This window comes from Rhodococcus sp. WB1 (genome assembly GCF_001700945.1).
Taxonomy (GTDB): Bacteria; Actinomycetota; Actinomycetes; order Mycobacteriales; family Mycobacteriaceae; genus Rhodococcus; species Rhodococcus aetherivorans.
Genome location: NZ_CP015530.1, coordinates 1 through 224,533, shown reverse-complemented (window position 1 = coordinate 224,533; position 224,533 = coordinate 1). Strand labels below are relative to the sequence as shown.

Annotated in this window: 179 protein-coding genes and 14 pseudogenes; 109 read left to right on the top strand and 84 right to left on the bottom strand. The window is 67.3% G+C overall.

The window, feature by feature from the left end; genetic code table 11:
* Positions 1-20: 20 nt before the first annotated feature.
* On the bottom strand, positions 21-1,019 hold the full coding sequence (locus A4U64_RS27510) for a DUF6615 family protein (RefSeq protein WP_065923734.1): 999 nt from the start codon (positions 1,017-1,019) through the stop codon (positions 21-23).
* 166 nt (positions 1,020-1,185) lie between these two features.
* On the opposite strand from A4U64_RS27510, the pseudogene A4U64_RS27505 reads away from it, so the two are divergent.
* Positions 1,186-2,437: pseudogene (locus A4U64_RS27505) on the top strand (IS256 family transposase).
* Between the two features lie 73 nt (positions 2,438-2,510).
* Here the strand turns inward: A4U64_RS27505 and A4U64_RS27500 are convergent.
* Together A4U64_RS27500 and A4U64_RS27495 are read right to left on the bottom strand one after the other, a co-directional pair.
* Positions 2,511-3,530 carry a hypothetical protein gene (locus A4U64_RS27500; protein WP_065923733.1) on the bottom strand — a complete coding sequence of 340 codons (1,020 nt, stop codon included), beginning with the start codon at positions 3,528-3,530 and terminating at the stop codon, positions 2,511-2,513.
* A gap of 4 nt (positions 3,531-3,534) precedes the next feature.
* Positions 3,535-4,641 carry a site-specific integrase gene (locus tag A4U64_RS27495; RefSeq protein WP_065923757.1) on the bottom strand — a complete coding sequence of 369 codons (1,107 nt, stop codon included), beginning with the start codon at positions 4,639-4,641 and terminating at the stop codon, positions 3,535-3,537.
* An 876-nt stretch (positions 4,642-5,517) separates the two neighbouring features.
* Here A4U64_RS27495 and A4U64_RS27490 point away from each other — a divergent pair.
* Positions 5,518-5,697: a hypothetical protein gene (locus tag A4U64_RS27490; protein ID WP_065923732.1), complete on the top strand. Its 180-nt coding sequence runs from the start codon at positions 5,518-5,520 to the stop codon at positions 5,695-5,697.
* A 60-nt stretch (positions 5,698-5,757) separates the two neighbouring features.
* Here A4U64_RS27490 and A4U64_RS27485 read toward each other — a convergent pair whose 3' ends face one another.
* The 4 genes from A4U64_RS27485 to A4U64_RS28420 all read right to left on the bottom strand — a co-directional run bounded on the left by A4U64_RS27485 (position 5,758) and on the right by A4U64_RS28420 (position 8,504).
* The gene (locus A4U64_RS27485; RefSeq protein ID WP_065923731.1) at positions 5,758-6,030 is read right to left on the bottom strand and encodes a type II toxin-antitoxin system RelE family toxin; all 273 of its coding nucleotides are present in this window, start codon (positions 6,028-6,030) and stop codon (positions 5,758-5,760) included.
* The gene (relB, locus tag A4U64_RS27480; protein WP_065923730.1) at positions 6,027-6,248 is read right to left on the bottom strand and encodes a type II toxin-antitoxin system RelB family antitoxin; all 222 of its coding nucleotides are present in this window, start codon (positions 6,246-6,248) and stop codon (positions 6,027-6,029) included. Before relB ends, A4U64_RS27485 begins: the two co-directional genes overlap by 4 nt.
* Positions 6,249-7,122: 874 nt before the next feature.
* Positions 7,123-7,881, bottom strand: a complete 759-nt coding sequence (locus tag A4U64_RS27475) for an ATP-binding protein (RefSeq protein ID WP_065923729.1) — start codon at positions 7,879-7,881, stop codon at positions 7,123-7,125.
* Positions 7,878-8,504: a Mu transposase domain-containing protein gene (locus A4U64_RS28420; RefSeq protein ID WP_232334220.1), complete on the bottom strand. Its 627-nt coding sequence runs from the start codon at positions 8,502-8,504 to the stop codon at positions 7,878-7,880. The genes A4U64_RS27475 and A4U64_RS28420 overlap by 4 nt, the downstream gene beginning before the upstream one ends.
* A 26-nt stretch (positions 8,505-8,530) precedes the next feature.
* On the opposite strand from A4U64_RS28420, the pseudogene A4U64_RS29010 reads away from it, so the two are divergent.
* Positions 8,531-9,100, top strand: a pseudogene (locus A4U64_RS29010) (transposase); the annotation flags it as partial.
* A 98-nt stretch (positions 9,101-9,198) separates the two neighbouring features.
* On the opposite strand, the gene A4U64_RS27460 reads toward A4U64_RS29010, so the two are convergent.
* The 4 genes from A4U64_RS27460 to A4U64_RS27445 form a co-directional block, all read right to left on the bottom strand.
* On the bottom strand, positions 9,199-11,547 hold the full coding sequence (locus tag A4U64_RS27460; RefSeq protein WP_065923727.1) for an ABC transporter permease: 2,349 nt from the start codon (positions 11,545-11,547) through the stop codon (positions 9,199-9,201).
* A 2-nt stretch (positions 11,548-11,549) separates the two neighbouring features.
* The gene (locus tag A4U64_RS27455; protein ID WP_065923726.1) at positions 11,550-12,269 is read right to left on the bottom strand and encodes an ABC transporter ATP-binding protein; all 720 of its coding nucleotides are present in this window, start codon (positions 12,267-12,269) and stop codon (positions 11,550-11,552) included.
* Positions 12,266-12,862 carry a TetR/AcrR family transcriptional regulator gene (locus A4U64_RS27450; RefSeq protein WP_065923725.1) on the bottom strand — a complete coding sequence of 199 codons (597 nt, stop codon included), beginning with the start codon at positions 12,860-12,862 and terminating at the stop codon, positions 12,266-12,268. Before A4U64_RS27450 ends, A4U64_RS27455 begins: the two co-directional genes overlap by 4 nt.
* Before the next feature lie 279 nt (positions 12,863-13,141).
* Entirely contained in the window at positions 13,142-15,619 is a 2,478-nt protein-coding gene (locus A4U64_RS27445; RefSeq protein WP_065923724.1) for a plasma-membrane proton-efflux P-type ATPase, read from the bottom strand.
* Positions 15,620-16,186: 567 nt separating this feature from the next.
* Here A4U64_RS27445 and A4U64_RS29180 point away from each other — a divergent pair.
* The 6 genes from A4U64_RS29180 (at position 16,187) to A4U64_RS27405 (ending at position 21,656) form a co-directional block, all read left to right on the top strand.
* Complete coding sequence (locus A4U64_RS29180) at positions 16,187-16,954, top strand: universal stress protein (RefSeq protein WP_335740043.1); 768 nt, start codon at positions 16,187-16,189, stop codon at positions 16,952-16,954.
* A gap of 712 nt (positions 16,955-17,666) precedes the next feature.
* Entirely contained in the window at positions 17,667-18,386 is a 720-nt protein-coding gene (locus A4U64_RS27430) for a potassium channel family protein (protein ID WP_065923722.1), read from the top strand.
* A gap of 356 nt (positions 18,387-18,742) precedes the next feature.
* Positions 18,743-18,961 (top strand): hypothetical protein, encoded by a 219-nt coding sequence (locus A4U64_RS27425; RefSeq protein WP_003934313.1) that lies wholly within the window; start codon positions 18,743-18,745, stop codon positions 18,959-18,961.
* Positions 18,962-19,482: 521 nt separating this feature from the next.
* Complete coding sequence (locus A4U64_RS27420; RefSeq protein WP_003934314.1) at positions 19,483-19,704, top strand: lipopolysaccharide assembly protein LapA domain-containing protein; 222 nt, start codon at positions 19,483-19,485, stop codon at positions 19,702-19,704.
* A gap of 519 nt (positions 19,705-20,223) precedes the next feature.
* Positions 20,224-20,811, top strand: coding sequence for an AMIN-like domain-containing (lipo)protein (locus A4U64_RS27410; protein ID WP_003934316.1), 588 nt, complete (start codon positions 20,224-20,226; stop codon positions 20,809-20,811).
* A 359-nt stretch (positions 20,812-21,170) separates the two neighbouring features.
* Entirely contained in the window at positions 21,171-21,656 is a 486-nt protein-coding gene (locus A4U64_RS27405; protein WP_065923720.1) for a hypothetical protein, read from the top strand.
* A gap of 642 nt (positions 21,657-22,298) precedes the next feature.
* On the opposite strand, the pseudogene A4U64_RS29000 reads toward A4U64_RS27405, so the two are convergent.
* A pseudogene (locus A4U64_RS29000) lies at positions 22,299-22,520 on the bottom strand (ANTAR domain-containing protein); the annotation flags it as partial.
* Between the two features lie 1,023 nt (positions 22,521-23,543).
* Between A4U64_RS29000 and A4U64_RS27395 the strand changes: the two are divergent.
* Positions 23,544-24,059: a MarR family winged helix-turn-helix transcriptional regulator gene (locus A4U64_RS27395; protein ID WP_065923756.1), complete on the top strand. Its 516-nt coding sequence runs from the start codon at positions 23,544-23,546 to the stop codon at positions 24,057-24,059.
* 38 nt (positions 24,060-24,097) lie between these two features.
* Here A4U64_RS27395 and A4U64_RS27390 read toward each other — a convergent pair whose 3' ends face one another.
* Entirely contained in the window at positions 24,098-25,129 is a 1,032-nt protein-coding gene (locus A4U64_RS27390) for an SDR family oxidoreductase (protein WP_065923718.1), read from the bottom strand.
* A gap of 34 nt (positions 25,130-25,163) precedes the next feature.
* The gene (locus A4U64_RS27385; RefSeq protein WP_065923717.1) at positions 25,164-26,945 is read right to left on the bottom strand and encodes a glycoside hydrolase family 15 protein; all 1,782 of its coding nucleotides are present in this window, start codon (positions 26,943-26,945) and stop codon (positions 25,164-25,166) included.
* Between the two features lie 330 nt (positions 26,946-27,275).
* Between A4U64_RS27385 and A4U64_RS27380 the strand changes: the two genes are divergently transcribed.
* The 7 genes from A4U64_RS27380 (at position 27,276) to A4U64_RS28410 (ending at position 37,776) form a co-directional block, all read left to right on the top strand.
* On the top strand, positions 27,276-29,069 hold the full coding sequence (locus tag A4U64_RS27380) for a thiamine pyrophosphate-requiring protein (protein ID WP_065923755.1): 1,794 nt from the start codon (positions 27,276-27,278) through the stop codon (positions 29,067-29,069).
* A 21-nt stretch (positions 29,070-29,090) separates the two neighbouring features.
* Positions 29,091-30,182 (top strand): enolase C-terminal domain-like protein, encoded by a 1,092-nt coding sequence (locus tag A4U64_RS27375; RefSeq protein WP_065923716.1) that lies wholly within the window; start codon positions 29,091-29,093, stop codon positions 30,180-30,182.
* Positions 30,183-30,282: 100 nt separating this feature from the next.
* Positions 30,283-33,231 (top strand): FAD-binding and (Fe-S)-binding domain-containing protein, encoded by a 2,949-nt coding sequence (locus tag A4U64_RS27370; protein ID WP_232334236.1) that lies wholly within the window; start codon positions 30,283-30,285, stop codon positions 33,229-33,231.
* Between the two features lie 9 nt (positions 33,232-33,240).
* Positions 33,241-33,714: an SRPBCC family protein gene (locus A4U64_RS27365; protein WP_065923714.1), complete on the top strand. Its 474-nt coding sequence runs from the start codon at positions 33,241-33,243 to the stop codon at positions 33,712-33,714.
* Positions 33,715-33,724: 10 nt separating this feature from the next.
* The gene (ctaD, locus tag A4U64_RS27360; protein WP_084648754.1) at positions 33,725-35,533 is read left to right on the top strand and encodes an aa3-type cytochrome oxidase subunit I; all 1,809 of its coding nucleotides are present in this window, start codon (positions 33,725-33,727) and stop codon (positions 35,531-35,533) included.
* 2 nt (positions 35,534-35,535) lie between these two features.
* The gene (locus tag A4U64_RS27355; protein ID WP_065923713.1) at positions 35,536-37,122 is read left to right on the top strand and encodes a phytoene desaturase family protein; all 1,587 of its coding nucleotides are present in this window, start codon (positions 35,536-35,538) and stop codon (positions 37,120-37,122) included.
* A 120-nt stretch (positions 37,123-37,242) separates the two neighbouring features.
* A complete protein-coding gene (locus tag A4U64_RS28410; protein ID WP_157127641.1) occupies positions 37,243-37,776 on the top strand; it encodes a hypothetical protein in 534 nt (177 codons plus the stop codon).
* A 727-nt stretch (positions 37,777-38,503) separates the two neighbouring features.
* Here the strand turns inward: A4U64_RS28410 and A4U64_RS27350 are convergent.
* Both A4U64_RS27350 and A4U64_RS27345 read right to left on the bottom strand, forming a co-directional pair.
* Entirely contained in the window at positions 38,504-39,721 is a 1,218-nt protein-coding gene (locus A4U64_RS27350; protein WP_065923712.1) for a cation:proton antiporter domain-containing protein, read from the bottom strand.
* A gap of 292 nt (positions 39,722-40,013) precedes the next feature.
* Positions 40,014-40,517, bottom strand: coding sequence for a YetF domain-containing protein (locus A4U64_RS27345; RefSeq protein ID WP_065923753.1), 504 nt, complete (start codon positions 40,515-40,517; stop codon positions 40,014-40,016).
* Positions 40,518-41,106: 589 nt separating this feature from the next.
* Between A4U64_RS27345 and A4U64_RS27340 the strand changes: the two genes are divergently transcribed.
* From A4U64_RS27340 to A4U64_RS27330, 3 genes are all read left to right on the top strand, one after another.
* Positions 41,107-41,550, top strand: coding sequence for a response regulator (locus A4U64_RS27340; RefSeq protein ID WP_065923711.1), 444 nt, complete (start codon positions 41,107-41,109; stop codon positions 41,548-41,550).
* Positions 41,551-42,124: 574 nt separating this feature from the next.
* A complete protein-coding gene (locus A4U64_RS27335) occupies positions 42,125-42,316 on the top strand; it encodes a hypothetical protein (protein ID WP_003936822.1) in 192 nt (63 codons plus the stop codon).
* Positions 42,317-42,410: 94 nt separating this feature from the next.
* Complete coding sequence (locus tag A4U64_RS27330) at positions 42,411-43,640, top strand: cation:proton antiporter domain-containing protein (protein WP_040782505.1); 1,230 nt, start codon at positions 42,411-42,413, stop codon at positions 43,638-43,640.
* 42 nt (positions 43,641-43,682) lie between these two features.
* On the opposite strand, the gene A4U64_RS27325 is transcribed toward A4U64_RS27330, so the two are convergent.
* Positions 43,683-43,916, bottom strand: a complete 234-nt coding sequence (locus A4U64_RS27325) for a YrhK family protein (RefSeq protein ID WP_335740042.1) — start codon at positions 43,914-43,916, stop codon at positions 43,683-43,685.
* A gap of 107 nt (positions 43,917-44,023) precedes the next feature.
* Here A4U64_RS27325 and A4U64_RS27320 point away from each other — a divergent pair, with 107 nt between their 5' ends.
* From A4U64_RS27320 to A4U64_RS27310, 3 genes are all read left to right on the top strand, one after another.
* The gene (locus A4U64_RS27320) at positions 44,024-44,575 is read left to right on the top strand and encodes a DUF421 domain-containing protein (RefSeq protein ID WP_065923709.1); all 552 of its coding nucleotides are present in this window, start codon (positions 44,024-44,026) and stop codon (positions 44,573-44,575) included.
* The gene (locus tag A4U64_RS27315; RefSeq protein WP_065923708.1) at positions 44,575-45,966 is read left to right on the top strand and encodes a DUF2254 domain-containing protein; all 1,392 of its coding nucleotides are present in this window, start codon (positions 44,575-44,577) and stop codon (positions 45,964-45,966) included. The genes A4U64_RS27320 and A4U64_RS27315 overlap by 1 nt, the downstream gene beginning before the upstream one ends.
* 437 nt (positions 45,967-46,403) lie before the next feature.
* Complete coding sequence (locus A4U64_RS27310) at positions 46,404-46,811, top strand: four-helix bundle copper-binding protein (RefSeq protein WP_065923707.1); 408 nt, start codon at positions 46,404-46,406, stop codon at positions 46,809-46,811.
* Between the two features lie 333 nt (positions 46,812-47,144).
* On the opposite strand, the gene A4U64_RS28405 is transcribed toward A4U64_RS27310, so the two are convergent.
* The 5 genes from A4U64_RS28405 to A4U64_RS27290 form a co-directional block, all read right to left on the bottom strand.
* The gene (locus A4U64_RS28405) at positions 47,145-47,348 is read right to left on the bottom strand and encodes a hypothetical protein (protein WP_157127640.1); all 204 of its coding nucleotides are present in this window, start codon (positions 47,346-47,348) and stop codon (positions 47,145-47,147) included.
* A gap of 307 nt (positions 47,349-47,655) precedes the next feature.
* Complete coding sequence (locus A4U64_RS27305; protein WP_065923706.1) at positions 47,656-48,819, bottom strand: alpha/beta fold hydrolase; 1,164 nt, start codon at positions 48,817-48,819, stop codon at positions 47,656-47,658.
* A 547-nt stretch (positions 48,820-49,366) separates the two neighbouring features.
* A complete protein-coding gene (locus A4U64_RS27300; protein ID WP_065923705.1) occupies positions 49,367-49,909 on the bottom strand; it encodes a PRC-barrel domain-containing protein in 543 nt (180 codons plus the stop codon).
* A gap of 24 nt (positions 49,910-49,933) precedes the next feature.
* A complete protein-coding gene (locus tag A4U64_RS27295) occupies positions 49,934-50,152 on the bottom strand; it encodes a hypothetical protein (RefSeq protein ID WP_065923704.1) in 219 nt (72 codons plus the stop codon).
* A gap of 23 nt (positions 50,153-50,175) precedes the next feature.
* The gene (locus tag A4U64_RS27290) at positions 50,176-50,613 is read right to left on the bottom strand and encodes an STAS domain-containing protein (RefSeq protein ID WP_084648753.1); all 438 of its coding nucleotides are present in this window, start codon (positions 50,611-50,613) and stop codon (positions 50,176-50,178) included.
* Between the two features lie 572 nt (positions 50,614-51,185).
* Here A4U64_RS27290 and sodC point away from each other — a divergent pair.
* The gene (gene sodC, locus A4U64_RS27285; RefSeq protein ID WP_065923703.1) at positions 51,186-51,929 is read left to right on the top strand and encodes a superoxide dismutase[Cu-Zn]; all 744 of its coding nucleotides are present in this window, start codon (positions 51,186-51,188) and stop codon (positions 51,927-51,929) included.
* A gap of 72 nt (positions 51,930-52,001) precedes the next feature.
* Positions 52,002-52,589, top strand: coding sequence for a hypothetical protein (locus A4U64_RS27280; RefSeq protein ID WP_065923702.1), 588 nt, complete (start codon positions 52,002-52,004; stop codon positions 52,587-52,589).
* A gap of 22 nt (positions 52,590-52,611) precedes the next feature.
* Here A4U64_RS27280 and A4U64_RS27275 read toward each other — a convergent pair whose 3' ends face one another.
* Positions 52,612-53,970: an APC family permease gene (locus tag A4U64_RS27275; RefSeq protein ID WP_065923701.1), complete on the bottom strand. Its 1,359-nt coding sequence runs from the start codon at positions 53,968-53,970 to the stop codon at positions 52,612-52,614.
* Between the two features lie 256 nt (positions 53,971-54,226).
* Positions 54,227-54,700: a DUF4383 domain-containing protein gene (locus A4U64_RS27270; protein WP_157127639.1), complete on the bottom strand. Its 474-nt coding sequence runs from the start codon at positions 54,698-54,700 to the stop codon at positions 54,227-54,229.
* A 732-nt stretch (positions 54,701-55,432) separates the two neighbouring features.
* Between A4U64_RS27270 and A4U64_RS27265 the strand changes: the two genes are divergently transcribed.
* The 5 genes from A4U64_RS27265 to A4U64_RS27250 all read left to right on the top strand — a co-directional run bounded on the left by A4U64_RS27265 (position 55,433) and on the right by A4U64_RS27250 (position 58,105).
* On the top strand, positions 55,433-56,002 hold the full coding sequence (locus tag A4U64_RS27265) for an LGFP repeat-containing protein (protein WP_065923699.1): 570 nt from the start codon (positions 55,433-55,435) through the stop codon (positions 56,000-56,002).
* Between the two features lie 334 nt (positions 56,003-56,336).
* Positions 56,337-56,492 (top strand): hypothetical protein, encoded by a 156-nt coding sequence (locus A4U64_RS28650; protein ID WP_198163460.1) that lies wholly within the window; start codon positions 56,337-56,339, stop codon positions 56,490-56,492.
* A complete protein-coding gene (locus A4U64_RS27260; protein WP_065923698.1) occupies positions 56,489-57,079 on the top strand; it encodes a PRC-barrel domain-containing protein in 591 nt (196 codons plus the stop codon). Before A4U64_RS28650 ends, A4U64_RS27260 begins: the two co-directional genes overlap by 4 nt.
* On the top strand, positions 57,079-57,510 hold the full coding sequence (locus A4U64_RS27255; protein WP_065923697.1) for a PRC-barrel domain containing protein: 432 nt from the start codon (positions 57,079-57,081) through the stop codon (positions 57,508-57,510). Before A4U64_RS27260 ends, A4U64_RS27255 begins: the two co-directional genes overlap by 1 nt.
* 73 nt (positions 57,511-57,583) lie before the next feature.
* Entirely contained in the window at positions 57,584-58,105 is a 522-nt protein-coding gene (locus tag A4U64_RS27250; protein ID WP_065923696.1) for an SPW repeat protein, read from the top strand.
* Positions 58,106-58,457: 352 nt separating this feature from the next.
* Here A4U64_RS27250 and A4U64_RS27245 read toward each other — a convergent pair whose 3' ends face one another.
* The 3 genes from A4U64_RS27245 to A4U64_RS27235 all read right to left on the bottom strand — a co-directional run bounded on the left by A4U64_RS27245 (position 58,458) and on the right by A4U64_RS27235 (position 59,995).
* Positions 58,458-58,796: a hypothetical protein gene (locus A4U64_RS27245; RefSeq protein WP_232334219.1), complete on the bottom strand. Its 339-nt coding sequence runs from the start codon at positions 58,794-58,796 to the stop codon at positions 58,458-58,460.
* 418 nt (positions 58,797-59,214) lie between these two features.
* Complete coding sequence (locus A4U64_RS27240) at positions 59,215-59,421, bottom strand: hypothetical protein (RefSeq protein ID WP_003937982.1); 207 nt, start codon at positions 59,419-59,421, stop codon at positions 59,215-59,217.
* 121 nt (positions 59,422-59,542) lie between these two features.
* Positions 59,543-59,995: an ATP-binding protein gene (locus tag A4U64_RS27235; RefSeq protein ID WP_065923695.1), complete on the bottom strand. Its 453-nt coding sequence runs from the start codon at positions 59,993-59,995 to the stop codon at positions 59,543-59,545.
* 187 nt (positions 59,996-60,182) lie between these two features.
* Here A4U64_RS27235 and A4U64_RS27230 point away from each other — a divergent pair, with 187 nt between their 5' ends.
* The 3 genes and pseudogenes from A4U64_RS27230 (at position 60,183) to A4U64_RS27225 (ending at position 61,686) form a co-directional block, all read left to right on the top strand.
* Entirely contained in the window at positions 60,183-60,803 is a 621-nt protein-coding gene (locus A4U64_RS27230; protein WP_065923694.1) for a LysE family translocator, read from the top strand.
* Between the two features lie 222 nt (positions 60,804-61,025).
* Positions 61,026-61,139: pseudogene (locus tag A4U64_RS29310) on the top strand (DUF2510 domain-containing protein); the annotation flags it as partial.
* 253 nt (positions 61,140-61,392) lie between these two features.
* Complete coding sequence (locus tag A4U64_RS27225; RefSeq protein ID WP_157127638.1) at positions 61,393-61,686, top strand: hypothetical protein; 294 nt, start codon at positions 61,393-61,395, stop codon at positions 61,684-61,686.
* 143 nt (positions 61,687-61,829) lie between these two features.
* Here the strand turns inward: A4U64_RS27225 and A4U64_RS27220 are convergent, their stop codons facing one another.
* The 4 genes from A4U64_RS27220 to A4U64_RS27205 all read right to left on the bottom strand — a co-directional run bounded on the left by A4U64_RS27220 (position 61,830) and on the right by A4U64_RS27205 (position 64,926).
* Positions 61,830-62,552 (bottom strand): endonuclease/exonuclease/phosphatase family protein, encoded by a 723-nt coding sequence (locus tag A4U64_RS27220; protein WP_065923692.1) that lies wholly within the window; start codon positions 62,550-62,552, stop codon positions 61,830-61,832.
* Positions 62,553-62,905: 353 nt separating this feature from the next.
* Positions 62,906-63,766 carry a hypothetical protein gene (locus tag A4U64_RS27215; RefSeq protein WP_065923691.1) on the bottom strand — a complete coding sequence of 287 codons (861 nt, stop codon included), beginning with the start codon at positions 63,764-63,766 and terminating at the stop codon, positions 62,906-62,908.
* A 184-nt stretch (positions 63,767-63,950) separates the two neighbouring features.
* Positions 63,951-64,262 (bottom strand): hypothetical protein, encoded by a 312-nt coding sequence (locus A4U64_RS27210; RefSeq protein ID WP_065923690.1) that lies wholly within the window; start codon positions 64,260-64,262, stop codon positions 63,951-63,953.
* A gap of 142 nt (positions 64,263-64,404) precedes the next feature.
* Positions 64,405-64,926, bottom strand: coding sequence for a hypothetical protein (locus tag A4U64_RS27205; RefSeq protein ID WP_065923689.1), 522 nt, complete (start codon positions 64,924-64,926; stop codon positions 64,405-64,407).
* A 440-nt stretch (positions 64,927-65,366) separates the two neighbouring features.
* On the opposite strand from A4U64_RS27205, the gene A4U64_RS27200 reads away from it, so the two are divergent.
* Both A4U64_RS27200 and A4U64_RS27195 read left to right on the top strand, forming a co-directional pair.
* Positions 65,367-66,107 carry a TnsA-like heteromeric transposase endonuclease subunit gene (locus A4U64_RS27200; protein ID WP_084648752.1) on the top strand — a complete coding sequence of 247 codons (741 nt, stop codon included), beginning with the start codon at positions 65,367-65,369 and terminating at the stop codon, positions 66,105-66,107.
* A gap of 465 nt (positions 66,108-66,572) precedes the next feature.
* A complete protein-coding gene (locus A4U64_RS27195) occupies positions 66,573-66,893 on the top strand; it encodes a hypothetical protein (protein WP_232334237.1) in 321 nt (106 codons plus the stop codon).
* A 56-nt stretch (positions 66,894-66,949) separates the two neighbouring features.
* On the opposite strand, the pseudogene A4U64_RS29305 reads toward A4U64_RS27195, so the two are convergent.
* A pseudogene (locus tag A4U64_RS29305) lies at positions 66,950-67,906 on the bottom strand (recombinase family protein).
* A gap of 214 nt (positions 67,907-68,120) precedes the next feature.
* On the opposite strand from A4U64_RS29305, the gene A4U64_RS27180 reads away from it, so the two are divergent.
* Together A4U64_RS27180 and A4U64_RS28990 are read left to right on the top strand one after the other, a co-directional pair.
* Positions 68,121-68,381, top strand: a complete 261-nt coding sequence (locus A4U64_RS27180) for a ribbon-helix-helix domain-containing protein (RefSeq protein WP_065923750.1) — start codon at positions 68,121-68,123, stop codon at positions 68,379-68,381.
* Positions 68,378-68,613: pseudogene (locus A4U64_RS28990) on the top strand (toxin). Before A4U64_RS27180 ends, A4U64_RS28990 begins: the two are co-directional and overlap by 4 nt.
* A 1,079-nt stretch (positions 68,614-69,692) precedes the next feature.
* Here the strand turns inward: A4U64_RS28990 and A4U64_RS27175 are convergent.
* The 10 genes from A4U64_RS27175 to A4U64_RS27135 form a co-directional block, all read right to left on the bottom strand.
* Positions 69,693-69,965, bottom strand: a complete 273-nt coding sequence (locus A4U64_RS27175; protein ID WP_157127636.1) for a VOC family protein — start codon at positions 69,963-69,965, stop codon at positions 69,693-69,695.
* 47 nt (positions 69,966-70,012) lie between these two features.
* On the bottom strand, positions 70,013-71,269 hold the full coding sequence (locus A4U64_RS27170) for a transposase (protein ID WP_442971939.1): 1,257 nt from the start codon (positions 71,267-71,269) through the stop codon (positions 70,013-70,015).
* 344 nt (positions 71,270-71,613) lie between these two features.
* Positions 71,614-71,721, bottom strand: a complete 108-nt coding sequence (locus A4U64_RS29300) for a VOC family protein (RefSeq protein ID WP_442971937.1) — start codon at positions 71,719-71,721, stop codon at positions 71,614-71,616.
* Positions 71,722-71,924: 203 nt separating this feature from the next.
* Complete coding sequence (locus A4U64_RS27165; RefSeq protein WP_065923684.1) at positions 71,925-72,989, bottom strand: NAD(P)-dependent alcohol dehydrogenase; 1,065 nt, start codon at positions 72,987-72,989, stop codon at positions 71,925-71,927.
* Positions 72,990-73,081: 92 nt separating this feature from the next.
* Positions 73,082-74,137 carry a 2,3-butanediol dehydrogenase gene (locus A4U64_RS28065; protein WP_084648751.1) on the bottom strand — a complete coding sequence of 352 codons (1,056 nt, stop codon included), beginning with the start codon at positions 74,135-74,137 and terminating at the stop codon, positions 73,082-73,084.
* Between the two features lie 266 nt (positions 74,138-74,403).
* Positions 74,404-75,456 (bottom strand): hypothetical protein, encoded by a 1,053-nt coding sequence (locus tag A4U64_RS27155; RefSeq protein WP_065923682.1) that lies wholly within the window; start codon positions 75,454-75,456, stop codon positions 74,404-74,406.
* A gap of 78 nt (positions 75,457-75,534) precedes the next feature.
* Entirely contained in the window at positions 75,535-76,662 is a 1,128-nt protein-coding gene (locus A4U64_RS27150) for a mandelate racemase/muconate lactonizing enzyme family protein (protein ID WP_065923681.1), read from the bottom strand.
* Positions 76,646-77,419: an SDR family NAD(P)-dependent oxidoreductase gene (locus tag A4U64_RS27145; RefSeq protein ID WP_065923680.1), complete on the bottom strand. Its 774-nt coding sequence runs from the start codon at positions 77,417-77,419 to the stop codon at positions 76,646-76,648. The genes A4U64_RS27150 and A4U64_RS27145 overlap by 17 nt, the downstream gene beginning before the upstream one ends.
* Positions 77,416-78,609 carry a Gfo/Idh/MocA family protein gene (locus tag A4U64_RS27140; RefSeq protein ID WP_065923679.1) on the bottom strand — a complete coding sequence of 398 codons (1,194 nt, stop codon included), beginning with the start codon at positions 78,607-78,609 and terminating at the stop codon, positions 77,416-77,418. The genes A4U64_RS27145 and A4U64_RS27140 overlap by 4 nt, the downstream gene beginning before the upstream one ends.
* A gap of 54 nt (positions 78,610-78,663) precedes the next feature.
* Positions 78,664-79,647 (bottom strand): sugar phosphate isomerase/epimerase family protein, encoded by a 984-nt coding sequence (locus A4U64_RS27135; RefSeq protein WP_065923678.1) that lies wholly within the window; start codon positions 79,645-79,647, stop codon positions 78,664-78,666.
* Between the two features lie 288 nt (positions 79,648-79,935).
* On the opposite strand from A4U64_RS27135, the gene A4U64_RS27130 reads away from it, so the two are divergent.
* The 3 genes from A4U64_RS27130 to A4U64_RS27120 all read left to right on the top strand — a co-directional run bounded on the left by A4U64_RS27130 (position 79,936) and on the right by A4U64_RS27120 (position 85,192).
* Complete coding sequence (locus A4U64_RS27130; protein ID WP_065923677.1) at positions 79,936-80,724, top strand: SDR family NAD(P)-dependent oxidoreductase; 789 nt, start codon at positions 79,936-79,938, stop codon at positions 80,722-80,724.
* 747 nt (positions 80,725-81,471) lie between these two features.
* Positions 81,472-83,466 (top strand): alpha-ketoacid dehydrogenase subunit alpha/beta, encoded by a 1,995-nt coding sequence (locus A4U64_RS27125; RefSeq protein WP_335740041.1) that lies wholly within the window; start codon positions 81,472-81,474, stop codon positions 83,464-83,466.
* Positions 83,467-83,497: 31 nt separating this feature from the next.
* Complete coding sequence (locus tag A4U64_RS27120; RefSeq protein ID WP_084648750.1) at positions 83,498-85,192, top strand: muconolactone Delta-isomerase family protein; 1,695 nt, start codon at positions 83,498-83,500, stop codon at positions 85,190-85,192.
* Here A4U64_RS27120 and A4U64_RS29295 read toward each other — a convergent pair.
* The 3 genes and pseudogenes from A4U64_RS29295 to A4U64_RS27110 form a co-directional block, all read right to left on the bottom strand.
* Positions 85,146-85,763 (bottom strand): annotated as a pseudogene (locus A4U64_RS29295) (transposase); the annotation flags it as partial. The gene A4U64_RS27120 and the pseudogene A4U64_RS29295 sit on opposite strands and share 47 nt — an antisense overlap.
* A gap of 754 nt (positions 85,764-86,517) precedes the next feature.
* Positions 86,518-87,402: an SMP-30/gluconolactonase/LRE family protein gene (locus A4U64_RS27115; RefSeq protein ID WP_065923675.1), complete on the bottom strand. Its 885-nt coding sequence runs from the start codon at positions 87,400-87,402 to the stop codon at positions 86,518-86,520.
* Positions 87,403-87,522: 120 nt separating this feature from the next.
* On the bottom strand, positions 87,523-88,935 hold the full coding sequence (locus A4U64_RS27110; protein ID WP_084648748.1) for an MFS transporter: 1,413 nt from the start codon (positions 88,933-88,935) through the stop codon (positions 87,523-87,525).
* 534 nt (positions 88,936-89,469) lie between these two features.
* On the opposite strand from A4U64_RS27110, the gene A4U64_RS27105 reads away from it, so the two are divergent.
* From A4U64_RS27105 to A4U64_RS27100, 3 genes are all read left to right on the top strand, one after another.
* Positions 89,470-90,240 (top strand): IclR family transcriptional regulator, encoded by a 771-nt coding sequence (locus A4U64_RS27105; protein ID WP_084648747.1) that lies wholly within the window; start codon positions 89,470-89,472, stop codon positions 90,238-90,240.
* 187 nt (positions 90,241-90,427) lie between these two features.
* Positions 90,428-90,697 carry a hypothetical protein gene (locus tag A4U64_RS28395; RefSeq protein ID WP_157127635.1) on the top strand — a complete coding sequence of 90 codons (270 nt, stop codon included), beginning with the start codon at positions 90,428-90,430 and terminating at the stop codon, positions 90,695-90,697.
* Between the two features lie 189 nt (positions 90,698-90,886).
* A complete protein-coding gene (locus A4U64_RS27100; RefSeq protein ID WP_065923672.1) occupies positions 90,887-92,164 on the top strand; it encodes an IS256 family transposase in 1,278 nt (425 codons plus the stop codon).
* Between the two features lie 33 nt (positions 92,165-92,197).
* On the opposite strand, the gene A4U64_RS29290 is transcribed toward A4U64_RS27100, so the two are convergent.
* Both A4U64_RS29290 and A4U64_RS27095 read right to left on the bottom strand, forming a co-directional pair.
* On the bottom strand, positions 92,198-92,500 hold the full coding sequence (locus A4U64_RS29290) for a hypothetical protein (protein WP_442971936.1): 303 nt from the start codon (positions 92,498-92,500) through the stop codon (positions 92,198-92,200).
* Positions 92,501-94,017: 1,517 nt separating this feature from the next.
* The gene (locus tag A4U64_RS27095; protein WP_003934806.1) at positions 94,018-94,200 is read right to left on the bottom strand and encodes a hypothetical protein; all 183 of its coding nucleotides are present in this window, start codon (positions 94,198-94,200) and stop codon (positions 94,018-94,020) included.
* Between the two features lie 573 nt (positions 94,201-94,773).
* On the opposite strand from A4U64_RS27095, the gene A4U64_RS27090 reads away from it, so the two are divergent.
* Positions 94,774-95,040 (top strand): hypothetical protein, encoded by a 267-nt coding sequence (locus A4U64_RS27090; RefSeq protein ID WP_084648746.1) that lies wholly within the window; start codon positions 94,774-94,776, stop codon positions 95,038-95,040.
* 703 nt (positions 95,041-95,743) lie between these two features.
* Here A4U64_RS27090 and A4U64_RS27085 read toward each other — a convergent pair.
* The 6 genes from A4U64_RS27085 to A4U64_RS27065 all read right to left on the bottom strand — a co-directional run bounded on the left by A4U64_RS27085 (position 95,744) and on the right by A4U64_RS27065 (position 102,894).
* On the bottom strand, positions 95,744-98,047 hold the full coding sequence (locus A4U64_RS27085; protein WP_065923671.1) for a hypothetical protein: 2,304 nt from the start codon (positions 98,045-98,047) through the stop codon (positions 95,744-95,746).
* A gap of 2 nt (positions 98,048-98,049) precedes the next feature.
* Positions 98,050-98,376: a helix-turn-helix domain-containing protein gene (locus A4U64_RS27080; protein WP_065923670.1), complete on the bottom strand. Its 327-nt coding sequence runs from the start codon at positions 98,374-98,376 to the stop codon at positions 98,050-98,052.
* Positions 98,373-99,500, bottom strand: coding sequence for a tyrosine-type recombinase/integrase (locus tag A4U64_RS27075; protein ID WP_065923669.1), 1,128 nt, complete (start codon positions 99,498-99,500; stop codon positions 98,373-98,375). Before A4U64_RS27075 ends, A4U64_RS27080 begins: the two co-directional genes overlap by 4 nt.
* 961 nt (positions 99,501-100,461) lie before the next feature.
* Positions 100,462-101,457, bottom strand: a complete 996-nt coding sequence (locus tag A4U64_RS27070) for a DUF2637 domain-containing protein (protein ID WP_065923668.1) — start codon at positions 101,455-101,457, stop codon at positions 100,462-100,464.
* Positions 101,458-101,666: 209 nt separating this feature from the next.
* Positions 101,667-102,185, bottom strand: a complete 519-nt coding sequence (locus A4U64_RS28050; protein ID WP_084648744.1) for a hypothetical protein — start codon at positions 102,183-102,185, stop codon at positions 101,667-101,669.
* Positions 102,178-102,894, bottom strand: a complete 717-nt coding sequence (locus A4U64_RS27065; RefSeq protein ID WP_029540292.1) for a ParA family protein — start codon at positions 102,892-102,894, stop codon at positions 102,178-102,180. Before A4U64_RS27065 ends, A4U64_RS28050 begins: the two co-directional genes overlap by 8 nt.
* 1,376 nt (positions 102,895-104,270) lie before the next feature.
* Between A4U64_RS27065 and A4U64_RS27060 the strand changes: the two genes are divergently transcribed.
* Positions 104,271-105,629 (top strand): cytochrome P450, encoded by a 1,359-nt coding sequence (locus tag A4U64_RS27060; RefSeq protein WP_065923667.1) that lies wholly within the window; start codon positions 104,271-104,273, stop codon positions 105,627-105,629.
* Positions 105,630-105,718: 89 nt separating this feature from the next.
* Positions 105,719-106,717: a GAF domain-containing protein gene (locus A4U64_RS27055; RefSeq protein ID WP_198163458.1), complete on the top strand. Its 999-nt coding sequence runs from the start codon at positions 105,719-105,721 to the stop codon at positions 106,715-106,717.
* Positions 106,718-106,745: 28 nt separating this feature from the next.
* Here the strand turns inward: A4U64_RS27055 and A4U64_RS27050 are convergent, their stop codons facing one another.
* The 3 genes from A4U64_RS27050 to A4U64_RS27045 all read right to left on the bottom strand — a co-directional run bounded on the left by A4U64_RS27050 (position 106,746) and on the right by A4U64_RS27045 (position 109,684).
* Positions 106,746-108,548 (bottom strand): hypothetical protein, encoded by a 1,803-nt coding sequence (locus A4U64_RS27050; RefSeq protein ID WP_065923746.1) that lies wholly within the window; start codon positions 108,546-108,548, stop codon positions 106,746-106,748.
* Between the two features lie 303 nt (positions 108,549-108,851).
* Complete coding sequence (locus tag A4U64_RS28390; RefSeq protein ID WP_139311051.1) at positions 108,852-109,058, bottom strand: toxin-antitoxin system; 207 nt, start codon at positions 109,056-109,058, stop codon at positions 108,852-108,854.
* A gap of 167 nt (positions 109,059-109,225) precedes the next feature.
* A complete protein-coding gene (locus A4U64_RS27045) occupies positions 109,226-109,684 on the bottom strand; it encodes a helix-turn-helix transcriptional regulator (RefSeq protein WP_065923666.1) in 459 nt (152 codons plus the stop codon).
* Positions 109,685-110,589: 905 nt separating this feature from the next.
* Between A4U64_RS27045 and A4U64_RS27040 the strand changes: the two genes are divergently transcribed.
* From A4U64_RS27040 to A4U64_RS26955, 20 genes and pseudogenes are all read left to right on the top strand, one after another.
* Positions 110,590-112,218, top strand: a complete 1,629-nt coding sequence (locus A4U64_RS27040) for a cutinase family protein (protein WP_065923665.1) — start codon at positions 110,590-110,592, stop codon at positions 112,216-112,218.
* An 80-nt stretch (positions 112,219-112,298) separates the two neighbouring features.
* Positions 112,299-113,378 carry an insoluble domain protein gene (locus A4U64_RS27035; protein WP_065923745.1) on the top strand — a complete coding sequence of 360 codons (1,080 nt, stop codon included), beginning with the start codon at positions 112,299-112,301 and terminating at the stop codon, positions 113,376-113,378.
* A 103-nt stretch (positions 113,379-113,481) separates the two neighbouring features.
* Entirely contained in the window at positions 113,482-114,552 is a 1,071-nt protein-coding gene (locus A4U64_RS27030; RefSeq protein WP_065923664.1) for a hypothetical protein, read from the top strand.
* The gene (locus A4U64_RS27025; RefSeq protein ID WP_065923663.1) at positions 114,549-115,322 is read left to right on the top strand and encodes a hypothetical protein; all 774 of its coding nucleotides are present in this window, start codon (positions 114,549-114,551) and stop codon (positions 115,320-115,322) included. Before A4U64_RS27030 ends, A4U64_RS27025 begins: the two co-directional genes overlap by 4 nt.
* Positions 115,319-115,891 (top strand): hypothetical protein, encoded by a 573-nt coding sequence (locus A4U64_RS27020; protein WP_065923662.1) that lies wholly within the window; start codon positions 115,319-115,321, stop codon positions 115,889-115,891. The genes A4U64_RS27025 and A4U64_RS27020 overlap by 4 nt, the downstream gene beginning before the upstream one ends.
* A gap of 28 nt (positions 115,892-115,919) precedes the next feature.
* Entirely contained in the window at positions 115,920-116,213 is a 294-nt protein-coding gene (locus A4U64_RS27015; RefSeq protein WP_065923661.1) for a hypothetical protein, read from the top strand.
* 13 nt (positions 116,214-116,226) lie between these two features.
* Positions 116,227-116,592: a hypothetical protein gene (locus tag A4U64_RS27010; RefSeq protein ID WP_065923660.1), complete on the top strand. Its 366-nt coding sequence runs from the start codon at positions 116,227-116,229 to the stop codon at positions 116,590-116,592.
* The gene (locus tag A4U64_RS27005) at positions 116,589-117,191 is read left to right on the top strand and encodes a hypothetical protein (protein ID WP_065923659.1); all 603 of its coding nucleotides are present in this window, start codon (positions 116,589-116,591) and stop codon (positions 117,189-117,191) included. Before A4U64_RS27010 ends, A4U64_RS27005 begins: the two co-directional genes overlap by 4 nt.
* On the top strand, positions 117,188-118,036 hold the full coding sequence (locus A4U64_RS27000) for a hypothetical protein (protein ID WP_065923658.1): 849 nt from the start codon (positions 117,188-117,190) through the stop codon (positions 118,034-118,036). The genes A4U64_RS27005 and A4U64_RS27000 overlap by 4 nt, the downstream gene beginning before the upstream one ends.
* Positions 118,027-119,589 carry a hypothetical protein gene (locus tag A4U64_RS26995; protein WP_232334232.1) on the top strand — a complete coding sequence of 521 codons (1,563 nt, stop codon included), beginning with the start codon at positions 118,027-118,029 and terminating at the stop codon, positions 119,587-119,589. The genes A4U64_RS27000 and A4U64_RS26995 overlap by 10 nt, the downstream gene beginning before the upstream one ends.
* On the top strand, positions 119,586-121,091 hold the full coding sequence (locus tag A4U64_RS26990) for an SCO6880 family protein (RefSeq protein ID WP_065923656.1): 1,506 nt from the start codon (positions 119,586-119,588) through the stop codon (positions 121,089-121,091). Before A4U64_RS26995 ends, A4U64_RS26990 begins: the two co-directional genes overlap by 4 nt.
* 19 nt (positions 121,092-121,110) lie before the next feature.
* Complete coding sequence (locus A4U64_RS26985) at positions 121,111-122,874, top strand: ATP-binding protein (protein WP_065923655.1); 1,764 nt, start codon at positions 121,111-121,113, stop codon at positions 122,872-122,874.
* Positions 122,871-123,185, top strand: a complete 315-nt coding sequence (locus tag A4U64_RS26980) for a hypothetical protein (RefSeq protein ID WP_065923654.1) — start codon at positions 122,871-122,873, stop codon at positions 123,183-123,185. Before A4U64_RS26985 ends, A4U64_RS26980 begins: the two co-directional genes overlap by 4 nt.
* Entirely contained in the window at positions 123,182-124,813 is a 1,632-nt protein-coding gene (locus tag A4U64_RS26975) for a M23 family metallopeptidase (RefSeq protein WP_065923653.1), read from the top strand. The genes A4U64_RS26980 and A4U64_RS26975 overlap by 4 nt, the downstream gene beginning before the upstream one ends.
* Positions 124,814-124,827: 14 nt before the next feature.
* Positions 124,828-125,376 carry a hypothetical protein gene (locus tag A4U64_RS26970; protein WP_065923652.1) on the top strand — a complete coding sequence of 183 codons (549 nt, stop codon included), beginning with the start codon at positions 124,828-124,830 and terminating at the stop codon, positions 125,374-125,376.
* 12 nt (positions 125,377-125,388) lie between these two features.
* The gene (locus A4U64_RS26965; RefSeq protein ID WP_065923651.1) at positions 125,389-127,380 is read left to right on the top strand and encodes a type IV secretory system conjugative DNA transfer family protein; all 1,992 of its coding nucleotides are present in this window, start codon (positions 125,389-125,391) and stop codon (positions 127,378-127,380) included.
* A 2-nt stretch (positions 127,381-127,382) separates the two neighbouring features.
* Positions 127,383-127,949, top strand: coding sequence for a DUF4913 domain-containing protein (locus A4U64_RS26960; protein ID WP_065923650.1), 567 nt, complete (start codon positions 127,383-127,385; stop codon positions 127,947-127,949).
* A gap of 443 nt (positions 127,950-128,392) precedes the next feature.
* Complete coding sequence (locus tag A4U64_RS28385; RefSeq protein ID WP_157127634.1) at positions 128,393-129,400, top strand: hypothetical protein; 1,008 nt, start codon at positions 128,393-128,395, stop codon at positions 129,398-129,400.
* A 384-nt stretch (positions 129,401-129,784) separates the two neighbouring features.
* Positions 129,785-129,985, top strand: a pseudogene (locus A4U64_RS28045) (IS110 family transposase); the annotation flags it as partial.
* 585 nt (positions 129,986-130,570) lie between these two features.
* Positions 130,571-130,972, top strand: coding sequence for a hypothetical protein (locus A4U64_RS26955; RefSeq protein WP_157127633.1), 402 nt, complete (start codon positions 130,571-130,573; stop codon positions 130,970-130,972).
* 458 nt (positions 130,973-131,430) lie between these two features.
* Here the strand turns inward: A4U64_RS26955 and A4U64_RS26950 are convergent, their stop codons facing one another.
* From A4U64_RS26950 to mobF, 4 genes are all read right to left on the bottom strand, one after another.
* Positions 131,431-132,099 carry a zeta toxin family protein gene (locus A4U64_RS26950; protein WP_065923648.1) on the bottom strand — a complete coding sequence of 223 codons (669 nt, stop codon included), beginning with the start codon at positions 132,097-132,099 and terminating at the stop codon, positions 131,431-131,433.
* A gap of 219 nt (positions 132,100-132,318) precedes the next feature.
* Positions 132,319-132,765 (bottom strand): hypothetical protein, encoded by a 447-nt coding sequence (locus A4U64_RS26940; RefSeq protein WP_232334231.1) that lies wholly within the window; start codon positions 132,763-132,765, stop codon positions 132,319-132,321.
* A gap of 213 nt (positions 132,766-132,978) precedes the next feature.
* The gene (locus A4U64_RS26935) at positions 132,979-134,133 is read right to left on the bottom strand and encodes a hypothetical protein (RefSeq protein ID WP_065923646.1); all 1,155 of its coding nucleotides are present in this window, start codon (positions 134,131-134,133) and stop codon (positions 132,979-132,981) included.
* 47 nt (positions 134,134-134,180) lie between these two features.
* Positions 134,181-138,467, bottom strand: a complete 4,287-nt coding sequence (gene mobF / locus A4U64_RS26930) for a MobF family relaxase (RefSeq protein ID WP_065923645.1) — start codon at positions 138,465-138,467, stop codon at positions 134,181-134,183.
* Positions 138,468-138,780: 313 nt separating this feature from the next.
* Here mobF and A4U64_RS26925 point away from each other — a divergent pair, with 313 nt between their 5' ends.
* Positions 138,781-139,308, top strand: a complete 528-nt coding sequence (locus A4U64_RS26925) for a hypothetical protein (protein WP_157127632.1) — start codon at positions 138,781-138,783, stop codon at positions 139,306-139,308.
* Between the two features lie 535 nt (positions 139,309-139,843).
* On the opposite strand, the gene A4U64_RS26915 is transcribed toward A4U64_RS26925, so the two are convergent.
* From A4U64_RS26915 to A4U64_RS26900, 4 genes are all read right to left on the bottom strand, one after another.
* The gene (locus tag A4U64_RS26915) at positions 139,844-140,836 is read right to left on the bottom strand and encodes an Abi family protein (protein ID WP_065923643.1); all 993 of its coding nucleotides are present in this window, start codon (positions 140,834-140,836) and stop codon (positions 139,844-139,846) included.
* 105 nt (positions 140,837-140,941) lie between these two features.
* Positions 140,942-141,490, bottom strand: coding sequence for a hypothetical protein (locus tag A4U64_RS28980; RefSeq protein WP_232334230.1), 549 nt, complete (start codon positions 141,488-141,490; stop codon positions 140,942-140,944).
* Complete coding sequence (locus A4U64_RS26905; RefSeq protein ID WP_043800239.1) at positions 141,468-141,824, bottom strand: hypothetical protein; 357 nt, start codon at positions 141,822-141,824, stop codon at positions 141,468-141,470. The genes A4U64_RS28980 and A4U64_RS26905 overlap by 23 nt, the downstream gene beginning before the upstream one ends.
* 417 nt (positions 141,825-142,241) lie before the next feature.
* Complete coding sequence (locus A4U64_RS26900) at positions 142,242-143,936, bottom strand: LGFP repeat-containing protein (RefSeq protein ID WP_232334229.1); 1,695 nt, start codon at positions 143,934-143,936, stop codon at positions 142,242-142,244.
* A gap of 717 nt (positions 143,937-144,653) precedes the next feature.
* Here A4U64_RS26900 and A4U64_RS26895 point away from each other — a divergent pair.
* Together A4U64_RS26895 and A4U64_RS26890 are read left to right on the top strand one after the other, a co-directional pair.
* Positions 144,654-144,992: an LGFP repeat-containing protein gene (locus A4U64_RS26895; RefSeq protein WP_232334228.1), complete on the top strand. Its 339-nt coding sequence runs from the start codon at positions 144,654-144,656 to the stop codon at positions 144,990-144,992.
* A 488-nt stretch (positions 144,993-145,480) separates the two neighbouring features.
* The gene (locus A4U64_RS26890) at positions 145,481-146,119 is read left to right on the top strand and encodes a ScbR family autoregulator-binding transcription factor (RefSeq protein WP_065923640.1); all 639 of its coding nucleotides are present in this window, start codon (positions 145,481-145,483) and stop codon (positions 146,117-146,119) included.
* 32 nt (positions 146,120-146,151) lie between these two features.
* Here A4U64_RS26890 and A4U64_RS26885 read toward each other — a convergent pair whose 3' ends face one another.
* From A4U64_RS26885 to A4U64_RS26845, 10 genes are all read right to left on the bottom strand, one after another.
* Positions 146,152-146,334: a hypothetical protein gene (locus tag A4U64_RS26885; RefSeq protein ID WP_198163466.1), complete on the bottom strand. Its 183-nt coding sequence runs from the start codon at positions 146,332-146,334 to the stop codon at positions 146,152-146,154.
* Positions 146,335-146,497: 163 nt separating this feature from the next.
* Positions 146,498-148,294 carry an ABC transporter ATP-binding protein gene (locus A4U64_RS28380; protein ID WP_065923639.1) on the bottom strand — a complete coding sequence of 599 codons (1,797 nt, stop codon included), beginning with the start codon at positions 148,292-148,294 and terminating at the stop codon, positions 146,498-146,500.
* Positions 148,291-148,779, bottom strand: a complete 489-nt coding sequence (locus tag A4U64_RS26875; protein ID WP_051446098.1) for a lasso peptide biosynthesis B2 protein — start codon at positions 148,777-148,779, stop codon at positions 148,291-148,293. Before A4U64_RS26875 ends, A4U64_RS28380 begins: the two co-directional genes overlap by 4 nt.
* Positions 148,766-149,002, bottom strand: a complete 237-nt coding sequence (locus A4U64_RS26870) for a PqqD family peptide modification chaperone (RefSeq protein WP_043800241.1) — start codon at positions 149,000-149,002, stop codon at positions 148,766-148,768. The genes A4U64_RS26875 and A4U64_RS26870 overlap by 14 nt, the downstream gene beginning before the upstream one ends.
* 20 nt (positions 149,003-149,022) lie before the next feature.
* On the bottom strand, positions 149,023-150,678 hold the full coding sequence (locus tag A4U64_RS26865; protein ID WP_198163464.1) for an asparagine synthase-related protein: 1,656 nt from the start codon (positions 150,676-150,678) through the stop codon (positions 149,023-149,025).
* 234 nt (positions 150,679-150,912) lie between these two features.
* Positions 150,913-151,023, bottom strand: coding sequence for a lariatin family lasso peptide (locus A4U64_RS28375; RefSeq protein ID WP_103079657.1), 111 nt, complete (start codon positions 151,021-151,023; stop codon positions 150,913-150,915).
* 467 nt (positions 151,024-151,490) lie between these two features.
* Complete coding sequence (locus A4U64_RS26860) at positions 151,491-152,516, bottom strand: Fic/DOC family protein (protein ID WP_232334227.1); 1,026 nt, start codon at positions 152,514-152,516, stop codon at positions 151,491-151,493.
* A gap of 1 nt (position 152,517) precedes the next feature.
* Positions 152,518-152,745 carry a hypothetical protein gene (locus tag A4U64_RS26855; protein ID WP_232334226.1) on the bottom strand — a complete coding sequence of 76 codons (228 nt, stop codon included), beginning with the start codon at positions 152,743-152,745 and terminating at the stop codon, positions 152,518-152,520.
* A 41-nt stretch (positions 152,746-152,786) separates the two neighbouring features.
* Positions 152,787-161,885: a helicase-related protein gene (locus tag A4U64_RS26850; RefSeq protein WP_232334225.1), complete on the bottom strand. Its 9,099-nt coding sequence runs from the start codon at positions 161,883-161,885 to the stop codon at positions 152,787-152,789.
* Between the two features lie 41 nt (positions 161,886-161,926).
* Positions 161,927-162,559: a hypothetical protein gene (locus tag A4U64_RS26845; RefSeq protein ID WP_065923637.1), complete on the bottom strand. Its 633-nt coding sequence runs from the start codon at positions 162,557-162,559 to the stop codon at positions 161,927-161,929.
* Positions 162,560-163,127: 568 nt separating this feature from the next.
* Here A4U64_RS26845 and A4U64_RS26835 point away from each other — a divergent pair.
* Both A4U64_RS26835 and A4U64_RS26830 read left to right on the top strand, forming a co-directional pair.
* Complete coding sequence (locus tag A4U64_RS26835; protein WP_065923740.1) at positions 163,128-163,319, top strand: hypothetical protein; 192 nt, start codon at positions 163,128-163,130, stop codon at positions 163,317-163,319.
* A 36-nt stretch (positions 163,320-163,355) separates the two neighbouring features.
* Positions 163,356-163,979, top strand: coding sequence for a Fic family protein (locus A4U64_RS26830; RefSeq protein WP_065923635.1), 624 nt, complete (start codon positions 163,356-163,358; stop codon positions 163,977-163,979).
* A 233-nt stretch (positions 163,980-164,212) separates the two neighbouring features.
* Here A4U64_RS26830 and A4U64_RS26825 read toward each other — a convergent pair whose 3' ends face one another.
* Positions 164,213-165,739 carry a hypothetical protein gene (locus A4U64_RS26825; protein ID WP_065923634.1) on the bottom strand — a complete coding sequence of 509 codons (1,527 nt, stop codon included), beginning with the start codon at positions 165,737-165,739 and terminating at the stop codon, positions 164,213-164,215.
* Between the two features lie 206 nt (positions 165,740-165,945).
* A complete protein-coding gene (locus A4U64_RS26820; RefSeq protein ID WP_065923633.1) occupies positions 165,946-166,974 on the bottom strand; it encodes a hypothetical protein in 1,029 nt (342 codons plus the stop codon).
* Between the two features lie 249 nt (positions 166,975-167,223).
* Here A4U64_RS26820 and A4U64_RS26815 point away from each other — a divergent pair, with 249 nt between their 5' ends.
* Together A4U64_RS26815 and A4U64_RS26810 are read left to right on the top strand one after the other, a co-directional pair.
* Complete coding sequence (locus tag A4U64_RS26815) at positions 167,224-167,856, top strand: hypothetical protein (protein ID WP_065923632.1); 633 nt, start codon at positions 167,224-167,226, stop codon at positions 167,854-167,856.
* Positions 167,857-168,420: 564 nt separating this feature from the next.
* On the top strand, positions 168,421-169,143 hold the full coding sequence (locus A4U64_RS26810) for an 8-oxoguanine DNA glycosylase OGG fold protein (RefSeq protein ID WP_065923739.1): 723 nt from the start codon (positions 168,421-168,423) through the stop codon (positions 169,141-169,143).
* A 22-nt stretch (positions 169,144-169,165) separates the two neighbouring features.
* On the opposite strand, the gene A4U64_RS26805 is transcribed toward A4U64_RS26810, so the two are convergent.
* The 3 genes from A4U64_RS26805 to A4U64_RS28975 form a co-directional block, all read right to left on the bottom strand.
* Positions 169,166-169,891, bottom strand: a complete 726-nt coding sequence (locus A4U64_RS26805) for a hypothetical protein (RefSeq protein ID WP_157127629.1) — start codon at positions 169,889-169,891, stop codon at positions 169,166-169,168.
* A gap of 1,355 nt (positions 169,892-171,246) precedes the next feature.
* A complete protein-coding gene (locus A4U64_RS26795; protein ID WP_065923629.1) occupies positions 171,247-172,119 on the bottom strand; it encodes a hypothetical protein in 873 nt (290 codons plus the stop codon).
* A gap of 1,095 nt (positions 172,120-173,214) precedes the next feature.
* A complete protein-coding gene (locus A4U64_RS28975; protein WP_232334224.1) occupies positions 173,215-174,102 on the bottom strand; it encodes a hypothetical protein in 888 nt (295 codons plus the stop codon).
* Between the two features lie 525 nt (positions 174,103-174,627).
* Between A4U64_RS28975 and A4U64_RS28970 the strand changes: the two are divergent.
* Positions 174,628-174,974 (top strand): annotated as a pseudogene (locus A4U64_RS28970) (transposase family protein); the annotation flags it as partial.
* On the opposite strand, the pseudogene A4U64_RS28965 reads toward A4U64_RS28970, so the two are convergent.
* Positions 174,972-175,157: pseudogene (locus A4U64_RS28965) on the bottom strand (IS1634 family transposase); the annotation flags it as partial. The pseudogenes A4U64_RS28970 and A4U64_RS28965 overlap by 3 nt on opposite strands.
* 59 nt (positions 175,158-175,216) lie before the next feature.
* Here A4U64_RS28965 and A4U64_RS29285 point away from each other — a divergent pair.
* The 25 genes and pseudogenes from A4U64_RS29285 to A4U64_RS29280 form a co-directional block, all read left to right on the top strand.
* A pseudogene (locus A4U64_RS29285) lies at positions 175,217-175,783 on the top strand (IS1634 family transposase); the annotation flags it as partial.
* A gap of 327 nt (positions 175,784-176,110) precedes the next feature.
* Entirely contained in the window at positions 176,111-176,767 is a 657-nt protein-coding gene (locus A4U64_RS27995; protein WP_084648737.1) for a LuxR C-terminal-related transcriptional regulator, read from the top strand.
* A 255-nt stretch (positions 176,768-177,022) separates the two neighbouring features.
* Positions 177,023-177,871: a hypothetical protein gene (locus A4U64_RS26780; protein WP_065923626.1), complete on the top strand. Its 849-nt coding sequence runs from the start codon at positions 177,023-177,025 to the stop codon at positions 177,869-177,871.
* Positions 177,872-177,876: 5 nt separating this feature from the next.
* Positions 177,877-178,260 carry a hypothetical protein gene (locus tag A4U64_RS26775; RefSeq protein ID WP_065923625.1) on the top strand — a complete coding sequence of 128 codons (384 nt, stop codon included), beginning with the start codon at positions 177,877-177,879 and terminating at the stop codon, positions 178,258-178,260.
* Between the two features lie 172 nt (positions 178,261-178,432).
* Positions 178,433-180,547: an AAA family ATPase gene (locus tag A4U64_RS26765; RefSeq protein WP_065923623.1), complete on the top strand. Its 2,115-nt coding sequence runs from the start codon at positions 178,433-178,435 to the stop codon at positions 180,545-180,547.
* Positions 180,547-181,383 carry a Pvc16 family protein gene (locus A4U64_RS26760; protein ID WP_065923622.1) on the top strand — a complete coding sequence of 279 codons (837 nt, stop codon included), beginning with the start codon at positions 180,547-180,549 and terminating at the stop codon, positions 181,381-181,383. Before A4U64_RS26765 ends, A4U64_RS26760 begins: the two co-directional genes overlap by 1 nt.
* Before the next feature lie 61 nt (positions 181,384-181,444).
* Positions 181,445-182,671 carry a phage tail sheath family protein gene (locus tag A4U64_RS26755; RefSeq protein ID WP_065923621.1) on the top strand — a complete coding sequence of 409 codons (1,227 nt, stop codon included), beginning with the start codon at positions 181,445-181,447 and terminating at the stop codon, positions 182,669-182,671.
* Between the two features lie 16 nt (positions 182,672-182,687).
* Positions 182,688-183,122 (top strand): phage tail protein, encoded by a 435-nt coding sequence (locus A4U64_RS26750; RefSeq protein WP_065923620.1) that lies wholly within the window; start codon positions 182,688-182,690, stop codon positions 183,120-183,122.
* Positions 183,123-183,124: 2 nt separating this feature from the next.
* The gene (locus tag A4U64_RS26745; protein ID WP_065923619.1) at positions 183,125-183,490 is read left to right on the top strand and encodes a phage tail assembly protein; all 366 of its coding nucleotides are present in this window, start codon (positions 183,125-183,127) and stop codon (positions 183,488-183,490) included.
* 17 nt (positions 183,491-183,507) lie between these two features.
* Positions 183,508-183,651, top strand: a complete 144-nt coding sequence (locus A4U64_RS29100) for a DUF6760 family protein (protein WP_335740044.1) — start codon at positions 183,508-183,510, stop codon at positions 183,649-183,651.
* A gap of 566 nt (positions 183,652-184,217) precedes the next feature.
* Entirely contained in the window at positions 184,218-184,475 is a 258-nt protein-coding gene (locus A4U64_RS28370; protein WP_157127628.1) for a hypothetical protein, read from the top strand.
* Positions 184,476-184,487: 12 nt separating this feature from the next.
* Positions 184,488-185,147, top strand: coding sequence for a CIS tube protein (locus tag A4U64_RS26735; RefSeq protein WP_232334223.1), 660 nt, complete (start codon positions 184,488-184,490; stop codon positions 185,145-185,147).
* On the top strand, positions 185,147-186,367 hold the full coding sequence (locus A4U64_RS26730) for a phage late control D family protein (RefSeq protein ID WP_065923617.1): 1,221 nt from the start codon (positions 185,147-185,149) through the stop codon (positions 186,365-186,367). Before A4U64_RS26735 ends, A4U64_RS26730 begins: the two co-directional genes overlap by 1 nt.
* Before the next feature lie 23 nt (positions 186,368-186,390).
* Positions 186,391-187,047, top strand: a complete 657-nt coding sequence (locus A4U64_RS26725) for a phage baseplate assembly protein V (protein ID WP_065923616.1) — start codon at positions 186,391-186,393, stop codon at positions 187,045-187,047.
* 11 nt (positions 187,048-187,058) lie between these two features.
* A complete protein-coding gene (locus tag A4U64_RS26720) occupies positions 187,059-187,340 on the top strand; it encodes a PAAR domain-containing protein (RefSeq protein ID WP_065923615.1) in 282 nt (93 codons plus the stop codon).
* Position 187,341: 1 nt separating this feature from the next.
* Complete coding sequence (locus A4U64_RS26715; RefSeq protein ID WP_065923614.1) at positions 187,342-187,752, top strand: GPW/gp25 family protein; 411 nt, start codon at positions 187,342-187,344, stop codon at positions 187,750-187,752.
* Positions 187,749-190,988: a putative baseplate assembly protein gene (locus tag A4U64_RS26710; protein ID WP_065923613.1), complete on the top strand. Its 3,240-nt coding sequence runs from the start codon at positions 187,749-187,751 to the stop codon at positions 190,986-190,988. Before A4U64_RS26715 ends, A4U64_RS26710 begins: the two co-directional genes overlap by 4 nt.
* Positions 190,985-193,213, top strand: coding sequence for a putative baseplate assembly protein (locus A4U64_RS26705; protein WP_065923612.1), 2,229 nt, complete (start codon positions 190,985-190,987; stop codon positions 193,211-193,213). The genes A4U64_RS26710 and A4U64_RS26705 overlap by 4 nt, the downstream gene beginning before the upstream one ends.
* Positions 193,214-193,221: 8 nt before the next feature.
* Positions 193,222-194,058: a hypothetical protein gene (locus A4U64_RS26700; RefSeq protein ID WP_065923611.1), complete on the top strand. Its 837-nt coding sequence runs from the start codon at positions 193,222-193,224 to the stop codon at positions 194,056-194,058.
* The gene (locus A4U64_RS26695; protein ID WP_065923610.1) at positions 194,055-195,062 is read left to right on the top strand and encodes a hypothetical protein; all 1,008 of its coding nucleotides are present in this window, start codon (positions 194,055-194,057) and stop codon (positions 195,060-195,062) included. Before A4U64_RS26700 ends, A4U64_RS26695 begins: the two co-directional genes overlap by 4 nt.
* A complete protein-coding gene (locus A4U64_RS26690) occupies positions 195,059-197,197 on the top strand; it encodes a phage tail protein (RefSeq protein ID WP_065923609.1) in 2,139 nt (712 codons plus the stop codon). The genes A4U64_RS26695 and A4U64_RS26690 overlap by 4 nt, the downstream gene beginning before the upstream one ends.
* Positions 197,198-197,209: 12 nt before the next feature.
* Positions 197,210-198,064, top strand: a complete 855-nt coding sequence (locus A4U64_RS26685) for a hypothetical protein (protein WP_065923608.1) — start codon at positions 197,210-197,212, stop codon at positions 198,062-198,064.
* A gap of 111 nt (positions 198,065-198,175) precedes the next feature.
* Complete coding sequence (locus tag A4U64_RS26680) at positions 198,176-199,003, top strand: hypothetical protein (protein WP_065923607.1); 828 nt, start codon at positions 198,176-198,178, stop codon at positions 199,001-199,003.
* A gap of 15 nt (positions 199,004-199,018) precedes the next feature.
* Positions 199,019-201,136, top strand: coding sequence for an eCIS core domain-containing protein (locus tag A4U64_RS26675; protein WP_065923606.1), 2,118 nt, complete (start codon positions 199,019-199,021; stop codon positions 201,134-201,136).
* 105 nt (positions 201,137-201,241) lie between these two features.
* A pseudogene (locus A4U64_RS29280) lies at positions 201,242-201,577 on the top strand (eCIS core domain-containing protein); the annotation flags it as partial.
* Positions 201,578-202,178: 601 nt separating this feature from the next.
* Here A4U64_RS29280 and A4U64_RS27985 read toward each other — a convergent pair.
* A protein-coding gene (locus tag A4U64_RS27985) for an IS5 family transposase (protein ID WP_442971938.1) occupies positions 202,179-202,996 on the bottom strand; the annotation gives its coding sequence in 2 pieces (ribosomal slippage) (positions 202,179-202,643 and positions 202,646-202,996; 816 coding nt in all).
* 771 nt (positions 202,997-203,767) lie between these two features.
* Between A4U64_RS27985 and A4U64_RS27980 the strand changes: the two genes are divergently transcribed.
* Positions 203,768-204,928 (top strand): DUF262 domain-containing protein, encoded by a 1,161-nt coding sequence (locus A4U64_RS27980; RefSeq protein ID WP_084648735.1) that lies wholly within the window; start codon positions 203,768-203,770, stop codon positions 204,926-204,928.
* Positions 204,929-205,754: 826 nt separating this feature from the next.
* Here the strand turns inward: A4U64_RS27980 and A4U64_RS26660 are convergent.
* A complete protein-coding gene (locus A4U64_RS26660) occupies positions 205,755-206,816 on the bottom strand; it encodes an HNH endonuclease (RefSeq protein WP_065923605.1) in 1,062 nt (353 codons plus the stop codon).
* A gap of 159 nt (positions 206,817-206,975) precedes the next feature.
* Here A4U64_RS26660 and A4U64_RS26655 point away from each other — a divergent pair, with 159 nt between their 5' ends.
* From A4U64_RS26655 to A4U64_RS26630, 6 genes are all read left to right on the top strand, one after another.
* On the top strand, positions 206,976-207,686 hold the full coding sequence (locus A4U64_RS26655; protein WP_198163462.1) for a thermonuclease family protein: 711 nt from the start codon (positions 206,976-206,978) through the stop codon (positions 207,684-207,686).
* Positions 207,683-207,868, top strand: coding sequence for a hypothetical protein (locus A4U64_RS26650; RefSeq protein WP_065923603.1), 186 nt, complete (start codon positions 207,683-207,685; stop codon positions 207,866-207,868). The genes A4U64_RS26655 and A4U64_RS26650 overlap by 4 nt, the downstream gene beginning before the upstream one ends.
* Before the next feature lie 749 nt (positions 207,869-208,617).
* A complete protein-coding gene (locus A4U64_RS28365; RefSeq protein WP_157127627.1) occupies positions 208,618-209,106 on the top strand; it encodes a hypothetical protein in 489 nt (162 codons plus the stop codon).
* Between the two features lie 289 nt (positions 209,107-209,395).
* The gene (locus A4U64_RS26640; protein WP_065923735.1) at positions 209,396-212,869 is read left to right on the top strand and encodes a helicase-related protein; all 3,474 of its coding nucleotides are present in this window, start codon (positions 209,396-209,398) and stop codon (positions 212,867-212,869) included.
* A gap of 92 nt (positions 212,870-212,961) precedes the next feature.
* Complete coding sequence (locus A4U64_RS26635; protein WP_065923601.1) at positions 212,962-215,775, top strand: DUF1156 domain-containing protein; 2,814 nt, start codon at positions 212,962-212,964, stop codon at positions 215,773-215,775.
* A gap of 13 nt (positions 215,776-215,788) precedes the next feature.
* Entirely contained in the window at positions 215,789-219,205 is a 3,417-nt protein-coding gene (locus A4U64_RS26630; protein ID WP_065923600.1) for a Swt1 family HEPN domain-containing protein, read from the top strand.
* 248 nt (positions 219,206-219,453) lie between these two features.
* Here the strand turns inward: A4U64_RS26630 and A4U64_RS27975 are convergent, their stop codons facing one another.
* The gene (locus A4U64_RS27975) at positions 219,454-220,212 is read right to left on the bottom strand and encodes an Abi family protein (protein WP_084648734.1); all 759 of its coding nucleotides are present in this window, start codon (positions 220,210-220,212) and stop codon (positions 219,454-219,456) included.
* A gap of 274 nt (positions 220,213-220,486) precedes the next feature.
* On the bottom strand, positions 220,487-220,849 hold the full coding sequence (locus A4U64_RS28360) for a hypothetical protein (protein ID WP_157127626.1): 363 nt from the start codon (positions 220,847-220,849) through the stop codon (positions 220,487-220,489).
* Between A4U64_RS28360 and A4U64_RS26625 the strand changes: the two are divergent.
* The 3 genes and pseudogenes from A4U64_RS26625 to A4U64_RS26615 all read left to right on the top strand — a co-directional run.
* Positions 220,736-221,380: pseudogene (locus A4U64_RS26625) on the top strand (IS1634 family transposase); the annotation flags it as partial. The gene A4U64_RS28360 and the pseudogene A4U64_RS26625 sit on opposite strands and share 114 nt — an antisense overlap.
* A gap of 575 nt (positions 221,381-221,955) precedes the next feature.
* A complete protein-coding gene (ltrA, locus tag A4U64_RS26620) occupies positions 221,956-223,416 on the top strand; it encodes a group II intron reverse transcriptase/maturase (RefSeq protein ID WP_232334221.1) in 1,461 nt (486 codons plus the stop codon).
* Between the two features lie 96 nt (positions 223,417-223,512).
* Positions 223,513-224,493, top strand: a pseudogene (locus A4U64_RS26615) (IS1634 family transposase); the annotation flags it as partial.
* Positions 224,494-224,533: the final 40 nt, after the last annotated feature.

Here is a 224,533-nt window from a genome sequence, read left to right as displayed (position 1 = left end):
CGAAGCTCACTGGCGGACAATCATCGTGGTCTGTCGATCTCGTCGAGGTCGAGGTCGAGGTCGAGGAGCAACAGGACATCGGGCAGTCTCCCAGTCAGGGCATCCTCAGGGCCGATGAGAAAGTTGGGGTTTCCCTCGGCGAAGTCGCCAGTTTCGAGGAAGTACCTGTGAGCTGCCAGCGTCTTATGAGCGTAGCCAGGCAGCCGTGTTACGAGTGGCGTTGACGTGAGTGTCTGGCGCGCCCAGTTCAGAGCCCCGGAACCGTCGACACCGGATATCTCGCCGCGTCCCGCTCCGTCGAGAAGGATCGCTGCCATTCGCAGATCGTCGAGGATCTGCTCAGAGGACATTGTTGCGTAGTGAGCACGGTAAGCCTTGAGATTGTCGGCAACCGCGTTGGTGCAGGCCAGGGTGAAGAGTCGTGACCAGGGCAGCGAGGCGGGCATGTAACGCGGCACGAATGAGCGTTCGGTCCATTCGGTGCCCCGTGATCCGAGGTGCAAATCCACCACACTGTAGGAGGACATCACGGCGCAGCCCCATAGTTCCTGGTCCAACGGACCGCACCGATGGATGTGGTCTGATACGAACGACTCTCTGAAGCGGTCCTGTGCCCAGCCGTTGAAAAAGACATGGAACGGATACGTGGATTCTCCCTGGCAACCGGCAATCAAGGTCTGGTACTGAAACTCGTGTCCGGCGTCGATATCGCCGCGATGATCCAACTCCCTGTACTTCTTTCCGTGAACCCGTTTGGCTTGGATCTTCAGCCGAAACCATCCGAGACTCCACGAACCGATCCACCACTCCCAGTCCGCCCCAGCCGTCTTCTCCTCAGACTGATTAAGACGCCTGACCGCTAGCTGCGGATGCTTCCGCATGAGAGCGAATAAAAGCTCATCGGTGATCGAGTCCTCACGGAACTTGAGCCCTGCGATGTCACCGATCATCACTCGATCCCAGGTGGCCCTCGCGAGACGATCCATGTCTCGAACGACCTCGACAATGTCCAGTGGCATTCGACAACTATCGCAGGCACCCGATCTGTTCGAACTTGCGGAGTAAGCAGCATCCTCGAAATGACAGCGGCCGTGAAGGGACTGTCCGGAAAACGGTGTGTGAGGGTCCGGTCTGATCCGAGAGGTAATGACCGTGACTGACACGACAGAAGTGCTAGGCGAGGCGATCATTGATCCCGTGACCGGGGAGATCATCGATCAGAAGGAGCTCGCGGAGCGTTTGCTCGCGCAGGCGAAGGAGCAGGGCGTGAGCCTGGTCGGGCCGGGAGGCCTGGTGAGCCAGCTCACGAAGAGCGTGCTCGAGACTGCTCTGGAAGCAGAACTGACCGAGCACCTCAGTCACGAACACGGCGGAACACCGATCGCGGAGAACATGCGTAACGGGACCCGCACCAAGACCGTCCTGACCGAGATCGGGCCGGTCGAGATCGAAGTTCCCCGGGACCGGGACGGCTCGTTCGAACCGGTCATCGTCCCGAAACGCAAACGTCGGCTCGACGGGATCGATCAGATCGTGCTCTCGTTGACCGCCCGCGGGTTGACCACCGGTGAGATCGCCGCGCACTTCGACGAGGTCTACGGGGCGAAGGTCTGAAAAGGACACCATCAGCAGGATCACCGAGAAGGTGACCGCCGAACTCGCCGAGTGGTCCTCCCGGCCACTGGATCCCATCTACCCGGTCATCTTCGTCGACGCGATCGTGGTGAAGGTCCGTGACGGACAGGTGCGCAACACCCCGTTCTACGTCGTGATGGGCGTGACCGTGAACGGTGAACGCGACATCCTCGGCATCTGGGCCGGCGACGGTGCTGAAGGCGCCCGGTTCTGGTTGCAGGTGTTCAGCGAACTGAAGAACCGCGGCGTCGAAGACGTATTCATCGCCGTGTGTGACGGGCTGAAAGGGCTTCCCGAGGCGATCAACACCACCTGGGAGCACACGGTCGTCCAGCAATGCATCGTTCACCTGATCCGCAACAGCTTCCGGTACGCCGGCCGGCAGCATCGCGATGCGATCGTCAAGTCCCTCAAGCCGGTTTACACCGCTCCGAGTGAGCAGGCCGCGAAGGATCGATTCATCGAGTTCGCCGCCGAGTGGGGCGAGCGGTATCCGGCGATCGTGCAGTTGTGGGAGAACGCCTGGGCGGAGTTCGTTCCGTTCCTCGAGTACGACGTCGAGATCCGGCGGGTGATCTGCACGACGAACGCGATCGAGTCGATCAATGCCCGCTACCGGCGGGCAGTCCGCGCCCGAGGACACTTTCCCAACGAAGCATCGGCGCTCAAGTGCCTGTACTTGGTGACGAGGTCCCTTGACCCCACGGGCGGGGGCCGCGCACGCTGGGTGATCAGGTGGAAGCCCGCGTTGAACGCGTTCGCGATCACCTTCGCCGGACGGCTCGAAAGAACCATCCGCTAATGAGAACCGCCGGGCCCCACACACCGTTTAACGGACAGACCCGTCGCAGTTGCGCATCTGGTATCGAGTACGGCTACAGGATGTCGAAGAGAGCCAGCAGCTCTTCGAGAAGGTGGTCAGCCTGGTTTTCGATGGTGTCGAGCACGTGGGCGAGGTCGTGCAGACTCTCTTGCGCATGGCGGCGGGCCGCGATACCGCGTTCGTAGTAGTGGGGATCGAGCGCGATCTCGGGGTCGAGCCGGGCGTGCGGGGCGTCGTCCCGGTCCCCCGGCTTGCGCAAGGGCAGTGACGCCCGAACCCGCACCTGACCGGCCAGGTGGTCGCGGACGATCGCGGCGAGGGATTGTGCGCTCATCGGTTGCGGTATCAGCGGCAGGTGTCCCCAGCGGTCGATCGGGGTCAGCAGGGGGTGGCGGGCCTGCCGGTCGGTGAGCGCGACCTGGCCGACCTCGGCCAGGTCGGTCAGGTGCTGGGCGAGCAGGTCGGTGTTCGGGTACTGATCCAGGAACGCCTGGATCTCAGCCCATCTGCGGTACACCCCCACCGCCGGACTCTCGCCGGTGCCCGACTCCGGTGGCAGGCAGAATTGTTCGCCGTCGGTTGTGGTGGCGACGAGGGTGCCGGCGTCGAGGCGGACGTCGCCGCGGCGCAGCCGGGCCAGCCGGGCGAACGGCATCCCGGTCGCCGCCAGGACGAGCAGCAGCGCGTCACGGCGGCCGACCAGCCCGCTCGGCCAGCCCGTGGTGGGCAGCTCCCCCGCCCTTTGCAGCAGGAGTTGCGCGAGCCGGTCGAGTCGGGCGGCGCGGGCGGTGTCGAGCCGGCGGCGGACGGTTTCGCTGCGGCCCGGTGCCGGGTGGCCGTGGCGGGTGTGGACGGAGTTGATCGCCGAGACCCGCCGCCGCTGGGTGGCGGGCGCGGCGGGATGCTCGTGCAGGAACAGCGCGAGCGCGTCGGGGGTGGTGGGGATGGTCCGCTGGTCGGTGGCGGTGCACCAGTCGGCGAACAGCGCCCAGTCGTGCCGGTACCGGGCCGGGACCCGCAGCCCCAGCGCGTCTTCCAGGGATGCGTCGTGTCGTCCGATCGGGGTGCTCATCGCGCTACAAGCCCAGGTTCGTGACAGCGTTGCCCAGGAGGGGTGCGTGTTCGCGGGCGTAGACCTCGAGCATGGCGGGGGTGGTGTGTCCGGTCTGGCGCATGATCGCGTGCGCGGAGGCGCCGTTGCGGAAGGCCTGGGTGACGAACCCGGCCCGCAGCGAATGCCCGCCGAGTTGCTGGACGAGTTCGGGGTCGTAGCCGGCCGACTCGGCGCGGCGGCGGATCGCCGCATGGACCGCCGCCCCCGACAGCGCGGTGTCGGAGAGGTTGCCGTTGCGGCGGATCGCGCGCAGCAACGGCGACGCCGGGACCATGCGGGGGCGGGGGCCGCGGCACACGTGCGCGTCGAACGGCTTGGCGTTTCTGAGCAGCCGGATGACGGCGGGGCGGCCGCTGGCGTCGTGGGCGGCGACGACCTGGGCCCACCGCATCCACGCGCACGGCGGACAACTGGTGTGCGAGGCGGTGAAGGGCAGGGCCCGCACCGCGCCGCGGCCCTCCTGATCGGTCTTGGATTTGCGGAGCTTGATGTGCAGCCCGTCGAGCCGGTGCAGCGCGACGTCCCCGCAGGTGAGGGCGACGAGTTCGCTGCGCCGGAAGGCCCCGGCGAACCCGAGCAGCAGGAGGGCGGTGTCGCGGCGTTCGACCACCTCGTCGGCCCAGCCCTGGCAGTCGGCGCGGGCCTTGTCGACGATCGCCAGGATGTCGGCGGTGAGCAGCGGAGCCCGCGGGCTGCGGGGGCGCTCGCCGGTGGTGGCGTAGTCGCGGCGGATCCCGGACATCGTCGCTTTCACCAGGTCGTCGCCGGTCGGGCTGGGGTGTCCGGTTTGGCGGTGGTGGTGGGCGATCGCGGCGAGGCGATGGGCGAGGGTGGCCGGGGCAAAGGCCCGCTCCCCCGCCTCGGTGACGGTGTCGGCGCACGCCACGAGGTAGGCGGCGACGGTGACCGGGTGCGCCGGCAGCGCGGTGTGGCCTTCCCGCTGGCACCAGGTGGTGAAGGCCCGCCACGCCGAGGCGTAGGTGCGGCGGGTCCCGGCGGCCCGCGCCGCGGCCACCGACGCCGCGATCCGGGAGGCGGTCGTCGCCGTGATGTCCGGCGCCGCCGGCATGACGATCTGGCTGTTCACCGCATCATCCGTCTCGTTGGTCACGGGTGGGGACGCTACCGGAGGGCTCCGACAGGGCCTCGACGCGGGAAAACACGCTCAGCTGGGGGTTCGCCGGGATTGCTGCGTAAATGGCATTTTACGTCGCTGACACCGCACAAACCGGGAGTGACATACCCCCAGGTCGCGAAAACGCCCGATATGCACGATTCATCCTGATTTTTTCGGGGCTCCCGCGGTGGCCGACACCCCGCGACCCTCGCGCCCGGCCCACCCGCGACCAACGCCTCCACCTGCAATGATGACAGAGAACCCGTCCGGCACCCCCCGTCTTCGCCGAGGTGAGAGGCCGCACGAAATTGCCAGCGGGCAACCTGGGGGGGAACGTCACTCAAGGTCAGCGGTAGGCCGCACGAAATGTCAGCAGGATCCGGGCATGTTCCGGTCGCTGAGCTGGGGTTATGTGCACCGCGAGACCTGGCCGAGAGCGGCTCGTCGGCTCCCTCGACTTCCCGCTGCTCCGACTCGGAACCGCGGACCCGATCGCCCTGTGCCCGGACCACGTCGACGGCGACCACGAGATGCCGGCCGGGTTGTTCGACGGCACTCGCCTCACCGGGTGGGTCGAGAACCAGTACGAAACCCCGGCCATCGCCACCGAGGTGGTCCCGATCCCGAACCTCACGTTCGTCCCCGAACCGCTGCGGGGCCACGACCCGAGGGCATGGCCGGTGGCAGAGACGATTCATCGGATGCTGCCCACCGGCCTCGTGTTGCTGGGGCCCTACCCGGTGCGTGTCACCGTCCCCGGACCGGACTCGGATTCGGATGCCGTGCAGATCGCCGTGCTCGACGGTGCCCTCGGCCGGCTGTCCGACCATGTCCGATCGTGCGGGCTCTACACCGGTCGAGTCGGCGCCCTGGGCGCTGGGAATCTCGACCGCCTTGACGGCGCTGGCGGTGGCACGGGCCCGTCGCGGTGCGGTCCGGGACACCACGGCGGTGCTCACGCTCGAGCAGCTCCGGGCCGCGTCCACGCCGCCGGCGCCGGGCCGGTAAGTCGAACCCCCCGTCGCGTCGGGTCGCAGTCGGCGAGACCGCATCGGAATGCAGTGGTCTCTACCGCTCCCGGTAGATCTCGGAGCGATGCCCGAGCCCGATCGCGACGATCACCAGTTCGTCCTCGCCGATCTCGGCGATGACGCGCCAGTCACCGATCCGGTAGCGCCAGTACCCCGCGTGGTTCGCGGTCAACGCCTTGCCCCGCTGACGGGGGTCGTCCAGCTCGCAGACCTCGTCGAGGTATGCCCTGATCCGCCGCAACGCTGTGCGGTCGATACGGCGGGCGGCCTTGTCGAACTGCGGTGAGGTTCGCAGGTGCCACCGGGTCACCCGCCCAGCTCATCCCACAGTTCCTGGGCCGGCCGGCTCTGCCGACCGGTGTTCTCCCACTCGTGTACCACAGAGTCCGCCCAGAACCGCTCTTCCAGTTCGCCGAGGTGCGCATGGATCGCCTCGCGGATGTAGAACGTCTTCGATCGTCCGGTCCGTCGCGCCAGTGCGTCGAGCCTGGCCTCGTCCTCCGGCGTGAGTCTGATCGAGATTGCCACGGAAACCACCTCCTGCGATACAAGTATCGCAGAGGGTGCCTCGGGTGGCTACCACCAGGTCACGACCAGGAAGTGGCGGCGATGGGGCGCCTGCAGGCTGGGGTGTGGTGCCGGCAGGCCCGCCGAGTTCGCCCCGCGTCGAACGGTGCCCCGCATCGAACCCACCGTCGATGGTGCGGACCTCGGCTGCGACGGCAATCCCGGCCCGGCCGGGTGACGAACCCACCACCCGGGCGCTGCACCAGCACACCGCCGTGCCCGAGCCGCGCCGGGACGGCGCTGCTCTCCCCGAGTGGGAGGTGACGCCGGCCGATCAGAGATCGAACAGTGAGAATTGATTCTTCTGAGCCCCGGGACTCGGGGTCGGCGAGGTACCGCTCGGCCACGGCTCGGGCGACGGTCTCGTCGCAGCCGAGATCGGCGGCGACCTCACCCCGGTCGTGGCCGCTCGGAAACACCCTGCGTGCCACCCTCGGCGCGCCGACGTTCTTCCGGCACGGCGAAGCGGACCAGCAGCCGGCACTGACGCAGGCAGGCACCGTCGAGTGCACGGGACGTCGAATCGACACCGGAGAACTGAACACCCGTGTCCGGGCGACCCCCGCTCCAGCAGGATCGGCGAGGGTCGCACGGTGTGGCGGCGGCCGGACAGCGCAGAGCGTGATCCAGGTCCCCGCCCGCAGTGACCGGACCACCGCGCGTACCGCGGCGCAGGCCGTGGGCGATAGCGCGCCTACGGATCCGAGGAGGCGCCCTTGACGCTGAGCGAGAGCACGGTTGTTTGGGACGTGTTTCGAGTAGCGCGGTTCTGGTGATCGGGTAGCGGTCGGACGGGTACCGGATAGCGGTGCCTGCCCGTCCGACCGCTGGGTCGCTACGGTGTCGCCGTGGCGAGGTGTCGTCTCATGTTGGGTCCGTCGAGGGCGACGATCTCGGCACCGGCGACGATCCGGTTGAGGATCGATTCGGCAATGACCGCGTCCTGGAGCGACTTGTACCAGTCAGGCGGATCGAACTGGGAGGTCACCAGAGTCGAGCCGCGGCCTTCGCGGGCGGCCAGGATGTTGAGCAGTTCGGCCGCGGTGTGCGGGGCCACCGGGGTGGTCAGGAAGTCGTCGAGGACCAGCAGGTCGCAGTTGTGCAGGTCGGTGAGGAAGTCCAGCCGTCGCTGCGAGGTCGGTTCCAGCACGGCGAGGCGGTTGGCCAGGTCGTGGAGCCGGAAGAATCTCGCGGTGTAGTACTTTCGGCACGCAGCGTTGAGCAGCGCCTGGGCGAGGTCGGTCTTGCCCACGCTGGACTGGCCGAGGACGACGAGATTGCGGGTGGCGTCGATCCATTGACAGCTGGAAAGTCGTGCGATCAGCTCGCGGTTGACGTTGCGGTCAGGCAGGTAGCGGATCTCTTCTACGCAGGCATCGGGGTTTGGCGGTCTGGAGGCCTTGAGTAGTTTCTGGGTCCGGCGTTCCTGCCTGGCCGTGATCTCTTTGTCCAGGGCGTGGAAGATCTTCTGGGAGAAGGTCCACTCGTCGCAGGCGGGGTCGTTGGCCAGGTCGATGACGGTCTGTCCGAACGCGGTCATCCGCAGCTGGGTGAACAGCGGCATGTCGGCGTCGGTGAGGTGGCGATCGATCACTGCAGCTCCTCCCGGCTCGCGGTGCCGGTGCTCGGGCGCCCGGTCGGGGCGGCGAGGCTGAACTGCTCGGGCCCGGCCAGATGCGCCCCGGTGGTGTCTCGCCGCCCTGGCGGCGGCTCCAGCGGTATCGTGGTCGCCGGCGCCGCGGTCGTGGTGGTGGGCCGGGCAGCGGCTTGGGCCCGCAGAACCGCGAGGTGCTGTTTGACCGCGGTGTAGCTGATCGCCCGGCGTGAGGTCTCGGAGATCAGTTGCCCGCAGGCGCGTTCGAGCAACTGCTTGTTCTCGCCCCGTGCCAGGGCGAGGATGTTCTGGCACGACCGGTAGCCCTGAGCTTCGATGCGCTGGCGATCGAGCACCTCACCGATCGCGGCGACGGTGTTCGGGCCGACCTTGTGGGCCTGGCGCACGAAGTAGGCCCGCGACCACAGGTCCGCGGACTGCAGGTGCTGGGCGGGCACATGGTCCGGATCAGTCACGAATGAGTGCCGCCGCCCGCAGACCGTGTGGGAGGCGATGACCTCGCCGCCGCGCATGATCGTCAGGGTCTGGCCGGTGATCTTCACATCGACGTGTTGGCCGACGAAGGTGTGGGGCACCGAGTACTTCACCGTGGCGATCTCCACGTGATCGCCTCGACGGTGTCGAACGCGCGATCCGGCTGTTGGTCGATCACCGTGAAGACCTGGTCGCCGAACGCACTCGCATCATTTCCCGGCTGCGGTGGCATCTGCACGAACTCGACCCGGAATGGGCACCGCCCACGAAATGGACCGGGCCAGCGCTTTCGACAAGATCGACGCGCACGCCGCGACGTTCACCGGTCTCGTCGCCGACCTGACCGCCCGCCTCGTCGCCCACCTGCGCCGACTGACCGTCGAGATCGACGAACTCGCCACCGCGATCACCTCGCGGATCACTCCGCTGGCGCCGTCCTTGTTGGCGATTCCAGGCTGCGCCGCGTTGACGGCGGCGAAGATCATCGGTGAGACCGGCTGGCATCGACCGGTTTCGTTCCAAGGACGCCTTCGCCCGGCACACCGGCACCGCACCGCTGCCGGTGCGGTCGTCCAACCGGGCTCGACATCGTCTCTCGCGCACCGGGAACCGACAACTCAACGCCGCGCTGCACCGCATCGCGCTCACCCAGGCCCGGTGTCACGCTGACGCCCGGGCACTGTTGGCCCGCAGGAAAGCCGACGGTGACGGCAGCCGCGGAGCACACTGCGCGCGTCCGTGCCACTGGAACCGAACCGGACTCCGATACGGCAGGGGTGCCGGTGCTGCGCAGCACCACCGACCGGCCCTATTGCCGGGGTGTCATTGTGCGCGTTCGCGGACGACGCGGGCGATGTCGATGCGTCGGACCAACCGTGCGGCGGGGAGTTGGGAGACGGCTGCGGCGGCGAGGACCGCGGCGGCGGCGAGGATCAGCGGTGTGGGTCCGAGGGACAGGTCGAGACTGAACAGATCGCTGTTGAACGATCGCAGGAAAAGCCAGGCGGCGCCGACGCCGGCGGCGAGGCCGAGTGGGACGGCGAGCAGAGTGGCGGCGAGGTTTTCGGCCGCCAATGCCGCGGTGAGTCTGCGGACCGGGGCACCGGCGGCGCGTAGGGTGGCGAGTTCGGTGGTGCGTTCGGCGAGGTTGACGGTCATGGTCACGTAGATGACGGTGAACGCGAGCACGGCGCCGAGGGCGAGCATGGCGCCGACGAACACCCAGAACAGGGCGAGGAAGCTGTCGAGTTGATGCTCGAGCGCGTGGGTGTCGGTGTAGGCGACCACTCCGGTGGTGTCGGTGGCGGCGGCGCGTATCCGGTCGCGGTCCGCGCCGGGAGCGAAGCGGAGCAGGTAGCCGTCGGTTCCGCCGGCGATGATGGATCCGGCAGTGGCGTTGGTCGCATACAGGGCGGTGCCGAGCGGTTCGTCGAGCAGCCCGGCGAGGCGGACTCGGCGTGCGGATCCGCCGCCGTCGGGAATCACGGTGACGTCGTCGCCGACGTGCACGCCGAGTCTGCCGGCGAGGGCGGCGCCGGCGAGGACGCCGTCGCCGGGCAGGGTGCGGGTGGCGCCGTCGGGGGTGCGGAAGCCGTGCATGACGGTGGTGGGTTCGAGTCCGGTCAGCGACGTCGGGTATGTGTTCCCGTGGGCGGCGACGGTGACACGCCCGAGCCGGGTGGGTTCGACGGCGATGACTCCGGGTAGTGACTGCAGTTGTAGGGCGGTGTTCGTCGTTCCTGGTGCGACGAGGACGGTGGCGTCCTCGCGTTGGATCTGCCCGAACTGGATGTCGAGCATGGTACGCATGCTGGTGAGCATGCCGACCGAGGCGAGGACCAGGATGAGCGCCAGCACGGCACCGAGCATGGTGGCGGCGGTACGGCGTGGGCTGCGGGTCAGCGACCGCAGCGCCATCCTCGCCACCACCGGGAGTCGCTCCCACCGGGCGGAGAGCCGGGTGAGTGGACCCATCCGGACCGTGTGGACGCCGTCGCCGCGCATCGCATCGGCGGGTGCGGTGCGGGCGGCAGCGATCGCGGGCGCGAGCGCGGCGATCAGCCCGGTGACCAGGCCGAGGACGAACCCGAGGACGGCGGTGGGGAGGCGGTGCTCGATCACGGTGTCGGGCACGTGCAGCGCGGTCGTGTAGGCGGTGGTGACCGCGGAGGTTGCGGCCGCGCCGGCGAGCACCCCGGCGACCGAACCGACGCCAGCGACGATCACCCCGTACCAGAGGTAGTGCCGCACGACCGCGCCTCGGCGTGCACCCATCGCGAGCAGCGTGCCGATGACCTGGCGTTCGGCGTAGACGAGCCGGGTGATCAGCACGTATTCGGCGATCGCGGCGGCGGTGAGGAACAGGGCGGGAAACCCGACGGCCATTTCGGAGAAGCCGTTGAGGTCTTCGCGCAGGGTGGCGTTCGACGGCTGATCGGCGCGGGTCTGCACGTCGACAGCGCCGGCGGTTCGCAGCAGGCCGGCGACGTGATCGCGGTCGGCTTGCGTCGGGGTGCCGGTCATCTCGACCAGCGTCTGGTTGGCCCCGGTACGCCCGGACAGGGTCTCGGCGAGTCGTTCGGGCGCGAACAGCACCGCGAACGCGTGCGGGTCGCCGAGGACGTCTTGGCGGTCGCGGGCGGGCCAGAGGTATTCCGGTGATTGCGCAATCCCGGAAACGGTCACCTGCTGCCACCGGGCGCCGTCGAAGACCTCCAGCCGGTCCCCGGTTGCGAGGTGGAAGGTGTCGGCGGCGTGGCGCTCCACAACCACCTGGTCGGGATGGGCGGGGTCGGGCTCGTGGCCTGCGGTGAGGTCGAACTCGTTGATGCCACGGTCGACGGCCGCGGGTGTGCCGACGACCCGGCCGACGAGTTTGGTGCCGCCGATAGTCATCGGCTGGTCGGTTTGGGTGCGCGTCGCGACGCGGGCGACGCCCGGCGCGCCGCGAACGGCCGCGGCGATCGTGTCGGGGTCGCCGCCGGTGGCGGTCAGGTCGGCGAAATGCGTTCTGTCGTAGGTGCGGTCGTAGGAGGCTTGCAGGTTGCGGAACGAGTCGTAGCTGGCGACGTACAGCAGCACACCGAGCATTACCGTCACGGCGATCGCGGTGACCTGCGGCAGTCGGCGCAGCAGGTCACGCACCGCTTTCTTGGTCAGGGTCCGGTTCATGGTCACCACCGGATCGTCGCGGCGTCGGCCGGTGTGGGGTTGCGGTCTTCGGAGACGACGACGCCGTCACGCATCCGGACGACGTGGTCGGCGATGTCGGCGGCGACCTCGTTGTGGGTCACCATGATCACGCCGCGTCCGGCGCGGCTGGTCTGCTGCAACAGTTCGAGGACGCTGCGTCCGGCCGCGACGTCCAGGGCACCGGTCGGTTCGTCGGCCAGCAGCAGGTCCGGGTCGGTCGCCAACGCACGGGCGATCGATACGCGTTGCTGCTGCCCACCCGACAGTTGCGCCGGGAAATGCCCGGCTCGGTCCGACAGTCCGACTGCAGCAAGAAGATCCGGAACCCGGCGGCGGTCACCGCGGCCGGTCAGTTCGATCACCACCTCCATGTTCTCCCGGGCGGTCAAGCTGGGGATCAGGTTGAAGAACTGGAAGACGAAACCGATGTGCGCGCGGCGGAAGTCGCCCAGATCGCTGGGCCGTCGTCCCGAGATACGCTCTCCGGCCACCGTGATCGTCCCGGTATCGGCGGATTCGATACCGCCGATCACGTTCAGCAATGTCGTCTTGCCCGATCCGCTCGGGCCCAGGACGGCGACGAGTTCACCGGCGGGGATGTCGAGGTCGACTGCGCGCAGGGCGTGCACCGCGGCCTCCCCCGCGCCGTAGGTCTTGCCCACCTCGCGCAACCGGATCCCGCCGCGTTTGCCGTCGGTCATGGCGAACCTCCCTGGTTCTCGCCGTGGGCATCCAAGCCCGCCAGACGCCGCAGTGCCCGCCGGACGTCGAGGTCACGCACCTGCGGGTCGATCAGCCGGTGCAGTACCAGCCCGTCGAGCGCTGCCATCAACAGCGCCGCACTCGCCTCCGGGTTCACGACGGCGGCCTTCTCCCGGCGCAGCCACTGCGCCATCACGGCACGGGACTCGCGCAACAGTTCCGCGAGACCGTCGCGGAGGCGCTCGTGGCGGGTTGCCGCGAGCAGCATCTCGGTGAACGTCGTCGTCGTCGGATCGGTCGAGTCGTACGAGGTGGCGGCGTCGAGCATCCGGCCCAGGCCACCCAATCCCGACTCCGCGGTCGCCGCCTCGACGATCCGACCGACTTCCCGCCGGGCCGCCTCCAGCGACGCGTCGACCAGCAGATCGGTGACCGACGTGAAGTGATAGTGCACCAACCCCGGCCGCAGCCCGGCACGCTCGGCGACCGACCGGGTGGTGACCGACCCCCAGCCCCGCTCCGCGATCAATCCGAGCGCCGCTTCCATCAGCTGCGCCCGGGTTTGCCGGCCCTGTTCCGCGGACGTGACCACGACGAACCATTCTGCTTGGGCATACGCCCTGGTCGTTTACCTGGGTCGTATGCCCAAACGATACTCCGGTGAGGTCAGGGTGTTCAACCAGGAGACCTCGTCCTCACCGGTACCGACGCGCGCGTTACCACCGACCGGCGGTCCCCTTCCCGCCGCCCGGCCCTTCGCCCTGCTGACCATGTCGTCGCGGTGCCTCTGGCTGTAGGGTCGGCGATCCGGGCGAGTGGCCGGAGTTTCTGCCGGCGTTGTTCTTCGGGGACGCGCCACCTAATCTCGACGCTAGGCGGGTCGGGCGGCCGCAGGATGAGTGCCGAGCCAGTGGTGGGCGGCGAGTTTGAGGCGGTCCTCGACGAGGAACCAGATCAACGCGTAGATCCAGACGATGCCGGCCCAGCCCCAGCCGAGTGGGGTCATAAGGATGCCGTAGACGGCGATGAGGGTGGCGATGACCTGGGTTCCGACGACGGCGCCGAGCAGGATCGGGGCGGGGGCGGGTCGGGTCCAGAAGGGGCCGCGAGTGCGGGTGACGAAGATGGTGAGGTGCCCGGAGACGGAGAGTTTGAGGTAGATCAGGGTGCGGATGAGGTCGTGGCTGAGGCCGAAGACCTGGTCGGCGAGGGCGAAGAGCAGGAACGTCTCGGCCACACCCATCAGCCCCAGCGCTGTGGCGATGGTGAGCACGGAGCGCATGTCCCAGGCCGCGGGCCGGTTCGAGCCGCGGACGCGGTCGTAGGCGATGGACAGGATCGCTCCGTCGTTCAGCAGCGCCAGGAACACGATCATTATGGGGGTGACGGGGAAGAAGTCGACCGCCACGATCGCCAGCGTGATCAGCAGCAGCACGCGGATGGTCTCGGCGATGCGATAGGTGGCGTAGCTGGTCATCCGGGCGAAGATCTCCCGGGCCTGCCGGATCGCATCAACAATGACGGACAGGCCGGGGGCGAGCAGAACCACGTCGGCGGCGGCCCGGGCTGCGTCGGTGGCGCCGGCGACCGCGATCCCGGCGTCGGCCTGTTTGAGGGCAGGTGCGTCGTTGACACCGTCACCGGTCATGCCGACGATGTGCCCGCGGGCCTGCAGAAGTTTGACGATGCGGTATTTGTGTTCGGGGAAGACCTGGGCGAAGCCGTCCGCGGCCTCGACGCGTTTCGCGAGGACCTCTTCGGTGTCGGCGGGCGCCCCATCCGGCTGCCCGGGGTCCAGGACGGTGGCGTCGAGGATATGTTCACCGAGGCCGATGCGGTGGGCGATCTCGCGGCCGATGGCCTTCTGGTCGCCGGTGACCATCTTCACGTCCACCCCGAGTCGGCGGGCCGCGGTGACGGTGGCGGCCGAGTCTTCCCTTGGGGGGTCGGCCAGCGGCAGGACCCCCAGGAGCTGCCAGCCGTGTGGGCCGTCGCGGCGGGCCACGCCGAGGGAACGGTAGCCGCGGGAGGCGAAGTGCTCCACCACGGCATCGATGTCTTTCGCCGCGGAGTCAGTAGTGCACAGGGCTGCGATGACCTGCGGGGCCCCCTTGCTGACCTGGTAGGAGCCGGTGTCGGGATCGCCGGTCACGGTGGCCTGGGTGCGTTTGGAGACCGGGTCGAACGGGACGAACTCGGTCACCGCGAGTCCCGGCGGGGGAGTCGGGGCGGCGGCGAGGACGGCCAGGTCGAGGGTGTCCTGGTCTTCCGCGCGGGAGGCGAGGGCCGCAGCGTGAAGCAGGTTATCGGGATCGATGCCTGGGGCGGTCCAGGGGGTGGCGACGGCCAGCCGGTTCTGGGTGAGGGTGCCGGTCTTGTCCGAGCACAGCACGTCGATGCCGCCCAGTTCCTCCACCGCCGGCAGGTGGGACACGACGGCCTGGCGGCGGGCCAGGTGCCGGGCGCCGACCGCCATGGTCACCGACAGCACCGCGGGCAGCGCGACCGGCACCGAGGCGATCGTGACCACCAGCGCGAACTCGAGTACCGACAGCACCGGGTTCCCGCGTGCCACCGACACGATCACGGTGAGCGTTACCAGCGCCAGCGCCAGCACGATCAGGTAGTGGCCGATGCGGAGCACCGCCCGCTGGAAATGGGAGACCGTGCCGGCGGTCTTCACCAGGGCGGTGGTGCGGCCGTAGAAACTGGCCGCACCCGTGGCGTGCACCACGGCGTCGGCCTCGCCGCGCACGACCACCGCCCCGGAATACAGCACATCCCCATCGGTGCGGCTGACCGGCAGCGATTCTCCGGTCAGCGCCGACTGGTCCACCTGCAGCGACGCGCCCTCGAGCAGTCGGGCGTCCGCCGGTGCGACATCACCCAGCCGGACCCGGATCACATCTCCGGGCACCAGCTCCCGCACCGCCACCGTGGTCCATGCCCCGTCTCGCCGCACCCGCGCGGTGGTTGCCAGCCGCTGCTTCAGCGCAGCGATGGCATTCGCCGCCTGATGCTCTTCGAGGAAGGCCACCACCGCGTTCATCGCCAGCAGCACGCCGATGATCGCGGCATCGGCCCAGTGCCGCACCACCAGCGACAGCACCAGCGCAGCCTCGATCATCCACGAGATCGGCCCCCAGAAGTAGCTTGCGAGCACCAGCAACTGGTTGCGGTGTTCCTCGGCGATCTCGTTCGGCCCGTACCGCACAAGCCGTTCCCGCGATTGTTCGGCGGTCAAACCCTCGGAAGACGTCTCCAACGCGGTCAGCACCTGCGGCAGCGGCACGCGGTCCAAGTCGCGCGTGGGCGGTGCGGCTCCGGTGTTCGGCTGGTTCGATGCCATACATCGGTCCGTTCTCGTCGTGACCGACGATCTTCGTGAGCGCGTCCCTCGCGCCGTCCCATGTCCGGGCTTTGGACGCTTCTGAGGACGGTCGCCGGAACAGCCTGCCCTCGCCGACGGAATAGCCCGGCGGGGAGGATCTTTCACAAACTGCGCTGCCTCACCCATCAAGGACGGGCGTTATGGGTCGGGAGATCCTTCTCGCTGTCCCGGACTGCACCGAGGGGTATTCGTCGAACGCGGCGATGGCGGGGCCCGTGCAGCTGTCCGAAGCTCTCGTGCCTCTGCCAACTCGCGTGCCGCAACTCTCGGACAGGTGCGCGCAGTTCCTGCTGTACGTCCTTGCCGTGCCTATGCTGTGCACCTGACTCTCATTGTGGTGGCTCGGTCATGGCGGCTGCGCTACCCCGGCCTTCCCCGGATCACAGCACTTCCAAATTGCGAGGAGACCGACGAAGATCAGAGCCTCCCTCGTCGCCAGTGTGACCCCGCGGCGAAAAACCCGCTAGGGCCGTTGGGCCCCGCAGGGCATATGCCGACGGCTCTCATCGAGACGTCGCTGTGCGAATGCTCCCCGACCCCCACACCCGCGTCTACGCCGACCGGCGCCGCGCCGAGGGCAGGACCGACCGCGCGATCCGTCGTATCCTCGAGCGCTACTTCGCCCGGAGCATCTACCGACATCTCAACGCGGCCGCGTCCGGGGTCGACGAGATATCGAAGCTTCATAGGGACCCCCGGTGGACCATGCTCACACTGATCAAGCCGAATCGTGCGGTCGGCGGCTGTTGCTGGCGCGCTCGTCGTAGATGTCGCGAGCCGTCGGCACCACCGGGTAAATTCAAGCGTATGGAGGAGGCCACGGGCCCCACGCAGGCATCTGGCAGCGGCAATGCGCTACAGGCGCGAGTGGTGGTCGGCGTCGACGGGTCGGGCCCGTCGATCGAAGCGCTGCGGTGGGCGGCCCGACTGGCGCACTCGCTCGGGGCCACGATCGAAGCGACGATTGCGTGGCACCCCGCCCACACCTACGGCTTCTACCCGTACCCGGCGGACTACCGCCCCGATCAGGAGGCGGCCGGAATACTCTCAGATGCGATTACCGCCGCATTCGAGAGCGCCCCACCGCCCAGGCTCGTCGAATCGGTGCGCGAAGGGCACCCCTCGCAGGTGCTGATCGACGCCGCCCGTCACGCACAGATGCTCGTCGTCGGCAGCCGCGGTCACGGCGGGTTCACGGGTCTGCTGCTGGGCTCGGTCAGCGCCTACTGCGCCGAACACGCGCCTTGCCCGGTCTTGGTGGTACGCCCGCAAAACCCGACCGCCGAGCACTGACGGACACTCGCTTCCTGGACGGATTCTGCGACCCGGTGCCGACTGTGGCGTCGGGGACGACAGTCACCGGGCACGAGCGGTTCCTTCAGGTACCTCGGACGACAGGGCCGATCGTGATGATCGCTGCGACGACCATGGCGAACATGTCCTCGGCCCACTCGACCACCGGGTCAACGCCGCTCGCTCGGCTGTCGAACTGATCCGCCGATCACGGCGGGCACCGGCAGTGCTCTCCTCGGTACAACTGTTGCGAAGCCGCATACGGTGTGAGAATGGCGGTATGGGTCCAACGGCTCGACCCTCTTCGCAAAGTCGCCGCGGCGGTGAGAAATTCGATACCCGGCTCGATGCGCTGAGGTAGGCGTCGCGGGCGCTGGCCGGCGGACGATGGCCTACCCGGGACCGGCTTGGCGCTGCGGCACCCGCACGATACCGGCCAGGGCGAAGTCCGGACGATCGGTGAGTACATCCGAGCAGGCCGGCCGGCGGCGAGGGTCGGTCACCACCGCCGCATTCCCGCATCGGCGACAGAAGTCACCCCATCGAACGTCGCGCACGAGCAGTGCGGTCGCGGCACCGCGTGTTCGCACAGGGTCGTTGGTTTCGTCTCGTCGAGCACCCTAACCGGATCCGGGTCCCACCGAGCAGGCCGAGGCCGGGAAGATCCCACCCCGGTATGAGCGCGGTCGTACCATTCGGTCACGATCGGTCGATGACCGAACAACGTTGGCAGCAGCTATCCGAATGGCCGTTGATCGTCGCCGCGGCGGCGTTTCTCGGCGCCTACGCCTGGACCGTGCTCAGTCCTGCGGCCGGAGCAGCGGCACAGCTCGCCGAGCTCGTCATGTGGGGTACCTGGGTATTGTTCGCCGGGGACTTCGTGGTGCGCCTGACGCTGGCGCCGCGCCCGGCCCGGTGGCTGCTGCACCATCTGCACGAGGTGGCGATGGTCGTCCTGCCGGTGTTCCGGCCACTGCGCCTGCTGCGGCTGGTGACCCTGTTGGGAGTGCTGCAACGCTCGGCCGGCACGGCGGTGCGCGGACGGGTGGTGATGTACGCCGCGGGCTCGACGCTGTTACTGCTGATCATCTCGTCGTTGGCGATGCTCGACTCCGAACGCGGCGCCCCCGACGCGTCGATCGAAACCTATCCCGAAGCACTGTGGTGGTCGACGGTCACTGTCACCACGGTCGGCTACGGCGACTTCTCCCCCGTCACCACCACCGGACGGTTGATCGCGGTGGCGTTGATGATCGCCGGCATCGCACTGCTGGGTGTGATCACCGCAACGCTCGCCTCCTGGCTCGTCGAGCGTGTGGGCGAACAGGACGAGGCGCACCAGGCCGTTACCCGGGCGCAGGTCGCGGACCTGACTGCGGAGATCGCCGCGCTACGCGCACAATTCGCCGCCCGCGATGGCCGGGATCGGTGAGCTGTGGTCCTATCGTGCGAGGTTCAGGTCTCACCAGCCACGAATTGACTTCGAGCGAACCGAGGTATTGCAATCGCATAACCATCGGTGTTCGACCACGTCGGCGTCTTGGCACGTCTGCACCGGATTACTAGGGTGGACTCTGGAAACGAAAGCGCAAGATCCGCTGTTGATTTGGATCTAGCCCGCAGACTGCAATGGTTGCGTCACCACAACGAGCAACGTATCGGAGGGCGCACCCCAGCCGGCACCGTCGGCCGGATCGAGGATCCCGGCCCAGCGCTGCGCGCATCCGGTCGGAACGGCCGACCGAGCACCGCGCTCGATGCCACCGCTTTCGTGGACAGGAGCACACGATGCGAACCAGAAACCGCCTATCCGGCCTGCTCGGCTTCCTGATACTGATCTGGCTGATCATCGGCGCCGTCGCCGCAGGACAACGCGGATACTACGGCGACGCCTCGACCAACTGCGCCAGCGTCGGCACCATCGCGGTGACCATCGTGGCCGGCCCCCTGAACTACATGGGAGTCAACCCCACCGTGGACTGCGAATATCCGCAACCCACCAGTTGAACAGGATCATGGACCCGTATTCCTCCCCACAGCCGACCGTGACCACCGAATGGATCAAACTGCACCTGGACCGGATGCACAGGTCCACCCCGACAGAGGTGCCCGACACCGCAGGCAGTGACCCGGACCCGACCGCGCCGACCGACCGGCACTGACCCCTGCCCGGCGGAACCCTGCGCCCAGATCGTGCACCCACCGGACATCGCGACCGCCGACGCGGCCTCCCGTGGACGCGATATCTCGTCCGCCCAAGGGACAGCGCCGGTCCTCGAGAACACCGAGGAATCCCTACTATCCCCTCGCCGTTGCCGTCTACCTGCTCGTGGCCCTGTGGCAAGGCACCCTCGGCATCTTCTGATCCGCAGCGACCACGCGCTACTGCTCCCCGATCCGGCGGAGCCGACCCGATGGAGAAACCGATCATGCGTACCCGCCACTCCCACCCTGACCCGTCCCCCACCGATCCCGCAGACCGAACCGCACCAGCAGCCGGGGCGGTCGGACCGACACGCACCGGCCGGATGCTGGTGGCACTGGCAGTCGGGGCAGTGATCACCATCGTGCTGCTGGTGTTCATCCTGCAGAACACCGAACGCACCGCCATCGCGTTCCTCGGCTGGGACTTCACCCTGCCTCTGGGGGTGGCGCTGCTGTTCGCCGCACTCGCCGGACTGTTGATCGCCGCGGTGATCGGCGGTGCCCGCATCTGGCAACTGCGCCACGCCTACCGGAAAGCGCAGTGATACACGGAACTCCGGGTCGGCGCCCCGCCGGTCACGACGAGAGGAGATCCTGCCGAACCCCCGACGCACCCTGCACCCCGTCGCGTACCCGGTCGGTAACCGTCGCGTTTGGACGCTTATCGTCTGCGTCGTGACCGCGGCAGTGCTCGTCGGATGCGAGGCAGGACAGCTCACCCAGCAGGCTGCCATCGACGACACCAACGCAGAAGTCGGCGACCTCCTGCTGCGGAATGTGCACTTCGAGGTCGAACCCAATTCCTTGCCGAGGCGATCCGACCCGGCCCGACCCCCGATGCCCGCCACCCTGGAACGAGCCGGTGCGATCCCTTCGAGGTGCCCGTCCACGCATGGACAACGGCCGAACCCTTGCCCACCGAGCGGCCCCTCTCACCTCTGCCGACGCGCCCGTGAACGCCTGCTACCGCTGCGCAAGATGGGTTCTCGCGTCCGCGTTGCACAACAATGCAAATCTAGACCGAGCCCGGTTTGTCCTGCCTTCACCGGGGTCACTCTCAGAACATGAATCCCACTACTCACATCCGCATCCCGTTGGCTGCCGTCACTGCCGCGCTGGCACTGACCGGATGTTCGTCCACACCCGATGAACCCGCTCCCGTCCCGACCCCAGCCGTCGCAGCGGCCCTCGTCACCCCTACCCCCGGCACCCTCCCGGTCGACGCAACGGACAAGACTGCACCAGCCGACGCCGACGCGGCGCTGACCGTCACCGACATCCGCACCGGCACCCATGACGCGTTCGATCGTGTGGTCTACGAACTCGACGGCCGCGGTACCCCAGGCTGGCGGGTCGGCTATGTCGAGCGCGCGATCGAGGTCGGCAGCGGCGACACCGTACCCGTCGCTGGCGATGCCGTCCTCGAGGTCCGCATCAGCGGCTCCGCCTATCCGTTCACCAGCGACGTCACCCCCTATACCGGGCCCTTTCCCGTCCGCGCGACACCGGGCGGCCCGGTCGTCGAGGCCACCGGCACGACGATCTTCGAAGGCACCACCCAGTCCTTCATCGGCGTCACAGATCCGGCCCCACCCTTCGCCGTGTACTCGCTCGACGATCCGGCTCGCGTGGTCATCGACGTCGCCCGCTGACATAGACATCGTGCACGCCGGGAACACCGCCACAGCGACAACTGCCTCGTCCCCACCGGCACGGCGACCATCCGGCAACCCCACCTGTCCCTGACCCCCACGCAGCCCGAGGACCGCTCCCCGGCACCGAACCGACGCCGACCCGGCATGATCGGTCCGTCGTCGAGGACAACCGTCGCCGCCGACACTGCCGTCCCGCGGCGAGTCGGCCACGAGGAGAGGACGTTCGGACCCGTGCGCGCCGCTCCTCGGGCAGCGACCGGCGCCGTGGGCACGGTAACCGTCCGGACGGTCGGTGAACCCCGCATTCGATCAGCCACTGAAGGTGTGAGACCGACGACAGCCGGGCACCCTCGAATATGGCGCACGACCCCGCAGAGGCTCCCCGCGCAGCCGGCCTCGGCGGTCGACTGCTCACCTTCGCCGGCGACGGCGAGTTCTCGGCGCTCTCCGGCGCGGTCACCGCGCTGGTCTGTGCCCCCAGCACCGACCACGCCGGCTACGGTGACGTGCTCGAATGGACGGTCACCACCACCGCCGAGGTCATCGCCCTCAAACTGGGGCCGATCGTCAACGGCGGCATCGCCGACTATCACATCAAGATCAGGACCCCCGAGGGGCGGATTGTCGAGATCGGGGAGCTGCCCGCACCCGAATGCCACCTGTGGATCGCGATCGTCGATGCACTGACCGGAGACACCCACCGAGCACGCCACCATCTGGCTCCCGTCGTCCACGGCACCGACCGCGAGGGACAGATCAGGGCGCTGCTCGAGGCACTTGCCTGGCTCGACCGCCTGCTCGACATACCCGCATTCCCCGAGCCCGATACCGCCACCGGATAGACCCGAGCGAGCGAAGACTCTGGCGGCGACCGCTGGCACCTGTCGGCGTAGGTGTATCAGCACGGTCGAATCGGCGTGACACCAGCCCGGGTACGAGCCGTCACTCGTATCAGCAGCCTCTGCGGCAAAGATGCATCGTCGCTGGCGGCGAGTCGCCCCCTCCCGAGGAACGGGTGCTTCTCCTGGCGGGGCAGGCGAGAAAACGCGGGGCGGGAGGCGAGGAGAAGAAACATTCCCCCACGGACGGTCCCGGTCGGTGTTCGAGATGCTGCCCGGGACATGATCACCGACAACTGACACTCGACCGCGCTGCGCGACGCCCTCCATCTGGGCCTGGCCGGCACGGCCTGCCACAGCGACTACCCCGAGCGAGGTAGACATCGCCACCTACCAGGTGCAGTTTCCCTCCCCTTGCGCGTCCCACCACTACGCGCACCGGCTCCACTCCTCACGCACCACTCGATAGGTCGGCTCGTGGGGGGTGTGGTGGAGCATCGAGGCCGGGCTTCCTGCTCGGCGTGACACCACGTGTCGTCGGGTCCGTCGAGGCGACCGGCGCCGCACAGCCCGAGGCGGCACCGAGGGGACGGGGACACGGGCGGCGCAGGAGGACCGGTGCTCCCCCTGGGGCGGATGTTCGGTTTCGGCAAGCTTGCGGGCGATCTCCACGAGTGGTGCGTTGCGGTCCTGAGAGAGTTGGCGCAGCAGCCCGAAGGCGCGGTCGGCGTCGACGGAGAAACGATCCATCAAGATGCCCTTGGCCTGGCCGATGATGTCCCGGGAGGCCAGGGCACTACGGAACTGCTCTTCGCGTTGTGCGGCGATCACCGCGACGGCGGCACGGGTGGCCAGGGTGATGCCGGCGTGCTCGCCCCCGGGAATCAGGTCGACCGCGGCGTGGGTGATCACCTCGAAGGTGCAGTCCAGGCTGGCGTGCTTGTCGCGCATCTCGCGGGCGGTGTGTTCGAGTGCCTCGCGCAGGCGCCGCTCGAACGAATCCCCCTCCGGCTCACCGCTGCCGGCGCCGGGTTGCTCGTTGGCCATCACCCCATGGTTCCACGGGCAGGCTCTGGCGGGTGGCCGGTTACCTGCGCCGAGAACGGGTACCGCCATATCAGCCGGGGCCGGCCGTTCCGGAGCGGCGCCGCGGTCAGGCGTGGCCGGTTCAGCAGCGCAGCCAGCGATGCCACCAGCGCGAGCGCGCCGCGGTTACCCCTGAGGATCCGGTTGCGGGGGCCGCCCGGTGTGCGCGGGTGCGAACAGCACCCTCACGGCGCCGCGGCTCTTCGGTAGGGTTTGCCACAGTCACCGTCGCACCCCCCGCACGGTGACCGAGACCCCGCCGGAGGTGCCCCCATTCTCTCCGGCGGGGTTTCCGAGTTCGATCTCCGGCTCGTGCCGCCCCGAGCGTGCGACACGGCACAGCAGCTGGTTCGGACTGCGCCCGGCAGGGTTGCGCAGTCCCGAAATTCGTTCCTTCGGGGAAGACGGACCGCGGAGCATCGCATGAGGCTTCTTTCAGTCTTCTGACGGTGCTTCCAGTCCGGGAAACGGGGCGTGCAGCAGTCCGCAACCGGATGCAGGGATTCGCGAATCCTCATCGGAGTGCTCGCGGGTCCGGGGGATGGTGTGCTGCCCGAATCGGGGACCGGTGTGTTCTTCGAGCGACTCCTGACGCCGTGCAGAATGCTTCGATCGTCTCCCGCGTGCGGGATTCCGGTCGGTCAGGAGGTGAGGCCTCGGTCCAGCTTGCCGGGTCACACCGTCGAAGACGAGCACCGAGCGTGCCGCCGACGCGCTGAATCTACCGGGGCGGACTGTAGTGGCTCGATGACTGCGGGGACGCAATGGTTGCTGGTGTACCTAATCTACGGGCAGGATGACACCATGGATTCGACGGCTCGTCCTGCCTCGCAGAAGCGCCGCGGTGGAAAGAAGTTCGACACTCAGGTCGACGCGGTGATGTGGGCGTCGCGTGCTCTGGTCGGGATCGCGGCGACGTCGGTGGCAGAGGTCGAGGACCGGGTGAGCATCCCGCAGTTGCGCATTCTCGTGTTGGTCGGCACTCGGGGACCGCTCAATCTCGCTGCCGTGGCGGAGGCATTGGAGGTCAATCCCTCCAATGCCAGCCGAGCGGTCGATCGATTGATCAAACTGGGATTGTTGGACCGCCGCGATTCTCCGTCCGATCGCCGCAATCTCGAGCTTACGTTGACGCCCGAGGGGACAGAGCTGGTTCGGACGGTGACTGAGCACCGTCGCTGTGCCATCGCCGCCGTGCTGCGGCGGTTGAGTGCGCAGGAGCGGGACAGTCTGGCGTCTGCGTTCGATGCCTTCGCGACCGCTGCTGGAGAACCCACCCACGGGGATGCGCTGACCTTGCTCTGGCCGCTCGCACCATGACGGCTGGAGTGAATTCGGAAGACCGACTTCGGCAGCGGTTACCGTGAGGACTCGACTCGGCGGCCGACCAGTGCCGCAGCGCCGACCGCGCCTACCGCGCCCAGTGCTGTTGCGATCAGTCCGTGATGCCTGGACAGCCACGCTTGTGCACTCGAGGTCTTGGCGCGGTCGTCGAACGCGCCGTGCGCGGTGAAGTCTTTGCCTTCCGGTCCGTCCGCGGGATGCCAGAGATTGACCGGCTGATCCGGATCGCGGGGTCGGTCTGTTTGCTGGGATTCGTATCCCGTCCGGGCGAGATACCGATCGAGAAGACCAGGAGCGATGGCGTTGGCTGCGAGGGTGGCGGCGGTGCTGCCGCCTATCCAGTATTCACGACGGTGCGGATGGTCCGCCGCGTGCAGGACCGCTCGAGCGGCTACTTCCGGCTGGTAGATCGGAGGTACCGGTTGGGCCTGGCGAGGAAGTCTCGATAAGACCCAGGAGAACTGCGGGGTGTTGACCGCGGGCATCTGCACCATCGTCACGTGCACGTTGCTTTTCTCGTGCAGGAGTTCGCACCGCAGTGCTTCGTGGAATCCCTGAATGGCGTGCTTGGAGCCGCAGTAGGCGCTCTGCAGCGGAATCCCTCGGTAGGCGAGCGCTGAGCCGACCTGGACGATGGTCCCGCGGTCACGTGGCATCATCCTGCTCAGCGCGGCCATCGTTCCGTAGACGAAACCCAGGTAGTTCACTTCCGTCACTCGTTTGAACTCGGCCGCGGAGATATCGGTGAAGGGCGCGAACACCGAGGTGAACGCCACGTTGACCCACACATCGATTCGGCCGAACTGTTCCTCGGCCGCAGCTGCGGCGGCCTCCACCGCGTCGGGGTCGGCGACATCGGTGGGCACGGTCAGTGCCTGTCCGCCTGCGGCTTCGACTTCCCGAGCGGCCGCTGCCAATCCGAGTTCACCTCGTGCCAGCAAGACCACCTTGGCGTGGCGGTGTCCGAAGGAACGGGCCACTGCACGGCCTATTCCGGCGCTGGCGCCGGTGACGACGACGACTTGACCTGTAGGAGAGGTAGTCATGGGAACGGTCCTTTCCGTCACCGACCGGCTGTCCTCATCCTCGGGATCTCCAAGGACGCGCCAGTCGTTGAGCCGATTCGAGTAACAGTGCGTGGACGAAGGCCTGGGGGAGGTTGCCTCGCAGTTGCCGCTCGATGACATCGAATTCTTCTGTGAACAGCGCGGGCGAGCCGCATGCGGCGCGGTTGCGTTCGAACCAGCGCACGGCTTCGAACGAGTTGCCCTGTTGATGGTCGGCCAACGCCATGACGAACCCGCAGAGCAAGAAGGCCCCTTCCGCCTCCGCGAGAGGACGGTCGTCGTGTCGGAAGCGGTACACATAGCCGTCGCGGCCGAGTTCCGTGCGGACAGCGTCGAGTGTGTGCCGGCTCGTCGGATGGTCCGGTGGCAGGGCTCCTCGGAGGGTGGGAAGGAGCAGTGCTGCGTCGACCCGTTCGTCATCGGGAGCGCGTTGCCATCTTCCGGAGGGATGGACGCATTCGGTCACAGCGGACCTGGTCAACGTGTCGGCGAGGCTGCTCCAATGATCGCGCTGGATGCGGGGGGCGACCGCGGCAACGGCCCGCAGCCCGGCTGCACACGTCAATGTCGAATGTGTCCAGCGACGGGTGTGCAATTCCCAGATTCCGGCGTCGGGCTCTGTCCATCGCGACTCGATGGCCGCCGCGGCAGCCTCCACGGCACGCCAGTGCGGTTGTTCCAAGCGGTCGCGGCGGGATGCGGCGGCGAAAAGCAACAGCGCTTCTCCGAACGTGTCGAGCTGGAATTGCTGGTTCACCCAGTTGCCGACGACGACTTTGCCCCCCGGGTATCCCGGTAGCGGCGGAGTGCTCTGGGAAGGGACCGGACCTCCGCCGACGGTGTAGGCCGGCTTCAGTTGGGGGCCGTCGGCGAGCAGGCGGTCGCTGACGAAGTTGATCGCGGCGTCGAGCAGAGGATGCGGGCCGTAGACCGCCGTCGCGTGACCGGCATAGCACTGGTCACGGATCCAGCAGTACCGGTAATCGTAGTTGCGGCCCTGAGCGGCTCGTTCGGGCAAGGCGGTGGTCGCGGCGGCCACCATGCCACCGCTGTCGCTGGTCAGGCCCGTCAGAACGGCGGTCGCGTGGCGTGCATCCCGGTCGGCGAGTGTGCCGTGGATCGGTGCTGTCGCAGCCGCCCATGCCTGCTCCGTGCGGCGCCACACGGCTTCAGCAGAGGGCGTCGCCGTGGCGAACGGGCGATCGGAGATTTCGAGCAGCAAATCATGGGTGCGGCCCGAGTGCAGTTCCAGCCGCATTTCGAAACCGGTGGCGCTCGAAGTGGCCGTGCCGGCACCCTGCCACCTCAGATGCAACGGGCCGGCCCGCGCATGCCACACGCCGTCGCGGAGCGTCGGACACTCCATACCCCGACCTTCGTAGCCCACCCGGACTCGCAGTGCCACCCGCAGTCGGGCGTCGCCCTCGACGGCGATCAGGCGGCGAAGGATCACTACCGTGTGCGGATCTGCGGGCATGGCGAGAGCCTCGCGGCATTCGACGATGCCGTTGTCCACCCATCGACTGCGCCAGATCAGGGTGCCGTCCTCGTAGTAGCCACCCCACACGAACCGGGAGGTATCCGGAGCGACGACGTACGTCCCGGTTCCGCCGAGCAGAGTCGAGAACACCGGCTCGGAATGCCACAGCGGGGCGCACATCCATGCGAAATCCCCGCGCGGACCGATCAGAGCTCCTCGCTCACCATCGGCAACGAAGGAGTACTCCCGCAGCACGTGCGGGGCGACATCTGCGTCCGGTGCGACATCTGCGTCGAACCGAGGAATGGGAACCATGGACTCCGCTTCGATTCGTGAACTCGGGGACGGCCGACAAGAGTTGCGCGGCCGTATCACACCGTCCCTATCTTGCTACTCGCAATGGTTGTTCTTCCGCAACCTTTGTCTATCGGTTGCCGGACTCGTGCGCAAGGACAATCATGGTCCCTAGTGGGCTCGGCCACCCCGATGCGGGACTCCGAACGAACAACCCCGCGAGCCACTACCGACGTCGACCACGGTGGACGGCGCAGCGGATGCACGCCTCGCGCCACCCGGATCGGTTCGAACCGGACTCGCCCACCGACATTCGAAATGCACGCAGTGTCACCCGACAAGGAGGCACCGATGGCCAGCGCAAAGGTAGCCGACTATCTACTCGAGCGGCTCCGCTCCTGGGGCGTCGAGCACGTGTTCGCCTACGCCGGTGACGGCATCAACGCAATGCTCGCCGCATGGGGTAGAGCCGGCAACAGCCCGCAGTTCGTGCAGTCCCGGCACGAGGAGATGAGCGCCTTCGAAGCGGTCGGTTATGCGAAGTTCACCGGCCGCCTCGGGGTCTGCATGGCGACGTCGGGTCCGGGCGCGATCCACCTGCTCAACGGTCTGTACGACGCCAAACTCGACCACGTGCCCGTGGTGGCGATCGTCGGCCAGACGAATCGCAGCGCGATGGGCGGGTCCTACCAGCAGGAGGTCGACCTGCTCAGCCTCTACAAGGACGTCGCGAGCGACTACGTGCAGATGGTCACCGTGCCCGAACAACTCCCCAATGTGCTCGACCGGGCGATCCGGATCGCCCTCACTCAGCGCGCCCCCACGGCACTGATCGTTCCCGCGGACGTGCAGGAACTGGACTATTCGCCGCCGACACACGAGTTCAAGATGGTCCCGTCGAGTCTCGGTGTCGACTGGCCCACCGTCGCCCCGGACGACGAGGCGATCGCCCGCGCCGCCGAGATCCTCAACCACGGCGAGAAGGTGGCCCTGCTGGTGGGCAACGGGGCCCGCGGTGCCCGGGCGGAGATCGAGCAGGTGGCCGATCTGCTCGGCGCCGGGGCAGCCAAGGCGTTGCTGGGCAAGGATGTACTGTCCGACGAACTACCGTGGGTGACCGGCTCCATCGGCCTGCTGGGCACCCGGCCCAGCTACGAGATGATGCGCGAGTGCGACACTCTGCTGACGATCGGCTCGAGCTTCCCGTACACCCAGTTCCTGCCCGAGTACGGCCAGGCCCGCGGGGTGCAGATCGACATCGACGGCCGGCTCGTCGGCATGCGCTACCCCAACGAGGTCAATCTGGTTGCGGATGCGCGTACCGCGCTCCGAGCGCTGATTCCGCACCTGAGGCGGAAAAAGAACCGCGCCTGGCGGGAGAAGATCGAGTCCGACGTCGCGCGGTGGTGGGAAACCATGGAGATGGAGGCCGCGGTGCCGGCCGATCCCGTGAATCCGCTCAAGTTGTTCGCCGAACTCTCCCCGCGGCTGCCCGACGACGCGATCGTCACCGCGGATTCGGGTTCGTCCGCGAACTGGTACGCCCGGCAGTTGCGTTTCCGCGGCCGGATGCGCGGGTCGTTGTCGGGCACGCTGGCGACGATGGGTCCCGGGGTGCCGTACGGGATCGGCGCCAAGTTCGGCCACCCCGAGCGGCCGGTAATCGTTTTCGCCGGCGACGGCGCGATGCAGATGAACGGGATGGCCGAGCTGATCACGATCAAGCACTATTGGCAGAGCTGGAGCGATCCCCGGCTGATCGTCGCGGTCCTGCACAACAACGACCTCAACCAGGTCACCTGGGAGATGCGGGCCATGTCCGGTGCACCGAAATTCGCCGAATCCCAGACTCTTCCGGACGTGGACTACGCAGCTTTCGCGTCGAGTCTGGGCATGCAGGCGATCACCGTCACCGATCCGGACGACGTAGGCGGAGCCTGGGACGCCGCACTGTCGGCCGATCGGCCCACCGTCCTCGACGTGCACACCGATCCGAACATGCCCCCCATCCCCCCGCATGCCACCTGGGAACAGTTCAAGGCCGCGACCGCTGCGGTGCTCGGCGGGGACGAGGACGGCTGGGACTTCGTCAAGGAAGGCATCCGAACCAAGGCCCAGGAATTCATGCCCCACACGAGCACCTGACGACCGGCCGCGAGTATCGCCATGACTGTCACGGCCCTCACCGTCGAGGCCTACACGATCCCCACCGACGCCCCCGAAGCGGACGGCACCCTCGCCTGGGACAGCACCACCATGGTGCTGGTGCGTGCCCACGCGGCGAACTGCACCGGCATGGGATGGACCTACGGTCCGGTGGCGTGCGCGGCCGTCGTCACCGACCTCCTCGCCCCCGCGGTCGTCGGACGCCGCGAAGAGGACGTGGCGGGTGCCCACGAGGCCATGGTCCGTGCGCTGCGCAATGCGGGCCGTCCCGGCATCGCCGCGTGCGCTCTGTCCGCGGTCGACGTGGCCTTGTGGGATCTGAAGGCGCGGCTGCTGTCGTTGCCGCTGCACCGGTTGCTCGGCGCGGTGCGCGACGCCGTCCCCGTATACGGCAGTGGTGGATTCACCACGTACGACCACGCCCAGCTCGAGCGGCAACTGTCGGACTGGACAAGCCGCGGCATCTCCCGGGTCAAGATCAAGATCGCCGAGAGCTGGGGCACCGAAACCGCCCGGGATCTCGACCGTATCCGCCGAGCGCGAGCGGTGGTGGGCGACGAGACACAGTTGTTCGTCGATGCCAACGGTGGGTACACCCGTAAGCAAGCGATCCGCGTGATGGACGAGGCCGCCGAGTACGACATCCGCTGGTTCGAGGAGCCGGTGTCCTCGGACGATCTCGACGGCCTGCGGCAGGTGCGCGACGCGGTCCGCCCCGAGGTCACCGCCGGTGAATACGGCTACGACCTCCCCTATTTCCGGCGCATGTGTGCGGCGGGTGCCGTCGACTGCCTCCAGGCCGACGTCTCTCGCTGCGGCGGGATCACCGAATGGCTGCGGGTGGCGGCGGTCGCGGCGGCGCACGGGCTCGAGGTCTCGGGGCACTGCGCGCCGCATCTGCACGTACACGTCGCCGCCGCCACACCGAACCTGCGCCATCTCGAATGGTTCCACGACCACGTCCGCATCGAATCGATGTGCTTCGACGGCACTCTCGACCCGGCCGGCGGCGTGCTGCACCCGGACGACGGCGCCGTCGGCCACGGACTGACACCCCGCACCGCGGACCTCGAGCGCTATCGGGTCCGGTGACGGGCCGGAACACGGAAAGGCGGCCACGGTGGTGACGAACACGACCGGGACGAACGCGACGGATGCGAGCACCGCGGGGACACACGGCACGGGTGGCGCCCTGCTGTTCGACGCGCTCGCCGCAGCGCTGCGCGCGCGGGTCGACGGCGAGGTCCGCTTCGACGCCGGATCGCGGGCGACGTATTCGACCGATGCGTCCAACTACCGGCAGGTCCCGATCGGTGTGGTGGTGCCCCGAACACCCGAAGCCGCGGTCGAGACGGTGGACGTCTGCCGCGAGTTCGACGTGCCGGTGCTGTCCCGCGGTGGGGGCACGAGCCTGGCCGGGCAGTGCTGCAACGTCGCGGTCGTCCTCGACTGGAGCAAGTACTGCACCCGGGTGCTCGCCGTGGACGACGAGGCCGGCACAGCGCTGGTGGAGCCGGGCATCAAGCTCGACGACCTCAACGATGCACTGGCGCCGTCCGGCTGGAGGGTCGGTCCCAAACCGTCCACGCACGTCAGCTGCACGATCGGCGGCATGATCGGCAACAACTCCTGCGGGTCGAGCGCGCAGGCGTACGGCAAGATGGTCGACTCGGTCCGTCGCCTCGAGGTGCTGACCTACGACGGTCTGCGCATGTGGGTGCAGGCCACCGACGACGACGAGTACGACCGCATCGTGCACGAGGGAGGGCGTCGCGGGGAGATCTACCGGGGTCTGCGGGCGCTGCGGGATCGCTATGCCGACGACATCCGCGAGCGGTATCCCGACATCCCGCGGCGGGTCTCCGGATACAACCTCGATTCGCTGTTGCCGGAGAAGAACTTCGACGTCGCCCAGCTGCTCGTCGGCAGCGAGAGCACACTGGTGACGGTGCTGCGCGCCGAACTGACGCTGGTGCGCCGGCCGGCCGCCTCTGCGCTCGTGCTCCTCGGCTTCGACGACATCACCACCGCCGCCGACGCGGTGCCGCTCGTCGTGCAGCACGACCCGGCCGCGCTCGAGGGCATCGACCACCGGCTGGCCCAGCTCGAGCACAGCCGCCACCTCGCCGAGAACGCCCTGCGGCTACTTCCGGAGGGCGCGGCCTGGTTGATGGTGCAGATCAACGGCGACAGCCGCGCCGACGCCGACGGCAGGGCGGAGAAGATGATCGACGACGTCTGCCGCCGCACCGGCGCCCACGCGGCCGTCTTCGACGATGCCACCCACAAGAAGCAGATGTGGGCGGCCCGAGAGGCCGGCCTCGGCGCCACCGCCTACCCCGCGGGCGAACCGGAAACCCACGAGGGGTGGGAGGACGCGGCGGTCCCCCCGGACCGGCTCGGGGACTACCTGCGTGACTTCCGGGCCCTGCTCGACCGGTACGGGTACGGAACCGCCTCACTGTACGGGCATTTCGGGCAGGGGTGTGTGCACACCCGCATCCCGTTCGACCTGCGCACCGCGGACGGGATCGCGAAGTACCGTGCCTTCGCCGAGGACAGCGCCCACCTGGTCGTCGACTACGGGGGCTCGCTGTCCGGGGAGCACGGCGACGGGCAGTCCCGCGCCGAGTTGCTGCCGATCATGTTCGGTGAGCGCCTGGTCGCCGCGTTCGGTGAGCTCAAGGACCTGTTCGATCCACGCAACCGCATGAATCCGGGCAAGGTCGTCCATCCGTTCCGGCTCGACGAGAACCTGCGCCAGGGGGTGAACTATCGTCCGCACGAGCCGCGCACTCATTTCGCCTATCCGGATGACGGCCATCGTTTCAGTCACGCGGCCGCGCGGTGCGTGGGCGTCGGTAAGTGCCGCGGCCACGAATCCGGGGTCATGTGCCCGAGCTACCGCGCCACCGGCGAGGAGGAGCACTCCACCCGCGGACGGTCGCGGTTGCTGTTCGAGATGCTGCAGGGGGAGGTGATCACGGACGGCTGGCGGTCGACCGCCGTGCGCGACGCGCTCGATCTGTGCCTGGCCTGCAAGGGCTGCCGCAGCGACTGCCCGGTGGACGTGGACATGGCCACCTACAAGGCCGAGTTCCTCTCCCACCACTACGCCCACCGGTTCCGCCCGCTCGCGCACTACTCGATGGGATGGCTCCCGGTGTGGGCACGCCTGGCCGCCACCGCCCCCGGCCTCATCAACACTCTCACCCACACCCCGGGTCTGGCCAGTGCCCTCAGGGCCGCCGGTGGCATCGATCCGCGCCGGGCGCTGCCGCGCTTCGCCCGGCAGCGCTTCCGGGACGGGTTCGCTCCCCGCCCCCCGGCACAGCGGGGCGGCGAGCGCGGCACTGTCGTGCTGTGGCCGGACACCTTCACCGACAACTTCGACCCGCAGATCGCCCACGATGCCGTGACCGTCCTCGAGGCCGCCGGCTTCGACGTCCGGATACCGGACCGTACGGCATGCTGCGGGCTGACCTGGATCTCCACAGGACAGCTCGCCACGGCGAAACGCGTGCTCCGGCGAACCGTCCGGACCCTGCAACCGGCCCTGCGGGCCGGCACCCCGATTGTCGTGCTCGAACCGAGTTGTGCGGCGGTGTTCCGCGCCGACCTTCCCCAACTGCTGTACGGCGACGAGGACGCGCGCCGCCTCACCGGACAGACCGTCACTCTCGGGGAACTGCTGCGCGACAAGGCTCCGGACTGGCATCCCCCGCCTCTGAACGCTGCGGCGCTGCTTCAGCCGCACTGCCACCAGCACGCCGTCCTGAAGTATGCGGCCGACCGCGACGCCCTTGAGAACGCCGGCGTCGACGTCGACGTCCTCGATGCCGGATGTTGCGGTTTGGCAGGGAATTTCGGGTTCGAACGCGGACACTACGACGTCTCCGTCGCATGCGCCGAAGACAAACTGCTTCCCGCGGTCCGCGGAGCCGATGCCGGCACGCTGATCCTCGCCGACGGATTCAGCTGCCGCACCCAACTATGTGACCTCGAGCCCGGCAGTGCCCCTCTGCACACCGCCCAGGTCCTCGCCGCAGCAGTGCACGGCGAGGCGACGGAAAAGACCCCAGGGGGGGACGAACGACCTGGTGCAGCACGCATCGTGCGTACAGAACATAGGAAGGGGTAACCGATCGCCATGAGTACCATCACCGAATCCATCGACGTGGCCGTGCCCGTGTCCGTGGCCTACAACCAATGGACCCAGTTCGAGAGCTTCCCCCAATTCATGGAAGGCGTCGAATCCGTCCAACAGCTCGACGACACCCACCTGCTGTGGATCATCAAGATCGGCCTCACCGCCCGCAATTTCCACGCCACCATCACCGAACAGCACCCCGATCAGCGCATCGCCTGGAAATCGGACGGCCTGGTCCGTCACGCCGGGGTCGTCACCTTCCACCGGCTCGACGACACCCACTGCCGTATCACCGCGCAGATGGACATCGACCCCGGCACCGTCACCGAGACCGTTGCCGACAAGACCGGGATCATCCGCCGCCGCGTCGAAGGCGACATGCAGCGGTTCAAAGACCTCGTCGAAGCCCGCGGCTTCGCGACCGGCGCCTGGCGCGGCAACGTCGAACCCCCGGGTTCGGACGCGAGTTCGTAGCGGCAGACCCATGACACCGACAGACCTGCGTCTCGTTCCCGCGGCCCGCCCCTACCCGTCGCGCTTCCGCCGCAAGGGCGCGGCGATCGTCGCGGCCGTCACCACCACCGATCCGAAGATGCTGGGCGTGTTCTACCTGAGCACCGCCTTCGGCTTCTTCCTCCTCGGCGGACTGATGACGATGCTCATCCGGGGCGAGCTCGCGGTGCCGGGATTGCAGTTCCTGTCGAACGAGCAGTACAACCAGCTGTTCACCATGCACGGCACGATCATGCTGCTGCTCTACGCGACCCCGATCGTGTTCGGGTTCGCGAACTACATCCTGCCGCTGCAGATCGGGGCCCCCGACGTCGCGTTCCCGCGGCTCAACGCCTTCAGCTACTGGGCGTATCTCTTCGGGGGGCTCATCACCGTCGCGGGGTTCGTCACCCCCGGCGGCGCCGCGGATTTCGGGTGGACCGCCTATGCCCCGCTCAACGGCCTCGCCCACTCCCCCGGAGTGGGGGCGGATCTGTGGATCATGGGTCTGGCACTGTCCGGGCTCGGCACGATCCTCGGTGCGGTCAACATGGTCACAACGGTGGTGTGCCTGCGAGCGCCGGGCATGACCATGTTCCGGATGCCGATCTTCACCTGGAACATCCTCGTCACCAGCCTGCTGGTGCTGCTGGCCTTTCCGATCCTGACCGCCGCGCTCCTGGGTCTGGCCGCCGACCGGCACCTGGGCGCCCACATCTACGACCCGGCCACCGGTGGCGCCATCCTGTGGCAACACGTGTTCTGGTTCTTCGGCCACCCCGAGGTGTACATCGTCGCGTTGCCGTTCTTCGGGATCGTCACCGAGGTCCTGCCGGTCTTTTCCCGCAAGCCGGTGTTCGGCTACAAGGGCCTGGTCTTCGCCACCATCTCCATCGCAGCACTGTCGATGGCGGTATGGGCGCACCACATGTTCGCCACCGGGGCCGTCCTGTTGCCGTTCTTCTCGTTCACGTCGTTCCTGATCGCCATCCCGACGGGCGTGAAATTCTTCAACTGGATCGGCACCATGTGGAAGGGACAGTTGAGCTTCGAGACGCCGATGCTGTTCTCGATCGGCTTCATCGTCACCTTCCTGTTCGGTGGCCTGTCCGGCGTCGTCCTCGCCAGCCCGTCACTCGACTTCCACGTCACGGACACCTACTTCGTCGTCGCGCATTTCCACTACGTGCTCTTCGGAACCATCGTGTTCGCCACCTACGCGGGCATCTACTTCTGGTTCCCGAAGATGACCGGGCGACTGATGGACGAGCGCCTCGGCACGTGGCACTTCTGGATGACCTTCGTCGGCTTCCACACCACGTTCCTGGTCCAGCACTGGCTCGGCGCCGAAGGCATGCCGCGCCGCTACGCCGACTACCTGCCCTCCGACGGCTTCACCACCCTCAACACGATCTCGACCATCGGCGCGTTCGTGCTCGGTGCCTCGACGCTGCCGTTCCTGTGGAACGTCTTCCGCAGCTACCGGTACGGGGTGCCGGTCACGGTCGACGATCCGTGGGGCTACGGCAACTCGCTCGAGTGGGCGACCACCTGCCCGCCGCCGCGGCACAACTTCTACGCGCTGCCGCGTATCCGCTCCGAGCGGCCCGCGTTCGAGCTGCACTACCCGCACATGGTCGACCGGCTCCGCGCCGAAGCCCACGTGCACCCGTTCGGGGCCGGGCGTGGCACTCGCGTCGCCGAGGACACCGCACACCGCGGGGAACACTCGGCGACGTCCGGCGCGGAGCACCGCCCCGTCCCCCCGTCGTCCCGGCGCTCCGACCAGGAAAGGAGTTAGAGGTGCGGCGATTCGACGCGGTCGTGATCGGCGCCGGACCCAACGGGCTCGTCGCCGCCAACCTGCTGGCCGATGCGGGATGGAGCGTGCTCGTCCTCGAAGCCGCCGACGAACCCGGTGGATCGGTGCGCAGTGCCGAACTCACCGCACCCGGCTTCCGGACCGACCTGTGCAGCGCCTTCTATCCCCTCGGTGCTGCCTCCCCGGTGATCGCCGGCCTCGAACTCGACCGGTACGGGCTGCGCTGGCGGCACGCCCCCGACGTGCTGGCACACATCCTGCCCGACGACGAAGTAGCGGTGCTGTCCCGAGATGTCGACCGCACGGCAGCCGCGGTAGGCCGGTTCGCACCGGCCGATGCGCAGGCCTGGCACGGCGAGGTCGAGCTGTGGCACCGCATCGGCGACGACCTGCTCGCGGCCCTGCTGCAGCCGTTTCCGCCGATCCGGTCGACCACGGCGCTCGTGCGCACCCTCGGGACCGCGCAGACGCTCCGGCTCGTGCGGCGGTTCCTGCTGCCGGTCCGCCGGTTCGGCCACGAGACCTTCCAGGGTCGGGGTGCGCGAATCCTGTTCGCCGGCAGCGCCGTCCACAGCGAGCTCGGCCCCGACGACGCGGCCGGCGCCATGTTCGGATGGCTGCTGACCATGCTGGGGCAAACCGTCGGATTCCCGGTTCCCGAGGGTGGAGCCGGCGGCATCACCGCTGCGTTGGTGCGCCGGCTCACCGATCGCGGAGGAGTCGTCGAATGCAACCGCGAAGTGACCGGCATCCTCGTCCGGAACGGTCGAGGGATCGGCGTCCGAGACATTCACGGTGAACAGATCCGGGCGACGCGAGCCGTGCTCGCCGATGTTGCGGCCCCGGCACTGTATCGCCGTCTCATCGGAGAAGAGCACCTACCGGCCCGCCTGGTCGACGATCTGCGGCGCTTCCAGTGGGACGACGGCACCGTCAAGATCGACTGGGCGCTGTCGAGTCCGGTCCCGTGGTCGAACCCCGAGGCGACCGGGGCCGGAACGATCCACCTCGGCGTCGACATGAACGGACTCGCGACGTATCACACCCAGCTGCGCAATAGCGTCCTCCCGGACCGTCCGTTCGTCCTGATGGGACAGATGACCACCGCCGACCCGACACGCTCGCCTCAGGGAACAGAATCGGTGTGGGCGTACACCCACGTGCCCCGCAGTATCGACTGGACCGGGGATCTGCTGCAGCGTTTCGCCGACCGGATCGAGGCCACCGTCGAGCGGCACGCCCCCGGATTCACCGGCCGGATCGCCGCCCGGGCGATCCAGAGCCCCGAGGATCTCCAGCACCACAATCCGAGCCTCGTCGGCGGGGCGATCAATCAGGGCACCGCAGCGATCCACCAGGAGCTGATCTTCCGCCCCACCCCAGGGCTGGGCCGCGCCGACACCCCGGTCGACCGTCTGTTCCTGGCCAGCGCCTCAGCTCACCCTGGTGGGGCGGTGCACGGCGCCCCGGGGGCCAACGCCGCCCGTGCCGCGCTCGCCCGCGATGGCGCATTCGGCGGGGTGTACCGCACGGTGATGCAGTCGGCGCAGCGGGTGCTGCTCCGATGAGCGTGACCCGATGTTCGACATCCACGCCGCGGTGGAGTTGACGGACATGGTCGTCGCACGGAGGCTCCGCACCGAGCGCGAGAGCTGGCAGAAGAACACGACGGGCGCCGGTGCATCCGCATGCTGGGGATCGTCGGTTTCGGCACCGGCCTCGGTAACGAGGGGAATTGCCCGATGAAGAAGCTGTTCACCGGCCTCGGTGTCGTGCCGATCGGGAACCGGAGGCACGTGGGTCACGGTTTCACCGTCGTCGGTCCGGGCACGTCTTTCGGCCGCCGCGCCGCCATGTTCGGCCAAGACCTCCGGTATGCCGACTGCATCGTCATCGTGTGCTCGAATTTCGCCGAACGCCACCCGTCGGGTTCTCATGGGCTGAAAGCCGAGGCCTGCGGCGCGCCGATCAACCACCCCCTGGCCGGGAACAACTACGCCCACCAGTTGGTGGTGAACTGCACGACGCCGCGACCGTCGTCACCGACAAGTGGGCTGACACCGAAGACCTGGACGGTCCGTTCACAGGATTCGCATCCGACATCCGGCACTGCTCCCCCGAGTCGTGGCTGTTCGAGCGGCACAGCTCCGGCGGCGCCGTCACTGCAAATCACTTCTGCCGGTCCGGGCACCGAACCTCGACGTCTTGTGAGAATCGGGTGAAGAAGTTCAGTTCTCGGATTCGAGGCGGCAACTCAAGGGGATCACAAGGTTTCAGTGAAGCACTCAAGAGAGCGACCCCTTTTCAGGAAAGGACACGGCCGTGAACATGGTGGGCATGATGGATCAGGCACACACCTTGCTGCACCAGTTGATGATGTGGCTCCACCAAATGGGTGGGATGCCCATGATGCACATGCCGATGTAACGCAGCTGTTCGCAGACGCGCCGCCGATACCTCGGGCTCGGCTCGAAGGGTGGGCGCGGACGGGGCTGATCTCGGCTGAGACGCTCATGCCGGTCCGCCGCGCACACCTGAGGGGCCGACTGGGAAATCCGCTGCCGGCAACGAAATCGCCGCCGTGCTCCGTGTACTCGATGGCATCAAGGTTGCCTCATCCGCACTGCCGTCGCGGCCGCGCCGCACATGCCGTCGGCACTGCAGATGCCACAGGCGGCCGGACACGATCCTGTGATCGACGGCACCTCCGTGCCGGAATGCCGCCACGCCCGGGTGTGTTGAATACCGCGGATCGGGACGTGACCGTGTCCCCCGGGCTCAACTTCGATGCCTTCGCAGACGACCGTCGGGCTGGAGCTGCGTTGCGCCTTTCGCCGTGAGGCGACCGCACGCCCCGATCCGTGGAAGTCCCCACCGGCGCGCCGGTGGGGACTTTCGTCGTCACGGGACTGTGGTGCGCTCCGGTGTTCTCGAGGCCGGCATCCACGCCTACGGATCTGCGGTGACGGTGCTGCCGCGCCCGGCCGCGGCCGGCGCGTCGCCTGCGCGTTGGCGCAGCGCCGCGGCGACCGGGACGTCGGTGGTGCTGTGCAGGGTGATCGAGACGATAACGGTGGCCACCACCAACGCCAGCACGTGGGTTTCTTCCGGGACGTCGGATTCGAGCACCAGCAATCCGTAGACGACCGAGGCGAATCCTTTCGGGCCGAACCACGCCGCGGCCAGGCGCTCTCGAAAATTCAAGGTGCGGGTACCGAGGAGCGAGATCATCACCGGCACCGGTCGGCCGACGACGAGTACGAGGACCGCGAAGATCCAGCCGGCAATCCCTACTTCTGCGAGCAGCACCGGGCTGACCAGCGCCCCGAACGCCAGCAGCGCACCGTTCTTGGACAGCTCCCCGACGAATTCTCCCACCGGGGCGAACGCCGCCGAGGCGGTGGGGCTGACGCTGGCGAAAGTGATGCCTGCGGTGAACGCCGCCAGGTACAGATTCGCCCCCGCCGTCTCGCAGGCGACGAACAACAACACCGCCACCGCCAGCGGACCCAGCGGCTGCACCCGCGGCTCGACACCGAAGAACGGCAGCCGCACCAGCGCGGCCGCGACCAGCGGCAACACCACACCGAGCACCCCGCCGAGGCCGACTTCGAGCAGCAACGGTCCCACTTCGGCGCTCTCCCCGGGCGCGATACCGCCGAGCGCCACGATCAAGAGCACCACCACGGGCAGCGCCAGCCCGTCGTTGAGGCCGCTTTCGATGTTGAGCAGGCTGCGCAGGCGCGGGGTCACATCGTCGCGGCCCACCAGAGCCGCCGCGAACACCGGGTCGGTAGGGGCGAGGATCGCGCCGAGCAGCATCGAGGTGACCCAATCCAGACCGAGAAGCAGATGTGCCAGCACCGCCACCAGGGCGAAGGTCAGGGGCATCCCGATCACCAGCGCCCGGGTCGGTCCGACCCATTGCCGGCGCAATACGTGTATCGGCGCCTGCTGTCCGTCGGCGAACAGCACCGCGAACAGCGCGATGCTGGCGATCTCCCGGATAACCGGTGCGCTCAGGTGCTCGGCGTCGAGGGCCAGCGGACCGGCCACCAGACCGGCGACGAGGAAGATCAGCGACGTCGACAGCGGGCTGCGCTCCGACAGGGCCGAGAGCAGCACCGCCAGCAACAACGCAAGCCCGAACGTCAGGGCAAAGATCACCGCACCACTCCATCACCGCACTGTCCGGGTCGACACGGCAGAGGAGATACCCACGGTGACGCCGGTGAACCCGGAGGACGCGCACTATCGCCTCGGACCCCCGCGGGCGGGGTCCGGCTGCGTCCCGCCGCGGGCGGTGGCACGCCGGGGACAGGCGAGCCGGGGACGGCGAGCCGCCCGCACGAAATTCCCTGCGGCACGGCTCTACCGGCTGATCGGGCGTTCGTCTCTTGCGCCGCAACGTCCCGGGTCCGGCACCGTCATTCTCGGCGATCGGCCTGCCCCTCACCGTTCACGACTGCGACGAGTCGAGCGGGCTCCTCGGCAGGACGGAGACCGCACCACGCGCTTCGACCACGGCCAGCCGAACGGAGGCCGCGTCGTCGTAACCGTGCTGGCGCAAGATCGCCTCGAGATCGTCAACGGTCAGGCCGCAGCGGCGCAGCGTGCGATAGTCGATACGCCCATCGTGGATCAACACCTGTACCGGGGGGTCGACCCACCGACGTATCCCCGGAACGAAGCGAGCTCGCGCGACCACCGCATGGGCGGCCAGCAGCGCCAACAGGGCCGCGGTACCGGTCAACCACGACGCGTCGGTGGCGGTGGCCGTACGCCCTACGACCGCGCCGGCCGCACCGACGGCAACCCAGTCGAACGGTGCGCATTCGGCCAATGTGCGGCGCACGGTCACCCGGAAGACGGCGGCCGCGGTCAAAAACAGCAACAGTGCCTTCACCGCCGCATGGGCAGCTGCGTGCCAGTCACCGAGAACGGCTTGCTCGATACCCGACATGAAACAGCTCACCTCCTCCGGGTGCACGACCGGTCCCCCGCGCCCGCCTCGGCCACAGGAGAAGAAGGCAGGTGCCGGCCGCGTGTGGACGGTGCAGCGCCGAGGCCGACGCTCCCTGCTGCCGTCGATGCCGCCGCCCACGACACGAGCGCGCGAGCACCCTCGGGTTTTCGCGCTGGAGATGCCGTCGCTCCCGGCTTGGTGGACAGTAGAGAACTCCGACTCGACGTAGCGGACGGTTCGAACACTGTGGCCTCGGACGTAGTAGGGAGTGACTGCGGGTACCCGCCACGGCTCGGGTGAATCACTGTCCGGAAATCGTGCCAGGTCGAGAGGCGCTCGACCGACGCCACCGCTGTCGGCTCCACCGCTTCCCTAGCCTTCCGACGGAACGGGCCACACGATCCTCAGCCCCGGCGTCGAACCATCCGTTCTGCGCTGTGACAGTGGTGGCTGTGACAGTGGTGGCTGTGACAGTGGTGCCGATGGGATCATCGCGGTGCCGCGGCGGCACGGCCCGAGCGCAGGCGCGGCCTCACCGCGTACCGTCGAGGACGTTCGATGCCCCCTGACCCCGGGAGTCCGGCGCATGACCGAGCCCGCCGAGCCCATCGTCGTCCTACTGGTCGAAGACGACGCCGGTGACGAGTTGATGACCCGCGAAGCGTTGGACGAGCACAAACTCACCAACACGCTGCACGTCGTACGCGACGGTGAGCAGGCGTTGAGTTTTCTGTTCCGGCGCGGCCCCTACTCCGATGCGCCGCGGCCCGATCTGATCCTGCTCGATCTGAACCTGCCCCGGTACGACGGCCGCGAGGTTCTCGCCCGGATCAAGGCGGATCCCGAACTGCGGCAGATCCCGGTGGTGGTGCTCACCGCCTCCGCGGCGGAGGAGGATCTGCTGCGCAGCTACCGGCTGCACGCCAACGCCTACATCACCAAACCGGTGGACTTCGCCCAGTTCGCGGACGTGATACGCCGGATCGACAACTTCTTCCTCCACATCGTGCGCCTGCCCCGTCACCGCTGAGCACTCGAGAGCACTGCGCGGCAGGCACACTGAACATGCCCCACTGGCCAGTTGCGGCACCTCACCCGATATGGCTATGGCCGGACGTTTCCGCCGCACCAAGGTGCCCGCCCGGGTAGACATACGGTCGGGTAGCAATCGCGCAGGCAAGGCACCGCCCGGGCACCAGGGCAAAGCGAGGTCGAGGTGCCGCCGGCACCGCGCTACGGCGAGCGTTCCGACCTCGCTTGCTGCCCGGCCCCGGGCGGGAGCTGCCGCGGTCATGGCTGCGTACCGAAGTGACCGCAGGCAACTCCCGCGTCCATGATGCGCCACTGCCGCTGTGCGTATGCCTCGTTGGAACAGAAGACCATCCCATTGGTGCGCCCACTACAGGTGGCGCAGCGTCGCTGCGCGACGACGCACCAGCCGCACGGGAACGTGCAGCGGTATCGCTCATGCCGGTCGAGGCAGATCACCTCCGTGGTCGCCAGTCTGTCCCGGATGTGGGGAAAGACCCGAAAAACGTTTGACCGAGGCGGGTTCGGGTATGCGCTCGACTCGATCACCCGACGCTCGCACCACGGAGGAGCCGATGGCGCAGAGGATCATCGTCGAACGAGCAGACGGCAAATGGGGATGGCAGCTCGTCGTCAACGGCAACATCGTCGCCACCGACGGCAATCAGGGCTACGAGAACGAAGTCTTCTGTCGCCGGATGGCCGAGCGCATCCTCGGTGGAGAATTCGCCTCCGCCGAGGAGAAGATCCGGCGGAGAACCCCGTAGAGGCCCGACCCGCAGCCGCGGCGCGCACAGGCGGCCCGGCCGTCATCTCCGGCCGGTCGGCTTACGCGGTGCCGGTGCGGGGCAACTCTCAGCCATGACTGTCGACATTGTGCTCGCCACGCTCGGCGTACTCGGGGTCGCGGTGGCGGCCCTGTCGTCGCAGATGCGCCGGCTTCCGGTCTCCGAACCGCTGCTCGGGCTGGCCGCCGGCGTCCTGCTCGGGCCCTACGTTCTCGATGTGCTCCGCCTCGCGCCGGTGACAGTCGAACACACGCTGTTGCACGAGGTGAGCCGGATCCTGCTGGCGATGTCGGTGATGGCCGTAGCGCTGCGCTACCCGATCACCGAGGTACGTCGGCAGTGGCGCCCGGTCGCGCTGCTGCTGGCGGTGGCGATGCCAGTCATGGCCGCGGTCACCGCCGGGGTGGGGTGGGCGGTGCTGTCCGTGCCGCTGACAGCGGCGGTGCTGCTCGGCGTTGCCCTGTGCCCGACCGACCCGGTCCTGGCGTCGAGCGTGGTGACCGGGGAACCCGCCGAGCAGGATCTGCCCGCCCGGGATCGGCAGATTCTGTCCCTCGAATCAGGCGCCAACGACGGGTTGGCGTTGCCGTTGGTGCTGGCTGCGATCGCGCTCGCCGGCGGCATGGGGGCGGGGCAGGCGGCGGTGGAGTCGGTGTGGCAGATCCTCGGCGCGGCCCTGGTAGGCGCGATGATCGGCTGGGCCGGCGGCCGGGCGCTGCGGTGGGGGGAGAAGTACGGCGCCACCGCCCCCGCCCCGGCCTTGTTTTTCACCGTGGTGCTCGCGTTGGGCATTCTCGGCGTGTCGGGGCTGGCCCATGTCGACGGGGTGCTGGCGGTGTTCGTCGGCGGGCTGGCGTTCAACCGGACCGGCACCGGTCGCGAGCGGGCGGCGGAGGTCCCGATCGACGAGGCGATCAACCGGTTCGCGGTGTTGCCGCTGTTCGTGCTGCTGGGAGCGATGCTGCCGTGGCAGCAGTGGGTCGAGCTCGGCTGGGCGGGGCCGACGCTGGCACTCGCGGTGCTGGCACTGCGCCGGGTACCGATTCTGCTGCTGCTGCGCCGCCCGCTGCGTCTGCCGCAGCCCGATGCGCTGTATCTGGGTTGGTTCGGTCCGATCGGGGTGTCGGCGTTGTTCTACCTGACCCTCGAGGCCGAGCGGCTGGGCGCGAACGAGACGGTGTTGGCGGCCGGGTCGTTGGTGCTGGCGACCAGCACGGTGATCTTCGGTGTCACCGCGGTCGTCGGACGCGTCCTCTACCGTCGCTCCACCGCACCGGCGACACCGTCTGCCCGGCCGCGCTGATCGCCGGTCGGGCATCGTACCGCGCCGGCTCGGGCCGGCGGGTCAGTAGTCGTAGCTGAGGTCGTCGCCGGTGCGGGCGCGAAGGCGCTGCAGGTGGACACGCCGGCCGAGCCGGATGACCGGCCGGGCGAGCAGATCCAGCGAGCCGAGCAGGAACAGCCAGGTACCCACCGTCTGGGTGGACTCGGAGAAGAACAGCACGCTGCCGGTGGTGAAGAACACCGCGACCAGCACGTCGTTGACGATCGAGGCGCTCTCGTACCGGTGGTCGATCACGATCTGCTCGCCGCCCACCGGCAGTGCAACGCGGGATCGGAGTGGTCGGTGTGGTCGGTAGCCATCACCGGACGGTTACCCCGCCGGCGCCGGGGTATGCCCGAAGAATGTGGTTCGACTCGTGGTCCGCGCTGGTGCGGGTGCTGGCGGTGGGTTCGGCCGCCTATGTCGCCCTGGTGGTCGTGCTGCGGGTGTCCGGTAAACGGACCCTGGCCAAGCTCAATGCGTTCGACCTGGTGGTCACCGTCGCGTTGGGTTCGACCCTGGCCACGATCCTGCTCAGCGCGGACGTGTCCTGGAGCGAAGGTGTCGTGGCGTTGGCGTTGCTGGCCGGCTTGCAGTACCTCGCTGCGTTCGTCTCCTCGCGCTGGCCCCGGGGCCGCACCGTACTCACCGCCCGCCCGACCCTGCTCGTCGAGCATGGCACCGTGCTGGCTTCGGCGCTGCGGCAACAGCGCGTCAGCCCGGCCGAGGTCCGGCAGGCGGTCCGTGCGTCCGGCGCCGGCGACCTCGGCCGGGTCGCGGCCGTGGTGCTCGAAACCGACGGCAGCATGAGCGTGGTCACCGGCGACCGGTACGGGGACGGATCCGCCCTCGACGATGTGACGCATCCAGGTCAGCGCCCCGGTCCCGGCACCTCGACCGCCGGTGAACACTGATGCCCTCCACCGGGTCCGTACACGCGTCCGGCGCCGACCGGCCGCAGGGCCGGGTCACCGCGGTGCTCGACCGGCGCCGGGCACTCGCCGAGGCGATGCGGTCGCGGTTGTGGCCGGTCCCGGCGGCGGCGGTGCTGCTGGCCGTGCTGGCGGGCATCGGCCTGCCCGAGCTCGACGCCGCCGTCGACGACCGGCTGCCACCGACGGTGGCGGGGTACCTGTTCGGCGGTGGTGCCGACGCCGCTCGCGAGGTGCTGGCCGTGGTCGCCGGGTCGCTGATCACCGTCACCTCGCTGACGTTCTCGCTGACCCTGGTGACCCTGCAGCTGGCCAGCAGTCAGTATTCGCCGCGGCTGCTGCGCACCTTCGCCGCCGACCGGGTCGTCCAGCGCACCCTGGGGCTGTTCCTCGCGACGTTCGCCTACGCGCTGACCGTGCTGCGCACCGTCCGCGGCGACACCGCCGGGCCGGGGTTCGTCCCGCAGATAGCCCTGACGACGGCGTACCTGCTGACAGTGGCCAGCGTCCTCGCACTCGTGCTGTTCCTCGGGCATCTGGTCCGGCAGATCCGCGTCGAGGCCGTGCTCGAACAGGTGCGCGCCGCCACCTGCGAGACCGCCACCAGGTTGCTGCCTCCGGATCGGCAGGATCGGCCCGCACTGCCTGTCCCACCACCGAGCCCGCACTACGTCGAAGCGGCCTCGTCCGGATTCCTGGTCGAGCTCGACGAACACGCGCTGCTCGCCGCCGCCGAGCAGGCCGAGGCGGTGGTGTGGGTGCTCCGGCCGGTCGGCAGTCCGGCGCTGGCGGGCACGCCGGTCGCGTCGTGGTGGTCCCCGCGTCCGCAGCCCCTGACCGAGGACGAGGCCCGAAGGCTGTGCGTCCGGGTGCGCGGTGCGCTGCGTACCGGCAGCGAACGCACCGCGGTCCAGGACATCGGGTACGGGCTGCGGCAGTTGACCGATGTGGTGGTGCGGGCCCTGTCGCCCGGCATCAACGATCCGACCACCGCGGTGCACGGACTGGTCTCGTGCACCGCGGTCCTGGGCGACCTACTCGACCTCGGACTCGGCCCGTACCCCCTGTGCGACGAAGACGGGCGGGTCCGGGTGGTGCTGGCGCGACCGACCTTCGCCGAACTGCTGGATCTGGTGTGCACTCAGCCGCGGCTCTACGGTGCCGACGATCCGGCGGTGCTGGACGCGTTGCTGTCGATGCTGCGGGAGCTGGCGTGGAAGGCCGCCACTGCGCAGCAGCGTGCGGCGATCACCGACCAGCTCGGGCGACTGCAGAAGCACATCGCCGGCCACGAGGCCGCGAACCGTGCGCAGTTCGACGACCTCGCCCGGCGGGTCGGCCAGGCACTCGAGGGGCGATGGGACCCGCCGTGAGGGACACCGGCAGCGAGACGAAGCACCCCGACAGACGCGGGCGCATGCGCGGCGCCCCGGATCGACGCTGCACAGGTGAGAAGACCTTGCCACTGTGATTTGAGTTCGGGACGTCATCGGGTCCGCCGGGGGGACAAGTCGGCTCCGACCGGCATCGTCCGGAGGGCAGCGACGTCCAACCATGCCCCTGCCACCCACCCCGTGTCTGGAGACCGGATACCTGCACACCGGCGAGATGGGGCGCAGATCTGCGCACACGTCGGTGCCGATCACGGCCACCGGCCGCTGAGCACCGCGTAACAGCAACGCCCCGGCACCGGAACCGGCCGGAGAAGATCTCGGCCTCTCGCATTATCTGCCGGTTCGGTGGGTACGCGAGTCGATACCGGAGCGTGCAGCTCCGATGCTTCGACTCCCCGACGAAAGGACAGCCACTGATGAGCACTGCAGCGGCCATGCTCGACAGCTACCCGAAGGACCTCGGCGGCCTCGACACCGGCAAGCTCACCGCGTGCATCGAGGCGTGTATCGAATGCGCCCAGGCCTGCACCGCCTGCGCCGACGCCTGCCTGAGCGAGGACACGGTGGCCGAGTTGATCAACTGTATTCGCACCGATCTGGACTGCGCCGACATCTGCGACACCACTGGCCGGGTCCTTTCGCGCCGCACCGGCTACGACGCCGCCCTGACGCGTTCGGTGCTCGAGACCTGCGCGTCGGCATGTAAGTCCTGCGGGGACGAGTGCGCCCAGCACGCCTCCCACCACGCGCACTGTAAGACGTGCGCCGAGGCGTGCCGGCGATGCGAGCAGGCCTGCCGGGAGTTGATCGGTTCCTTGGATTGAGCGCCGACGCTCACGCCCCCGAGCACCGCCCGCGAAGTCTGTGCGGCGGGCGGTCGGGGGCCAGCCGACGCTCGCCTCGAGAACGGCGTGGTCGGCTTCGAGGATGCCAGGAGCGGGTGGGGGTGCCCGGTAGCGTCACCCGTCCCAGCGCGACGAGCCACACCGGTACCGTGGTCGGTCCGGAACAGGCCTGGATTGGGACCGGTCCCGGCGGTGTGGGGGTCGGCTCGGCGAACATCGCATCGATACGGGCCTTGAGCGCGGCGGTGCTGAACCCGGTGGACGGACTACGTAGCGCGGTAGATCATCGTTTCACTCGTGTCGGCGTGGTGGTCAGGGCCGCAGCAGCACGGCTGCCGCCGCGGCCGTCGCCATCGCCGGAGCGACGGCGAGCATGCTCATCGGGAACGACTGGCCCGCCGCGGCAGCGACCGCTCCCGCTGACAGCTCCGCCCAGGTGACGACCGCGGGCACGAACAGCAGCGCGAGAGGGTGTCTCGATGACGGGCAGGACGGTGCGGGTGGGGTGCGAGGCACGCGAGGACCTTCCTTCCCGGTCCGGGCAGCAGAGGCGGCGAATGCCCGGGACACCGGTTCGGTGGAGATGGGGTGGCTACACGCCCCGGGGAAACGGTGGTGCGCGTGCCGCAGGTACGCCACGGGACTCGCCAGGACAGCGACCGCAGGGAGCGGTGTGGCGCCTCGGATACCGAACCGATCCGACCATCGCGAGGGCAGAACATGTGACACACACCATGCAATCTCCCGACGGCAGCCCCCGACCCGCGGAAACCTCTCGCGCGTAACCACTACAGCCCGACGCCCCGGGACCTGGGTGCCGGGGTCACCGCCCGCCGGCGAGCACCGGGCGCTCGTCCTGCCCGGCGAGACGGTCGAGGAACGGCACGATCTTCGTGGCGACGGCGGCGTTGTAGGCCTGCGGCTGCTGGATGGGATTGGCGTGGCCGGTACCGGTGAGCCGTACCACCCGCAGCTGGCCCTGCGGGCCTCCGATCCGGTCGAACAACACCGTCTGGGTGTAGTCCACGTCGACGACCTCGTCGTCGGTACCGCGGCGGGGCCGTAGGAACACCACCGCCGGAGCCGAGCGTTCCCCCCGCCGCACGGCCAGCGCCCCCAGGTGGTCGAGTGCACCGGAGGCGACGATGGCCCGGAACTGCGCCTCGATCAGCCCGTTGCTGGCGGCCCGGCGGGAGAAGATTTTGTCCCGGAGCACGTCGGTGACGGCCTCGGTCAGGGCGCCGGGGTCGACGGTGGGCAGGCGGTGCCGGTGGGAGAGGAGGTAGCGGTCCCGGCGGGCGGCCACCTCGACCACCAGGCGCAGGGTGCGGCTTTCCCGAGCGCCGGGCAGCCAGCCCATCCAGCGCAGCAGGTCCTCCCCCGCATCGCGGGCTTCGGCCCGCACCGCGTGCAGATCGATCGGGGTGCAGTCCAAGATCACGGCCAGCAGGTCCAGGTCCGGGTCGGCGACGACGTGCTCGGCCACCTCGAGCGCGAGGATGCCGCCCATGCTGTGTCCGACCAGCACGATCCGCTCCACCCCGGCCTGCTCCGCGTGCGCGACGATCATCCGGCTGATCACCGCGGTGTCGAGACCGGCGTTGTCGTACTGCACCGCCCACACCTGCCCCAGCGCGGCCAGGGCCGGCAGGGAGCGAGCGGTGTCGGTGGCGTCGAGGTTGCCGAGTCCGACCAGATCGACCACCGCGGTGGCCCGGTCGGCCAGCTCGGCCGCCTCGAAAACCTGATGCAGATCCGGACGGGTGTGAGCCAGCCTCTCCCGTTCGGGGGCGACGTCGTGGAGCCAGTACTGCCCGTACAGGGTCAGCACCGCCACGAGCACGAGCGCCGACCACACCAGGGCCCGGCGCAGCCACCCGAACCGCCCCCAGCGATGACCCCACCGGGTGGCGCGCAAGACCGCTGTGCGACGCTCGTCGCTCCAGTCGGTCACCGGGCACGGCGCCAGAGGCAGACGATCGATCATGTTCCGTTCAGCGTAGTAGGCCGCCCCCGTGCCCGGTGCCTGGCACCGACGGCGGGGAGCCGGGCGGGTTCCGACGGCGGGCCCGGGGGGGTACTCGCCCGGAGCGCAGATTTCGGAGGAAAGGGACCTGGCCGCTGGGGCGCGCCCGCTTCCCCTGAGCGCGGACCACGACGTCGTGCACCGCCCGGTAGCTGTCCGCAGCTCACAGTTGCCGACGCACCTTCGGCTCCCGGGCCAGGTCGGTGACCTGCGCTGCCGCCTCCCCGCCCATCGCGCCGCCACCACACGCTTGGCCACCCCTTCGGGTCGGACAAGGCCGGACCGGGCAACAGGTACCTTGCCCGGGTCGATCCGGAAGCCGGACAGGGCCTTCAGGGCGCCTCGGGGCGGGAAGTGCCCCCGCCGGCTGCGCCGTGGTCCCAGGCCGGTATCCGCGGGCCGGGGCTGGATACCGGAGCCGGTGGCTCCGAGTCCATCCGGGCCAGATGGTGTTTGATCCATTCGGTGCTGGTCGTTGCGGGTGCGGACAGGTCTGCGTTCGTGTCGGTCATGAAAGGCCCTCGGGGTCGGGGGCGGGCGGCTGCGCACGGCGGGGTGCCGAGTTGGTGTGCGGGCCGGTCGCGGGCGGGACGAAAGGTGGTCGGGGCGGGTGGTCGCTCATCGGATGTGGGGGGGAGACGGGCGGGGGGATGTCGCGGGGGCCCCAGAACGGGCGGTATCCGTAGTAGCCGTACAGGTCGGCGTAGTACTGCGGGGCGTGGGCCAGTTCCGGATCGTAGGGGGAACTGTCGGCGATGTGACCGCGGGTGCGGTCGAGATGGACCGCGTCGGGGTCGATGCGCGCGACGGCGTCGACCGGGACGAGGCGGTCGGTCTGGCCGAAGCCGAGAAAGCCGCCGGATCCGATTCTCAGCAACCGTACGGTGTGGTCCTGTTCGTCGACGAGCAGACCGTCGACGGTGCCGATCTTGTCGCCGTCGCGGTCGTACACGGCGCGGCCGCGGATGTCGTCACCGGGATCGACCAGGGTCAGGTCGGTGTCGTTCAGGTCGATCAGGATGGGCTGGACGGGTCGGTCCTGTGCTGCCATGAGTCTTCCTTTCCGTGTCCTCCCCTACGGGCTGGGTTGGGGGTATTCGCAGTCGACGGTCGGGTTCACCCCGGCGTAGTTCAACGGTCCGGCCACGTCGGTGGCGGCGATGGTGCCGACACTGGCGCAGTTGGTCGAGGCGTCGTCGTAGTAGCCGCGTTGCCCGGCCGCGACGGCGCCGATGGCCAGCCAGATCAGCACCAGCACACCGATCAGGCCGGACAGGCGGTGTCGGGTGCGCATATCGTCTTCTCCTTCCCGGGTGGTCAGGTTCGGGTGTGGTCGTTGGTGGCGGCCACGGCCTCGGCGACGGTGTCGCAGCACGCCAGCGTGGCGTCGAGACCGGCCAGGTGCAGCATGTGGCGCACGTGCGGTTGCACGGCGGTGGTGAGTGTGGCGCGGCGTCGGCGCACCCGGTTCGCCGCGGCGTCGAACATCGCCATGCCGACGCACCCGAGGAACGACACCCCCGTCAGATCCAGCACCAGAGCCGGACCGTCGGCGCTCGCCCGGCTCAGATGGGGCTCGAGCGCGGGTGCGGTGGCGAGGTCGATGTCCCCGCGCACGGTGAGCACGAACGGACCGTCGGGGCAGGGGTCGAGGTGGACCTGCAGGGCCGGAGCCGACGCGAGGCCGGTGGCCGGCGCCGACAGTGATGGCCCGGTCGGGGGTGGGGCGGGTGCGAAGGACGGGTTGCTGGTCATTACGGCATTTCCGTTCGTGCGGCCGGCTCAGGGACCACCGTGCCCATATGGGAGGCAGGGAAGCGGACGCGGCCCGGGGTGGCCGGAGATCGAGGGTGCAGGTCGGATCGATCTGTCCTCCACGCGTAACGTCCCGCGCCGCGTCAAGGCAGAGTACGGCGCAGCACGGCATGGTTATGCGATTGCAATGCGCGGGTCGAGCATTACTCATGTGGTCCCGGCCGCGGGGCGCGGCGCCGCCGAGGCCGTGCCCGACTGCGGCTCCGGCGCCGGCGTTTTTGCAGTTCACAGCCCTTACGTCGGGCCCGGCCACAGACGGTGGGGGCGACCGGCGGCCCCACGCGCGCCGCTCCCCCGCCTGCCGTTCCGGCACTTCCCGGCCGCCCCTTCACGTGCGCCGACCTCGTTTGTGGCCGCGGGGGTGCGGGTACGGCAGGGGCATGCGCGTCGCCCGAGCCGGGCGCACGACACGATCGGCGCGACACCCCCGCTGCTCACCCCGACTGTCCCCGGGCCCGGTTCGTGGCATTCCCTGCGCAGCGACGCGCCCCTCGAGGGACAGGAGAACAACCATGACCGTGCCGCACCCCGCCCCCACTCGTCCCTGCACCCGGGAGCCGACACCGCGCGCCCGGAGCTCGCGGCGCCGTGGGGCTGCCCTGCTCGCCGGGGCCGCGATCCTGGCCGCGGCCGGCTGCACCACCGACAACGATCCACCCGAATCCCCGGCCGGTGTCCCGTCGGTGTTCACCGGCTCGCCGGCGCCGCTGACCACCGGCGAGATACCGGGCGAGCCCGGACACTCACCCGGAGGCAACTTCGTCTCCGCCGGCTTCGCCGACCCCGAGGGCGATCCGGCCGGCACGGTCACCTTCGTCGAACGCGCCGGCTTCCTCGAGATCCAGGCGCACGTGTCCGGGCTGGAACCGGGTTTTCACGGTTTCCACGTCCACGAGAACGGCACATGCGAGGCGGACTCGACCGCCCCCGACGGGGACCGGAGCGGTGATTTCCTCTCCGCCGGTGGGCACCTGCAGCTCGGCGACCGTACCGGCGTCCCGGCCAGCGGGGACCTGACCTCGATCTACGTCCGCGACGACGGCCGCGGACTGCTGGTGACCTCCACCGACGCATTCACCCTGGCCGATCTGAACAACAACGGCCGCGGCCGCGCCGTGGTGGTGCATGCCGACCCCGACAACTTCGGCCACATCCCCACCCGCTACACCCTGCCCGACGGCGCCACCGTCCCCGACCGGCAGACCCTGAGCACCGGCGACGCCGGGCCCCGCGTCGCCTGCGCCGTCGTCGAATAAGCGCCGAACGAACGCCCTCCTCTGCCCCGGGCGTCCCTCGGGGCACCCACGATCGGAAAGGCACCGAAGTTCATGACCACCGTCTTCTCGCCGCGTCCCCGACGCCCCCGGACACGCCCCCGGCTCCCCGCCGTTCTGGGGCCGTTGCTGCTGCTGAGCGCCGCGTGCGGGGCCGGGCAACAGGCCCAGACCGCCGACGTGCGCGGCGGCGGCAACGGCAGCAGCGCCGAGGTCGGACACATCCTGCTGCGCAACGTCTACCTCGACGCCGAACCGGAACCGCAGGGCCCCTCCGGGTACGGCGACCCCACCTTGGCGTTCACCGCCGTCAACACCAGCGTCGACATCGTCGACCGGCTGGTGCGCATCGCATCCGAGGAGGCCACCTCGGTGACCATCGACGCCGACCCCGCCGCCCTGGAGTTGCGCCCGGACACCGCCCTGGCCGCCGGCCAGCCGATCGAACAGCTCGACAAACCCCTGGCCCCCGACAATCCGATCACCGTGCGGGTGCAGATGGCCGATGCTGCTGTCGACCCGGGCACGGCCGTGCCGTTCACCTTCGTCTTCGAGCGCGCCGGCTCGGTGACCTTCGACGTGCCCTTCGACGTCTGGACGCCGGGCGAGCCGCCACCGCCGACCCGCCCCACCGTCAACTGACACCACCCGTCCGCGGGCGATCTCACCGCTTCTGCGACCGGTGCCCGCCCGACGACCGGGGATCGGTCTCGGCGTCGCCGCGGCGCCGCACGATCAGCCATTGGCCCGCGAAGACGGCGGCGGCCACCACTGCGGTGACGACCACCGTGAACAGATCCGTGCGCACCTTCATGATCACGAAGGGCACGAGCACGAGCACATCGAGCGCGATCGCCACCGCCGGGACCCAGATTGCGAATTCCACCTCGTCGCGCAGGCGACGGACCATGCCCCAGTGAATGGCGATGTCCATCGACAGGTACAGCATCGCCCCGAGCGACGCGATCTGACTCAGATCGAACACCGTCGCCGTCACCAGCGCCAACGCTGCCGTGATCAGCAGCGACTGCCGATTCACCGACCCCGGCAACCCGGGCACCTGGCCCATCTGTCGCAGCATGTCGTACAGCCGCGACACGGAGAACAGGCTCGCCACCAAACCGGACAGGGTCGCGACCACCGCCACCGCCACCGTCAGCCACACACCCCAGGACCCGAACAGCGGCTCGGCAGCCTCGGCCAGTGCGTAGTCGCGGGCGGCGACGATCTCGGGCACCGACAGGCTCCCGGTGACCGCGACGGTCAGCAGGAGGTAGAGCACCGTGCACACCGCGATCGCGATCACGATCGAGCGCGCGATGTTGCGCCGGGGATCGCGTAGATCGTCACCCTGATTGGTGATCGTGGTGAAGCCCTTGTACGCCAGGATGCACAGGGCGATGCCGGCCAGGAAACCGAGTAGTCCGCTCTCCGGCGGCGTCGCATCCGCGCCCCCGGTGACCAGCCGCGAGAATGCCGACACGCCGGTGGCGGCGATCCCGGCCACCGCCAGTGCCCCGATCCCGACGATCTTGATCGCGGCGGTCGCCGTCGCCGACCCTTCCACCCACCGGTTGCCGACCAGGTTGACCACCGTCGCGGCGACGATTGCCACCACCGCCAGGACCGGCACCCACACGGCTGAGCCCTGCATCCCGAACGGGCGCAGCAGGTACGTGCCGAAGGTCCGGGCCAGCAGGCTCTCGGCCAGGATCATCGACACATACATGAACAACGAGAACGACCCGGCCACCACACCGGGGCCGTACGCGGCCTTCAGGATCATCGCGATCCCACCCGAGGACGGGTTCGTGCTCGAGTACCGCACGTACGAGTAGGCGCTGAACGCAACCACCAGCGCGCCCGCGACGAACGCCCACGGCACCCAGGACCCGGCCAGTTCCGCCACCTGTCCGACCAGCGCGAAGATGCCTGCGCCGATCATCACCCCGGTCCCCAGCGCGACCGATCCGGTCAGCGACAACTTCTTCTTCTGCTCGGTGTCCGACAGCACCTGTTCCACCTCGTCTCACGTTCGTCGACAGCGTGCGAACCCCCGTCCCGCGCACGGCCAGGTCCTCGTCCGGTGACCTACCCCGGCCGGCACCCCCCAAACCGGTGAGGGAAAACGCCGGTGCACACCCCGGTATGCGGGTGTATTTCTCCGAACTGTCCACTCGTTCGAGTGGCGCCGAGGACGGCGGGCACCGAGCCTCGGGACCGGCAACGCCAGTGGAACAGGCAGACGAACCCGGACCGGACGCAGTGCGGAGCTCCGGTCAGGAGAGAGTCCCGCGGGCGTCGGCGCGATTTCCCCGGGTGAGCAGGATTCCGAGCCAGATCATGCCGAGACCCAAGACGAAATGGAGCCAGTCGTCGGCGGTGTTGAGGGGGATGAAGTTGACCGACCCACCCTTGTCGATCAGCAAGCCGAACACCCACAGCGCCAGGTAGATCAGACCACCGAGGAGCAGATAGATCCCGGCCGCCGAAGCCAGGCGGGCAGCGGCGATCCCGGCGATACCGAACACCACATGGACAATGTTGTGCAGCACGGACACCTGGAACAGGCCCACCAGCATCGCCCCGGAGTCATGCCCGGCGGCGGCGAGCCGGTCCAGGTCGGACGTGACACCAGGGACGAAACCGGCGACGCCGACGAGCAGGAACACCGCACCCACCACCAGCGCAGCGAGCTGCACGGGAGTGGAGGTGACCGAGTTCCGAGTCGGACGAGAATGTGGCGTTGCCATCACGCGTTCCTTCGCGCAGTCGGTGCAGGATGGACCCTCTCAACCAGGGTTTCCGTCGACCGCCGCCGGTAAACCGTCCGTCAGCGCGGCTCGTCCCCCTGGTCCGCTCCCGATCCCGGGGCGTGAGACCGGAGCGCGGCACGGACAGACACCGCAGGCATCAGGGATTGCAGGTCGTCTCCGACGATGCCCGGGGCGATGCACTCGCTGATTCGCATCCTTCGGCGCGCACCCGCGGTTTCGGTCACACATTCGCGTTTCCCCGCCGCGGCCGTCCGTGCCACTGTCGTCGGCATCGTCGGCCGGTCGGGCACCGGAGACCAAACTCCCCGGAAGCCATACGTCCCTCCCGGCGCACGGGGGGCGGATGCCGGCGAGCCGAGCCGGGAGTGCGGGCGAGACGGTCGGCGTGTGGAAGGGATGCACCCGGGGACCTCGTCCCCGCGCCGGCGACCGGGAACCGAGAACGCCGCGACCGCACCGGGCGCTCGCGGTGGCGGACCGGCATCGTGTCGGTGCAGACCTCCGGGTGCACGACCGTCCGCCGCGCCGCCCCGGCGTCCCGGGGTGAGAGAAGTGCACCTGGCGCCCGGTCGGGACGCGTCGCCGCGGTCGTCGCCCGGGCCGGGTTTGTCGCCGCTGCGCTCGGGTACGCCCATGCCGTACCGGTTTACCCCGGGCTCGACACGTCTCCCGGTCTGACGGGGGACTGCGGGTGGGAGGTGACATGACATGCTGCGGCGAATGGGTCTGCTGGCGGTGTGGTCCGTGGCTGGGGCGCTCCTGGTGGCCTGCAGCACCGAGGAACGTGCCTGCTGCCTGCCCTACGGGGCGATCGGTGCCCGCTACATCGCGATCGGTGGGGAGGACGGTCCGTTGGGTCGCTGCACCGGGCAGGAAGCCGAGCGTGACGGCGGCCGGTCCCAGGACTTCGCCCACGGCGCGATGTTCTGGACCGAGCAGACCGGCGCCTGGGAGGTCTACGGTCGGATCGGGGCCAAGTACACCGAGCTCGGCGGGCCCACCTCCGCCGTGGGGTGGCCGGTCAGCGGGGAGCTGACCACCCCCGACGGGATCGGCCGCTTCAACCGATTCCAGCAGGGCAACATCTACTTCGCTCCCACCGGCACCCACCCGGTGTACGGGGCGATCTTCGCCGAATGGGGCCGCCACGGTTTCGAGAACGGCCGGTTCGGGTTCCCCACCTCCGACGAGCTCGATGTCCCGGGCGGGCGGCAAACCAACTTCGAGGGAGGCTGGATCCGGTGGATCGCCGGTGAGGACCGGATCCTCACCTCCTGACCGGCCGGGATCCCGCTGGCCGGTTGCGGACCGCTGCGCACCCCGAACTGCAAGCACCGCCGAAAGCCACCGGACGCCCGACCCGGCGGCCGGTGAGTCGCTTTCCCATTCGACGGCAGGGGATTTCGGTCAGCCCAGCTCCGCCCGGGTGTCCCCGTCGTCAAGAATGTCCGGAAACGACCGGGCACAGGGGGCCGGCTCCCTCGGCGCAGACGGGACGCCCGGCCTGTACGGGGTCCGGAACGGGGGTGGGGCACCGGCCGCGGAGAGTAGACTCGAGAAAGCCTGGTTCAGCGGTCTCTCGGATCGGGAAGGGTCGAAGGGGTGACCCCGGATGCAGTGGTGGGGTTGGCTGATTCTGATCGCGGCGGTGGTCGCGGTGAGCGTCGGCGTGCTGCTGATGGTGCAGGCCCGCCGCCGGACCGGGGGGGTCATCATCGCCGACCCCGACCGCCCCACCGACGACGCCGGCGGTGAGGGCCGGCGATGAGCATGCTGATGCGGTGCAGCGAGATCACCACCCGCCCGGTGGTGACGATGGCGGGGGAGGCCGTCGCCCAGGTCAAGGACATCGTCTACGCCGCCGACGGGGGCGAGGTCGCCGGATTCACCCTCGCCGGGCGCGGGCCGCTCTCCGGCCCCCTCGATCGCGGACTGACCTGGGAGCATGTCGCCGCACTCGGCGCCGATGCGGTCATGATCGTCGACGAGAAGGCCCTGGCCCCGCTGACGGGGGTGCTCGAGCGCGCCTCGTCTCGCCACGGCTCGGGCAACGACGTCCTCGGCGCCGAGGTGCTCACCGACTCCGGTACCGCCCTCGGGGCCGTGGTCGATGTGATCGTCGAGGTCGGCGACGCCGCGAACGGGCGGTGCGATGTCGTGGGCTACGAGATCGAATCGTCGGAGGCATCGGGGCACAAGGGAACCAAGATGCTTCTTCCGTTGCCGGATACGTTGGCCGCGTCCGGGGAACATCTGATCGTGCCGGCGAGTGCGACCGGTTTCGTCCGTGACGACCTGGCGGGGTTCGGTGCCGCTGTCGATGCGTTCCGGACGCAACTGGGAGGTGCACGCTGATGCGTTTTTCCGCCGCGGTGGGTCGGCAGGTGGTCGGCTCCGCCGCCGCCGACACGGTGGGGCAGGTCGCCGGTTTCGTCGTGGACCCGGCCGTGCGCCGGGTGGTCGCGGTGCAGGTGAAAAAGTCCGGGGCGGGCACCATCGTGCCCTGGACGAACATCGGCGCGTTCGGGGACGACGCAGTCATCGTCGACGGGCCGGATGCAGTCGGCGAACCCGACGCGACAATCGCGGCCCTGACCGGCAAGGACCACACCCTGGTCGGCAAGCGCGTGCTGACCACCGCCGGCAACGAGTGGGGCACCGTCGCCGACGTCGAGTTCGATCCCGACTCCGGAGCGATCACCGCGCTGCTCGGCGAGCACGGACAGGTGGCCGGGGTCCGTCTGGTCGGGGTCGGTTCCTACGCCGTCGTCGTCGACACCCACTGAGACCTCCCACCCCGCCCCGGGCCGGGTAGACACCCGAACCGGAGCGAGGGGAGAAGCCAGCGAGGAACCTCACATGACGAGCAGCCACCGTCCCCCGACCGGACCCTTCCCCCGCCCTGAGGCCCGCGGTCCCCGCCGAGTCGTCGAACACCTGACGCCCGGACCGGCCGGAAGCCCCGACCAGAACCTGCGCCGGCACCAGCGGTTGCCCGGCCCGCAGACCCCCGGCATGGTCAGCACCATCCTCCTGTTCTTCGGGGCCTGGGTCGCGATGTCGCCGTTCCTGTGGCACGAACCCGGCACCGAATTCTGGTCCGCCGCCCGCTGGAACGAAATCGTCGTCGGAGCCGCGGTCGCCGTCCTCGGCCTCACCCGACTGACCCGGCCGCTGCGAGTACTGACCGCCACCGTCGCCGGCGTGCTGGCCGGGGGATGGCTGCTCCTCTCGCCGATACTGTTCGACTATGGCTTCGGTTCCGAAGCCACGCCCGCCACCGTCAACGACGTGCTCGCCGGACTGACCGTCCTCGCCGTCACCATCCTCGGCCACGTCGACGCGCGCGCCGCCCTCACTGCCACCGACGACGCCGAGTGACCCGATTCGGGTCCGGCCGTCATCCCGCGGCCGAAAGCACGGGCCGACGTGTCGGATCCGCCGCCCACGCAGACCTGGACCGGGTCCGCGGTCGTCGTCCACGGTCGGCATGCTCGTGCAGACCCCCGATCCCGCGGGCCCCACGAAATGCGACGACGGCGCGGACCGGACCAGGGGCGCTCGCCCCACCACCGGCTTATCGGCCGGCCCCGACGAGGACCGCTGAGCCGAACACACACCGCCGACCCCGCCGGCTCACGCCGGGGGCCGTTGCTTCGGCACCAGCAGCGCGAGCATCAGGCCACCGCCGACGAGATTCAGCCCCCAGCGTCCGCCGAGCAGGTTGCCGTAATCATCGCGGACGCTCTCGCCGAAACGGTCGTCGAACCGCCACCCGAACACCGCAGCGGTGCCGATCCAGCAGCACGCCCAGCCACCCGGCCGCGTGCGAACCCACCGGCGCGGCGACCAACAGCAGGAACGCGGCCAGCAGCAGCAACGCCGTCATCGACCGGTAGAACGCGGCGGCCTGATTCTCGAGCTGCTCGACGGTGAACCCGGCGGGGAAACCGTCGCGCAGATCGGCCAGCGCGACATCGCTGGGCTGTACGTCGCCGAGGACCGGAAGGAAAGCGCCGACCGCCACCGCGAGAGCGCACCCGAACAGCACCAGGTGGACGAAGGTGCGCATGAGCGTTGTCCCCTGTCGGTGGTCGAGGTGCTCGACAGCATCGGTGTCCGGCAACCGTACCGAACCCATCTCGCCGAGACCCCGCGGTGGCGGTTCCGCTCTCGAAAGCAACCGTCGGCGTGGCCCTACCGGCAGCCCCCGTCACGGGCACCAACACCCGGCACCGGAGAAGACAGCTGCGCAGGATGCCGGTATACCCTCCGGACATGGTCGGTCCGCTGCTGCGGGCTCCCCACTGGACGACACCCTGCGACAGGCGCGGGCGCAGCAGATGAGCTGGTGCCACTCTCCCGGTTGTGCGCGGTGGGTCGTGACGTCACGCAGACGACCTGGCATTTCCGGGGGTGGACGGTCACCGCGGGCCTTGTGCCCGGCGCCGATCCCGGACTCGCCGCTGCCGTTGTTGTCTTCAGTCTCCTCAGTCGTCCTGGCCGTGCTCGGGCACGGCGACGAAGACGAACGCGTCGCCGTCGTCGAGGCGGTTGTCCACGATCCGGTCGATGGTGTCCTTCCATTGGCTGCGCACGTGTTCGGCGTCCGCGCCGGCGTCCAGCCGCAGGAGGATGTCGCGCTGGGCGAGGTGGTAGGCCAAGGGCGTGTCGATGTCGAACGAGGGTTGTGCCATAAAACTGCACAATACGGACCGATTACCCTCTGTCGAAGAGCCCCCCGGGGGGCTTCGGGCTTCCGGCTCGGCGCGTGGCACCGGAGTGGTCGGCGCCGCCGGGGCTCGGACGGGTTTCGTGTCACCCGGGTGTGTTCGGCCCGGCGGTGGTGAAGGTCCAGCCCATGGTGACCGTCGTGCCGGTGTCGGTGGTGGTGAGTTCGGTGTGTGTGGTCAGCGCGTCGATCAGCCGCAGGCCCCGTCCCCGGGTGGGCAAGGTGGGCTGCGGGGTGGGGGTGCGCCACCGGCCACGGTCGGCGACGGTGATCTCCAGGACGTGCTGGCGGGCATGGTAGGTCGCGTCCACGGCCACCACCTCGGGGGCGCGGTCGCGGTAGGCGTGCTCGACCGCGTTGGCCAGAGCCTCGTACACCGCCACGAGCACATCGGCGCGGCTGTCCTCGGCGAGGCCGACCCGACTCAGCCAACTACTCAAGCCGTACCGCAGCACGGTCAGCTCCGAGGCCAGGGCCGGCAGCTGCCGATGCCAGCACACGATGGAGTTCACGGACGGATCGAGCGGAGGTCGATGCATGAGCCGTTTCTCAGACAGGCCCTCGCGACCTTCGTGCGCTCCCCGCGGTGCATACCGGACCCGACGAGCGGGGAACAACGAACCCGCCCAGGCTACCGACCGGAGGCGGACGCCCCGCACCGCGCCCGGTACCGGTGGCCCGCGTGGCACCCGACCCGGCTCGAGGAGGCAATGACACGATGGCGCGATGAGTGTGGGCAGCTATCTGGCCCTGATGGGTATCTGGCTGGCCGGGGTCGTCTCCCCCGGACCGGATGCTGTGGTGGTGCTGCGACAGTCGGTCCTGGGGTCCCGCCGCCTCGGGATCGCCGCGGCCCTCGGGATCGTCACCGGAATCGCGGTCTGGGTCACCGTGGCGATGCTGGGGGTGGCGGCCGGACCACCGAAGGTGCTCGCCGCCGTCCAACTCCTCGGGGCGGTGCTGCTGCTGTCGTTGGCCGTAGCGACCCTGCGGGCGCGGCCCCTCACCGACACCGACACGGGCGCACCCCCGCGGTCCCCGTCGGCGTCCTTTGCGCTCGGGGTCGCCACCAACATCACCAATCCGAAAGCGGTGGTGTTCTTCCTGGCGGTGTTCGCCACGCTGATACCGCAGCACGCCTCCGGAGGGGACAAACTCACCGTGGCGGTGTTGCTGATCGCCTCCGAGGCCGCGTGGTTCGGTGCCCTCGCCTGGTTCGCCTCCACCAGGGTCGTCGACCACTGGCTGCGGTCCCATGCCCGCGCGTTCGCCCGCACCACCGCCGCGGTCCTGGTGATTCTCGCCGGGATCGTGCTGTGGTCGGGCACAACAGAACTGCTCACCTGACCCTCACCGGTGACCGCGGGTCCGGTGCGCGGCCCCGCTGCCGGTCGGGCCGCGGCGGGGCGGGTGCTCCCCCGTCGGTGCCGGGCCCGGGCGAGGACTCGCCACGGGCGAGAGTCGGACACGTTGCGACGAACGGCGCACGTGACGTGCGGTTGTTTGCGCACCGGGCGGGCTCCCCGGAGGGGTGCGGACCGCCCGGATACCGGGATCTGTCCGGGTGCGATGATGCCGACATGCGCACTCCCCCCCGCCGGCTGGCTGCCCGATCCTGCCACTGCGAGACAGCTGCGGTGGTGGGACGGACAGCACTGGTCCACCCGCACGATGCCCGCCCCCGCCGGCGCGCCCGGCGTGCCGGACGTTCCGACGGAGGCTTTCCCGGTGGGCTCACCGTCGCCGACCCCTGGGGCGGGCGGGGGTGCGGCGCCGCTCCCCCGGCCGGAGCCGGCAGCGAGCCCCACGGGTGCGGGTACGCGGTTGTCCTACCTGCCGGCGGTGATCGTCTCGCTGGTTGCGAGTGTGGGCGTGATGATCGGCAGCGTCGGCCCGTGGGCGAGCTTTCTGACGTTGTCCAAGCACGGCGTCGAAGGTGACGGCGCAGTCACCCTGGTCCTGGGAGCACTCGCAGCTTCCGCCCTGGTCTCCATTGTTCGAGGCGGGGGGCACCGCGGGGTTCGGGCGCCGGTGGGCCAGCCCGGTGATCGGAGCCCTCTGCCTGATCATCGCGGTGCTCGATCTTTCCGAGGTGGCCTCGTTCGGCACCGAGTTCTTCGGTTACCGACTCGGACTGCAGATCGGGTGGGGACTGTGGTTGATGACGATCTCCTCGCTCGTGCTGCTGGTGGCCGGGGTGTCGGCGGCGACGAAGACCCGGAAGAAGTAGCGGCTGCGGGGACAGCTCGGACCGCGACCGGCACCGACCCACCCGAGAGGGGCGCGGTCCTCGAGCGGCATCTGCGACGTGGATCCGTCGCGGCACGGCGAGGTGGCACGTGCCGTCGAAGGACTCTTCGACCGCCACCGCACCTATCCCACACCAGCGGGGCGCAACGCGCACACCACCCCGGCGTGATCGCTCAACCGTCCCACCTCGTCGCTGCCCGCCCAGGTGCGCACCGTGGCGCAGTCCAGGTCCGAGGCAATGTGATCGATCAGCGGGCCGTGCTCGACCTCACCCGCCGTGTGCAGCGTCCAGCGCGCCAGCACATCACTCAGTCGCGTGTACACCCGGATCGGTTGCCGACGCCGGGGAACACGTTGGTTGAAATCGCCGGCGACGACAGTCGGAATCCGGGGATCGAACTGCGCCGCGAGCTGCTCGATCTGATCGCAACATTCGAGATGTTCGGACCAGGTCGTCGCGTCCCGGCGCCCGGTGCTCACATGGGCGCTCGCCCACGGGATACACACCGCCACGACCCTCACCGCACCGACCGGGGCCAGGGTCTGTGCGGTCAGGACCCGGCCGGCGCCTGCCCCGGTCGTCAGCGCCGCCACCTCGGTGAGCGGCCACCGCGACCACAGCAGGGTCTTGCGGCGGTGGGGATGGGACGTGATGTCGTACCCCCAGTGTGTGCCGGCGTCGGCGACATGGCCGCCGTCCGGGAGCAGGTCGCGTTGGCCCTCGGTCACCACCAGCAGGTCCGCATCCACCTTGCGGAGGCGGCTGCGTACTCGCACCGCGCGCGAGGTCGATCCGCTCGCCCACATGGTGTTCCAGGTCGCGACGGTGAGTTCGGTGTTGTCCACGCCGGAACCCTACGAGGGCCTGGTGACCCCTTCGGGGAACCATCCGGCATCCTCCCGTCGCTGGGGAGCAACGACCAGGTCGTCGAACCGCACCATCGCTCGAACGAGGCTAGGTGCGAGCTGCGCGGTCCGGTGCAGGTGGGCGCGGGCCCGGGCAGAGGATTCGGAAAATCACTCATCTCCGTATGCTGCAGAATTCGATCTGCTGATGTGAGGAGTCCTGCGCCCCTCCGCTGTGGCCCTCCCCCTCGTCGACCGAGCGGCCGGTCGGACCGGCAGCGCCGGCACCCGGCCGGCACCGATTCGTCCCTCCCGCAGCGCAGATGCCGGGCGCGAGACCCCATCCCGAAGGGTCAGCTCGCCTCGGTCGAGCCCGAGGTTGCGGACCCGGCGCGCACCTCGCGCAGTTCGGCGCGCAGTTCGTCGGCGCGTTCGCGGGCGGCGTCGGCCTGGGCGCGGGCCGCGGCGGTCTCGGCGCGGGCGGCCGCGAGGTCGGCGCGCACGGCCTCGGTGCGATCCCGCTCGGCGGCGACCTCGGCGCGGGCGGCGACCAGGTCGGCGTCGAGCCGGCCCACGGTGGCGGCGGCCTGCTCGGCGGTGGCGCGGAGCCGGGCGAGCTCATCGCGCTGCTGTTCGACGAGGGCCTCGAGGTCGGCAGTGCGCCGACGGTGCGCCGCCTCCGAGTCCTCGAACCGGGCCCTCCACCCGTCCAGCGCTGCGGTGTGGTCGGCGCGCAGGCGATCGAGTTCCTCCTGGTGGTCGCGGCGGGCCGCGGCAAGTTGCGTGGCGGCGTCGTCGGCCTGCGCGAGCGCGGCGGCCGCGGCCGCATCCGCGTCGGCGCGATCGTCCAAGGCGGCGTCGAGTTGCTCACGCAGACCGGCGATCTCGGCGCCGGCGTCGGCACGGACCTTGTCGGCATCGGCCTGCACCCGGCGCAGATGCGCATCGAGCGCCGTCGGGTCGGCCAGCAGCGCGGTGGCCGCGGTGATCGACGCAGCCACCTCGCTCAGGCGGGCGAGGGCGGCCTGGGTTTCCTGCCGCAGCAGCGGGACCGCGGCGGCGAGGGTGCTCACGGCCTCCACCGGATCGGTCGGGGTGGCCGCCTCGAGCCGCTCGACGCGGGCCGCCTCCTTCTGCCGTTGCCGCCAGGCCCGGACCCGGTCCGCGTCCGAGGCGTACTCCCGGCGCCGCCCTCCCCTGGTGCCCTCGGTCATCGCGCCGCCCTCCCGCTCGCCTCCTGAGTCCCGATCGATGCTACCTCGTACGTATCGTTTCGTACGTAACATGATACGTACGAAACGATGGCGGTCGAACCAACCTGAGACGTAGGTGGGGCCACCGTCCGTTCCCTCGCGGGCCCGGCGGTGGCCGCCCCCCTTCGGCGGGGCGGGGGTTGGGTCAGCACGCCGGGTCGAGGCCGCCCCGGCCGGGCACGCAGTCGTCGACGGCGGCCGCGATGGTGGCCTGGTGTTCGTAGTCGTCGATCCACTCGAGCACCCTGTCCGGGCTGTCGGGGCCGGCGCTCAGGCCGATCCGGAAGCGGGTGTCGATGCGCAGACACACATATGGCGCTTCCTGAGCGACCCGGTGGGTGGCGGCCGTGATGCGGCGCAACGCGGCGGCGCCGGCAACCACGGCGTCGACTTCGGTGGCGGCGGTGCCGGATTCCTGCGCGACGGCCGGATCGCAGGTGACGGTCCAGGTGTGCACGAGCGGGTCCCTTCTTCGGGTCGGTACGGGCCTTCGGTGGATGCCACTGTGCCCGGCCGCTCCGGCCCCGACCGGGGCGGAGACGGGCAGCGGGCCCGGTTCTGTGGAGAACCGGGCCCGCTGTGGACAACTCACCGGGGAGTCAACGCCGTCCGTCGAGCACAAGTGCCTTGTCGTCGGCCGGGAGCAGCACCGACCGGGCCACCTGAACGGTGCGGGCGAGCTCGGCGACGAAGGCGCGGTGACCGGCCCGATCGAAAAACCGGAAGACCAGCGGCCCGGCCTCGACGTCGACCCAGTGGATGTGGCGGCGACGCTGCGGATCGAACGCCCCACCGGGGGTGATTTTGGAGTTGGGCACCGTCGACCAGTGCACCGTCACCACGTGCTCCCCGGCGGTGAAGCGCTCCGGGCGCAGCAGGAACTGCTCGGGCAGCACCGTCGTCACCCCGTCGGCGACCGGGCGCCGCAGCACCGCGACCAGGCCGCGGACGACGGCCGGGTCGGTGAAGACCATCCGCACCGCGCCGATGGTGGCGAACACCGCCGCGCTCGCGGTCAGGGCGCTGGTCACATCCAGGCGCACCTGCTGCGACGCTCCGGCGATCAGGACGGTGGTGCGGGTGGTCAGGGTCGGAAAGCTCGGGGTCTGCGGCGCGGTCATGGCGACCTTCCTGCTGGAGGTGAGAACCGGCGTGGGTCCGCCTGTTCTTTTGCCCTTCTGGCAGGGAGGATGTGGACCGGCATGAGGGCCGTGGAGTGCAACTTCTGGGACGGAAAAATCTCGCCGGAGCGCAGCGGAGGAGAGAATTTTCCGGGCCGTCAGGCCGCGCAGCGCCCAGGGGTTGCGCGCAGCGGACCGCCGGTCAAAATCGGAAGGCCAGAAGGGAAAAAGAAAGCTCTTCGACAGGGCGGAGCGCAGCGGAGCTCGTGTAGGGTCTCGAAATCCGTGGCGGAATCTCACGGCGAGTGGCGGGCCGGTGGCGGATCCGCCACCGTTGTGAGACACGCCCATCCGAATGCCCGGTTGCCGGGTCGGCAGGGTTGATCATCGATAATGAGGGGCCGTGGTGGTGCGGCCCGCTTCGGTATCGAGGTTGTCTGATGGCCGTTGATCTTGATCCACGTCCGACATCTGTCGTGACGCGCGTCCGTCGTAGGGCCGATGGGGTTGAGGCAACGGCTGTTTGGGACGAGATCGCCCCGGCGGAGTTGATCGACGCCGCCATACCGTGGCGACGGTTCCGTTGGTATCACGGTCAGAGGCACTATTCCGGCGCGTACTGGTCCAGCACAGAGCGTGCGCTGGTGATCTATGAGTCGCGTCTGGAGTTGGCTCGACTGCTGTTGGCCGACTTCGATCGCTCGGTGCACCGCATCCTCGCTCAGCCGTTCCTGCTCGAAGCCGACGTCGCGGGCGCGAGACGACGGCACGTGCCGGACTACCTGCTGCTGCGCGATGATGGTCCGATTGTTGTCGACGTGAAACCCGCTCGGCTGCTGACGAAGCCGGAGGTTGCATTCACCTTCGCGTGGACTCGACTGGTGGTGGAGTCACGTGGATGGCGTTACCAGATTGCCAGCGAACCGGCGGAGCCTGAGTTGAGCAGTATCCGATTCCTGGCCGGCTATCGCCGTGACTGGCTGTTCGACGAGGGAGTGCTGGCAGACCTACGATCACTCGACCTGCACGGCACGACGCTCGGTGAGGCCGTCCGATGCCTGCCCGACCAGCCGGAAGCTGTCGTCCGCTCAGCTGTCCTGCACTTGTTGTGGCGGCAACATTTCATGATCGACTTGAGCAAACCCCTGAGTTCGCGCAGCGTGCTGGGAATAGGTTCGTGAGCGGCGCGGGTGTGCGGGTCGGTGTCGGGACTCGGTTCATCTACGACGGCGAGACCGTCGAGGTGGTGGAGATGGTGTCGACCGCGGCGGGCAACGAAGTCGTCGTCAAGGAGACGGCGGGCGGGCGGTATCGACGTGTCGCCTTGAAGGAGCTCATGGCATGTGAGCGTGTTCGGGTGATCCCGGGCGGCCCCGGCCCGTCGAGCGACGACGATCAGGAAGTCGCCAGCGTGGTGCTGACCCAGCTGACTGCGGCCGAGCGGGAGCAGCTTGCGGTGCGAGCGGCCCACGTGCGTGAGGTGCTCACCGGGCCACGAACACACCTCCCTGTCCGAGATCGCGCGGCAACTGGGCACCACCCTCGATGTCATCCGCTACCTCCTCGAAAACCATCCCGCGCCCGCATCGCCCACTGCCGCAGAGCGGTTCGGACGACGCGCAGCCCAGACCGCGGCCGAGGAGGCCTTGAGTCGGACGCAGTTCGTCGACCTCTACTGTGTACAGCGTCGCACCCTCGCCGAGATCGGCGCGATGATCGGAGTCAGCAGGAAGTCGGCAGGTCGGCTGGCACGACACCACGGCATCACCCCGACTGTCGGAGGGTCGCCGGTCGATCCGGCATGGTTCCACGACCAGTACGTCACCCAGCGGCGAACACTGCGGGAACTCGGGCACGAGGTGGGGCGCAGCGTGCCGCAGATGAGCCGGATCGCGAAGCAGTACGGCATCCCGATTCGCCCGCCGACCGCTGCCGGCCGTGCGCGTCACCTGAGCGAGTCGCACTGATTAGGGCAACTTGCGTCGATCGCGTCGTCGGGATCCGTCTTTCGACAAGCCGGCAGTCACCGGTTGTGCTCGCCGCAGACGAGTTGGGGGAGGGTGGTCCATCCGTGACCCTCGAGCCATTTGAGGATCGGTTCGGGCAGGTGGTCTTCGCCGGGTGAGCCGGTGACCAGGGGGCCGTCGCCGCACCGGGAGCAGCTGAGCACCAGGGTATGGCCGTGGGGCTGACAGCGGGCGCAGTGCCGCGTCTCCCTCAGATGGCCGTGCTCGTCCAGGTGCAACCAGACGGTCGCGAGGTCGGCGCGGTGCGGGACGAGATCCCGGCGGGCGGTGGGCTGGTATCCGCAGGTCGGGCAGGCCGATAGCCCGGTCGCCGGGGACAACGGCAAGGGAGCAGGCGGCGGCACAGCCTACTCGTCGGCGGTGTCCGCGGTGAGCGTCTGCTCCGGCCGGGGCGGAAGGTGCCGGTAGAGGGTGGAGCGGGTCAGCCCGGTCTCGGCGGTGATCTCGGAGATGGTGGCCCCGCCGTCCCGCAGTTGCGTGGCGTAGGCGAGCTGGGCATCGGTGACCACACTGGGCCGGCCGGTGCGGCGCCCCTTCCCGGTGGCTACCGTGCGGGCGTGCGCGGCCCGCTCGACCGCGTAGGTGCGTTCCATCTGCCCGAACAACGCCAGCAGCACCACCGCCAGCTGCCCCATCGGATCGTCCGGGTTGGTCGAGTCGATCCGGATCGGGTCGGCCAGGTTCCGGAATCCGATGCCGCGCTGGTGCAGGTCGTGGATCAGGTTGAGGGTGTCGCGGACGGTGCGACCGAGCCGGTCGAGGGTGTGCACCACGATGACATCGCCTTCGCGGGCGTAACCGAGTAGCGCCTGCAACCCCGACCGCTCGGTGGTGGCACCGGACTTCTTGTCCACGTACACGTTCGCCGGGTCGATCCCCGCCTTGGTGAGGGCGTCGATCTGCCGCGCGAGATCCTGCTTGCTCGTCGACACCCGCGCGTACCCCAACTCCATGTGCCGAGCGTACCGAAAGTTAGGTCTGTACGGTGTTTATGACACGGAATGTACAGCCTATTTTCGAGCTGCTACCTGGGGCTTTGCTGTATCCGGGTCAGGGGTTGGATGGACCGCAAGAACGCGAGCAGCAGGTATCACTCGGATCGACCATCCCTGGGGCCGGGGCCGAGGGCCGTGGTCTATAGTCGAATTTCGTATTACGATAATGGGTATGGCTGAGGAGACGATCAACGGAGCGCCCGTCACGGACGGAATGATCCAGAAGTGGGCAGACGAGGCCGAGGCCGGTTACGACGTCGAAAAGTTGCGCAAACGCGGCCGACCGACCGTGGGGGACGGCCCAGGCGCAGTGGTGCCGGTACGGATGGACGAGGCATTGTTGAAGGCATTGAACGCCCGTGCCGAGCAGGAGCATGTTTCCCGCTCCGAGGCGATTCGAGAAGCGGTGCGTGCCTGGACCCAGGTCGCGTGAAGGCGCACAAATCCGCGCTCAAACACGGGATCAGCGAAACGATGGCACCTACGCGGCAGAGCATCACGTATATGCCGCTGGTCTGGACGACGACAACCCCGCGCGCGAGTTTCGGCTGGGTTTCGACCCGAACGGTCGGCTCCTGGAACTGGTTGTCCTGCGCTTCGACAGTGGGAACGAGCTGCTCATTCATGCCATGAAGGCTCGTCCGCAGTACTTCGACCTCTTGTAGCGATCACGGCGGCGGCCGGTGCGAGAGCCGCCCCCCTGGAGGCGAACGATCCGATTGAGCGGGTCAGGATATGTACCACGATCATCGGGCGCAGCCGAGCAGCGCCTCAGTCCGGAACGTTCGGTGGTGGCCCCCGGATTTGTTGTCCACGTAGAACGTTCGCCTGGGTCTATTCCGCCTTTGGTGAGCGGCGTCGATCTGCTGCGCGAGGTTCTGCTTGGCGGTCGACACCCGGGCTCTGCGGAGCGTACCGAAAGTCAGGTCCGTACGAGTGTTGTGGCACATAATTGTGGAACTAACTTGTGAGACGGTTCGACCAGGGCGTTTACGGTATCCGGGCGCGGTGTGGGTGGCGTCTCATTTCCAGGGATGTGAGACGTGGGTTCGAATTCGAACTGAGGTCGGGGGGATTCAGTTCGGCGTTCGCGAATCAACGCGAAAGGGTGACGTGGATTGTGGTGTCGGCCGTCGCCCTCTGCTCGGGTTCGGTATGCGAGATTCCGGGCCCGCCTCTTGCGACCTCGGCAGATAGGAACACGGAGATGCCTGACACGGACCCGAGCTACGTGCACCCGAAGTGTTACGCGAACACGAGAGGCGGCTGCTCGACCACCATCTCGGGCGAGCACTACATATCTCACGCGCTGATCCGCCTCTACACATTCGACGACCCCGACGTCCGGATCCAACCCACACCGAACTACCGGATCCCCCGTCGGCATCCAGCCAAGGAGATTCGTCGCTAATGTCCTCTGCACGGCGCACAACAATGGTCTCAGCAATGCGGACGGAGCAGCGCTCGCCTTCGCGACCTTTGTTTCGTCCATCGAGTTCGGCGTCGCCGACGGGGCTCCGCTTAGCGCCGGATCCGACGCGACTACCGACCCCCGACCATGGCGCGGCGGCGAACAGTGGGTTGTGGTGCTGCGCTGTCAGCGATTGAACACTTGTGGCGGAACGAGGTTGGACCAGAACTGCGGATAGGGGTGGGCACAGAGTTCGATCACGGTTCCCCAGGGATCCTGGCAGTAGACGGCCTCGTAATCCTTGTTGGCGTAGAGGGGCCAAACCTTGCTCAGTTACTTTCCGCCGGCTTCGGCGATTCGGCGTGCTTGCTCTGCGATGTCCTCGACCGTGAGGCAGAAGTGGAAGATCCCGTGGCGTTCGTACTCGAAGTCGGTGTTAGGTGGCTGGTTTTGCGGGGTATCGAACTGAAACAGTTCGATACCGACGCCGTCTGCGGTGATTAGGTGTGCCATGTGAACGCTTTCGAATCGGTCTCCGAAGATGTCTCTGACGACGTCCCCGAAGTGGGTTCCGTCGTTGTGAGCGGTGGCGGTGATGAGGCTCATCGAAAGTGGATCTGGCGCACTTTCCGTGAAGCCCCTGCCGCGCTGCATCATTCGAGGTGGATGACGCGTTTCCGCAGCAGGTCCAGGTTCGCCCGTCCGTACATCTGCCGTTTGAGCATCTTGATCCGGTTCACATGGCCTTCGACCGGTCCGGAGTTGTGCACGAGCGTCAGGCCGGCGGTGACCGCATCGAGGTCTCGGCGTAGCCCGATAACGAAGGACCGTAGTGCCGATGATCCGGTGGCATCGACATCGGTCATCCACTCGGCCAGGTCGTGTCCGCGCCGGTCGACCATGATCTCGGCGAACCCGCGAATGTGTTCACGTACCGTCATCAGGGCGGGACTACGGTCGCAGATGTCGGTGAGCCTTTGGTTGTCCTTGTCAGCGAGATCGTCCGGATGGCAGGTCAACCACATGGTGACCTGCCTGGTGCTCGGCGTACGCGGTGGTACCGGCCGGGTGCGGACGGCGGTGCGCAATGGCTGCAGGAATCGGCGGACGGTTTGCGCGCTTCCCTGATAGCCGCGCTCGGTGATCTCCCGGGTCAGACGCGCAGCATCGGTGCACCCGGCGTCGAAGCGTTCTCGCAGGTAGACCTCGTGCGCAGTAAGCAGCGTGGCTCCTGCCATCCGGCTGGTGGCCAACAGTTCGTCGGTGTCGGTGGCGTGGACGAATCGACGCACGGTCCTGCGATCGAGATTCAGTTGCCTCGCGATTTCCGAAATCGACATTCCCTGGGTATGCAGCTCGTGTACGGCTGCGTGGCGTTCACGGGTCCGGGTCGTCAACCGGCCATCAGGAACCATCGGGATGACCGGATGGTCGGCGGTCCCGTCGCTGATGTCGGTCGATGCAGCCGGCGCACGAAGATCGGCGCGGTGCCGGATCACCGTCTTCTCTACGGCACCGATCAGGTTGCGCCACAGGTGCCATCGGTCGGCGACCTGCACCGCATCCGGTGCCCCGGTGCGAACGGCGTCGGCATAGGCACCGGCCCGGTCGCGGCACACGATCTCGGCACCGGGATGCGCGTGCAGCCAGGCCGAGACCGTGTTGCTGGTCCGGTCGGGCAGTAGATCGATCGGTCGGCCCGAGGTCAGGTCTACGATGACGGTCCCGTAGACGTGGCCCCGACGGAGCGCGAAGTCGTCGATCCCCAGGATCGGTGTGGTCTCGATCGGCCGATCCGGAATCGACCGCACGACACGCAACAGCGTGTCCCTGCTGACGTGTATCCCCAGTCGGGCGGCGAGGCGGGCACCGGCGCGACCGGCCACAGCCAGTCCGATAGCCTCGATCATCGTGTCGAGCACCGCGGTTCGCCGAGCGTGTCGCTGTGTCAGTCCGGGTACCTGCTCGGCGAATGTTGTCGCACTACAGGTGCCGTCGTCGGCGTCGATACCGTGAGTGCACGCGCCTCGAAGCTGTGCCGCACTGCGGGCACCGCCCCTCGTTGCCTCGTGGATAGGCCGTGATCCGGATCGTGGCATCGATCAGGTGAACGGCGTCGATGACGACGCCCTTCAGGTGCGGCAGGAGGGCTGCCAGGGGCGCGAAGTCACACCGGGATGATCTTGGTCCATCGTTGATGGTCGCTGGTCAGCGGCATGCTGCCGCCTTCACGGAAAGTGCGCCAGATCCATTTTCAATGAGCGCCAGCAGCGGGTTCGGTGAGCATGTAGCAGCCAAGCACATCGCGGTACCAGGCGAGTGCGGCGTTGATGTCTGGGACGCTGATTCCGATGTGATTCATCGCGCGAGCGGTGGGCACTGGTGGTCTCTTCTTTCGTTCCATCGAGTCGGGAAGGCAATCGGTCCGGATGTTGTGCACCGGTTCGGTAGGTTCGAGTTGGGGCCGGTGATCTGCTCGATCAGCGTGACAGCGCTCGGCCCCGGAGCGGTTGCCCGTGGGCGTCGCACCGAGGCGAGTCATGGGGTGGAGGGAGAGGGGCGGGTTCAACCGAAGGTAATCAGCGGTTTGATGATTCCGTCGCTCTTGTCGTGCATCCGGGCGAACGCTTCCTCGATGTCCGCGAATGCGTACTTGTGGGTGGTCATCAGTGAGGGGTCGAATCTGCCTCGCGCGATGAGGCCAAGGAGGCGGCCGAGGCGTTCGTTTCCACCGGGGCAGAGCCCACCGCGAATCTTGATGTCGGCGTGGCCCAAGCCGAAGGCTTGGATGTCGATCGGGAGGGGGGCTGAACTCTCGTGATAGCCGATGTTCGATAGGCGTCCTCGCGGTTTGAGGATCCGGAGTGCGGTGTCGAAGGTTCTCGTGGTGCCGACGGCCTCGATGGCGGCGTCGACGCCCTCGCCGGCCGTGAGCGCGAGCACCTGTTCGGCAACGTCGCCGTGGGTGAAGTCGACGATATCGTCCGCTCCGAACTGCCGGGCGAGGTCGAAGCGGGCGGGAACCGAGTCGACGACGATGATCCTGCCGGCGCCGAGCAGTCGGCAGCCGATGGTGGCGGACAGCCCTACCGGGCCCTGGCCGATGATCGCAACGGACTCGCCGAGCTGCAGCTCGCAGTTCTCCGCACCCATGAACCCGGTTGTCAGCATGTCGGTGACGTACACGGCTTGTTCGTCGGTCACTTCGTCAGGAATCGGGGTCAGGTTTCCGTTCGCGTTGTTGACCAGAAAGTATTCGGCCATGTTCCCGTCACGTGCTCCGGTGGCGCGATAACCGCCGAGCATTCCCTGACAGTGCGAGGTGCTGCCTGCCTGGCAAGCGGAGCATTCGAAACATGGGGTGATCGCTCCGACGGCCACTCGTTGCCCCACGGTGAAGCAATCGACCTCCGACCCGACCGCGTGCACGATGCCGACCGACTCGTGGCCCAGGGTGCGATTGGGGGGTATCGGAATGCCGCCGCCGACGGTGTGGACGTCGGATGTGCACACCATTGCCGCGGTGGTGCGGACCACCGCGTCGTTCGGTCCCGGTGCGGGGATTGGCTTGTCCACGACCGCGACCTTGCCGATCTCGGCCATGACGAGCGCCTTCATCGTATCGGTCATTTCTTGCCTCCACTGCGATGGTTGATGGGCACCAATGCGGACTCCCGCGAGCCGTCGAATGCCATGCCCCGGTTGGGTTCGAGACTCAGCAATCACAAGGTCGGCGATACCAAGATCTTGATCGAGGATTCGTTATCCTCGATCAATGTGTTCAAACCCTTGCTCACGAGATCGTTCAGCCCTATTCGGCTTGTAATGAATGGTGCCAGATCAATTTTCCCGTCTTGGACGAGCGCGATGACCGCTTTGTGATTATTCACGTATGCGAAAGTTCCTCGAAGATCGATTTCTTTCAGAACTATTTTTTGCATGTCGACCGAGGCGCGAGCTCCCCAGATCGACACGTTGACCACCACTCCAGTAGGGCGGACCGCGTCCAATACGGTGTCGAGTACTACATCGACGCCGGCACATTCGAAACCAATATCTACACCGATCCCTCCGGTGAGTTCGCGGACTCGGTCACCGATAGGGCCGTCGGCAGGGTGCAGCACATGATCAGCTATCTCAGCGGCCTGGGCCAGTCTTGCGGCACTTATTTCGCTGACAATCGTTGTCACACCGGTTCCCCGGAGAACGGCGGCGAGCAGAAGCCCGACCGGGCCCGCACCAGCTATCAGAGCGGTCGATCCAGGTTGCGCTCCACTGCGTTCCACTGCGTGGTACGCGACCGCCAGCGGTTCGATGAGAGCTGCCTGGTCGAGTGGTATATCGCCCACTGGATGTACCCAACGCGGGTCGACCACGATGCGTTCGCTCAGTCCTCCACCGCCACCGGCCAATCCGATCACACCGATGCGTGTGCACAGATGGTATTTTCCTGCCCGGCACGGTATGCATTCATCGCACACGACATAGGGTTCGACCACGACGTGGTCGCCGACCTTCAATCCGTGCACACCCTCGCCGAGTTCGGCAACTGTTCCCGAGAATTCGTGGCCCAGCGTGACGGGCGGTACTTCGGAGGTCAGTGGGTGGGGATTGTCGGCCGCCGGTACGAATATGGGGCCCTCGAGGTATTCGTGAACGTCTGTGCCGCAAATTCCGCACCAGGCGATGTCCACGGCTACAGTCCCCGGGCGCACGGTTGGCGCGGGAACGTCGTCTATTCGTATGTCATGCTGTGCATGAAAGCGAGCGGCTCTCATAATTTTCTCCTAGCAGGTTCCTACGGGGTTTCAATTCAGAAAAGCGCACGAGGCGGCAGCCGTGGCCTGCCTACGAAGTTGTGAAGTCATCAAACTTGCATATCCGTCGAAGACCGGTAAGTCAGTCCCGGGTAGTAGCAGGACCGCACCTCGCTGAGATCATCTAGGCGATGTCCTCAGGTCTACCCCACCGACCTAGTGGAAACTGAGCTAACAAGGTTCTCGTCGAACGCACCCGATGCGATTCGATCCGTGGTTTGCCTGCGTCAGAGCACATCCCGAACTGATGTTGTCGGCAAGGTTGTGCGATGGTCAGGGGGGCTCCGCTGCTCGTCTGCCGGGATCGCGCGGGTCAGTTCCCCCTGGCGGTCGACACCGGTGATTGGGCTGGCGAGGTGGTCGGTGATCAGGCGGAGAGTGAGCCAGGTGTTGTGGGATTGGTGGGGCCCCAGGGAGATGTGTTGGCCACGGGCGCGGGCTCCGTCGAGGCCGTCGAATGGCCATGATCGGTTGGGTTCGAGACCGAGCATGTCGGCTCTGCCGTACCAGGGAAATTCGTCGGTTCCACGTAGAAGCCACATCCACAGCGACGGCCAGGTGTCGAGGTCCCAGGCCAGGGCGACGCCTGGCCGTGCTCCGTCGGCCGGGGGTCGGAACGCCACCCAGCCTTCGGTCAGACCGTGCTGGTAGGTCAGTCGATGCACGGTCGCATCGGGCACCGTGCTGAGATCGACGGCGCCGCCGTCGCGGCCGGGAATGCGGGGCCAGTTTCCGCCGGTCGGCCCTGCATCGCCGGGGTTGGCTGCCTCGACTGCCACGGTGCACGGCGGCAGGTCGATTCGCCCGCCGGGGAGGGCGGGCACCGTCGGATGATGGCCCCAGATGAACTCGCGTGGGCGATCGCTGTCGTTGGTCACGGTTTCCTCGATGACGAGAACCGGGATCGTGGTGAGCAGGCGCATGCTCCGGACGACGACCAGGGGCGAACGGGTCCCCACTCGGAGGACGCATGCGTCGTCGCGGCTGGCGAGGGTTTCCCACGGCGAAACCGACGCTTCTCCGTGGAACGGTGTGAGCACGCCGTCGATGGTGGATTCGGCGCCGCTGTTGGGGAACAGTTCCTGCCACCCCCCGCGGTAGCTGCTGAGCCAGTCGTCGGTGCTGTTGCCGTAGCGTTGTCCGTCCCGCGCACGTTGCGGGGTGGCCCAGTCATAGTGGGCGAGGGCGTTACCGGCGAAGCCCGGTGCCGTGATCGAGGTGATCTGGGCGCCGTATTCGGGTTCGAGCGTCACTCGCAGGTGCTCGTTCTGGAGGATCATTCCCGGATCACCTCCTCGGGTCGGGTCGAGTGGTGTGGGACGCCGACCTGTCGGACCTGGTGGATTCGTCGTGGGTGTTCACGCGATCTCCGTGTGCCATTGCGCGGACGCGTAGTGGGACACCGCATCCAGATCGAGGGGCAGGGCGAGCCCGGGTTCGGTCGGGGTCTTCCAGTGCCCGTCGACGATCGGTGCCTTCTCGGTGAGCAGAGCCCACAGCGGTTCGGCGCCGACGTAGTCGGGTATGACCTCGACCACGGCGACGGAGGTCGATGCCGCGGCGAGTGGTGCGTGGAAATGCGGCCACACGTGTGGGGCGATGTGGGCCGACCAATGCTCAGCGGCCGTGACCGCGGCGATGCCGGCGGTGTATCCGCCGCTGGCGGTGACGTCGACGCGCAGGTAGCTGACCCCACCGGCAAGCAGGTCTTCGTATCCGCTGGGTCCGGGCAGATCTTCACCGGAGGCAACGGGAAGCCCCGACCGTTGGGCGAATTCTGCGACTTGGCGCCATTGCGCGCTCGGAAAGGGATCCTCGACGAAGCGGACGTCACGCTCGCGCAGGCCCGCGCAGTGCTCGACCGCCTGGAGGGGGGAGTCGAAGGCGCCGTGGAAGTCGACGGCCACCGCGATCGTCTCGGGGTGAGCGGCCCGGACACGGTCGTACAGGTCGAGGTCGACGGCGCGGTCGTGACCGTGCAGGATCAGCTTCAAGGTGGTGTAGCCGTCGTCGACGAATCGTCGTGTCTCGTCGACGACTTCGTCGACCGACCGGGTGTCGGAGAAGTATCCGGCTACGGCCATCAAGGGCACGTCGGTGCTGTTGCCGCCGAGCACGGTGGCCAGGGGTGTGCCCAGTCGTTGGGCCTCGATGTCCCACAACGCGATATCGACCAGGGATGCGGCTCGTGCGAAGGAGCCCCATCCCGGGGCCAGTTGTTTGTGGAGCGCCCGACTCACCACGGTGGGATGACCGGGGAGGCCGGTCAGGTGCCGGCAGATGGTCTGGAGGGCTTCGAGCAGCGGGGTGCCCCGGGTGTATCCGACCGCGTAGCCGGTGAAGCCGTCGTCACTGGTCAGGCGGAGCACCACGTAGTCGCGGGTGGTGTAGGAGATAGCCCCGAGAACGAGGGTTTGCGGCATCGGCAGCGGGCACAACCAGGCCTGCGCCTCGACCACGGCGGGACGATCAGTGGGAACGCTCATGACCAACACTTCCATCTAGGACCAAACCACCGTCGGCGCGGATAATCTGGCCGGTGACATATCGGGCGCCCGGTTCGGCGAGGAGTGCGATGGCCGCCGCCACCTCTTCGGAGGTACCGATGCGCCCGGCAGGGATCCGCTCTCGGTACCGTCGGCGCACCTCGTCGGTCCAGGCCGCGTCGTTGAGCGGTGTCTCGGTGGCGCCGGGAGAGACGGCATTGACGGTGATGCCTGCCGGCCCCAACTCCACGGCCAATGCCCGGGTCAGTCCGGTGATGGCGCCCTTGGCGCTGACGTAGGCGCTGAGATCTCTCGGTGGTTGTTCGAAGACCACGGAACTGACGTTGACGATGCTGCCCGACTTTTGTGCGCTCATGTGCCGGGCGGCGACCTGACATCCCCACACGTATCCGAAGAAGTTCGTGGTGAACAGGTCCGTCCAGTCCTCGGCAGTGGTCTCGGCGAAGGGCTTGACCAGCAGGCGGGCCGCGTTGTTCACCCAGAAGTCGATGCCGCCGAATTTCTCGGCGACCTCGTCACCGAACCGGACGATGTCGGCTCGTTCACGGACGTCGACCGACTGAAGGTATGGGTCTCCTCCGGCGGCACGCAGTTCCTGCGCGAATTCCTCACGCTTGGACTCCTCGCCGCGGAAGGTCCCGGCGATCTGGGCGCCCCGTGCGGCGAGGTGCAGGGCCAATGCGCGGCCGATGCCGCCGGAGGCGCCGGTGACCACCGCCCTCAGTTGTTCGCTCATGCCGACAGTCCTCGGTAGGAGATCTTCTGCCGCTCACCGGTATCGGCGGCCCGCAGAATCGCATCGCAGATCTCGGCGCAGCGGTATCCGTCCTCGAGTGTGGCACCGTGGGGACCGATCGGTTTGTCGTGGCGGATGGCCGACAGCAGGTGTTCGAGTTCGTGGACGAAGCTGTCCTCCCAGCCGATCATGTGCCCGTGCGGCCACCAGTTCTCCCAGTACGGGTGGTAGATCTCCGAGACCAGGACGGTGCGGAACCCCTGTGCGTGATCGCCCGGGGTGGTGCCGATGAGGTGCACTTGCAGTTCGTTCATGCGCTCCTGATCGAAGATCACCGCGCCCTTGGTCGTGCTGATTTCGAATCGCATGTGGTTCTTGCGGCCGGGCGCAACCCTGGTGGCTTCCAAGGTGCCGAGGGCGCCGCTTTCGAAGCGGACGACGGCGTCGAAGGCGTCATCGACGTCGACGTGACCGCCTGGACGGTCCTCGACGAAAGTAGCCGTGTTGGCCGATACCGACTCCGGCTCACCGACCAGGTAGCGGGCCAGGTCGATGATGTGTGCTCCGAGGTCGCCGAGTGCACCGGAGCCGGCGGCCTCTTTGGTCAGTCGCCAGGACGCCGGTGTCTCGGGGTCGACCAGCCATTCCTGGTGGTAGCGGGCACGGAAGTGCCGCACCTCGCCGAGCGTTCCGTCGTCGAGCATCTCCTTGACGAGCCGGATGGCCGGGAAGAACCGGTAGTTGAACGCGGTCATGGCCTTGACCCCGGTCTCGGCGACCGCGGACCACAGCTCGAATGCTTCGTCGGCGGTGCGGCCGAGAGGCTTTTCGCAGATCACATGCTTACCGGCCCGTGCCGCCGCGACGGTCGGTTCCAGGTGCTGGTCGTTGGGGCCCCCGTTGTCGAACACCTGGACGTCGGGGTCGTTGACGACCTCCCGCCAGTCGGTGGTGCTCTTGTCGTATCCGTAGCGTCGTGCTGCCTCGGCGACCGCGTCCGCGTTCCGGCCGGCGATGTGCACCAGTCGCGGGCGCAGGGCAGGGGGCCAGAAGGTGTAGCCGATCTTGTGGAACGCGTTGGTGTGGGCGCGTCCCATGAACGCGTAACCGAGCATGCCGATGCCGATGGACGGGACTTCGTCGACGTCGGCGCGGGCGTCGCCCTGGGTGAAGAAGGATGAGGAACTCATGTCGGGGAAACTCCGGATCGAGGATGGGATTCGGTCGAACTGGTCGGGCGGAGCTCAGACGAGCCAGAAGTGCTTGGCTTCGGGGCTCATCGGTTCCTTGACGATCAGGGGACGCAGGTAGTCGATGGCCTTTTCCGCCCCGTCGCGTTCACTCATCACCGGGTCTTCGTGCTCGTAGGAGAGGACGTAGTCGTAGCCGTACTCGAGGAGGGCGGTGATCACCCGCTTCCACGGAACCTGGCCCCATCCGACGACGCGGTATCGGGCGGCGCGTCGCGGATTGCGCCACGATCCGGTCGAGAGCACACCGTCGCGGCGGATCTCGTCCTCCTGGACCTCGAAGTCCTTGGCGTGGACGTGCAGGATGCGGTCGCCGAAGGTTTTGATGAATACCACCGGGTCGATCTGCTGCCAGATGAAGTGGCTGGGGTCAAAGTTGAATCCCCAGTCGTCGCGGTCGAGTTTCTCGACGGCGGTCTGGGCGGTGGTGATGTTGTAGGCGATCTCGGTGGGGTGCGTCTCGTGGGCGAACTTGACTCCGAGCTTGGCGAACTCGTCGAGGATCGGGTTCCATCGCTCGACGAACAGATCCCAGCCGGCGTTGTAGATCTCGAGGTGCTTCGGCGGCCAGGTGTACCAGGATCCCCACACCGTCGAGCCGAAGAAACCGTTGACTACAGGAATCTCCAGATCGGATGCGGCGCGAGCGGTCCGGAGGAGATGGTCGCGGCCGTACTCGTACATCTCCTGCTTGTCGGTGGTCGGCGACCAGTCGTCGAAACTGGAATCGTTCGGCGGCAACACTTGCTGGGACGAGAGGTGGTCGGACAGTGCCGAGATCGTCAGTCCGCGGGACTCGAGCATCTTCTTCAGATTGCGGCGATACTGCGGATCCTTGCCGGCCAATTCGAGATCGAAGTGGCCGGACCCTTGCCAGGTGGTCAACTCCACGGCTTCGTAGCCGAGAGTCGATACGTAGTCGGCAACCTCTTCGAGAGGCTGGGAATCGAACAACGCGGTCAGGATGCCGAGTTTCATGGTGATGGTCTCCTTCGAAGCGACGTCTGGAGGTCGCGAAGGTCGATGTGCGCTGGGATCCGACGCGGGGGGACGAGGATCTGGTAGAGCGCCAATTCGACGAGGATGCGGGCTTACGTCACTATGACCCAGCCCACACCGCTTTGTCAACATGTGGATTCATCTATCGCATTATGATAACTTTCGGCTGTGGTGGCGTCGGCGCCTCCCGATATATGCCGATCACCGACGCGGCGAGGCCGGATTCGACCATCACCCGAACACAGCGAATTCGCAGAGGAGACGACCATGAACGAACCACGCGTCGCGGTGGTGACCGGCGGAGCACAGGGAATCGGCAAGGCGGTGGGACAGGCTCTCGCTGCGGCCGGATTCTCGGTTGCGTTGACCGATATCCAGCACGACCGGGTCGAAGCCACCGCGCAGGAGCTTTCCTCGGACACCGGAGCGCGGGTGCGGGGATACGCTGCTGACGTGACCGACCTCGTCGCCGTGGAGGCGTCGGTCGGGCGCATCCACGACGAGCTCGGACGAGTCGACGTCCTGGTGAACAACGCCGGCATCATCACCTCCAACTACGTACCGGCGGAGGAGGTATCCGAAGAGGATTTCGATCTGATGATGGCGACCCACGTCAAGGGTGCATTCCTCTACTCCAAGAGCGTCATCCCGTATATGAAGCGGCAGAAGTACGGACGCATCGTGATGGTCTCGAGTGTGGTCGGTGCCCTCGGTTTCACCCGCCGTATCGGCTACTCGACGGCCAAGACCGCAGTGCTCGGACTGACTCGCTCGTTGGCGGTCGAAACGGGGCGATGGAACATCACCGTCAACTGCATCAGCCCCGGCTACATCCTGACCCAGCCCATCGCAGACCGAGTGGCAGCCGGGGATCTCGACGAGGAGGCACTGCTCGCGCGGGTGCCGCTCGCCAGGTGGGGCAGACCCGAAGATATTGCCGGCGTGATCGGCGCGCTGACCACTCCGGCATTCGACTACGTCACCGGAACCGAAATCCCCGTCGACGGCGGGTACCGCATCCAGGGCGACTACCTGCGCCCCGACCTCGAATCCTGATTGGCGGTGCGATCGATCGGGTAGCGAGCGCATCCAGGTACCGCAGGTAGATCGCCGCGCCTGGTGGACGGTTCGGCACTTCGTTGCAGAGAACGCCGCCGCCACCGGCGGCGGCCGATCTGCACTACAGGCTCACCACCGCGGCCGCCTCGCCCGACGCACGAGCCCCCCGTTCGCAGCACCGACAATTTGCTTAGCCGGAACTGGACCAGCCGCCGTTCATTCCCTTCGCCGATTTCCTGCCCGGCCGGGCATCACCTCGACCAGCTCGAGAGAACGGCCGCCTCGCGCGGGTAGAAATACCGCCATCGCCTCTGGCGGGCAGGAAATCGCTCCGCACGACCGAACTGCCGGGTGCGAGCACAGTAGGCGCCGCCATGGTCGGCACCTTCCGCCTTTCCCGGAGGAATCCATCTCGACCACCACGCCGTGACGGCGAACCGCGGCACCGGCCCGTCGGCGGCCCGCGCCGCGCACCCCTGGGGGCGTCCGGGGGGAATGGTCGACACGGCCGGTTTGCACAATCGGACCTCCCCGCCTCTCGTCATGTCATGTTCGACGGCGGCCAAATGGAGCGCTTTATCGTAATGCGATACTTGACTCCATATTGTGGAATCAGTTACCGTGATCGCAGCTACTCGAATAGGTGTCCTGCATAACAAGCAGACCTGGCCCCCACCACTCGTCGACAAGTGGGCCCATCCCTATTTCCTGAGATCCCTCACACGTCCGACGTAGGAGTTCACCGTGAGCACCACACCCCTATCTGTGGCCGACGCTTACCAGCAGATGGCAACCATCCGCCGTTTCGAGGAGCAGATCCTCGACCTCGGGCGAGAGGGTCTGATCGCCGGATCGATCCATCTCTGCCTGGGGCAAGAAGCCATCCCGGTCGGAGCGCTCGCGGCGCTCGAGGACCGCGACCGCGTCCTGTCCACCTACCGGGGGCACGGATGGGCACTGGCTTGCGGGACCGACCCCGAAGCGCTGATGGCGGAGATTGCGCAGCGCGCCGACGGGGTCAACGGCGGCCGCGCCGGATCGCCGTTACTCAGCGATCCGGATCGCGGATTCCTGGGAGAAAACTCCATCGTCGGCGCCGGAGTACCCATTGCCGCCGGTGTCGCCCTCGCCTCCCAGTACCAGGACACCGACCGTGTCGTGGTCACCTCGATCGGGGACGGGGCGATGAACCAGGGCGCGACCACCGAAGGCATGATCTTCGCCGCCGCCCGCAAGCTGCCGGTGATCTTCATCTGCGAGAACAACGGGTGGGCCGAGATGACCCCGACGTCACGGACCACGCGTGGCGAGAACCTGATCGAGCGCGGCATCGGCCTGGGCATCGAGAGTCACATCGTCGACGGCAACGATCCGCTGGCAGTTCAGCAAGCCGTCGCCGCCGCTGCCGCCGTCTGCCGACGCGGGGAAGGCCCAGTCCTTCTCGAATGCAAGACATTCCGACTTTCGGGCCACTACAACAAGGACGTCGAGCACTACCGTCCCAAGGAGGACGCCGAGGCGGCTCGGGCGGGCGATCCGCTGGCCCGGTTGATTCGCACCGCGCTGGCCGACGGTGCGATTTCCGAGGACGAAGTCGACGACATCGATGAACGGGTGTACACCCTCATCGACGAGATCGCTCGGCGGGTGCGCACCATGCCCGAGCCTTCCCCGGTCGACGTGCACCACCATGTGGTGGCGCCGGCAGGGCACAACGACAATCCGGCCGCGACCACCCCCGATCCGGTGAAGGACCTGACCTACCTGCGTGCGATCAACGTCGCACTCAAGACCGAATTGGATACCCGACCCGAGGTTGCCATCTGGGGCGAGGACGTGGGTTTCGCCGGAGGAATCTTCGGCGTCACCCGTGGTCTGCACAAGGAATACGGCGATCGACGTGTCTTCGACACCCCGATCGCCGAGGCAGCCATCCTCGGCGGCGCGGTCGGGGCCGCGATGGAGGGGATGCGTCCGGTCGTCGAGATCATGTGGGCGGATTTCCTCTTCGTCGCCCTCGACCAGATCATCAACCAGGCCGCCAACGTCCGCTACATCAACCGCTCGCGGTTGACCGCGCCGGTGGTCATCCGCATGCAGCAGGGTGTCACTCCCGGATCGTGCGCGCAGCACTCACAGAGCATCGAGGCAATCCTTGCGCACATTCCCGGTATCAAGGTCGGCTTGCCCGCCACCGCACAAGATGCCTACTCCATGACCCGGGCCGCGATCGGTGATCAGGACCCGACGGTGCTGATCGAGCACCGCTCCCTGTACCAGGAGAGCGGCGCCGTCGTCACCGGTGGGGAGGTCGAAATCGCCGGTGGTGCGCGCACCCACCGAGACGGTCGTGACCTGGCGATCATCACCTGGGGTTCGATGCTGCATCAGGCCCTCGCGGCGGCCGACGAACTCGCCAGTGCCGGAATCAACGCCACGGTACTCGATCTGCGGTGGCTGCGCCCTCTCGACGATGCGGCGATCGCCGAGGTCGTCAAGTCCACCGGCGGCCGCGTGATCGTCGTGCACGAAGCCAACCTGACCGGCGGTTTCGGCGCCGAGATCGCCGCGCACATCAGCGAACGGCACTTCGACGTTCTCCGCGGGCCGGTGCAGCGTCTGGGTCTGAAGGATCTGCGAATGCCGTCCGCCCCCGCTCTGCAGGCTGCCGTTCTGCCCGCTGTCGCCGACATCGTCGATTCCGGCCGCAAGCTCATGGCCCTGCCGGCTCCCCGCTGACCACCTGGACGCGACCTTCCCGGACGAAGACATGACTGAGTTTCTGGTCCAGATCGAGTTCACCGTTCCCCCCGAGATAGACCAGAACACCCTCCAGCGGCTACGCGAGCACGAAGCCCGGCGTGCCACGGAGCTCGCCACAGCCGGCGCCGTGCGCCGGCTGTGGCGCGTCCCCGGGCGATGGGCCAACTGGGGACTGTGGAGAGCTGACAGCGAATCCGACCTCCACCGGCTACTCGCATCGCTGCCGCTGTTTCCGTTGATGTCGATCACCATTCATCCCACCGCGCCCCATCCCAGCGATCCGGACGGATCGTCCGGGGCGAGCGCTGCCTCGAGGCGGCGCCTACCTGCTAAGGACGTACCCATGCCGGTCTCAGTGACCTTGCCCGACCTCGGTGACAGCGTCACCGAGGGAACGATCAGCCGCTGGCTCAAAACCGAAGGCGATCGGATCGAGGTGCAGGAACCCCTCCTCGAAGTGTCCACCGACAAGGTCGATACCGAGATCCCAGCGCCTGCTGCCGGAATCCTGACGAAGATCATCGCCCAGGAGGGCGATACCCTCGCGATCGGGACAGAACTCGCCATGATCGACGACGCACCGGACACGACCACCGCCGTGACCGCGGTACCGGTCCCGGCCGCAGCTGCTGCGCCCGACCACGATCAGGTCAAGGCAACGGACAAGAACACCACTCCCTACGTCACCCCCCTGGTGCGCCGCATGGCCGTCGAGCTCGGTGTCGATCTCCACCAGGTCGTCGGATCCGGAATCGGAGACCGGATCCGCAAATCCGATGTGCTGGCCTTCGCTGAGAAGAACAAAACCCAGCCACGCCTCCCCGCCCCCGTGTCCCCGAACACCTACCTCAGCCCCCTGATCAAGCTCAAAACCGAACAGCACGCACTCGAGGTCGACACCCTCACCGGCACCGGGCACAACGGCCGGATCCGCCTCTCGGACCTGCCTGGCACGGCGACATCGGCCTCGGGCGCCGCGCAGCGCACCGATCGCACCGAGAAGCTCACCCGGCTGCGGTCGGTCATCGCCACCCGGATGGTCGAATCACTGCACACCTCAGCGCAGCTCACCACCGTCATCGAGGTCGACGTCACCGAAATCGGGGCGCTGCGTGCCAAATACGGCACCAACTTCGTGAACCGTACCGGGGTGAAGCTCTCCTACACTCCCTTCTTCGTCCGTGCCGCGGTCGACGCTCTGACGAAATTCCCCGCGTTCAATGCATCGCTCGACCAGGACGCCAAGACCGTGACCTACCACGCCGACCTTCATCTGAGCATGGCCACCGACACCGACCGAGGTCTCCTCGCGCCGGTGATCCGCAACGCCGGCACTCTCGATCTGGCGGGCGTCGCCCAGGCGACCGCGGACCTGGCCCACCGTGCACGGGCCAACACCCTGACCGCTGACGAGCTGACCGGTGGAACCTTCACCCTGACCAATACGGGCTCGCGGGGAGCGCTCTTCGACACACCGATCATCAACCAGCCGCAAGTGGCCATCCTGGGTACAGGCGCCGTCGTCGACCGACCGATGGTCGTCAAGAATGCGGCCGGGGACAAGTCCGTTGAGATCCGGTCAATGGTCTATCTCGCACTGACCTACGACCACCGACTCATCGACGGCGCAGACGCGGCCCGCTTCCTCACCGCCATCAAGGCGAATCTCGAGGGCGCCGAGTTCGCCTCCGAACTGATCTGAGACCCGCCGAACTCCAGACACCACGGGTAGATTGGGCGGCAACACCGCCCCTGGTGTCTGGAGAGGCACGGGCGCCACTGGAAGTCGCAGGTCGGCGTGCGTTCGCTGGAATCTCGGCGGGAAGCCACCATGCCTGTGAGTCTCGGAGGCCGAGCCACCACCCCGACGGATCGCCCGTCGGGGTGGTAAACCGGTGTGCCACGAGATAAGCCCCGTGGGGGTGGTGGGCTTGGAGGTCGAATCCTCGGTGCCTACTCGCCCGGTTGATCGCGGCGGCGTTCCCAGTATCGCCGCTGGGATCCAGCAGCGCCCTGGACCCGTCGGAGAGGTTGGGCGCTTGCCGGGACTGCCAGTCGTCGTGCGGCCAGGACCGCACCGACGAGTCGGATCACGGCCGCCTCGTTCGGGAATGTGCCCGCCGCGGGCTCTGCTTGGGTACGTGCGCCAACAGGTTTCACGCGAAATGCACCCGACTCCGCTGGTGCCCCGACCCCTGGAACGAGCGCCGCAACGCCGCGACCAGACCGGCATGCTGATCGCCACCACCTCGCCGAGCCCGAGCATCGCCTCGCCCTCAGCGGGACGCGCGAACAGGGACGGCAAGTCGCTATCAAGACGCGGCTCGAAGCGAAGACGCCGTCCCACTCTTCCCACTCGCCAAAGCCGCCGGGAAACCGCAGTCTCCGAACCGTTTCGGTGTCGAGTACGCAGCCAGCAGCCGTTCTTCGCCCGGACGCACCGTTACTGCCTCCCTGAACGCGCACGACTGGACGAGCACGGCACGCGAACGCACGGCCCACACCTACTCCACCTCGCCGCAGTGTTCGGCATCAGCCCCGGGCACCTCGAGCCGCTATGCCGCCCCGACCCGGCACCTCCTCGAGACCCTTGCAGAACATTACGAACTCCAGATTGACCGTGGGCACCGCACGGCCAGTGGTGCCGAGTCCGACAGTTTTCAAGTTCGCGCCGAGATTCCCTCAGTTCGGGTGTGCTCCGGCGTTTCACACGATGCCGTATCGGTGTCGGCGCCAGAGGTCGGCGTCGTCGCTGCCGAGCACCGTCACTGTGTTCGTCTAACCCGGCCGGCAACGCTCGGACCAGCCGTAACAAGGGTGGAACCAGCAGTTGACCTTGGGATTCGACACGTGGTCATTTCACCCGCCGTTGACGGCGGTTTTCCGCATCTTGGTGCGTTTGACCGATATCTCGGTAAACGACCACGGTAGAAACCCTCCCCAAGGCCAGAACCTTGCGGCGGCCCGCCGGTCGTTGGTCCAACGACCGGCGAAGCCGTCCTGCGACAATCGCCACGGCACGGTTCGCTAGTTGTCGGCCAGCGGTACCGCATACAGGCGCGACTGCCAGACGGAGCGGGGATCACCCTGCCCATAGGGAAGACCCGCACACAGAAAGAGGGTGTCCGGGTTGTCTCCGACGGCAACGGAAAAGGCTGTCTGATCGTCCAGGGAAATCCGCTCGATCACCTCGCCGCCCTCGGCCACCCGTAGCGCACCTTGCCGGGCGGCATCGGCCACCCACAACGTCCCGTCCCTGTTCAGCGCTATGCCGTCCGGAAGGCATACCCCGGAGTCGAGCGCCTGTCCCACGGTGTCAAAGTGCTCTCCTCGGCTGAAGTCGGCCCAGGTCCGGCGGGCGGTCAGAGCACCGTCTGACCCCAGGTCGAAGGCGGTGATCCGAGCGGCGAATGTCTCGGCGACCAGCAGTGTCCTCTGGTCAGGGGTGATCACGATCCCGTTGGGGAAGACCAAGTCCTCGGCAGCGACCTCGGTGGTGCCGTCCGGGTCCACCCGGACGAGCACTGTCGGTGAGATGGTCGGAATGGTCGATTCGTCCCAGCCGAAGTTGCCCACGAAGCAACGCCCCACCTCGTCGACGGCCATGTCGTTGGCGTGCCACGGCATATGGGGGCTCAGATCGGCCACCTCTACTAAACCCTCAGCGCTCAGACGGAGCAGTTTCCGGTCGAGCATCGACACGACGAGCAGGTCCCCGTCCGGGGTCCATCCAAGTCCTGAGGGCTGCCCAGGGACTTCGCAGACCACCCGCCGGACTCCGCCACCGTCGAAACTCAATACCTGGTGAGCGAAGAAGTCAGAAACGTAGAGCCTCCCCTGATGCCACCGGGGCGCCTCGAGGAATCCGTGCCCTTCGCTGACCACGTGCAGTGTCTCGGGTCTGCTGTTCATGTCGGTGCCTCCAGTCCTGCCGCTGTCGCGGTCATGCCGTACTTCGATTGTCATGTCCGCGTCCAGGGTTTTCCGGATCTTCCCGACCGCTCGCGGGTAGCTGCCAAGGTCGGCGCAGCGTTAGCCCACTACATCGGAATTGCCGACACGCTCGGCGCTCTCGCTTACCGAGGCCCGCGTGCCACCGTGGACCACCCCACTGGCCGGCTGAGCCGCCCTCAGGACAGCAGCCTGCTCACCGGTGCGCGTGAGCATGCGGTGCAGAAGACTCGACCCGATGCAGCCGAGGGCGCCGAAGCCTGCGAGCAGGTAGAGCCCGGGATCGCTGCTGCCGGTAGTTTCTTCGATCAAGCCCATGGCGTACGGACCGATGAATCCGCCGGTCAGCCCGATGCTGTTGATGAGCGCGAGCCCGCCTGCGAGCGCAGTTCCGGCCAAACGCAGTGACGGCAGCGAGAACAACAACGGTTGAACACCGAAGAACACCGACGCGGCGAGCGTCATCCCCAGAATGCCTCCGATCGGGCCCGTCGCCGCCGCGACCACCAGGCCGAGCGGAATGGCGAAGAAGGCCGGCAACATGACCTTCGTCCATGATCCGAAACGATTGGCGAGCCGAGGGATGGTCAGAGCACCGATGGCTGCGGCAACCCAGGGGATCCCGGCAAGAAGACCGAGTGAGACGTTCGAGATACCAGGAAAGGTCTGCGCAATGATTCCGGGGAAGAAGAACGTGACAGCGTAGATGCAGAGCTGGTGCGTGAAGTAGGTCAGTGCGACGAGAACGACGAGTCGATTCTTGATCATCGCGCGCAACGAGAAGACGTGCCGGTGCTCGCCACCCTCATTGTCGAATTCGATCAAGCCTTCGATCTGCCGCCGCTCGTTGTCCGTGAGCCACGTTGCGTCGCCAGGCTTGTCGGGAAGGACGAAAAATACGTAGATGCCGACGAGAATGGTGGGGATGCCTTCGCTGAGGAACAGCCACTGCCACCCGTGAAGACCGAGAACGCCTTCCAGATCAAGGATGAAACCACCGAATATCGGACCGAAGATGAGTGCAGCTGCGGCACCGAGTAGGAAGATCCCCATGGCGCGGGCACGTTCGGCCTTCGGGAACCAATAGGTGAGGTACAGCATGACGCCCGGGAACAGACCCGCTTCGGCGATCCCCAGCAGGAAGCGCAGTGCATAGAAGCTCCACTCACCTTGGACCCAGAACGTGGCCGTCGAGATCGCACCCCAGCTGACCATGATCCGAGCCATCCAGCGCCGAGCCCCAACCCGATGCATGATCAGGTTGCTGGGCACCTCGCACAGTGCGTATGCCAGAAAGAACAGTCCCGCGCCGAGACCGTAGGCGGCTGCCCCGATTCCCAGATCCGCCTCGAGGTCAGGCTTGGCGATGCCGATGTTGCTGCGATTGAGGAACGACAGGATGTACATGCCGACCAGCAGCGGCATGAGTCGCCGAGTCACCTTGGCCAACAGCGCCGCGCGCTCCTGGGGACTTACCAATGCATCCGCACTCATCTCGAGACCTCCTGCAGTGTGTCGATGACGTGCTCGTGCCCGCTCGACGAGGGTTGACGCTGGTCAGGGAAAGGCAACTGGTCGATGCGGACCCGCGCGTTGTCGGATCCGACCGAGGCGCAGACGTGCTCGTTGCCTCGAGTCCGACGATGGCGAAGTTCGGGACCGAGCCCTTCGACCTTGAACACGAGCGACGCGTCGAGATCTTGGACTGACAGTCCCGTGTGGAATATGGACGTGGCATGCGGCATGTTCGGCCGCTCCCTTCTGGCTCATTGATCCGGCTCGCTTCGGAGGATGTCGAGGTCGTCGACCGGTGACCTGAACCCTCCGACACCGCCTGTGTGCGCTGGGGCACATCGAGCGACGACCGTGCGCCATTGAACTCTTATCGCAATAAGATGTCAATTATCGCTATGCGACAAATACGTGATCTATGACGTCAGGATGGACCGAGGGGCGGGATCGCGGGCCACGCTCACCTTCGGTAGATTCTATCGCCAACTTGAAAATCTTCTCTTATTGAGATAAAAAATGGAGATGGTGGAGAAACGAAGCCCGCTGATCGCGTCCGTCCGGAAGGCGTTCAGCGCCCTCAGGTTCATCGCGTCGGCTTCCGAGCCGGTCACAGCGAAGACGCTGGCGGAGAACATGTCCACACCGCTGCCCACGACGTACCACCTGCTGAACACGCTCGTGACCGAAGGGGTGCTCGTCAAGAACCGCAGTCTGGGTTATCGACTCGGACCTACCATCGGGTTGCTGTCCGATGCATATCTGGAACAGGGTGAGCCCGTCGACATCCTGGAAGAACCGCTCAAGGAACTCGCGATGGCCACCGGCGAAAGTGCCTATCTCAGCGCGTGGCGAAACGGCGAGATCGAGGTCGTGGCCACCGCGGAAGGAAGCCATGCCGTCCGCGTCATGGAACTCCAGCGCGGCTCCTACGGTCACGCCCACGCGCGCGCATCGGGCAAGCTGCTCCTCGCCTACGCTCGCCCCGGCCTCCGAGATCGATACCTCCAAGAACATCCTCGCGAAGCGCTCACGCCGCGCACCATTACCGCACTTCCCGAGCTCCAGCACGACTTCGACCTGATCAGAGAGCGTGGCTACTCCACCGATCTGGAAGAATTTTCCGACGATGTCTCCTGCGTCGCCGTCCCAATCCTCCTCGAGGACCGCATCTTTGCCGCCTACACGGTCTCAAGTCCCTCAAGCCGATTCGCGCGGTCGAAAGAGCAACTCGTCAAGGCGGCGTTCGACGCCGCACACACCGCTGAGAAGCTACTGCAGTCGGATTAGCGCGCAAGCTGCAGGCAGCTGGCGCTGCGGTGTGGACATCTGCCCGGGACCCGACGATGTCGGGCCACCACGGGCGGCCCAGTGGAAGTGTTCCTGATTGGTCGCGAAAAACGCACGCAGGGACCTACTCCCGAATCGCCGCATGAGACGACACGTGGCTATTACCGCAGTGTGAAAGGACGGCCCGATGACCTGGCAGCTCACCGACGACGACATCCTTGATATTTCGATCCTCTGGTATCCGATCGGCGGGCCGCCCGCCGCGAGGATCCACGCGGCATTCGGAATCGGGATGAATGAGTACCACAACAGACTCGAAGCCGCAGGACACAACCACCAACAAAAAACTCTCGACACTCGCCGTCCGTTGCCGGACCGAATCTATGCGCACAGCGTCCTAGAAGGGCTGACCCGGCAAACGATGGGTGCGCCCCGCCCGCCGGTACGTAACGATTGAGATCGATGCCGACATCGGGTCGGGCGCTTCGAAATAAGACCCGCTCAACGATCCGCTGTTTGAGTCCCCTCGGGTGGTGTAAATCCGGAAGGCCCGAGGGTGACCGGCGTGTCGGTCCCTCATGAGGACGGGCCACCGCGTGAGGCTCTGTGAGAAACCGACCAAAGTTTCCACGAGAGGAGCCACGCGATGGCCCTGGACCAGTCTGCCCTACTCGCCCTGACCGAGTCACTGCGCACCGGCGACGGCGGCGACGTGATGCGGACATTGCTGACCACGATCCTGCAGGCACTGATCGAGGCCGAGACCACCGCCCACATCGGCGCCGACCGCTACCAACGCACCGACGAGCGCACCACCAGCCGCAACGGCACCCGAACGAAGACGGTCACCACCATCAGCGGCGACCTGGACGTCAAGATCGCCAAGCTGCGGTCCGGATCGTTCTTCCCGTCGCTGCTCGAGCCCCGCCGGCGCGTCGACCGTGCACTGCACGCGGTGATCATGGAGGCCTACGTGCACGGGGTGTCGACCCGCAAGGTCGACGACCTCGTCACCGCTCTCGGATCGGACACCGGAATCTCCAAGTCCGAGGTCTCGCGGATCTGCGCCGACCTGGACGAGGAGGTGCCCGCCTTCAACACCCGTGAGCTGGGTGGACAGGAGTTTCCGTACGTGTTCCTCGACGCCACCTACTGCAAGGCCCGTGCCGGTGTCAGGCGCGGCGGGCGAGGAGCTGCGGTGGTCTCACAGGCGGTGGTGATCGCCACCGGAGTGGCCGCCGACGGGCGACGCGAGGTCCTGGGCTGCGCGGTCGGGGACAGCGAGACCGAGGCGTTCTGGGCCGAGTTCCTGCGGAGTCTGCGTGCACGCGGCCTGCATGGGGTTCAGCTGGTCATCTCCGACCACCACAGCGGTCTACGGGCCGCGATCGACACCGTGTTGCTCGGGGTGGCGTGGCAGAGGTGTCGGGTGCACTTCCTGCGCAACGTTCTCGCCCGTGTCCCCAAGGGGCAGGCGGAGATGGTCGCCGCCGCCATCTGCACCATCTTCAGCCAACCCACCGGGAAAGATGTGCGGCAACAGGTGGACACCGTCGCGGTCATGCTCGAACCCCAGTTTCCCGCGGTGGCAACGATGTTGACCGACTGCAAGGAGCAGATCACCGCGTTCGCGGACTTCCCCAAACCGCACTGGTGCAAGGTGTGGTCGACCAACCCCCTCGAACGCCTCAATCGGGAGGTCAAGCGCCGCACCGACGTGGTGGGGATCTTCCCCAACCCCGCGGCGCTGCTCCGGTTGGCGACCTGTGTGCTCATCGAAACCCACGAGGAATGGCAGGTCGGTGACCGCCGCTACCTATCCGAGGAATCGATGGCACAACTGCGCGCACCCGAGCCGGAATCCTCAGCCGGGCACGCCGACATCCCCGCGAAGAAGGAGGAATCCACCGCCCTTACGGTATGATCACCGGAATCACAGCGCCACGCGCTCAACGATTTACACCACTCCACGGGGCTCTATCCGATCCGCTTGGCCGATCGGCGTACGGAGTGGCTGCAAGACGGGCATTCTGCGACGTTGTCGAGCCACCGCTGCGTCTATGCCGATGAATTCGTCCTCCCGCGTATGCAGATGCGGCGGCACCAGCGCACCGACCGGAAACGGGTGCTCGACGACCGACAACGCCCCACCGGTGTCGCGGCCCCAGAGCTTGAATTCGACCCCAATTGGGCCCAGGTCACCAGTCTGGCTGGTCCCCGGCGGCACGACGACCAGCGGTGGAGGATTGGTTGCGTCCACGCTTCTCACCTACTCACCGGCAGTGACAGATCGGGTCACGAGTTCTCTGCTCAACGCTCCGCCGACGGTGCAGGCATTGTCAACGCCCTCAAGGCGTGGTGCACCGATGCTCTTCTTAGCTGGCCATCGATACGCAGGTGATGAAGAATCCGGGATGCCATGGCGGCGGCCAGGACTTCACTGTTCGCAAGGTTGGGCGATGATGCCGATTGTGGAACCCGCACCGGCACGTCCCGGAAACCGGTCCTTGATCGGAACTCGCTGACCAGCACAAACCCGATAGCCCCGTCCGGTGATGATTTTGCTTTCGGGGCCTCAAACGGGGCAGGGAGCAAAGTGTCCGCTGAAGAAATGCCATTAGGTTGAGACAGATCGCGGTGGCCATACCGTGAGACCCGAAATGAACGCGCAGTTCACGGCGTCTCGAAATGTCATTGGCAGCGAGACCCTACATCGATGTAGGGTCTCGAGACCTGTGGCCGAATCTCACGCGAGATGGCCACTCGGTGGCCAATTGGCCATTTGGGTGAGATTGCCTTCCTGGATGGCCAACCGCTCCTGGTATGGGCGGGCAGGGGGCGTACTGATCGCCCGCCGCTGCGGGGCATCGGCACGGCCCGCTTCCTGATCGCTGAAGAAATGTCAGGGAATTGAGACAAACTGCGGTGGCCATTCCGTGAGACAAGTGACATGTCGGCAGGTCGTCGCGTCTCAAGATGCCACCGGCAGCGAGACCCTACAGCTCGACTCGGTGTGCGCCGCAGGCGCACCAAGGACCACGCCCGAGGTCGACGACACCCATGTCGGCGGAGCGCGCCGATGCGCGCAGCGCGATCGCGGTCGCAGCTGCCCGTGCGCACCCGCCAGGCCGCCCCCGTATTCCCTCCGGCGGGGGGCGGGCGGGGGTGGTGCCGGCGGTTCAGCCGGCCGAACCTCTCCCCTGTGCTGTGCTGTGCCGGTGCGGCTGGGGTGTGCCGAGCGGTGACGGCCCGGCGGCAGGTCTCGTTCCCCCGGGGCGGGCGGCCTCGTCCGACAGGGGCCGGACCGCACGACCGGGCACCGTCTGAGGACATGGGCAGCGGGGCCGGAGATCCTGGCATCAGGCCGCGGCGCGAGGCCGGGAGGCCTCCGTCCTCCAGCGTTATAGCGCTACAACGCCCGAATCGGTGCCGGGGCCGCAGCGGTCCGCCGACCGCTACCTCGAAAGAACAGGCCGGAGCTACATTCCTGCAAACCGCCGACCGGGCAGCGTTCGGCGGCACCGCGGCGGCCCGACCCGGCCCGGCCCGGCCGGAGATCTTTGTCCAAAGACCTGGGCGTCGTGCACGCGCGGGCTGCGCCGTGCAGCGAGTGGCAGTACTCGCGGCGTTCTCCGATCGGCGCGGACCCGGTCCCTTTCGGTGGGGCGGTACACGCCGGTTCCACTGCGGACGGCGGTGCGCGGACCGACGTCGTCTACGGCCCGGATGGGGCGTCGCGGATGGCCGCCCCACGGGGGCGCCCGATCCGGCCGGGGGTTACAGGTCGAACAGGGAGAACTGGGCGGCCTGGGCCTGGGTTTCGGTGTCGCGGCGGTGCCGGTCGGCCATGGCGCGGGCGAGGTCTTCGGTGCAGCCGAGTTCGGTGGCGACCTCGCTCCAGTCGTGGCCGTCGTGGCGCAGCTGCCACGCCCACTGGTGCAGCTGTTCGTCCATCTCCATGCCGGGCGCCCCCTCGATGATCGGGGGCGCTCTCGCCCCTCAACTCGTGCGCTGCCGCGACGGTAGCCGAGGTGGCACGGATTCTCCGGCAGGCGCGCCGAGAAGGCTCCGGGCCAGGTAGGAGGAGCCGTGCGTGGGCCGTGCCGACAGAACCGTCACGGCGCAGCGGGCCTCGGCGGAAGCCGGTCCGGACCGGGTAGGTCGCGGACCACCGGCGGATACGGAGGCAGGAGGGGCCGCGGTGATCGGCGACGGGATCGGCGACAATGCCGTGGGCCGGATACCGGAGGAAGAAGGTGCGATGCCGACCGGGGAGATCTTCGTCGACGAGGCGAAGACGAAGGACTATCTGCTCTGCGCGGTGGTGGCGGTTTCCGAGGATCTGGCTGCGGCCCGCACAACGATGCGGACGCTCGAGGCCGCACAACCGCCGACCGGCTGCACCGCCGCGACGAGCGCCCCGAGAATCGGCGGCGGATCGTGGCGCCCTTCGCCCGCACACCGGAAGATCCGGCAGGCCCACCTGTTCACCGCCCGATCTCCGGTCGCCCGCACCGTCAGGTCCCCGGCCAGTTGCTGGCCGCATTGGCGGTGCACAGCGCCGAGCTCGGAGCGCGCCGCATCCTGGTCGAATCGTGTGCCCAGGACAAGCAGGATCTCGCGGCGCTCACCGGCGCTCTCGCCCGGGTCGGGGCGCTCGAGACGGTCCGGGCGATGGTGGACCGTCCGCACGCGCACGAGTTGCTGGGGGCCGCGGACCTGATCGCCTACGCCTACACCGCGGGCGGGCAGCTGCGGCGCGCGATCGACTCGCTGGTCACCGTGCACCGGGTGCCGTAGAGAAGCGCAAAGGCCGGGCGACCACGCAAAACGTGCGGGCTCCCGGCCTCACTTTCCTGACTCTTCGCCAGGACACCCTCGACGATAGCGGGCCACTCCCCCACCGTCGAGGGACCACGCCTTCAACTGCGACTACAAGATCCGGACCATCGCCGTGACACCGGCCACCGCACTACGCAGACCCTAGGGATGCTCGACACGACGAGGCACCACCATCGCCGCGAGCCACCATCCGCCCCGGGGGCGCTACATCCTCCAGGTAGGCCGGTGCCCCGGCGGCGGGGGGTAAAGCGCCGGGGCACGCGGGCCCGCACGTTGGAGGGGACCGTGCGCGACCTGGCGACAATACACAGAACCAACGCCCCACGGAACCAACGTCGCCTCCCACGCCGGGACGGGATGTCGGACCGGCGTCGTACGCTGCCCGGTGAGCGCCCCGGCACCCAACGCACCGGGGCGCTCACCTTCTCTCAGGACCATCGCACGCCCGGCCGCGGCGGCCCGACATGGGGCGGTGAGCCGATGGTGACCTCGCAGATGCCTGGCGGTAGGCACCTATTCCGATGTGCGCTATTCGACATCGAGCTCGGCGGGTTCGCGGATCGGCTGCACGAGTTCGACGAGACGCATGTCCGAACCGCCGCATCCGACCGGGCGGATCTGGTCTGCATCGATGCCGTCCGCGATGGCGGGCGAGGGTGGGTTATCCCGCCGGTGGGCTGCCGTTCTCGTGCGGGGTCATGTCGGCTCGACGTTGAGCGAGGTACGTGTGCCAGTCGCGTTTGGCGATGCGGACCCACCGCACGGCGGTCCGAGGGTGGAGCCCGAGAAGATCGGCGAGCACGGCGGCGGGGAGGTCGGCCGCGAGGGTAGCCAGCGCGGTATTGCGACCGGGCAGAGGGGTGATGCCGTGGTGGAGCAGGCGCGCACCGAACGTGGTGGTGGCGGGCGGCCGGGTGCCGTGGAAACCGGGAAAGAGCAGCACCGTGGCGTGGTCGGTGGGCACCAGGACAGAGCGGTTGGTGTCCGTGCGGGGAAGGTCGCCCAGGAGCGCGGCCACTGCCGGAGGCAGGAGCAGTTCGTGGTGGCCCAGGTGAAGGTAATGGTCACCGGCGCGGACACGGACTTGATCCTTCCGAAGGGTGAGCAGTTCGGCCATGCGGAGCCCGAACAACAGGATCAGGGCGCCGGCGGCACGGACATCGGTGGGGATACCGGGGTCGTGAAGGCAACGGCGTAGTTGCCGGTCATGGTCGGCACTGTCGAGGAAGTGCTTCGGCTGGCCGACTTTCGGAGCGGGAACGTCCAGAACGCCGGGGGCGAGGTTCTTGTCGATTGCCCATCTGAGAAAGCCACGCACGTGGTATCGACGGGAGCCGTTTCCTCCGACGAGCCAGCCGTCGAGCTGGTGTTGGGTCAGTGAGTCGATCGCGATCTGATGGTGGTCGAGCCACGTGAGAAACTCCAGGGTGACCCGCAGGGAGTAGCGCAGGCGGTAGGCAGCGTCGGCGCTGTCCCCTCCGCCCCGGCGGCGGGCCCGAAGACGGGCTCGGTGCAGAAGGTGCCACTGGGCGTAGGGCCGCACCAGTCGGGCGTGCGCGTCGTTGTGCGAGGCCAGTTGCGCGTCGAGCCACGGAACGACACGGTCGAGATATTCGAGTCGCTCCGGTAACACACCGGCCTGGACGAGCATGGCGCGGAGGAAATGCACGTCACGACCGGGCGGTAAGGCGTCGAGCGCAGCGTGGGTGATCGGGGCCTCGAGTTGGGACAGCAGCTGCGCCGCGGAACTCGTCCGCAGCCAGACCAGGACACTGCGGGGTTTGACGGCGGCCAGGAGCGCCTGGGCGAGAGGTGCCAATTGCTCGGGAACGATGCCGCGGTCTGCGCCGAGGACCTGCTGTAACCGGGTGTCGACGCAGCACCGGAAACAGTGCCCTGCGGTGTAGACCCGGCCGCCTTCTCCGCAACGACGGCATCGATAGTCGAACGAGCTGCCGCTGCAGGGCCCGCAGAGATCGTCACCGGAGTCGGAATGGGCGATCAGGACCCGACTCTCGTGGCACCGTGCGCACCGCGCCGGGTGTTCTTGCCTGCGGGTGTAGCAGGATCGGCAGACCGGCCCGATGGGCCAGTACGCGGTCACTCGCCGGGTCTGCGCGCACAGACAGCAGGGCGCGGGATGTGCCGAGGATCCGGGCCGACGGGCTTCGCGGGGCTCGGGTGGTGGGGTTCGACGAGAGGGTGCCGACTTGCGCTGCCGGGGTGGGCGGCTGGTTGCCTGCCAACAGGGTGCGCACATGTCGGGGTGGGTGCTGTCGGCGCGGGCGACGATGATCGCCTCGGCGCCGCACCGGCCGCATGGTCGGCGTGGTCGGTGTCGGCGGTAGCAGGCGGCGCACACCGGACCGGCATCGAGCACCGTTTGGGCCGGTCGGCTGCGGCCGCAGTCGATGCAGATGTGGTGTGGCCGTGGAGCGCAGCGCGCACACAGGGCACGGCCGTCGGCGGTGCGGTGTTCGAGCATGCGGGTGCGGCCGCAGCGCGAGCATGCGCGGCGGGAGCGCGGATCGGTGCGGTAGCAACGGCGGCACAGTCGGTCGTCGCCGTAGTGCGCGGCCGGGGGTGCGGTGCGGCCGCAGCCGGTGCAGGTGATGCGGGGGCGGTCGATGGTGCGGCAGTTCTCGCAGACCCGCCCTTCGGGGCGCTGGTGCGGCAGCAGCACCCGGCGATGGCAGCGCGGACACGCCGGTGGGGAGACCGCATGGCCGTGTCGCACCAGGACATGGGTCAGTCGCATGAGGCCGGCCGGGCAGAACTCGTCGGGAGCGACGAGCCCCTCGGGGTTCTCGCGGAGATAGCGGTCGAGCTGGTGCACGGTTCGGGGCATGTCGACACGGGCCTCGGCGATGACCGCCTCGAGTTCGGCTGCGGTCAGCGTCACCACCTCGTGGAGCAGACGTTCGCGCAGATCTCGGCGGGCGTCGTCGACCCGGCGCCGGCCCACGCCTACGCCTTCGGGTGGGGCCGGCGGATCGTGGTGCGCCGCACTGCCGGTGCCGGGCCGGTGGGGCCGGTGCCGCTCTTGCGCACCACCGTGTTCTCCGCGCGGACCTCGATGAGATCACCGGGGCCGCAGTCGAGGATGTCGCACAACGCGGCGAGCACGTCCAGCGAGAGTCGTTGGGGCGGCTGGCTGACCAGGCGCCACAACTGTTCCCGGGACAGGGTGATACCACGTTCGGCCAACGGGGCACTCAGATCCGTCGTCTGGAACATGCCGCGCTCGGCCATCAGACGGCGTAGATGCCACTGGTATCCCATCTTCTTGATCACGTCGCTCCTTCCCACAGGCCCAGATCTCGGTTCGTCAGGGCCCGGCGCACCAACCGGTTGCGGTACTCGTCCGACACATGGGTGTAGAGCGCGGTGGTGCTCGCATAACTGTGGCCCACCTGGTCCTGCACGAACCGCTCCGGATACCCGAACTCGATCAGATGCGTGATGTAAGAGTGCCGCAGGGAATGCAGATCGAGTTCCTGCGGCAGCCCGGCGGCATCGCGCACATCGCTGAAGGCCTCGTTGGCGGCCCGAACCGAGATCCGTCCACACCGCTCGGTCAGCCACACCGCCGGATGAGCGGCGGCCCCGAACAAGGGGCGCACCCGATCCAGATAGTGATCGAGGCTCTCGACCACCCAGTCCATCTCCGGCACGGTCAGCACCGTGCGCCGCTTCGGCGGATTGCCCCGCGTCGATTTCGCCCACCGGACATAGACACCACCGAGGCGGCCGTAGTCGCGGGCGTTCGGATTGACCCGCAGATCGGCCAGATCCAGCCCCACTGCCTCGCTCCGACGCAACCCGAAGGCGTAGACCGTCTTGAGCAGCGCTGCGTTGCGCAACGCCGGCAACGCACCCTTACGCCGCAGGTTCCGGATCCGCTCGACCTCCCCGTCGGCGGTGTCGAACAGCACTTGCACTTCGTCGTAGGTCAACGCCCGCCGGCCCGGGCGGCCTTCGAACACCCCGATGTGGCTGACGGTGTTCCACTCGTGCAGAACCTGAACCGGGACGGCCCCGAACCGGTCGGCGCACACCTTCTCCCAGCCGTACCGAGAATCGGTGACGTAGCCGCAGAACATGCGCAGCGAAATCTGATACCCACGGACGGTCGCAAACGACCTCGGTTGCAGGCCGGAGGCCAGATCGGCGAACCATGCCTCGGATTCGGCGGGCGTCCACTGCCACGGATACAAGCCGCTGAACGCGCAGAAGCGGCGGATCACCGACACCCGCTGCTCGATCGTCGCGGTACGCAGAAAACGAGCGCGTTGCTGGTCCTGCCATCCCGAGAGCATCGACTCGAACACCGCCGTCTCCGGGTCCAGATGCAGCACATTGTCTGCCAGAATCAGGGGCACACTCGCCTTCGGTGGATCTTCCCGCGAGGGAGACATGCCTCCGTTGTATCAGATGCAACAATGTTGCATCTGAATTTTGGCTGAAGTCCTGGCGCATCGACCTGCTTTCGGGAGTGTCCATCGGCACCGGCGACTTTCGGACATCGGCCCTGAAAGAAGCCCTGCAGGTAGTGTCGCTCTGTGGTGTGGCTGATGATCTTCGCGTTAGGGGTGACCGCGTTGGTTGCTGGTGGGGTCCTGTCGCGACGCTCCTCCCGCGGACACACGGCGGGATTTCCGTGGTTCTGGGTGGCATTGCCGGTCACCTGCCTTGCAGTCGCCGCGTCGATCGGCTCCTTCACACTATGGCCTCAAGTTGTGAGTGGGTCGGGGAGCCTGTGGTGGGACCTGTCCGCTCCACGTACTCCCGCAGGAGAGTTTCTATCCAGCGAGCAGTACCACCGGATCACCACCTGGCGGCGGATGAGTCGAGTGTTGCCGGCGGTGTCGGTAGCAGCCGTTGCTTGGTGCGTATGGACCTGGCGCCGCGGTCGCGTATGAGGCCATTCGCGCTGGCCCGGCTCCGTGACATGGGTGGTCACGGAAACCTGCCTGGATCCCGAACTCTTCACCTCCGTGGACGCCGCGCCTCATCAGATGCAATTCCGCCTAATTGCCGCACGTCCAGGTACGGTGACCGGTCGCTCCGGGGGTGCAGTCACACGGGATCCAGCCGACCAGGACCCCGTTCGGGGTAAGGCGATGGCCGGCGGGGCAGCTCGTCGGTGCTCGCTCCTGCAGGGCCACATCCATGATGGTTGCACTACTTTCCCGCCAATGGGAACACGTGTTCGAACAGTCCTGCTAGGGTGGGACTCGACGCCGGGACGGCGGGGGAAGCGCCGTCCTGGCGTCACTGTTTTCTCCGCCCCCACTCCGCGCGCCTCGCCGGGCCACGGTTCGTTCGGTGCTCCGGGCACCTACCCGCACGGCCTGGCGTGAAGCCCCGGCTGCCTGGTCACACCGACACCAGCTGCTCCTCGCGGGCGGTGACCGCGTCGAGCGGAAGCGGCACCACCGGCGGGATCTCGAAGCCCTCGGCGTAGGCGGCGTTCTTGAAGCGCTGCCAGCGCCGGCACACCGTGGACGGGGACGGGGTGTCCTCCAGTTCGACGGCCACCTGCGCATAGGTCAGCTGCGGGCGGTCCAGCAGGATCGTCGCCACCTCCTTCTCCTCACTGCGCAGCGTGCACCCGGCCAGGAACTCGCGCAGGCCGTCGACGGTCTGCGGGTAGCCACCGGAGGTCGGCGCAAGGTTCGGCTCAAAGGGTGCCTCGACAGGAGCGGGGGCCTGCACGACGGCCTCCCCCGGTGCCTCTTCGCCGTGGCGCCCGGTGCCTTGCGGCTGCACCGTTGCAGGCGGTGCGGCAACGGCAGAGGCATCGGTGCGCACGCGTGCACCGGGGTACTGCACGTCGTGCCCGACGAGTGCATCCTCCGCAGGGTCGTGAACCTCAGGCGCCTCGTGTGCAGTCGCGTGCTGCTCTTCGTGGACAGTCAGGTGCGCGTCGTGCACCACCTCGTTGTAGCGGCCCCGTTCGACGGCCAGTGCCCGCACGATCGTGGTGAACAGATGCAACAGCGCCAAAAACAGCAGCGGCACGATCATCGCAATGCAGGCCGCGATTGCAGCAGGTTGCGGCTGGTATCCGACATCGACACCGGCCGCGGCCTGCGCGTGCCGCTGCCCGGCCAGCCGGAAGGCGTGGTAGCCGTTGCCGGCCACGCTGAGCAGGACCGTGCCCGTGGCCAGGGCCTTGCAGTACCGACGGGCACCGCGGAACTCGTCGTCGGTCCCTAATGCAACGAGAGCCAGCGCGGCGGCGGCCTGTGCAACATCGAGTGCCACCGGCGCCATCCAGGCCAGTTCCGGGCGCACACCGATTTCCAGAGTGAGCTGGCGTAACGCGTCGAACGACAGGGTGAACGCCAGCGCTGCAAGCACGAGCGTCATCGCTGCAACAGCACCGAGAGCCGTGGTCTTCGAGTGCAATCGTCGGCGTGCACTTGCGGACGATAGCTGACGTTGCGCAGCGCGAACGTTAAGGTCATACATGATCGGAATTTCCTTTACTGAGGTAGCCGGTCACGGAGTCCCGTTGGATTGCAGGTCGAGCGGGACTCCCCCTTTTTCTGGCGCTAGAACGCTGAAACGTTATGCAGCTAGAGGCGAGGTCTTCCTTGGTTGCCAGTTTCAGGCGCACCTGCCCGTATCGCGGCAATCACTTGCTCGGTGGACATGCGAGAGGCCAACTCCCGAAGTGCAAAACGAACGATCGCACTACGGGAATCAATGCGTGGTTTTTGCTTCCGCCCGAGATAGATCGCCTCCTCGAGGAACTGGTCGGTCTCGGCGTCTAGATAGATCGTCGACTTCGTTAGCTCGTCCACTTCTGTGGAAGGCACTGGAGGCGCCGCCTTCGGCAACTCGGAGGCCGCCAACGCGAGTGCCGGTTCCCGGCCGTTGACGGTCTGCGCGGCCGCTTGCTCCAAGTGGGCCGCCGCAGCGTCCGATGTAGACGGTCGAATCTCTTGCACGGGGGGCGCAATGGGATTGGTCGGGTTCTCGGAATCGGTGGGAATCTCCACCGGAACCGACCGGGGCTTGTGCCGCGGTGGCGGCATGGTGCGCCCACTGGCGCGCTTGTTCTTTTGCCGCAAGGCGTCGAGTCCGTTAGTCATTGACGTACTCCTGGAGGAACTTCGCGGTGTCGGTGATTGCAGCCGCGAAAGCCCGCAACGGCTTGGCCGGTGGTTCCTCGGCGGTGATTGCAATGCGCTTCGTTCGAGTGCCAACCCGGGCGGCATGGGGAACCGGAGGCGCAACCTGCACCGGCGTGCCGTCAACCATCCGCGCAAGACGGTCGATCATCGTTCCCGGAGGCGCCGCCGGCACCATTGTCGGCGAAATGACCAGGGGGTAGTCGGCGAGTTCGTCGACGAGCTGCTCAGTTGCATCGAGATCCAGCTTCCGCAACGGAGTCGGGGCAAGAACGACATTTGCAACGGACAGTGCACCATGGGCCTGGGTTGTTGCACCTGGATGCGTGTCCACGACGACCCATTCCGTGTCCCACTCCCCTGCCCACTGCACCAGCGCATCCGCCATTGCATCTTCGCTGGGCGCCTGGTCGTACAGGTCAGGATGCCCAGGTACCAGGCGCGGCTTCTTGAAGCCGTTCAACGGCTTGGGGGTCTTGCCGGTGCGGATTGCATCGAGGATCGGAATGCGGGCCCGGTCAAGAGGCCGATCCCCCCACTTACCGGTGGCGCCGCCCCCGTCGTACTCCAAGTCCACCAGGACTGCGTCCAGCTCGTAAGCCAGCTCATACGCCATCGTGGTCTTTCCCACCCCTCCCTTCCGGGAGTGGCAAACGATGATTTTGGCCATTGCATGGAGCCTTTCGTCGGTTGCACTGGGTGCAATGAGTAGGTGCATTGAGGCGCGGCAGTGTGCAGCGCTACCACGCTCTGAACGCTAAGCGTCGGAACGCTGCAACGTCGTAGCGCCACGCCGTTGCAGTGTTGCACCGTTGTAGCGGAGCAACGTTCCAACGCTGCAACGTTCCATCGCCAGGGCGTTGTAGCTCTGCAACGCTTCAAGATCGTAGCGCTCTGACGCTCAGCCATGGTAACGGTATGACGTGACAACGTTCTAGCGTCTGGACGTTATAGCGCTACAACTAGGATGTCCGCCCTATAGGGGCGCATCGCCGGCGTTACGCTCCGACGTTCAAGCGCTATAGCGGCTCCGCCCCACCCGCGCCTGGTGCAACGACGTTGTAGCGCTATAACTCATACTCGCTGAATACACGGGCGACCAGCAGTTTTCCAAAGGCTCGGCCGACAATTCCGCAGTAGTACACTGCGCTGCTTGCACCGTTGTAGCGGAGCAACGTTCCAATGCTGCAACGTTCCAACGCTGCAACGTTCCATCGCCAGGGCGTTGTAGCTCTGCAACGCTTCAAGATCGTAGCGCTCTGACGCTCAGCCATGGTAACGGTATGACGTGACAACGTTCTAGCGTCTGGACGTTATAGCGCTACAACTAGGATGTCCGCCCTATAGGGGCGCATCGCCGGCGTTACGCTCCGACGTTCAAGCGCTATAGCGGCTCCGCCCCACCCGCGCCTGGTGCAACGACGTTGTAGCGCTATAACTCATACTCGCTGAATACACGGGCGACCAGCAGTTTTCCAAAGGCTCGGCCGACAATTCCGCAGTAGTACACTGCGCTGCTTGCACCGTTGTAGCGGAGCAACGTTCCAATGCTGCAACGTTCCAACGCTGCAACGTTCCATCGCCAGGGCGTTGTAGCTCTGCAACGCTTCAAGATCGTAGCGCTCTGACGCTCAGCCATGGTAACGGTATGACGTGACAACGTTCTAGCGTCTGGACGTTATAGCGCTACAACTAGGATGTCCGCCCTATAGGGGCGCATCGCCGGCGTTACGCTCCGACGTTCAAGCGCTATAGCGGCTCCGCCCCACCCGCGCCTGGTGCAACGACGTTGTAGCGCTATAACTAGTAGATGCGGGACGCCTCCGCTGAGCGAGCCGTCGTTCAGCGGCAGTGCTTCAACGGGAGGTGGAACCGCCACGAACCCTCATCACCCGACTTGGCCGTAGCCGTCGCTTCCTCCCGTCATACCAGCCGACCGATTCTGCGATCGGCACAGCGGTGCGGCAGACTCCGGTCATGACTTCTACGGGGGAGCAAGCTTCAAATGATGTCCGCGTCGAAGCTGAGACCGGGCGGGGAGAAGCGATGCCGCATCCGTCGTGGCGATTGCCGTTCCTCGGAGATGTACTGCGCCTGGATCCTCGGCGGCCGGTACAGCGTGAGGCGCAGTTCGTCCGGGAGCTCGGGGATGTGTTCGAGATCGACATCGCCGGCAAGAAGGTGGTTGTCGTCGGGGGCGGGGACGCGGCCGCGGAAGTGTTCGAGGAGGCCCGATTCGCCAAGGCAGTCGTCCCACCGGTGAGCAATCTGCGCGAGCTGGCCGGGGACGGATTGTTCACCGCGTTCAACAGTGAGCCGGCGTGGGCGCAGGCACACAACGTGCTGATGCCGGCGTTCAGCCAATCCTCGATGCGCAGCTATCACGAGGTGATGCTCGAGTGCGTCGACGGGCTCTGCGGCTACTGGGCTGCTCAGGCCACTCAGGGTCCGGTGGACGTCTCCTCGGATATGAATCGCCTGACGTTGGAGGTCATCGGACGCACCGGGTTCGGGTACAGCTTCGACTCGTTCTCCGCCGGTCGGCATCCGTTCGTCGAGTCGATGACGCGGGCGCTGTCGTTCGTGTCGCAGTCGGCGAACGATCTGCCGGTCATCCGGGAGATCCTCGGATGGAAGGCGCTGCGTCAACACCCGAAGGACATTGCGCTGATGCAGCGCACCGTCGACGAGGTGATCGCGGCACGCCGACACGGACAGTCACCGCGCCAGGACGACCTGCTGCAGCGGATGCTGGAGCACCCCGACCCGCAGACCGGGGAACTGCTGACGGATCAGAGCATCCGCAATCAGGTGCTGACCTTCCTGGTGGCCGGGCACGAGACGACGGCAGGCCTGCTGTCGTTCGCACTGCACTACCTGTCGTTGCATCCCGAGATGGTCGAGCAAGCGCGGTCGGAGATTGTCCAGGTGCGCGACGGCAGCGGCCCGCTCCGGTTCGAACAGGTGGCGAAGCTGCGCTATGTGCGCCGCCTCGTCGACGAGACACTGCGGCTGTGGCCGTCCGGCCCGGCGTTCTTCCGCAAGGCCCGCACGGACACGACGTTGGCCGGCTACCCGGTGCGCAAGGGACAGACGGTTCTGGTGGTGTTGCTGGCGTTGCACCGCGATCCGACGCTGTGGGGCGAGGACACCGAGGTCTTCGACCCGGACCGGTTCCTGCCTGCGGCCGTGCGTGCCCGCCCGGCCCACGCCTACAAACCGTTCGGGGTAGGGGCTCGGGCCTGCATCGGCCGGCAGTTCGCGTTGCACGAGGCGGTCCTGGCGCTGGCGGAGATACTCACCCGTTTCGAGGTCGCGCCCGTGCCGGGGTATGAGCTGTCGGTGGCCGAGTTGCTGACGATCCGGCCCGAAGGCTTGCGGATGGCGCTACACGTCCGAGCGTGACCATCGATCCCGCTTAACGGTCGAACAGTCGGTTTTCGCTACACTGCCTCCCCGCATCGAGATCAGGTCGAGACAGAGGGGGGTCTTCGATGGGTTCGTGGCATTTGATCGAAACGCTCGTGGAGGGTGTTGCGACGCTGGTGGCCTCGGATGGCGAAGCGAAGGAGATGACTTCGCTCCGCCGGAAGGTCTCGCCCGCACCGGACATCCCGGTGGAGCCGATCGTGGAGTACGTCCGGGAAGTGCGTAAACCGTTCGATCGGGTGCTGTCGTCGAAGAAGATGCGGCAGTCGTGGCGGTTCTATGCCTGGCCGATCATCGGCCCGTTCGGCGATGTGCACGGCATCCATCTGTGGGTGGGAGAGCCGGGAGAGGAGCTGGGAACGCGGCGTCTGACCTCAGGTGTGGCCTGGATGGTCGAGGAAATGTTGATCTATCAGACGTGGGAGTCGGGGGCGATGTCCGGTACGTTGCTCGAAGATTGGCTTCCCACCGCGACCCCTGCCGACTACATCAACCGCGCGATCTGCTTCGAGCACGAGACCGAATTCCTGGATCTGGTGCTCAATCCGCGGTCCGGGGGAGTGCTGAACACGTGGTTCTCGGTTCGGCACGACCACGGCCATGCGATGCAGTGGCAGGTCGTCTTACGCCCCATGGAAGACGCATCCGGTGTCCGAGTGCTGTATCACGACGTGTCCGACGTATATCCGCCGTCGATGCCATCGTTGGCTGCTCTCGGACTGCGTGAAGGATTGTTAGGTGCCGATGTCCATGTCGCGCTGTTCGAGGCCCAGCGAGGCATTATCGCGATGTGGATCGGCCGGGCTCCGGAGTGGGTGGAGTGGCAGTACGCGCATGTCACCGGTCCCGTCGTCCATCCCGAGGATCTGCTGAGTCTGCAAGCGAATGCTCAGAGAGTCGAGAGCGGTGAGGTTCCCCAGGCCGGCGATCTGGTGCGACTGCATGCAGGAGATGGTGACTGGGTCAAGGCCGCGGTGACGTTGCGGCCGTTCCAGTTACCGGACCGGCCGCCTCATGCCGCGCTCCTCCTGGCTCAAATCGCCCGCGTGGACGATTCATACTGATTCGGTCCAAATGGGGAGACAGGGTGTGTCAGGCCGCCTTCCCATCCTGCTGGCCTGAGTTGGTCCTGGGATCACCCTCGGGGGAGCACAGGCGGGTGACCACTGCTCGTGCCGCAGGGTAGTCGGCGCGGCCGGTGTCGGTCACCGGGAATCGGCCGTACCGCAGCCGAGCGGGCGCATCGATCGGAAGGGCGATGGTGAGGGAGACCGTGCGGGGTACACCGGTCTTCTTCCCGCGCCGGCAGCGCCATTCCTGCTCTTCGAGCCACCACCGGTGCAGCTCCCGATCCAGCAGGTGGCGGCGGACCCGCTGGGCTCCGACACCGGCGACTCCGACACGATGAGCCGCGTCATCGAGTTTGTCTCGGAGAGAGGGGATATCGGCTCGCGCCTCGGTGGGCACGCCCAGGCGGGCGAGGGTGGACAGGGCACGAATGACGGTGGCGAGGCTGTAGCCGGTGAGGGCAGCCACCTCTGCGGAATTTCTGCCCGTTCCGGAAATCAAGGGTTTTCCCGAAATCGCAGCCCAGTGAATGCGGGCAGCTGCCCCACCCAGCCCGGACCGGTTCGCCCAGAGATCGTGCGTGTGGTGGTCCAGCAGGGAGGAAGGGTGCCCCGGAGCGGGGGCGGGTAACCCTTGTGTTGCAGCCGGTAGTGATGCCACCGGGTCGGGGAGTTCGAGTTGCCAGGTGGCGGCGCGGGTTCCGCTGCCGGTACGGACACACCGCACCCAGGACTCGTGGGCCAGCACCCGCAGCCGCCGGGAGACGGTGGAGGCGTCGACGGCCGCGGCCTGGGCGAGTCGCCGGCAGTCGATGTCGAGGACGCGGGTGCGGGCGGTGCGGGCGAGCGCGAGGAGGGCGTAGAGGATGCGTTCGTCGCTGGCCCCGCCGGGGCGGGCCCAATGGGCGGGGTCGGCTCCGATGGCGGCCTCGATGCGGTCGAGTTCGTCGTCGACCGGGGCCCGGGTGGTCGGGGGAGCGGGGGCGAAGCCGGCGGCGGTGTCCAGGGCGCGGCGCCATTGCCGGTCGGTGTCGTCGCGGCCGCGGGCGCGGTCCTCGCGCAGACGGACCAGTCCCGGCGCCGTCGCGGCGGCCGCCCGGGCGTCGGCGAGGGTGTGGCCGGCGCGGGCCATACCCAAGAAGATGCTGTGCACGATCGCCGAGCGGTCCGCGCCGGGTGCCGGAACCGCGGCCAGCAGAGCGCGGGTGGTGTCGGTGAGCGGGCGCCGTGGCCGGTCCAGGCGGGGATTGGAGGCCGGATCGACGATGCGCACCGCACCGGGGGGGCGGTGGGGGTCCGGGGCGGCGGAGTGCGGGTGCCGGGCCAGCAACCAGTCCACCACCTCCGGTGCGGTTCCGGTGTCGAGGCGGGCGAGGGCCGCGTCGAGGGCAGCGCCGTGCAGGTGGGGTCGGGACTGCCCGCCGCGGCGGTGCGGTGCCCCGGGCGGGCGGACGGCGCCGGTGGCGGGGTTCGTCAGGGGCGCGGTGTCGAGGCTGGGGTAGTGCTGGCGCAGGGCGTGGGCGAGGCGCCGCACGTCGTCGGCGCTGGCGCCCGGCGCGGCGAGGCGCAGCCAGATGTGCTGGCCGCCGGTGGGCCCGGACCGGGCGCGCAGGTGCGGAACACCGAGTTCCGTCAGGTGCGCGGCCAGCCGGTCGGCATCGGTGCGCGCGATCTCGGGGCCATGGCGCCCGCTGTCGAGGTCGAACGCCAGCAGGCGGTAGCGATGGTTCGCGCCGGCCAGGTAGATCGCCCACGGAAATCCGGGCGCCTGGGCGGGCATGGCCATCGTGGTGGCGTACGTGTGGGTGCGATCCGGGTCGATCCGCACCCGGGCACGCGGCGACCAGCGGCGCGTGCACACGTCGAAAAGGTGACGATTCGGTGAGGTGTCACCAGTGAGAGTGGCGACACGCGCAGCGATCGTTGGCTCTGATTCAGGGCGCGATGTACCCTGAGACCTGTCCGGCAAGACAGTCCCTTCGGGGATATGCGGTACCGAGAACGAGCGCCAACTCGTTCTCGCCAACTTCAGACGAAAGCCCTCGGCCTGCCCGCCGGGGGTTTTCGCATTTCAGTTGTGGTAACCGCTTCGGCTATGTGCTGGTGCGGCGGAGGACTCCGCCGCACTTTTCTATGCGGAGAGCGGCATCGGCATCACTTCCTGGTGGATTTCTCGTACAAGGTCCGGACGGCCGGCGAGGCTGGAGAGAAGGTCCGCTACGTACTGGCTGAGGGAGCTGGCACCGGAATTGGCCGCCATCACTTCCAGCACTTCGCGCACGTCTTCCGGAACGCGGGTTTTCACTTCCTTGCGCGGCCCCTTGCTTGGCGTAGGCATGGTGTCGGCCCTTCCTCGTCACTGCTTCCGAACGCCCTTGATCTTGTCCCAGGTTGGTTCGGAAGAGGAGGAGCGACACGCCCCCAGTTCGCAATAGAAGTCATCCAGTGCAACATCGACCCTCGACCGGTCGAAGCACACATGTGGCGTTATTTTAGTGATGGAATCTACAGACGCCGGATGTACTCCTGGCGTGTCGCACGGTCGCGCTCCCAGACGGCCTTAACGACCGAAGACTTCACCCCATAAAGCTTGGCCATGCCCGCCACCCGATCCTTGTCGTAGTCCTTGCGGCCCTTCTCGATGCGCCCGAGCACGGTGGCCGAAATGCCGAGCTCTCGGGCTGCTTCCGCCTGCGTGAGACCAGCCAGAGCGCGCAAATCGCTGAGCGTCATCCGGCCCTCCTGAATCGGAGCAAGGTCCGGGACAGTAACGCGCAAGACGTCGGCCACGCGCTTCAACAACGGCGGAGTAGGGGCGGCCCGGCCGGTCTCCCAAGCCGAGACGGTCGCTTCCGAGACCTCGGCGGCATCAGCGAGGTCAGCCATCGTCATGTCGAGCGCTTGGCGGTATCTGCGCAGGCGAGCGCCACTGAAGCCGTGTATGCCGCTTCGAGCCAACTCCACTCCCTGCCCTGGATCCTCCTGTCGCCGCTCATTGTCTCCCCCCTTCCCGTCCCCTCGAACCGCTGGTGTTTAGAATTATATGGTGCTAATCTACGGACTAATTCCAGGACCCGCACTGAAGATGCTGCGCTGAGGAGGGGAGGGGCCTGCCGTGTTGCACAAACGCGCCGCTCTTGCTTACGATCCGCTCGCGCCCCTTCCGGGGGTTTCCCGAGGTCTGTCGTGGTCGGCCTCGGACGTAGCACTGACGCGATTGCGGAGCTCTACCCAGAGCCAGCTACGGAACCCCGGGGAATCAACTTGCGCGTACCACCGAGTGCCGAACACCTACGCCCAACACTCAGTGAAGGGTGCCATCGGTCGTACCCGCTCCCGAACTGTGGCCGGCGCCCCCTCGCGCCGCGTCCACTGCGCCCGCTGGCCCCAGGTCGTCGCTGCTCCGTCGACCTGGGGCCAACGGCCCCGCTCAACTCCAAAAACCCGGAGGGCAGTCAAGCCCTCGTCGTCCCCCTGTTCGCGAACAGCGACGTCGTGCCCAGTACCAGCAAAGGCTGCATAAGTTCCTGGCCAGCGCCAATCCTGTGGCGAATGGGTCTCTCACGTGAGCCCGTCCACGCACACGAGTCCGCGCAGTCGTTGCGTCGAGTGCCCATCGCGACTGTCGAAGAGGTCCAGGCGAAGGCGACCGATCCGGGCCCGTCAACCCGGAACACGGCCTGGCCATCCCAACGACAGCGCGCAAATGTGTCCCCGAGCCGAATCAATTGCGTTCTCCGAAGGCGGTTTTGCACCGTATCGGGCTATCGACACTCCCGTCTCGGAACAAACAGGGGGGACTGCTGGCATCGGGAAACGGCTGTTCGGGAGGGAGAGAAATGAAATGTTCGGGCAAGAGAGTCCTGGCGATGACCGTCACCACGGCTGCGGTCATGGCTGGTGTGGGTGGTCTGGTCCCGGTGCATGCGCAGACGCATTGGCTGGACGGGCTGGTCGATGGGTGCCCGGATCTGTATGTGCTCGGGATGCAGGGCACGACGGAGTCTTCGCCGGATGCGCCGGTGAAGGTCGATACCGGGATGCTCTCGAAGATCATGGGGCCGATGCTCGACCAGGCCCGTGAGCTGGGCGCGAGCGTCGATCGCGCCTACGTCCCGTATCCGGGTTCGTTCGGCGGCCTCACCCCCGGTGGTAGCCGGTCGTACGTCGCCTCCGTCACCGAGGGGGAGGAGAACCTGTCCCTGGCGGCGAAGAAGGTGCTCGAGCAGTGTCCGTCGGCCAAGCTCGCCGTGGTCGGCTACTCCCAGGGCGCTCACGCCACCTCGAACTTCCTGCGCTCGGTCGGCAAGGGCACCGGAGCGGTTCCGGCCGGCTCGATCGCGGCCGGTGCGCTGTTCGGCTCTCCGACCCGCAGCGCCGGCTCCGGCCTGTTCCCCGGCACCACGCAGAGCGCCCCGTCGCCGGTTCCCGGCACCACGGGCGAGACGGTCAAGGCGCTGTCGTCGGTGGCGTTCACCGCCCCGCCAGGCGGCGGCATCGGCCCCGTCGCTGATCTGACCGAGGACTACGGCAGCCTCTCGGGTCGGGTGTCGTCCTGGTGCCAGACCGGGGATCTGGCGTGCGACGCCCCGGCGAACGCCCCGATCGTGCGGGCGGTGACCAATGTCGCCGGGCAGGTCGAGGTCGGCGGTGATCCGTTCGTCGCCGTCGCCACGGTCGGCCGGGCACTGGCCTCGACGGCGTTCACCACCGCCGTCGACGTGGTCAACCAGGACATTGCGGCTCCGAAGAACGCCCTCGACGCGGTGTCGATCCAGCCGAAGAAGACGATCTCGCAGCGGTTGGCCGAAGCCTCCGATCCGCGGGCGACACCCCCGACCGGGCAGGACGTGACCGCGGCGTTGATGAAGGTCGGCCTGATCGGCCTCAACGCCGCCGTCACGGTCGCCAAGAAGGTACTCACCCCGGAGACGATCGCCGCGGTCGCAGCGGTCGGGCTGGCCAACCCGGCCGCAGCCTTCGGGGTGCTCGCCGCCAAGACGGTCGGTGTGCTGCCCGAGCTGGTTCCGCCGGCGACCTCGCAGCGGCTCGTGCGGCAGGCGTTCCAGGTCGTGGCGAACGAGATCGCGGCCAACCGGGATGCCTTCGACCTGGTGGCGATGACGACGGTGCGCAACGTCGCCGCCGAGCACGGCTCCTACGGGTCGGTCCCGGCCACCGCCAGTGGGCAGGCCTCGACACGATTCGTCGCGTCCTGGCTCGCTGCGGTGGCAGCCGACCTCGACGCCGCCGCCTCCTCCACGTCCATGTCCACGTCCGCGACCACGGCGAAGACGGTGACCTCCACGTCGACGGCTCCCACCACCTCGGCCACCACCACGACGCGGCCGATGACCACCTCCGAGACCGTCTCGACCACGCCGTCGCAGACGGTCACCTCCACCACCTCGGAACCGGCTGTGACCACGACGCATGTGGTCGAGGCGGGACCGACGGTGCTCGAGCAGGGCGGCGACTCGGCCGCCGCACTCAACTGATTCCACGCCCCGACACACACGAGAGAGAAGCGATCATGAGCAAATATCGCAGGGCTTCGCGGATCGCCAGGGTGAGCGTCGTGCCCGCCACGGCCGTGGCGATCGTGGCAGGGGGCACCGGTCTGGCCTCGGCCGCTCCGGTCGAGCTGCCCTCGCAGGGCGGGGTGACCACCCCGGCCCCGTCCACCCAGGGCGGCACCACCAGCGCCCCGAAGCCGGCCCCGGCTCCTCCGGCCCAGCAGATCTACTGGACCCCGCCTCCGGCGCAGCAGCGTCAGTACGCGCCGCTGCCGGACTACAACTACGACACGAACCGTTACGAGCGGCAAAGCGCCCCGCCGCCGATCGACCCGCTGGCGCTGCGGGCGCCGCAGCCGGTCACCCCGGAGCCGATCTACCTCGCTCCGCCCGAGAAGATCATGATCGGCGATATCCACGTCAACCAGCCGAACTGGGTCACCGACGACGACCGCGAACGCACCAACAACACCGCCGGTCTGATCCGCTCCGAGGTCGCCACGTTCTACACCTCGGTCGGCATCGATGCCAGCCGCGCCGATCGGGTCGCTGCTGCGCAGATCGGTGCGACGGTGGCCGGTGCCGCAGCCGGGGCTGCGGCCGGGGCGGTTCCCGGCGCCCTGATCGGCGGCACCCTCGGCGGTCTCACCGGGGCTGCGGCCGGGGGTGTGGTGCCGCTGCCGATCCCGGTGCTGCCCGCGGTGACCACCGGCGTGGCCGGGACCGCGGCGGGCGCAGCGATCGGCGCTGCGGTCGGCGCGGTCCCCGGCGCGGTGGTCGGCGGGGCGGCCGGTCTGGCGGCCGGGACCGCCTTCGGTGCCGGGGACGACGAAGGCCAGCCCATCGAGGTACAGCTGCCGGATGTGCACCAGGACGCGCTCACCGAGCAGACCGATTCCACGGTCGAGCGGTGGCAGTCCTCCGGCCCGGTCGGGCAGGCCGCGGCCGACGCCGTGGGCAGCGTCGTGACCACCGCTCCGCAGGTCGATGCGCAGGTCCGTGAGTGGGTGAAGGTCCAGCCCGGTGGTGAAGGGGTCGTCGCGGGGGCGGACACGGTGCTGACCACGTTCTTCGACGGTTCGGCCGGCACTGCCGCCGAGATGATCTCGTCCGCGGCCGCGGACGGCATCAACCCGGCCTGACCTGCCCGAACAGCTCGCCGGTGGGGGCGGGTGGCCCCGCCCCCACCACCCGACGACGGAGGATGCATTGTCGACCGGCAATCGAGGACACCTCTTCCCGGATGTGACCGAGCGGTACGGGCCGGAGCCGACTGCGAGCGACGAACGAGAGACCGGATCGGTGCACTTCCCGATCCCCGAGGAGACCATCGACAGCGCTACGGTCGAGGCGGTGGAGCTCGAGCCGGTCGATGCTGCCTCCGCCCCCGATTCGTCCGGTGCCGACGATGATGCGGTCATCCAGACCGACCTGGAACCGATCGTGGAGGCCGATACCGCGATCCTGGCCGCACCTGCTGCGGCCCAGGACCCTTACATTTCCGCCGACCACGATGCTCCCGCGGCGACCGGCTACGCCGATCCCGCTGCTCACCACGACGATCCGGCCTCAGCAGAGGATCCGTATGCCACGGCCCCGGAGTGGGTCCGCGCCCACATCCCGCGAGGGCCGCTGGTGATGCCCGAACGCACCCGCGGGGGCATCAAATCCGCGCTCGGTCGTGCCCGACCTGCTCGGCCGGCCCCGGCGCAACCGGTCGACGAGACCGCGGCCGTGGTGGTCACCGACACCACTCCCGCGGCCGCGACGGTCCGCCCCGATCGATCCCGCACCTGGATGCTCGTCGGCGGCGGTGTCGCGGTGCTGGCGGTGGTCTCCGCGGTGGTGGTCACCGCGATGACGGGCACCACCGACGAACCGCAGGTGCCGCCGCTGCCCTCGCCGACGGTGGTGTCCTCGTCCACCACCACGACCTCCACGACCGCATCCGCGACCCCAGGGTGGTGCGCCCCGGTCACCGAGTCGGATCGGGTCGTCGGCAACGGTCCCGGTGGCCGCGATTCCGGCCCTGCGGTGATCCAGGCGTTCGAGTACGCCTACTACGTCGAGCGGGACGGCACGGCCGTCGCGGACCTGATGGTCCTGCCCGGCACCGAGATTCAGTCGTTCATCGACGCTGTGCCGGTCGGGACCGAGCACTGCGTGAGCGTGCTGCCGACCGAGGATCCGAACCGCTGGTCGGTCGATGTGCTGCTGAAGTTCCCGCCCGTGGGAGACGAAGGCATTCACAAGCAGTGGATCACCACCCTGCCCGCCGACGGCGGGTTGAAGATCGCGAACGTGGAGAACCGATGACCAACGTTGTTGCTTTTCGTCGTAGCCCGAAAATCGATCAGCCCGAACACCTCTCGGCCATCGTGGTGGCCGGCTCCAGGGGAGCGGCCGCGACCACCACCTGCTTCGGCCTGGCCACCGCCCTGCGCCTGGGAACCGATGCGCAGGTCGCGGCGATCGACGGCACCTTCGGCGGCGGGAACCTGCTCGACCGCGCCGGGGTCGAACCGATCGATTCTGCGCGGGCGATCCGTCAGCTCGGCTCCCGCATGGCCGTCAGCAGCGCCGGGGCCGTTGTCGTCGGCCACGGCGAATCCTCGGATTCGGTGCTGGTGGACAGTCTGCTCGCCGACCGCAATCTGGCCCGTATCCACGATGTCGGCACCGCCGTGCGGTCACGTCGTCTGGCCCCGCTGATCGAGGCGGGCGCTGCGATCGTCGTCGCCACGGCGCCTCGTGCCGAACCGTTGGCTCGGATGCGTAGCGCACTCGAATGGCTCATCGGCACCTACGGACGCGATGTGCTCCCACGCACGGTGGTGTCGATCTCGCATCAGCTCCCGCAGTGCGTGGTCGATCTGGCCCCGATCCGCGACGCACTGTCCCCGCTGGTCGCCGCGTTCGTGGAAGTGCCCTTCGATGCGACCTTGGCTCGCCCCGGCACCGTCGATCACCGCCGCCTGTCGGTCGCCTCGATCGACGCGTGGACCGACGTGCTCGACGCGTTGGGCCGCATCGAGGCCGGCCGGCACGACACCGACCGCCGGACCGGGGCGGGGGAGCTGGCATGAGCACCCGCGAACACACCAGCGCCGACGCTCGCATCGAGCCGTACCCGGTACCGACTCCCGGACCGGCGGTGTGGCTGCTCGGCGCACACGGTGGGGCCGGGGTCTCCACCCTCGCCCAGTATTGGAGCTTCGCCGAGGACGCGAAGCGCCAATGGCCGTGCGGGAATGCCCGGGAGATCGAATCGCCGTATGTGGTGGTGGTCTGCCGCGACACCATCCCGGGCCTGTCCAGCGCCCACGATCTGATCCTCGAACACCGCAACCGGAATCTGGCGTGCGAGCTGCTCGGCCTGGTCACCGTCGCGCACGCGCCCGGTCCGCCCCCGAAGCAGGTGCGCCAGCTGCGCTCGATCGTCACCGGCGCGGTGGCTGCGCACTGGGCGATCGGCTGGCACCGCTTCCTGGCCTCGGCGGCCCGGTCGAGTCTGCCCACCTGGCGTGCCGTCGACGGCGTGCCGATTCAGCCCAAGGGAGCTGTGATCGCCGTTCCCGAGGACGTGATCGCTGCCGGGGTCGGCGTCGTCACGGCACTCCAATCCGCCCTGCCGACCTTGTGGTCGGGGCAGTAGCCCGCACCTTCGAGCAAAGGACATTTGCATGTTCCAGACCGTCGTGGACACCGCGATTTTCGCGCAAGGCGCCGTGAATTTCGACATCAATCCGGAGGTGCCGCCGGGCGCGAACGGGCTGCTCAAGCTACTGAACTGGCTGCTGTGGGGTGTCACGCTCGCGTGCGTGGCGGCGCTGATCTTCTCGGGCGGGAAGTTCGCGTGGGAGAAGTGGCAGCACGGCTCGGGGGACTCACCGAAGATGCTCGTCGGATCGCTGGTCGGGGCGATCGTCGCCATCTCCGCCAACCAGATCCTCAGTGCCGTCACCAGCGCGGCATAGGGAACGGTGAGCGATGCAGGTGTTCGCACAGGGCGTGGTCAGCCCGCCCCCCGACATCCTCGACGGTCTCCAGACTCTCCTGGGCTACGCGGCCTGGATCGCCTTCGCCCTGTGCGTGGCCAAGGTGATCTTCGTCGGCGCACGCCTGGCCTGGGACCACAAGCACGGCGCTGGCCTCGAAGCCCCCACCGCGGCCGAGTTCGTCGCGGCGAACATCGGCGCGCTCCTCGCCTGCGGTGTGGCCGCGACCCTCGCCACGATCCTGCTGGCCACCGCACACGGGCCCCAGGCCCACCAGCTCGGAGGCGGCCGTTCCCCGACCGTCATCGAACAGCTCCAGCAACAGCAGCAATCCGGCAACGAGGAGAACGAACGATGAGGCGTCGATGGGCGCGGACCGTGGTGGTTGCGGTGGCGCTGGTGGCCGTGAGCTGCGGAGACTCGGAGACGACCGAGACCGCGGTGGCGCTGACCGAGCCGCCGCAGATCGCTCGGTGGGTGACCGTCGGTGGCATCGAGGTGCCGATCGGCACCACCGACGGACCGCGAGGCGGCGAGTGGGAGCCCTTCGCCGGGTTCAGCCACACCCCGCAGGGGGCGGCCCTGGCTGCGATCACCCAGTCGGTGCAGCTGGCCACCGCGTCCGATCGGACCTGGCCGACGATCCTGTCCGGGGTGGCCGCCCCCGGGGAAGGCCGCGACGTCTACGCCGCCCACCGGGCGCTGGTGGAGTTTTCGGGGACCGATCCGGAGATGGTGCCGACCATCGTCGGCTACGCCGTCGCCGACTACAGCGGCACCGCCGCCACCGTCGACGTCGTGCAGCGGTTCTCCGACGACTCGCTCGCCTCTGCGACCACCCAGGTGGTGTGGATCGACGGGGACTGGCGGCTGAACCTGCCCAGCGATACCGCCACGATCACCGCTCTCGACGGCGTGCCGTCGGAGCTGGTCGACCTCGAGGAGACCCGCAAGTGACCGAGCAGAACACCACCGGCCAGACCGAGAAGACGAACACTCCCTCACTCGAGGGCGCCGAGAACGAGCGCGCTTCGGCAGCAACGAAACTCACCATCGGATTGGCGGCAGTGGCCGTCATTGTCGTCGTCGGTCTCGTGGTGAGCATCTTGATGCTCTTCCGAGGAGACGACGCCGAACCGCTGGTCTCGCTCGATCCGGCCACCGACAGCGACGCCACCGCCCAGGTCGAAGACGGGCTGTTCGAGCCGGACCCGGTGCTCGATCGGGTGAACCGGGTGATCTACGTGCCGATCGACCCCAAGGGGGTGATCCTCTCCGACACTCTCGCGAGCACGAACCGGTCAGCTGACCAGGCACCGAGTGGTGTGATGCTCCAACGCATCCACGGCAACATGGATCTTCCGTTCTCCACCTCCGACGGCCCCACCAGGTTCACCGACAACGGTGTCGCTACCGGCTTCTCGCGTACAGCACAGGGAGCGGCGCTGGCGGCTGCGCACTACGGCGGATTCATTGCCTCGGGTGCTGACCGCTTGGAGATGCTCATGGAGGCCGGTCTGCTGTCGGATCCGAATGGGGAAGCCGCCAAGACCGATCTGGGTATCCCGGATAGTTCTCCGGCCTCGGCGTTGCCGATGGTCAAAGTCCTGTTCAACCCGGATCTGACCCTCGTTCAGTTCGGCCGTCCTGTGCAGAAGAACAACGACTCCACCGTGATCTCGTATTCGAAGCTGCCCTTGGTGTGGCGTGAAAGCACAGGCTGGGTTCTCAAGATCGATCCGGTCGGAATGAGCGAAGGCTCTGAACCTGTCGATGCAGCCGGGTGGCTGTCGTGGTGGTGAAGCACCGGGTGCGCGGTGTGGTCGTCGCTCTCCTGGTTCTGCTTGTTGTCCTGCTGGCGTCCGGCGCAGCGTTCGCACAGGAGACGGATTCGACCGGCGGGGAAACGACAGCCGGGTCCGTCACCACATCGGAGATGAGCGAGGAAGACTCGGGATCCGGCGGTGGGGAAGTCCTCAGTGGGTTGGCTATGTGTGCGTCACCCCTGGGGTCGGGGACATCGGAACTGACCTCATGGCTCAGTGACGCTGTGGGGGTCGATCTGCCGAGCTGTAAAGACGGGGTGACCGACGCTTTCGATGCAGGCGTTACCAAGGCCGAGAACAAAATCGAGGACATGGCGGCGGGCGCGGTCGAGAAGACCGCGCTGTGGATCGGCAATGCCGGTGTCGCGGTGCTGAAGTTCGCTCTCGGGTGGTGGATCACCGGCACCGAGATGGACGGGGACACCTTCCAGGACACGGTCGCCACGGTCAACGACTACACCTTCTACATCCAGGTCGCGGCCTTGTCGTTGTCGCTGATCCTGCTCGGCGGCCGTCTGGCGCTGGCCCGATCCGGGGCGATCCGCGACACCTCGGAAGAGGGCCTGAAACAACTGGCCCGCGCTGCGGTGCTCGCCGGGGGAGCCACGACGATGATCGTGCTCGGCACCCGCCTGGCCGATCAGATTTCGGCGTGGTTCATGGACAGCGCGGTCGGCTCCGATCCGTCCCGCCTGGCCGAAGCGATGGTCTCGATCTACCTGTACTCGGGTCCGGCCGGCGTCGGTTTGCTGTTCCTGATCGGCCTCATCGGAATGCTCGGCGGCTTGGTGATGGCGTTTTTGATGCTGCTGCGCACCGGCATCCTGGTGCTCATGGCCGCGGCACTGCCGATCGCGGGCGCGGCCGGGGGCACGAAGGTCGGCAGCCAGGCATTCGAGAAGATGCTGGCCTGGACGATCGCGTTCCTGCTGGTCAAACCGGTCGGGGCGTTCGTGATCGGGGTCTCGGCGATCCTGTTCCTCGAGGCCACCCCCACGATCACCGATCCCGAGAACGGGGACGGGTTCATGGCCCTGTCCGGGGTCATCACCTTGTGCGCCGCGGCCCTGGTGCTCCCGGCGCTGATGCGGCTGATCGTGCCGAACGTCGGCGCTCTCGGTGGCGGCGGCAGCGGCATGGCGGCCGCGGCCGGTGCGGCGGGGGTCGGCGCGAAGGTCGGTGGGATGATCGCCACCGGCGGTGCCAGTGGCGCAGCGTCCGGAGCGGCGACCACGTCGTCGGCGAGCATGGGCACCCCGCCCAGCGGCGCACAGACCGGCGGCGCACCGTCCGGTTTCGGTGCGGCAGGCGGGGGACCGGCCGGCAACCGGCAGGGCACCCCCTCCGCGGGTGGTGCGTCTGAGCAGGGCAACTCCTCGGGCACTCCCGGTGGTGGCGGTGCGAGCGGTCAGCCCGGCGGCAACACCTCCGGCACTCCCGGCGGCAGGTCCTCCGGTGATGCGGCGGCCGCAGCTGTGGTGGCGTCCGGTGCCGGTCGGCAGTTCCACCGAGGGGGCTTCGAGCAGTGAGCGACGAGAAGACCTACCACACCTACGGCAACTGGCGCCGGCCTCGGGAGACCGGCATTCTCGGTGCCACTTTCGGCACCTCGATCGCCGCGATCGCCGCGGCGGCCCTGGTCATCATCACGGGCCTGTTCTTCGGCCTGAAGGTCACCGTGCTGCTGGCGATCCCGCTGATCGCCTGCTTCATCCCCCTGGTCATCTCCCGTGACGGGCGTTCCGGTTACGAAAGGGCACTGATGCGAGTCCAGTTCCGGCGCGGCCGCCGTCGCGGTGAGCACACCTACGCCTCGGGCACGTTCTCCCGTGTCCCGGGGCGTGCCTATCGGCTGCCGGGTGTGCTCGCCGACACCGAGCTCTACGAGGGGATCGACTCCGACGGGCGCACCTTCGGGATGATCCACATGCCCAGCCGCAGCGCCTACACGGTCGTGTTCGACGCCTACCCGCAGGGCGCGGAGGCCGTCGATCAGGACGTGATCGATCACTACGTCGGCAACTGGGCGCAGTTCCTGTCCGCGGCGGGGGAGACCTCGGACATCCTCGCGGTGGTCACCACCGTCGAAACCCTGCCCGAGACCGGCATCGAGCTGTACGAGACGGTGCACCAGAACACCCGCGCCGACGCCCCGCAGCTCGCCCGTGATGCGGCCTACCAGCTCGCCACCGGACTGACCACCGGCGGCATCCGCCTCGCAGCGAGGATCGCGATCACCTTCGAGGCCAAGACCGCCGAACGCAGGCAGGACCCCTCCGAGCAGGCCGTCGAGCTCGGCCGCCGCCTGCCCGCCCTGACCGCGGCCGCGGCACGGGCCGGGGTGCCGTGCTCGCCGATGGACGCCGACGAGGTCATGGCGTTCGTGCGCCGCTCCTACGACCCGGCCTCGCTCGTCGATGTCGAGGCCGGCCTGCACTCCGGCGACGGCACCGGCTTGACCTGGGCGGACTGCGGCCCGCGCACCGCTCTGGAAAGCGGCGACGGGGGCAAGTACGTCCACGACGGTGCGGTGTCGGTGACCTGGGAGATGCGCGAGGCGCCCAAGGGCGCGGTGACCGAACGGGTACTCGGGCGCCTGCTGGCGCCGAACGATGCGGTGCCGCTCAAGCGGGTGTCGGTGCTCTACCGGCCGCATTCGGCCGGCGATGCCACCGACATCGCCGACCGCGACTACCGCAACGCGATCGCCGAGGCCCACGGCGGCTCGCTCAAGAACGGCTCGATCGCCTCGGCGAAGTCGCAGATCGAGGTCGCCGCGACCGCGCAGGCCCGGATGGAGCAGGCCCGCGGTGCGGGCATGGTGCGCTTCGGGGTGCTGGTGACCGTCACCGAACCGGCCGGCAGCTCGGACGTGCCGAAGATCGACGCCCTGGTCGAGGACCTCTCGCGTCAGAGCCGCCTGACGATCCGCCGCTCCTGGTGCTGGCAGGCCGCGGCGTTCGCGGCCTGTCTCGGTGTCGGGGTCATCGCCCCGGACCACACCACCATTCCCAGCTTCCTCGGCAATTGACACGCAAAGGGCTATAGGCATGAGTGCACGCAACGCCACGAGATCGTCGCGGCTGCGCACAGCGGAGAAGATCGCCGAGACTCTGCTGTCGGACGAGGAGCTCTCCCGCCTCGAAGAGCAGGCCGCCACCGCAACCGGGCTCAAGAAGGCATGGAAGAAAAGCTTGGTCACCCGCCAGTACAGTCGCCGGGCGACGGTGGAGCGGTTGACCCGGATCAGCTCGGACGGCTTCGACCGCCAGGTCGCCGATCTCGACGCCCGCGGGTTCGACGGGGCCGGTGGGGGCCGGATGTCCACGGTGATGCCCCCGGTCGAATACCGGGGCACCTCGGTCCAGGTCGCCGGGATCTACCCGTGGATCGTCGGGGCGAAGGCCCCGCTGCTGGGCACCCCGCTGGGCCGGCACCTGACCACCGGCGCGGCGGTCGGGTTCGATCCGCTCTACGCCTGGAAGATGAAGGCGATCACCGCCCCGTCGTGTTTCATCTGTGCCCTCAACGGCTTCGGCAAATCCACGCTGCTGCGCCGGATCGCCCTCGGCGACATCGCCCGCGGCACGTTGGTGCTGGTGCCCGGTGACGTCAAGCCGGACCTGCGGGTGCTCGCCGAGCAGGTCGGCGGGCAGGTCAGCGAGGTCGGCTACGGCACCGGCGCGATCAACCCGCTGGGCCGCGGCCCGATCGGCGACGCGATCGTGAGCCTGCCCGCAGGCTCGCTCGAGCGGGAGAAGGCCGAGTTCGCGTTGCACGCCCGCCAGCTCAACATGCTCTGCGCCCTGCTCGAGATCGTCCGCCGCGGCCCGCTGCAGGACTTCGAGGAAACCCTGCTCGCCTCGGCGATCCGGCTGCTCTACGCACCCGGCTCGCAGTTCACCAACAATCACGCGGCCCGGATCGAGGACCTGCTGACGCTGATCTCGACCGGCCCCGACGAGCTGCTCGAAGACGCGGTGGCCGACACCGCCGAGGAATACCGCGGCCAGATCAAACCGCTGCTGCGCTCGCTGCGGGCCTTGGTCAAGGGCCGGTTCGGGGAGACCTTCAACCGGCACAGCACCGTGCGGATCGACATCACCAAACCGATGGTCGATTTGGACATGTCCTCCGTCCCGCCGGGGGACGAGTTGATGCGGGCTGCGGTGCTGCTGGCGGGGTGGAACGAAGCGTTCGCGGCGGTGGAGGCGGCGCACATCCTGGCCGACAACAAGGTGCCGGGCGCGAAGTCGATCGCGGCGCACATCATCTTGGACGAGGTGTGGCAGGTGATCCAGACCGGCAGCTCGGCGGTGGCCCGGTTGGATGCGGTGCAGCGGTTGCAGCGGTCGATGGGTGTGGCGATGACACTGGTCACGCACTCGCTGGCGGACTTCGAGAAGGTCGGGGCGTTGGGCATGATCGAACGCTCCCGCGCCCGGATCGTCGGCCCGGTCCCCGACGCCGAACTCGACCGCCTCGCCCACTTCATGAAGTTCTCCCGCGCAGAACGCGCGATGGTCACCGGCTGGGCCAACGACACCACCAACTCGGTGGAGGAGAAGAAGGCGCTGCGCCAAGCCCGCCGCAAGGCGACCCTCGGCGCGGCCGCCGACGATCCCGGCGTGGCGGACAGCACGCGCACCGCGGCTGGTGTCGGGCATTTCCTGCTCAAGCTCGGCGAAGGCGCGACACCGGGCACCCCGTTCAAGGTGTGGGTGCCCCCGGCGGAAAAGGATTCCGGGATTCACGACACCGATGCCCGTCTGCGGGCCGCCGACGAAGACCGGGGCACGGAGTGTGCGGCATGAGCCGGCGTCAGCGTCCCGGCCGCCGCCGGTACACCGTGGTCGACGAGCGCACCCGTGAGGCCGCGATCGAGGCGGTCCTTCAGCGCATGCAGGCCGGGGACAGCTTCACCGCCGCCACGCGAGCTGCCGCGGCGCAGCTCGAGGTGGCCGAGACGACGGTGCGGGGCTGGGTCACCCGCTCCGGCCGGCGCCCCCGCCGCACCGAACGCGAGGTCGCCGCCCTGGAAGCGGAACTGGCGCTGGCGCAGGAGCTCAACCGGGCGTTGGCGCGCACGCACGGGGCCGTGATCGAGGGTCTGAGTCTGCGGTGACAGGCAAGGGGGGCACCGGGCTGATCGCGCTGATCCTGGCGCTTACGCTCGTTCCGTTCTTCCTGCTCCTCGTGCTGGTGATGGGGATTGCGGACGAGCAGGACCGTCAGGCGGGCACGACGTGCCTCGGCCCCGGTAGTGGTCTCGGGTCCGGGGACCGGCTCGCCCCGGCGGGCTCGTTCGTCAAGCCGGTCGATCCCTCCGCGGTCACCGTCACCTCCGGGTTCGGTGAGCGGTGGGGGACCCGGCATCGGGGCATCGACCTGGCCGGCGCCGTCGGCACCCCCATCTACGCCTCCGCGGACGCGGTGGTGCGCCATGCCGGTCCCGCCTCCGGGTTCGGGCAGTGGGTGGTGCTCGACCATGTGCAGGGTGGGCAGTTGGTGTCCACCGTGTACGGGCACATCGACACCTACACCGTCGCCGTCGGTGAGCAGGTCCGCGCCGGTCAGCAGATCGCCACCCTCGGCAACCGCGGGGAATCGACCGGCCCGCACCTGCACTGGGAACTCTGGCCCGGCGGCTGGGGCACCGAAGCGGTGGACCCGCTGCCCTACTACGATTCCGCCCCCGCACCGGGACAGTCCTCGGCCGGGCCGACCACCCCGGTGCCGCCGGCCCCGTCCCAGGGGAGCTTGGCGCAGCCGTTGCCGCCGTCGGCCGGCTCCGAGCAGGGCCTGCAGGTCGATGCGAAAAAGGTCGCTCGGGCGATGCACCGGAAGTTCGGCGACCGGATCGCGGGCCTCGGCGGCTGGCGCCCAAGCGGCGGTTACGCCACCGATCACACCGAAGGCCGGGCCATCGATGTGATGATCGGCAACTACCGCTCCGGCGAGGGGGTGGCGCTCGGGGACGAGATCACCGACTACATCCTGGCCAACGCGGAGTTCTTCGACGTCGAGTACGTGATCTGGCGGCAGACCTACTACCCCGTCGGCGGCACCCCGAGCCTGATGGAGGACCGCGGCTCGGAAACCCAGAACCACTACGACCACGTGCACATCAGCGTCCGGGGTCAGGGCACCGACGAGAGGGTGGTGTCGTGGGGATCGCTGCCCGGCGGCAGCGGCAACGCCACCGCCGCGGCGGCGGACTGCCTCATCTCCGGTGAGGGGCTGGGCGACCGGCTCGCCGACGGCACGGTCCCGCCGGAGTTCGCGGTGTGGCTCGAGCGGGCCGGGTCGATCTGCCCGCAGATCACACCGTCGCTGCTCGCCGCGCAACTCGCCGCCGAGAACGGCTTCCGCCACGGCGACACCGCCCCGGTGTCGGTGACCGGGGCGAGGGGACCGGCGCAGTTCATGCCCGGCACCTGGGCCGGTTACGGCCGGGACTACGACGGCGACGGCCGGGTCGATGTGAACAGCATCGGCGATGCGGTGATGGCGCAGGGCCACTACATGTGCACCATCGCCGAGGCGATCGACGGCGCGATCGCGGACGGCACGGTGGCCGCGCCGAACGGGCGCACCGAGCTGTATCTGGCCGGCTACAACGCCGGCGAAGGCGCGGTCCTGGCCTCCGGGGGGTTCCCGATCGGGCACCCCGACTACGTGGTGCAGACCCGCCCCTACGCCGACACGATCATCGCCACCGAGCCCCGGTACCGAGCGATGGGCAACCAGTGAAAAGGGGTAAGCCCGTGAGGATCACGCGAGTCACCGTCGCGGCGGTGTGCACCGCGACCGCCGTCGCGGTGGCGGGCTGCGGCAGCGACACCACCGACGGCCAGCACGTGCATGAGGGCAGCGACGACCACCAGGTGATCGAGCCGCTCTCGCCGCAGCGGATCGACGCCGACCAGACCGCGCTCACAGCTATGGGGATGATCCTGTCCTGGCAGCCCGCGCTCGACGAGAGCAAGGCCGACGCGCTGCTCCGGGCGACGGCGTATCTCGGCGGGGATCTGCGCGCGGTCGCCGAATCCGGCAGCCGTGCTTCGGTGCGCCCGGATGCGGACTGGCAGCAGTGGGCGGCCTCGAAGGACGCGGTGGCCGCGACCTGTGTGCGGGCCGACTCGACTCCGGCCGCACCAGAGGGGATGCGCACCGTCGTCATCGACGTGACCTGCACCCAGACGGTGCTGCACGCCGGCGGGCGCAGCACCCGCCTGACCCCGCAGACCTGGCGCACCACCGTCGCCCGCACCGACGACGGGTGGCGCCTGACCGACTACCGATTCCAGCAGTAGAAGGGGCACCACATGGCACAGACAAGGCGCGACCGGCCGCGCACCTCCTCGGGCGCCGACGAGGTGATCCTCGAGGTCTTCCCCGCCCTCGTGGTGGCCGCGTATCTGCCGACGATCGCCTACAACACCGGCGGGGGAGAGCACCCCACCTGGAATCCGATCGGCCTGCTGTTCGCCCTGGCGTTCGGGTCGACGAGCTGGCCGGCAGGCGCGACGATCGTCCTCGGCGTCGAACTGGTCCTGCTCGCGGTGCTCGCCGTACTCGTGTGGTGGGCGCTGCGCCGGTTCGGGGTGCTCGAGACCCTCGAGGGCACACGCTTCGAGAAGCAGATCGACCGTCTCGCCCGCACGATGGTCGATCCGCGCGAGGTCCACGAGGCCGACCCCACGTACCTCGCGGCCAGCACCGCCCGACTCGCCCCGGCCATCCCGAAAGATCATCCCGGCTATCTCGGCATCCCGCTCGGGCACACCGTGGTCGGGGGTCGCACCCTGCGCATGACCTGGGAGTTCGTGGCCATCGCGTTCGCCGGCGCCCGAATGGGCAAATCCGCATCGTTCGCGATTCCCGCGATCTGCCACGCTCCGGGGGCGGCGCTGGTGGCCTCGAACCGCGGTGATGTGTACTCGCACACCGTCGGTCTCCGCCACGAAACCGGGCGGGTGTGGGTGTTCGACCTGCAGGGCGTGAGCACCGGTAACCGGCAGCAGCGAGCGAGCTTCTGGTTCGATCCGCTGCGCACGGTCACCGACCTGCCGTCGGCTGCGGCGGTGTGCGGCTACTTCATCTCCGCCGCCACCGATGCCGGTGCCCGGGTCGATGCCTACTTCGACGGCAACGCCCGGGACCTGTTCGCCTCCTACCTGCTCGCCGCCGCCCTGGCCGGCGGGGACATCCGGCATGTCATCGAGTGGCTGACCCACACCCAATCGCAGATCCCCCCGGCGGTGCTCGAGCAGCACGGCTACCCGGAACTCGCCCGCACGATGCGCGGCAAGCAGGCCGTCAACGCCAAACAGCGCGACGGCTTCTACGACATGGCCCGGCGGTTCCTCTCACCATTGGACGAGCCCCGCTACGTCGAAGCGGTCCTGCCAAACCGGCGGGTGATCATAGGCACCGACACGAACGGCCAGGTCACTGTCACCCCCGGCCAGCACCTCCACGACCTGCCGGAATTCCTCGCGGACGAGTTCGTCCGCCGCACCGACACGATGTACGCCCTCTCGAAGGACGGTCCCGGCTCGTCCTCGGCCATCTCGAGTGCCCTGGTCGGGCAGATCCTGAGCTGCGCCGAGGAATACTCCGAACAGCAGGACTCGGAACGGATGCCGATCCCGCTGACGGCGGTGCTCGACGAGGCCGCCAACATCTGCAAGCTCGACGACCTGCCCCGCTGGTACTCACACTTCGGCGGCCGCGGCATCATCCTCATCACCTTCTTCCAATCCCCCTCGCAGGGCGAGAAGGTCTGGGGTCGCGAAGCATTCAAGTCCATGGTCGATGCGTGCAGCGTGCTCTGGTACGGCGGCAACGTCGACGACGACGGGTTCCTGTCCGGCCTGGTCGATGCCGTCGGCACCCACTACATCGACACCGAATCCCGCAGTCGCCCCGCCGGCCTCTTCTCCAGCAGCCAGGCGAGCGTGTCGAGCAGCTGGCAGAAGGAAACCATCTTCGAAAAGCGGGACCTGCGGGCACTGCCGAAAACCCGTGCCCTGGTGACCATCGGTGGCTCCACCCCGATCCTGGTCCGCAAGGCGTTCTGGGGTGACTCCCCGTTCGCCGAGGCGATTCGCCAGTCCCAGCAGGAAAGCAAGCAGCTCGGCCCCGCCCAGCAGAAGGCACTGCCCGCCGGGGAATCCGACCGGACCGGAACTGTAACCACCGCGGAGATGCAGCCCGAGGACCGGGCCGACACGGCACCGATGCCCGTCGAGCCGACACCAGACACCTCTCGCGCCGACCGGCTCTTCCACTCCGAATTCATGGCGAAGGACTGACCATGGTCGAGATCAACACCGCAACCCCCGACGAGTGGGACACCAGCAACGAAACGCCGGACGGCGACGACTACGACGCCACCGATGACTACGACCCCGTCGACGAATACGACGGTGACGACATCGACGACTGCGAGGATGACGAGTTCGCGGAAGAGCCGACCGAAGACGACGATCAGAGCGACGACGAATCGGAGAAGAAGCCGCCGAAGTTCAAGAACGTCATTGAGTTCGTCGAAGGTTACTTCGTCCCGGTGATCCGCCGCCGGATCAGCGACAACGACGGCGGCCTGTCCTGGGACCCAAGATGGTGGGCCTACCCCGAGGTCGTAGCCCGATTGACCGCACTGCACCAGGCATGGGAAGAAGCACGAGTCTCGGATTCGATGTCCGCGATGTCGGCATGGTGGATCCAGCACCTCGAACCGCACCTGCGGGTCATCCTCGACGGCGACACCGGCCCGATGGCCAACGCCAAATCCGACCGCAGCTTCCAGGGCTGGCCGGCCATGCCGTCGGACCCAGTTCCGGCCAACATCCTCGACTCAATCCTCAGCCAGCACAATTGATATGGAGAGGCGTCAAGAGAGCAGAGCGAGGCACCTCGTTGCTCCGCCACGGAGCCGGGAGAACGTCTCGATATACGACGCGGTCAGACAGCGGCCTGAGTTACACCAGTTGGATCGACCCCAAGACACCTATGAGCAGCTCTTTCCTGGGGCGACGCTCGATGCTGGGCACGCGGACGTCACGTCCGGTCGAATCTCGTCCTGCGGTAGCCAACCCGTGTGTATGTCCCTGTAAGCGGGAGGGTCGTGTCCCAGTTTGATCCGCCGCACCCTGAGCCCCCCGCAACAAACGGCTACCCGGTCAGCGCTCTTGCCTTCAGTTTGGATGGGCCCATTATGCGCCAAAGTGTTCCGGTACTGATACCATCCCCCCACGCCATCTCGGCGAAATGTCTGCAGCATCGACCGTCGGGGGCGGAGTTGCACGTCAAAGTGGAGGACGTGTGGTATCAACCAACGATAAGAAGCCCAATCCAATCGGTGCAGTTGCCTGGACAGTGTTCCGTGGAGCTCTTGGCGGGCTTGCTGGCGCAATAGCATCGTTCGTTCTATACTTTTTATGGGCGATTTTTACTGAGTTCTCAGACTCGGCCGATGAGCACTTCGAGACCGGCGCTGTCATAATTGTTGTTGGTTGCGTTCTTATTGGCCTATTAATCGGGGCCGTACCTCCCATTCTTGAGTATCGGGGTGAGGTAAATAGATTTCGAAAAAGAAAGGCTGACGAGGCTAAACGTAGGGCCGACGCTGCTATTGCCGCGGAACAAGCAGTTCGTGATAGGCAACTTGGATACGCGCGAATGCTTGAAACCCTGAATAGTCAAGCCGCCAATTTATTTGCCAGCCTGCCCAAGCATCTGAATTCGGCCGAAGGCAACTTGAAACGAGCATCCGAGCTGTTCCCCGTTCCCTCTTACGGTCGATTCTGGGATGCAATGTTTGCTGCACGCGACAGCTTGAACCAGTTCCAATCCTCGGCCGAAAGTATTCGCCAGAAGACAGTTGAGTACGAGAGATATTCGGAACTGTATGAAGGGACAGCCCCGCCGTTCCCGGTCTCTCTCGACGATGTCGCTCAGGCGGTCGCCGGAAACGACTTATATCGAATTTTTGCAGAGTTGTATAGTACGGCAGATACCGATAAGGGCTATTCCGACAAGTTGGATAATCGCGAGATGAAGCAAACTATGGAAGCTGGATTCGAATCTCTCGAAAGATCTGTCAACAGGATGGGCTCGGAGATATCAGGCGCGGTCAACTCGCTAAGTCACTCGATCGAGGGGGTGGAGTCGTCTTTGCATTCGCTATCCAAGTCTATTGACTATTCGAGTTCTGCCGCCGAAAGAGCAGACGGTGCGCTGCTGGAGACCGTGCGGAGTCAGCAAGCCGAGGTCGCCGGCGCAAGGCGTGAGCTCGAACAGATCAACCGACGCGCTCGCTACGGTTACTGATGTCTGGCGCCCTACCTCAGGGCTAGATTGACGATGCTGCGTATCAAGCAGTCGGTAAATAATAGCTTTGCTGATCTCTGCGCGTTCGGGCGATAGAGGGACGTTGGCGAGCTGGCGGTTGAGTGCTCGTCGTGATTCGGCCGGTGTCTTATCTTCGCCGAGTTTGCGCAGGTAGCAGATGCGGCCCGGGCCAGATCGCGGCTTGTCAAACGGCGATGGTGTGCAGCACGGAATAGAGTTGGCCGATTGCCCACGGTCTAGACGGTATGGGCAGCCCCGGCGGTGAGTCAGGGGTTGCGGGCCGGGGCCCCTCTCACCCATGTTCGTGGGTTACCGAGCAGGAAGCCCCCTGCCCGGCCTATCCGACAGTGGTGGGAGGCCCCGGTGTTTACCGAGCGTACGAGCGTAGGACTGGACGTGCACGCACGTTCGGTCGCGGCAGCAGCCATCGACAGCGTCACCGGCGAAGTGTTCCAGGCGCGGTTGACCCCGTCCTATGACCACATCCGATCCTGGATCGCGCAGCTACCAGGCCCGGCAGCAGTGACCTACGAGGCCGGACCGACCGGCTTCGGCTTGTATCGATTCTTCGACCCGAAGCTGTTCTTCGGTGCAGACTCGTCCACCTGTACGAAATCGGTGGACGTGTCAATATTCCTGTCCATGGCGGCATTCTCAGCGGCTGTGGTCTCCGCGGCGGGGCTTGTTTGTCGCGGTTGACCTCCGACTCCGCTTCGACTGTTCGCTCGGATTCGGCCACGGGCTCGGCGGCTGCGAGGTGCTCGGGGGACAGTTCCGCGAGCTTGTCGTACGGAGGCAGACAACTCGCTTCGGTGAGCGACGGAACACGGCGCTTCACGGCTGCGATTACAGGGTGATCCCAAGCAATGGGGAACAAGGATGCGGACGACGAGCAGCTACGAAAGATTGTGAATAGGCAAACGTATTCTGGTGCAGCACTTAGAGTGAGAGCTGCCCGCAAGTGAGCCGTTTCGGCGAGCACCTCGGAGCACTTCGATGATCCTCACCGAATCTTGCAGAAATGGGGGATGCATGAATATGACGTGCACAAATCGGCGTAGTGACAGTGGTAGTGCGCGGCGAGCAGCGCTCGCCCTCGCTGCCGGAACTGTCGCGATGGCGTGTGGTGTCGTCGGCCCAGCGGGCACTGTGTCTGCGGCACCGGTCGAGCGCAGCAGCGAAACCTACACCTTTACCTTTACGTTCGATGGGCCGGTGACCTGCAACGGGGGACCCACCTACACCTTGACCGACACCGTCACCTTCACCGACTATTATCTCGAAAACCCAGGTGGGAGAAGAGTCTTCCGGTCAGTTATCACCGAGTCACTCACCGGCGTCCCGCTGGATCCGTCGCTGCCGACCGTCACCGCGACCACCGAAGGCCAAGCCACCGCGAGCACGTCGACGCAGGGGGCCTTCACCAACACCTACCACGGGAAAACAATCGCGACCTACTCCGACGGGAGCACGGAAAGTGCCTCGTTCATCGGTCATGCGACCGTGAGCCCGTATCACCAAAAAATCTTGAATTTCGACAGATGCCACTGAATCGCCACTTCCGAGGTTCTTCGACCGAGTCCTGGCGCTTCTCAGACCGGTCTCAGCGCCAACGGACTGAGGCACAACGGATCGAGGATCCACGTCCTCTCCCGAGGTGACGGCGGTGACCTCGGTGTACACCCACGACAGTGTGATGCTGGTGCCGATGGTGACCGCCATATCGATCCACAAGCAAGGGATCTCGGCGTGCGGTTCGAGCACGTCGCTGCCTTCGCATGGAACGGTCCCCACTGGTCATTTCCGGCGTGCGGCGGCGACCGGCAAGCCCATCGAGGCTGGCGATGGGAACCTCCCCAGGTGCCGGTGCCGGTGCCGGTGCCGGTGCCGGTGCCGGTGCCGGTGCCGGTGCCGGTGACTGTCGCGGCAGTATCGAGCGCCAAGTCCGAGATACGAGCAGGGCGTGCAGCGGCGTGGTCTACTGCGAACTTGGCGGGAGCGTCCGGACGCTATGTGTCGGAGTGCTCGGTCGCGGACTCGTAGTTGAGGACGCCGTCGCAGCGGGTGGCGACCCGTTGGATCAGTTCGCCGCTGGTGTAGTCGTCGACGAGCAGTTCGACCGAGTGGATTTCGGCGGTGAGGGGGTGGTCGAAGGCGGTGCGGGCGTTGGCTGCGCAGATGGTGCCGCCGTCGTCGTCCGGGTACAGGGCGGCGATGACCGCGGCGGGGGTGAACCGGCCACCGAGGCCGTCGGCGGAGTGTTGCCGACCGTCCCACCAGCGTTGCAGGGCTTGCTCCTGGGCGCGTTCGCGGGGGACTTCGACGTCGATGATGGTGAACCGTTCGTAGCCTGCGGCGCCGAGTTGCCGCAGCAGGCGTTCGCCGAGTCCGGGCCAGCTGAAGGTGCCTTCGATGACGATGTTCTCCCCGCGCCGCATACACACCTCCTGCAGGGCGTCGAGGATCTTCGTCGATTCGGTGTGCACGAGGGTGGCGAGTTCGCGGGGCAGGACGGTGCCGCCGTCGGGCAGGGTCATCTCGAGGATGCTGCGGTAGATGCCGGTGTCGAGGGCCTCCCGGATCAGGTAGTCCTTGACCCGGTCGGCGTCGAGGACGCGCCAGCCCTGCCCGGCGAGGCCGTGGCGTTTGATGCTGGTGGACTTGCCGGCACCCGGCACCCGGCACCCCGGCGGTGGCGAGGGCGCAGAACTGCCCGTCGCGGACGACATTGTGCTGTTCGGCGAGGTAGCTGTCGATGATCCGGTCCACGGTGCGGCGCCGGTGCGGATCGTTCGCGTAGAGCCGGTGGGAGGCGGTGGCGCCGTTGCGGTCGAGGGTGCCACCGCCTGAGCACATGCGCTCGAGGACTGCTGCTGTCGCTGCCCGCAGATCCGCCACTATGCGCCTCCCGCGGCTTCTCGCCGGGCGGCGGTGACTTTCAGAAGATGCCGGTAGTCCTCGTCGGAGAGCAGGTCACCGGCGCGTTCGATCTGGTCCCAGGTGCCCGGCAGGTAGACCTCCCCGGTGGGATCGGTTGTCCCGAACGTGTAGTCCCAGTTCTCGAGTTCGCGCAGCATCGCCGCGTGGTCGATCATCCCCACGGCGTGTTCGAGGAGCACCTCCCGGGGGCTGCGCTCGCACACCTGCGGGGTGAGCCGTGCGGTTTTGGCCAGACGGCTTACCTCGGGTTGTTCGACGCCGATCTCGTCGGCGATGCGCCGCTGCGTCCATCCGGCCTCGACGGCGTCGTGGACGGCGCGGAGTTTGAGGATTTTCGCGAGTTCGTTGCGTGCGGGTACCGCCCGCAGTCGGCGTTCGATCTCCGGTTCGAAGGCAACTGACACGGAAACCACCTCCTCAACTGGTGTTATACGAAATTGTATCAGGCTGGTTCCTCTGTGTCCCGCTCGTAGGGGCACCCGTCCACTGGCCGGCTCGAACACGCGGCGCACCGTCTGCAGCAGCTAGTACGTCGCAGGGACATCCGGGCGCATTCCCAGCCCCTGGCGTGCCACGAGGCCGACAGGGCGAGATGTGGCCGCGAACGTCGGGTGTGGTCAGTACCCGACTGCCCTATCCTGGCCGTGTTCGATCCCCATCTCGGGGACGAATGCGGCCTCGCTGGTGGGGTCGGGTCGGCGTTCGCTGTTGAGCATTTCGGCCACCGACCGGGGGTGGCCACTCATCGCGGCACCGAGGGCCGACAGCAGCTCTTGGTTGAGCTGGTGCATGTCGACGGGGGAGAGCGGTGGAGCTACCTCGTCGTCGCCGTTGACCGGGCCGATCGTGGAGGTGATGCCTCGGCCGGCTGCCTGGAGTACGGACCCAATCTTGCCCAGTTCAGGACTGGTCTTCTGGGCGGGCTGGGCGACCTGTTCGAGCTGGTCGGAGGCATCCGCATCCAGCCCGCTCTCGGCTGCGGTGCCTGCCTGAAGGTCCCGCTCGGTCGCGTAGGTGGTGTCCCCGGAGACCGGGGACTTGTCGAGGTCGATTCCGGTATCCGCTGTGGCTTCCTCAGTGCCGCTTTCGGTCTGTGCTTCAGGGGTCTGTCCCTCGATGCTGGCAGCAACGTCGTGGGAGACCGCGGTTGGCTTGTCGGTGGTGAGGTGTTCGCGGGACAGGTCGGCGAGCTTGTCGAACGAGGGCAGGCTCTGGACCGCGACGTAGCTCAGAGCCAGCGCACCGGCTGCGTCGAAGGCCCGCCTGTCGGTTTCCCGGTCGGCGTCGACACGGGCGCGAAGCTGGCGGTCCATCTCCTCCGGCGGCATCTGGGCCTGGAGGCACCGGGATTGTTCCTGGTGGTACTGCGCGGCCCGCATCGCCTCAAGACGGGCCCCGTTGTCCTGCGCGAGCTTTTCCCACTTGCGGGCAGCGGCCGATTTCTCACCGCCGAAGTGCCGTGCTGTCGCGGCGGCGGCGAGAATCTGCACGGTGGTCTGGACCGCCGGTGAGTCGCGGAAGGCACCGAGAATGGTCTGGACCGGCTGGGGCCGGGGAGCGGGCCGGCCCTGGCTGCGTTCGGTGTCGACCTTGCGGATGAACGCGGCGACATCAACCACATCCTGTCTGGCCTGGATTGGTGCCGGCCAGGGTCGTGGCTGTTGTTGCCGTGCACCGCGTGAGTCCGTTCGCGGGTCGATGTGTGCGGCAGCGTTTCCGGACGGGCGGGGGCTGTCCAGGCGGAGGCGGCGGGTGCGGTCGGTGTCAGCCATCGGCGGGGTCCTCGCTGTCTTCGTCTCGCGGTGCTCGTCGGTCGGTGTCACATCTGCGCCTCGGGGCCGGACTCGGGCTGTGTCGGGTCCAGCTCGGGAGGCGGGTTCGCCGACGGCGGCGGGGCCTGCTCGGGGCCGCTCCGGCGGGCCTCGGGCGGGGTTCCCTCGCGGTCGCGGCGGGTGATCTCGGCGTCGATCTGGCCGAGGATGCTCTCCTCGGTGCGCAGTCCGTTGCCCAGTCGGGTGATGCGGTCACGTACCCGGCCGATCGCCTGGTCGTCGAGGACGTGGGCGCGGTCGTAGCGCGAGGCGGAGGCCCGGTTGAACTGGGCGGAGCGTTCGATGATCGGCCAGTCCCGCTCCGGGGGTGCGGCCTGTTCGGCCGCCGACACCGCCGACGTTGCTGCCGCGATCTGCTCTGCGGTCGCGGCCGGATCGGTGCGCAGCCGGTCGAGGGCAGCACGGGACGCTCGCACCGCCTGGATCTGCCGGTCCTGACGCTCGACCTCGGCGACACGCCCATCGACCGCCGAGACGGCCGAGTCGGTGCCGCTGACGCGGGCGAGCTCCTGCTGGGCCAGGGCCAGCAACCGCCGATCCTCGCCGAGACGTTGGACGCTGGATCGGCGAGCTGCGGCGAGTTCGGCGTCGGTGTAGCGGGCATACGGCGAGTCCGGCGTCGCCGACCCCTTCCGCTGCGACGGCGGGGTAGTCAACCGGGCGATCGCTGCTTCGGCCTTCTCGCGGCGAGCACCGCGCAGGTAGGCCAGCGGGTCGTGCTGGTCGTCGGGTGCCCCGACGACGACCCGAGAGACCGCGATGTCGCGCACGGTGGTGTGCCACAGCCGGGTCCGCCTCGGATCGTCGCCGGGGGTGCCGACGGCGGCGAGCCACGGGGCGCTGCGCTCGATCGCGGCCGTGAGGTAGGAGTCGATGAAGGCGTGCATCTGCTGCTGCTGGGCGCGGGCGTAGGCGGTAAGGATCGGATCCATCGACGCTGCCGCATCCGTCAGGGCCGGCACCTTGTACCGCGCCAGATCATCCCTGCGGATGCGCGGCAACCCCGGCCGGTCGGTGGGGGAGATGCGGTCCTCGAGCGCCGCGGCCAGGACACGGCCGGGGGCGTTCTCGCCGTCGTCGAGGCGTCCAGCCTTGCCGTGCTCGCGCATCGTCTCGACGGCCTCGCGCAGCAGAGTCTCCGTGTCCCACCCGAAGGTTTCGGCCTGGGCGACGAATTTGACGATGGTGTCCCAGCCGCCGAGGTCGTGCACCCAGCCGAACTGCCGCTCGGTGAGGATCCGTCCGAGGAGCTGTTCGGTGTAGTCCTCGTACAGCGCGCTTACCGCCAGCTCGTAGACCTCGGTGAGCTGCGACCACGAGGCGGCCTGGCGCTGGGCCTGTTCGATCATCTGGTGGGCGGTGCGCTGCGAGCCGTCCCGACCCAGGATCTTCGCCAGCAGTCCGATCGCGCCGGGATGGGTGTCCTGGGCGTGTTCGACGTCCCAGTCGGGGAGCTCGTCGTGGGCGGCGTAGACGATGTTGGCGAGTTTGCCGCGAGTCATTGCAACGTACAGCGATTGCCGATCCATGGTCGCTGCGGCGAGGACGTGGCAGTGGCCGACGGTCATGCCCTGACAGCGGTGCACGGTCGTCGCGTACCCGAGTTGGATGTTCTCGGTGAGGTAGTCGGCGGCGAAGGTGACCTGGCCGCCGCTGATGGTGTGGCGCAGTCGCAGCGATCCGTCGGTGCCGATCCCCGTCACGGTCCACAGGTCGCCGTTCTTCACCCGGCCCGCCTTTGTGCCGTCGGAGTCGGTCACGACGTACTTGGAGTTGTTCTTGCGGGTGACCACCACGTCCCCGACGGCGGCTTCGAGACCGTCGGCGAGGAGGACGCCGGGGCCGGTGACGGTGCCGCTTGCGCGGTAGTAGGCGGCGGCCTTTTCGTTGAGCTGACGCACCAGATCGTTGGTCGGGGCGACCATCACCGTGACATGACCGGCCTCGACGTCGGCGACGTAGGCGTCGAAGACCATGCCGGTCAGCTCGTGCGCCATGCCCTCGCGGATGCGGTCGTTCTCGGCGTACCAGTCGAGGGCCTCGGCGTTGCCGCTGCGCAACAGCAGGCTCGCGTCGGCCTCGCCGTCGGTGGCGAACCGGTGCACCTTCTCCAGGAACGGGGCACCGGTCAGATCGGCGAGATCACGCAACACGCCGCCGGCTTCGACGGAGGCGAGCTGCTGCGGATCACCCAGCAGTCGCACCACCGCACCGGCTTCGGTGGCGATGCGCGTCAGGTCCGCCAGATCACGGGCCGAGGCCATGCCCGCCTCGTCCACGAGCAGCAAGCTGCCCTGCTCGATGCCGGTCGCGATACCGGCCCGGTGGCGGGTGAGCACGTCGGCGATGGTGCGGCCCTGCACCGAAATCTCTTCTCCGAGCACGTCGGCGGCACGGGCGGACGGACCCAGCGCAACGACTTTTCCGTGCGCGGCTTCCCAGGCGCGGGCAATCACCGAGGCGGCGGTGGTCTTGCCGGCACCGGCCGCCCCGACCGCCACCGCGACGCGTTTCTGCGCGGTGAGGAAGTGCTCGATCATCGCGATCTGGTCGCCCCCGAGACTGTGGCCGGCCTTGCGCTCGGCGCGGCGGATCTGGCGGCGGATCACGAAGTCGGAGACGGTGCGCTCATCGCCGCTCTCGGCCTGCCGGCGCATGAAGTCCTCGGCGTCGAGGACCGCCTGGGCGGTGTAGCGCATCTCGGCCCGGTCCACGAGCTGGCTGCGCCGAAGGCCGCGTTCGATGCGTTCGGTGATCCGCTCCGGTCCGCGATATTCCTCGGTGAAGGTCGGCAGGCAGTAGTCCCGCAAGGCGAGTTCGAGGGCGTTGTCGTACATCGCCCGCAGCTCCTCGTCGTGGGCGAAACCGAACTCGCGCAGCTCCCGATCGAGCTGCGCGGACAGGGAGAACACCGTCCAGGTGCCCACCTTGCGCGAGAGCGTCTCGACCGCCTGCTCCACCACCGTGGGCACCTGATCCGGGGTGAACACCGGGCGGCGATCACGCTCGTCGCGCACCGCCGACACCAACTCACCGGGATCACCACCGGCGAGAATCGCCTCGGCCCGCTCGCGCCATTCGGCCCGCAACTCCGACAGCGACCGCGGCGGATTCTTGGCATTGCGGGTGTCCAAAGTGGCCTGTTGCGCGTGGGCGTACTGCACCTTCTTCGGCGGATTCTTGCCGTACTTGGCCTTGTACTCACGCGCCAGCTCCTCTTGCCGTGCCTCGATCGCGGAGCGGCGCGAGAACTCCTCGATGAGCGTCAGCGGGATGCCGTCGACCTCGTGAACCGGGCGTTTGCCGACCGGGGTATCGGGGCGGGGGGCGAAGGTGACCCCGAGCGTGCGGGCCACCAGATCCGCCACCCGGGTGTTGTACTTCTCCGAGGCGGCGACGTTCGCCTTGTACAGAATCGACCCGTCGATCGTGGTCCACTTGCCCTCGGCCAGCACCCGATTCAGCACCGCGCAGTGGGTGTGCAGGTTCGGATCCGCCGCCCGGTTGTCGTAGTGATCGAACCGGGCCACCAGCAGACCCTCGGCCTTGATCTTGCGCACGCCGCCGGCACCGCGGCGGGTGAAGATCACCTCGTTCTCGAGCCACTCCAACGTCTCGGTCACCGCCTGGGCGTGCGCCGCCTCGACCGCCGCCTTGACGCGTTCGTCCCCGAGTCCCCACAACAGGGAGACGGACTTGGCGGGAGTGAACACCAGGTCGTAGCCGGCGACGGGGGAGCGGGCCTTGCCGTACTGCTCGACGACGAACGCCCAGATGTCGTCGTCGCCAAGCAGGCCGGCACGCTCACCGTTCGCACGCTGCAGGTGCTTGCGGGCGGTGGCGAACTGGATCGCCTTCTTGGCCTCCGCATCCGGGTACTCGCCGTGCTGCGCCTTGTACGCCGTGCACAGTTCCTCGACGTCGTTGACGTACTCCTGGCTGCGCTGAAACCACGAAAACGCCCGACCGAGAGCCGTGCGCTCGGACCAGTCGAGGCGATCTGCGAGCGAGGCATCCTTGCCCGGACGGGTATCGAAAGCGGTCGGAGTACGAGCGGCTCCAAACACCGAGCGCATGGACGATTCGGTGACTTCGGTACCGATCTCGACACCGACCTTCTCGGCCAACTTGCCGCACCAGATGCCGGGCGGGGTGCCCTTGGCGACGTAGTAGTCGACCGCATCGGCCTTGCGCGACTCGGTGGCGTCGCCGGCCGCCACGTGCTTGGTGAGATAGACATAACCGTCCCCGGCATTGAGCTTGTGGACGGTCATCACGGAAGTTGATCATGCCACGTCGGCACTTCAGTGCATGAGGTGTGTAGAAGTTTTGGGGCTGACCACAGGTCAGCTACGAACGTGCCCAGAACCTCGACGGTTCTGGGCACGTGACGAGGGGTGCCGGCGTGAGGTATCAGGGAGAGCGGTTCGGCGGGAAGGGGAATCAGAACTGTGATCCGATACGGCAACACGGCGTCCGGGGTGTGAAGCCGTGTGCGGCCGCGGTGAGCCGATACACTCCCGGGCCATGGCCACGTCTTCGAAGGCGGCAGCGCGCCGCTCCCTGCGCCCGCACACCACCCCGAACGTGCGCGAGAACCTGCGTCGGGAAAAGGAGCGTGTGCTCGCCCGCCAAGCCGAACTGGAGACACTCGCAGCGCCGATCAACGAGGCGGCCGCCCAACTGGCGAAGATCGACGCGATCGTCGATGCGCGAGCTGCGGCCGCACAACGCAAGATTGCGCAGTTGGAGAAGGCACGCGACAAACGGATCGAGAAGATCCGCGCCGAGTTCGCCGCGAAAATCGCCGCCGCCCGCACCGACGCCGAGTCGACCGAGGCCGGCCTGACACGCGACGAGCAGGAACACGAAGAAGCCTTGCTGCTCGACTACGCGCGAGCGATCGTCGCATTCGCCGAGGGCGCGTCAGCCACCGAACTCGCGTCGGTTCTCGGCGTCGGCACAGGAGAGGCGAAGAAGGTCCTCGAACAGGCAAAGACGGACCTTGCGACATCGAGTGTTCCTCTCGCCCCGGTCGAAACCACGTCGGTGATCACCGCCGAGGCTGCGGTCGGCGCGGCGTCACCGGCCATGCCGGCAGCGGTCGGGTCATGACGGGCCGGTGAGTAGTGCTCGGCGACGGCGAGCCGGCTCTTCGACCTCGAACCGCAGGCCCGACTGGACTTGCGGCTTCTTCTGCGCGGCCATCGCCGGGGAGTTGAGATGTCCGTCGTAGCGAGGAAAGTCATCCGGCACGAGCTCATGCCCACGACGGTCTTGGACAAGATCGAGCGTGAGCCCCTGCCGGTGAACACCGACCGGGTTCGCCGGAGCCTGAACGGGACACGTGAGCAGGCCCCGCGACAAGCGCATGTTCGAGCACGCAGGGCGTTGGGGGCAACTTCTGTGCACCGGTGACCTCGACACAATCCGACGGGTCGTGCTCATCGATGACGAGCTCGGGCACGAGGTGCGCACTCTCTCGCCTCTGACCGTTCTGTGGACCGAGTCCAGGCGCCTCGACGTTCGAGATACCGTGCGCCACCATGTCGCGGCGTGAAACCGCGAACCGGGCGCACGAGCGGTCAGGGTCGTGTGAAGAGCGTGACGCTCGATGAGTTTCGGGGCGTGGTGTCGACAGACTGACCGGTCATCGACGCCAGAGGTCGAGTGACTCCCAGTGCTGTGGGACGCCGAGGGACGCGATCGACAAGGCGTGCGAGGTCGGGAACGCCTGCAGTAGCTCGGGCAGTCGCCGGTACCAGTCCGTCTCGGCTTCGATCGAGGGGAGAAGGTAGGCGATCACGGCCAGCGCGTTGTATGTGCCGAAGACACCTTTGGCTGTCTGCTGGTCCCGAAGGTGGTCGAGGAGCGGTACTTGTCCGGCTTTGGGTCGCGCCGGCGCATGCTGGAGTTTGCGGTTGAACAGGCGCGCGTGGTGGGCTGCGACGTTGCGCACGTAGTTGAGGCTGGCGAGCCAACTGACCATGAGCTTCTTGGTCGGCACCCCGAAGGCGAGCGCGATCTCTTCGGCGTCCTGCTGGCGCAGCCCCCGGTAGAGGACGGAGAGTTGGCCGAGCTCGAGCAGCTCGGTCAGCGCCCAGACCGGCATCCGGTCGTCGTACTTTTCCCGGAAGTGCGCGACGAACTGCTCGTCGGACTGGGCTCGCCGCTCGCGGGCGCGTTCGAGCCACCTCGCGTGCGAGCTGGGAATCAGCTCCCCGCTGTCGGGGTCGGTCCCCGGCTCGGTGAACGCCTCCGTGAAGCAGGTGGGATCCTCGTGCGCGAAGGCGGAGGTGCGCCCGAGCACGTACCCCACCTGCATCCGCACCGCGACTTCGAGGCGTTCGACGCCGTCCATGACAAGCATGCGCAGCCGCCGGTCGAAGTCGATGATCGCCTCGGCATGCCCCAGCCTCGTTCCCGGCCGGTAGCCGCTGAGCACACGGGTGTACGTGCGGCCGTCGTCGTCGACGTGCTGTTCGGACTTGCGGAAGGGGTAGAGGTAGCCGGTGAGCCGGTAGTAGCCCACGGCTTTGAGCAGCGCGGCCGCGCGGTCACGGTCGCCCACGTCGACGCCCTGGCTCGCCAGCCGCTCGACCTGTTGTTCCAGGGACAGCCAGGGCTTCGTGTACTCGACCATGAATATCCCCTGCACAAAAGAAAATCAGCCCGCGCCTTGCAGCAACGGGCTGATCATGATGACTCGATGGTAGCACGGCCTTTCGGCAGAACGCTGGCATTGTCCTCACACGTCGGGTTCGCGGCTCGAGTGGTGGGGGCGGGACAGATCGACACACGGATCATCAGCCTTCGGCGCGGGGATGCCGCCGGTTCGTACCTGGTGAGAGTCTCGGTGGCCGAGGGTCGCGGCGGCGATGGCGCGTAGGTCGACGCCGTGGTCGATGATCGGGCCGATGGGGATGGGGTCGGTGGCGTCGGTGATCGCCATGTCGAGCACCTTGCGCATCAGGCGGGTGCCGCCGGTCTGCATGTACTCGTAGCGCCCCCAGACGAATTGCTCGCGGAGGTCTCCGAGCAGAGGGTTGTGGGCGAGGTCGGCTTTCTTGACGGCGATGAAGCGGTCGGTGTGCAGGGTGTAGCCGGCCTCGGTGCACAGCTGCCGGAAGAACGCGAACTGGGTTCGGGTGTTGCCCTCGCGGAAGGGATGGACGTAGAACCGGGAACTACTCGCCTGGACGCAACCGTGGCTGCGTGGAACGGCCCTACTACCCAGTACTGACCGTCCGGGGGCCCGCACCGCACCCCGTGATCTACCGGGGAGGCTCGCTCTCACGCTCAGTGACTGTGATCGCTCCGCCGCCCGCCACTGGCAGCATGTCGTTCGGGTTTTGTCCGGCCACAGCGTCCCGTGCAAATTCCTCGTATGTTTCGGGTTCGCCATCCTCGATGAACGGGTCCTCAACCGGCGGCTCGTAGTCGCCCTCGATCAAAGGCTCGTCGCTCGGATCGGGATCCTGCGAACTAAACACGATAGTTCCCTCCTGACTGGCAGAGTCGCTGGTGCCGGTGGAGTTGCGGTACAGCACAACCGCGCCGCCCGTGGTCGACGTGACAACAAGTACAGCAGCCACGTGTTTCTCGACATAATGGTGGAGTTCCCGCGTCACCAATCCCCTCGGGAAGGCCGCCGCACCGGCTCGACAGGTGGATCTGTCTCTAATCACGAAGGAGTGCGCCTCCGATGTAGAAGGAGCTAACTGTCGCGGCTCCTAGCACACCCGCAACAATCACTGCAACGACATATCCGACCCCGAACCGCCGTGTTCTCCAACGGAACATCCCAGCGATGCCTGGCAAGACACAGATCACCAGACATAGTGCCCAGCTCGCCCAATATGCAGGGCTCCCTTTGTAGAGCCCTTCCCAGAGGGGGAGAGGGGGCATCGGATCCGGGACCGCGATGTCGAAGGCTCTCCGAACGCCGAAAGCCAATGGCTGGTAGACGAATACCCCTATGACCAGTCCGGTGAACGCTCCTGCTGTCGCCGGCCATCGTCCGACGACACCAGGAGCGCGGTCACCCACTATGCCACTCCGGACCAGGTCTGAACCGATCCGGAACCATAGACGAGAAAGTTCCGGGCAAGCCCCAAGAGATACCCTTGTCGAGCATTCTCGACGGCGGCTTGGGCCATGTTCCCGTACTCTCCAGTAGGTTTGGCGAAGTCGTAGACGTCGTACATATGCACTTCCTGTCGCCATTGAATCTGGTGGTTGCCCGGTCCTCCAGGATGAGCGATCACCGCGATCGTCGGAGAAACACTGTAATGCCCGAGAGACTGGACGTGGTCCTGCTGATACCCAGCTGCAGGCATCCACGGTGAATCGTAGATTACCTTGACTGCCTGACCACGGTTGTCTGCCTCTGTGATAGCTCCAGCGACACCGAGTGCCTTCTGGGAATCTGCGATCACCGACGGAGACCCCGTAGCGTCATTCGGGTAATTGTGATGGTCGTCAACGAACCACGAATCAAGAACTGAAGTTCCTAGTGCGTAGTCGGTCCCCGTCGCACCGTAGTAATGATCGAACATCGCCTTGGCTGTCGGAGCACCTACTTCGGTGAAGTAGGCAGACGTTGCAGATGCCACCTGGAGGTTCTCTTGAGCCGCAGCCCCGGTAGGGTCGGAAACCGTGCCGAACTGGCTATTGTCTACCGGGCAGGTAGGAGAGTTTGCGGGGTCAGGAAACTCACAGTAGTTCGGATGTATTCCGGTGTCATAGCTCTTGAACCCCTGGGATGGGTCTTGAAGCTCCGAAATCGCTCGGAGTGCGTGATTCGAGCCAAGATAAATCGACCCCCGTTGGTACAGCTGAATGGTCGAGCCAGGTTCTCCCACAACAATATCGTTGTCACTGGTGGGGTACCCGTATTCACCTTGCTCATATCCTGCGAGCGACCACAAAGACAGGATCCTCCCCGTTACCGGGTGTGCCCCATGGGTCGGGTGCCAGTATATGACGCCGCGTTCGAAGCGGTCCATCTGACCCTGTCCGTCGGGGAGTGGGATCTGGTCCTGGATGGGGTAGCCGAGCAGGCTGCCTGGGGTTTCGGCGCCGACGCTGTTCCATTTGTCGCGCAGGGGCCCGTTGCGGATGGCGGAGCCGACGGCGTTCTGGAAGGCGACGTAGATGGCGCCGTTCTGGAATTCCTGGTGGCGGCCGACGGCGTCGGCGTGGACGATCTCGTCGGTGGTGGGGTAGCCGAGCCAGCCGGCTTCGTAGCCGTGGATGCCCCAGCGGTTGAGGAAGCTGTTGACCACCGGGTGCGCGCCGGTGGCGGCGGACCAGTAGATCGGGCCGTTGAGGAAGGTCACCCGCTCGCCGGTGCCTCCGGGGTTGATGATGTTCCCGCTGGTGGGGTAGGACAGGAAACTCGCCGGCCCGCCGAGGACGTTGTACTTGTCCCGGATCGCGCCGCACACCTCGAACCACGAGGGCCAGTAGACCTGGCAGCTCGAAGCGGTCAGGCTGCGGGAGGACCTCAGGCGTGCCTCGGCGATCTCGGCCTTGTCGGCGTCTTCCTTGGTGAACGGCGCCGGGACCTCTTCGCGGTCCGAGCGCATCTGCCCGGGCACCAGCGTGGATTTGGGGTTCTCGGTGGGGTGCCAGTCCGGGTCCGGTTCGGCGGTCTTGGACGACAGGGCCGGATCGTCCGGCGGCACGGGCTGGTCGGCGGCTGGTGGGGCCGGGCGCAGTTCGGCCGGCAGCGGCGGCACCGTCTCCGCCGGCGGCGCCTGCGCCGGGGCAGGGGCCGGTGCGGGTGCAGGGGCCGCGTCGGTGCGGGAGGTGTCCGGGCGCGGTGTGTCCGGGGCCTGCGCGGGCAACGCCTCGGCGGCCGGAGTCGGGGTGGGGGTGGCCGGGTCGGGCGCGGCCGGTGGCGTGGTCTCGCACGGCGAGCCCGGCGTCGTAGTGGTGGTGGGCGGTGCCGTGGTGGTCGTGGGTGCGGGTGTGGTGGTGGGGACCGCGCACGGATCCGCGGCGGCCTCGGGTGTGTCGGCCGGTGCGGGGTCCGGGACGCTCGCCGGGGCCGAGGGCGTCGTGGTGGCCGGGGCGGCGGGAGTGGCGGGTTGGGCCAGGGCAGTGGTACTACCGGTGGCGACCAGCAGGGCGGTCGTGCCGGCGAGCACACAGCGGGCGGCCCATCGGCGGCGGGGCGTGCGCGGGGCACGGCGATGGAGCGATTGCATTGGGATCTACCGTCTTTCGCAGGGACAGGGTCAGCGGTGGCGCCATCGCTGCCTGGGAACGTAAACGATTTCCCAAGAATCACAACCGCACCGAGTAACACTTTCATCACGGAAACCATTCGTCCGGTATTTTCTTAGAAAGTCGGTCAATCCCGGCATTTCGGTGCTACATACGAGGGGCTGTCCGCTCCCGCGGCGGCGGTTCGGTGCGCAGGGGTGTGCCCTGCTTCCGGGAAGGAGTGCGTGATGGGTGCGGGTGTGACGAGGGTGTCCGGTGCGGTGGTGCGGCGGCTCGGCGCGGGCGTGGCCGGGGCCGGGGTGGCACTGTTGTGCCTGGTCGGCGGTACCGGGGTGGCCGGGGCGCAGCCCGCGACCTCGGTGGCGGCGGGCTGCCAGTCGTACTGGCCGTCGCCGTACCCGGTGTGCGACGACATCAAGGATCTGTACACCTCACTGGGTGGGCCGGCCGGGCCGTTGGGGTTGCCGACGTCGGCGCAGCAGCCGTACGGGGTCGACGGGCTGCGGCAGACCTTCACCGGCGGGGCGATCGTGTGGACCCCGGCCACCGGCGCCTACCTCGAGTAACCCTGCCCGCTGACCTCCCGGCGGGCCGGATCAGACGCCGAACCGCGTGCTCACCCGCCGACAGTGCGAGGTGGCGTGCTCGCGCGTCCGCCTTCCGCAGTCGACGTCGAGCGCCCGCGGCGCGCGTGCCCGGCGACGAACACCGCGGTCAGCACGGCGCCCGGGCGACGTGTGACCGGCCTGCTACGCCGACCCAGCCGGCCTGGTTCGGTGACGGAAGCGTGCTCCAGGGCCGATACCGGCGTGTGTCCCTGTTCCCAGCGGAAGCCGGTCGGCACCGACCTCGGCGCCGACGCCGTCCCGGTCCGTGCGTTGGGGGTGGACGGACCGGGCGCTCAAGGGTCTCGGCGGAGACGGCGTAGGGTGCGGTGCGCTTCCTCGGTGGCCGTAGGCTGTCCGGGCGGTCGGCCGTGGGGGCCGCTACCCGGAACCGGAGGGGGATCCGGAGGGAACGGCCACACAGGCGAGTACGGGCAAGGAGGGATGGGGTGGCCACACAGCACCGGGGCAAGGTGACCCGGTTCCACTTCGTCACCGTCGCGGCCGAGTTGTTCGCGGCCGCCGGGTATCACGGGGTCAGCACGGGCGAGATCGTCACCGCGGCCTGCTCGAACAAGGGCGCGCTGTACTACCACTTCCGCTCCAAGGACGATCTGGTCGCGGCGATCATCGACGAACAGCACCACCGCAGCATCGCCCTCGTCCGGCGGGTCACCGCCACCGACGCCGCGGCGCTCGAGCAGATCGTCATGCTCAGCCACGCCCTCGGCGAGCAACTGCAGACGAGCGTGCTGGTGCGGGCGGGACTGCGCCTGTCCACCGAACTCGCCGATCGCACCCCCGTCCACCCGTACCGGGACTGGATCACTGCCTGCCGCACCCTGGTCGACCGCGCCGCCGACGACGGTGATCTACACGCTGGTCTGGATCTGGATGCGGTGGCCCGGTTCGTGATCGGGGCGTTCACCGGCATTCAACAGCTGTCCGGGCTGCTCACCGACCGCCCCGACCTGCCCCGGCGGATCGACGAGATGTGGGGCTTGTTGCTGCCCACCCTCATCGCCGACCCCGACCGGCGCGAGACGGTGCGCGGCGCTCGCTGGGCACCCCCGATCCCCGTCACCTGAACCGGTCCATCCCCACAGAACCCTCCCCGGCCTCATCGCCGGCGGGCAACCGCCGGACCGGCCGCGGTGACCAGGAGCACCGCCCCGGCCGACGTCAGGGCGAGCTGGGCTCGCGGAGCGGTGATGTCGAGTACCACGATCTGCACGGCCACCCACCCGAGCGTGCACACCCCGATCACCCCGGCCGCGGCCATCGCACCCGGGGCATCGAGCACCAGCGCGGGCGGGTCAGGACATGCCGGGTGACGGTCGGGGCAGCGATCGACCCGGCCGAAGCGAGCACGAGGGATCGGCGACAGTGCGGCAACCCCGCTGCAGGAAGGGGGTGTCCGATCTCGGAGATGGTGCCACGGACTTTTTCTGCCCTCGTTGCCCCGCTTACCGGTGCATTTCGGTGGTGCCGTCGATCTCAGCCAGTGGTCGGGGGTCTGGTAGGTGAGGTTGCGACCCACCGAGGCCGCTTTCGACCAGGGATTGGTAATGCGGGGAGGTGCTCATCAGATCGGTGTGTTGTCCGCAGGCGGCGATTTTTCCGTCCGCGAGGACGATGATCATGTCGGCGCTGCGTACGGTGGCAAGCCGGTGGGCGACGATGATCACGCTGGTGTGCTCCCGGAGCTCGTCCAGCGCCTCGAGGAGCAGCTTTTCGTTTCGGATGTCGAGGTTGGATGTCGGTTCGTCGAGGAGTGCGAGGGGACGGCCGGACAGGATAGCCCGGGCCAGGGCCAGTCGTTGGCGTTCTCCGCCGGACAAGGTGCTGCCGCGGTCGCCGACCGGAGCGTCGAGCCCGCCGGGAAGTCGGGAGACGAGCAGAGACAGGTTCGTTGCTTCGAGTGCTGACCACAGTTCGTCGTCGGTGGCGTCCGGGCGAGCGAGAAGCAGGTTGTCTTTGATGGTGCCGTGCAGGACGGGAGCGTCCTGTTCGACGATTGTCAGCGCCGATCGGACGTCCGCGGGGCTCAGCGCGGAGTACTCGCATCCGTTGAGGCGGATCGATCCGGTTGCCGGCGGGTAGAACTTGCCGATCAGGGAGAGGATGGTGGTCTTCCCTGCGCCGGAAGCGCCGACGATGGCCAAGGTGGTGCGGTGGTCGAGGGTGAAGGACACCTCGTCAAGGATTCGGCGATCGCTGTAGGCGAAGGAGACGTGGTCGAATTCGAGAACAGGGGTAAGCGGCCGCGGTGGCGGTGGTGCAGCAGCGGATGCGGCGGGCGGCACGGGTTGGTCTTCGGTGGCGAGCGAGAGCGTCGTATGGACGCGATCGAACGAGCCTAGGGCGATCCGCAGCGAGATCACTCCCTGGAACACGTTCGACAGGGGAAACAGCGCGTACATGGTGAACAGGAACAGGGTCACCAAGGTGCCCAGTTCGAGGGATCCGTTGGCCACGCGGATGCTGCCGATCAGCAGGATCAGCAGGAACGATCCCGATGTGGACAGGCGGATGACGGGGGTGGCCAGCGCGGTCAGCGCCGCCGACCGGATACCGGCGTCGTACGCGGTGTGGGCGGCGACGACGATGGCCGCTTCTTCCCGGCGTTCGGCGCCGAAGATGCGGATCGTGCGGATTGCCGAGATGCAGCGTTCGAGGTTGGCGGCCAGCGACCCCACGGCGGACTGTTTGTCGGCGGCGGCCTGCTGGATTCGGGACAACGCCAGGCTGGCCCCACCGAAGGCGATCGTGGTGATCACGAGTGCGACCGTGAACAGCAGAGGGTCGAGATAGCACATCACTGCTGCCGCGACACCGACTGCCAACCCGCCGGTGGCGACCTCGATCAGGTTCTTCGGCACCTGGCTCAGCAACGCCAGGTCTGTGGTGACCTGAGAGAGCAGGTCGCCGACGCGGGTGGCGTGGACGTGTTCGATCCGCAACGCCAGCACCTGGCGGGCAAAGCGCTCCCGAAGCGCGAGCACGAGCTGTTCCCCGACGCGTTCGAGCAGGTAACGTCCCGCGGACTCGGTGGCGCTTTGCAGGAGAAAGACCGTGACGAGCAGCAGGGAGGGAGCGAGGATCGGGGAGGACGTGGAGATGCTGTCGACGATGTGTCCCGCCAGCAGGGGTTGTGCCAGCCCGAGCACCGTCGCTAACAGCGTGACCGCCGTGGCCACGACCAGGCGTCCGCGCCATCGGCCAAGGTAGGACAGTAGTTGGGTGTAGCGGGTGAGCGTCACGAGGACTCCTGGCCGAGATCGCTGGGTGGGGTGGCCGGGGGTGGCACGGTCATGAGGGTGCGATACGAGCTGGGCTGGCCCAGCTCGGCGACCAGACGTCCCTCGGTTTCGAGCCAGGCATGGGCACGGAAGGGTGGAGCGGCGGGGATGCCTGTGCACCAGATCGGCCATGAGCCGTCCGTCCGCAGCAACAGGCACGCAGCGATCGAGCGGGGAAGGCAACCGAACCGGCCCGCACAGGTGGGGTCGTGCTGTACCACTGCCAGGACGGCGCGTTCGGCTTCGTCGTAGCGCGCCGGTCGCGCTCGTCGCGCCAGGAAGGTCAGGACCCGGTGCAGTGTCCAGGGGGTCAGTCGCGCCAGCTGCTTGGCGACGAGCACACTGGCGCCGACCTTGACCTTGGACCGCCACGGGAGTTCGAGCCCGGTCTCGGTGGGGTGCAGGGCCACGTCGGACAGGACGGGGCGGTCCTTATCGAAGGTCATCGTCGATCAGTCCGCTCTGGGCCAGCTGCTGCAGATAGGAAAGCAGGTCCGTGCGAAGGTCGTCCAGCGGCGCGTCGTAGCGATCGTGCAGTGCTCGGACGGCACGGTCGGGATCGTTCGTGTCGAGCAGCGCAGTGATCATGTCGGCGCCGATCTCGTTGACTTGGAAGTAGGAGCCGTTCTTCTGGTCGAGCAGGACGGCTCCGTAGTCGGTGCGGGTCATCGATACCGAGTTCCGAAGGTTCATCCGGTCTTGTGCCTCCGTTCCGATGAGCTGTGTCCTGGGCGGGTCGGGGACGAGCTGCGGTTGTCGACGGATCGGAGCCAGGCCTCGCATGCGACGGTCATGGCGAGATCGTTGTTGTCGAACAGTGGCGTGTCGGGTTGCCGGAGCAGGGGATACAGGCGGTGAGGGTCGATGAGGCCGGCCTCGACCAGTTTCGAATCCGCGAAATACGTGCGGATCGCCGAGGCGTTGCGCAGAAGCGCTTGGGCCTTGTCGGCGTTGTGTGCACCTTTCGTGGTGCGGCGCTGGAGGCTGTCCGGCAAGAACTCCTTGAAGGCCTCGAGCAGAAGTGGTTTGTATCGGTACGGATCCAGACGGTGATCGATTCGCACCGAGAGTGCAGCGTTGATGACGCGCTCGTCGAGGAAGGGCGCGACGACGCCGATGCCGCCACGGAAGTGAGCGATGTCAGCGACACCGCGCACCACCCGAGAAATCTCGTAGATCGCGCCGAGTTCCTGGTGTCGGCCGGGGGAAGGGGCGAGAGGGTGCAGCTCGCTCATCGCGCGGATGCGCGCTGCGATCGCGTCGGTGACCTCGGCGCTCAGCCAGTGTGGAACGACAGCTTGCCCACCCCAGGACAGCATCGCCGCATGGGGATCCCTCGGGGCCGACGACAGATAGGTCCGGTTCAGCCAGCTCCGGTAGGAGCCGGGCGCAATCAGCTGGCGCGCCAGATCGGATCCTCGCCAGCGATACATCGACCGGTATGCGCGAAGGCGTCTGAGGGCTGTGAGTGGGTGTGTGACGAGCAGCTCACGACTGAGGGCAGGGTGGGCCAGGAAGAGCTGGTCCCCGCCGTAACCGGTGAAGTGCACCTCCGTCCCGACAGCGCGTGCCAGGTCGGTGACGGCATTGAGCCGACTGTGGCTGCCGATCGCGATGCTCGGCTCATCGAGCGGATAGCGGAACGCGTCGTCGAGTTCGTCGTATTCCCAAGGCAGTTGGTCCGGCTGGAGGAAAGTGTGGCTGTCGAGCGGCAACCTGGTGGTCAGCTCCCGGGCCCACTGCGCATCGGAGTTGAATTCGTCTCTGCTGACCGCGGTGATCCCGTGCAGCTCGAAGGGCAGCTCCTCGCGATGCTTGTGGATCTGGAGTGTGGCGGCGAGGGTCGAGGAATCGAGTCCGCCGGAGATCTCGCAGGTTGCCCGTGATCTTCCGGAGAGGTGGTCACCGACAGTCTCGAGAGTCGCCGAGGTGACGAGTTCGGCGCCGGCCGCGAGGTCTTGGTCGGGGAATGGCGGGGTCCACCATCGGTACAGGCGTGCCGGATCCGGTCCGCCGAGCTGGAGGAAACTGTGAGGAGGGACGGCTGTGATGTTCTCCCAGCAACACAGTTCCGCGAGAGGGTGCTGCAGCGGCTCGAGCAGGCGCATCGCCAACGAGATCCGATCGACCGGAAACTCGCCGATGCTCGCAAGCAGGCGGGCTCGGCTGGAAACCATCGTCGCGCCCGCCACATCTGCATAGAAGACCCGGTGCAGCCCGGACGCAGATCCCTGCACCCGGACTCGGCCGTTGATGGAGGCAACGAGCCAGTACTGCCCGGCGAGTTGGCCGAGGTGTGCATCGAGGTGTAACAACGACGGGGCCGTGGCCAAGACATCGGTCAAGATACGCTGCGGGACCGGCGCTGGGCCTATCACGACGAGGGTGTTGCCGCGCATCATCCCTGCACTGAGCCGCAGGTGGCTCGCCTGCACGTAAAGGCGAACGGGGTCGTTGTGCCGGCCGACAAGTCGAACATTCGTGCCTGAGCGAGGTGCTCACGGACCACGGCCGGCTGATGGTCGCCTCGGATGAGCACGAACGAATCGACGTCGCTGTCCATGAGCACCTCGCGTGAGTCAGTTGAACTTACCTACCCACTCGACCCACCAGATCCCTCCCCCAGAGGTGATCTGGGAAAAGGCCCCGCGGCTGAGCAGCGTGGGAGCTGTGTACTCCTTCTTGTTCATGGTTCCCTCCCTTCCGAAATCGACATGTCGAGGGCGGACGTCCATGAAAACCGGTCGACTGGAATGCTATTCAGGCGGAGGGGGACTACAGCGCGAATGACATACCGTGAAACCGAAATGTTATGTGGTATATGGGCTTTTCACATCGGACCGGGGTCACGCTCGGCAGGGCCTACGGTGCAGCGCTCCCCGGAGCTGGGGGCCAGAGCCACCTCGCAGCACGTCGGATCGAAGACGTTCCTGCAGGTGGGCAATGCGGCCACTCCACCGGATACCACCTCAAGGCGGATCCGGTCGGCGTCGGCGGCGGTCGCGGCGACGCCGTACATGAAGGGTTCTCCTGTTTGGTCGTGTGCGAAGGCTGCATCGGGGCGTCGAGACAGGTCGGCGATCGGGGCGGGTGCCCGTCGGGGCCTCCGGGCGGTGGCGGAGCAGACCGAGGCATACGAGGTTGAATTCGGGTTTTTCTAGATTCCGTCCCGTTCCGGTATTCGGAAAGTCGGTGTCTCGTGACCGGATCGGGCAGCGAGCGGTATTCGAATTACGGGTCGAGGTCGTGGCTCGTGTGGTGCCTGTGGGGCAGGTCCACGGTCGCGGCAGGGGTGTGCGGCGGTGCCGGGGGTTCTTGCCCGGACGGGCCGGGGGTGGCCGAGGGTCGCGGCGGCGGTGGCGCGCAGGTCGACGCCGTGGTCGATGATCGGGCCGACGGGGATGGGGTCGGTGGGGTCGGTGATCGCTATGTCGAGTACTTCGCACATCAGGCGGGTGTCGCCGGTCTGCATGTACTCGAAGCGCCCCCAGACGAATTGCTCGCGGAGGTCTCCGAGCAGAGGGTTGTGGGCGAGGTCGGCTTTCTTGACGGCGATGAAGCGGTCGGTGTGCAGGGTGTAACCGGCCTCGGTGCACAGCTGCCGGAAGAACGCGAACTGGGTTCGGGTGTTGCCCTCGCGGAAGGGGTGCACGAAATTGATCCGTAGCCACACCTTGGTCAGTTCATCGAGAAACGTATCTCGGTCCAGTCCGCGCAGGTTGTCCTTGGCGGCGATGCGGCCGAGGACACGAGTACTGGCTTCGGGGATTTCGCGGGCCTTGAAATACGAATGCGGAATCTCCGTGACGCGGCGCCCGCCGGCGCGCACGGCCGCGACGTCCGGCCCCATCTTGACCATCGGCCAGTCCCGCGGTGCGGTGCGCAGCTGGCCGGCCCAGGGGTAGACGTCCTGGAACAGGTGGTGATGGATGCGCTGGAAGTGTGGCAGGTCGAACCGGCCGGGGATCGGATCGTCGGCCAGCTCCTGCATGCGCATGTAGCTGATGACGCCTTCGGCGCGGTGCAGCAGGTCGGCGTCGGGGATGCCGTGCGGCCATTTCTCCGATCGCAGGACCAGGCTTTTCATCACGGCGCGGCTGGTGTCGGGCATTCCGTCCGGGTGCCAGTCGACCGTGTCGGGGATGAAGTAGTCGAGCCATTCGCGGGAGTAGCGCGGGGCCATGTCAGTCGATCTCGTAGCCGGCCTCACGAGCGATGATCCTGGTGACGTCATCGACGGTCTTGGTGCCCCGGATCAGTTCGACCAGCAGCTCTTTGTCACCGTCGCTCATCTCGCGGCCTTCGATCGCCATGATCGGTTCCATCGCGGCAAGGGCGGCGCGGGCTTCGGCTTCGGTCTTGCGTGGTGTCACAGGTTCCCCCTGGTCGGTGGTGTGGTGGGGCAGGACCATCGGGTCCTGCCCCACCGGTGGTGTCGAGACTAGAGACGCGATCAGACGGCGCGACCGTCCTCCTCGTATCCACCTCCGTATTCGGCTTCGTACTGCCGCGTCGGGTCGATGTGCTGCTGCTGGTGCGGCCGTGTGCCGTGGGGATTGACCTTGTGCAGTGGGCGAACGTCGCCGGCGGCACGCAATCCGTGGGCGAGCGTGTCATCGAGCCCGAAGGTGCCGGGGGCGGCGCTGACCGTCTCGGTCGGCTCCACGATCGCGTCGGCGGGTTCGACCACCGCGGCGGTCGGTTCCACCGTCGTGTGGGACGCGGCATTGTCGCGGCGTTCGCGGCGCTCGAGGCCGGCCTGGTGGATCGCTTCGCGGCCGATGTTCTGCTCGGCGGCGAACTTCTCGACAGTCCGTGTGGCGATACCGAATGCCTCGCTGCGGGTGTTCACGGCGTCGCGTTCGACGCGGCCGTTGCCGTCCCATGTTTCGAGGTGCCATTGCCGATCGTCCCAGCGCACTCGGGCGCCGGGCTGTCCACTGTCGGCGGCGAAGCCGTACTGCCAGAGCGCTTCGGTGTCGTCGAGAGCCACCCACGGGTCGGCCCTGCGGCTGGCTTCGCGCTGCCCGGCGCCGTCGAGCCATGCTTGCCGGGCTGTGGCCATGCGGGCCGGTACCGAGGCGATGAGGTCGGACTTGCTCATGCCGCGGTGTTCGGCCCAGGCATCGGTGGGGTTCAGGTCGAGGGTCCACTGCGGGTACTGCCCGTCGGCGGCCCGGCGCTCGTGTTCGTCGCGGGTTCGGCGTAGTGCGTCGGGGGAGTTCTCGCGGGCGTTGACCTCGAGCCGCAGCTCTTCGGCCCGCAGTTTCGCGGCGTCGAGTTCGGCCGTGGCGGTGAAGGCGAGTCCCGGTTCGGCCTCGGCGTCGGCGAGCCGGCCCCGGTTGTGTTCGATCCGCGCTTCGATGGCCGGCACCTGTCGGGTGGCCTTCTCGGCGAGATTGCGGAGGGTGGTCAGCATTCCCTGCGCCCCACTGGTTTTCTCGACCGCGTTGAGGAACCGGTCGCGGTCGTACCAGGCGATCTCCTCGCCGACACAGACGTAGAACTGGCCCAGGACCTGGGTGTAGCCGAGTTCGAGGGGCACGCCGCCTATGGCCCCGAAGACCTGCTCGTCGTTGCTGCGGGTCACCTCCTCCTCGAGCCGGATCAACGATCCTCGCAGCGCGTCGGCGAGATCGGCGGTCTCCGAATCGGGGATCGCGGCGTGGGGGAAGTGCCACATCTTTGTGGCGCGGTCGTCGATGGTGTTCCACGCGGCGAGCTTGTCGACCATTGCCCGGACCTCGGGTAGCCGGGTCTCGTCGGTGGTGATGGACTTGCTCAAGGCCCGGATCGCGGCGCTGCGGGCAGCGTTGGCGTTGAGGACGGCGTCGCGGCGGGCTTCGAGTTCGGCGACCTGCTGGTCGGCCTCGACCTGCGCGACGAAGACCGGATCGCCGGTGGCGGCGGCCTTGCTCTGCGCCCACGAGACGGTCAGGTCCCCGCCGATGTCCTCCATCGTCGGGGGCACGTCGGCCTTGCGAATCATGGCGACGAAGTTCGATTTGCGGGCCACGTACTGGTACATCATCGCGTCGTAGGAGCGGCGGGCGACCATGTTGACCACGCGGACGCTCTGGTGGACGTTGCCCTGGCGGATGATGCGGCCGAGGCGTTGTTCCATGTCGGCGGCGGTCCACGCCGGGTCGAGGTTGATCATCTGCTTGAGCGCCCGCTGGACGTTCAGGCCGGTGCCGCCCTTCTTGGTGGAGGTGAGCAGCACCCGGATCCGCCCGTCGGCGCAGGCGTGCACCAGCCTCGCTTTAGCCTTGGGGCCCTCGTAGTCGTGCATGAACGCGATCTCCTCCGGCTTCATGCCCCGAGCGACCAGGGCGTCGCGCAGCTCGGTGTAGAGATTGCGGGCCTTGGGGCCGGCGCCGGCCTTGGGGGTGCCGCGATCGCAGAACACCAGCTGAAACACCCCGGTCATCTCGGGGCCGTACTTGTCGGCCGGGATGTGCAGGTCGGCGTTCTCGGTGTGGACCTGCCAGATCAGGTCGGCGGCGTGCTCGATGCGGCTGTGCTCCGGCTCCGGTGGGGCGAGGTTCGCCAACGATGGGTGCATCGTGAGGTTGCGCCCATCGGTGGCGATCTTGAGGCTGTTGTCCAGGTCCATCCGATCGCCGCGGATCGTGCTCATGCGCACATCCAGGTCGGCCATCGCGTCGAGGGCGTCTTGGCCCATGTCGAACTCGACGATCTGCGGCGTGCCGCCGTCGAGGGTGGGCAGGCGCACCGGGATCTGATCAGCGGTCACCACGTCGCGGAACTGGTCGAACATCGCCACCAGCTGCGGGACGTTGGCGTATTCGGCCATGCGGGTGCGCATCTGGATGCGGGTGGCGGTGGCGTTCATCTCCGCCACCGACACCGGCTTGGCGAACGTGCCCGCCCAGTTGTCGATGCGCCCCAGTCCGGCCTCGTGCAGCAGGTCCGGGCGCAGGTACTTGGTCATCACCCAGATCTCCGACAGCGAGTTGGTGATCGGGGTGCCGGTGGCGAACGCGATCGCCTTGGCCGGCGCGTGCGGCATGCCCTGTTCGGCGTTGCGAGCGCGGGCCTGCTCGCGCAGATACTTGGCTTTCATCTCCAGGTCGGTGGCACGCTGGGAGCCGGTCGGCACCGACAGGTCGGCGCTGTTGGACGGGCGGGTGAGGTTCTTGTAGTCGTGCGCCTCGTCGACGAACAGGAAATCGCAGCCCGACTGCTCGAAGGTCAGCCCGTCGTCGGTGGCCTTGGCCTCGATGATCTTCTCGATGCGCCCTTCGGCGGCTTTGATCGCGTTCTCGATCTGCTTGACCGTGAACTCCGCGCCCTGGCTGTTGGCGGCGTCGAGAGCCTGCCGTAGTTCGGCGATTTCGCTGTCGAGGTATTCGATCTGCGCTTCGCGGCGCATGGCGATCTTGCCGAACACCGACTGCGGCACGATCACCAGGTCCCAGTCCCCGACCGCGCTCTGCCCGACGAAGCGTTGCCGGTCGTCGCGGCCGTCGAGTTCGGAGGCGACGAGGATGTTGGCGTTCGGGTAGGCGTCGCGGGCCTCGACCGCCCACTGCGCGAGCAGGTGGTTGGGCACCACGATCCAGGGTTGGCGGATCTGCCCGAGGCGTGTGGCTTCCATGCAGGAGGCGGTGATCGTCAGGGTCTTGCCGGCCCCGACCACGTGGTCGAGCAGGATCGTCTCGTCGTGCAGGAACCGCTGCACCGCCGCGGCCTGATAGTCGTAGGGCGTGTACTTCGGATTCAGGCCGGGGAAGGACTTGCTGCGTCCGTCGTGGACCGGTTTGACGAACGAGTTGTAGCGCTCGTTGAAGGTGGCGGCCAGGCGCAGATAGCGGTCGCCGTCCTCCCACAGCCACTTCTCGAACCGTTCCTGCAGCGCACCAGCGGAGGCGTGGGCCTGTTCGGTGAGCTTGACGTGGAACCGCGGCTTGGGGGAGCGTTCGAGTTCGTCGGGGGTCTTGGTGACCTGGATGGGTTTGTTGTTGGCGAGCAGCTCGAACATCTTCACCCCGGGGAGCCGGCCGGTGCCGTACTTGTCGGGATAGCCGCTGGAGAACTCGTGGCGGCTTTTCTGGTCGGTGGAGATCTCCCAGCTGCCGCTGACCTGATCGTGCTCGACGGTGAGCCGGTCCGGGCGCAGCCCGAACTCCTGGACCAGGAACGCGCGGTAGTCCTCGATCGGCACCCAGGTCGCGCCGATGCGCACCCCGATGTCGGCGGGGTCCACATCCGCCGGCACCACCGATTCCAGAGCCTGCACCAGCGGGGCGTAGCGGGGATCGGTGGCAGCTTTGACCTGGGCAAGGGCGAGCTTGCCGCGAACCTGCCCGGACAACGCGACGGTGGCCAGCTCCCACTGCCCGTCGGCGTGCAGCGACGGATAGATGCGGCCCTGGGCCTGGTCGAGGGTGTCCTCGACCGGCAGGTTCAGCAGCTCGGCCACCCGGTGCGGGGAGAGGTGTCCGAGTTCGTCGAAGCAGATCGCCAACGCCTCGTCGAGGTCGGCGGCGCCGGTGGCCTTGTCCTTGAACGGGGTGGTGTCCTCGGTGAAGATCGCCGTCTTGGTCGCCACCGCCTCGGTGCCGTCGAAGCGCGACTGGAAATTCTCGATCGCCAGCACCATGCCCAGGCGCGGGTCGCGGGCGATCGCGCCCTGCAGATGCGCGGAATACCGCCGCGGCTGCGGCTGCTCGGCCGCCTTCTCACGCAGCTCCTCGAGCACCTCGTCGGGAATCGATCCCTCGAACGGTCCGGCATCCTTCGGGTCGAGGCCGTCGGCAATAGCCTCGTCGCGGCCGGTCTTGATGCGCCACTCGGTGATCGCCTTGTCCAGGCGGGCGGCGATCTTCGCTTCCGACAGTGGGGTCGGGTCGGTGAGCTTGAACCGGTTCAGCGGCCCCCACCGGCGCACATAGCCGTCGTAGAGCGAGTTCAGCCGGCCCCGGATCACGTCACGGTCCGCGACGGTATGCGTGCGGGAGCGGCTGGCCTCGGACAGCTCCATCACCGTCTCACCGAGAGCGATGAGCACCTTCCACTGCTGCGCCAGGTCCTTGCCCCGGCAGCCGACCTCGGCCCAGCCCCGGCCGAGGGTGAACTGCTCGAAACGGCCCGCGGTCTCGTGGAACCGCATCGCACCGGGCAGCACCTCGTTCGAGTCCAGACCGGCTCCGGTGCGCAACCCCGGCGTGGCGAACGCCCCTACCTGCACCGGATCGGGGGCCGGGGCGGTGAACCCGAGACCACGGGCGACGGCCCGGTCGATGAGCGGATCGAGCTGGGCGCGCAACTGCTCGGACAGGGCGCTGCCAGTGTGCGGGATGACCTGCAGCGAGCCCCCGGCATACATGCCATTGCCCACAGCGAGAGTGCCCAGCACCCGCTCCGGGTACTTCGCGAAGTACGGGTTGATCCAGGTCCGCGCCTGCTCACCGGTCTTGGCGTCGATCGCGGCGACCTGCACGGCGGGTGTGGCCCATTCGAGGGTGTCCTCGGTGGGGGTCGCCCCGTCCTCGCGGCGACGGAAGATGAGCACGTCGGTCACCACGTCGGTGCCGGCCTGCCGGTCGAACGCGCCGGTGGGCAGACGCACCGCCCCGATCAGATCCCCCCGGGCGGTGATCGCGGCGCGCTCTTCGGCGCGGCGAGCGTCCGAGGTGAACATGCTCGTCACCACGGCGACGTAGCCACCCGGCGCGGTCAGCGCCAGGGACTTGGCGATGAAGTGATTGTGGATCGCCAACCCGCCCGGGTTGTGGATCGGATCGACGGGGGAGAACTTGCCGAACGGGACGTTGCCGATCGCCCCGGTAAAGATGGCCTCGGGGGCGAAGTTGCGTTCGAAGCCGTGATTGCGGATCTGCTGCGAGGGATACAGGTAGTGCGCGATCTTCGCGCTGATCGGCTCGATCTCGACACCGACCATGCGCACCGAGGCCGGGGCGGTGCCGACGAAATGACCAGCCCCGCAGCCCGGTTCGAGCAACACCGCACCGTCGGGCAGTCCGGCCCGCGCCGCCGCCCGCCACAGTTCGGAGACGATCGCCGGGTCGGTGTAGTGCGCGTTGAGGGTGGTCTGGCGGGCCTGCGCGAAACCCTTCTCCCCGAGCAGATCGAGCAGTTCGGCGTGCTCGTCGCCCCACTGCGCAAGGATCTTCGCGCGGTTGTCGAAGACCTCCGGGACCGCTCCCCAGCCGGACCACCGGGCCAGCACCGCCTGCTCGTCGGCGGTCGCCGGTCGCTGCTGCTCGTCGAGCTCACGCACCAGACGCAGGGCGGCGATGTTCGCCCGCGCCCGGGCCTTCGCCCCGGACGGGACCAGCACCTCGGTACCGAGAGCGAAGTCCTGCGCCGCCGCGGTCGGCGGGGCAGGACGCACCACCGGGGCCGCGGACATGGAGTCGGTGTCCGGTTGCGCCTGGTCACCACCGGTCTGCGGGGTGGGTTCGCCGGTCTCGGCGGTGATCTCGTGTTGCGGCTGTTCAACCGTGGTCTGCGGTTCGGCGGACGCATCAGCAGCGGCGTACTGGGCGGCGGTGTCCGGGGAGAGGTAGACGTATCCGCCGGACTGTGTGCGGACCTTGACCAGACCACCGTTTCGCCACAGACGGCTGGTCAGCGGCTCGCCGTACTCGGTGTCGGGAACGACCAGCTCGTCGGCGTCCGCAACCGGTTCGGTCTGCGCCGGCACTGAGGCCGGCTCGGCGGCAGCCTCCGGTTCCGGTTCCGGTTCCGGTTCGGGCGCGGGGGTGGGGGTGGGGGTGGGTGCGGTGGTCGGTCCGATGTGGCCGAGCATCAGACGATCGGTGAGCACCCACGAGGTCGCCGTGTCGGTGCCCGCCGGGGCGGGGTCCGACGGCTCGGCGGGAGCCGATTCGACTTCTTCGAAGATCACCGCGCCTGTGTCCTCGACCGCAGGCGCTAGAACTCGGGGGGACGGCGGGGCCTCCTCACCGACCTGCGATTGCTCGGTCTCGATGGTCGGTTGGTCGTGGGTATCCACCTCGGCTTCAGCCTCGGTGCCGGTGCCGAGTTCGGCCTCGACGCCGGTGGTGCGCTCTGGGTCGAACTGTTCGGCCTGGGGGTCGGCGGCGAGGACGGCGCGGGCGTCGGCGATCGCGTCCCGCATCGTCAGCTCGAGACGGGGCTGACGATCGACGTAGGTGATGTGCTCCCGGCTGTTCGGGGCCCACCCGGAGCGGATCGTGACGTGCCGGCCGTCGGGATCCCCGACGATCACATCTCCCGCCCCGGCGAAAGTCAGGTCGGGGGGCGTGAGGCTGTAGAGATCGTCCCCTGCGGCCCGAATCTCACGCAGCACCTTCGGATCCACGTCGTGACCGAGGGTCCACTCCAGATCGACGCCGAGGGATTCGAGCAGGTCGACCTCGGCCGGGACATCGCTGCGCAGCTGCTCGATGATCCCGCGGCGCACGTCCTCGAGGAGCGAATGGGCGGCCACGAAGCTGCCGGACTCGTCGTACTTCCACAGCAAATCCGACCGGGCCGCAGCGTGGTAGAACTCGTTGTTCCGGGCATAGGCGGTCGCCCTGGTCACAACGGTGGCGCGGGCCCCGGCGTAGGGCCGGTAGACACGTTCGATCCACTCCGGGATCGGCTTGGTGCGGGCGTCGAGCAGCGCACCGAGCGCCACCCGCGGATTGTGGCCGGCGGTGGTGGACGTGCCGCCGCCGTCGAGGGTGTATGCCCACCCGTGAATCGAGTGGTGCTGCACCCTCGATTCCACGTAGTCCCGCAAGCGGAGCTGGCAGAATTCGCCGGTCGCGACGAACCCGGCGGACACATCCGATGCCTCGGGCGGCGGCAGGTTCGGGATGATGTTTCCGCGCAGCTCGGCAGCCAGACGCTCGGTGGGAATGCCCGCGGTGGCTTTGATCAGATCGGGGCGTTCCTCGGCCATGACCGCGAACGCGGTCTCGATACCGAACTCGATCAGATCGGTGCGGGTCCACATCGGCAGTCCGGCCCACGACCCGACCAGCGGGTCCCGGCGCAGCTGCAGGGTCATCCACGCCGTCCACTCCCCGGCGGTGTCCTGGTCCCAGGTCAGTTCGGGTCCGTGGAGGCGGTCCCATTCGGCGTAGGCCCGCTCGTACAGCTCAGCCGGCAGCGGGTGATGCTCAAGCAGAACTTTCGCTGCGGCCTGCCGCAGCGGTGATCCCTCGCGGGCGGCTTCGGCGATCAGGGTCTTGGCGTCGTCGCGGGCGACGGCGGGCAGGTAGTCCGGGCGCCGGCCCTCGACGCGTGCGATGAACCTCGGATCGACGGCGACCTCGGCGATCAAGGCGTGGCGCTGCGCGGCGGTGGCCTCACGGCGTCCCTGCTCGACACCGGCGAACCACTGGGCGCGGATCTCGTCGCGGGCCTTGCGGCCGCGCACCGCCTTGATCGCGGCGGCGACCTGCGGGTTGGTGTCCGGCTGCGGCAGGGTCAGCGGGTCGTCGGGGTCGTAGGCGGCGCGGCCCCGTGCCCACCACTGCTCGATCTCGACCGTGGCGGCCTGGTCGATGCCGTCCTGCACCGCCTCGATGTGCTCACTGCGCTGCTCGGCGGTCTCCAGCTCGGCCGGTTCCTGCGCGTCGAGAACGGCTTGGGTGGTGGCGAGGAAGTCCTCGGCGACGGCGCGGTCCTCGCGGGCGCGGGCGTCGACGATCGTGTCGGTGACCTCGGCGGTGACCGGATGCTGTACCGGCTCACCGGTGTGGGCCTGCCAGTACGCCTCGGCGGAGCGGTGGCCGAGTTCGCCCCAGCGTTTCGGATCGGCCAGGATCGACCGGCACACCACGAACATCTCGTCGGTCAGCGAGGCACGGTCGGTTATCAGGTCGGCCAGCGCGACCTGGGCCTTGACCTTGAAATGCCCGTCGGCCCAGGAGAAGAACTGCGCCGCAGTGTTGACCTCGAGGTTCGCGGCAACATCGACCTCGGCATCCGGTTCGGCGAGACGCTCGAGCAAACGACGTTCGACCTCGGTCACCGGATCGATCACCGGCTGCGGAGTCTCGGCCGGGGGCGGTTCGGGTGCCGGGGGAGTGTCCGGTGCGGCCGGCTCGGTCGGTGTCGCGGCCGGGAGGAACATCGGCCCTGCGGGCCGGTCGGTGATCTGTGCCTGCGGGATGTTGCCGGCCAGCAATGAGGCGATCAGGTCGTGGGCCTGGCCTTTGGTGATGCCGTCTTCGACGACGAATGGCACGTTCGTCTCGCGGGCGAGGCGTTCGAGGGCCCGCAACTGGCGGGCGGTGGCGGGGTGTTCACGCCAGGCCGGCTGCGCGGCGGCGACTTCACGCACCGTCTGTTTGGGGACGCTCTCCGGGTCGATCCCCAGAGCGTGGAGTTCGCTGCGGAGCTGGTTCTCCCGGCCACTCAGCTCACGCCAGTGTCCCCGGAGCCGTTCGAGGTGCTCGGTCAGCGCAGCGACTCGCTGACCGTTGATGTCGACGCCACGGCCCAGTCCGCGTTCTTGCGCGGTCGCCAATGCCTTCCTGGCCTCGGCCAGACGATCGGCGAGCTTCTCGCCCTGTGTTTCCAACTCGACGAGCTGGTCGCGGACTTGTGCCCACTGGGCTTGGATCAGAACGGCAGATCCGGGTCCTGCGGCGGGTTGCGCCGCATCTCGTCCTCGATCAGCGCCGCCAGCTCGTCCGCCAGCGGATCGCGGGAGGTCATCGGCACCGGCTGGTTGTCCTCGATCCGCTGCGCGATCAGGGACTTCGCCAGCGTTCGGAACCACCCCGGCTTGCCCAGCCAGACTCGTTCGACCACTCGCACCGCCACCGGGTTCGGCTTCACGTTCAGCGTCCGCCACCGATCGGGATCCTGCGCTGTCCTGGCTACCCCCCAACGTTCTTCGATCCGCTGATCGAGAACCGTCTCGAACTCCTCCTGCGCTGCCCGGATTTCCGGTGTCACCTGCGGATACAGCTCGCCCTCGAGCACCATCTCGCGCGCTGCCCGCCACGCTGTTTCCTTGGCGCGTACCGCGTCCTGGTACGTCGCGTCCGGGGTCGTCGGGGTCGCCTGCTCGAACTGCTCGGCCGCGTCCTCGGTCATCTGCTGCAGGCGCAGCGCTTCCCGGTCGATCTGCTCCTGCTCGGTCGCCGGGTCGATTCCCAGCCACTCGACCAGGATCCGCCTGGTCTCGGCCGCGATCGTCAGGTCGATTCCCTCGACCTGCGCGATGAATTCCTCGCTCTGCGGAGCCATTTCGTCCTTCCTGATCCTCGGTACCGAACGTGTCCTGGTTGGCGTTCTCGTCCGCCACGCGACCTCCTCGACTGCGCCCGACCCTGGGCGGAGTTCCCCCGAATCCGTGAATGTTTCAAGATCAATTCTACTCGATCACTGCACTCGAAATACGTCCTGAACTGCGATTACTCGTTGTTCCGCTACCCAACACGCGATGCTCGTGGGGTGGCCGCCGCGACCGCCACCACGACGATCAGCGGAAGAACGAGAAGCCCTCCGACGCCGGCCGCCACCGCCCGAGCCGGGCGGCCGTACCGGCGATACGACCGGTGCGCACAGAAGAGCGCGGCCACGATTCCGAGCACATTGAACGTGAGCAGCACAACCATGAGATCCCCCTACCTCGGTGGGCGCGATAGGCACATCCGCCGTCTCGTCGTCCAGCTGTACCTACACCACGGCGCCGACAGCGCAGCGGTCCGCACAACGTCCGCAGGCCGGCAGAGCCCGTCTCGATTGCTCGCTGTCGCCACCGGCTGCCATCATGGAGGACAGCGAACCGGATCGAGACGGAAGGGAGCACGCCGTGACCACACGCGACGTTCGGGCACTGGTCGCACGGTGGCGTGCGCTGCCCACCGAGGAGAAGGTCTATCGGCGGCGCGCCGCCGTGGTCGATCACGTGATCCACAGCATGGCGATGGAAGGCGAGCCGGTGTCCGACCGGTGGATCGAGCAGGCACGGCAGCGTCAGCGGGCCGTGCTGGGGTCGCACTGATCGTGCACGCACGGATCCGCGCAGCAGCGGTGGCCGGTGGGTGAGCCGACGGAGCCGGTCGATACCGGCAGCACCCGCCAGTTCGAGACACTGTTCGGTACGAAGACCTACCACGAGGTCGCCGATCTGATCGCCGAGCCGCTGCGCCGGCTGCTCGACGAGGTGGCCTCCGGTCACTTCGCCGACGAAGCGATGGACGTGGATCTGCTCCGCGAGTTCCATCGCCGGATCCTGATCGACGTGATGCCCGACATCGCCGGCCGGTGGCGCACCAAGCCGGTCCGGGTGGGAGGCCACTATCCGCCGGAACACATCCATGTGGACCGACAGATGCGGGAGCTGTTCCACAGCTTCACCGGCCGACTCGACTATTGCGCCGGCGACGTCGAGCTTCAACTCGAAGCCCTCGCCTACCTGGAGGCGCAGGCACTGCACGTGCATCCGTTCGAGGATTTCAACGGTAGAGCGGTCCGAGTGATGGTCGCCGAAGCGATGCGGCGGCTGGACTTTCCCGTCCTCGAACTCAGCGTCGAACGAGACACCGCCCAACATGCCCGATATGTGACGGCGCTGCGAGAATGGGATCAGCACAGATCGTTGGCCCTGCTGTGCGAATTCTGGCGGGACGTTCGTTTCGCATCGCTGGACGATCAGGACTGAGGGCCCTGCCCGCGACGCAGCGTCGAGCCGGGGGAGTAGGGGTGCCGCCCGTGAGTTCCGGTCGAACATGCTGGACAAGCACGCACAGAAGTCCGAGCGAGTACGAAGGCGGATGTGCTGCGGACCGAGCCGAGGACCTCGACTACTGCCACCGGGTACGATCCGGTGGCACCGGAGATGGCCAGCGAGTAATTCCTATCCGGTAAAGACCGTGTGCTTCCACTCTCGGGTCGTCAACTTCGTTGTTGGTCGGACATTTCTCCGAGAACATCGGCCAACATCGAATACTTCGACAATCGCGTGATCAGCTCGTCCGCGCCGGTGGCACCGCCGGTTCTGTAGCCCCTGACGTACGTGTCGTGAGGCCCCATATAGCGCCGTAGGTGCCGTGGGGCGCGATCGACGGCGTCCTCCGACGGCTCCTTCTCCGGTCCGAGATGCCGGATGTGCGCGGTCACCGCGTGTGGCCGCGGTGGGGTGCTGCGGCCACACGCGACGTCTGTGACGTGCCGCCTGAACGACGAGGTAGGAGTGTAGCGATAGATCGAGGGAGTGCCGGCGGAGCGGCGCGTGAACGACGCTGCGGCGGTCGAGTGCTTCTTCAGGCTTATCGCCCCGTCGACATACCACGCGACGGCCATCGCCAGCGCGGTGCGGATCCCGGGTTCGTCGAGACATCGTCCGACGAAATCAGTCAGGTCGAACCCGACCAACACCCCTTTTCCTGCGCGCCCCACCCACGCGTACGCATCGTCGTCGGCAACCACCAGCAGAACTTGCCCGTCGCTACCACCGTCGAACCACAACGGGGTGTCCGGAACCTTGGTGAGCAGGCCTGCCGCTGCCAGATGACTGACGCGGTGCAGCATCGCATCCAACAGCTCCTGTTCGGCGGTCTCGTCGACATCGCCTTCCGCCTGGGACCGGGAGGTGCCGACCGACACGAAACCGAGACCGAGATGTGCTGCGCTGTCGAGGAGTTGCCGCAGCGGTGTGCTGTCCTCGACGTCGAGAAGAGGCAGAAGCCATGGTGCGGCGTCGAAACGCCAGGACGGTGCGGCATCGTTCCAGGCGAGATCCCCCATAGCGAGGCCTTCGACGGCCAAAGCCGACAACGCGTACGCACCGGCCAGTACGCGGTCACGGCGCCGCTCCAACGCAGTGGCCATCGCATTGTGCGCCACCGATTGCGTCAGTGCGTCGTGCAGCAATTCCGTCGTCCCGGTCTCGTTTGTCAGACGCGACGAGGCCAGCAGAGCGGCGGTGACCGCCATGGTGGGTGCGTCCTGAGAGGATGCGGCAGCTTTCGCGAGCCTGCGCACATCTTGCCCGGTCCGAACGGCACGAACCCGGGTGTAGTTGATCTTCGCGGCGGACATTCCGTCGTCGCTGGTGCGGCCGGCGTACAGTTCCAACAGCCGCCGCGCACGGGGGTCGCTCAGTTTCACCGCCGCGAGATACCCCAGAGGATGGTTGTTGACCGGGTTGTCGGTGACTAGGTATCGGCCCAGGGCGACAGCCGCCCTGGCTCTCTCCTGCGGCATGCCGAATTGTCCCGCCAGCAACGACCGGGCTGCTGCATCGCTCGGCTGACACGAACGTGTGGCCAGCCCCAACAGCGCGGAGATACCCACATCCGCGCGCCAGTCCGACAGCTGCAGATCGCGTGCCAACGACTTCGAGACCGACGTGCTCACCACCAGTGGCACCGGCCAGTCGTAGCCGTCGAGAAAGATCGACTCAATCGCCTCACCGGTCATTTGTGCACTATACGAATGTCTTTCGCGGTCGCGCGGGCTTCCGCGCTTCACATCGTCGATCCCGGGGATCAGATCTGCTTTTAGCCGGGGGCAGGTGCCGTCCAGCCCGACACCAGCGCATGGTGCTGTGACAGCGGCCGCAACGCCATCGAGTCGTCCCAAGAATCGAATCTCGGCGCTGACCGGCGCACCCACCTGCCGGTTCGTCAGGAATCCACCCGTCCGAGCGCGACAATGGTGTCCGGTTCGAGCTCCCTCAGGCACCCGTCGTCACGGAGCACGGCGTAACGCGTGTACCCGCCCCAGGCCGAATCGACGTCCTCGATGATGAGCGTGCCGATCTGCATCTCGTGTGGGTCCTCGACGTCCGGCGGATGCATGTGCGGGCGTCGGCCGTCGAAGTTGAACAAATGCGCGACGACATAATCGCCGGCGTGGGGATCATCTTCGTCGCCGAAGCGGCGATCGACGTTGTAGTGCCAGTGGTAGCCGCAGACGCCACATCCCCATCGGGGCGAATCCGGGCCGATGGCGCATCCGCCCATCGCCAACCACGGCTTGTCGTCGAGCCACCCTGGCCCCGGTGGCATGCCGTAGACGACCTCCTGGGTTCGACATGCCTGGCAGCGCGGGCACGTCGGTTGCAGCGAGAACCGGTACTCCACGAAGCTGGTGAATCCTCCGCCGGTCATTGCCTTGTGACACTGGGTACACAGCGCGGCCGAGCGGTCCGACCACTGTTCGTCGACGGCGTGTGCGTCGGCGAGGTGCACATGGACCCGCTCACGAGCGGCGGCGCCGCGCAGGTTCACCCGGCTATCACAGGCAGCGCAGAGGCCGCCGGATTCGAGCAGGACCCGGGCAGAGTGGGCCGACGAAAGCGGCCGGTCGTGCCGATGCGGATCGGTGAAGGGGCTCGGCGGATTGCCGAATCGCTCCTCGTACACCGACAGGGCTTCGAGCAGGCGGTCGGCCGCGTCGTCGTCGATCCGGCCGGGTGCGGTCGGCAGGGGGATCGACAGGGCTGCCTCGATGTCCGGCACCGGAGGGAGCGTCAGCCGACTCTCCTCGACGACCTCGAGAACCATTCCGCGCCGGGTGGGGCCCATGAGCTCCACGCACAGCACCGTGCGGGGGTCGGTGTCGAGAACAGTGATGATCAGATCTCCCGCGGCCACAGCGGAGGGGATCAGCCACGGTCGATAGGGCGAGCGCGGTTCGAGATAAGCGATCACCGCGTCCTTCCATGGTCGACCTTCGGCCAGGAACACGCGTTGACCTGTGCGGCGAGCGAGCATGGATGCATTGTGCGACAAAGGCCCGACAGATTGTCGGGGTCTGAGGTGCGAGAGCGTGCACTCGTGGAGCAACTCGCCTGCCGCGATCACGGTGACCAATATCGGTACTCATCCACCGAGCTCGCTGGCACTTCCCGCCGGATGTGCGGAGGGTGAGTAGTTGGGAGTGGTTCTACGATCGAAGATGTGTCGAATCCCGAATCCCGATCTGCCGAAACGGTTCCGGATCCTGCTGTCATCGAGGGCGACAAGGCCGATATTCTTGTTCGCACCGTGGCCGCGATCGATGCCGGTGACCTCGAGCAGGGCCGGCAGATCCTGCGTAGTGAGTATCCCTTCAGCCCGGTGGCGAAGAACTCGCGTCAGTACACCGAATGCCAATGCCTGCGCGTGTTCTACCGGGACGGCTTCCTCGATCGCTACAGCGGCACCAAGCTCGTGCACCCGGCTGCCCTGCGCACGCTGTCGCTGATCCTGCCGGAAGAGTTCCCTGCGCATCCGAACTGGCAGATGTCACAGTCGCACTTCGCGTTCTGGGAGTTGTTTCCGACCATCGATCATCTGGTTCCGGTCGCCCGGGGCGGCGCGGATGCGGAACCGAACTGGGTGAGCACCTCGATGCTGCGCAACTCCGCCAAAGCGCACTGGACCCTCCACGAACTCGGCTGGAGCCTCACCGCACCTGGGGACCACAGAATCTGGGACGGTCTGTCCGGCTGGTTCGTCGGCTACGTCGAGGCCCATCCGAAGTTGATGGCCGACGAGTACCTGGCCCGCTGGTTCCGCGCGACGATCGATGTGCGCTCCACCCTGACTTAGCGCGTATGCAGTGATCACTACCTGCGAATAGTCTCGGCGGGCGCTCGCGAGGTCCGGGTGATCGCGTTGTCCGACAGGTCTAGCGGTTGTGGATCCTCGGTTAACGACAGTCTTCGTCATCACCTGCTGCAACACCGTCGGCATCGCCGCGGACGCTCGGAGATGTTCCGCCCCATATCGCTTTCGATGGAGGATTCCCATGACCGAGGCCCCTGCAGAACGCCACGACCGAATCGTCGAGATCTACCGTGACGACACCACCCACGTCGTGGCCTACGTGGGCCTCGCCTACCACCTGACCCGTGCTGCGACGCCTTTACCAAAGGCTCCATGGGCAGCATCGTGTGCCGGTCCTGCCACCATGAGGTCTGCCCGATGTACGGGATGGTTGGGCGCTCGCCGACGACCAGGACTGGGCACGGTTCCGCGCCTACATGCTCGCCGAATACCCCGCGTCGGCGCAGAGCCTGGACGAACGCCGCGCAGCCGCCCTGTAGGCCCAGCCGGGGGGACACTGGCAGCCGGATCCCCCATTCCACCGTGGTGGTCGGGCAGGATCAGGCCATGGCACCGACCGATCTGAGCACCGTCGAACCGCCAGAGGCATGCCTGGCATGGGTGAAATCTGCTCATCCCCGCGAGGCCATCCTCGACCACCCGATCACCGTCAATCTGACCTGGTGGAACGATGCCCTGCACGAGCGTAGCCTTCCCGGAGGACCCGTCGTCGGACGGGATAGCACAGGACAACGCATCGACCAGGGCAGGGCCGTCATCACCCGCGGGGACATCTTCGCGCTCGCTGCCGCCTCCTCGGGTTCTCCCACCGATACCCTCGCCCTGCTGTGGCACATCCTCGCGTGGGGCGCGGGCGGGAAGGTGCGGCAGGTTCTCAACCGGATGGATTCGGTCGCCTGGGACCGCTCCGCATCTGCACTGGCGCTGCGGACGGCCGCGCAGCTGTCCCACCGCGACCCTGAAAGGGCCTACGACACCCTCTACCCGCAGGGCACCCCCGCGATCGCCCATCTCGGCCCGGCGTTCTTTACCAAGTACCTGTACTTCGCCGGGGCTGGGGCACCGGATCACCCATCGTTGATCCTCGACAGCCGCGTCGCAGCCGCCCTGGTCGACATCGGGTGGACCTCATTGCATCCCGAGAAGGGCTGGCCGGCCGAGACGTATCAGCGGTACTGCTCCCTGCTCGCTCGGTGGGCGCAGGAGGCAGGCAGCCTGCGTCCGGATCTGTTCGAACGGTGGTTGTTCGACAATTCGAGCGGTTCCTGACCGCGTGGGTTCGCTTGGGAAGTCAGCGGATGTAGACCCAGTGGCCGTTGGAGCATTGCTGCTTTCGGCCATCGGGGGTGTAGGTGATCACGCCTTCGTCGGCAGCGGGGCACGGTCCTGCGACGGCTCCGCCACCGCCGTTCGTTCCCGGGGGGCGAGGCGGGTTGTTGACCGAGTCGAACTGGTCGGCGCAGTACTGCGTCCATGACGACGAGGTGCCGTCAGTGTAGAATGTCGTTCCGCGGTTGTAGATGTTCTTGTCTGTCCCGCACCACGAGATCTGCTTGTCCGCCGTCGACTGCTGGGACTGTGCCTGTGGATCGGGATACGAGCCCCCGGTGTAGGGGTTGCGACAGACGTTGCCGTCGCACTCGAAGGTGTTGGCCTCACGCTCCTGACGTAGGTACTCGTCTCCGCCTAGCTGGTCGAAGCACCACTGGGAGAACGCCAAGGTTCCGTCGCTCCACCGTGCAGGGCCGGGGGTGCCGTCCAGGCACTCGACGACATAGGGCTCGTCCACAGTGTCCACCACAGCTGCCGTTGCGCTTGGGGAGACGGGCGCAGGTGCAGGTGCCGACTCAGTCGACGATGCCGCCGAAGCGGTAGTCGGCGCGGTCGTCGACGGCGGCGTCGAGACGGACGCGGTGGTCGTGGTCGTCGGCGCAGCGTCGTTCGCATCGCCACCCTCGGAGCAGCCGGTCATCAACAGGACCATGGAGATCAGCCCGATTGCCGCAATCGCCTTCATAACCTTCACTTTCACAATGAAGCCGCAATCGCTTCGACTCGAATACCTGCTTGTCCCTGCACCTGGCCATCGCCGGACATTGCGCGGGTATTACAGCGGAGCGGGTCGCTGACCGGCGCCCGTGCACCGTGTACCGATGGTGCTGCCTGTCGAAGAGGCCACCGGCACGTCGGTTCGGCCAACCGATCGCGCGACGTTCCGGGGCGGTGACCTGCCTACGACCCGGATCCGCAGATCTACAGCACCCTGCACTCGAGCTACGCCCAGGACGGCGTCGGCTCGCCGTACGACAACGCCTCCGACTATGTGAACCCGGCCGTAGACGCCGCCCTCGATGCGGCGCGCCGCACCACGGACCCCGACGAGCGCGCCGCGCAGTACCGCAGCGTCCAGTCGGCCTACGTCGCGGATCCCGGCTATGTGATGCTCGTGTTCCTCGACCACGCCTACGTCTCCAGGGACACCGAATACACAGGTAGCACCCCGGTTCTGGAGCCGCACAGTCACGGTGCCTCGTGGGGGCCCGTGGGGGAACCTGCGGGAATGGACTCGGTCATGACCACCACCGTCACCCCACCGGCAACGGCCGTGTCAGAGCCCACGACACCCCGCATTCGTCGCCGCCGTGGCCGGGGAATCGCCCGGATGATCACCCGGCGTGCACTGTTCGCGAACCCCCTGACCGCAGCCGTCTCGCTCGCGCTGTTCGCTCTCGCCTCGCGCTCTCCGTTCGATCCGCTCGCCGGCTATCTCGGTGACCGCTATCCTCCCTCGACGCGATCACCTCGCCGTCCGAACGTGCCCTCGCCAAGCGACTGTTCACGCTGCTCGACGAGCTCGACGAACGACTCGGATCCCACGACGATCTGTGGTCGGAACCTGCGGGCAAGGGGGAGTGTTCCTCTACCCCTACAGGCTGCGATTCGCCCCCATCCCACTCTGGGTCAACAAAGCCGGGCAGCCGTGCTCGAGCTATTCGGAGTGGACGAAGGTGGTGAAGTCACCGGCGTGTTGGTACTGGATCGGGGGCGATCAGTGCGCCCGACGGCTACAGCGTTCAACTTCCAACGTGAGAATCGGCAACGCACGATGCTCGCGCACCGATTATCGGTGGAGCTGGTGCCCGGGCCCCTCGGCCCGGATGTGGTGCGAGCACAAGTGCAACGACCCGCTGTGCGTGCGGGTGAGCCACGGTCACCTCGTGGAGTCCACCTACAGCGAGAACGTGTGCTATGCGATCGCCCTCGGCCGGCTGTCCGGTCACGCCACTACTCAACGGGCAAGGGCGTTCACGGTACGAGCGGTCGTTGGCGATCCGTGAGGCACTGCGACACGGCTACGACGAAGAAGCACTGCTAACAACCGGGCTCGACCGTCGCACTGGGATAGACGAATTCGAATCGGATAGCGCCCGGCGGTGATTTCGGTAGGACGATGGCCGCACCGTATCCGGGTGACCATGTCCGGGGTAGCAAAACGTACTGGTCACCGATCGTGGTGAGTAGTACAAGTCCGTCGTAACGGTAATGGTAGGCCGAGGCAACGTCGGAGTCAGGCCCACAGGCGATCTTCCGAACCTCAGACCGGGAGAAATGCAGATCCAGTTCGCTGTACACAAGGACGGTAGGGCGTGCCGGTAACTGGGCAGCCGCCTCACGCGCCCTGGTCTGGCCTACGGCCACGGAATAGTCCGTCGCGATCCAGAACAAGCTGAGCCCTACCAGAATGTAGATCACGACCCATTCGGTGAGCACGGAGGCCTCCGATCGCGGCGGCAGGGCAGGGTCTGCCTCTCGCCAGCGCTTGCGACGCAGCAGCGATGCAGACCAGAGCAGCGCGACCCCCACGATGATGCAAACAGGAGCCACCACGAGACCGCTGTTGAGTGGTGTGGCGAAGAAGATCCGGCTCAGTCCGTTGATCAGGACCGCGATCCCGGCGCCGGTGAGGGCAACGATGTGCCAGCGTGCGTGCCGACTGCGACGGATAGCTTCGGGAAGCGCGAGGTAACCCCCTATGAGGACGGTTCCGCTGACCGCAATAGCGATCAGCGGAACGAAGAGGGCATCGACACTGCGCATGATGTACTCGCGGATGCTCGGCTCGAGCACCGTCGAATCGACACCAAAGTAGTCGAAGAACCAGTACACATGCGCCCAGCCGAAGTAGAACAGCAGTGCAGTGAGCAAAGTTGTCGGCGCCACGAACTCACCGAAGATTCTCGCCACCCGGGAGAACCCCGTGAAGGGTGACGATCCATCTGGCGGTCTCGCCTCAGCCGATTGGTTCATCTTCCGGCAACTGGGATGGGGTATCCAACGGCGACGGGGGTGTGCCGGTATCCGGGGTCGACGGGGGTGTGCCGGTATCCGGGGTCGACGGGGGTATGCCGGTATCTGGGGTCGACACACGCGGTTCCGCGCTAGGATTCAGCGTGTTTTCCTCCTCGGATGAATACACTGGCGAGCACATGGTCAGAAGCGTCAGCGTATCCCCGGGATAAACGACGATGCTGTAGATGGGCCTCCCGTACTCATCGACTTCACCAGTGGGTTGCTTTGGTGGGTCGGTGCCTTTGAACAACAGGCCACCTTCCTCTTCGCATTCTCCGTCCACGTGTTGTACAACCACGTTGACGCAGAGTGCGCCACCACAGGCGGTCCTGACGACGTTTTCGAAATAGCCCGGTACCAGGCTGAAGGGACTGCCCTCCCCTTGGGAGGGAGGCGGAATCTTGAACGGTGCCGGGGCTACGCGGCCTGGGTTGTTGGGTCCGGGAAGACCTGGCACCCGAGGTTCGGCCGCGCCTTGGCCCCCGTCGGATCGGGCGTCGACGCCTGAATCCGTGGTAGATCTCGCCGCCGGGGATGGCCGAGAAGCAACGTCCCCGTCCGGGGACGTATCGCACCCGGCATTGACTGCGACGCCGATGACGACGGCAGCGAGCTGGAATTTTCGTCGACCTGCCATTGGTCGCTCCGCCCGTGTCGGTTGGTTCGTAAGAACTGGCCCAAACAACGGTGTTTGGGGTATCCAGAGCGTGATGTCCAGTGCACTTCGCTGCAGCGGGTGCGCCCTGTGGGCGTTCACGCCGGGAACGTCGACAACCAGCGGGTCCGTTCGCATCGGTACGACATAGGATGATTGCCTGCAGCGATCGACTGGGCTGTGCCTGGCCAGAGGTCCCCTTTCGCCCGGTAGTCGCCGCGCCCAGAATCGCTGCTGCCAGTGGCGTACGCCGGTGCCGGCACTATCGAGGAAGCCGGGGGTCGACACTGTCGCGTCGGGTTGGTCAAGGTGCGCGATGTGTGCCGAGGTATCGCTTACGGAGCTCTGTTGGCGCGTTCAATCAACACGTCGATTGCGTCGTCCACGGCGGCGCGTAAGCCCTCGTCTTGCACCCCTTCGCGCAGCGAGCTAAAGCCCAACGCTGCCGCCGCGAGTACCGGTTTGAATTGAACGACTTCGTTCGGGCGGGGCGGGCGTGGCAATGGGACTGCCCACGGTTTTGGGAAGACGTGCCGTGGAAGTTTCCCGGTCCCGTCGCCATCGTCGATCGCAACCCATTCTTTGACGGATCGCGAGATGATCGCGGCCCCATCGCCGCCCTGCATGGATACGGTTGATGATGCATCGACGATGCGATTGACCAGTTCGAGTGCGGCCACTTGTACGTGCAGGTCCAGGTCTTCTGCGGTTACGCGCGTATTCGATGCGCTCCACGGATCGGGCAGCGGTCCTTCCGTTGTTCGCGGTGCGCGCTGTGCACTGATCGGTGGTCTGAGCCCCAACGATCGCTGAGTCAGTACTTCCCAGAGGAACGGATCGACGCTGCTCAGGATATCAATGACCTTACTGGCGGGTGTAATCGACTCAGCCATTCTTACCTCCAGATCAGGGGAGCCGAAGTATCTGATTCCGATCATCCGCTTCGGCGCGAGGGCCCGCACGAGTAATCGACTACGTGTTTCATCCCGTCCGGGCAGTGTTCCGGCGAGTACCGATCGATTTTCTCGTCCCGGATTATGGAGCAAATCGTAGGAATGCACCATATTTGTTGCGGGGTTGATGTTCGCCTGTATCCAGATTGCATCGCGCTCGGCAGCGAGCTGACCCTCCCTGGGACAGAACCAAAATTGCCAGATGCGGCGAAGTCTGACGACACACCACTGGATGTTGAAGATCAGGGGCGATGCGACGGTCGGCGCCAATTTCGGTACACATCGCCACCGAAATCGGAATTGTGCTGTTTGACCGAATATCGGGCTCACCTTCGAATTCGCAGGATCCAGGCGGAGAGGTGCCAAGCGCGCGGTCCCGTAGTCGCGTATGTCCATTCGTTATGGAATACACCTCGCGCGTGGATAGCGTCGACGATGTTCGGTGACCCTTGCGCTGACCGGAACTACTGTCGGGACCGCAGTTACTCGGCGGCACGCCCCACAAGGACCGTTGTGCGGGCGTGCCGCCCAGCGGTGTGTCAGCGTCGTCGGTGATGGGACAGGTACCCGAGATCGTCACTCGCGTACTCGAGCACGAATGGCACCTTGGGTTCCTTTGCGGGGTTACAGGACTCGGATATTCCGAATCAACCCGACAACCTCGTCTCGCGTAGCGCGTGGAACATCGTTGTCGTTACCAGCAACCATGATCATTTCGGGCTCTTCGCAGTTCTTAGGGGCGTGAGGTCGTCCGACCCTGTGCCGTGTCGGTGATTGAAAAGGGCCTGCGCCCTTGTGAGCTGGGTCTTCTTCAGGCAACTAGACCAGCAAGGAACGCGGGCATGCTCCACAGTAGTGGTACACTGCTGCTCGATCTCGACGGCGGCGTCGTCGAATCGGTGCGGCGCGTCGACGACGGCAGCCGGATCGTCCGGCTCGGCACCGACCCCCTGGAGGTCGGCGTGTGCCCGCAGTGCGGGCAGAGGTCGACGCAGTCGAAGGGTTGGATGACCATCCACCCCCGCGATGTACAGGTCGGACCCGACCTTCCCCGGCTCGAATGGTCGAAGCGGAAATGGTTGTGTGCCAATACTTCCTGTGATCGAAAGGTGCTCACTGAATCGGTACCGGGCATCCCCGCCGTTGATCGCGATCGTCGAGGTCCGCAGCGACCGCAGTTGCTTAACCACTCGTGCGATCGCGACGCCGATCTGGTCCTGAACACAGCGCGCGACTGCCAATGCCGCGAACACGATGGTCAGGTGTGCTTCGATCGCGTCGCGGGTGCGGTGGAACATCGGCCGTCCCCGCAGATCGGTCTTCGACCTGAGTTAGGACATTACTGACGGGTAGAGAGGTGGCCAGGTCTGCTACCTGCGCATTCATAGCCTCGGTGAGGCGGATCGGGGCACTAAGCGGGTACGATCGGGCGGTGCAGGTCGTGCCCAAACACCGCCGCCGGCACGAGATCGTCGCGCACGTCAGGTCCGCCCGTACCGACGTCGAGCTGGGCATGCTGCTCGAACGAGCCCGACATCCCCTACACGGCGATCAAGGGATCGCTCGAGCTGGACGTGCCGACGCCTGTCGAGCAGATCGCCGATGTCGCCAACTGGCGATCCGGACAGCTACCCGGCCCGGCGGTGGAGACGACCAGGGGCGAGTTCACCGGCCCGGGACGGACCGTGCGCACCAGCGCCCGGCTGCTCTACGGCGTGCTCGCCTTCGTCTACGACCGGCTCGGCTTCGACGTTCTCGGCGACACGGTGTTCAAGGACCTGGTCATCGCCCGGATCCTCGAACCGACCTCGAAAATCGATGCCCTGCGCGTCCTGGACGATCTCGGAGCGAATACCGTGTCGTACAAAACGATTCAACGCCATCTCCGCAAGTGATAGCCGACGGCTATCGCCTCCGAACCGCACATTGTCACTCACCTTCAGCATCTTCCGTGGAGGTCTGACGTGCGGCCGGCCATCGGCCGCTGAACCGAGATCTCGCTGCTACAACGCGTCGGCGAGTCCGGCTGGTGGTGATGGAACTCGGAACAGCGCCTGCTGTGGAAAACAGATTTGACATGAGGAGGATAATCAAGGGTGTTTAGGGTGCGCAACGGGGGTTTCGAATGGCCATATTGCCCTGTGCCGATTTGGGCAGTTTCGGCTCGCTCGTCGGGCATATCGTGCAAGACATGCCGACCGCTCGGGTTGTCTATCAGGTCTGATGACTTTCACGTAAGAGGCACCGGCTACGCGAGATAATTCTCACTGGGGGCGACGTGAAGCAGATTGGGGCGTCAGATTCGTTACGTCTGTTTGTCATCGTGGGGATCCGGTTCTACCGCGAAGGCCTGAAGGAAGTCCTGGGTAAGCTACCGGACGTCGCTGCGGTAGGTGCAGCTGCGGAGGGGGGCAGGGGCTGCCTGGCTCAACTACGTCGATTCTCGCCGGATATTGTTCTACTCGACATGTCCGTGCAAGACAGTTCTGAGACCGCGCGCACGCTCGTGCGTGTCGTGCCCGAGGCTAAGGTTGTAGCGCTCGGAGTACCGGAAACCGAAGACCATGTGGTGGCTTGTGCCGAGGCGGGCGTCGCCGGGTATGTGCCCCGGGATGGTTCTCTCGGCGATCTAGTCGCGTCCATACGAGCCGTCGCACGCGGTGAGGCCGTGTGCTCACCGCAGATCTCTGCAGCTCTCATGCGACGACTTGCGGTGCTGGCTCAACTGGGCCAAACGGCGCGGCCGTTGGCTCGGCTCACAGTGCGAGAGAAGGAGATAGTCAACCTGATCGCGCTTGGCCTCGCCAATCGGGAGATCGCCGGGCAACTGGGCATCGAGCTGTGCACCGTCAAAAATCACGTGCATCACATCTTGGAGAAGCTCGGAGTCGAGCGCCGCGCCGAGGTGGTCACGTATTCGAGGCTGGGCAGGTAGCGGCCCTTCAGTCGCATCCGTACCGGTTCTACAGCCGCGCATCTGTCATCGAAGCACCACTGTCGGTTCACTCCTGTTTCCGAGTCGGTCGCAGCGGGATCCGGATCCACGTCGAAGGGCGCAGTCGTGTGCTGTCGATAGACCAGGAAGATCCGGATCCTGTGGTTCTTGAGTGGATCAGACGGTTCATTGTGGACCGCCTACCACCTGCGCCTTACTGAATGCACGCGTCCGCGTCGACAGCTGGGAGGCGAAATGACGGTCGACGATCCCGGCGCTGACAGTGCCACAGCCGACGCAGATACCAAGAACAGGGTCCTGCACGGTGCGGAGAGCACCTCTGATCCGGACACCGTGCTCGAACAGTTGCGAAAGCAAGTGGCCGATGCCAAGTCCAAGGCCGACACACTGAGCGCCGAAATCAAGGCCCTGACGCCCGCCATCGAGGCGTTGACCAAGTACCGGGGCGACATCGACAAGGCCGACGCCGACTACGCAAGAGTCGACCATCCGAAGGCGATCGCAACAACCAGGCGCTTTGCCGAAGACAAGCTGGCCTGCATCGAAACCACGCTGGGTAGTCAGCTACCGACCGCCCGGCAGTTGGTACAAGAACTTGCAACCGAAATCGACCAGGTCAGCAATGAGCTACATGAGGCGGAATCACGCCTGCAGACCGATACGCAGAAAGCGGAGTCGGCCAACCGGCAGCTCACCGAGGCCAGCAAGTCTTTGTCCGAACGGCTTTCTTTGCCGAAAGCCTTCGAAGGCCCCGTCCGGGCACTGGCCACGTTGCAGAGCACGCTGAAAGCCTCGATCGACAAGGACGATGCCTTCGGCGCGTTTGCCAACTACAGCGAAATCGTGCGCCAGGCGGACGAGCTCGAGAACCTGCTGCCCGCCCTGGATGCGTATCGGGATCTTCTCACCGACGACTGGAACGAAGTGTCCGACGCGCAGCAGAAGGTGCGTGAAGCTAACGAGAGCGTCGCGAAATCTCAGCGCGCCGTCGACCGGCTGAGGGCGAGTTACACCGCACTCACAACTGACCGGGTCGCCGAACTTCAGCGTCGCTGGAACACGAGTGTCAGGTCGAGCGAGTGAGTCCGATGCCCAGCCATCTCAAGGCCGGACAGACCCGGGTGATTCTCGTGGGCTGTTCCGGAATCCTCGGCGACCTGATCCGCAGCACACTGACGGGCCTGCCGGACATGCGGGTGATACGGGAGTTGTCGGACGGCAGGTGGCATCGGCTGGTCAGGGTGGTGCGTTGGGTACGACCCGACGTGGTGATCTGGCAGCTCGAAGACGACCAAATGTTGGCGGAGCGCCCCGAGCTGTTCGGCGCACCGAACACCTGCTCGGTCCTGACTGTGCTCGCCGACGGCGAACGTGGATCGGTGTGGCGACTGCGACCCCAGCGCGCGTCGCTCGGGGGGCTGTGTCCGACAACGTTGATCACAGCGGTCCGTGAGGCGGCGATGCGGCCATGAGCAGTGCAGAGACCTGGCTCCGGCAGATCCCGCACGTCCAGCCAGGGGAGCGCCAGGCAGTCGCCAGGCTCGTCGACGTCCGACGATCTGTCACAGCGAACGTGGCCCCGTCCGTGTGCCGGCCCAGGATCTGCGACCGCCTGCGGATGGCCGATACGAAGGCGGTAGAGCGGTGACCGGCCCGGGGCTGCTCGAGGCCCTGCGGCGGCTCGACACCCTGCTGCTCGCCGCGGTCGACGCGGCGGCCGAGGCGTTCGGCCCGGACGCGGCGACCGACCCCTACCGCGGGCTCGTCATCGGACCGGACGAGATCGAGCGGTTACTGCGGCGTGAACCGGGTGAGCCGGTGCTGGCCACCGATCCCCCGGAGGGGCCGCACGGCCAGGTCCTCGAGTGGTTGGCCGCTGACTTCGGACTTGTGCCCTTGGACCTCGACCTGCTCGTGCTTGCCGCCGCCCCCGAGATCGACCTGCGTTACGAGCGGCTCTGCGGTTACCTGCAGGACGACGTCAGCAAGCGCCGGCCCACGCTCGATCTTGCGCTGCACCTGCTGTGCACCAACGCCGAGGCGCGCATCGCGGCGCGCACACGGGTGGCGCCCGACGCACCGCTGCGCCGCCATGAGCTATTGCACCTGGTCGCCGACCCGGCCCAGCCGCATCAACCGCTGCTGGCCCGCTCGCTCGAGGTGGACGGTCAGGTGCTGCGGCTTTTCATCGGCGAGTCCACGCTCGATCCGCGGCTGGCCGACTGCGCGCACGTCGTCGACACCGCCGAGGTCGGGCGGCCGGTCGCCGACCTGCCCCTTCCTCCGCAAACGCTGGCAACTCTCCCACACCTGGGTGAGGGCGGCAGCATCGTCGACCCGCCCCCGCGGTTGTACCTCCACGGTCCTGCGGACTGCGGCCAGCTGGCCACCGCAGTTGCCCTGGCGGGGGCGTTCGGTTGCCCGCTGTTGGTCGTGGATCTCGCCAGGGCAGCACAGACGGAAGCGCCGATCGCGGAGACCGTCCGCGTCGCGTTCCGCGAGGCTTGGTTCCGCGGCACAGCGATCTTCTTGAAGCAGCTGGACGAGGTGCCCGGCGACGTCCGCGACCGGCTCCGCTCCGCGCTGACGTCCGAGCTCGCCCACTCCCGGGTGCTCACTGTGGTGGCCGGACGCGACGCGTGGGTGCCCGCTACGGCCGAGGGTCTACCGCCGGCCGGTGTCGTGACCGTTTCGTTCCCGGCGCCCATGGCACCGATCCGGCTCCGGTCCTGGAAGGACGCGCTGGCCGGTGCCGGCCTGACTGCCGACGACGACGTCGTCGGCAGCCTCGCCGGGCTGTACCGGCTCACCGAGCCGCAGATCCGCGAGGCGGTGGCGACAATGCGTCACCGGGCCGACTGGACTGGTATCACCGAGCTCGCCGGCCCGTACGATGCGGCGCTCCGCATCCAGGCCGGGCACGAGCTCTCCCGACTGGCGCGCAAGATCGAGCACGCACACACCCGGGACGCCCTCGTACTCCCGGACGACACCGCCGCGCAGCTGTCCGAGATCGTCGGCAGGGTCCGGCAGCGGCAGCGGGTCCTTGGGGAGTGGGGATTCGAGCAACTGCTCCCGCTGGGTAGTGGGACGTGCGCGCTGTTCGCCGGGCCATCCGGGACGGGAAAAACCATGGCCGCCGACGTCATCGCGGGCGAACTCGGCCTCGACCTGTACGCCATCGATCTCGCCACCGTCGTGAGCAAATACATCGGGGAGACGGAGAAGAACCTGCACCGCATCTTCGAGGCCGCGGAGGCGGCGAACGCCGTGCTGTTCTTCGACGAGGCCGACGCCATCTTCGGTAAGCGTTCCGAGGTCCGCGACGCCCATGACCGCTACGCGAACATCGAGATCGCCTACCTGCTCCAGAAGATGGAGAAGTACGAGGGCGTGGCGATCCTCGCAACGAACCTGCGGGAGAACCTCGACGCCGCGTTCTTGCGACGGCTGCATTTCGTCGTCGAATTCCCAATACCCGACGAAGCTCACCGCGCGCGGATGTGGCGCAAGTTCATCCCGCCGCAGGCGCCAGTGGACGAGATCGACTACGACTTTCTCGCGCGGCAGTTCCGGCTGGCCGGCGGCAACATCAAGAACATCGTGGTCTCCGCGGCCTACCTGGCGTCGGCCAACGGCGGCCGGATCGGCATGCCGCACCTCATCCGGGCCACCTGGCGGGAGCACCGCAAGACCGGTCGGGTGCTGTCGCCAGGTGACGTCGGGCCGTACGCCTCCGTACTCGGGTGGAGTGACTGATGTTCGGCGACCTCGATCTCACCCTCGCGAAGCTTCTGACCGACGCCACCGTGGTGCCGACGATGGCCGGCGTCGCCATCAGCTTCGCGCCCCCGGACAAGACGTCCACGTTCGACGATCCGACGTTCGACCTGTTCCTGTACGGCGTGCGGGAGAACCGGGTGCTTCGCAACCCGGTACCGATCCTGGAGCGGGTCGGCCCCAGTTTCGTCCGGCGTACCCCACCGCTGCGGATGGACTGTGACTACCTCGCGACGGCTTGGTCGAAGGAGGCGGGCGCCGCGGGGGTGGCCGAGGAACGCAAGATCCTGGCCGACGGGCTGCTCAAACTCAGCAGATTCCCCACCATCCCCGAGACGTACCTGCAGAACGCGATGGTCGGCCAGCCGTTCGCGGTGCCGATGTGGGTCGCGCAGTCCGACGACAGCAAGAGTCTCGGCGAGTTCTGGTCCGCGCTGGGCGTCTCGCCCCGCGCGTCGTTCCATCTGGTGGTCACCATCGCGATGGACGTGGGGGTGACCACATCCGAGGGGCCGCCGGTGACCACCCGGGAGGTGCGGCTCGAGGACGACCTCGACCCCGCTACTCGGGGCGAGTCCGTCTTTTCCATCGGCGGGGTCGTGCGGGACGGGGCCGGGGGCATCGCCGGCGCGACGGTCACGGTGGACGGCCGACGACCTGCGCGGACCGACGCCGCCGGCCGGTTCCGGATCCGCGGCCTCGATGCAGGCACCCACACGCTGCGCGCAACGGCGCCGGGGCACGTCGACCGGGCCGAGGAGATCACCGTTCCGGCCGCCGCGGTCAACGACTACGACATCACGTTTCCGCCCTAGCGCGCTACCGCGTCCCACCGACCGCACGCCCGCTTGCCGACCTGCTGAAAGGAGTCCGGAGATGCCCACCTACGAGGCCCCCGGTGTCTATGTCGAGGAGACGCCCCTTACTCCGACGATCGTCGGTGTCGGAACGAGCACGGCCGCGTTCATCGGCATCGTGCCCGACGACATCATTATGCCGCTCGATCCGACCGACCCGACAGGTCAGGGCAGGCTGACGGTGGCCGAGGCCCAGAAACCGGTCCTACTCACCAGTTTCGACGACTACACACGATCGTTCGGAGACTTCCAGGAGTGGGACTCCGTCAATCCGGTCGCGCCCGCGAACCAGGTGCTCGCCCACTCTGTTTACGGTTTCTTCCTCAACGGCGGGTCGGCCTGTTACGTCGCCCGCGTCACGGCAATGGGGGCTGTCCCCGACATCGAGCCGGTCCTGGAGAAGTTCGCGGCGATCGACGAGATCGCACTGGTCGCCGCACCGGGTCTCCTCGACACTACGATGCAGGCCGAGATCATCAACCACTGCGCCAGCGAGACGCTTCAAGACCGTTTCGCGATCATCGACGGGCAACCGAATCCCGCAGCGATCACCGACGCGGCCATCAAGGGTGAGCTGGACGGCACCGACCCCGGGAAGAGCGACTACGCCGCGATCTACTTCCCGTACATCACGGTGGCCAACCGGGAGCCGAAAGCACCGGACACTGCGAGGACGCTCAACCTTCCGCCCAGCGGGTTCATTGCGGGCATCTATGCCCGCGTCGACAACGCTCGCGGGGTGCACAAGGCCCCGGCCAACGAGGGCGTTCGGGGTGCGATCGGGGTCGCCCGCCAGGTCACCAAGGCTGAGCAGGCCCTCGTCAACCGCAACGGGATCAACGTCATCCGCCAACTCAACGGATCGATTCTGGTCTGGGGGGCACGGACGCTCGGCAGCATCGACAGCGAGAAGATCGCCTACATCAACGTTCGGCGGCTATTGATCTTCCTGCGAGAGTCGATCGACGAGGGCACCCAGTTCGCGGTGTTCGAACCGAATAGCCAGCCGCTCTGGGCGACGATCATTCGAAGTGTCTCCGGCTTGCTGACGCGGGTGTGGCGGGACGGGGCGTTGTTCGGCGTCGTCCCCGAGCAGGCGTTTTACGTCAAATGCGACGCGTCGACGAACCCGCCCGACATCCGTGAGATCGGGCAAGTGATCACCGAGATCGGGGTGGCTCCGGTCAAGCCCGCCGAGTTCGTGATCTTCCGCATCGCGCAGTTCCCCGAAATCCCGGCATCCTGATCGAACGGAGGCAACGATGGCAACCGGAGAGCGGGTCGACCCGTACCGCAACTTCAACTTCCTCGTCGAGATCGACGGGATCACTCAGGCCGGCTTCACCGACTGCTCAGGGTTCGGCGCCAGTGCCGACCCGATCGAGTACCGGGAGGGCGGGGACAATACCACCAACCGCAAGCTGCCCGGCCCGACGAAATACCCGAACATCACCCTGAAATGGGGGCTGACCGACTCACGCGAACTGTACGACTGGTTTCATGACGTCACCAAGGGGAAGATCGCACGGCGCGACGGCAGCATCATTCTGAAAGACCTGGACGGCACCGAGAAGATGCGATGGAACTTCTTCGAGGCCTGGCCGACCAAATGGGACGGTACGGACTTCAGCGCGAAGAGCACCGATGTCGCCATCGAAACCCTCGAGCTCGCCCACGAGCGGATCGAGCGGGCGTAACGATGTTCCGCACCGAGCACCCGTTCACACTGCCGCTGGGCTATGTCGACGACGACGGCACCCTGCACCGCGAAGGAACGATGCGGCTGGCAACGGCGGCCGACGAGATCCATCCATTGCGCGACCCACGGGTACAGCAGAACGAGGCCTACCTCATCGTCATCATTCTGGCCCGGGTGATCACCTCGCTCGGCTCGCTCGGGCAGGTCAACCCGAAGGTGATCGAAGGTCTCTACGCGGCGGACCTGGCGTTCCTGCAGGACCTGTACAACACGGTCAACCAATCGGAGAGCGCGGACAAGAAGGTGTCCTGCCCGCGCTGCGAGCACGATTTCACACTGGCGGTGAACGGGACGGGGGGATCATAGGCTACCCCCTCGGCACGTTGTACGAGGAGGTGGCCTTCATTGCTTACCACTTCCATTGGTCGGTCGATTCGGTGATGCAGATGGAGCACGCCGACCGGCGCCGGTGGGTGGGCGAGATTTCGGCCATCAACCAGATTCGGAACGAGGGGAGCACGCCGTGAACGGCACGTCACGGGTGGCTTTCGCCCCGTTGGCGCGCGCGGAAGCCGTGCGGCGGCGCCGGGCCGCGCAGGGGCGGTGGCGGTCCTGGGCGCGCGAGCGAGTCGAGCGCAGGCGGCGACACACGCCGTGGCACCGGTCGGCCGGCTTGATCTTGTGCGCCAGCCACCGCTCCGCGGCCGGCGCACTGGGGACCCGGTCGTGGTTCGCCGTCCCCATCCGTCTGCACCTGTCGATCCACCCGACGTCGGAGTGGTGGGTCGCCGGACGGTCCCGCGTCGATGCACCGGTCGGGTTGTTGCACACCGCGGGCTCGTTCGCGCTGCGGCCTCGACCGTCGCCGTCGCTGGCTCCGGTGCTGTCCGGCGCGACCGTTCTGTCGTCGAGCCCGACTGTGGCGCTGGCCAGGTCCGCACCTCGGATCGCGATGCCGCCGCGGACCCGTGTGCGAACCGTCCACCGTCCCGCCCCGCCCTGGGCGACCTCGCCTGCCGCCGGTCGAGTGGGCGGGCCGGTTCGGCGCCGCGCCGACGCGCTCGTCGTCCGGCTGGTGCAAAGCACCCGCCGGGTGGAGCCACCCGCTCGGCAGCCCGCCGTCGTCCACGAGCGCGGTACCACGGCCGGGGTGCCCGGGGCGTCGCGCCCCGGCGGTGTCCCCGCGGGCCACCCGGCCGAGCCCACGGTCCCCGGCGCCCGCGCATCGCGTCACGCGGGTGTCGCCGAACCGGCCGTCATGCTCGACTTCGAGCGCCTGACCGATCGGATCGTCGACCGCCTCGATGCTCGCCTGGTGGCGCACCGGGAGCGGTTCGGACGGGCGTTCTGAGGGGAGACGACGGTGGAGAAGCTGAAGTTGACGGTCGAGCATACCGGCCGCGAGCTGTTCATGCAGTTCAACCCGGAGGAGTACAGCCTCAATCGGGACAACACGATCGCGAGCCAGGCCATCCCCGGTCTCTCTGGACCGATCCTGCAGTTTGTCAACGGCAACATGCAGACCCTCGACATGGAGTTGCTTTTCGACACCTGGGACACCGACAGCCTGATCAAGCAGGACGTGCGCGACCAGATCAACCAGCTCGTCGCGCTCATGGAAATCGACAAGGACCTGCATGCGCCGCCGGTGCTGCGGGTGCAGTGGGGCTCGCTGGACTTCCGGTGCGTACTGGCCCGCGCCAACCAGAAGTTCCAGATGTTCGCCGACGACGGCCGGCCGGTCCGGGCGCGGGTCTCGGTCACGTTCAACCGGTTCATCGACGCCGAGCGCGAGGCCAAGGAGGTCGACCGGCAGACCGCGGATTTCTCGAAGGTCCACATGGTCGCACAGGGCGAGACGCTGAGCCGGATCGCGAGCCTGCACTACGACGACCCTCAGGTCTGGCGGCCGATCGCGCTGGCCAACGCGCTGGCCGACCCGCGCGCGATCACCGTCGGACAGCAGCTGCGGGTCCCAGCACTGCCCTTCCACGATCCCGAGTCCGGTGAGGTCGTGCGCTGATGACTCGCTACTCGACCTACGCGCCCGAGTTCGCCATCGAGATCGGCGGCGCCCGAATCCCGGCCGCCCTGCGCGGCGCGATCACACGGATCAGCTACACCGACGGCATCCAGGGCGCCGACCGCGTCGAGATCACCGTCGCCAACGACGACCTGCGCTGGCTTGATCATCCGCTGATGCAGGTCGACCAGCGGTTCACGTTGTCGCTCGGCTACGCCCCCGACCCGCTGGAGAAGGTGTTCGTCGGCGAGATCACCGGTGTCAGCGCCAGTTTCCCCGGCGGGGGTATGCCGACCCTCACCGTGGTCGCCCACGACTTCCTGCAGCGGCTGACCACCGGGACCAAGGACCGAGGGTTTCAGATCGACATCCCGACCATCGGGCAGTTCCCGATCCCGGATCCGGCCGTCGTGTCGTTCGTGGCAGCCACCAATCTGCTGATCCCCGACGTCGATCCGGTCGGTGCCGCGCTGTCGTTCCTGACGATGCTCCTGGCCTACGCGACGACCCCGCCAGGTGAGGCGCAGCGCGGCGTACGCGTGCAACGCTCACAGAGTGATTTCGACTTCCTGTCCGGCATCGCCAAGGACAACGGGTGGGAGGTCTACATCGACCACACCGCAGACCCGCAGGGGTTCGTGCTGCGCTTCCAGTTCCCGCTTTCCGACCTGACCCCCAGCGTCAGTCTGACCTGGGGCGGCTCCCTCGCCGACTTCACCCCGCGGCTGACGACCGTCGGCCAGGTGGCCGGCGTGCAGACCAAGATCTGGATCGCGAGCATCAAGACCGAGCTGACCGTCGTGCTCGGCTGGGACTTCGACCGGGCCGCCTTCGATCTGCAGGTCTTTCCGGGCTTTCTCTCGGCCGAGGACGTGCTCGGGGAGGAGAAGTCGCGCGGGGTGCTCAAGGTCGACGCGCTCGGTGCGGCGACGATGCCGAAGACCCTGCTGAGCGAGCTGGTGCCGCGGCTCAACAACCGACTGACCGGCAGCGGGAGCACGGTCGGAAACCTGGCGATCAAGGCCGGCCGGGTGATCGACCTGAAGGGCCTCGGCGAGCAATTCAGCGGACTCTACCGCATCACCTCGGCCACCCACTCTATCGATGGCGGCGGCTTCCGGACTTCCTTCGACGTGCGGAAAGAGGTTTGGTTCGGCTCCATTCCGACACCGCGGGGTGTGGCCGGTCTGGCCCGCGTCAATGGGCAACGCATCGGCTGACCTATAAGACGAGGAGAGCGATCATGACAGCACTGTTCGAGTCGGGGACCGCGGACGTCGGGGGCACGCCTCCGATCAGCATCGCCGCGGGGGTCGTGACCAACAACGTCGACGTGCCGATGGAAGGCAAGGTCAAGGTGCGCATCCCGTCGATGGACCGCGAGGTCTGGGCGCGGCTGACGGCACCGGGCGCGGGGTCGGGGACGGGACTGTTCTACGCCCCGCGTGTCCGCGACGAGGTACTGGTGGCCTTCGCGGCGGGTGATCCGAGAGACGCCTTCCTACTCGGCGGGCTGTGGAACCTCGGCGACCGCATCCCGGTCACCGACCCGGTCACCGCGCTGACCTCGCGGATCCTTCGCAGCGGAATGACGCCGGGCACCGGCCACCAGATCGAGCTGGACGACCTGCTGCAGGCGGTCACGATCACTACGTCAACCGGCCAGAAGATCACGATCGACCCGACGAAGATCGAGCTCACCAACCTCGCCGGTTCTGTGAAGGTCACATTGGACAACACCACCCAGTCGGTCAACATCACCGCCGCCAAGTCGATCACGTTGGAGGCGCCGCAGGTCAGCATCAAGGGCGCACAGGTCGAGATCAACGGCGTGGCGAAGACCGATGTCAAGTCGAGCGGTGTCTGCAACGTCGCCGCCCCCCTCGTGAAGATCAACTAGGGGAGCGGACGATGCCTCCAGCTGCGCGCATCCTCGATCCGACCGGGCACCCGGGAACCCTCACCGGACCCGGCGTATCAACGGTGCTCGTCGGCGGCATGCCAGCCGCGGTGGTCGGCGACATGCACGCGTGCGCCATGCCCCCTGTTGCTGGACCGCATCCACCCAGCCCGGTCGTCAAGGGCAGCGCGACGGTCCTGATTGCCGGGCGGCCCGCAGCCCGACTGGGCGATCTGGTCGGTTGCGGCGCACCGATCGTCCTCGGCCTGCCCACCGTGCAGATCGGAGGATGAGATGGTTTCCGATCCTCCGGCCTTCCTCGGCGTCGGCTGGGCCTTCTCGGTCGGGCTGCGGGCCGATGGGACGCCCGCGATGGTCGCCCACGAGGAGGACATCCGGCAGTCCATCAGGATCATTCTGGGTACCGAACCGGGAGAGCGGGTGATGCGGCCGGCCTTCGGCGCGGGCCTGCGCTCGTTCGTGTTCGAGCCGATCAATCCGGGCACGATGATCCGGCTCGGCAACCGCGTCAGGGATGCGTTGGTGGACTTCGAGGCACGCATCGACGTCCTCGACGTGTCCGTGACATCCGACACCGAGGAACGGAACCGGCTCCTCATCGACATCAGCTATCGGGTGCGCAGGACCAACAGCCTGTACAACCTCGTCTACCCGTTCTACCTGGACGAAGGGGCAGCGTCATGAGGCAGCAGCCGGATCCGGTCGTCGACCCCCGAGACGCCGCCGCATTCGTCGCGGCGCTGCTCGCGCGCCGGCCCGGTTACGTGCCCGAATGGCGGCCCGGGGACACGGGACCCGACGTCGCCCTCACCGAGGCCCTGGGCGGCTACCTCGCGGCGATCACCACCCGGCTCAACCAAGTGCCCGTCAAACACCAGCTCGCACTGCTCGCCATGCTGGGGGTCGTGCTCATGCCCGCACAGGCTGCCCGCGCGCCTGTTGTGTTCACCCTGGCGGCCGACACGAACGACAGCCGGGTCCCGGCCGGCACCCGACTCGCCGCCGACCCCCCGGACCCTGAACCGACCGACGCCGATCCGGACCTGCTCGGTGCCCCGGCGGTCACCGCGCCTCCCGGTCCGGTCCTGTTCGAGACCGAACGTGGGCTCGGGCTCGCTGCCGCAAGACTCGTCGAGGTGCGCAGCTTCTGGCCGGGCCGCGACCAATTCATCGACCACACGCCGACCGTCGACGCTGGGCATCCGTTCGTTCCATGGCGACTCGCCGACCTGCAGGACGCTCCGCACCACCTCTACGTCGGGCACTCGACGCTGCTTGCGATCTCTGGGAACAGCGACGTGGCCCTCGAACTCGAACTGAGCCAGGGCTCATCGGAGCCGCTCGACACCGTCTGGGAGTACTGGGACGGCGCCGTGTGGCGGCCATTCCGGAACTCGGTCGCGGCCTGCGACCACCAGGGCGCAGACCTCCAGGACGGCACCGCAGGATTCCGTGGGACGGGAACGGTGCACCTGCTCACCGACTGCGCCGAGACCGCACCCACCACCGTCGCGGGGATCGAAAACTTCTGGATCCGCGGCCGGCTCACCGAGCCGCTGCTGCCCGACCTCGACCAGCTGTTGCCCGAGGTGGAACAGCTCCGGATCTCGACGATCACCATCCGGCCGGTGCGCCCGGCCACCACACCGGCGACGCCGCCGACGATCGTGGGTGGCTTCGCGCCCGATGCCGCCGTCGTCGACGGGACGACAGTCGACCTCGGCGCCCCGTTCTACCCGTTCGGCATGAACCCCCAGCCGGGCGCGGTGTTCTACTTCTCCTCCGCAGAAGCCTTCGGCAAGCCGGGGGCCCAGCTACACGTGTGCTATGTCCGGACACAGACGCCCCAGGACGAGCTGGCGGGCACGACGACGAGCCCGCTCACCCACCACGTCGCTTGGGAATACTGGAACGGCCGTGAGTGGGCCGTGGTGCCGGGGTTCACGGCGGACCCCGAGACCGCGCCGGCCGACCTCAACCCGGGCGTGCCCGAAACCAACCCGGACGTGCCCGAAACCAACCCGGACGTGTCCGACACCGACGCGGCCGGATTCGGCACCGTGGTGCTGACGGTGCCCGAGGACATGGAGCCGACGACCGTCGCCGACGTCGAGGGCCGCTGGATGCGCGTGCGGCTGGTCAGCGGCGGGTTCGGATTTACCCAGACGGTCACCTGGACCGACACCCGAACCGAGAAGAAGAACACGCTAACCTACGTCGTCAGTACCCCACCGGCGCTGACCGAGATCAAGCTCGGCTACTCCTGGACCTTCGGCCCGTTCCCGCCGGAACGGGTGCTCACCTACAACGACTTCCAATACACCGACGGCACCGACGAGGCGATCTGGCCCGGCCGGGTCTTCCGACCGTTCACCCCCCCGCCGGACCTGACGCCCGCGCTCTACCTCGGCTTCGACAAACCACTGCCGGTCGACCGGATCGGTCTGCTCTTCGACATCTGGAAGGACCTGGACAGCGACCTCGGACCGGCGCTGACGTGGGAGTTCTGGAACGGCAGCCGATGGCGCACACTTACCGTGGCGGACGGCACCCGCCGGCTCCGGCTGCCCGGCCTGGTCGAACTGATCGGACCCCGCGACGGCGCCCCGCTGGCCCGCTTCGGCACGCCCCGCTGGTGGCTGCGCGCCCGCCTCGCCGAGGACGGCCCGCCGGGCAGCCCGACGATCCGCGCGATCCTCCCGAACGCCACCTGGGTCGTACAGCAGCAGACGATCGTCGACGACCCCATCGGCACAAGCACCGGACTCCCGGACCAAACCTTCGCCATCCGTCAGATACCGGTGCTGCCCGGGGAGCAGATCGAGGTGCGCGAGCTCGCTGGTGCCCGTGCCGCCGTCGAGTGGCGAATCGTGGCCCGCGAACTCTTCCCCGGCGACCAGCGCGCCCTGCGGGAGATCGAGGCACTGCTCGGCCGCGAGGCGGCGGGCGACATCACCTACCGGACGCTACGGCTGCGCCGGGACCGTGACAAGAATGTCGTCGAGGTGTGGGTGCGGTGGACGGCCGTGCACGAGCTGTTCCGCTCCGGACCCCACGACCGTCACTACATCCTCGAACGCTCCCGCGGCCGGCTGCAGTTCGGCGGGAGCGGCACAGGCAAGGTGCCGCCGGCCGGCGCGGCGATCCTCGCCCGCCGCTACCAGAGCGGCGGCGGCCGGATCGGCAACGTCCCCACCGGGGCGATCACGAAACTCCAGGGCTCGGTAGCTGGGTTGGAGTCGGTCCACAATCCGATGCCCGCCGAGGGCGGCTCCGACGGCGAGACGCTCGGTGCGTTGCGTCGGCGCGGGCCCGCGACCCTGCGGCACCGGGGCCGCGGGTTGTCGGTGACCGACCTGGCGGCGCTGGCGCGGGAGGCCTCGCCCGCGGTCGCCGCGGCCACCGCGCTGGCCGGCCGCACCGCGGACGGCAGGCGTCGCCCGGGCCACATCACGCTCGTGATCGTTCCGGCCACCGCGGAGCCCCGACCGCAGCCGTCGTTCGGGCTGCGCGAGCAGGTTCGCCGCTACGTCGAGGCCCGGGCCGAGGCCACCGTAGCCGGCCTCGGCCGGATCGAGGTCACCGGGCCGGAATACCAGCCCGTCGACGTAGAGGCGACGATCGTGGCCGACGACCCGGCCGAGTCCGGCCCGGTGGCGGTGCGGGCCCGGGCCGCGCTCGAACGGCTGCTCCACCCGGTACACGGCGGCCCGGACGGGACCGGTTGGGCCGCCGGACGCGGTGTGGCCTTGTCCGACGTCGCGGCGGTGTTGGAACGGGTGGCCGGCGTCGACCACGTCGAACACCTGGCGCTGTCCGTGGACGGACGCCTCGGCGGCGAGCAGGTCGTAGTGGCCGCCCACCGGACGGTGGTCGCTGGCACGCTGCACCTCGAGCTGGCCGAGGGGGTGACGCGATGACAAGCGTGCCGCTGCCGAACCTGGACGACCGGCGCTGGGCCGACCTGGTCGAGGAGGGACGGGCACTGATCCCCTTCCACGCCCCGGAATGGACCGATCACAACGTCCACGACCCGGGCATCACGGTCCTGGAACTGTTCGCCTGGGTCGCCGAGATGGACCTCTACCGCGTCAATCGGATCACGGACGCACATCGCCGCAAGTTCCTCGCCCTCGCCGGAATCACCCCCGCACCGCCCCGATCCGCCACAACGATTCTCGGACTCGGGCTCGCCCCGGGCACGCCGCCCACCCCGCTTCCAGCCGGCCTGGAGTTCACCGGGAACGACCCGTACGGGGTTCCGGTTCGGGTCCGGGCACGGCATGGGCTGACTGTGCAGCCCGGCCGATTGGCCACCGTACTTGCCACCGGCGCTCGTGACGAGGATCCCCGTGACCTCACCCCGGCCTGGTCGCACGGCGAGCCGATCCAGCCGTTCGGGCCCGACCCGGGCCCGGGCGCGGCGCTCTACCTCGGGTTCGATCTGCCCGCTCCGTGGCCGATGGGGACACCCCTCAGCCTGGGCTTCGCCCTCGCCGGCGGGCGGTCCGGTGTCGACGAGCGAGCGGCGTTCGCGGCCGAGGCCGCCGCCCATGTCGCCAGCCGCGTCCGGCCGTGGGATGTCCTCAGCTGCTCGCAACCGACCACACCGCTGGCCGGGGCGGGGCTCGTGCACCACGACGTCGTGCTGCGCTGGGAGTTGCGCCTCGCGCCGCAGATCTGGCTGCCGCTGCCCGCGGACGCCGTCGACGACGGCACCCGTGCGCTGACCCTGGACGGGCGGATGGTTGTGCGGGTCCCGGCACCGGCGTCTGCCGGCCTGGTGGGCGCGCATCCCGAGGACCGTACCTGGCTGCGACTTCGGTTGGTCCGCGGCGGCTACGACGCCGTGCCCATCTTGGCGGGTCTGACGGACAACGCCGTGCAAGTGGAACAGGCCGTCCCTGCGGTCGTGCGGCTCCGGCTGGCGCCGAACGTCCATGTGGATGGCACGCCGCCCGTCCCAGGCGAGCTGACCGCCCTCGACGCGGTGCTCGGTCAAAGCAACGAGGTGCTCCACCTGAAGTTCGGTCCGGTCACCCCCGCACGACCGACCGTGCGGCTACTCGCTCTGGACCTTCCGAAACAGCAGCTGACCATCGAGGCGGCGGCACTGATCCGGGGGACCGGCGGACCCGAACAGCAGGTCGTGGTCCCCGGCGCGCCGCTCGTGGCCGCCGGAGTGAGCGTGGCCGGCTTCGAGGACGGCAGGTGGCGGGGCTGGACGCCCCGGCCGGACTTCGACGCGAGCACCCGGTCGGACGCGCACGTCGTCGTCGACCCGTCGACCGGCGCGGTGCGCTTCGGCGACGGCGAACACGGCCGAGTCCCGCCTGCGGGGGCGACGGTGCTGATCACCGCCGACCTGACCCGGGCGCAGGACGGAAACGTGACCGCCGGGGCCATCACCGCGTTAGCCGACACCCCCCACAACCGAGCGGTCGTCCCGGAGCTCGCAGAGCTGACTGCGCAGCTGGCCCGGATCACCAATATCGTGCCTGCGATCGGCGGTACGGCCGCGGAGACCGTGCCATCCGCGATCGCCCGCGCCCGCGACCGCCACCGGCAGGCGGGCCGGGCGGTGACCTTGGACGACTACGCCGAGCTCGCCCGGCAGACCCCGGGCGTCCGCCTCGCGCGGGTCGAGGCCCGCGCCAACCTGCATCCCGGGTTCGGTTGCCAGCGCGCCCCGGGCGTGGTGACAGTGATCGTCCTGCCGCACCTACCGGTGGACCGCCCGACGCCCCGGCCCGGCCTGCGCCGCGCGGTCGCCGCCTACCTGGACCGACGTCGGGTCATCGGCACCCGAATCGAGGTGACCGGGCCGCAGTACGTGCGCGTCACCGTTCGGGCCGCGGTGCGCGCCGTGGCAGGGAACGGGACAGATGAGCTCGCCGACGCGGTCCGTGCCGCCCTGAACCGCTTCCTGCACCCCCTGGTCGGCGGACCGGATGCCACCGGCTGGCCGTTCGGACGCGATGTCTACCGATCGGAGATGCTGGCCGTGATCGACGAGGTCCAGGGAGTCGAACACGTCGACGCCTTGGAGCTGATTTCCGGCGACGGCACAGTGAGCTGCGGGAACGTCTGCGTCGGCCCGCTCGGCCTGGTCGACGCCGGCCCGCACGAGATCGATGTGAGGTGAACCGATCAATGGCCCATCCCCTGCCCAGGACCGGCCCGCTGCGCCTGCGTCACCACCGCGGCGAGACCCTGTCCGGACGCGACTTCACCGCCCAGACCGAGCAGGACGACCAGCTGCGGTGGTGGCACAACCGCGCCCTGCACCACACGTACGGGATCGTCTCCGGGCTCGGTGTCGCGATCGGCGACGACGGTGTCGCAATCGTGGAGCCGGGCCTCGCCTACGACTGCCACGGCCGCGAGCTGATCCTCGACCGGCAGCGCCGGGTGCCGGTCCCGCCCGGCGACCCGACACCCGAGCTGGCGCTGACTCGGTGCAGGGACAAAGTGGTGCTGTGCTGGGTGCCGTCGGGGTCCGTCGTGCCCGCAGGTGGCGTCCCGCTCGGCGCCGCCGGGGACGGCGCACCGCAGGTTCGGGCACTAGCCCGCCCCCGCATCGGGCGTGGTGCAACCATCCCCGGCGCCACGGCCTGGGAGCCCTGGATGGAGCAGGACAACACGCAGAAGCCGCTGAAGCTCGGCATCCAGGTCGAGGTGGACACCTCTGCCGCCGGCTTCACAACCACTCCCTGCTACTTCGCCCAGGTCACCGGATCGATCTGGGACGCACGACTGCCGTTCCTGCTGCTCGGGCCGTTCGAGCACATCGCCCGGCAACAGCGGGACGGATTCACCTTCCGGTTGCTGATGCCCTGGCTGTACATGATGGAGGGCTTCACTCCCCAGCAACGGATCGTCGCGTCGCGGCCCTTGGATCTCCGAGAGGCCATCCGAAGCGTCACCCAGATCACCAACCTCGCGATCGCCTGGACCGGCATCCAACAGCAGGGGGAAGGACGGCCATGAGCTCGCTGGACGACACCCGCTCGGTCGAACGGCAGCGCTTCTTCGACGGACAGCGCCTGTTCGCCGACGATCTGCAGCGCATCGAGCAGTTCAACCGGGAGATGCGCTGGCTGCACAACACGAGCCTGCACCAGCCCGGCATCGGCAACGGCTTCACGGTGACCGGGCATAAGGGCGAGCGACAGGTGGGCATCGGGCCCGGGTACGCGATCGACAACCTCGGCCGGGAGATCGTGCTGACCGGCCCGCGCACCGTGCCCGTCCCACCAGTGGCCGACGACGGGACCGGACAGCCTCAACATTTCATGCTGACCGTGCAGTACCCGGACGACGCGGACCTGGAAGAGGTGGAGCACCGCGCCGGTCTCTGCGGCACCGACGGGGCCGTCCGGCTGCGCGAGGAACCGATCTTCTGCTGGGTTCCCCTCAACCCCGACGGCACCCCGGCGAACGACCAGACCGACATCCTCACAGGCCGAGACCTCGTACTCGCCGAAGCTGCGGTGCGCCACTGTCAGCTCGACCGCGACATCGACATCGCACAGCGCCGCAACGCCCGCCCGCCGTCGCAGCCCTACATCGCGTGCGGTGTACAGACACCGACCGAGTGGGAGGACTGGAACCCATGGGACGACGAGGGCAACCCCCAGGTCGACGGGGTGTCACTGGGGACTGTCCTCCGGACGTTTTACCAGGTCCGCGGCGGGCTCACGGCCTGCATCGACACCGGACAAGCCGGTTTCCGGACGGTCCCGTGCTACTTCGCCCGGATCGACGGCATCCGATTGTTCACCATCGGGGACATGAGGGAGGAGTCGTCCACCATCATCCTCGACGGGCAACTCAGCATCGTCGAGCCGACCCCGACCGGTTTCCGAGTCCGGGTGATCGTCCTGGAGTTCACCCACGGTGACGGAGACCGGGACGCGGAGCAGCGGCTGTCGTCGGTGGCCGAGTTGATCGCCGACAAATGGACGGTCGGTTGGATGGGGGTTGAGGGATGACCGCCGGGGTCGAGGCAGGCGTCGTCCATGTCAACCGGGACGACGCCTGGCCCGAGTTCCACCTCCGCGGGTTGGAACTCGTCGACGGTCGGCTCCGCCTCGCCGACCTACCTGCCGCCATGAAGTCCGTTGCCCCGCAGCCCGGCCGAGCCACGGACACCCCGGCAGGTCTCGCGGTCGCCGCCGACGGAACTGTCTTCACAACCGACCCGGCCACCGGAACCGTATTCCGGTTCGACTGCGACGGGCAGTGGCGGGCTATGCCGTGCCTCGGCGGCGTCGGCACCGAACCGACCGAACTCCGCGACCCTGGCGGCCTTGTGGTGCACCCCGGCCGGGCGGCGCTGATCGTCGCCGACACCGGTAACGACCGCCTGCAACTGTTCGACCTGAACACCTACCAGCTGCTCGACGTGTGGGGCGATCCCGGCCCAGCGTCCCGGCCGGACCACTTCGACGAACCGGTCGCTGTCGACGTGGACCCGACCGGGGACGTCTACGTCGTCCACCGCGGCAACCGACGAGTACAGCGCTTCGCGGCGGGCGGCGAAATCGTGGTGGCCTTCGCTGCACGGCTAGGCAACGAGGCCGACCTCGTCGACCCGGTCGCGGTGGCCGTCGTCGTCGACCCGGACGGACCGGTGGTCTGCATCCTGGACCGCGGCCGCCGCGCACTGGTCGTCGCCGACCCGACCGGACACGTGCTCGCCGACCACGCACTGGAGGTGCCCGCCGACCCTCTCGGGCTGGCCGTGACCCAGGACGCGGTCTACGTCGGCGCGGGAGGCTCGGTGCTGCGGCTACGCCGGGACGGAACCCTGGTCGGGGCCGCGGCCGGGTACGCCGGCCCGGTCGCCGCGCTCGCCCTCGACGGCCACGGCGGACTCCTCGTGCACTCGGGCGGCTCCAGCCCACCTGCGCGGCTGACGCTGGGCGCCGCGTTCGTCCGCTGCGGCATGGCGTGGGGCGGCCCGTTCGGCGGATTCGCGCCGCTGAAGAAGGATTGGCAGCGGGTCGTCGCGACGCTGGCGGCGCTGCCGGCGGGCGCGCATGCGCAGCTGTTTGTGCACACCACGGACAGCCCGGCACACGAGCCGACCATCTACGGGGCCTCGCTCGACCCGTTCCGCGTCCCGCAGTGGAGCCCCGGCCCTCCCGACCTGGCGGAGTTCCTGGTACAGCGGCCCGCGGCACGATTCGCCTGGATCGGCGTCCTGCTCACCGGCGACGGGACGGGCACGGCCGAGGTCGAGCAGATTCGGCTCGAATACAACCACCCCGGCTACCTCCCACACCTGCCGGCGGTGTACCACGACGACCGATCCGCCTTCCTGCCGCGCTACCTGGCGCTCGCGGAGAGCCTGTTCGGCGAAGTGGAGGACGAGATCGCCGGTCTGCCCCGGCTGCTCGACTCGGCCGCCGCGCCGACACCGTTTCTCGCGGAGTTGGCCCGCTGGATGGCAGTCGACGTCGTCGCGCACCGGCACATTTCGACTTTGCGGGACGTGGTCGCCCACGCCTACGAGGAGTCGGCGCTGCGCGGCACGACCACCGGGCTGCGACAGGCCCTGCGCCGCAGCACCGGTGTGGACGTCTGGATCGACGAACCGATCACGGCGGCCGGGTGGTGGGCACTCGCTGCGGGCGAGGCGAGCCCGGACGCCGAGCGGGAGACCTCCGTCCTTGGCGTGACCACCCGGCTCGCCGCCGCCGAACCACAGGGCGCCGTGCTCGGGTCCACCGCCACCGTCGACCGTGCACACCTGATCGAGAACGACAAGTACGGCATGCCACTGTTCGACGAGGTCGCACACCGGTTCACTGTGCGCGTCTACCAGGGGGCGAACTACAGCGCCGAGCGGCTTGCGGCCGTCGAGGCCGTGCTGCAGCGGGAATGCCCGGCGCACACCGAGTATCAGATCTGCCGCGTGGACCCAGGATTCCCGATCGGCAAAGGCAACAGGCTCGGCATCGACACCATCGTCCGCGGCCAGCTACCGCCGGCCCCGCTCGGAGAGCAGGCGGTGCTCGGCGACAGGTTCGTACTCGGCGGGGCGCCGCCCGGGCGCATCGGGCAACCCGGCGGAATCGGCGTGTCGACACGCCTCGGTTCGGCGTCGGTTCGAGACCAGTGACGTGGAGGAATCATGAACGCAACATCCGGGTCGGCGCGGCAATCGGGGTTGGTCGCGCCCAGGCGCAACCGCTTCTTCCACGGGAAGATGATGGACGTCTACCACTTCGAGCTGGAGACGGCCTACGGCATCGAGATGCGACGGCTGCTCAACCGTTTGGTGACCGGCAGCGGCGTCGTCTGCGGACTCGACGTGGAGGAGGGCGACGGCTGCGCGGTCGTGATCACAAGCGGGGTCGCGATCGACCGTCGGGGCCGGGAGATCGTCGTGCCGACGCGCACGCCCTCGATACCGATCCCGCCCGCGCTGATTGCGCGAGTATGCCGCTCGGACGGGGCGGACTCCGAGGACGACGACGGTCGCGGCGCGGCGGCCGCTGATCCGGCCCACCAGGCCGATGCGCGCGACGGCGGATACTCGGGAAAGCCGCGGTCGCACGAGGGCTGGGTCACCGTGGGGCTCTGCTACCACGAGTGCGAGACCGATCCCGTGGCCGTACTCGCCGGTGACTGCGAAACTACAACACCCTGCGCGCCCGGCGCGGTCCGCGAGCACTACCGGGTCACGTTCGAGCCAGGTCAGGTGGAGGCGCCGGAGCTGAGCTGCCGGTTCCCGGACGTGCTGTACCGCGGCGAGCTGGACTACGCCGCGTTGGCCCGCTGGATCACCCGGGAATGCCCCCCGCCGCCCCGAAACCCTTGCATCCCACTGGCCAACGTGCGCCTGCACTGCGACTCGGAGCCGGGCGAATGCGCAATCGACGACATCGACATCACAATCCGCCCGCTCGTGTTCGGCAACGACATCCTCGTCGACATCCTCACCCGGATCGTCGACGAGGAACGTTCGGACCGGAACGCCCGGTAAGTCCCTCCCCACCTGACCACAGGAGCGATCATGCAGCACGTGACGAGGTCCCGGTCCGCCGGTTCATGGAGCGGCGTCCGGGAACGGCCCCGCTACTTCCCCCGACAGCTCATGACCCCCGACGAACTGACCCTGGAGGCCGACTACTTCCGCGACCGGCTCCGCCGGCACAACGTGTACCTGCACGGCTGGGGGGTCGTGTGCGGCGCGCTGGTCTGTCCGGTGCCGAACGAGCACGGCGGTACGAAGCCATGGATGGTGCAGGTGCAACCCGGCTACGTCCTTGGCCCATACGGCGATGAGATCCTGATCGACTTCCCACGCGAGGTGTCGCTACAGGGCAACGCCACCGTCGCCGATCCCGACGACGCTGACGATGTCTGGTGCACAGAGGTACGTGTCGAACAACCGGAGGGGCCGCGGTACGTCGCGGTGCGCTACCGCGAGGTGCCGGCGAGGCCGGTGCGCGCCCAGCCGGCCGAGTGCGGCTGCGACGAGACACCGTGCGAATACTCCCGGTACTGCGACGGCTACGAGATTCGCGCCCTCACCCTCGACGGCTGCCCCAACTCACACCTGCCTCCGGAAGATGTCCCGACGACAGGGAACCCGACTTGTCCCCCCGTTCCGGACAGCCCGTGGGTGGTGCTGGCCGAGGTGACCCTCGAAGACGACGGCACGATCACGAAGATCGACAACTGTGCGTGCCGCCGGATCGTGGTGTCCGCTCAGGATAACTGGCGCACGTGCGCCTCAAACGACGTCGACACTCCAGCGCCCCAGGACGAGGCTGAGCCCACCGAACCGACCGACGGCACCGAGCCCAAGTCCCCTGCGGGTGACAGGGGTAGCGGGGACAGCGGCGGTGGCGGCGCGGGACCACGCGCTTCCCGGTCGCGCCGGACGCCTCAAAGCCGGACGTCCGGAGACCGGAAATGACTCGAGGAGCCGGACGTGCGTGCGCGTGAACCGGCGGCCACGTCGCCAGGGGTCGGGGGCGCCCGCCAGGCCCGCGCGGGCCCTGTCACCCCGCAGGCGGACGTGCCGGTCGGTAACCGGGCGAGGCTGATGCAGCGGTCCTGCGACCGCACCACCAGCGGCTGTGGCTGTGGCGGTGACGACCGCGAGGACGGCGTGGTGCGGCGGACCCCGGCCGGGCCGGGCTCCGCGGGGCTCCAGCCAGTGCCGCCGACCGTCGACCGGGTGCTGCGGTCGGGCGGGGTCGCCCTGGACCCGGGCGTCCGCAGGCTCATGGAGTCCCGGTTCAGCCATGACTTCGGTGGGGTGCGGGTGCACACCGACGCCGCGGCGGCGTCCTCGGCAAAGGAGGTCGGTGCGACGGCCTACACCAGGGGACACGATGTGGTCTTCGCCGCGGGCCGCTACTCGCCCCAGTCCGTCGAAGGTGTACGGCTTTTAGCGCACGAGCTCGCCCATGTCATCCAGCAAGCTAGTACGCCTATGGCCGGGTCGCTGTGGATCGGCAACGCGGACGCTCCGGAGGAGTACGAGGCCCGCCGTGTGGCTGACGAGGTGCTCGGGAGCGGACCGGTGAGGCTGCCCCGACCGACCGGGATCGGGTTCCTGTACGCCGAGGACAACCCCACGGAGCTGCGGCGCCAGCTGGTAGCCCTGGAGAAGAAGGCGGCGGAGTCGGGGAGCCTGCCCACCGAGGAGGTGACGGCCCTGCAGCAGGAGCGCGCGGCCCTGCAGCATCGGCTGGTCGCCGCTGTGCGAGCGTCGGTGCGCCCGGCGGGCGGCGGCGCTGCGTCCCTGTCCCCGGCTGGCGCGGCGGCATCGCCCCCCGCCGTGCTGTCGGCGCCCGTCGGCGAGAACCCCACGCCGGAGTCGATGGTGCGGCTCGTCGTCGAACAGCGCCAGTTCGCCGCCGCGAAGCCCACTCCTGAGGGCGGTATCCCGCCGATTCCCCATGCGTCCCTGGCCGAGGGCACGCGGGGCACGCCGGCAGGGCCCGGGTACCAGACCAACGCGGCTATCAAGATCGTCGACGCACAGGGCAACCAGGTGGCGTTCGAGCTGGCCGTCTACGAGGGTGGCGGCAACCCGCACGCCGAGGCCCAGGGCGTGACCCGCCTAAGGCTGCGGTTGGGCGGCAGGACCCTCCCCGGAGGGCGCGTCATCGTGGCGGTCGACCAAGTCGCCTGCGGCGGCTGCCTCGCGCGGCTGCGCGCCTTCGCCGAGGAGCTAAAGGCGGCTGCCTTCGAGGTGTGGGCTCCGACGGCACAGGAGGGGCGCACGGCGGGTCCAAAGACGACGGCACGCACAGCGGCCACCGCACCGGCACGACCCGGTCCACCGCCCGTGTCCGAGACCCCCGGCGGGGCTGCCTACCGCTACGTGCCGAAGATGATCCAGGGCGAGTCGTTGCCGATCTCACCACCCCCGGCACCCTCGTCGGCAGCGGCGGCGCCGTCCGGCACCGCCACAGGGCCCGGGCCGGTCGAGAAGCCCGCGGTGACTACCCCAGAGACGGTCGCCCCGGTCGAGAAGCCCACGGTGACCACCCCGGAAGTGGGGACGAGGCGGCCGGGGTTGGCAGGGGGGCGTCTTAAGGGCATCGGGTCGGGCGTGCTCAGTTTCTTCGGTCCGATCGCGGTCGGCTGGATCCACCAGCGCGCGGTCCAGAAGCGGGTCAAGGAGCAGGCTGCCAGCCAGGGCTACGTCCCCGAAGATGCCCCCAGCGGTGAGGGCCGGCTCTACGACCTGGGCGCCTGGCTGATCGACCCGGGCCGGGATGCAGAGCTCAGCGTGCCGCCCAGCAGCCGGATCAACGTGCCGGTCTGGCGGATCCGGATCCGCGCAACCGCGGCGGCCAAAGGGGTCGGGGACACCATGTCGTTCGGATGGGACGTGGGCGAGTGCCGCTTCGACATTTTCGGCCGCCAGGTGGTGAACCGGCACGAGGTGGTCTACCGGAAGGGGGCCGACGGACGGTGGACGGTCAAGGAGGGTGACTCCGTCGGCACGCTCGACCTCAACCGAGTCATCGATCCAACCGTGCCCGACTCTGCCATTGAGGCGGCGATCTTCGCCGACCCGTGCACGGCATGAGGCCCGTGAGGTTCCGGCGTAACGGAGGAGCTGACGGCGACCCCTCGGCTATACTGAGCCAGAGAAACGGCAGGTGGGGATGCGGCTGTACGTGGCTCCAGGACCGTGACCGGCGGCCGCCGGTCCGGGGTCCTCCGCCGAGCGGGGGCTCCCGTCGGCCACGGACTGCGGCACGAGCAGCGGAGCGCGTCGACCGCCGCGGCTCTCGGGACGCCCGGCCAGGCGCTCGACCCGGCGCTACGAGCGCTGTTCGAGCAGCGGTTTGGCCGGTCATTCGCCGGGATTCGGGTGCACACCGGCGCTGAAGCGTCGTCGTCGGCCGACGTCCTCGGCGCGGCGGCCTACACTGTCGGCCAAGACATCGTTTTCGGGCACGGCCGCTACGCGCCCGGTTCCAAGCGCGGGCGCGGCCTGCTCGCCCACGAGCTGGCACACGTCGCGCAGCAGGACGCCGCGTCGTCGCTGACGCCCGGCGCCCAAGAGGGAGGACCACGGCCTGGAACGGCAGGCGGACGCCATGGCCGGGGCCGCGGCGCGGGGCGCGCCGGGGCCGGCGCCGGTCTCGGTAGACCGGGGGAGCGACAGTGGAGTGCGTGCCAGAAACGGGGCCCAGTTCGGGTCGCTTGGTCTGACACTTCAGCTCACTTAGTACTGCAACGACACTTCGGCTCGCACATCCAGGAAAGTGCAGGTCGTTGCTCTCATATCCACGCAGTCGATGGATGGCGTTTCACCAGGTCGCCAACCTTCGGATCCGGAAGTGTCGTTGCAGTATTAGTACTGCAACGACACTTCGGCTCGCACATCCAGGAAAGTGCAGGTCGTTGCTCTCATATCCACGCAGTCGATGGATGGCGTTTCACCAGGTCGCCAACCTTCGGATCCGGAAGTGTCGTTGCAGTATTAGTACTGCAACGACACTTCGGCTCGCACATCCAGGAAAGTGCAGGTCGTTGCTCATATCCACGCAGTCGATGGATGGCGTTTCACCAGGTCGCCAACCTTCGGATCCGGAAGTGTCGTTGCAGTATTAGGGGATGTCTCATTTGGGGAGCTTCTTCCAGCACGTCAGCGCGGCGGCGAGTTGGAGGAAACCGGCGAAGTGCTCGCCGTGACGTTCGTAGCGGATCGTCAGCCGGCGGTAGCCGGTCAGCCACGCCAGGGTGCGTTCGATCTTCCACCGGTACCGGCCGAGGCGTTCGCTGCTCTCGACGCCGCGGCGCGCGATGCGTGGGACGATACGTCGGGCGCGCAGCCACCGGCGGTGGACGGGGTAGTCGTAGCCCTTGTCCGCCCGCAACCGGCCGGGTCGCCGGCGCCGCGGCCCGCGGCGCGAGCGCACCGCCGGGATCGCGGTCACCATCGGTTGCAGCATGACGCTGTCGTGGGTGTTCGCCGAGGTCACCGCGGTCACGAGCGGGATGCCGTCGGCGTCGGAGAGGATGTGGATCTTCGAGCCGTTCTTGCCGCGATCGACCGGACTGGGGCCGGTCAGAGAGCCCCCCTTTTTGCCCGGACGTGGGCTGCGTCCAGGATCGCCGCGGACCAGTCCAGGTCCCCGCCGGCGCCGAGCCGGTCGAGGACCTGGCGGTGCAGCTCGTCGAACACCCCGGCCCGGGCCCACGCGGCGAAGCGGCGGTGCGCGGTCGGGACGCTGACCCCGAACGACGGCGGCAGGTGCCGCCACGCGCAACCGCTGGTGAGCACATAGACGATGGCAGTGAACACCGCCCGATCGTCCAGCGCCGTCCGCCCACCACCCTGGGGCCGCGCCCGGAATCCGGGCAGCAACGGTTCGACGATCTCCCACAACGCATCCGGCACCAACCGGGAAGACAACGCATCGACCACGACCGTCATCATGCCGCACACACGATCTAATCCATAAGAGACACGCTCTTAGTGGTCTCAAATCGGTCCGAGTGCTTCCGCCGTCTTACGAGGTACAGCTGTCGGACTGCAACGACGCACGATGGGCATGCGCAGGAGAACTCGCCCTCCTTCGTCTGGTCGCTCCTTCATAATTATCGCTACAACGCAATTGGTGGATAAGCACGATTATCCATCACAACTGTTGCAGTGCAGTACTTTTGGACAGAACAACGGGTCGATCGTGACGCCATGGCACCGACGCCGCACGTCGCGCGAGAACACCAGTTTGTTCAGGCTCGTACAGGGCCTGAACCGTGCCAGTCGATCAATCCGGCAGCCTGGGCGGCAGCGCACAGCGCCCGGGCCGCGCCGGCACTGCCGACGGGCCCTCGCAGGTGCGCTCGCAGCACCTCGTTCCCATGGGAGACTGTGCCGATTTGATCCGAAAACTACTGTGGCGCAGTTGTTCACGGAACGCCGATAACGGATATTACGTCAAGTACTGACTTCGAATCGCGTTTCACCGAGCCTGGTCTAAACCCTCCGTTAAGTGCTGGCCGCCTCGATGATCGCGCTCTCCGACCCTTCTGGCCATACTGCATCACTGGGGCGGTGCGGGGGCACGGTGGCAGCCCACCGACCGTCGTGACGAGACCCCACGATCTGCTACGTCGGGAGCTTCGCAATATCCGTGGAGGTGGCCGACATCATGTCCATGCCTTCGCCTGGCTATAAGGTATTGACGACCAGAGGAGCCAAATGAGCGAACACAATGACGACGCCCTATCGATGGACTTGTCCGAGGGCGACCTTGCGGACGATATTGCACCAGACAAAGCGGTCACGTGGGGAACGGACTGGACCGTAACGACGATCATCGACCAGCTGAGCCGCGGCCGATTCGATCTCGAACCCGCGTTCCAGCGCCGCGATGTATGGTCCGATCGCAAGCGAGCCCGGTTTATCGAGTCACTAATATTAGGAATTCCTGTTCCTCAAGTGATTCTCGCCGAAAGACCAAATGCGCGCGGAAAGTTTATAGTCCTCGATGGCAAACAGCGGTTACGCAGCCTGCAACGTTTCGCCGGTATGGACGGCACCCCTATGCGACTTACCGGACTTGAGGTTCTCCGGAACCTTAACGGAAAGACCTATGATGAAATTCGAGAAGATAGCGCACTCGAACAATCCGTAGCCGCTCTTGAGAATCAAGCCATACGGGCAGTCGTTCTTCGGGGCTGGCAGAGCGAAAGTCTCCTATATCTTACATTTTTGAGACTTAATTCAAACGTCGTCGGTCTTTCTCCTCAGGAATTGCGGCGCGCTCTACACCCCGGACCTTTTATGGAATATGCAATGCAGACGTCCGCAGAAAGCAGTCAGTTAAAGGAATTCCTAGGGGGGGCACGCTCGACAAAACCGGACTTCCGTATGCGAGATGCAGAAATCCTAATTCGCCACATAGCATTGACCACTCGAATTTCAGAATACAGAGGAAATCTTCGACGATTTCTCGATGAAACATGCGAGATCATGAATCGTGAATGGGATGAAGTGTCGCCAGCAGTGGCCGACAGCGCCGAAGGACTTGAGTTGGCCATGAACGCGACGAATTCTATATTTGGAAAGCACGCCTTTCGTCGATTTTCAAATGGCCGCTACGAGTCCCGGAAGAACCGAGCCGTTCTCGATTGCATGGCGTTTCACCTCCAGGATGCCACAGTTCGAGCCGCCGCGTTATCCTCTCCTGAAAGCGTTCGACTCGCATTTGAAGGAGCCTGCACCCAGGAGGAACGTTTCCAGTCATCTTTGACAAGCACAACGAAGACTCGCAGTGCAGTCCTAACTCGACTTGGAATTTGGGGAAGGGTACTGAGTACAGTAACGGGCGTAAAGACTGTAGACATACCGGAGAATTAGAAGGTGGCACGACGACTGCTAGCCTTCCCGGAGCTACGAGAATCGCTAAAATTGATCCATACGGCATTTGCAAGACCATATAGGCCGGTGCCTAGCGAGCAGGATTTTATCAGTGGCGATGCTTTTCTAGTAGCGGCACACGCCTGTGTAGAGTACTTCTTCGAAGAGGCATGTCGGCGATCCGTCCATGCATCATTACATGAGTACAAGAATTTCGGTCGAAAAAGCCCTCAATTGAGCGGGCTGCTCGATTCGCATTTTTATGCACAGGTTTCTGGACTTCCACGGCAAGAATCCCAATGGTTGTTGCCCGACGACGCTAGAATTGCAGCCGCTGTTAAGTGGTATATAAAGCGGGTTGATACGAACAACGGCGTCAAACCCAACAATCTTCGAGCCCTGCTTCTCCCACTCGGTTTCAGCGAGACTGACTTTGACCCGGTTTGGATGGATGACATGGAAGAATTTGGCGGTGGCCGTGGCGATACAGCTCATGGGCGCCCCGTATCGCCCTACCAGCGCTCCCCTATTTCTATCGGACCAGCCACAGTCTGTAATGTGTGGACACAAGTAACGGTCAGACCTCGAACTGCGATGGCCCCGTGGGATGTGGACCAGCTAATTACGCGACTCCTTCCGGAAATGTTCATGTGGGATAAGCGGCTCGTCGCTAGCTGCAGGCGACGTTAAGGGGCTCTTCCTGAAATGGAGTGCACCTGAAGGAGATGCGAAGTATTCGGTGCCGTCGGTGTCGTTGACCGAGACGGGTCCCAGGTGGCAGATGATGAAGGTTTCTACATCGAATCGTCATCCACACCCGGGAGCCCTATGTCCGACCAACGACGAAGCTCCGATTAACTCGGGTGGCGAGGATCTGGCGCAGTTCGTCGGGTGTGAGCCAGGTCTTCTTTCGGTGGATTATTCTATGGCAGTTTGCACAAAGGAGGATGAGGTCGTCGAGGGTGCTCGAGACCTCGCCCGATACATGCAACGGAACCCGATGGTGCACCTCGATGTAGCCGTCTCCGTGCCCTGGATACACTTGAGCAAAATCGAATCCGCATACCTCACAGGACACCTCGCCTCGTTCCTGCATCGACTGTGCGATCTTCTGCTTGCGTAATTTCGGGTCTCGTTCCCTCGCTGCGGCCCACCGCCGCTTCACTGCTCCTTCGAGCGCTGACGCCACGCCTTCGGAGTCGAGCGTGCCAAGCTCATCGACCTCGGGGTACTCCTCCTCGGTGCCGACCGTACGCATCTCTGCGAGAGATGTGTCGGTGCGCAGCCGTGTCGACAACTCATGCATACCGCCGGGGTCGGCGAGGAAGGCTTGGAGTACGAGGCGGTCCAGCCGTGCTCCTCGCGTCGGCTTGCCGGGGTAGTCAGGATGGGCTGTGCGGATGTTCTCAAGTTTCAGTTGCACACTATGGGGACTGCGATATCCCGGCGACAACGCGAAATCGGTGTCCAGTGAACGCAGGTACTGCGACAGTTCCTGCACGGCGGAGTCACTGGCACGGATCGTCGTGGACCAACCGCGCCCGTAGAGGAGGTCGCATGCGAGGACTAGTTCGGGCCAGGTCCAATCGGCGTCCCCGGTCACCCGGAACCCGAGGTCGGTGAGCATCGCGACGATGGGCTTGCCCCCGGAGAAGTTGGCAGCGACCACCTTTTCTCCCGTGTCGAACCGGTACGCGACGCCGGCAATGGCTTTCGAGTCGTATGCCCGTCCGTCGTGGATCAGGAAGTACTCGTGTGCGGTGTCAAAACCGTTTTCGGCAAGGAACCGTTCACGCCCGAGTCGGTCACATTCGCGGATTGCCTGATAGACGCTTTGCCGTGTCAGCGCCTTCTTCAACTGCGCATGGGTCAACCGCTTCACCTGCATGAAGGGAAAATCTATTCATCGGTACAGACGGCCCGGCTTTCGGGTCTGATGTTTCCCGATACGCAGAGCCTTGCGCGGGGTTACCGAGCCCTCGACCTCTCCGAGGAGCGTCGGCGTGCCTGCGCCCGATGTCCGGTCTGTCTGCTATTGATGAGCGCCATGAAGAAGGTTCTTATGGTCTGCGCCGGTACCGGTGTGCTCGCTTGCGGTTCGGGGGTGGTCGCGGTCGCCGAGCCGGCTCCGGTGCTGCCCACCGCCGTGGTGACCGCCGTGGTCGACGGCGACACCGTGCAGGTCACCGACGCCGCCTCGGGCACCGTCACGGTCCGCATCCTGGGTATCGACACCCCGGAGACGAAGAAACCCGGCCACACCGTGGGGTGCTGGGGCCCGGAGGCCACAGCGTTCGCCACCGAGACGCTGCTGAACCAGCCCGTGGCTCTGGTCGCCGATCCCACCCAGGACACCGTCGACGCGTACGGGCGCACCCTGGCGTACGTGGTCAAGCCCGACGGCTGGAACTACAGCGTCGAGGCCGCCCGCGCCGGGGTCGCCAAGTCCTACGTCTTCGACAACACTCCGGTGCAGCAGTATCCGGCGATCGTCGCCGCCGAGGACCAGGCCCGCACCAGCGGCACCGGCCTGTGGGGACCGCCGTGCCACGGCGCCACCGACTCGGTGCCCCTCGCCGCACCGGCTCCTGCACCGGCCCCGACTCCGGCGCCGCAGACCGCCCCCGATCCCCCGGCGGATGTGTACTACAAGAACTGCTCGCAGGTCCGCGCCGCGGGCGCAGCGCCGCTGTACCGAGGCGACCCCGGTTACGCCGCGCATCTGGACCGCGACAACGACGGTATCGCCTGCGAATGACCCCGATGCCGCCCGACGATCGGCTCGGACGGCTGGATGCGGAACTGGCCCTGCTCGCCGAGATCCGGCGTCGGTTGCGCCGCAGCGAAGGCGCCGACTTCCGCATCCCGACCCGCGTCGTCGACGCGGTGCTCGACGAGCGTCACCGGATCGCCCAGCTCGACTGTTCCCGACGGGATTGAGATCGGGGCCGCCCTCCCAGCGGCGGGGCTGGTGGAACGACTTGAAGTCGTTCTGGAAGCGTCGGCCCTGTTCTTCTTCGGTCGAGCCGGTCCTTCAACCAGAAGAAGGGCCCCGGTCTCCCGGGGCCCTTCTTCTACGGCATTTTCGCGTCAGCAACGGCTCGGGCGATCCGCTCGGAACGGCTGTGTGACGTCGGACCTGGACACGCACAGTCGTTCGGCGGAGCGTGCACGATCTGACCTGGTCGCGCTTACCTCACCGCTGGGACGGCCCGGATTCACGATGATTCTATCCGGGCTGCCGCGAAGAGAACGCTAACAGCGTTCCGGCTCGGAAACTAGCACTTCACCGATTTCTGTGCGCTAGCGTGGAATGTACCCCACGTTTGAGTAGTAGTGAATGTAATATCATCTCGATGAGTGCTTCAACGACACCTTCCGAGCCGCCGGGAGCGCCAGCTGCCGCGCGGGAGTTCGCCACCCGTCTGCAAGGTCGTCGCTACGGGATGGGGGCGCCTCTTCGACGCGCGTTCGTCCTGAAGTCTCAGGGCCACTCGCAGTCGCCTATGGGTGCATTGATGAGCAGCGCGAGTGGTGGCGGAGGAGGACGTGGGGGTCGCACTCGACTGGCGCTGCTCCTAACCGCACTGTGGGTGGTGTCGACGCCGCCGTACACATCCTCAAGGTCGGCTCGGTGGTGGGCGGAGGTGATCGGACTACCTGATCCGGGTAGGAAAGGCGCCCGAGCCGTGTCGACAAACTTCCACGAACTGAACCGGCGAGGCTTCATTCACCTCACCCCAGGACAACACGGGTACAACTCGACGGTCACCCTGCGAAGCGAAATCCCCCCGCACGACGAATACTCACCACCATTCACAGACCCGCCCGGGCCCGGCTACTTTCGGCTCCCCGAGCATCTATGGACCCAGGGACTCATCGGGAATCTGGATGGGCCGGCGCTCGCCATGTTCGTACTACTGCACTACTACTTCAATGCCGAGAAGCACGACAGCGACGGGATCTGGTTCAGTCCCCAGTCCTTCAACGATCGGCATGGACTGTCGGAAACCACTCGAAATCGAGGGCTGGAGCAACTCGTCGAGCTCGGCGCCGTCCACATGCAGGAAAAGTTCGTCGACACCGCAGTCGCCGGCGCCGGATATCGTACGTTTCGCCGCCGAATCTTCAGGCTCGACCCCCGGTTCTACCCTCCACGTCCCCTATCGGCTCCTTAGACGACGAACGTCCGCGAATTGCGTCCGAGTCGGATATCTGGACCGCCTTGGACAAGGCCAAGAACGCGACCCCCCGGGCCGACCCTCCACGCAATCGAGCATTCTGACGGTCACAGCTGCCTCCACAGCACATTCCTCTGGAACTTCCTGTGCCCACCTGCAAGCTGCTCGCTGTCGAAGATGCTGTGACATTCTTCGTGCGGCGAACGATCACACGTGTACGGCAACGACGCCGCAGGGGTGGGAAGGAGTGCTGACAGTGTCGGGATCATCACCGGAGGGGGTGCCGGTGCGGCTCGAGGATCTCGACCGCGGCCAGGTACTTCGCGGTGTGCACACAGGTCCCGTGACCCTCGTCGATGTCGATCGGCACGGCCCGGACGCGGTAACCGTGACCTTCAAAGACACCGCCGGCGGTCTCGGCCAACAGTTGCTCTACCGGACCGATGAGGAACGTCTGCGGATCGAGACACCGCAGGCCCGGTGGTCGTTCGATGCGGATCCGGCCGAGTTCCGGCTCGCCGCCGAGGCGCTGCGTATTCGCATGGCCGGTCTGCACGATCCGATGGTGGCGGTCTCGTCCAGCGCGGTCGATCCCTTGCCGCACCAGATCCGTGCCGTCTACGGCGAACTGCTGCCCCGCACCCCGTTACGGTTCGTCCTCGCCGACGACCCCGGCGCCGGCAAGACGATCATGGCCGGGCTCTACGCGAAAGAACTGATGCTGCGCGGGGACCTGACCCGCATGTTGATTGTCGCTCCCGGTTCGCTGGTCGAGCAGTGGCAGGACGAGCTGGCCACCAAGTTCGGCATCGACGCGCAGCTGCTCTCGCGCGAGATGATCGCCTCGAGCCCGGACGCGAATCCCTTCGAACGCTATCCGCTGCTGATCGCCCGGATGGACCAGCTCGCCCGCAACGACGATCTGCTCGCCTTGCTCGATACCAGCGAGTGGGATCTGGTGGTCGTCGATGAGGCGCACCGGATGTCGGCGACCTGGTACGGCGGCGAACTCGACGTCACCCGCCGCTACCAGCTCGGACAGCGTCTCGGGCAGATCACCCGGCACCTGCTGCTGATGACCGCCACCCCGCACAACGGCAACGAAACCAGCTTCCAGGCGTTCATGGCACTGCTCGACCCGGACCGGTTCGAAGGCGAATACCGCTCCGGAGCGCACACCACCGACACCTCCGGGCTGATGCGCCGCATGGTCAAGGAGGAGCTGCTCACCTTCGACGGCACCCCGCTGTTCCCCGAGCGCATCGCCGAGACCGTGCCGTACACCCTCTCCGACGGCGAACGCCAGCTCTACGACGAGGTCACCCGCTACGTCCGTGAGGAGATGAACCGCGCCGACCGCCTCGGCGCCGACAACCCCCGCGCTCGCACCGTTGGCTTCGCCCTGACCGTGCTGCAACGACGCCTGGCGTCCTCCCCGCATGCGATCGTCCGGTCGCTGCAACGCCGCCGCGAACGCCTCGGCGCCAAACGCCGTGACCTGCTCACCCCCACCCCGACGAGTCGGGTCGACGATCTCGCCCTGACCGGGTTCGACTTCGACGATCCGGACGAGTACGACGCCGGCGAACGCGAAGAGATGGAAGAGCAGGTCGTCGATGCCGCCACCGCGGCGCAGACCGTCGCCGAACTCGACATCGAAATCACCCGCCTCGGGGTGCTCGTCGCTCTCGCCGAGCAGGTCCGCGACTCCGGGGAGGACCGCAAATGGGCCGAACTGCGCTCGTTGCTGCTGGATCGGAATCTGCTGCTCGACGCCCAGGGTGCACCGCGCAAGCTGATCGTGTTCACCGAACACCGCGACACCCTGGACTATCTGACCGCCCAGATCCGCAACATTCTCGGCCGCGAAGATGCGGTGGTCACCATCCACGGCGGCACCCGCCGCGAAGACCGCCGTGCCATCCGCGAGCAGTTCACCCACAACCCCGACACTCAGGTGCTCATCGCCACCGATGCCGCCGGGGAAGGGCTGAACCTGCAGGCCGCCCACCTGATGATCAACTATGACCTGCCGTGGAACCCCAACCGGCTCGAGCAGCGCTTCGGCCGGATCCACCGCATCGGCCAACGCCACACCTGCCGACTGTGGAATCTCGTCGCCGACGGCACCCGCGAAGGGCATGTGTTCACCCGGCTGCTCGAGAAGATGGAAACCCAGCGCCGCGCCTACGGCGGCCGCCTGTTCGACGTCCTCGGCGACGCCTTCACCGACCGACCGCTACGCACCTTGCTGCTCGACGCGATCCGCTACGGCGACGACCCAGCCCGCCTGGCCGCCCTAGACCAGGTCGTCGACACCGAAGTCTCCCGCGGCCTGGACACCCTGCTCGACGAACGCGCCCTGGCCCACGAAGCCCTGGCTCCGCACGAACTCGACCGGCTCCGCCGCGAGATGGACGAAGCCCGCGCCCGCCGGCTGCAACCGCACTACATCGCCGCGTTCTTCCACGACGCCTTCCCCCGCCTCGGAGGCCGACTGCCTCGCCGGGAAGCCGGACGGTTCGAAATCACCCACGTCCCCGCGACTGTGCGGGCCCGGCAACGCCCCGGCTCAGCAGTGCCGATCGTCTCCCGCTATCAGCGGGTCACCTTCGATCCCGACCGCATCGACCTGGGCGAGCCCACCGCACCACGCGCCGAACTCCTCGCCCCCGGCCACCCGCTGCTCGACACCGTCCTCGACGCCACCATCGAAACCCACCAGCAGGCGCTGGAAACCGGCACCGTGCTGTTCGACCCGCACGACCCGGCCGAGCACCCCCGGTTGATCGTGGCCGTGACCGGCGAGATCAGCGACGGCACCGGCGTGGTGGTGTCCAAACGCTTCGACTTCATCACCCCCACCCCCGAGGGAACGGCCACCTTGTGCGGGCCGGCGCCGTATCTGGACCTGCAGCCCCTTCCCGTCGAGGCACGCACCATGGCCGATGAGGTCATCGGCCACAGCTGGCTCGCCGGCGGAGTCGAGCAACTCGCCGCCACCTGGGCCATCACCCACGGCCAACCCGAGCATCTCGCCCAGGTGAAAGACCGCGTCCTGCCGCTGCTGGACAAGACCCGCAGCGCCGTGCACAAACGCCTCACCCAGCAGATCAACTATCTCGACAGCGAAGCCGCCCGCCTGCGCGACGTCCTGGCCACACGTACCCAGGGCCGGCACGCCAAACCCCGGCACAGCCCCGACCGGCTCGAGGCCCGCGCCCGCGACCTCGAAGCCCGCCTCACGGCCCGCACCACCGAACTCGACCTGCAGTCCCGCCTGGCCGCCAAACCCCCGCAGATCGCCGGCGCGGTGCTGGTCATCCCCGCCGGGATGCTGCCCGGTGCTCCCGCTCAGCACGCGAAGGACACCGCCCGGATCGAACGCCGCGCCGTCGACAAGGTCCTAGCTGCCGAACGTGCTTTGGGGCGGATTCCGGAGGAGATGCCGCACAACAACAAGGGCTACGACATCCGCTCCCTCGACCCGCAGGACGGGCACTACGTGTTCATCGAGGTCAAAGGCCGCATCGAAGGCGCCGAGGACTTCACCGTCACGTTCAACGAAGTCCTCTACGGCAAGAACGTTCCCGACCGCCACCGCCTGGCCATGGTCTCGGTCAGCGACCACGGCCCCGACCACGACCAGCTGCGGTACGTGCACGAACCGTTCCGGCGTATCGACCTCGGCGACCTCGCCGCCACCGAGGTACGCCTGCACTGGGCCAAAACCTGGGCGAAAGGCGGACCACCCTCCTAGCACCTCCCCGTGCTGATCTGACCGGGCACCGCTGCCGAATCCCGGCACGACCGGCCACTACTGTTTCCCCTAACCACGCTTCCGCCGCACCGATGTACGTAGAAAAGGACCACCTCGTGACCGCCGACACCACCGCTGTTCCCCGTCGCAAGCTCATCGAGGTCGCGCTGCCGCTCGAGAAGATCAATGCCGAATCGGCCCGTGAGAAGTCCATCCGCCACGGTCACCCCTCCACACTGCACCTGTGGTGGTCGCGCAAGCCCCTCGCCGCCGCTCGCGCCGTCCTGTTCGCGCAGCTCGTCGACGATCCGTCCTCGTTTCCTGACCGATTTCCTACCGAGGAGGCAATTACTAAGGAACGTAAACGTCTGCACGAGATCATCGAACAATTGGTGGTGTGGGAAAACACGGGCGACGAGAACCTCCTGCGTAGAGCTCACGAGGAGATCCTGGCCTCCACCGACGGCAATCCCCCACCGATCCTCGACCCGTTCGCGGGAGGTGGTTCGATCCCGCTAGAGGCCCAACGTCTCGGCCTAGAAGCTCACGCGTCGGATCTGAATCCGGTTGCGGTGCTTATCAACAAAGCCCTGATCGAGATTCCCCCTAAGTTTGCTGGACTGCCTCCAGTGTTCCCGGGTGCTGCGGATGCGCAGATCACTGCCTGGCCGCGGGTGACCGGACTCGCTGAAGATGTTCGCCGCTATGGACTTTGGATGCGGGACGAAGCGAAAAAGCGCATCGGCAAATTGTACCCGAAAGCGAAGTTGCCGGACGGTACCGAAGCCACCGTCATTGCATGGATTTGGGCCCGCACCGTCACCTGCCCTAACCCTGCGTGCGGTATCGCGATGCCACTGACCAGCAAATGGTGGTTGGGGAAGAAGAAGGGTAAGGAGGCTTACATCGTGCCAACCGTCGTCGACGGGACGGTTAGGTTTACCATCGGGCACGATCCGAAGAAGGCTCCGACTAAGGACAATGACGGGACTGTAAAACGGTCGGGCGCGGTATGTATCGGATGTGGTGCAGCTGTTGACCTTAAGTACGTGCGGGCGGAGGCTCATGCCGGCCGAATGGGCGCTCAACTTATGGCTACAGTGGCGGAAGGCTTGCGAAGGCGGATCTATCTGGAGCCCACTCCAGAGCATGAAGCGGCTGCACAGGTGGTTCGCCCCGCGAACGTCCCGGACGGCGAACTATCCACACATCCGCAGTACATGGGAACCCCAAGATATGGAATGGTTGAATTCCCTGACTTATTTACCGACCGCCAGCTTATTGCCTTGACGACATTTAGTGACCTTATAGGTGAGGTTCATGCCCGTGTCGTTTCTGATGCTCAATCGGCGGGGATGATGCAGGGCGCTTCAATTGAATCCGGCGGAATGGGGGCGGCAGCGTACGCAGACTCTATAGCAACATATCTTGGTTTCGCGATTAGCCGTATGACTAACAAGTCTTCGTCTATATGCTCCTGGGATTCTAGTACCAAGATGGAGGCTGTGCGTAGCGTTTTTGCCCGACAAGCCCTACCAATGAGTTGGGATTTTTCCGAGTCTAACCCCTGGGGAGGCTCTGGTGGAGACTATGCGGAGGACCTGCTATGGGTCAGTCGGGTCCTTGACCGAGTGTTGCCTGGCGTTGCGGGAACGTCTGATCAATCTGAGGCAAAAATTTCCGTTCAACGTCCTGCGCTTATTTCTACAGATCCCCCCTATTACGATAACGTTCCTTATGCGGATCTTGCTGACTTTTTTTATGTATGGTTGCGCCGCTCACTGCGCTCAATATACCCAGAATTGATGGGATCGATACTTGTCCCTAAAACGGGCGAGCTTGTCGCTAATTATTATAGACATGGCGGGAAAGAAGAAGCCCAAAAATTCTTCGAGGAAGGCTTTCTGGAAGTCTTTTCGAGGGCGCGTAAGTCCGCATTACCGAATTTCCCGATTGCCGTTTATTATGCATTCAAACAGCAGAATGCTGACGAGAGTGGTCAAGTATCTACCGGCTGGGAAACCCTCTTGGAGGGGATGGTCCGTTCCGGATGGACCATCACTGCCACATGGCCTATGCGTAGCGAACTCGGGAACCGGATGCGAAGCTTTGACTCAAATACGCTTGCATCGTCCATTGTTCTTGCGCTGAGGCCACGTGAGAACAACGCGCCGACCATCGATCGTCGTGGATTCATTCGCGCCCTCAAGGACGAGCTGCCGGATGCACTGCGCGAGCTGCAGCAAGGCGCAATTGCGCCGGTCGACTTACCTCAAGCAGCCATCGGTCCCGGCATGGCAGTGTTTTCCCGCTTCTCGGGGGTTCTCACCGATGATGGGTCGAAGATGACGGTGCGAACGGCGTTAGCTCGGATCAACGAAATTCTCGATGAGGTCCTCGTGGAGCAGGAAGGTGACTTCGATCCGGACACGCGCTTCGCGATCGCGTGGTTCCGTCAACACGGGTTCGACACCGGCACGTTCGGTGATGCCGACAATATGGCTCGGGCCCGCAACGCCTCTCTCGATCATCTGGAACGGTCTGGCATCCTCACCAGCCGCGCAGGAAAGGTCGAGTTGCTTTCCCCAGCTGCGCTGGGAGAGCTCTACGCAGACAAAGAGTACGACCCGGCCACCGACCCGCACATCAGCACGTGGGAGGTGGTGATGCATCTGTCGCGGGCTTTGACCGAAAAGGGTGTGCCGGCAGCCGCGGCATTGTTGTCCCGAGTGCCGGAGTCGGTTGATCGAGACTTGTGCAAGGAGCTGGCGTTCCTGCTGTTCACCATCGCAGAGGACATCAAGCGAACTCAGATTGCGGTGGAGTTCAACTCACTCGGTACCGCGTGGAACGACATCGTCGCCGAGTCCCGCACCGCCTCGACCCAGCTGATGCTGGGCACCTAGAAGGAACCTTGTCATGGCTGTGAGCAACCGCGACCGGATCGGTCGGATCTTCGAGCTTCTCGGACCCGCGCTGGACGAGTTCCACACCTACGTGCTGGCCAAGAAACTGGACGATGGGGACTGGACGGCGCTACTGGCGGCCCGGGACAAGACCAAGGGCGCCGGCGCGTCGAAGACCTATGTGCGCACCGACCCGCAAAACGGGCTGCGGATGATCACCGAACAGATCCCCAACCAGATCCAGAAAGGCTGGTATCCGTTCACCGATCATCTCTCCCGCACGGAGCAGTCCTGGGCGACGGAACTCAAAGATGTGCGCAACACCTGGGCGCACAACGGATCGTTCACCGCCGACGATGCGTACCGGGCCCTCGATACCGCCGAGCGGTTCCTGCGGGCAATCGGGGCCCCGGACCAGGCCGATGAGGCTCGACGCTCGCGGATCGAGCTGATGCGTCTGAGCTCGGAGAAGCAGGACCGTAAGGTCGTCAAGACCTCCGCGGCGGCGGAGATCGGCGCCGAGGGTCTCGAACCGTGGCGGCTGGTGCTCAGCCCGCATCAGGATGTGCAGAGCGGCAACTTCCACGCCGCCGAATTCGCCGCCGACCTGGCGATGGTCTCCCGCGGCGAAGGCGACCCCGAATACACCGATCCGGTGGAGTTCTTCGCCCGCACCTATCTGACCGAAGGCTTGAAGGATCTGCTCGTCCCCGCGATGCGGCGCCTGTCCGGCGACCCCAACGCGGCCCCGATCATCAACCTGCAGACCAACTTCGGTGGCGGAAAGACCCACTCCATGCTGGCGGTGTGGCATCTGGCGTCCGGCCGGCCGCTGGTGGACTATCCGCAGGAAGTGCAGGACCTGCTCGCCGGTACCGAACTGCCCGCTGCCCGACGGGTGGCACTGGTAGGCACCCAGATCAAGGCCGGTGCGGTAAAGGTGATGCCCGATGGCACCCGCATCAACACGATCGGTGGACTGTTGGCCTGGCATCTCGGCGGCGCCGAAGGCTATGCGATGGTCGCCGAATCCGACACCAATCGGCTCAATCCCAGCGGTGAAGCACTGCGCGAGCTGTTCCTGCGGTTCGGCCCATCGGTGATCCTTATTGACGAATGGGTCGCCTACGCGCGCCTGTTGTTCGGCCACGAGGAGCTGCCCGACGGCACCTTCGATGCGCAGTTCACCTTCGCCCAAGCCCTCACGGAGGCGGCCAAGGCCGTTCCCGGCACTTTGGTGCTGATCTCCATTCCCGCGTCGGCGGAGATGAAGGACGGCGAGTACGTCGGCGACGAGGAAGAAGTCGGTGGGCAGAACGGCCGCGAAGCATTGAAGATGCTGCGCAAGGCCGTCGGCCGGGTCGCCGAGCAGTGGCGCGCCGCCAACGCCGAGGAAAGCTTCCACATCGTCCGGCGCCGGTTGTTCGAAACTCCGGACAGCACCGCCCTGGCAAAGATCAACGCCACCGCCAAGACGATGGTGGCGTTCTACGTCAAGAACAGCAGCGACTTTCCCCGCGAGGTCCGCGAACTCGACTACGAAGAACGCATCCGCCGTTCCTATCCGATCCACCCGGAACTGTTCGACCGGCTCTATCAGGACTGGTCCACCCTCGAACGGTTCCAGCGCACCCGCGGTGTGCTGCGGTTGATGAACGTCATCGTCGGTCAGCTCTGGCGCGAGAACGACACCGCCCCACTGATCATGCCCGGCTCGATCCCGCTGCGTGCCGACAAGGTCGTCACTGAACTGACCCAGTACCTCGACGATCAGTGGAAGGCCCTGATCGACACCGACGTCGACGGACCCAACTCCGCCCCCGCCCAGGTCGACAACACCAACCAGCTGCTCGGCCAACGCCTGACCACCCAACGTCTGGCCCGCAGCGTGTTCATGGGCGCCACCCCGACGCTGACGTCCGCGCACAAGGGCCTGGACAAGCAGCGGATCTTCCTCGGCACCGCGCTGCCGGGGGATATCCCGGGCAACTTCCATTCGGCGCTGAACCACCTGGCCAATACCGCTACCTACTTCTACAACTCGGGGTCGCTGTACTGGTACGACACTCAGGCCAACACCACCCGCACCGCCCGCGACCACGCCGAACGCCTCCACAAGGAAGACGTGTGGGCCGAGGTCGTGCGCCGGCTGCAAGAGCACCGCAAGACCACTTCGGACGGATTCGCCGGTGTGCATGTCGCCCCCGACTCGTCGGCGGATGTGCCGGACGTGCCGGAGGTGCGGCTGGTGATCGTGCCGCCCGCGCATCTGCACAATCGCAAGGCCAAGGCCGACTCCCCGGCGGCGATCTGGGCGAGAGACGTCACCGAACACCGCGGCAGCGCCGCCCGCACCCACCGCAACATGGTCGCCTTCCTCGCCGCCGACGACGCCCGCTGGGCCGAACTCGACAGCGCGGTCCGGGACTTTCTGGCCTGGTTCTACATCCGCGACAACGCCGACAAGGACCTGAACCTCACTGCCGCGCAACGCCAGCAGGCCGTCGACCGGGTCGCCACCCACAACCAGGCCGTCGCCGACCGGTTGCTGCAGACCTATCACTGGGTGCTCGCTCCCACCCAGCGTGATGCCACCAAGCCCCTCGAGATCGAAGCGTTCAAGGCCGATGGCACCACCACCGATCTGGCCGCCCGCGCCGCCGCGAAGTTGCGCAACGAATCGCTGCTGACCCTGCAGCGCAGCGCCGGCCTGATCCGCCACGACCTGTCCGGCACCCTCAAGGCCGCATGGGACCGCGAAGGACACATCAGCTTCGGCCAGTTGTGGGACTACTACACCACCTACCCGTACCTGGCGAGGCTGCGCGATCGCACCGTCCTCGAAGACGGGGTGCAGTCGGTATCCCGCGAGATGTTCTGGCAGCAGACCGGCTTCGCCCTGGCTGTGGACTGGGACGGAGAGAACTATCTCGGACTGGTGCTGCCGTCCGAGCAGGCGAGCGTGCCGCAGATCACCGACGCGCTGCTGCTGGTCCACCCTGATCGTGCCGAGGCGCAACGCGACCGCGAACTAGCCGAGTACGAGGCAGCCCAGCGCGAGAGCGCATCTCAACACGAGAGTGACTCTGGTGCAGGCGACGAGGAGCCTTCACCAAACTCTGGTGCAGCGGTCCAGACCGCCACGGCCACACACACTGGTAGCTGCAGTGAAACGGAGGAGGCCGTTCCGGCAGCGAAAACCCGATTCTTCGGGTCCACCGCCCTGCACCCGGACTTCTACGCCCGCGACTTCAACAAGATCACCAACGAGATCATCCAACACCTCGCCGCCGCCGACGGTGTCCACCTGGAAGTTCGGGTCGAGATCACCGCCACCACACCGAACGGATTCGACGAGAACAAGATCCGCACGGTCAGCGAGAATGCCACCGTTCTCAAATTCGACCAAGCTGGGTTCGAAACGGACTGAATCGATCGGGCCGATAGGTGTCGTAGTCGTCCAGCTCCGGAGGCTTACTCGCTGAGATAGGAAGACCGGGAATCGTGGATTGCTGGACAGGGCTGACCAACGCGCGCAGCGAGGGCTTTGGGCCGGATCGTCAAGCACGATAGTCGGATCGCGTTCGGGTTCCGCAATCCGACGATCAACGCCGCCGGGTACGGTGGGCCGGCATCCCCCGATCCCGGCGGCGCACACCCAGCCGGCCAATGCCACTGCTAACTGCGAGCTACAGCTTCTTCTTCCTTCGCCACGGCCCTGGCGTAGTCGTTCAGCACCGGAGTTACCTGGTCGTTCTTGCGAAGAAACCTGGCAAGGGAGTTGTCCAACCAGCCTGCGAGCCTGAAAATGTTCTCGACCTGGTAATTGTGCTTGAACATGTAGATCGGCTCGTGGTGGGCAATGCGGTTGCGAAGCCGCTCGAATTCACGAAGTGCATCACGGATCGGACCCGGTTTGTCCTGTATCCGGGCACCCTCATAGCCGGGAAATGCCTTGTGGAGTGTCGGCCGCCAAAGATTGCGGTGGTAGTTGTAACAAGGGTCGAGCTTGGGCGCGCCTTCACCGCACAAGGCGACCCACAGGCCCAGACTCGTCCCCCCGATGACATCGTCACCAGTAGGTTCTATCTGCCGCTGACCGGAGTCGTGATTGTGCTTCCGATCGAAGCTAAGTAGAGATTTTTTGAGCTTGTCGAGCTCTCGGTCAAGCAGGTGGATCCTTGGTCGATCCGACAGCGCATCAACGTGCCAGCCCGTTTGGGGAGTGCAGCCGATCTTCATGCAGAGCTGCGCGTTCAAAGCATTGCGGATCGCCACTTCCACCATTGCGATAGCAGGCCAGTAAGCAGCAGACAGATGTGTGTTCCAGATGTATAGACGGGACGCTTTCGCATGGTCGCCTCGTGCGGCAGCGCGATACTTGGCATACCGGGCGATGGAGATAAGCGACTCGAGCGGCAGGTCCTCCGGCTCCACACACCCTCCCCAAAAAAGCGTTTTGCCCCAGGGGGCGGCCTACCTTGCGGTAGCGGAAGTCCCTGGGGCTTACGTCCTAAAGGCTAGCGGATGAAGCCGTGCGACTGCAAACCTGATGGTCAGATGCTTTTTCGTTCGCCTGTGACGCAATGGCACTCCACTGTCCCGAGCGGCTGCCGCGGATTGTTTGTCCCATGACCATGACCATCTCGCGGTCTCGGCACGGAAAGACTGTCCGACGCCCAACTTCGGCGCGAAGCTCACTGGCGGACAATCATCGTGGTCTGTCGATCTCGTCGAGGTCGAGGTCGAGGTCGAGGAGCAACAGGACATCGGGCAGTCTCCCAGTCAGGGCATCCTGAGTTAGGACATTACTGGCGGGTAGAAAGCTCGGCAGGCTCGTCACCTGCGCCTTCGTGATCCCGCGAAAGCCGATCGGGACACTAAGCGGGTAGGTTCGGGCGGTGGCATTCGGGCGGTGGCATTCGTGCGGAAAGTGCGCACCGCATCCGGCGCGGTCGCGGTGCAGCTCGTGCGCAAACATCGGGGCCGGCACGAGATCATCGCGCACGTCGGATCCGCGCACACCGACGTCGAGCTGGGCATCCTTCTCGAAAGAGCCCGCAACCTCCTGCACGGTAACCAGGGCATGCTCGAGCTCGACGTACCGTCACCGGTCGAGCAGATCGCCGACGTTGCCGACTGGCGCACCGGACAGCTATCCGTGTCGCCGCCCACGGCGGGTCGGGAGGTTGCCGGCCCGGGCCGGACCGTGCGCACCACCGCCCGGCTGCTCTACGACGTACTCGCCTCGGTCTACGACCGGCTCGGCTTCGACGTCCTCGACGATGCGGTGTTCAAGGATCTGGTGATCGCACGCATCGTCGAACCGACCTCGAAGATCGATGCCCTGCGTGTCCTCGACGATCTCGGTGCGGACACCGTGTCGTACAAAACCATTCAACGCCACCTCGCGCAGATCCTCACCGGTGACTACCGGGATCGGATCGCCCACCGATGCTTCGAACACGCCGCCGCCACCGGCGGGTTGGGGTTGTTGCTATTCGATGTGACGACCTTGTACTTCGAAGCCGAGAAGGAAGACGACCTCCGCAAAGTCGGCTACAGCAAGGAGCGGCGGGTCGATCCACAGATCGTGGTGGGAGTGCGCCATGAGGCGCTGTGTGTTCGGGGGGAGGTGCAAGACCTCCCTCGCCTGTCTGTCGCAGGAGGTGGGTAGAAGCTGAGGGCAGCCTGATCCGCGCGGGAGTGTTGCGGATCGGGTGGCAAGCGGCCCTGACAAAGTCGGGACGTGCCAGCACTGCCAGATGGTGCGGGTCCGGCGAGCGAGTCGAGAAGGTATACGCAAGAAACCAGTGTGCGATCCCTCGTTACGATCAGCCGGCTCAAATCTGGTGGATATGGGCCGGTATCACGGTGCGGGCGGTGCTCAACCGATAGGTGCTGCTCCCGTCCGGGCGGTAGCCGGCCGCCCGGGCAGCCTGTCCGGCGTATCTGCGTGCCGGACAGGGACCGTCGGGGCTGAGCTGGGTGCCTAACTCGACGACCGAGACACAGTGAACATGGGAACCACGTCGGCCCGGCCCGTGACGGTGCCGGCCAGGTGCTGGACGGGCGAGGCGCACTGCCCGCTGAACGGGCCGACGTGGGGCGGAGTGGCCGTAGTACTCCGAGGACGGGAGAGCCGTCTACATGGGGAAGGGCCACAGCGAGGAACGCAGAATGGATACGGTCATGCCACAAGATGCGCCGGTGAACATCGGCGCCTGGGAAGGCACTCCCGCGGAGGCTGCCGACCGGGTAGTGGGGATTCAAACCAAACTGCACAGATGGGCGGTGGCCGACCTCGGCCGCCGGTTCGATGATGTGTTCAACCTGGTCACCGACCCGGCATTCATGCTCACCGCCTGGATGCGGGTCCGGAACAACACCGGAGCGCGTAGCGCGGGGATCGACGGGCGCACCACGTCGGTGGTCGAAGCGCTGCCCGGCGGGGTGGAGGAGTTCCTGGCCGATCTGCGCGAGCGGGTCCGGTCCGGGCAGTTCGCCCCGGTTCCGGTGCGGCGGGCGATGATCCCGAAGGCGGGCGGAAAGCTGCGGGCCCTGGGCATCCCCACGGTCGCTGACCGTGTGGTCCAGGCCGCACTGAAGCTCGTGCTGGAGCCGATTTTCGAGGCGGGGTTTTCCTCGTCGAGCTACGGTTTCCGACCTGGACGCCGCGCCCACGACGCCATCGAGGACATCCGCATGCACGCGCACAACGGGTACGTGCGGGTGTTCGAGGGCGACATCCATGCTTGTTTCGACGAGATCTCGCACTCTGCTCTGCTGGGCAGGGTGCGGTCCCGCATCAAGGACAAGCGGATCGTGGCGCTGGTGAGAGCGTTCCTGAAAGCGGGGGTACTCACCGAGGGCGGGTTCGTCCGAGACACCCCAGCGGGAACGCCGCAGGGCGGGATCCTCTCGCCACTTTTGGCCAACATCGCCTTGTCGGTGCTCGATGAGCATTTCGATGCGAAGCGGGCCGCGCAAGGCACCACGGCCTCGGCACGATCGTGGCGCCGCAAGCAGGGCGAGGGGTCTTATCGCCTTGTCCGGTACGCGGACGACTTCGTCGTGCTGGTCCACGGCACCGACTCCCACCTCCACGCTCTGCGCGAGGAGGTCGAGACGGTGCTGTCGACCATGGGGCTGCGGTTGTCGCTGGCCAAGACCCACGCCGTCCACATCGACCAGGGATTCGACTTCCTCGGGTTCCGCATCCAGCGGCACACCCAATGGGGAAGCGACCGGAGATACGTCTACAGCTATCCCTCGCAGAAGGCCATGGCCTCGGTCAAGGGAAAGGTCAAGGCGATCACCGATCAGCAGATCACCGACCGTGACCCGATGGTGGTGATCCTCGAGCTCAACCGGATCACCCGTGGCTGGGCGAACTATTTCCGCACCGGAGCATCAAAGCGCGCATTCAGCGACATCGACAGCTACCTCTGGTGGCGGACGTGGCGCTGGCTGCGAGCGAAGCACCGGCAGCAGAATGCCCGGTGGATCAAGCGGACGTACTACCACGCTCACCCGTGGTGGCCGACCGCTTCGGGGTATCTACTCGACCATCCGTCACGCGTCCGCATCCAGCGGCACGCCTACCGAGGCAATCGAATCCCCACCCCCTGGACCGCCTGACCTGGCTACCATCGCCCGATCTGTCCTCGGGGAAAGCCTGGTGCCGGGAAACCGGCACGCCAGGTTTGGAGGAGCGGCCAAGGGAAACGGACCCGCCGCGAGGCGGACACCGCGCCCTTGGTCGACTCCTACCTGCTCGTCGATCGAACCGGCTTCCCCTTGGAGATCGGTTGTTTCGAGGGCAACAAGGCCGAAACCCACACCCTGATCCCGATCGTGCGCCAGTTCCAGACCCGCCACGGCATCGACGGTGTGGAGATGGTCATCGCCGCCGACGCCGGCATGCTCTCCGCCTCGAACCTGACCGCGCTCGACGAGGCGGGCCTGAAGTTCATCGTCGGATCCCGCGTCACGAAAGCCCCGGGCGATCTGACATCTCATTTCCATTGGCACGGCGATGTGTTCACCGACGGGCAGATCATCGACACCGTCACACCCCGGCACGCACGCAGTGTCGTCAACACCGTGAAGAGACGAGCCGAACCGGTCTGGGATCCGGTGCGGCACCCCACCTCGTGGCGGGCGATCTGGCAGTACACCCGCAAACGCGCCGTGCGCGACAACCAAACCCTCAATGCGCAGGAAGCGCGGGCGAAGGCGGTCGTCGACGGCACGAAGAAAGCCAAGGCCACTCGGTTCGTCAAGACCACCACGGCCGGTCAGCAACTCGATGATGCCGCCCTGGGCAGGGCCCGGTCCCTCGTCGGCCTGAAGGGATACGTGACCAACATTCCGGTCACGCTGATGGAACCGGGTGAGGTGATCGGCAAGTACCACGATCTCTGGCATGTCGAGCAGTCGTTTCGGATGTCGAAGACCGATCTGCGGGCACGGCCGATGTTCCACCGCACCCGCGACGCGATCGAAGCACACCTGACCATCGTGTTCGCGGCATTGGCAGTCGCGCGCTGTGTTCAGGACCGGACCGGTGTCGCGATCGCACGAGTGGTCAAACAACTGCGGCCGCTGCGGACCTCGACGATCGCGATCAACGCCGCCGTCCAGGACTTCCCGCCGCAGATCCCGGCCGCCGACCAGGAAATTCTGTCTCGCCTCGGGTTCGAAGCGGGGTACTAAGCGAAATGTCCTAACTCAGGTCCGACGCCCAACTTCGGCG

Bases quoted from the DNA above. Each gene is read 5' to 3' on its own strand.
- A4U64_RS27510 (WP_065923734.1), bottom strand. From the start codon at position 1,019: ATGCCACTGGACATTGTCGAGGTCGTTCGAGACATGGATCGTCTCGCG.
- A4U64_RS27500 (WP_065923733.1), bottom strand. From the start codon at position 3,530: ATGAGCACCCCGATCGGACGACACGACGCATCCCTGGAAGACGCGCTG.
- A4U64_RS27495 (WP_065923757.1), bottom strand. From the start codon at position 4,641: ATGCCGGCGGCGCCGGACATCACGGCGACGACCGCCTCCCGGATCGCG.
- A4U64_RS27490 (WP_065923732.1), top strand. From the start codon at position 5,518: ATGTCCGATCGTGCGGGCTCTACACCGGTCGAGTCGGCGCCCTGGGCG.
- A4U64_RS27460 (WP_065923727.1), bottom strand. From the start codon at position 11,547: ATGAACCGGACCCTGACCAAGAAAGCGGTGCGTGACCTGCTGCGCCGA.
- A4U64_RS27455 (WP_065923726.1), bottom strand. From the start codon at position 12,269: ATGACCGACGGCAAACGCGGCGGGATCCGGTTGCGCGAGGTGGGCAAG.
- A4U64_RS27445 (WP_065923724.1), bottom strand. From the start codon at position 15,619: ATGGCATCGAACCAGCCGAACACCGGAGCCGCACCGCCCACGCGCGAC.
- A4U64_RS29180 (WP_335740043.1), top strand. From the start codon at position 16,187: ATGCTCCCCGACCCCCACACCCGCGTCTACGCCGACCGGCGCCGCGCC.
- A4U64_RS27430 (WP_065923722.1), top strand. From the start codon at position 17,667: ATGACCGAACAACGTTGGCAGCAGCTATCCGAATGGCCGTTGATCGTC.
- A4U64_RS27425 (WP_003934313.1), top strand. From the start codon at position 18,743: ATGCGAACCAGAAACCGCCTATCCGGCCTGCTCGGCTTCCTGATACTG.
- A4U64_RS27420 (WP_003934314.1), top strand. From the start codon at position 19,483: ATGCTGGTGGCACTGGCAGTCGGGGCAGTGATCACCATCGTGCTGCTG.
- A4U64_RS27410 (WP_003934316.1), top strand. From the start codon at position 20,224: ATGAATCCCACTACTCACATCCGCATCCCGTTGGCTGCCGTCACTGCC.
- A4U64_RS27405 (WP_065923720.1), top strand. From the start codon at position 21,171: ATGGCGCACGACCCCGCAGAGGCTCCCCGCGCAGCCGGCCTCGGCGGT.
- A4U64_RS27395 (WP_065923756.1), top strand. From the start codon at position 23,544: ATGGATTCGACGGCTCGTCCTGCCTCGCAGAAGCGCCGCGGTGGAAAG.
- A4U64_RS27390 (WP_065923718.1), bottom strand. From the start codon at position 25,129: ATGACTACCTCTCCTACAGGTCAAGTCGTCGTCGTCACCGGCGCCAGC.
- A4U64_RS27385 (WP_065923717.1), bottom strand. From the start codon at position 26,945: ATGGTTCCCATTCCTCGGTTCGACGCAGATGTCGCACCGGACGCAGAT.
- A4U64_RS27380 (WP_065923755.1), top strand. From the start codon at position 27,276: ATGGCCAGCGCAAAGGTAGCCGACTATCTACTCGAGCGGCTCCGCTCC.
- A4U64_RS27375 (WP_065923716.1), top strand. From the start codon at position 29,091: ATGACTGTCACGGCCCTCACCGTCGAGGCCTACACGATCCCCACCGAC.
- A4U64_RS27365 (WP_065923714.1), top strand. From the start codon at position 33,241: ATGAGTACCATCACCGAATCCATCGACGTGGCCGTGCCCGTGTCCGTG.
- ctaD (WP_084648754.1), top strand. From the start codon at position 33,725: ATGACACCGACAGACCTGCGTCTCGTTCCCGCGGCCCGCCCCTACCCG.
- A4U64_RS28410 (WP_157127641.1), top strand. From the start codon at position 37,243: ATGCTGGGGATCGTCGGTTTCGGCACCGGCCTCGGTAACGAGGGGAAT.
- A4U64_RS27345 (WP_065923753.1), bottom strand. From the start codon at position 40,517: ATGTCGGGTATCGAGCAAGCCGTTCTCGGTGACTGGCACGCAGCTGCC.
- A4U64_RS27340 (WP_065923711.1), top strand. From the start codon at position 41,107: ATGACCGAGCCCGCCGAGCCCATCGTCGTCCTACTGGTCGAAGACGAC.
- A4U64_RS27335 (WP_003936822.1), top strand. From the start codon at position 42,125: ATGGCGCAGAGGATCATCGTCGAACGAGCAGACGGCAAATGGGGATGG.
- A4U64_RS27330 (WP_040782505.1), top strand. From the start codon at position 42,411: ATGACTGTCGACATTGTGCTCGCCACGCTCGGCGTACTCGGGGTCGCG.
- A4U64_RS27320 (WP_065923709.1), top strand. From the start codon at position 44,024: ATGTGGTTCGACTCGTGGTCCGCGCTGGTGCGGGTGCTGGCGGTGGGT.
- A4U64_RS27315 (WP_065923708.1), top strand. From the start codon at position 44,575: ATGCCCTCCACCGGGTCCGTACACGCGTCCGGCGCCGACCGGCCGCAG.
- A4U64_RS27310 (WP_065923707.1), top strand. From the start codon at position 46,404: ATGAGCACTGCAGCGGCCATGCTCGACAGCTACCCGAAGGACCTCGGC.
- A4U64_RS27305 (WP_065923706.1), bottom strand. From the start codon at position 48,819: ATGATCGATCGTCTGCCTCTGGCGCCGTGCCCGGTGACCGACTGGAGC.
- A4U64_RS27300 (WP_065923705.1), bottom strand. From the start codon at position 49,909: ATGGCAGCACAGGACCGACCCGTCCAGCCCATCCTGATCGACCTGAAC.
- A4U64_RS27295 (WP_065923704.1), bottom strand. From the start codon at position 50,152: ATGCGCACCCGACACCGCCTGTCCGGCCTGATCGGTGTGCTGGTGCTG.
- A4U64_RS27290 (WP_084648753.1), bottom strand. From the start codon at position 50,613: ATGACCAGCAACCCGTCCTTCGCACCCGCCCCACCCCCGACCGGGCCA.
- sodC (WP_065923703.1), top strand. From the start codon at position 51,186: ATGACCGTGCCGCACCCCGCCCCCACTCGTCCCTGCACCCGGGAGCCG.
- A4U64_RS27280 (WP_065923702.1), top strand. From the start codon at position 52,002: ATGACCACCGTCTTCTCGCCGCGTCCCCGACGCCCCCGGACACGCCCC.
- A4U64_RS27270 (WP_157127639.1), bottom strand. From the start codon at position 54,700: ATGGCAACGCCACATTCTCGTCCGACTCGGAACTCGGTCACCTCCACT.
- A4U64_RS27265 (WP_065923699.1), top strand. From the start codon at position 55,433: ATGCTGCGGCGAATGGGTCTGCTGGCGGTGTGGTCCGTGGCTGGGGCG.
- A4U64_RS28650 (WP_198163460.1), top strand. From the start codon at position 56,337: ATGCAGTGGTGGGGTTGGCTGATTCTGATCGCGGCGGTGGTCGCGGTG.
- A4U64_RS27260 (WP_065923698.1), top strand. From the start codon at position 56,489: ATGAGCATGCTGATGCGGTGCAGCGAGATCACCACCCGCCCGGTGGTG.
- A4U64_RS27255 (WP_065923697.1), top strand. From the start codon at position 57,079: ATGCGTTTTTCCGCCGCGGTGGGTCGGCAGGTGGTCGGCTCCGCCGCC.
- A4U64_RS27250 (WP_065923696.1), top strand. From the start codon at position 57,584: ATGACGAGCAGCCACCGTCCCCCGACCGGACCCTTCCCCCGCCCTGAG.
- A4U64_RS27245 (WP_232334219.1), bottom strand. From the start codon at position 58,796: ATGCGCACCTTCGTCCACCTGGTGCTGTTCGGGTGCGCTCTCGCGGTG.
- A4U64_RS27240 (WP_003937982.1), bottom strand. From the start codon at position 59,421: ATGGCACAACCCTCGTTCGACATCGACACGCCCTTGGCCTACCACCTC.
- A4U64_RS27235 (WP_065923695.1), bottom strand. From the start codon at position 59,995: ATGCATCGACCTCCGCTCGATCCGTCCGTGAACTCCATCGTGTGCTGG.
- A4U64_RS27230 (WP_065923694.1), top strand. From the start codon at position 60,183: ATGAGTGTGGGCAGCTATCTGGCCCTGATGGGTATCTGGCTGGCCGGG.
- A4U64_RS27215 (WP_065923691.1), bottom strand. From the start codon at position 63,766: ATGACCGAGGGCACCAGGGGAGGGCGGCGCCGGGAGTACGCCTCGGAC.
- A4U64_RS27205 (WP_065923689.1), bottom strand. From the start codon at position 64,926: ATGACCGCGCCGCAGACCCCGAGCTTTCCGACCCTGACCACCCGCACC.
- A4U64_RS27200 (WP_084648752.1), top strand. From the start codon at position 65,367: ATGGCCGTTGATCTTGATCCACGTCCGACATCTGTCGTGACGCGCGTC.
- A4U64_RS27180 (WP_065923750.1), top strand. From the start codon at position 68,121: ATGGCTGAGGAGACGATCAACGGAGCGCCCGTCACGGACGGAATGATC.
- A4U64_RS27175 (WP_157127636.1), bottom strand. From the start codon at position 69,965: ATGAGCCTCATCACCGCCACCGCTCACAACGACGGAACCCACTTCGGG.
- A4U64_RS27170 (WP_442971939.1), bottom strand. From the start codon at position 71,269: ATGATCGAGGCTATCGGACTGGCTGTGGCCGGTCGCGCCGGTGCCCGC.
- A4U64_RS29300 (WP_442971937.1), bottom strand. From the start codon at position 71,721: ATGAATCACATCGGAATCAGCGTCCCAGACATCAACGCCGCACTCGCC.
- A4U64_RS27165 (WP_065923684.1), bottom strand. From the start codon at position 72,989: ATGACCGATACGATGAAGGCGCTCGTCATGGCCGAGATCGGCAAGGTC.
- A4U64_RS28065 (WP_084648751.1), bottom strand. From the start codon at position 74,137: ATGAGAGCCGCTCGCTTTCATGCACAGCATGACATACGAATAGACGAC.
- A4U64_RS27155 (WP_065923682.1), bottom strand. From the start codon at position 75,456: ATGATCCTCCAGAACGAGCACCTGCGAGTGACGCTCGAACCCGAATAC.
- A4U64_RS27150 (WP_065923681.1), bottom strand. From the start codon at position 76,662: ATGAGCGTTCCCACTGATCGTCCCGCCGTGGTCGAGGCGCAGGCCTGG.
- A4U64_RS27145 (WP_065923680.1), bottom strand. From the start codon at position 77,419: ATGAGCGAACAACTGAGGGCGGTGGTCACCGGCGCCTCCGGCGGCATC.
- A4U64_RS27140 (WP_065923679.1), bottom strand. From the start codon at position 78,609: ATGAGTTCCTCATCCTTCTTCACCCAGGGCGACGCCCGCGCCGACGTC.
- A4U64_RS27135 (WP_065923678.1), bottom strand. From the start codon at position 79,647: ATGAAACTCGGCATCCTGACCGCGTTGTTCGATTCCCAGCCTCTCGAA.
- A4U64_RS27130 (WP_065923677.1), top strand. From the start codon at position 79,936: ATGAACGAACCACGCGTCGCGGTGGTGACCGGCGGAGCACAGGGAATC.
- A4U64_RS27120 (WP_084648750.1), top strand. From the start codon at position 83,498: ATGACTGAGTTTCTGGTCCAGATCGAGTTCACCGTTCCCCCCGAGATA.
- A4U64_RS27115 (WP_065923675.1), bottom strand. From the start codon at position 87,402: ATGAACAGCAGACCCGAGACACTGCACGTGGTCAGCGAAGGGCACGGA.
- A4U64_RS27110 (WP_084648748.1), bottom strand. From the start codon at position 88,935: ATGAGTGCGGATGCATTGGTAAGTCCCCAGGAGCGCGCGGCGCTGTTG.
- A4U64_RS27105 (WP_084648747.1), top strand. From the start codon at position 89,470: ATGGAGATGGTGGAGAAACGAAGCCCGCTGATCGCGTCCGTCCGGAAG.
- A4U64_RS28395 (WP_157127635.1), top strand. From the start codon at position 90,428: ATGACCTGGCAGCTCACCGACGACGACATCCTTGATATTTCGATCCTC.
- A4U64_RS27100 (WP_065923672.1), top strand. From the start codon at position 90,887: ATGGCCCTGGACCAGTCTGCCCTACTCGCCCTGACCGAGTCACTGCGC.
- A4U64_RS27095 (WP_003934806.1), bottom strand. From the start codon at position 94,200: ATGGAGATGGACGAACAGCTGCACCAGTGGGCGTGGCAGCTGCGCCAC.
- A4U64_RS27075 (WP_065923669.1), bottom strand. From the start codon at position 99,500: ATGTCTCCCTCGCGGGAAGATCCACCGAAGGCGAGTGTGCCCCTGATT.
- A4U64_RS27070 (WP_065923668.1), bottom strand. From the start codon at position 101,457: ATGACGCTCGTGCTTGCAGCGCTGGCGTTCACCCTGTCGTTCGACGCG.
- A4U64_RS28050 (WP_084648744.1), bottom strand. From the start codon at position 102,185: ATGACTAACGGACTCGACGCCTTGCGGCAAAAGAACAAGCGCGCCAGT.
- A4U64_RS27065 (WP_029540292.1), bottom strand. From the start codon at position 102,894: ATGGCCAAAATCATCGTTTGCCACTCCCGGAAGGGAGGGGTGGGAAAG.
- A4U64_RS27060 (WP_065923667.1), top strand. From the start codon at position 104,271: ATGCCGCATCCGTCGTGGCGATTGCCGTTCCTCGGAGATGTACTGCGC.
- A4U64_RS27055 (WP_198163458.1), top strand. From the start codon at position 105,719: ATGGGTTCGTGGCATTTGATCGAAACGCTCGTGGAGGGTGTTGCGACG.
- A4U64_RS28390 (WP_139311051.1), bottom strand. From the start codon at position 109,058: ATGCCTACGCCAAGCAAGGGGCCGCGCAAGGAAGTGAAAACCCGCGTT.
- A4U64_RS27040 (WP_065923665.1), top strand. From the start codon at position 110,590: ATGACCGTCACCACGGCTGCGGTCATGGCTGGTGTGGGTGGTCTGGTC.
- A4U64_RS27025 (WP_065923663.1), top strand. From the start codon at position 114,549: ATGACCAACGTTGTTGCTTTTCGTCGTAGCCCGAAAATCGATCAGCCC.
- A4U64_RS27020 (WP_065923662.1), top strand. From the start codon at position 115,319: ATGAGCACCCGCGAACACACCAGCGCCGACGCTCGCATCGAGCCGTAC.
- A4U64_RS27015 (WP_065923661.1), top strand. From the start codon at position 115,920: ATGTTCCAGACCGTCGTGGACACCGCGATTTTCGCGCAAGGCGCCGTG.
- A4U64_RS27010 (WP_065923660.1), top strand. From the start codon at position 116,227: ATGCAGGTGTTCGCACAGGGCGTGGTCAGCCCGCCCCCCGACATCCTC.
- A4U64_RS27005 (WP_065923659.1), top strand. From the start codon at position 116,589: ATGAGGCGTCGATGGGCGCGGACCGTGGTGGTTGCGGTGGCGCTGGTG.
- A4U64_RS26985 (WP_065923655.1), top strand. From the start codon at position 121,111: ATGAGTGCACGCAACGCCACGAGATCGTCGCGGCTGCGCACAGCGGAG.
- A4U64_RS26980 (WP_065923654.1), top strand. From the start codon at position 122,871: ATGAGCCGGCGTCAGCGTCCCGGCCGCCGCCGGTACACCGTGGTCGAC.
- A4U64_RS26965 (WP_065923651.1), top strand. From the start codon at position 125,389: ATGGCACAGACAAGGCGCGACCGGCCGCGCACCTCCTCGGGCGCCGAC.
- A4U64_RS26960 (WP_065923650.1), top strand. From the start codon at position 127,383: ATGGTCGAGATCAACACCGCAACCCCCGACGAGTGGGACACCAGCAAC.
- A4U64_RS26935 (WP_065923646.1), bottom strand. From the start codon at position 134,133: ATGGCTGACACCGACCGCACCCGCCGCCTCCGCCTGGACAGCCCCCGC.
- mobF (WP_065923645.1), bottom strand. From the start codon at position 138,467: ATGACCGTCCACAAGCTCAATGCCGGGGACGGTTATGTCTATCTCACC.
- A4U64_RS26915 (WP_065923643.1), bottom strand. From the start codon at position 140,836: ATGGTCGAGTACACGAAGCCCTGGCTGTCCCTGGAACAACAGGTCGAG.
- A4U64_RS26895 (WP_232334228.1), top strand. From the start codon at position 144,654: ATGGGTGCGGGTGTGACGAGGGTGTCCGGTGCGGTGGTGCGGCGGCTC.
- A4U64_RS26875 (WP_051446098.1), bottom strand. From the start codon at position 148,779: ATGACCTTCGATAAGGACCGCCCCGTCCTGTCCGACGTGGCCCTGCAC.
- A4U64_RS26870 (WP_043800241.1), bottom strand. From the start codon at position 149,002: ATGACCCGCACCGACTACGGAGCCGTCCTGCTCGACCAGAAGAACGGC.
- A4U64_RS28375 (WP_103079657.1), bottom strand. From the start codon at position 151,023: ATGAACAAGAAGGAGTACACAGCTCCCACGCTGCTCAGCCGCGGGGCC.
- A4U64_RS26860 (WP_232334227.1), bottom strand. From the start codon at position 152,516: ATGGCCCCGCGCTACTCCCGCGAATGGCTCGACTACTTCATCCCCGAC.
- A4U64_RS26855 (WP_232334226.1), bottom strand. From the start codon at position 152,745: ATGGTCCTGCCCCACCACACCACCGACCAGGGGGAACCTGTGACACCA.
- A4U64_RS26845 (WP_065923637.1), bottom strand. From the start codon at position 162,559: ATGGCTCCGCAGAGCGAGGAATTCATCGCGCAGGTCGAGGGAATCGAC.
- A4U64_RS26825 (WP_065923634.1), bottom strand. From the start codon at position 165,739: ATGACCGGTGAGGCGATTGAGTCGATCTTTCTCGACGGCTACGACTGG.
- A4U64_RS26810 (WP_065923739.1), top strand. From the start codon at position 168,421: ATGGCACCGACCGATCTGAGCACCGTCGAACCGCCAGAGGCATGCCTG.
- A4U64_RS26805 (WP_157127629.1), bottom strand. From the start codon at position 169,891: ATGAAGGCGATTGCGGCAATCGGGCTGATCTCCATGGTCCTGTTGATG.
- A4U64_RS26780 (WP_065923626.1), top strand. From the start codon at position 177,023: ATGACGGTCGACGATCCCGGCGCTGACAGTGCCACAGCCGACGCAGAT.
- A4U64_RS26775 (WP_065923625.1), top strand. From the start codon at position 177,877: ATGCCCAGCCATCTCAAGGCCGGACAGACCCGGGTGATTCTCGTGGGC.
- A4U64_RS26760 (WP_065923622.1), top strand. From the start codon at position 180,547: ATGTTCGGCGACCTCGATCTCACCCTCGCGAAGCTTCTGACCGACGCC.
- A4U64_RS26755 (WP_065923621.1), top strand. From the start codon at position 181,445: ATGCCCACCTACGAGGCCCCCGGTGTCTATGTCGAGGAGACGCCCCTT.
- A4U64_RS26750 (WP_065923620.1), top strand. From the start codon at position 182,688: ATGGCAACCGGAGAGCGGGTCGACCCGTACCGCAACTTCAACTTCCTC.
- A4U64_RS26745 (WP_065923619.1), top strand. From the start codon at position 183,125: ATGTTCCGCACCGAGCACCCGTTCACACTGCCGCTGGGCTATGTCGAC.
- A4U64_RS26730 (WP_065923617.1), top strand. From the start codon at position 185,147: ATGACTCGCTACTCGACCTACGCGCCCGAGTTCGCCATCGAGATCGGC.
- A4U64_RS26725 (WP_065923616.1), top strand. From the start codon at position 186,391: ATGACAGCACTGTTCGAGTCGGGGACCGCGGACGTCGGGGGCACGCCT.
- A4U64_RS26720 (WP_065923615.1), top strand. From the start codon at position 187,059: ATGCCTCCAGCTGCGCGCATCCTCGATCCGACCGGGCACCCGGGAACC.
- A4U64_RS26715 (WP_065923614.1), top strand. From the start codon at position 187,342: ATGGTTTCCGATCCTCCGGCCTTCCTCGGCGTCGGCTGGGCCTTCTCG.
- A4U64_RS26710 (WP_065923613.1), top strand. From the start codon at position 187,749: ATGAGGCAGCAGCCGGATCCGGTCGTCGACCCCCGAGACGCCGCCGCA.
- A4U64_RS26705 (WP_065923612.1), top strand. From the start codon at position 190,985: ATGACAAGCGTGCCGCTGCCGAACCTGGACGACCGGCGCTGGGCCGAC.
- A4U64_RS26700 (WP_065923611.1), top strand. From the start codon at position 193,222: ATGGCCCATCCCCTGCCCAGGACCGGCCCGCTGCGCCTGCGTCACCAC.
- A4U64_RS26695 (WP_065923610.1), top strand. From the start codon at position 194,055: ATGAGCTCGCTGGACGACACCCGCTCGGTCGAACGGCAGCGCTTCTTC.
- A4U64_RS26690 (WP_065923609.1), top strand. From the start codon at position 195,059: ATGACCGCCGGGGTCGAGGCAGGCGTCGTCCATGTCAACCGGGACGAC.
- A4U64_RS26685 (WP_065923608.1), top strand. From the start codon at position 197,210: ATGAACGCAACATCCGGGTCGGCGCGGCAATCGGGGTTGGTCGCGCCC.
- A4U64_RS26680 (WP_065923607.1), top strand. From the start codon at position 198,176: ATGACCCCCGACGAACTGACCCTGGAGGCCGACTACTTCCGCGACCGG.
- A4U64_RS27980 (WP_084648735.1), top strand. From the start codon at position 203,768: ATGAGCGAACACAATGACGACGCCCTATCGATGGACTTGTCCGAGGGC.
- A4U64_RS26660 (WP_065923605.1), bottom strand. From the start codon at position 206,816: ATGCAGGTGAAGCGGTTGACCCATGCGCAGTTGAAGAAGGCGCTGACA.
- A4U64_RS26655 (WP_198163462.1), top strand. From the start codon at position 206,976: ATGAAGAAGGTTCTTATGGTCTGCGCCGGTACCGGTGTGCTCGCTTGC.
- A4U64_RS26650 (WP_065923603.1), top strand. From the start codon at position 207,683: ATGACCCCGATGCCGCCCGACGATCGGCTCGGACGGCTGGATGCGGAA.
- A4U64_RS26635 (WP_065923601.1), top strand. From the start codon at position 212,962: ATGTACGTAGAAAAGGACCACCTCGTGACCGCCGACACCACCGCTGTT.
- A4U64_RS26630 (WP_065923600.1), top strand. From the start codon at position 215,789: ATGGCTGTGAGCAACCGCGACCGGATCGGTCGGATCTTCGAGCTTCTC.
- ltrA (WP_232334221.1), top strand. From the start codon at position 221,956: ATGGATACGGTCATGCCACAAGATGCGCCGGTGAACATCGGCGCCTGG.